Source organism: Bradyrhizobium sp. UNPA324 (genome assembly GCF_006658635.1).
Classification (GTDB): domain Bacteria; phylum Pseudomonadota; class Alphaproteobacteria; order Rhizobiales; family Xanthobacteraceae; genus Bradyrhizobium; species Bradyrhizobium nanningense.
Genome location: NZ_LFJD01000004.1, coordinates 5,589,628 through 5,820,313, shown reverse-complemented (window position 1 = coordinate 5,820,313; position 230,686 = coordinate 5,589,628). Strand labels below are relative to the sequence as shown.

At 64.6% G+C, this 230,686-nt stretch carries 194 protein-coding genes, 1 tRNA gene and 4 pseudogenes (2 of these 199 running past the window's edge); 100 read left to right on the top strand and 99 right to left on the bottom strand.

The window, feature by feature from the left end; all coding sequences use genetic code 11:
* The 10 genes from UNPA324_RS27895 to UNPA324_RS27850 form a co-directional block, all read right to left on the bottom strand.
* On the bottom strand, positions 1-2,827 hold the 5' portion of the coding sequence (locus UNPA324_RS27895) for an autotransporter outer membrane beta-barrel domain-containing protein (protein WP_141937059.1). The gene continues 602 nt to the left of window position 1, outside the view; the window shows 2,827 of its 3,429 coding nt (coding positions 1-2,827); its start codon is at positions 2,825-2,827; the stop codon falls past the left edge of the window.
* Between the two features lie 343 nt (positions 2,828-3,170).
* Positions 3,171-4,133: a UDP-glucuronic acid decarboxylase family protein gene (locus UNPA324_RS27890; RefSeq protein WP_141937057.1), complete on the bottom strand. Its 963-nt coding sequence runs from the start codon at positions 4,131-4,133 to the stop codon at positions 3,171-3,173.
* 174 nt (positions 4,134-4,307) lie between these two features.
* Positions 4,308-5,057 carry a glycosyltransferase family 2 protein gene (locus UNPA324_RS27885; RefSeq protein ID WP_141937055.1) on the bottom strand — a complete coding sequence of 250 codons (750 nt, stop codon included), beginning with the start codon at positions 5,055-5,057 and terminating at the stop codon, positions 4,308-4,310.
* A gap of 11 nt (positions 5,058-5,068) precedes the next feature.
* Positions 5,069-6,472, bottom strand: a complete 1,404-nt coding sequence (locus UNPA324_RS27880) for a capsular polysaccharide export protein, LipB/KpsS family (RefSeq protein WP_141937053.1) — start codon at positions 6,470-6,472, stop codon at positions 5,069-5,071.
* 4 nt (positions 6,473-6,476) lie between these two features.
* Positions 6,477-7,865 carry a surface carbohydrate biosynthesis protein gene (locus UNPA324_RS27875; RefSeq protein WP_181769540.1) on the bottom strand — a complete coding sequence of 463 codons (1,389 nt, stop codon included), beginning with the start codon at positions 7,863-7,865 and terminating at the stop codon, positions 6,477-6,479.
* A gap of 68 nt (positions 7,866-7,933) precedes the next feature.
* Positions 7,934-9,448: a lipopolysaccharide biosynthesis protein gene (locus UNPA324_RS27870; protein WP_141937051.1), complete on the bottom strand. Its 1,515-nt coding sequence runs from the start codon at positions 9,446-9,448 to the stop codon at positions 7,934-7,936.
* A gap of 10 nt (positions 9,449-9,458) precedes the next feature.
* Positions 9,459-10,280 (bottom strand): SDR family oxidoreductase, encoded by an 822-nt coding sequence (locus tag UNPA324_RS27865; RefSeq protein WP_141937049.1) that lies wholly within the window; start codon positions 10,278-10,280, stop codon positions 9,459-9,461.
* A gap of 13 nt (positions 10,281-10,293) precedes the next feature.
* Entirely contained in the window at positions 10,294-10,995 is a 702-nt protein-coding gene (locus UNPA324_RS27860) for an acylneuraminate cytidylyltransferase family protein (RefSeq protein WP_141937047.1), read from the bottom strand.
* Positions 10,992-11,900 carry a Gfo/Idh/MocA family protein gene (locus UNPA324_RS27855; protein ID WP_141937045.1) on the bottom strand — a complete coding sequence of 303 codons (909 nt, stop codon included), beginning with the start codon at positions 11,898-11,900 and terminating at the stop codon, positions 10,992-10,994. The genes UNPA324_RS27860 and UNPA324_RS27855 overlap by 4 nt, the downstream gene beginning before the upstream one ends.
* Positions 11,897-12,946, bottom strand: coding sequence for a nucleotidyltransferase family protein (locus UNPA324_RS27850; protein ID WP_141937043.1), 1,050 nt, complete (start codon positions 12,944-12,946; stop codon positions 11,897-11,899). The genes UNPA324_RS27855 and UNPA324_RS27850 overlap by 4 nt, the downstream gene beginning before the upstream one ends.
* 196 nt (positions 12,947-13,142) lie before the next feature.
* On the opposite strand from UNPA324_RS27850, the gene UNPA324_RS27845 reads away from it, so the two are divergent.
* Complete coding sequence (locus UNPA324_RS27845; protein ID WP_141937041.1) at positions 13,143-13,754, top strand: acetyltransferase; 612 nt, start codon at positions 13,143-13,145, stop codon at positions 13,752-13,754.
* Here the strand turns inward: UNPA324_RS27845 and neuB are convergent.
* The 5 genes from neuB to UNPA324_RS27820 all read right to left on the bottom strand — a co-directional run bounded on the left by neuB (position 13,751) and on the right by UNPA324_RS27820 (position 19,547).
* Positions 13,751-14,821: an N-acetylneuraminate synthase gene (neuB, locus tag UNPA324_RS27840; protein WP_141937039.1), complete on the bottom strand. Its 1,071-nt coding sequence runs from the start codon at positions 14,819-14,821 to the stop codon at positions 13,751-13,753. The genes UNPA324_RS27845 and neuB overlap by 4 nt on opposite strands.
* Complete coding sequence (gene neuC / locus UNPA324_RS27835; RefSeq protein WP_141937037.1) at positions 14,818-15,996, bottom strand: UDP-N-acetylglucosamine 2-epimerase; 1,179 nt, start codon at positions 15,994-15,996, stop codon at positions 14,818-14,820. The genes neuB and neuC overlap by 4 nt, the downstream gene beginning before the upstream one ends.
* Complete coding sequence (locus UNPA324_RS27830) at positions 15,989-17,173, bottom strand: LegC family aminotransferase (RefSeq protein WP_246667225.1); 1,185 nt, start codon at positions 17,171-17,173, stop codon at positions 15,989-15,991. Before UNPA324_RS27830 ends, neuC begins: the two co-directional genes overlap by 8 nt.
* 19 nt (positions 17,174-17,192) lie before the next feature.
* A complete protein-coding gene (locus tag UNPA324_RS27825) occupies positions 17,193-18,212 on the bottom strand; it encodes an NAD-dependent 4,6-dehydratase LegB (protein WP_141937034.1) in 1,020 nt (339 codons plus the stop codon).
* 132 nt (positions 18,213-18,344) lie between these two features.
* Positions 18,345-19,547 (bottom strand): HAD-IIIA family hydrolase, encoded by a 1,203-nt coding sequence (locus tag UNPA324_RS27820; protein ID WP_141937032.1) that lies wholly within the window; start codon positions 19,545-19,547, stop codon positions 18,345-18,347.
* Positions 19,548-19,988: 441 nt separating this feature from the next.
* Between UNPA324_RS27820 and UNPA324_RS27815 the strand changes: the two genes are divergently transcribed.
* The 4 genes from UNPA324_RS27815 to UNPA324_RS27800 all read left to right on the top strand — a co-directional run bounded on the left by UNPA324_RS27815 (position 19,989) and on the right by UNPA324_RS27800 (position 24,158).
* Entirely contained in the window at positions 19,989-20,858 is an 870-nt protein-coding gene (locus UNPA324_RS27815; protein WP_141937030.1) for a hypothetical protein, read from the top strand.
* 10 nt (positions 20,859-20,868) lie between these two features.
* A complete protein-coding gene (locus UNPA324_RS27810; protein ID WP_141937027.1) occupies positions 20,869-22,275 on the top strand; it encodes a DUF6418 domain-containing protein in 1,407 nt (468 codons plus the stop codon).
* A 208-nt stretch (positions 22,276-22,483) separates the two neighbouring features.
* A complete protein-coding gene (locus UNPA324_RS27805; protein ID WP_141937025.1) occupies positions 22,484-23,224 on the top strand; it encodes a hypothetical protein in 741 nt (246 codons plus the stop codon).
* Positions 23,225-23,282: 58 nt separating this feature from the next.
* A complete protein-coding gene (locus UNPA324_RS27800) occupies positions 23,283-24,158 on the top strand; it encodes a hypothetical protein (protein WP_181769539.1) in 876 nt (291 codons plus the stop codon).
* Between the two features lie 164 nt (positions 24,159-24,322).
* Here the strand turns inward: UNPA324_RS27800 and UNPA324_RS27795 are convergent, their stop codons facing one another.
* The 8 genes from UNPA324_RS27795 to UNPA324_RS27760 all read right to left on the bottom strand — a co-directional run bounded on the left by UNPA324_RS27795 (position 24,323) and on the right by UNPA324_RS27760 (position 32,997).
* Positions 24,323-25,162: an SDR family oxidoreductase gene (locus UNPA324_RS27795; protein WP_141937021.1), complete on the bottom strand. Its 840-nt coding sequence runs from the start codon at positions 25,160-25,162 to the stop codon at positions 24,323-24,325.
* 14 nt (positions 25,163-25,176) lie between these two features.
* Positions 25,177-25,938 (bottom strand): SDR family NAD(P)-dependent oxidoreductase, encoded by a 762-nt coding sequence (locus UNPA324_RS27790; protein ID WP_141937018.1) that lies wholly within the window; start codon positions 25,936-25,938, stop codon positions 25,177-25,179.
* Positions 25,935-26,783, bottom strand: coding sequence for a sugar phosphate isomerase/epimerase family protein (locus tag UNPA324_RS27785; RefSeq protein WP_141937015.1), 849 nt, complete (start codon positions 26,781-26,783; stop codon positions 25,935-25,937). Before UNPA324_RS27785 ends, UNPA324_RS27790 begins: the two co-directional genes overlap by 4 nt.
* The gene (locus UNPA324_RS27780; protein ID WP_141937012.1) at positions 26,780-27,544 is read right to left on the bottom strand and encodes an SDR family oxidoreductase; all 765 of its coding nucleotides are present in this window, start codon (positions 27,542-27,544) and stop codon (positions 26,780-26,782) included. Before UNPA324_RS27780 ends, UNPA324_RS27785 begins: the two co-directional genes overlap by 4 nt.
* On the bottom strand, positions 27,537-28,226 hold the full coding sequence (locus UNPA324_RS27775; RefSeq protein WP_141937009.1) for an acylneuraminate cytidylyltransferase family protein: 690 nt from the start codon (positions 28,224-28,226) through the stop codon (positions 27,537-27,539). The genes UNPA324_RS27780 and UNPA324_RS27775 overlap by 8 nt, the downstream gene beginning before the upstream one ends.
* Positions 28,226-30,145 (bottom strand): N-acetylneuraminate synthase family protein, encoded by a 1,920-nt coding sequence (locus UNPA324_RS27770; protein WP_246667224.1) that lies wholly within the window; start codon positions 30,143-30,145, stop codon positions 28,226-28,228. The genes UNPA324_RS27775 and UNPA324_RS27770 overlap by 1 nt, the downstream gene beginning before the upstream one ends.
* A 22-nt stretch (positions 30,146-30,167) precedes the next feature.
* On the bottom strand, positions 30,168-31,544 hold the full coding sequence (locus tag UNPA324_RS27765; protein ID WP_141937002.1) for a GHMP family kinase ATP-binding protein: 1,377 nt from the start codon (positions 31,542-31,544) through the stop codon (positions 30,168-30,170).
* A 229-nt stretch (positions 31,545-31,773) separates the two neighbouring features.
* Complete coding sequence (locus UNPA324_RS27760; protein WP_141936998.1) at positions 31,774-32,997, bottom strand: phenylacetate--CoA ligase family protein; 1,224 nt, start codon at positions 32,995-32,997, stop codon at positions 31,774-31,776.
* A gap of 86 nt (positions 32,998-33,083) precedes the next feature.
* Between UNPA324_RS27760 and UNPA324_RS27755 the strand changes: the two genes are divergently transcribed.
* A complete protein-coding gene (locus UNPA324_RS27755; protein WP_181769538.1) occupies positions 33,084-34,235 on the top strand; it encodes an AGE family epimerase/isomerase in 1,152 nt (383 codons plus the stop codon).
* A gap of 60 nt (positions 34,236-34,295) precedes the next feature.
* Here UNPA324_RS27755 and UNPA324_RS27750 read toward each other — a convergent pair whose 3' ends face one another.
* The 6 genes from UNPA324_RS27750 to UNPA324_RS27720 all read right to left on the bottom strand — a co-directional run bounded on the left by UNPA324_RS27750 (position 34,296) and on the right by UNPA324_RS27720 (position 41,426).
* The gene (locus UNPA324_RS27750) at positions 34,296-35,135 is read right to left on the bottom strand and encodes an ABC transporter ATP-binding protein (protein WP_141936991.1); all 840 of its coding nucleotides are present in this window, start codon (positions 35,133-35,135) and stop codon (positions 34,296-34,298) included.
* Between the two features lie 124 nt (positions 35,136-35,259).
* The gene (locus tag UNPA324_RS27745; protein ID WP_141936989.1) at positions 35,260-36,543 is read right to left on the bottom strand and encodes an ABC transporter substrate-binding protein; all 1,284 of its coding nucleotides are present in this window, start codon (positions 36,541-36,543) and stop codon (positions 35,260-35,262) included.
* Between the two features lie 44 nt (positions 36,544-36,587).
* Entirely contained in the window at positions 36,588-37,661 is a 1,074-nt protein-coding gene (locus tag UNPA324_RS27740; protein ID WP_128918284.1) for a branched-chain amino acid ABC transporter permease, read from the bottom strand.
* A 3-nt stretch (positions 37,662-37,664) separates the two neighbouring features.
* On the bottom strand, positions 37,665-38,558 hold the full coding sequence (locus UNPA324_RS27735; RefSeq protein ID WP_128918283.1) for a branched-chain amino acid ABC transporter permease: 894 nt from the start codon (positions 38,556-38,558) through the stop codon (positions 37,665-37,667).
* Positions 38,559-38,676: 118 nt separating this feature from the next.
* Positions 38,677-40,608 (bottom strand): long-chain fatty acid--CoA ligase, encoded by a 1,932-nt coding sequence (locus UNPA324_RS27725; protein WP_141936986.1) that lies wholly within the window; start codon positions 40,606-40,608, stop codon positions 38,677-38,679.
* A complete protein-coding gene (locus UNPA324_RS27720) occupies positions 40,605-41,426 on the bottom strand; it encodes an ABC transporter ATP-binding protein (protein WP_141936984.1) in 822 nt (273 codons plus the stop codon). The genes UNPA324_RS27725 and UNPA324_RS27720 overlap by 4 nt, the downstream gene beginning before the upstream one ends.
* Before the next feature lie 336 nt (positions 41,427-41,762).
* Here UNPA324_RS27720 and UNPA324_RS27715 point away from each other — a divergent pair, with 336 nt between their 5' ends.
* Positions 41,763-42,437 (top strand): Crp/Fnr family transcriptional regulator, encoded by a 675-nt coding sequence (locus UNPA324_RS27715; RefSeq protein ID WP_141936983.1) that lies wholly within the window; start codon positions 41,763-41,765, stop codon positions 42,435-42,437.
* A gap of 7 nt (positions 42,438-42,444) precedes the next feature.
* On the opposite strand, the gene UNPA324_RS27710 is transcribed toward UNPA324_RS27715, so the two are convergent.
* Positions 42,445-43,707, bottom strand: coding sequence for an MFS transporter (locus UNPA324_RS27710; protein ID WP_141936981.1), 1,263 nt, complete (start codon positions 43,705-43,707; stop codon positions 42,445-42,447).
* A 288-nt stretch (positions 43,708-43,995) separates the two neighbouring features.
* Here UNPA324_RS27710 and UNPA324_RS27705 point away from each other — a divergent pair, with 288 nt between their 5' ends.
* Positions 43,996-47,313, top strand: coding sequence for an adenylate/guanylate cyclase domain-containing protein (locus UNPA324_RS27705; protein ID WP_141936979.1), 3,318 nt, complete (start codon positions 43,996-43,998; stop codon positions 47,311-47,313).
* Positions 47,314-47,334: 21 nt separating this feature from the next.
* Positions 47,335-48,015 carry a redoxin domain-containing protein gene (locus UNPA324_RS27700; protein ID WP_141936977.1) on the top strand — a complete coding sequence of 227 codons (681 nt, stop codon included), beginning with the start codon at positions 47,335-47,337 and terminating at the stop codon, positions 48,013-48,015.
* Between the two features lie 17 nt (positions 48,016-48,032).
* On the opposite strand, the gene UNPA324_RS27695 is transcribed toward UNPA324_RS27700, so the two are convergent.
* A complete protein-coding gene (locus UNPA324_RS27695) occupies positions 48,033-48,872 on the bottom strand; it encodes a uroporphyrinogen-III synthase (protein WP_141936975.1) in 840 nt (279 codons plus the stop codon).
* 184 nt (positions 48,873-49,056) lie between these two features.
* On the opposite strand from UNPA324_RS27695, the gene purU reads away from it, so the two are divergent.
* The gene (gene purU, locus UNPA324_RS27690) at positions 49,057-49,920 is read left to right on the top strand and encodes a formyltetrahydrofolate deformylase (RefSeq protein WP_141936972.1); all 864 of its coding nucleotides are present in this window, start codon (positions 49,057-49,059) and stop codon (positions 49,918-49,920) included.
* Positions 49,921-49,981: 61 nt separating this feature from the next.
* Here the strand turns inward: purU and UNPA324_RS27685 are convergent, their stop codons facing one another.
* The gene (locus tag UNPA324_RS27685) at positions 49,982-50,266 is read right to left on the bottom strand and encodes a hypothetical protein (protein WP_128918274.1); all 285 of its coding nucleotides are present in this window, start codon (positions 50,264-50,266) and stop codon (positions 49,982-49,984) included.
* 527 nt (positions 50,267-50,793) lie between these two features.
* Here UNPA324_RS27685 and UNPA324_RS27680 point away from each other — a divergent pair.
* The 6 genes from UNPA324_RS27680 to UNPA324_RS27655 all read left to right on the top strand — a co-directional run bounded on the left by UNPA324_RS27680 (position 50,794) and on the right by UNPA324_RS27655 (position 56,636).
* Positions 50,794-51,972: an ABC transporter substrate-binding protein gene (locus UNPA324_RS27680; protein ID WP_128918273.1), complete on the top strand. Its 1,179-nt coding sequence runs from the start codon at positions 50,794-50,796 to the stop codon at positions 51,970-51,972.
* Positions 51,973-52,129: 157 nt separating this feature from the next.
* On the top strand, positions 52,130-52,999 hold the full coding sequence (locus tag UNPA324_RS27675) for a branched-chain amino acid ABC transporter permease (RefSeq protein ID WP_141936970.1): 870 nt from the start codon (positions 52,130-52,132) through the stop codon (positions 52,997-52,999).
* Between the two features lie 8 nt (positions 53,000-53,007).
* Complete coding sequence (locus UNPA324_RS27670; protein ID WP_141936968.1) at positions 53,008-54,036, top strand: branched-chain amino acid ABC transporter permease; 1,029 nt, start codon at positions 53,008-53,010, stop codon at positions 54,034-54,036.
* A complete protein-coding gene (locus tag UNPA324_RS27665) occupies positions 54,033-54,788 on the top strand; it encodes an ABC transporter ATP-binding protein (RefSeq protein ID WP_128918270.1) in 756 nt (251 codons plus the stop codon). Before UNPA324_RS27670 ends, UNPA324_RS27665 begins: the two co-directional genes overlap by 4 nt.
* On the top strand, positions 54,781-55,497 hold the full coding sequence (locus UNPA324_RS27660; RefSeq protein ID WP_141936966.1) for an ABC transporter ATP-binding protein: 717 nt from the start codon (positions 54,781-54,783) through the stop codon (positions 55,495-55,497). Before UNPA324_RS27665 ends, UNPA324_RS27660 begins: the two co-directional genes overlap by 8 nt.
* Before the next feature lie 20 nt (positions 55,498-55,517).
* Positions 55,518-56,636 carry a cobalamin-independent methionine synthase II family protein gene (locus tag UNPA324_RS27655; RefSeq protein ID WP_128918268.1) on the top strand — a complete coding sequence of 373 codons (1,119 nt, stop codon included), beginning with the start codon at positions 55,518-55,520 and terminating at the stop codon, positions 56,634-56,636.
* 210 nt (positions 56,637-56,846) lie between these two features.
* Here the strand turns inward: UNPA324_RS27655 and UNPA324_RS27650 are convergent, their stop codons facing one another.
* On the bottom strand, positions 56,847-58,565 hold the full coding sequence (locus UNPA324_RS27650) for a caspase family protein (protein ID WP_141936963.1): 1,719 nt from the start codon (positions 58,563-58,565) through the stop codon (positions 56,847-56,849).
* Between the two features lie 173 nt (positions 58,566-58,738).
* Between UNPA324_RS27650 and UNPA324_RS27645 the strand changes: the two genes are divergently transcribed.
* The 10 genes from UNPA324_RS27645 (at position 58,739) to UNPA324_RS27605 (ending at position 69,355) form a co-directional block, all read left to right on the top strand.
* Positions 58,739-60,094, top strand: coding sequence for a hypothetical protein (locus UNPA324_RS27645; protein WP_141939046.1), 1,356 nt, complete (start codon positions 58,739-58,741; stop codon positions 60,092-60,094).
* A gap of 61 nt (positions 60,095-60,155) precedes the next feature.
* The gene (gene metK, locus UNPA324_RS27640; protein WP_141936961.1) at positions 60,156-61,352 is read left to right on the top strand and encodes a methionine adenosyltransferase; all 1,197 of its coding nucleotides are present in this window, start codon (positions 60,156-60,158) and stop codon (positions 61,350-61,352) included.
* Between the two features lie 123 nt (positions 61,353-61,475).
* Positions 61,476-62,897, top strand: a complete 1,422-nt coding sequence (gene ahcY / locus UNPA324_RS27635; RefSeq protein WP_141936959.1) for an adenosylhomocysteinase — start codon at positions 61,476-61,478, stop codon at positions 62,895-62,897.
* Between the two features lie 160 nt (positions 62,898-63,057).
* Positions 63,058-64,518, top strand: coding sequence for a flavin-containing monooxygenase (locus UNPA324_RS27630; RefSeq protein ID WP_141936957.1), 1,461 nt, complete (start codon positions 63,058-63,060; stop codon positions 64,516-64,518).
* 137 nt (positions 64,519-64,655) lie between these two features.
* A complete protein-coding gene (locus UNPA324_RS27625; RefSeq protein ID WP_141936955.1) occupies positions 64,656-65,318 on the top strand; it encodes a nucleotide-binding protein in 663 nt (220 codons plus the stop codon).
* Positions 65,287-65,940: a phasin family protein gene (locus UNPA324_RS27620; RefSeq protein ID WP_181769537.1), complete on the top strand. Its 654-nt coding sequence runs from the start codon at positions 65,287-65,289 to the stop codon at positions 65,938-65,940. Before UNPA324_RS27625 ends, UNPA324_RS27620 begins: the two co-directional genes overlap by 32 nt.
* 243 nt (positions 65,941-66,183) lie before the next feature.
* Positions 66,184-66,339, top strand: coding sequence for a hypothetical protein (locus UNPA324_RS35360; protein WP_007612486.1), 156 nt, complete (start codon positions 66,184-66,186; stop codon positions 66,337-66,339).
* Between the two features lie 138 nt (positions 66,340-66,477).
* Positions 66,478-67,407: an aspartyl/asparaginyl beta-hydroxylase domain-containing protein gene (locus tag UNPA324_RS27615; protein WP_141936953.1), complete on the top strand. Its 930-nt coding sequence runs from the start codon at positions 66,478-66,480 to the stop codon at positions 67,405-67,407.
* An 11-nt stretch (positions 67,408-67,418) separates the two neighbouring features.
* Complete coding sequence (locus UNPA324_RS27610) at positions 67,419-67,871, top strand: YybH family protein (RefSeq protein WP_141939042.1); 453 nt, start codon at positions 67,419-67,421, stop codon at positions 67,869-67,871.
* Positions 67,872-68,014: 143 nt separating this feature from the next.
* A complete protein-coding gene (locus tag UNPA324_RS27605; protein WP_141936951.1) occupies positions 68,015-69,355 on the top strand; it encodes an MFS transporter in 1,341 nt (446 codons plus the stop codon).
* Between the two features lie 64 nt (positions 69,356-69,419).
* Here the strand turns inward: UNPA324_RS27605 and UNPA324_RS27600 are convergent, their stop codons facing one another.
* The 3 genes from UNPA324_RS27600 to galE (UNPA324_RS27590) form a co-directional block, all read right to left on the bottom strand.
* Entirely contained in the window at positions 69,420-70,121 is a 702-nt protein-coding gene (locus UNPA324_RS27600) for a fumarylacetoacetate hydrolase family protein (RefSeq protein WP_128918254.1), read from the bottom strand.
* Positions 70,122-70,155: 34 nt separating this feature from the next.
* Positions 70,156-71,961: an ABC transporter ATP-binding protein gene (locus UNPA324_RS27595; protein WP_141936949.1), complete on the bottom strand. Its 1,806-nt coding sequence runs from the start codon at positions 71,959-71,961 to the stop codon at positions 70,156-70,158.
* A 118-nt stretch (positions 71,962-72,079) separates the two neighbouring features.
* Positions 72,080-73,093 (bottom strand): UDP-glucose 4-epimerase GalE, encoded by a 1,014-nt coding sequence (galE, locus tag UNPA324_RS27590; RefSeq protein WP_128918252.1) that lies wholly within the window; start codon positions 73,091-73,093, stop codon positions 72,080-72,082.
* A 126-nt stretch (positions 73,094-73,219) separates the two neighbouring features.
* On the opposite strand from galE (UNPA324_RS27590), the gene UNPA324_RS27585 reads away from it, so the two are divergent.
* The 3 genes from UNPA324_RS27585 to UNPA324_RS27575 all read left to right on the top strand — a co-directional run bounded on the left by UNPA324_RS27585 (position 73,220) and on the right by UNPA324_RS27575 (position 75,116).
* Complete coding sequence (locus UNPA324_RS27585; protein ID WP_141936947.1) at positions 73,220-74,257, top strand: glycosyltransferase family 4 protein; 1,038 nt, start codon at positions 73,220-73,222, stop codon at positions 74,255-74,257.
* A gap of 179 nt (positions 74,258-74,436) precedes the next feature.
* A complete protein-coding gene (locus UNPA324_RS27580; RefSeq protein ID WP_181769682.1) occupies positions 74,437-74,733 on the top strand; it encodes a type II toxin-antitoxin system HigB family toxin in 297 nt (98 codons plus the stop codon).
* Positions 74,733-75,116, top strand: a complete 384-nt coding sequence (locus UNPA324_RS27575; protein ID WP_349630218.1) for a helix-turn-helix domain-containing protein — start codon at positions 74,733-74,735, stop codon at positions 75,114-75,116. Before UNPA324_RS27580 ends, UNPA324_RS27575 begins: the two co-directional genes overlap by 1 nt.
* A 45-nt stretch (positions 75,117-75,161) precedes the next feature.
* Here the strand turns inward: UNPA324_RS27575 and waaF are convergent, their stop codons facing one another.
* Positions 75,162-76,232, bottom strand: coding sequence for a lipopolysaccharide heptosyltransferase II (gene waaF, locus UNPA324_RS27570; RefSeq protein ID WP_141936944.1), 1,071 nt, complete (start codon positions 76,230-76,232; stop codon positions 75,162-75,164).
* A gap of 154 nt (positions 76,233-76,386) precedes the next feature.
* Here waaF and rfaD point away from each other — a divergent pair, with 154 nt between their 5' ends.
* The 5 genes from rfaD (at position 76,387) to UNPA324_RS27545 (ending at position 83,139) form a co-directional block, all read left to right on the top strand.
* Entirely contained in the window at positions 76,387-77,367 is a 981-nt protein-coding gene (rfaD, locus tag UNPA324_RS27565) for an ADP-glyceromanno-heptose 6-epimerase (RefSeq protein WP_141936942.1), read from the top strand.
* 12 nt (positions 77,368-77,379) lie between these two features.
* Entirely contained in the window at positions 77,380-78,864 is a 1,485-nt protein-coding gene (rfaE1, locus tag UNPA324_RS27560) for a D-glycero-beta-D-manno-heptose-7-phosphate kinase (RefSeq protein WP_141936940.1), read from the top strand.
* The gene (locus tag UNPA324_RS27555; RefSeq protein WP_141936938.1) at positions 78,861-80,147 is read left to right on the top strand and encodes an O-antigen ligase family protein; all 1,287 of its coding nucleotides are present in this window, start codon (positions 78,861-78,863) and stop codon (positions 80,145-80,147) included. Before rfaE1 ends, UNPA324_RS27555 begins: the two co-directional genes overlap by 4 nt.
* An 84-nt stretch (positions 80,148-80,231) precedes the next feature.
* Positions 80,232-82,145 carry a nucleoside-diphosphate sugar epimerase/dehydratase gene (locus UNPA324_RS27550; protein ID WP_181769536.1) on the top strand — a complete coding sequence of 638 codons (1,914 nt, stop codon included), beginning with the start codon at positions 80,232-80,234 and terminating at the stop codon, positions 82,143-82,145.
* Positions 82,146-82,191: 46 nt separating this feature from the next.
* Positions 82,192-83,139, top strand: coding sequence for an NAD-dependent epimerase/dehydratase family protein (locus tag UNPA324_RS27545; protein ID WP_141936934.1), 948 nt, complete (start codon positions 82,192-82,194; stop codon positions 83,137-83,139).
* On the opposite strand, the gene UNPA324_RS27540 is transcribed toward UNPA324_RS27545, so the two are convergent.
* Positions 83,127-84,110 (bottom strand): MraY family glycosyltransferase, encoded by a 984-nt coding sequence (locus tag UNPA324_RS27540; RefSeq protein WP_141939038.1) that lies wholly within the window; start codon positions 84,108-84,110, stop codon positions 83,127-83,129. The two genes, UNPA324_RS27545 and UNPA324_RS27540, sit on opposite strands and share 13 nt — an antisense overlap.
* Positions 84,111-84,148: 38 nt before the next feature.
* Positions 84,149-85,108, bottom strand: a complete 960-nt coding sequence (locus UNPA324_RS27535) for a lysylphosphatidylglycerol synthase transmembrane domain-containing protein (protein ID WP_128917770.1) — start codon at positions 85,106-85,108, stop codon at positions 84,149-84,151.
* A gap of 206 nt (positions 85,109-85,314) precedes the next feature.
* Here UNPA324_RS27535 and UNPA324_RS27530 point away from each other — a divergent pair, with 206 nt between their 5' ends.
* From UNPA324_RS27530 to UNPA324_RS27505, 6 genes are all read left to right on the top strand, one after another.
* Complete coding sequence (locus UNPA324_RS27530; protein WP_141936931.1) at positions 85,315-86,304, top strand: NAD-dependent epimerase; 990 nt, start codon at positions 85,315-85,317, stop codon at positions 86,302-86,304.
* Positions 86,305-86,311: 7 nt separating this feature from the next.
* Entirely contained in the window at positions 86,312-87,724 is a 1,413-nt protein-coding gene (locus tag UNPA324_RS27525; protein ID WP_181769535.1) for a mannose-1-phosphate guanylyltransferase/mannose-6-phosphate isomerase, read from the top strand.
* A gap of 178 nt (positions 87,725-87,902) precedes the next feature.
* Positions 87,903-88,907 (top strand): Gfo/Idh/MocA family protein, encoded by a 1,005-nt coding sequence (locus UNPA324_RS27520; protein ID WP_128916446.1) that lies wholly within the window; start codon positions 87,903-87,905, stop codon positions 88,905-88,907.
* 51 nt (positions 88,908-88,958) lie between these two features.
* Complete coding sequence (locus tag UNPA324_RS27515) at positions 88,959-90,110, top strand: DegT/DnrJ/EryC1/StrS family aminotransferase (protein WP_181769681.1); 1,152 nt, start codon at positions 88,959-88,961, stop codon at positions 90,108-90,110.
* A 187-nt stretch (positions 90,111-90,297) separates the two neighbouring features.
* Positions 90,298-91,824: a murein biosynthesis integral membrane protein MurJ gene (gene murJ, locus UNPA324_RS27510; RefSeq protein ID WP_128916448.1), complete on the top strand. Its 1,527-nt coding sequence runs from the start codon at positions 90,298-90,300 to the stop codon at positions 91,822-91,824.
* Positions 91,825-91,946: 122 nt separating this feature from the next.
* Positions 91,947-92,396, top strand: coding sequence for a DoxX family protein (locus tag UNPA324_RS27505; protein WP_141936925.1), 450 nt, complete (start codon positions 91,947-91,949; stop codon positions 92,394-92,396).
* Positions 92,397-92,624: 228 nt separating this feature from the next.
* Here UNPA324_RS27505 and UNPA324_RS35355 read toward each other — a convergent pair whose 3' ends face one another.
* Complete coding sequence (locus tag UNPA324_RS35355; RefSeq protein WP_164935868.1) at positions 92,625-92,774, bottom strand: hypothetical protein; 150 nt, start codon at positions 92,772-92,774, stop codon at positions 92,625-92,627.
* Between the two features lie 537 nt (positions 92,775-93,311).
* On the opposite strand from UNPA324_RS35355, the gene UNPA324_RS27500 reads away from it, so the two are divergent.
* The 5 genes from UNPA324_RS27500 (at position 93,312) to UNPA324_RS27480 (ending at position 98,851) form a co-directional block, all read left to right on the top strand.
* Complete coding sequence (locus UNPA324_RS27500; protein ID WP_141936923.1) at positions 93,312-93,587, top strand: DUF1127 domain-containing protein; 276 nt, start codon at positions 93,312-93,314, stop codon at positions 93,585-93,587.
* Between the two features lie 43 nt (positions 93,588-93,630).
* Positions 93,631-94,155, top strand: a complete 525-nt coding sequence (locus UNPA324_RS27495) for a GNAT family N-acetyltransferase (RefSeq protein WP_141936921.1) — start codon at positions 93,631-93,633, stop codon at positions 94,153-94,155.
* 159 nt (positions 94,156-94,314) lie between these two features.
* Positions 94,315-96,624, top strand: coding sequence for a xanthine dehydrogenase family protein molybdopterin-binding subunit (locus UNPA324_RS27490; protein ID WP_141936919.1), 2,310 nt, complete (start codon positions 94,315-94,317; stop codon positions 96,622-96,624).
* Positions 96,625-96,779: 155 nt separating this feature from the next.
* Positions 96,780-97,226, top strand: a complete 447-nt coding sequence (locus UNPA324_RS27485) for a c-type cytochrome (RefSeq protein ID WP_128916453.1) — start codon at positions 96,780-96,782, stop codon at positions 97,224-97,226.
* A gap of 341 nt (positions 97,227-97,567) precedes the next feature.
* Positions 97,568-98,851 carry a cystathionine gamma-synthase family protein gene (locus tag UNPA324_RS27480; RefSeq protein WP_141936916.1) on the top strand — a complete coding sequence of 428 codons (1,284 nt, stop codon included), beginning with the start codon at positions 97,568-97,570 and terminating at the stop codon, positions 98,849-98,851.
* 73 nt (positions 98,852-98,924) lie between these two features.
* Here UNPA324_RS27480 and UNPA324_RS27475 read toward each other — a convergent pair whose 3' ends face one another.
* Positions 98,925-99,341, bottom strand: coding sequence for a CHRD domain-containing protein (locus UNPA324_RS27475; protein WP_128916455.1), 417 nt, complete (start codon positions 99,339-99,341; stop codon positions 98,925-98,927).
* Between the two features lie 155 nt (positions 99,342-99,496).
* Here UNPA324_RS27475 and UNPA324_RS27470 point away from each other — a divergent pair, with 155 nt between their 5' ends.
* Positions 99,497-100,435, top strand: a complete 939-nt coding sequence (locus UNPA324_RS27470) for a c-type cytochrome (protein WP_141936914.1) — start codon at positions 99,497-99,499, stop codon at positions 100,433-100,435.
* Between the two features lie 7 nt (positions 100,436-100,442).
* Here the strand turns inward: UNPA324_RS27470 and UNPA324_RS27465 are convergent, their stop codons facing one another.
* Together UNPA324_RS27465 and UNPA324_RS27460 are read right to left on the bottom strand one after the other, a co-directional pair.
* Positions 100,443-100,688 (bottom strand): Lrp/AsnC ligand binding domain-containing protein, encoded by a 246-nt coding sequence (locus UNPA324_RS27465; protein ID WP_018317369.1) that lies wholly within the window; start codon positions 100,686-100,688, stop codon positions 100,443-100,445.
* Positions 100,689-100,786: 98 nt separating this feature from the next.
* Positions 100,787-102,730 (bottom strand): PAS domain S-box protein, encoded by a 1,944-nt coding sequence (locus UNPA324_RS27460; RefSeq protein WP_246667223.1) that lies wholly within the window; start codon positions 102,728-102,730, stop codon positions 100,787-100,789.
* A gap of 342 nt (positions 102,731-103,072) precedes the next feature.
* Between UNPA324_RS27460 and thiD the strand changes: the two genes are divergently transcribed.
* The 4 genes from thiD (at position 103,073) to UNPA324_RS27440 (ending at position 107,013) form a co-directional block, all read left to right on the top strand.
* Positions 103,073-103,873, top strand: coding sequence for a bifunctional hydroxymethylpyrimidine kinase/phosphomethylpyrimidine kinase (gene thiD / locus UNPA324_RS27455; protein ID WP_141936910.1), 801 nt, complete (start codon positions 103,073-103,075; stop codon positions 103,871-103,873).
* A gap of 224 nt (positions 103,874-104,097) precedes the next feature.
* The gene (locus tag UNPA324_RS27450) at positions 104,098-104,910 is read left to right on the top strand and encodes a UDP-2,3-diacylglucosamine diphosphatase (RefSeq protein ID WP_128916459.1); all 813 of its coding nucleotides are present in this window, start codon (positions 104,098-104,100) and stop codon (positions 104,908-104,910) included.
* Between the two features lie 13 nt (positions 104,911-104,923).
* On the top strand, positions 104,924-105,967 hold the full coding sequence (locus UNPA324_RS27445) for a glycosyltransferase family 4 protein (RefSeq protein ID WP_141936909.1): 1,044 nt from the start codon (positions 104,924-104,926) through the stop codon (positions 105,965-105,967).
* Positions 105,968-106,029: 62 nt separating this feature from the next.
* Complete coding sequence (locus UNPA324_RS27440) at positions 106,030-107,013, top strand: threonine/serine dehydratase family protein (protein ID WP_181769534.1); 984 nt, start codon at positions 106,030-106,032, stop codon at positions 107,011-107,013.
* Between the two features lie 330 nt (positions 107,014-107,343).
* Here UNPA324_RS27440 and UNPA324_RS27435 read toward each other — a convergent pair whose 3' ends face one another.
* Positions 107,344-109,143, bottom strand: coding sequence for a caspase family protein (locus UNPA324_RS27435; RefSeq protein WP_181769533.1), 1,800 nt, complete (start codon positions 109,141-109,143; stop codon positions 107,344-107,346).
* Between the two features lie 163 nt (positions 109,144-109,306).
* On the opposite strand from UNPA324_RS27435, the gene UNPA324_RS27430 reads away from it, so the two are divergent.
* Together UNPA324_RS27430 and UNPA324_RS27425 are read left to right on the top strand one after the other, a co-directional pair.
* Positions 109,307-109,750, top strand: coding sequence for an RbsD/FucU family protein (locus tag UNPA324_RS27430; RefSeq protein ID WP_141936903.1), 444 nt, complete (start codon positions 109,307-109,309; stop codon positions 109,748-109,750).
* An 84-nt stretch (positions 109,751-109,834) separates the two neighbouring features.
* Positions 109,835-110,194 carry a hypothetical protein gene (locus UNPA324_RS27425; RefSeq protein WP_164935871.1) on the top strand — a complete coding sequence of 120 codons (360 nt, stop codon included), beginning with the start codon at positions 109,835-109,837 and terminating at the stop codon, positions 110,192-110,194.
* Positions 110,195-110,518: 324 nt separating this feature from the next.
* On the opposite strand, the gene UNPA324_RS27420 is transcribed toward UNPA324_RS27425, so the two are convergent.
* The gene (locus tag UNPA324_RS27420; RefSeq protein ID WP_164935872.1) at positions 110,519-111,952 is read right to left on the bottom strand and encodes a hypothetical protein; all 1,434 of its coding nucleotides are present in this window, start codon (positions 111,950-111,952) and stop codon (positions 110,519-110,521) included.
* Positions 111,953-112,027: 75 nt separating this feature from the next.
* Between UNPA324_RS27420 and UNPA324_RS27415 the strand changes: the two genes are divergently transcribed.
* Positions 112,028-113,224: an MFS transporter gene (locus UNPA324_RS27415; protein WP_141936901.1), complete on the top strand. Its 1,197-nt coding sequence runs from the start codon at positions 112,028-112,030 to the stop codon at positions 113,222-113,224.
* Here UNPA324_RS27415 and dgcA read toward each other — a convergent pair.
* Positions 113,194-114,189: an N-acetyl-D-Glu racemase DgcA gene (gene dgcA, locus UNPA324_RS27410; protein WP_141936899.1), complete on the bottom strand. Its 996-nt coding sequence runs from the start codon at positions 114,187-114,189 to the stop codon at positions 113,194-113,196. The two genes, UNPA324_RS27415 and dgcA, sit on opposite strands and share 31 nt — an antisense overlap.
* Before the next feature lie 134 nt (positions 114,190-114,323).
* Here dgcA and UNPA324_RS27405 point away from each other — a divergent pair, with 134 nt between their 5' ends.
* The 3 genes from UNPA324_RS27405 to UNPA324_RS27395 are packed head-to-tail and all read left to right on the top strand — an operon-like array spanning position 114,324 to position 117,144.
* Positions 114,324-115,457, top strand: coding sequence for an MlaE family ABC transporter permease (locus UNPA324_RS27405; protein ID WP_128916468.1), 1,134 nt, complete (start codon positions 114,324-114,326; stop codon positions 115,455-115,457).
* A gap of 2 nt (positions 115,458-115,459) precedes the next feature.
* Positions 115,460-116,242, top strand: coding sequence for an ABC transporter ATP-binding protein (locus UNPA324_RS27400; RefSeq protein ID WP_164935873.1), 783 nt, complete (start codon positions 115,460-115,462; stop codon positions 116,240-116,242).
* Between the two features lie 29 nt (positions 116,243-116,271).
* Entirely contained in the window at positions 116,272-117,144 is an 873-nt protein-coding gene (locus UNPA324_RS27395) for an MlaD family protein (RefSeq protein ID WP_141936897.1), read from the top strand.
* A 401-nt stretch (positions 117,145-117,545) separates the two neighbouring features.
* Here the strand turns inward: UNPA324_RS27395 and UNPA324_RS27385 are convergent, their stop codons facing one another.
* The gene (locus UNPA324_RS27385; RefSeq protein WP_141936895.1) at positions 117,546-123,188 is read right to left on the bottom strand and encodes an apolipoprotein A-IV repeat region-like domain-containing protein; all 5,643 of its coding nucleotides are present in this window, start codon (positions 123,186-123,188) and stop codon (positions 117,546-117,548) included.
* A 398-nt stretch (positions 123,189-123,586) separates the two neighbouring features.
* Here UNPA324_RS27385 and UNPA324_RS27380 point away from each other — a divergent pair, with 398 nt between their 5' ends.
* Positions 123,587-123,961 carry an Hpt domain-containing protein gene (locus tag UNPA324_RS27380; protein WP_141936893.1) on the top strand — a complete coding sequence of 125 codons (375 nt, stop codon included), beginning with the start codon at positions 123,587-123,589 and terminating at the stop codon, positions 123,959-123,961.
* Between the two features lie 164 nt (positions 123,962-124,125).
* Positions 124,126-124,446 (top strand): 2Fe-2S iron-sulfur cluster-binding protein, encoded by a 321-nt coding sequence (locus tag UNPA324_RS27375; protein WP_018317347.1) that lies wholly within the window; start codon positions 124,126-124,128, stop codon positions 124,444-124,446.
* A gap of 16 nt (positions 124,447-124,462) precedes the next feature.
* On the opposite strand, the gene UNPA324_RS27370 is transcribed toward UNPA324_RS27375, so the two are convergent.
* A complete protein-coding gene (locus tag UNPA324_RS27370) occupies positions 124,463-124,930 on the bottom strand; it encodes an acyl-CoA thioesterase (protein ID WP_141936891.1) in 468 nt (155 codons plus the stop codon).
* 181 nt (positions 124,931-125,111) lie between these two features.
* Here UNPA324_RS27370 and UNPA324_RS27365 point away from each other — a divergent pair, with 181 nt between their 5' ends.
* The 3 genes from UNPA324_RS27365 (at position 125,112) to UNPA324_RS27355 (ending at position 127,445) form a co-directional block, all read left to right on the top strand.
* Positions 125,112-126,140: an NAD(P)/FAD-dependent oxidoreductase gene (locus UNPA324_RS27365; protein ID WP_141936889.1), complete on the top strand. Its 1,029-nt coding sequence runs from the start codon at positions 125,112-125,114 to the stop codon at positions 126,138-126,140.
* Between the two features lie 104 nt (positions 126,141-126,244).
* A complete protein-coding gene (locus UNPA324_RS27360) occupies positions 126,245-126,838 on the top strand; it encodes a DUF2147 domain-containing protein (RefSeq protein ID WP_141936887.1) in 594 nt (197 codons plus the stop codon).
* A 250-nt stretch (positions 126,839-127,088) separates the two neighbouring features.
* Entirely contained in the window at positions 127,089-127,445 is a 357-nt protein-coding gene (locus UNPA324_RS27355) for a hypothetical protein (RefSeq protein ID WP_128918200.1), read from the top strand.
* Positions 127,446-127,498: 53 nt separating this feature from the next.
* On the opposite strand, the gene UNPA324_RS27350 is transcribed toward UNPA324_RS27355, so the two are convergent.
* From UNPA324_RS27350 to UNPA324_RS27340, 3 genes are all read right to left on the bottom strand, one after another.
* Positions 127,499-127,768: a hypothetical protein gene (locus UNPA324_RS27350; protein WP_246667222.1), complete on the bottom strand. Its 270-nt coding sequence runs from the start codon at positions 127,766-127,768 to the stop codon at positions 127,499-127,501.
* A 193-nt stretch (positions 127,769-127,961) separates the two neighbouring features.
* On the bottom strand, positions 127,962-129,320 hold the full coding sequence (locus UNPA324_RS27345; protein ID WP_141936883.1) for a sensor histidine kinase: 1,359 nt from the start codon (positions 129,318-129,320) through the stop codon (positions 127,962-127,964).
* Positions 129,317-129,985, bottom strand: coding sequence for a response regulator transcription factor (locus UNPA324_RS27340; protein ID WP_246667221.1), 669 nt, complete (start codon positions 129,983-129,985; stop codon positions 129,317-129,319). The genes UNPA324_RS27345 and UNPA324_RS27340 overlap by 4 nt, the downstream gene beginning before the upstream one ends.
* Positions 129,986-130,335: 350 nt before the next feature.
* On the opposite strand from UNPA324_RS27340, the gene UNPA324_RS27335 reads away from it, so the two are divergent.
* Together UNPA324_RS27335 and UNPA324_RS27330 are read left to right on the top strand one after the other, a co-directional pair.
* On the top strand, positions 130,336-131,223 hold the full coding sequence (locus UNPA324_RS27335; RefSeq protein WP_181769532.1) for a MipA/OmpV family protein: 888 nt from the start codon (positions 130,336-130,338) through the stop codon (positions 131,221-131,223).
* Between the two features lie 6 nt (positions 131,224-131,229).
* Positions 131,230-131,970 (top strand): hypothetical protein, encoded by a 741-nt coding sequence (locus tag UNPA324_RS27330; RefSeq protein ID WP_141936879.1) that lies wholly within the window; start codon positions 131,230-131,232, stop codon positions 131,968-131,970.
* Positions 131,971-131,973: 3 nt separating this feature from the next.
* Here UNPA324_RS27330 and garD read toward each other — a convergent pair whose 3' ends face one another.
* The 8 genes from garD to UNPA324_RS27285 form a co-directional block, all read right to left on the bottom strand.
* A complete protein-coding gene (garD, locus tag UNPA324_RS27325; protein ID WP_141936877.1) occupies positions 131,974-133,515 on the bottom strand; it encodes a galactarate dehydratase in 1,542 nt (513 codons plus the stop codon).
* A gap of 162 nt (positions 133,516-133,677) precedes the next feature.
* A complete protein-coding gene (locus UNPA324_RS27320) occupies positions 133,678-135,126 on the bottom strand; it encodes an aldehyde dehydrogenase family protein (RefSeq protein ID WP_141936874.1) in 1,449 nt (482 codons plus the stop codon).
* A gap of 18 nt (positions 135,127-135,144) precedes the next feature.
* Entirely contained in the window at positions 135,145-136,488 is a 1,344-nt protein-coding gene (gudD, locus tag UNPA324_RS27315; protein WP_141936872.1) for a glucarate dehydratase, read from the bottom strand.
* Between the two features lie 24 nt (positions 136,489-136,512).
* A complete protein-coding gene (kdgD, locus tag UNPA324_RS27310; RefSeq protein WP_141936871.1) occupies positions 136,513-137,457 on the bottom strand; it encodes a 5-dehydro-4-deoxyglucarate dehydratase in 945 nt (314 codons plus the stop codon).
* Positions 137,458-137,588: 131 nt separating this feature from the next.
* The gene (locus UNPA324_RS27305; protein WP_141936869.1) at positions 137,589-138,494 is read right to left on the bottom strand and encodes a LysR family transcriptional regulator; all 906 of its coding nucleotides are present in this window, start codon (positions 138,492-138,494) and stop codon (positions 137,589-137,591) included.
* 124 nt (positions 138,495-138,618) lie between these two features.
* Entirely contained in the window at positions 138,619-139,971 is a 1,353-nt protein-coding gene (locus tag UNPA324_RS27300) for an MFS transporter (protein ID WP_181769531.1), read from the bottom strand.
* Between the two features lie 439 nt (positions 139,972-140,410).
* A protein-coding gene (locus UNPA324_RS27290) for an IS3 family transposase (RefSeq protein ID WP_141936865.1) occupies positions 140,411-141,585 on the bottom strand; the annotation gives its coding sequence in 2 pieces (ribosomal slippage) (positions 140,411-141,276 and positions 141,276-141,585; 1,176 coding nt in all).
* A 133-nt stretch (positions 141,586-141,718) separates the two neighbouring features.
* The gene (locus UNPA324_RS27285) at positions 141,719-142,654 is read right to left on the bottom strand and encodes a LysR family transcriptional regulator (protein WP_141936863.1); all 936 of its coding nucleotides are present in this window, start codon (positions 142,652-142,654) and stop codon (positions 141,719-141,721) included.
* A gap of 132 nt (positions 142,655-142,786) precedes the next feature.
* Here UNPA324_RS27285 and UNPA324_RS27280 point away from each other — a divergent pair, with 132 nt between their 5' ends.
* Together UNPA324_RS27280 and wrbA are read left to right on the top strand one after the other, a co-directional pair.
* Positions 142,787-143,485 carry a pirin family protein gene (locus UNPA324_RS27280; RefSeq protein ID WP_128921636.1) on the top strand — a complete coding sequence of 233 codons (699 nt, stop codon included), beginning with the start codon at positions 142,787-142,789 and terminating at the stop codon, positions 143,483-143,485.
* A gap of 42 nt (positions 143,486-143,527) precedes the next feature.
* Positions 143,528-144,127 (top strand): NAD(P)H:quinone oxidoreductase, encoded by a 600-nt coding sequence (gene wrbA, locus UNPA324_RS27275; RefSeq protein WP_128921637.1) that lies wholly within the window; start codon positions 143,528-143,530, stop codon positions 144,125-144,127.
* 45 nt (positions 144,128-144,172) lie between these two features.
* Here the strand turns inward: wrbA and UNPA324_RS35350 are convergent.
* The 3 genes and pseudogenes from UNPA324_RS35350 to UNPA324_RS27255 all read right to left on the bottom strand — a co-directional run bounded on the left by UNPA324_RS35350 (position 144,173) and on the right by UNPA324_RS27255 (position 147,781).
* A pseudogene (locus UNPA324_RS35350) lies at positions 144,173-145,316 on the bottom strand (GNAT family N-acetyltransferase).
* The gene (locus tag UNPA324_RS27260) at positions 145,313-146,665 is read right to left on the bottom strand and encodes an O-antigen ligase family protein (RefSeq protein WP_141936860.1); all 1,353 of its coding nucleotides are present in this window, start codon (positions 146,663-146,665) and stop codon (positions 145,313-145,315) included. The pseudogene UNPA324_RS35350 and the gene UNPA324_RS27260 overlap by 4 nt, the downstream one beginning before the upstream one ends.
* 15 nt (positions 146,666-146,680) lie before the next feature.
* Entirely contained in the window at positions 146,681-147,781 is a 1,101-nt protein-coding gene (locus tag UNPA324_RS27255) for a glycosyltransferase family 1 protein (RefSeq protein ID WP_128921639.1), read from the bottom strand.
* Positions 147,782-148,028: 247 nt separating this feature from the next.
* Here UNPA324_RS27255 and UNPA324_RS27250 point away from each other — a divergent pair, with 247 nt between their 5' ends.
* Entirely contained in the window at positions 148,029-149,015 is a 987-nt protein-coding gene (locus UNPA324_RS27250; RefSeq protein ID WP_141936858.1) for a glycosyltransferase, read from the top strand.
* Between the two features lie 3 nt (positions 149,016-149,018).
* Here UNPA324_RS27250 and UNPA324_RS27245 read toward each other — a convergent pair whose 3' ends face one another.
* On the bottom strand, positions 149,019-150,047 hold the full coding sequence (locus tag UNPA324_RS27245) for a glycosyltransferase family 2 protein (protein WP_128921641.1): 1,029 nt from the start codon (positions 150,045-150,047) through the stop codon (positions 149,019-149,021).
* Positions 150,048-150,442: 395 nt separating this feature from the next.
* Between UNPA324_RS27245 and UNPA324_RS27240 the strand changes: the two genes are divergently transcribed.
* From UNPA324_RS27240 to UNPA324_RS27220, 5 genes are all read left to right on the top strand, one after another.
* Positions 150,443-151,243, top strand: a complete 801-nt coding sequence (locus UNPA324_RS27240) for a class I SAM-dependent methyltransferase (protein ID WP_141936856.1) — start codon at positions 150,443-150,445, stop codon at positions 151,241-151,243.
* Between the two features lie 291 nt (positions 151,244-151,534).
* A complete protein-coding gene (locus UNPA324_RS27235; protein ID WP_141936854.1) occupies positions 151,535-153,907 on the top strand; it encodes an exopolysaccharide transport family protein in 2,373 nt (790 codons plus the stop codon).
* Positions 153,900-154,703 (top strand): WecB/TagA/CpsF family glycosyltransferase, encoded by an 804-nt coding sequence (locus UNPA324_RS27230; protein WP_141936852.1) that lies wholly within the window; start codon positions 153,900-153,902, stop codon positions 154,701-154,703. Before UNPA324_RS27235 ends, UNPA324_RS27230 begins: the two co-directional genes overlap by 8 nt.
* A 19-nt stretch (positions 154,704-154,722) precedes the next feature.
* On the top strand, positions 154,723-155,715 hold the full coding sequence (gene galE / locus UNPA324_RS27225) for a UDP-glucose 4-epimerase GalE (protein WP_128921645.1): 993 nt from the start codon (positions 154,723-154,725) through the stop codon (positions 155,713-155,715).
* Between the two features lie 221 nt (positions 155,716-155,936).
* A complete protein-coding gene (locus tag UNPA324_RS27220) occupies positions 155,937-156,278 on the top strand; it encodes a hypothetical protein (RefSeq protein ID WP_141936850.1) in 342 nt (113 codons plus the stop codon).
* Here the strand turns inward: UNPA324_RS27220 and UNPA324_RS27215 are convergent.
* Positions 156,252-160,367: a sensor domain-containing phosphodiesterase gene (locus UNPA324_RS27215; RefSeq protein ID WP_181769530.1), complete on the bottom strand. Its 4,116-nt coding sequence runs from the start codon at positions 160,365-160,367 to the stop codon at positions 156,252-156,254. The genes UNPA324_RS27220 and UNPA324_RS27215 overlap by 27 nt on opposite strands.
* A 296-nt stretch (positions 160,368-160,663) precedes the next feature.
* Here UNPA324_RS27215 and UNPA324_RS27210 point away from each other — a divergent pair, with 296 nt between their 5' ends.
* The 3 genes from UNPA324_RS27210 to UNPA324_RS27200 are packed head-to-tail and all read left to right on the top strand — an operon-like array spanning position 160,664 to position 163,901.
* Positions 160,664-161,716: an Ldh family oxidoreductase gene (locus UNPA324_RS27210; protein WP_141936846.1), complete on the top strand. Its 1,053-nt coding sequence runs from the start codon at positions 160,664-160,666 to the stop codon at positions 161,714-161,716.
* A gap of 19 nt (positions 161,717-161,735) precedes the next feature.
* On the top strand, positions 161,736-163,103 hold the full coding sequence (locus UNPA324_RS27205; protein WP_141936844.1) for an LLM class flavin-dependent oxidoreductase: 1,368 nt from the start codon (positions 161,736-161,738) through the stop codon (positions 163,101-163,103).
* A 12-nt stretch (positions 163,104-163,115) separates the two neighbouring features.
* Entirely contained in the window at positions 163,116-163,901 is a 786-nt protein-coding gene (locus tag UNPA324_RS27200; protein ID WP_141936842.1) for a fumarylacetoacetate hydrolase family protein, read from the top strand.
* A gap of 148 nt (positions 163,902-164,049) precedes the next feature.
* Here the strand turns inward: UNPA324_RS27200 and UNPA324_RS27195 are convergent, their stop codons facing one another.
* On the bottom strand, positions 164,050-164,505 hold the full coding sequence (locus tag UNPA324_RS27195; protein WP_128921651.1) for an Lrp/AsnC family transcriptional regulator: 456 nt from the start codon (positions 164,503-164,505) through the stop codon (positions 164,050-164,052).
* Positions 164,506-164,518: 13 nt separating this feature from the next.
* Positions 164,519-164,659: a hypothetical protein gene (locus tag UNPA324_RS35345; RefSeq protein WP_181769529.1), complete on the bottom strand. Its 141-nt coding sequence runs from the start codon at positions 164,657-164,659 to the stop codon at positions 164,519-164,521.
* Here UNPA324_RS35345 and UNPA324_RS27190 point away from each other — a divergent pair.
* Positions 164,658-168,089: an indolepyruvate ferredoxin oxidoreductase family protein gene (locus UNPA324_RS27190; RefSeq protein ID WP_141936840.1), complete on the top strand. Its 3,432-nt coding sequence runs from the start codon at positions 164,658-164,660 to the stop codon at positions 168,087-168,089. The two genes, UNPA324_RS35345 and UNPA324_RS27190, sit on opposite strands and share 2 nt — an antisense overlap.
* A gap of 11 nt (positions 168,090-168,100) precedes the next feature.
* On the opposite strand, the gene UNPA324_RS27185 is transcribed toward UNPA324_RS27190, so the two are convergent.
* Positions 168,101-169,012 (bottom strand): LysR family transcriptional regulator, encoded by a 912-nt coding sequence (locus UNPA324_RS27185; protein WP_128921653.1) that lies wholly within the window; start codon positions 169,010-169,012, stop codon positions 168,101-168,103.
* Between the two features lie 138 nt (positions 169,013-169,150).
* Here UNPA324_RS27185 and UNPA324_RS27180 point away from each other — a divergent pair, with 138 nt between their 5' ends.
* From UNPA324_RS27180 to UNPA324_RS27170, 3 genes are read left to right on the top strand one after another with little or no spacing between them, the layout of a single operon-like run.
* Positions 169,151-170,302: an HlyD family secretion protein gene (locus UNPA324_RS27180; RefSeq protein WP_141936838.1), complete on the top strand. Its 1,152-nt coding sequence runs from the start codon at positions 169,151-169,153 to the stop codon at positions 170,300-170,302.
* Positions 170,303-170,306: 4 nt separating this feature from the next.
* Positions 170,307-171,917, top strand: a complete 1,611-nt coding sequence (locus tag UNPA324_RS27175) for an MDR family MFS transporter (RefSeq protein ID WP_141936836.1) — start codon at positions 170,307-170,309, stop codon at positions 171,915-171,917.
* Positions 171,918-171,946: 29 nt separating this feature from the next.
* A complete protein-coding gene (locus UNPA324_RS27170; protein ID WP_141936834.1) occupies positions 171,947-172,408 on the top strand; it encodes a carboxymuconolactone decarboxylase family protein in 462 nt (153 codons plus the stop codon).
* 212 nt (positions 172,409-172,620) lie between these two features.
* On the opposite strand, the gene UNPA324_RS27165 is transcribed toward UNPA324_RS27170, so the two are convergent.
* The 6 genes from UNPA324_RS27165 to UNPA324_RS27140 form a co-directional block, all read right to left on the bottom strand.
* A complete protein-coding gene (locus UNPA324_RS27165) occupies positions 172,621-173,481 on the bottom strand; it encodes a D-amino-acid transaminase (RefSeq protein WP_128921657.1) in 861 nt (286 codons plus the stop codon).
* Positions 173,482-173,687: 206 nt separating this feature from the next.
* A complete protein-coding gene (locus tag UNPA324_RS27160) occupies positions 173,688-174,419 on the bottom strand; it encodes an amino acid ABC transporter ATP-binding protein (protein WP_128921658.1) in 732 nt (243 codons plus the stop codon).
* A gap of 12 nt (positions 174,420-174,431) precedes the next feature.
* On the bottom strand, positions 174,432-175,124 hold the full coding sequence (locus tag UNPA324_RS27155; protein ID WP_028140044.1) for an amino acid ABC transporter permease: 693 nt from the start codon (positions 175,122-175,124) through the stop codon (positions 174,432-174,434).
* A gap of 3 nt (positions 175,125-175,127) precedes the next feature.
* Positions 175,128-175,859 (bottom strand): amino acid ABC transporter permease, encoded by a 732-nt coding sequence (locus UNPA324_RS27150; protein ID WP_128921659.1) that lies wholly within the window; start codon positions 175,857-175,859, stop codon positions 175,128-175,130.
* A 115-nt stretch (positions 175,860-175,974) separates the two neighbouring features.
* Positions 175,975-176,886 (bottom strand): amino acid ABC transporter substrate-binding protein, encoded by a 912-nt coding sequence (locus UNPA324_RS27145; RefSeq protein ID WP_141936832.1) that lies wholly within the window; start codon positions 176,884-176,886, stop codon positions 175,975-175,977.
* A 99-nt stretch (positions 176,887-176,985) separates the two neighbouring features.
* Positions 176,986-178,383: a M20 family metallopeptidase gene (locus UNPA324_RS27140; RefSeq protein WP_141936831.1), complete on the bottom strand. Its 1,398-nt coding sequence runs from the start codon at positions 178,381-178,383 to the stop codon at positions 176,986-176,988.
* 310 nt (positions 178,384-178,693) lie between these two features.
* Between UNPA324_RS27140 and UNPA324_RS27135 the strand changes: the two genes are divergently transcribed.
* Complete coding sequence (locus UNPA324_RS27135) at positions 178,694-180,073, top strand: LLM class flavin-dependent oxidoreductase (protein WP_141936829.1); 1,380 nt, start codon at positions 178,694-178,696, stop codon at positions 180,071-180,073.
* Between the two features lie 154 nt (positions 180,074-180,227).
* On the opposite strand, the gene UNPA324_RS27125 is transcribed toward UNPA324_RS27135, so the two are convergent.
* The 4 genes from UNPA324_RS27125 to UNPA324_RS27110 form a co-directional block, all read right to left on the bottom strand.
* On the bottom strand, positions 180,228-181,889 hold the full coding sequence (locus UNPA324_RS27125) for a thiamine pyrophosphate-binding protein (protein ID WP_141936826.1): 1,662 nt from the start codon (positions 181,887-181,889) through the stop codon (positions 180,228-180,230).
* 257 nt (positions 181,890-182,146) lie between these two features.
* On the bottom strand, positions 182,147-182,650 hold the full coding sequence (locus UNPA324_RS27120; RefSeq protein ID WP_141936824.1) for a GFA family protein: 504 nt from the start codon (positions 182,648-182,650) through the stop codon (positions 182,147-182,149).
* Positions 182,651-182,735: 85 nt separating this feature from the next.
* A complete protein-coding gene (locus UNPA324_RS27115; protein ID WP_128921665.1) occupies positions 182,736-183,863 on the bottom strand; it encodes an alkene reductase in 1,128 nt (375 codons plus the stop codon).
* Between the two features lie 232 nt (positions 183,864-184,095).
* Positions 184,096-185,592 (bottom strand): aldehyde dehydrogenase family protein, encoded by a 1,497-nt coding sequence (locus tag UNPA324_RS27110; protein ID WP_164936529.1) that lies wholly within the window; start codon positions 185,590-185,592, stop codon positions 184,096-184,098.
* Between the two features lie 183 nt (positions 185,593-185,775).
* On the opposite strand from UNPA324_RS27110, the gene UNPA324_RS27105 reads away from it, so the two are divergent.
* Positions 185,776-186,621 carry an SDR family NAD(P)-dependent oxidoreductase gene (locus UNPA324_RS27105; protein WP_141936823.1) on the top strand — a complete coding sequence of 282 codons (846 nt, stop codon included), beginning with the start codon at positions 185,776-185,778 and terminating at the stop codon, positions 186,619-186,621.
* A gap of 54 nt (positions 186,622-186,675) precedes the next feature.
* Here the strand turns inward: UNPA324_RS27105 and UNPA324_RS27100 are convergent, their stop codons facing one another.
* From UNPA324_RS27100 to UNPA324_RS27090, 3 genes are all read right to left on the bottom strand, one after another.
* Positions 186,676-186,882, bottom strand: coding sequence for a hypothetical protein (locus UNPA324_RS27100; protein WP_128921668.1), 207 nt, complete (start codon positions 186,880-186,882; stop codon positions 186,676-186,678).
* Positions 186,883-187,054: 172 nt separating this feature from the next.
* A complete protein-coding gene (locus UNPA324_RS27095) occupies positions 187,055-187,330 on the bottom strand; it encodes a YiaA/YiaB family inner membrane protein (protein WP_141936821.1) in 276 nt (91 codons plus the stop codon).
* A gap of 39 nt (positions 187,331-187,369) precedes the next feature.
* Complete coding sequence (locus UNPA324_RS27090) at positions 187,370-188,065, bottom strand: PspA/IM30 family protein (RefSeq protein ID WP_128921670.1); 696 nt, start codon at positions 188,063-188,065, stop codon at positions 187,370-187,372.
* Between the two features lie 103 nt (positions 188,066-188,168).
* On the opposite strand from UNPA324_RS27090, the gene UNPA324_RS27085 reads away from it, so the two are divergent.
* The 3 genes and pseudogenes from UNPA324_RS27085 to UNPA324_RS27075 form a co-directional block, all read left to right on the top strand.
* Positions 188,169-188,777 carry a TetR/AcrR family transcriptional regulator gene (locus UNPA324_RS27085; protein ID WP_141936818.1) on the top strand — a complete coding sequence of 203 codons (609 nt, stop codon included), beginning with the start codon at positions 188,169-188,171 and terminating at the stop codon, positions 188,775-188,777.
* 102 nt (positions 188,778-188,879) lie between these two features.
* Positions 188,880-189,426 (top strand): annotated as a pseudogene (locus UNPA324_RS27080) (DUF892 family protein); the annotation flags it as partial.
* Positions 189,427-189,457: 31 nt separating this feature from the next.
* A pseudogene (locus UNPA324_RS27075) lies at positions 189,458-189,730 on the top strand (two-component sensor histidine kinase); the annotation flags it as partial.
* A 67-nt stretch (positions 189,731-189,797) separates the two neighbouring features.
* Here UNPA324_RS27075 and UNPA324_RS35340 read toward each other — a convergent pair.
* Entirely contained in the window at positions 189,798-189,938 is a 141-nt protein-coding gene (locus UNPA324_RS35340; RefSeq protein ID WP_164936531.1) for a hypothetical protein, read from the bottom strand.
* A gap of 81 nt (positions 189,939-190,019) precedes the next feature.
* Between UNPA324_RS35340 and UNPA324_RS27070 the strand changes: the two genes are divergently transcribed.
* The 3 genes from UNPA324_RS27070 to UNPA324_RS27060 all read left to right on the top strand — a co-directional run bounded on the left by UNPA324_RS27070 (position 190,020) and on the right by UNPA324_RS27060 (position 193,469).
* The gene (locus tag UNPA324_RS27070; RefSeq protein WP_141936817.1) at positions 190,020-190,589 is read left to right on the top strand and encodes an alpha-ketoglutarate-dependent dioxygenase AlkB; all 570 of its coding nucleotides are present in this window, start codon (positions 190,020-190,022) and stop codon (positions 190,587-190,589) included.
* A 311-nt stretch (positions 190,590-190,900) separates the two neighbouring features.
* Positions 190,901-191,830: an alpha/beta hydrolase gene (locus tag UNPA324_RS27065; protein ID WP_128921739.1), complete on the top strand. Its 930-nt coding sequence runs from the start codon at positions 190,901-190,903 to the stop codon at positions 191,828-191,830.
* A 415-nt stretch (positions 191,831-192,245) separates the two neighbouring features.
* Positions 192,246-193,469, top strand: coding sequence for an ABC transporter substrate-binding protein (locus tag UNPA324_RS27060; RefSeq protein WP_164937392.1), 1,224 nt, complete (start codon positions 192,246-192,248; stop codon positions 193,467-193,469).
* A 231-nt stretch (positions 193,470-193,700) separates the two neighbouring features.
* Here UNPA324_RS27060 and UNPA324_RS27050 read toward each other — a convergent pair whose 3' ends face one another.
* Positions 193,701-195,263, bottom strand: a complete 1,563-nt coding sequence (locus tag UNPA324_RS27050; protein WP_128921674.1) for an adenylate/guanylate cyclase domain-containing protein — start codon at positions 195,261-195,263, stop codon at positions 193,701-193,703.
* A 188-nt stretch (positions 195,264-195,451) separates the two neighbouring features.
* Here UNPA324_RS27050 and UNPA324_RS27045 point away from each other — a divergent pair, with 188 nt between their 5' ends.
* Positions 195,452-196,543, top strand: coding sequence for an enolase C-terminal domain-like protein (locus tag UNPA324_RS27045; protein WP_141936813.1), 1,092 nt, complete (start codon positions 195,452-195,454; stop codon positions 196,541-196,543).
* Positions 196,544-196,714: 171 nt separating this feature from the next.
* On the opposite strand, the gene UNPA324_RS27040 is transcribed toward UNPA324_RS27045, so the two are convergent.
* The 5 genes from UNPA324_RS27040 to cpdR all read right to left on the bottom strand — a co-directional run bounded on the left by UNPA324_RS27040 (position 196,715) and on the right by cpdR (position 198,855).
* A complete protein-coding gene (locus tag UNPA324_RS27040) occupies positions 196,715-197,188 on the bottom strand; it encodes an L-2-amino-thiazoline-4-carboxylic acid hydrolase (protein WP_141936811.1) in 474 nt (157 codons plus the stop codon).
* 72 nt (positions 197,189-197,260) lie between these two features.
* The gene (locus UNPA324_RS27035; protein ID WP_128921677.1) at positions 197,261-197,797 is read right to left on the bottom strand and encodes a DUF488 domain-containing protein; all 537 of its coding nucleotides are present in this window, start codon (positions 197,795-197,797) and stop codon (positions 197,261-197,263) included.
* 25 nt (positions 197,798-197,822) lie between these two features.
* Positions 197,823-198,050: a hypervirulence associated TUDOR domain-containing protein gene (locus UNPA324_RS27030; RefSeq protein WP_128921678.1), complete on the bottom strand. Its 228-nt coding sequence runs from the start codon at positions 198,048-198,050 to the stop codon at positions 197,823-197,825.
* A 295-nt stretch (positions 198,051-198,345) separates the two neighbouring features.
* Positions 198,346-198,420: transfer RNA gene (locus tag UNPA324_RS27025), tRNA-Val, on the bottom strand.
* Positions 198,421-198,495: 75 nt separating this feature from the next.
* Positions 198,496-198,855 (bottom strand): cell cycle two-component system response regulator CpdR, encoded by a 360-nt coding sequence (gene cpdR, locus UNPA324_RS27020; protein ID WP_007597092.1) that lies wholly within the window; start codon positions 198,853-198,855, stop codon positions 198,496-198,498.
* 333 nt (positions 198,856-199,188) lie between these two features.
* On the opposite strand from cpdR, the gene UNPA324_RS27010 reads away from it, so the two are divergent.
* The 3 genes from UNPA324_RS27010 to UNPA324_RS27000 all read left to right on the top strand — a co-directional run bounded on the left by UNPA324_RS27010 (position 199,189) and on the right by UNPA324_RS27000 (position 202,381).
* On the top strand, positions 199,189-200,079 hold the full coding sequence (locus UNPA324_RS27010; RefSeq protein WP_128921679.1) for an N-formylglutamate amidohydrolase: 891 nt from the start codon (positions 199,189-199,191) through the stop codon (positions 200,077-200,079).
* Positions 200,080-200,610: 531 nt separating this feature from the next.
* Positions 200,611-201,393 carry a histidinol-phosphatase gene (hisN, locus tag UNPA324_RS27005; RefSeq protein WP_141936809.1) on the top strand — a complete coding sequence of 261 codons (783 nt, stop codon included), beginning with the start codon at positions 200,611-200,613 and terminating at the stop codon, positions 201,391-201,393.
* Positions 201,394-201,415: 22 nt separating this feature from the next.
* Complete coding sequence (locus tag UNPA324_RS27000; protein WP_141936807.1) at positions 201,416-202,381, top strand: Bug family tripartite tricarboxylate transporter substrate binding protein; 966 nt, start codon at positions 201,416-201,418, stop codon at positions 202,379-202,381.
* 66 nt (positions 202,382-202,447) lie between these two features.
* Here the strand turns inward: UNPA324_RS27000 and UNPA324_RS26995 are convergent, their stop codons facing one another.
* On the bottom strand, positions 202,448-203,338 hold the full coding sequence (locus tag UNPA324_RS26995; protein WP_128921682.1) for a LysR substrate-binding domain-containing protein: 891 nt from the start codon (positions 203,336-203,338) through the stop codon (positions 202,448-202,450).
* Between the two features lie 172 nt (positions 203,339-203,510).
* Between UNPA324_RS26995 and UNPA324_RS26990 the strand changes: the two genes are divergently transcribed.
* Positions 203,511-204,263 (top strand): sulfite exporter TauE/SafE family protein, encoded by a 753-nt coding sequence (locus UNPA324_RS26990; protein ID WP_128921683.1) that lies wholly within the window; start codon positions 203,511-203,513, stop codon positions 204,261-204,263.
* A gap of 96 nt (positions 204,264-204,359) precedes the next feature.
* Here UNPA324_RS26990 and UNPA324_RS26985 read toward each other — a convergent pair whose 3' ends face one another.
* A complete protein-coding gene (locus UNPA324_RS26985) occupies positions 204,360-204,992 on the bottom strand; it encodes a LysE family translocator (RefSeq protein ID WP_128921684.1) in 633 nt (210 codons plus the stop codon).
* Between the two features lie 218 nt (positions 204,993-205,210).
* Between UNPA324_RS26985 and UNPA324_RS26980 the strand changes: the two genes are divergently transcribed.
* Together UNPA324_RS26980 and UNPA324_RS26975 are read left to right on the top strand one after the other, a co-directional pair.
* On the top strand, positions 205,211-207,007 hold the full coding sequence (locus UNPA324_RS26980; protein WP_164936532.1) for an adenylate/guanylate cyclase domain-containing protein: 1,797 nt from the start codon (positions 205,211-205,213) through the stop codon (positions 207,005-207,007).
* Positions 207,008-207,198: 191 nt separating this feature from the next.
* Positions 207,199-209,973 (top strand): di-heme-cytochrome C peroxidase, encoded by a 2,775-nt coding sequence (locus UNPA324_RS26975; protein WP_141936805.1) that lies wholly within the window; start codon positions 207,199-207,201, stop codon positions 209,971-209,973.
* Positions 209,974-210,045: 72 nt separating this feature from the next.
* Here the strand turns inward: UNPA324_RS26975 and UNPA324_RS26970 are convergent, their stop codons facing one another.
* On the bottom strand, positions 210,046-210,993 hold the full coding sequence (locus tag UNPA324_RS26970) for an alpha/beta fold hydrolase (RefSeq protein WP_141936803.1): 948 nt from the start codon (positions 210,991-210,993) through the stop codon (positions 210,046-210,048).
* Between the two features lie 219 nt (positions 210,994-211,212).
* Between UNPA324_RS26970 and UNPA324_RS26965 the strand changes: the two genes are divergently transcribed.
* Both UNPA324_RS26965 and UNPA324_RS26960 read left to right on the top strand, forming a co-directional pair.
* The gene (locus tag UNPA324_RS26965) at positions 211,213-211,686 is read left to right on the top strand and encodes an Hsp20 family protein (protein WP_164936533.1); all 474 of its coding nucleotides are present in this window, start codon (positions 211,213-211,215) and stop codon (positions 211,684-211,686) included.
* A gap of 151 nt (positions 211,687-211,837) precedes the next feature.
* Positions 211,838-212,608 (top strand): alpha/beta fold hydrolase, encoded by a 771-nt coding sequence (locus UNPA324_RS26960; RefSeq protein WP_141936801.1) that lies wholly within the window; start codon positions 211,838-211,840, stop codon positions 212,606-212,608.
* Between the two features lie 242 nt (positions 212,609-212,850).
* Here the strand turns inward: UNPA324_RS26960 and UNPA324_RS26955 are convergent, their stop codons facing one another.
* Positions 212,851-213,588 carry a hypothetical protein gene (locus UNPA324_RS26955; RefSeq protein WP_141936799.1) on the bottom strand — a complete coding sequence of 246 codons (738 nt, stop codon included), beginning with the start codon at positions 213,586-213,588 and terminating at the stop codon, positions 212,851-212,853.
* 493 nt (positions 213,589-214,081) lie between these two features.
* Between UNPA324_RS26955 and gltB the strand changes: the two genes are divergently transcribed.
* Both gltB and UNPA324_RS26945 read left to right on the top strand, forming a co-directional pair.
* Complete coding sequence (gene gltB / locus UNPA324_RS26950) at positions 214,082-218,815, top strand: glutamate synthase large subunit (protein WP_128921691.1); 4,734 nt, start codon at positions 214,082-214,084, stop codon at positions 218,813-218,815.
* 159 nt (positions 218,816-218,974) lie between these two features.
* The gene (locus tag UNPA324_RS26945; RefSeq protein ID WP_128921692.1) at positions 218,975-220,426 is read left to right on the top strand and encodes a glutamate synthase subunit beta; all 1,452 of its coding nucleotides are present in this window, start codon (positions 218,975-218,977) and stop codon (positions 220,424-220,426) included.
* A 221-nt stretch (positions 220,427-220,647) separates the two neighbouring features.
* Here UNPA324_RS26945 and UNPA324_RS26940 read toward each other — a convergent pair whose 3' ends face one another.
* Positions 220,648-222,405 (bottom strand): outer membrane beta-barrel protein, encoded by a 1,758-nt coding sequence (locus tag UNPA324_RS26940; RefSeq protein ID WP_141936797.1) that lies wholly within the window; start codon positions 222,403-222,405, stop codon positions 220,648-220,650.
* 193 nt (positions 222,406-222,598) lie between these two features.
* On the opposite strand from UNPA324_RS26940, the gene UNPA324_RS26935 reads away from it, so the two are divergent.
* Complete coding sequence (locus UNPA324_RS26935) at positions 222,599-223,606, top strand: KpsF/GutQ family sugar-phosphate isomerase (protein ID WP_141936795.1); 1,008 nt, start codon at positions 222,599-222,601, stop codon at positions 223,604-223,606.
* 104 nt (positions 223,607-223,710) lie between these two features.
* Here the strand turns inward: UNPA324_RS26935 and UNPA324_RS26930 are convergent, their stop codons facing one another.
* The gene (locus UNPA324_RS26930) at positions 223,711-224,274 is read right to left on the bottom strand and encodes a carboxymuconolactone decarboxylase family protein (RefSeq protein ID WP_141936792.1); all 564 of its coding nucleotides are present in this window, start codon (positions 224,272-224,274) and stop codon (positions 223,711-223,713) included.
* 72 nt (positions 224,275-224,346) lie between these two features.
* Between UNPA324_RS26930 and UNPA324_RS26925 the strand changes: the two genes are divergently transcribed.
* Complete coding sequence (locus UNPA324_RS26925; RefSeq protein WP_141936790.1) at positions 224,347-224,673, top strand: winged helix-turn-helix transcriptional regulator; 327 nt, start codon at positions 224,347-224,349, stop codon at positions 224,671-224,673.
* A gap of 35 nt (positions 224,674-224,708) precedes the next feature.
* Here UNPA324_RS26925 and UNPA324_RS26920 read toward each other — a convergent pair.
* The 5 genes and pseudogenes from UNPA324_RS26920 to hemH all read right to left on the bottom strand — a co-directional run bounded on the left by UNPA324_RS26920 (position 224,709) and on the right by hemH (position 229,142).
* Positions 224,709-225,151: pseudogene (locus tag UNPA324_RS26920) on the bottom strand (NfeD family protein).
* Positions 225,152-225,205: 54 nt separating this feature from the next.
* Entirely contained in the window at positions 225,206-226,210 is a 1,005-nt protein-coding gene (locus UNPA324_RS26915; protein WP_128921698.1) for an SPFH domain-containing protein, read from the bottom strand.
* Positions 226,211-226,413: 203 nt separating this feature from the next.
* Positions 226,414-227,040 (bottom strand): 2-hydroxychromene-2-carboxylate isomerase, encoded by a 627-nt coding sequence (locus UNPA324_RS26910; protein ID WP_141936788.1) that lies wholly within the window; start codon positions 227,038-227,040, stop codon positions 226,414-226,416.
* An 85-nt stretch (positions 227,041-227,125) separates the two neighbouring features.
* Positions 227,126-228,100 (bottom strand): ABC transporter substrate-binding protein, encoded by a 975-nt coding sequence (locus tag UNPA324_RS26905; protein ID WP_181769528.1) that lies wholly within the window; start codon positions 228,098-228,100, stop codon positions 227,126-227,128.
* A 4-nt stretch (positions 228,101-228,104) separates the two neighbouring features.
* Entirely contained in the window at positions 228,105-229,142 is a 1,038-nt protein-coding gene (hemH, locus tag UNPA324_RS26900) for a ferrochelatase (protein ID WP_128921700.1), read from the bottom strand.
* 82 nt (positions 229,143-229,224) lie between these two features.
* Here hemH and UNPA324_RS26895 point away from each other — a divergent pair, with 82 nt between their 5' ends.
* Entirely contained in the window at positions 229,225-229,623 is a 399-nt protein-coding gene (locus UNPA324_RS26895) for an MAPEG family protein (protein ID WP_128921701.1), read from the top strand.
* A gap of 276 nt (positions 229,624-229,899) precedes the next feature.
* Here UNPA324_RS26895 and UNPA324_RS26885 read toward each other — a convergent pair whose 3' ends face one another.
* Positions 229,900-230,686: the 3' portion of a nickel/cobalt transporter gene (locus tag UNPA324_RS26885; RefSeq protein ID WP_128921702.1), read on the bottom strand. It continues 332 nt past the right edge of the window; only the last 787 of its 1,119 coding nucleotides appear in the window; its start codon lies off the right edge, out of view; it ends in the stop codon at positions 229,900-229,902.

The window sequence follows — 230,686 nt, the reverse complement described above, 5'->3', positions numbered from 1 at the left end:
GTCGGCCATAGACGCCGGCCTGGAACAGGTCGGCCGAGCCCGAACCCATCGCATTGGCGAGCGAGTAATTCAGTCCGCCGCCGCCGAGCGCAAAGCCGCCCAGCGTGTCCACCGAGATCCTGTAGTCCGCGCCGGCCGCGCCGCCCCAGGCCTGCGCCGTCAGATCCTGCGAGCCGACCAGTGCGTTGCCGCCGACCTCGGCCGAACCGCCATAGCCGGCCGCCCAGACGCTCCAGCGGCTGCTTGGCTGCGAGGAAAAAAGCGGCGCCTTGGTCGCCATCGCGTAAGCCTCGCGCTCGCGCGCGGTGGCCGGCCGCATCGCGGCGTAGGCGGCTGCCTCATCGCTTTCGGCGAACTGTGCGACGCTGCCCGCCTTGGCGAAGCCGCCGCTGCGTCCGACGACGGTCGGGTCGAGCATCAGGTTGAGGAACTGGCCGTCGGCATTGATCGCCGACTGGATGATACCGGTGCCGAGCTCGCCCGAGGCGGTGGTCAGCCCCGCTGGCGACAGTGTCGCGAAGGCCGAGGGAATACCGCCGGTGGTGTTGAAGAAGTTGGTCAGTGTGTTCGCGACGTTCTGTTGGTTGACGTTGAGCCCGCCACCTTGCGCGAAATTGACGTTGACGTTGAGGAACACGTTATCGAGGTCGTAGCTCAGCGTCGCGTTGAGCGTCGGCGTGTTGGAGGCGACGTTCGGGTTGAAGGTGCTGCCGGCCAGGGTGCCGGCCGCGGTCAGGATCGTATACTGTTTCTTGATCGTACCCGATGTGAAGTTGACGCTCACCGCCGCGCCGCCGAGACCGGCTGCGCCCGTGACCCGAGTGAGGCTCGCAAGGGCCGAGGAGACCTGCACCAGATAGGTCGAGGCGGGGGTAAAGGTCAGCGATCCGCCGATCGTCATCGGGCCGAACGGGTTCGTCGTGCTGCCGGGCGCCAGCGTACCGCCGTTGACCGCGACGCCCGCGATCGTGCCGCTGCCGGCGAGCGTGCCGCCGGCATTGACGGTGGTCGGGCTGTTCAGGATCGAGCCGTCCACCACCAGCGTGCCGCCATTCACATTGGTGGCGCCCGTATAGGTGTTGGCGCCCGTGAGCCTCTGCGTGCCGCCCGTCAGTGTAAGGCCGCCCCCCGCGCCGGCATCATCGATCACACCCGCGAAGGTGCCGTTGCCGTTCGTGATCGTCAGCGTGTTGGCGCCGAGATTGACGTTGCCCGAGCCCGACAGCGATTTGATCGAGGTGCCAATGCTCAAGCCCGTAATGTCCAAGATGCCATTGGCAATGACATTGCTCGAGGTCGCGATGCTGCCGTCGGTCCCCCCCGAGTTGACGAGGTCCAGCTCCCCAAGGGCTTGGATGGTGGTCGCTCCGGTATAGGTATTGACGCCCCCGAGCGCCTGAACGGCGCCGGCCGAGATGACAATGCCGCCGCCGCTACCACCGGCAATGCCGCCGTCCCGGATCACGCCGCCGAAGACGCTGCCGGACGTGATCGTCAGCGTCTTCGATCCCAACGCGACGATGCCGCTGCCAGCGGGCGAACCAAGGCCGCGGACGGATGTGCCGGAGGTGGTCTGCGATACGTCGAGCGTGGCGTTCGCCGCGCTGAACGAGACGAACGCCGAATTCGCGATCGAGCCGGCCCCTTTCAGTGCCAAAGTGGCTCCGGCATCGATCTGCGTGGCATTCGAATAAGTATTCACGCCGGAGAGCGTCTGTGTGCCGCCGAACACCTCGATCCCGCCAGTGCCCTGGATCACGCCGGCAAATGCGGTCGAGCCATTGGTGATCACCAGCCCGTTGCCACCCATGTTGACGACGCCAGAAGCGCTGCCAGCCAGCGTCGTGATTGCGTTGAACGGAACGGCGGACGCCGAGATGTCGAACATCGCGTCCACCGTGACGACGCTGGATGACGAAATACTGCCAAAGCCCGAGATTGCCAGTGTTCCGGCCGAGATCGTCGTCGCGCCCGTGTAGGTGTTGGTGCCGGCCAGCGTCAGCGTACCCGTGCCGACCTTGGTCAGGCCGCCGGTGCCGGAGATGATGCCGTCGACCTGGGTCGAGTTGTTGAGACTGCCGGTGGCGAGCGTGTTGGCGCCGAGAACATAATTGCCGGCGCCTTCGATCGATCCGGCCGTCATTCCGCCGCTAGTTAGGCCTGAGATATCGACGGTGCCGCCGGCATTGGCGATGAATCTGGCGCTGCCGCCGGTGGCCGCGCCGGTGAAGTTCGTCGTTGCGCCGTTGTTGGTGGTGATCGTGGCGCTGCCGGCAGAGGCCGAATTCCCGAACGTGACGACGCCGTTGTTGATGAGCCTTGCCGTTCCGGCCGTGCCGGTCTGGATGAAATTGACGTTGCCGCCGACGTCGTTGGTGATGATCACGATTCCGGCGCCGCCGCTCGCGGTGCTGCTGTTCTGGAACACCAGATTGTTGCCGGAGGTGACTTCGAAGTTCTGGGTATTGACCGCGTCGTTGTTGATGATGCCCGTTCCGTTGACGATGAACGGATTGCCGATCGTGAACGTATAGGCCTGCGAGGTGTTCGCGAACTGGATCGTGCCGATGCTGACGGCGCCGTTGTTGTTGTCGACCGCCGTGCTGCCGGCGTTGGCGAAGGTCGCGGTCCCGTTGGGCACGCTCGGGTTGGACGACCAGTTGGTCGGATTGGTCCAGTCCGAGGAGCCGCCGGTCCAGGTGCCGTCCACGGCATGCGCGGTGACAGCGCCGAGCGCGGTGGTGGCGAGGAGTGTCGCCAGGGAATGGCGCACGATGGATCTCAGCCCGTACCCGATCCGCCCACCTGCCTTTGTCGGTCCGGCCATCTAGATCTTCTCAAATTAGCAAAGAAATCATCGCGAACATGCAACCGGGGCGCGTACTGTCGCCCCGACACCCACGCCATGTTCCCATGGCGCTGCAACGACCTGCAATGAATGGCGATCCATCTGCGTTCGGTGCTGCCGGTTTTGCCCCGCATTTTCAGCCATCGTGGCTACCGGGCAACATATTCATGCACTGCAACAGGTGCAGGCCAGAACGCGCGTGCCCGTTGGGTGGGCGGACAGGGGGCTCTCGGGTCCAGGCGGACGCGCAAATCGCTGATGATGCCGCGCGGCGCGCTTGTTGCGGACGCTCGCTGCGGACGATGGACGTTCCCGCAGCAGCTCAGCCGATGTCGAGCGTGTGCTTGAAATAGGCGATCGTCTCCTTCAGCCCGTCCTCGAGAGCCACCTTTGGCTCCCAGTTCAGCACCGCCTTCGCCTTGGCGAGATCGGGCTGGCGCTGACGCGGATCGTCCTGCGGCAGCGGCTTGAACACCAGCTTGGAACGCGAGCCCGTAAGCTTGATGACCTTCTCGGCGAGTTCACGGATCGTGAACTCGGAATTGTTGCCGATATTGATCGGGCCGGTGATGTCTTCCGCAGTCGCCATCAAGCGCATGATGGCCTCGACGAGGTCGTCGACATAGCAGAACGAGCGGGTCTGCCCGCCGTCGCCGAACACCGTGATCGGTTCGCCCTTGAGCGCCTGGACAATGAAGGACGACACCACGCGGCCGTCATTTGGCTGCATGCGCGGGCCGTAGGTGTTGAAGATGCGCGCGACCTTGATCGGCAGGCCGTGCTGGCGCCAATAGTCGAAGAACAGCGTCTCGGCGCAGCGCTTGCCCTCGTCGTAGCAGGAGCGGATGCCGATCGGATTGACGTTGCCCCAGTAATCCTCTGTCTGCGGATGGATCAGCGGATCGCCATAGACCTCGCTGGTCGAGGCCTGGAAGATGCGCGCCTTGAGCCGCTTGGCGAGCCCCAACATGTTGATGGCGCCGTGCACCGAGGTCTTGGTGGTCTGCACGGGGTCGCGCTGGTAGTGGATCGGCGAGGCCGGGCAGGCCAGGTTGAAGATCGCGTCGACCTCGATATAGAGCGGGAAGGTGACGTCGTGCCTGACCGCCTCGAACAGCGGATTTGCGATCAGATGGGCGATGTTGCGCCGGCTGCCCGTGAAATAATTGTCCGCGGACACCACCTCGGCGCCGGTCTCGAGCAGCCGTTCGCAGAGGTGCGATCCGATGAACCCGGCGCCCCCGGTGACGAGGATGCGGCTGTTCTTGTAGTTTTCAAAAGGCATGATCGGTTCCAGATTGTCCGCGGCGGAGCGGCGGGCTGAGTGGTATCGGCAAGCGCCGGGCTCGCCAATAGCCAAATTGCTCGATAGAGAGCTTGAGGTATTATTATACCCCTACTTTGTATGGGGTTGTTTTCTCGTTTTTTGCACGGAGGGACCGCAGCCCGCCGCCGGCCGCTAGAATTCTCGCCGCTTCAGCCAAGCCCGCGCGCCCCAATGGGCAAAACACCAGGCCGATTTGATCAGGGAGAGCTGCTCGACATTGCGGTAGATTTGCCAGACCCATTTGGCGGAGCGCACCGGGCGGCTGGAGACCGAGGAGCCCCTGACGCGGTAGCGCGCGAGATCCTCGTTAAGGCCAGAGGCGGTGTGCCCGCGCGCGAGGATCGAGAGCCACAGGCAGAAATCGTCATAGCCCTCGTTCTTCATCGCGATGGGGCCGGCGATCTCGCGGTCCACCATCGCGGTCAGCGTCGCGATCGCGGTGTTCTTCAGGAGCTGGTCATAGGTGAGCGAGGCCGGCACTTCGATCAGCCGTCCAGTGACGGTGTTGGTCTCGTTGATGCGGCGGAAGGCGGTGTAGCTGAGCGCGGCCTGCTTCTCCTGCGCGAAGGCAAGCTGCCGCTCCAACTTCTCAGGCAGCCACAGGTCGTCGCTGTCGAGGAAGGCAAGATAGCGGCCTTGCGCGGCGTCGATCGAGGCCTGGCGCGCCAGCGCCGGGCCGCCATTCCTGGCCTGCCGGATCAGCTTGACCCGCGGATCGCGCTCGCCGATGGCAGCGATGATCGCTGGCGTCCGGTCGGTCGAGCAGTCGTCCGCGATCAAGAGCTCCCAATCGGCGAATGTCTGGCTTTGGACCGAGCGGATCGTCTCCTCGATCAGGCCTTCGACGTTCCAGGACGGTGTGATGATCGAGACGAGCGGCATGATGGGTCCGTTCAGTTCACGCGGGCCGGCTCGGCGATTGCCGCGCGCAAGGAGGCCGCAAACGTGTCGAGCAGCTTGGGATCGCTGATATAGAGCTCGCCCGGATAAGACCTGCTCCAGGCCGACTCGAAATAGGGGGCGCCTTTGGCCGGATCGAAAGGCCCGGCGGAGAGCGCCTCGCGCAGCCGGGCGGGTACGTCGGCCAGACGATCGACCGCATAGACCAGCGGACAGGAGCGGTAGAACGCATCGCCCATCACCACGACCGGCTTGCCGAGCAGCAGCGCTTCGGCACCCGACTTGCTGTTGACGGAGATGACCGCATCGGCGCGATTGAGCACGGTGTAATTGTTGGTCTGTGGCGGCAGCAGCACGAAATTGTCGAACCGGCGCGCCAGCTCGAACAGGCGGTCGGCAGAGATCGCGCCGATCTGAGCAGGGTGCTCTTTCACCACCAGCGTATGCGAGTCCGGGATCGTCCGCAGCAGGAAGTCGACGGTCGCGACCTGGTCGAGATAGTCTGGCGAGCGCAGCGTCAGCGCCATATCGGCCGGGACGTGGAACGGATAGTAGACAAAGGGCGCCTCGGGGATCGGCTTGTAGAGCTTGCGCAGCCGTGTCGCATTGAGCGCCATCGCAGCGTGCACGCGGGCGTGACGGAGATTGTGTCCGAACTCCTGGTGCTTGCCGAGTGCGAACTGGTCCCACAGCTTTTCGCTGAGGCGGCGGGCGTTGCGAAGGTTCACGACCTTCTTGAAGGCCGCCGAATAATGATGCTGGTCCTTCTTGGGGATGACGATCGCGCGTTGCGTCAGCGTGTCGTCCAGATAGGCGTGCACCTCCGATGACACGGCGTCCGCCGGCGCCGACATCACGTCGGGTGCGCCGAGAGTGTCGGGCGTGAAGTACATGCGGCCGCGAAAGAACGAAGGCTCGATGAACCAGTTGCGAATGTTGCGGCGCTTGGCGGCGTAGAAGCTCGCGATTACCGAGAGAAAGCCGCCCAGCTCCTGCACCAGCTCGGCAGGCTTGCCTTGCCTCTCCAGCCGGTCGAGCACCGTCTCCATCGCATTGGCATAGATCATGAAGCGCCGCCGCAGCGCGGCGGTATCGCGGATACCGAAGGTGAAGCGCTCATGGCTGAACAGGAAATTGGTCCCGTCGAGCCCGTAAGACGCGACGCGCGCGTCGAATGCGCCGCGATCGTCGGGCGAGGGGCCGGTCGTGAGGCCCTCGCGGTACATATTCGTGACCGGCACGCCCTCCGAAGTCGACATCTCCGCGCTGCGATCGTCGAAGGCAAGCAGCTCGACGTCATGGCCTGCCGCGCGCAATCGCTGCGCGACCGGAATCCAGAACCGGGTCTGGTATTCGGCAAGCGTGGTGATGAGAACGGTCTTTGCAGATGTTGCCATGGCTCTATCGGGCGTGTTCGATCGCAATGCTCGCGAGTGGCAGGCCCGTCGTCGCGCAATGCGCGCGTCTTGCCGTAAATTGAGACGGGCTCGCCTGATCGTGAGCGGCGATGCGCTGGAGCAGGGTCTGGACGAAGGGCGGCGCGATCCGCTTGTCGCGCCGGGCCGGATTGAACTGGCTGCGTAGCCGCTCGGTGACCGCCGAGCCGAGCGCGGCGCTAGTGGCGCCCTTGACGATCTGACCAAGGCTCGGCTTGGCACGCGTTCCCTTCACCGTTGCAAGCAGCGAGAGGTAAGGCCGGCGCGAGCGCGTCGTGCCAACCAGAACATCGGCGACACGTTCGGCGGCTTTCCCGTCGTTGAGATGGAAGAAGGCTTCGATATCGGCGGCGTGAACGCGGCCGAAGTCGAAGGTCTCAGTCTCGCGCTCGATGTGATCGATCGCGCCGAGCAGCTCTTCGAACGAGGCGACCTGCCGGCTCACGCGCGCGGGCAACGCGGCATGGCCTGCCGTGGTCGGCGTGTTCAGATATTCGAGCTGCAGCGGCAGCTTTCCGAGCAATACCGATTCGACGGCCGTCCCGCAGTTGAGATGAATGACGGCTGCTGCATTGCGGATACGGTCGAGCACGCTGCCGGTGCCGTCAATCAGGACGTTGGCGTGGCGCGAGAGCGCATTGCGATAGACCTCCTCGCTCTCGAAGGGGTGCGGACGCACCAGAATGTTGCGGTCGGGCCGCTTGGCGGCGAGCCGGTCGATTTCGACGAGATAGGTGGCAAAGACCTGCTTCAGGTCCGCGATGAAGCGATCGACGTAGGCGCCGTCCCAGCCGGCCCGCACCATCGCTTCGCGCTCGCCGCCCGGCTTGCCGGTAAAGCGCGAATTGACCAGTGGAAAGTTGGCGTTGACGAGCAGATAGCCTCGCTGCTCGCCGTCGAGCAGCGCGCGCCAGCGCGGGGCTGCGAAATCGAAGCGCGGGCATCCGGTGAGATGAAGCTGCTCCGGCTTCATGGTTCCGGCCGCGCGGAAGGCGTCGTGCAGCCGGCTTCCCCAGAAGAAATAGCCTGCCAGTATGTCGGCGTAGCCGCTGCCTTTGATGTGGGCGGCCATCGCTGGTGGCGAGTTGCCGCCCTTTTCTGCGAGCACGCCGCCTTCGGTATCGAGCACGTACAGCGCCAGGCCAGCCCTGGCAAAGCTGCGCATCAGGTCGAGATTGACGGGACGTGCATAGTTGACGACCAGTGCGTCCAGCCCAAGTCGCGGGACATCGACGGCCTGCTCGTACATCGGCACCAGCGCGACGGAGACGCCGCGCCGGGCAAGCTGATAGCCGAGCATGACTGCCCCCGGCAGGTCACGCTTGGGATGATCGACCACCAGGCCTATCCGCACCGTTCGCGTCTCCTCGTATTGGCCAAGGCGGTCATCGATCTCCTGACATACTGGTGTACATTGACGAGCTAGGTCGACGCCCAGCCGAAACGCTGGCCAAGTTCCGCGAAGATCGCCCGCTGGCGGTCTTCCAGAACGAGAAAATACTGGATGGCCCAACTCACCGCGCAGAACGAGGCGATCGCAAGCCCGAGTCCCCAGAAGCTGTCGATTGCCAAATGGTCTGCAAGCTTGAGCAGCAGCAGGCCCAGGACCACGAGAATGACGGCCTGGGCGAGAAGTGCTCTCAGGAGGCGGTAGGAGTCAAGCTGCAACCCGCGGCTCACGGCCCCGACCTGCAACGGCAGGATGACGGCGTTCCCCACTACTTGGCCAAGGATCAGCGCTCGTTCATCGAACAAGTGCAGCGTCGCAAGCGCCACCGCGGTCCACACCGCCAATTGATAGATCATGAGCCGGTTCAGACGCGACTGCACGTCTGTTCGGGTCAGGAACATGACGTTGCCGAAGGCGAGGTACTGAGCGCAGATCGGGACCAGGAAGCTCAAGCCCATCCAGAAGGCGTAAGGAGCCATCTGAGGGCCGATCCATACCTGCATGACCTCGCGGGACAGCACGGCGGCCGCCACCAGCGGGGGAACCGTGAACATCGGCAGGATAATCAGCCCAAATTCCCCGAGGCGCTGGAACGCCGCAGCGTTGCCGCGCTCGTCGAGGCGGCTTGCCACCGGCAGCAGGGCCGACGTCAGGAGGCCAACGACGACCTTGGCTACCCGGGGCAGCCTGACCAAGGTGTCGTACACCCCAACGCCCTTTGGCCCGAACAAGAGGCCGACCAGGAAGGGTTGGATCGGCAGCGCCAGGCCGCCCGTCAGCTTGCCCTGGGCGAACAGTGCGCATCGGTGAAATAGCTCGCGCCGGATCGGCGCGTCCCACATGGCAAGTCTGACTTTGCGCACGACCGCGACGAAGGCCGCGACGAACACCAGACATGCGCGCATTAGGGTGCTGGCGAGGTAAATATAGGCGACCAGCTCGAACGAGGCCGCGGCACTGGCGGCCCAGATCGTGCAGGCGACATAGGCTATTGTGGAGCTCACCTCGGCCAGCCGCAGGACGTTGTAGCGCTCAAAGCCCTTGACGATGCCCTCCCAGACCAGCGCCGGGATCAGCACGAGGTTGGCAAGTGCGGTGTAGCGCAAAATATCCGAGAACCTGTCGGCGTGAGCGGTATCGACGCGGAGTGCGATGGTCAGGTAAGGCGCACTGATCCAGATGGTGATCGCGACAAGCCCTGCTAGGCAGCCCGCCATCACGGTCAGAAGCGCCAGCTGCTGGCCGGCGATCCGCCAATTGCGATGCTCCCGCGCCCGCGCGATCGCTTGCGTCGTGACCTCGGAGAGGCCCAGATCGAGCAGTCCCATCATGCCGCTCGGCAGCAGGATGCGGGCTAGCACGATCAGGCCGAACTCGGTCACGCCCCAAGTGCGGATGATGACGGGTATAACGACGAGGCCGAGCACCGCCGCGATCCCGAAGGCTGCGCTGGATATCAGCGTATTGCGGATCAGCTGTCTGAGCATGCCCGGCCGCTCACCAGGCGCTCAGGCCGCCGTCGACGGCGATGTTCTGCCCCGTCACGTAGGACGCGGCGTCCGACACCAGGAACAGCATGGTCCCTACCATCTCGTCCGCGCGCGCCATGCGGCCAAGTGGGATACGAGCGCCATAGCGCGCCTTGAAGGTCTCGTTCTGGCCGCTCTCGACCCCGCCCGGGGTGAGGGTATTGACGCGAACGCCCTTCGCCGCCCAGTAGGTCGCCAGATGCTTGGTCAGGCCGATGACGCCGGCCTTCGACGCCGTGTAGACCGCGGGCGTGTTGATGGCGCGGCCGAGATATTCTGAGCCTTCGTAGATGCGCTGGTCAGGCGCCATCAGCCCGTAGATCGAGGCGGTCTGCACGATGGCGCCGTAGCCGCGCTCGGCCATCCGGCCGCCGAACACCTGCGCGACGTTGAACATGCCGTCGAGATTGACCGCCATGATCTCGCGCCAGGTGTCCTGGGAAAATTTCTCGACGGGCGCAAAGAAGGCATCGACGTCGCGGGTCTTGCTGGCGGCGTTGTTGAGCAGGATCGAGACCGGTCCGAGGTCCGCCTCGATCGCATCGGCCGCGGTGCGGACGGAGCTGGGCTCGGTGATGTCGCAGCCATAGCCTCTGGCGCGGACGGCGTGGCGTGAGGTGACGTCGGTGGCCGCCGCATCGGTCGCAGCCTGATCGAGATCGACGATCGCGACATTGGCGCCGAACTCGGCGAGGCCTTCGGCGAAGCGACGCCCGAGGATGCCGCATCCGCCGGTGACGACGGCCGTGCGGCCGGTAAGATCGAACAGAGCCTTGAAGCTCGTGGTCATCGCTTGGGCCTCCTCAGGCCGACAGTCGTTGGCGCAGCAACAGTTCCACCAGCGCGAAATCGAGATCGGAATCGATGTCGATCGAGCGCTCTTCCGGCATCTCGAACAGTCGCGTGTCGGGATAGAAGACCGCCGGCTGCTCCAGGAACGGCGCGACGCGCCAGACATAGATCGACGCGTTCATGTCGAAGCAGCGCGGCGCGTCCTGCCGGCGCGTGATCGGAGGATTGGCGGATTTGGAGAGGCCGACGCTGCCATCGGTGCGTTGCTCGACCAGGTTGAAATAGGGCGAACGGCGCGCCGGAGCCCCCGTGATGACGTTGCGCGCACCGCTCTCGCGCAGCAGTGCCACAGCGCCGGTGATGTCGGAGGCCAGCCGCAGCGGTGAGGTGACATCGAGATCGACGAAGATCTCCGGCGTCTTGCCCGTTTGCGCAATGGCCTGCTCGAGACAATGGCGGATCGCCGGCAGCTTCGGCGCGGTGTCGGTCGCCATCGCGTCCGGACGCTTGACCGCGATGTCGGCGCCCGCCTTCAGGGCCGCGTCGAGCAGCGGGTCCGAATCGCTGCTGAAGGCGATCGCGTCGAACAGCCCGGTCTCGCGCGCCTGCGCGATGCTCCACGCGAGCACGGGCTTGCCCAGGAGATCGCGCGCATTCTTGCCGACGACCCCTTTCGAGCCTCCCCGCGCGCAGATGGTGCAGAGGAGACTCATGGCGACACCCAGGTCTTGGTGCGCAGCGCGCGCTCGCTGGCGTCGATCAGGTGGACGACGCCGAGCGCCTCGGGCAGTGAACAAGCCGGGCTCGCGCCGCGCATCGCCGCGACATGCATGTCGCGATAGCTTTGGTCGCGCTCGCTGGGGATCTCCGTCGTCTTGCCGTTGACCGTGAGGCGGCTGCCGACGAGGTCGGCCTCGATGGTGTCCTCGTCGACATTGACGCGGATGCGGCGGATGCCCTGGCGGTCGAGATAGTCCATGTGGACATGGACCGATGGCGCCCGCTGCATATCGAGCAGCAGGTCGAGGTGGTCGTCGACGTCGATATCGCGCGCGCCGGACGCGCCGCCGAGCGCTGCGACGCGATGCCACGGCCCGAACAGCCAGAGGAGATAGTCCAGTTCGTGGCTGAGATCCCGCAGCACGCCGCCGCCGGAATCAACCGTGGCGGATGCGGTCGCGCGATGATCACGGCCGGGTCGCCACTCCCTGATGTCCTGGCCGACATAGGCTGCGACTGTGATCACGTCGCGCCCGTGCAGTTTTTCGGCCAGAGCCGTCATGACGGGATGAAAGCGCAGATTGTATCCGACGCTGACATGGGCAAACGGATATTTCGGGGGAGGGGCCGGTGTCGCGAACAGCGGCTTTTCGACTAGGACTTTGCCATCGAAGCCGGCCTGCGCGAGCTCTTGCAGATTGGCCGCATGGCGCGCGGTCTCGGTAGCGATCACCACGTAGTCCGGATGCGCCGCCGCGATGGCCTGCGTGATCGACCCGTAGTCGCCGCCTTCGCGGCGGCTGACGGTCGCGACCTCCAGGCCAAGCTCGCGCAGGATGCGCGCATGCCTTGTGCCGATCGAGCCGAGGCCAACCACGACGGCTTTTGTCGAGGTCACGGGAAGACCTCGTGAAACTCCGCATGAGCCTGCTCGAAATCTTCCAGGCGGCCGATGTCGAGCCAGTATTCCCGAATGGGATAGACCGCGACCCTTCCCTTGTCGGCGATCACGCGCTCCAGCACGGTCGGCATGTCGATGCTGACGCCGGGCGTGACATGGCTGAAGACGGAGCGGCCGATCACATAGATACCGGCGCTGACGAACCAGCTCTCGGTCGGCTTCTCGCGGATGGCATCGAGAAAACCGTCCGACGTGGACACCACGCCATAGGGAACGTGGACCTTGTGCTCGCGCACGGCCATCGTCGCTTCCGCCGGCGTCGCGTTGTGGAAGTCGAGGAGAGCTCCGTAGTTGATCGTCGTGAGAATGTCGCCGTTGGTGACGATCATGGGCAGAGTCGGCGGCGCCTTGAAGAGCCCGAGCGCACCCGCAGTCCCCAGCCGTTCGGTTTCGTGGATGTACTGGATGTTGGCGCCGAAGGCGGCGCCATCGGCAAAGTGGTCCTTGATCGTCTCTGCCTTGTAGTTGACCGAGATGAAGATGTTGCCAAAACCCTGCTGCACGACGTTGCGGACGATCGTCTCGAGCAGCGGTCGGCCGCCGACATTGAGCATCGGCTTCGGCACGTCGCGCGTCAGCGCGCCGAGGCGCTCGCCGAGGCCGCCCGCCATGATCAGGACAGGGTTCGGATAATGAGCCGGTTCGAGCAGCTCATCGAGCGTTTCGACCACGACCAGATGGCCGCCCTCGTCGACAAGCGGCAGCTGCTTGATCGACTTCTGCCGCATCAGCTGCAGGCGCTCCTCGCGCGGCAGCGTCGCAGAAACCGACACCGGTGCACGGTTCATGATGTCGGTCGCAAGGCCGGTGAGCGGTACACCACGCAGCAGCCCGCGCCTCACATCACCATCGGTGACCACGCCGAGCAGGCGATTCTGGTCGTCGAGCACGAGCGCAATCTGAATGCTTCCGCTCTCGATGGCAGCAATGGCCTCGCCCACGGTCGCGCGCGTTCCAACGACGGCCTTACGCCAGGATTTCATGGCAATCTGCCTCGTATGCGCCAGATATCGGGGGCCGCCCCAGGGCTGAGCCTGCTATATCGCGGCTGCGAGAGGCCGCGTCAACCCCAACGGTATCCCCTGAACAGGCCCGTTAACCCAAGCATTTCGCGGTCCGAATCAATGGTTTGAAGACCCGCGGTCCCCCGTTAAGATCGCCCCGCGTAAGGGAATCGCGATGGACGATCTGATCATCATAGGCGGCGGCGAGCATGCCTTCATGGTCTATGAGGCGGCACGGTTATCGGGCCAGTTCAGGGTCGTCGGCTTCCTCGATCGCCAACCCGGAACGCTTGGCGACGTCAGCTATCTCGGAACCGACGAGGTCGCGCCAGAGTATCCGGATGCCGCCTTCGTAGTGGGAATCGGAGCGATGCAGGCGGGGCCCGCACGCCGGCAGATCGTCGGCCGCATGCAGGTCAAACGCTGGGCATCGGTGGTTCACCCTCGTGCGATCGTCTCGCCGTCAGCCATGATCGGCGCAGGTGCCGTCATCATGCCGGGCGCGATCCTCAATGCGCGAAGCCGGATCGGCGATCACTGCATCATCAATTCCGCTGTCGTCGTCGAGCATGACGTGCGGATCGGCGACTGCACGCATCTGTCGCCGGGAACCGTGATCGGCGGAGGTGCGAAGATCGGCGAGAACTGCTTCATCGGTCTCGGCAGCCGCGTCAGGGACCATATCGCGATCGGCGACGACACGCTGGTCGCGATGGGATCGGTGGTCACGGCTCCATGCCCGCCAGGGTCCGTGCTGCGCGGTGTTCCGGCAAAACCGCGAGGCTAGACCGGATCGTCCGGCTCGAGTGCGCGTGGCGCGGCCGTTCCGACCAGCGACCAATAGTCGATCGGCGGCCGGCCGGCGCCGGGGCGCTTGGCGGTGATGTCGGCGGGGCCGATGGTCTCACCAGCCTTCAGGGCGCGCGCCGCAACGATGCTCTTGCGCGCCACGGGGACGTTCCTCATCTCGGAACCCTTTGGCGTCTTCACGCCGTCACCGAGCGCGTGTTCGACGTTGCGGATGGCGATCACCATGCGCTTGAAATCGTCAGGCTCCAGGGAGGCGGCGTGATCGGGGCCTTGTGCCTTGCGGTCGAGCGTCAGGTGCTTTTCGATGATCCTCGCGCCGAGGGCGATGGCGGCCACCGAAACCTCGAAACCATCGGTGTGATCGGAATAGCCGACCGGAAGCTGGAACGCAGACCGCATCGTCGCCATCGCCGCGAGATTCACGTCACCGACGGGACAGGGATATTCGGTCGTGCAATGGAGCAGGCTCACGTGCTGTGCGAGCGCCGTGCGCGCGGCCGGATCGCGCCACGCCGCGCGGAAGGCGGTGATGCCGGGTGGGTCATCGGATGGGCCGTAGCCGTGCGCGAGGACGCCGAGCGCCTCCTCGATCTCGCCGAGCGTTGCCATGCCCGTCGACAGGATCAACGTCGCGCCGGCCTTCGCGGCCGCATGCAGCAGCGGTGCATTGGTGAGATCGCCCGATCCGATCTTGATGCGCGGCAGTCTCAGCGACAGCAAGAAGGCGAGCGAAGCGTCGTCGAACGGTGTCGACAGGAATTCGATGCCGCGCTCCGTGGCACGTTCGATCAGCGTGTGATGCGCGGCCTGCGGCAGCTCAAGTCGTTCCAGCATGGCAAGCTGGCTCTCGGCGGCATCGGTGGTGCGCTGCTGATAATCGGCCTTCTTCGCCGCGCCGCCCGCCAGTGCCTTCGCGTTGAAGGTCTGGAACTTGACGATGTCGGCGCCGGCGTCGGCGGCGGCGTCGACCAGCGCCAGCGCCTTCTCCAGGCTGCCGTCATGATTGACGCCCGCTTCCGCGATGATCAGCGTATGCGTTGTCATGCCTGCGCCCCGCTTGGCGGAAGTTCGTAGAAGCCCTTTGAAAGCAGCTGCCGAAAATCCGGAATGCCGGCGATGATATCGGCAAATCGCCGGCTCGATTCGCCGTCACCGTAAGGGTTGACGGTAGCCTGACGGCCGCGCTGGAGCCCCGCCGCGATGGCGGCGGCAATGGCGCCGCGCTCGGGCGTTGCGTGAAACACCGACGTCGCGCGCGCGCGTCCCTTCTGACGGTCGCCGATATCGACCGTGGGAACGCCGAAGGAGGGCGCTTCGAGCACGCCGCTCGAGGAATTTCCGATCACGACGTCTACCTGGCTCATCAGGCTGAGATAGCGAAGCTGTCCGAGCGAGGCAATCGCGATCGTGTTCGGCCGGCTTGCCGCGAAAGCCTCGATCCGGGCGTTCAAGGCGCGGCCCTCGGCGTCGGCATTGGCGAGCGTGAACACGAAACGAAAGGCGGGATCGAGCGTCGACAGTGCCGCGAACAATTCGTCCAGTTCGGCCACCGAGCGCCCGGCTTCGACCGTGACAGGGTGGAATGTGATGAGCGCATTGCGTTCGCCGAGCGGCATTCCGATCGCGCGGCTGATGCCGTCGCGGTCCATCAGATCGAGATGCTTGATGGCGTCGATGCCGACCGAGCCGATGGTGTGGATACGGGACGGATGCTCGCCAAGCTGCATCAATCGCCGCGTCGAGTCCTGATTGCTGGTGAAATGCAGGTGCGACATCTTGCTGATGGCATGGCGCGTGGATTCATCGATCGCGCCCTCGGTAACGTCTCCGCCGAACAGATGCGCCATTGGCAGCCGCATGAACATCGCGGCCTGTGCGGCTGCGAACATCTCGAAACGGTCGCCGAGCACGACGACGAGATCCGGCTGTAACCGTGTGAAGGTGTCGGCAAAGCCGATGACGCCGAGGCCGACCGATTTCGCGACGCCGGCGCCGGTGTCGCTGCTCAGCAGTGTCTCGACGCGCGCGTCGACCTCAAATCCTTCGTCGCCGATTGCGTTGAAGGTGTAGCCGAACTCCGGCGCGAGATGCATGCCGGTGGCGACGAGCTGAAGTGTCAGTCCCGGCGTTTCCCGGATCGCGCGCATCGGCCAGACCAGCAGGCCGAAATCGGCGCGGCTGCCCGTGACGAAGCAGATATTTCGCGCGCCGCTATTCATCGCGGGCCCTGATGCTGGCGCTGCTGGGCAGGTTGATCAGGCGGCGTTCGATCGATTCGGCGGTGGAAAGATCGCCGCGCGGGCTTTGCGCGAACATTGGCAGCTTGTGCATCAAGGTCCAGGCCGGGCGTGCGCCGAAGCCGGCGTCGTTGAGCGCGGCGAGAAGGTCGTCACGCCTGTCGGCATACGCCTCGTCGAGCAGGATGGCGTTCAGCCAATAGTTGCTCGTCGTGGCCGTGGGCTCGCGCGAGAAACGCACGCCGGGCACATCCGCAAAGACGCGCTCATAGGCCGCAGCCAACTTCCGCTTGCTTGCCAGGAAGCCCTCGAGCTGCTCCAGCTGGGCGCAGCCGAGCGCCGCGTTCAAGTTCGGCAGACGGTAGTTGAAGCCGATCTCGTCGTGGACGAAGGCCCATTTGTGCGGCAGCTTCGCGGTTGTGGTGAGATGCTTGGCGCGGCGGCCGAGCTCCTCGTCATTGGTCAGGATGGCGCCCCCGCCGCCCGTGGTGACGATCTTGTTGCCGTTGAAGCTGAGTGCCGCGAGCCGCGCCTGTGATCCGACGGCATGACCCTTGTAGGTCGATCCCAGCGATTCCGCGGCATCCTCCACCAGCGCAATACCCCAGCTTTGCGCGATCGCGGCGATTTCGTCGAGTTCGACAGGATGCCCAAACGTATGCATCGGCGAGATCGCCGCGATGCGGCGGCCGGTCTCGCGGTTGATGGTGCCGGTTGCAGTCTTCTGCGCGATCGCCTCGAGCCGCAGCGCGAGTGCGCGCGCGTCCATGCCGAGCGTTTCGAGCGAGCTGTCGACGAAATGAGGCGTTGCGCCGCAATAAGCGATCGCATTCGTCGTCGCGATGAAGGTGAGCGCCGGTGAGATGACCTCCTCGCCGGGCTCGACGCCGGCCAGCCTGAAGCAGGCGTGCAGCGCGGCCGTGCCATTGACGACGGCGACCGCGCGCCTGGCGCCGGTGATCTCCTCGAGCATGCGCTCGAACCGATCGACGAAGGGGCCGACCGAGGAGACGAAAGTGCTCTTGATGCACTCTTCGAGATAGGCGATCTCGTTGCCGGCGAACACTGGTTCATGCAGGCCGAGAATGCCATTCGGCGTCCCCACGGCGCGCCGCACGGCATCGACGATCGTTTTTTGGTCGAAGCCTGACCTTGTCACGGGACGGTCCACCATTGCCTCAGACATTGTACACGTCAGCCTTGTAGCGGCTGAGGTTTGCAGGATTGGTAAACCAGTTCACCGTCTTGACCATGCCCTGTCGCATGCCCTCGATGCCGCCGAACTGCGGGCTCCAGCCGAGCTGCTGGCGAGCCTTGGAATTGTCGGCCCAGAGTCGCTCGACCTCGCTGTTGGCGGGGCGCAGGCGCGCCTCGTCGGTCTCGATTTCGATCGTGGTCCCCATGACATCGGCGATCATCTGCGCGGTCGCGCCGACCGAGATCTCAAAGCCGCTGCCGAGATTGATGGTCTGGCCAACGACCTGTTCCGCAGGCGCCGTGAGGCCCGCGATCAGGCCGCGTGCGGTGTCGGTGACGAAGGAGAAATCTCGGGTCGGGCTGACGGCCCCAAGGCGGATCTTCCGCTTGCCCGTCGCGATCTGGCTGATGATCGTCGGGATCACTGCGCGCGCCGATTGCCGCGGGCCGAAAGTGTTGAACGGACGGATCACCACGACGGGCATGTCGAAGGAAGCCTGGAACGACAGCGCCATCTGGTCGGAGGCGATCTTCGAGGCCGAGTAGGGCGACTGCCCGACCAGCGGATGACTCTCCTTGATCGGAACCGTCTGTGCCGTGCCGTAGACTTCGCTGGTCGAGGTCTGGACGAAACGCCGTACGCCGGCCATGCGCGCGGCCTGGAGCACGTTCACGGTGCCGCGCACATTGGTCTCGACATAGGAATCGGGTGCGACATAGGAGAAGGGAATGGCGATCAGCGCCGCCAGGTGCAGCACGTCGGTGCAGCCGCTCGCGGCCGCGATCATGAAATGCGGGTCGCGAATGTCGCCAGCCACCACCTCAACCGACGACATGATGTCGGCCGGAATCGTGTCGAGCCAGCCCCAGGAGTTGAAGGAGTTGTAATAGACGACCGCCTTGACGCGGGCTCCGGCTTTCACCAGCTCCTCGACGACATGCGAACCGATGAAGCCGTCGCTCCCGGTAACGAGGACGCGGGCGTCCCTCAGATCTGCCATGCCGGACCCCAAATGGCGATTAAGCCAATATTCGCAACAAGATGGCGCTATAGCACACTGACGGTCGCGCGCAACAGAGCAACGCTCGCAGGCTGCCAAATGTCCGGGGATGCAGCGTTTTTCGTCGCGCGCCTAAGCCTTGCCGGCCGGTTTCAGGCGCTGTTTCACGAAAGCCTCCAGATTTCCGCCTTCGAACAGGTGGCCCGCCACGCCGGCCGCACGCGCCGCTTCCATGTCGCTTTCCTTGTCCCCGATCACCATGCTGCGCGTCATGTCGATCGGAAAGCGCCGGGTCAGATCGGTGATCATGCCCGGCGCCGGCTTGCGCCGGTCGCTCACGCGGCAGTAGCGCGCGACGGTTCCGTCGGGATGATCGGGGCAATATTCGAAAGCATCGATATGCGCGCCAATCTCTGCCATCTGCTCCGCCATCCAGCGGTGCAACGTGGCGACGTGGTGCTCTTCGTAGTAGCCGCGGGCGACGCCGGATTGATTGGTGATGACGAAGGCAAAATAGCCGGCATCGTTGACGGCCTTCACGGCCTCGCGTGCCCCCTCGATCCATTCGACCTTATGCGTTTCGTAAGTGTATCCTGAATCGTGGTTGAGCACGCCGTCGCGATCGAAGAACACAGCCGGCCGCTGCAGTTGCCGGCGCAATTCGCGATCGGCGCGGGCGAAATCGTCGGGAATGCCGATGTCGATGAAGTAGCCGCGATAGGCCGTGCCGCGCAGCGCGCCGGACTTGGCGAGGCCTGGGAAGACCTCCTGCTCGAGCGAGGCGGGAAGCGTTGCGATCTCGTCGAGCACGGACTTGTCGATAACGTAGATGCCGGCATTGACCGGGCCCGTCGCCCCCGCGCCCGGCGCGATGAAGTCGCGCACCATGTCTCCATCGAGCACGACGCGTCCGTAGCGGTCCCCGACGACGCCGTCCCGCAACGCCATGTGAACGCGACCGTCACGGGCGCGGGCGATCAGATCGAGCAGGTTGAAGTCGAACAGAGAATCTCCATTCAGCAGCAGGAAGCGATCGTGCAGCAAATTGCGCGCATGAACGAGCGCGCCGCCGGTGCCGAGCGGCTCTGTCTCACGGGACACGACGATTCGCGCGCCCTCCCTGGCGGCCCCGGCGTAGTGTGTCTCGACGATCTCCGCCTTGTGGCCCGCCAGCAGGAGGATTTCGTCGAACACGCCATAGCGCACCAGCTCGTCGATCAGCGTGTCGAGAAACGGTCGCCCGCCGATGTCGAGCATCGGCTTCGGGATCAGCTTGGTTCGCTCACCCAGCCGGGTGCCCAGCCCGCCGACGAGGATCACGGCCTGTCTCAGCATGACGGCTTTCCCCCTCGGCACCTTATTCGAAGGTGAGTAGCAAATGTCTGTCGCAAGATCCTGGCCTCTCGCTGGATTAGCTGTGCGGCCGGACTTCTCCCAGCGTCGGTCGATCCTCGATAAGGCTTGAAGCGCGCAACGCTGAGTGACAGATACCCCGCACCAACACCGGCCATGGCGTGCCACTCGCCACGACAGGAGCTGTTGTGTGCTCTCTTTACGCTGAGTGATGCCCGGAGGCAACGAGCAAGGAATTCGTGTTGTTCTCGTTCAACGAAATGGCCGGGCAGAGGGCTGCGGGCATGTCACGATTGTTGTTCGGGAGCCCTTTGTTTTAGGCCGATTGATCAACCGTAGATAGCTCAGTATGATAATGCTCAGTATGATAATGATTGGGTTCCCCATCCGTATTTTGGGGATTTGCCGGGGATCGAGAATTACATGCCGATGGCCGAGCGTACGCCGCGAGCTCCAGCGTTTCTGCAGCTCGCGAGGTGGTTCCACGTCGCTGTCCGAGCGGTGCGGATACATTGGGTTCTTTCGCTTGTGATCGGGGCGATCTTGTTGGCTGCTCTTGGCTCCCTTGCCGTGGGGCGGAAGGTGCAATCCTGGACTGCGACTTCGACGATCGCAATTGGCACAATGCCCACCCTTGAAAGTATTCTCGGGCTCGCTGGGGCAGCGATTGAACCCGTAGAGAATGCCCGTGATCTGGTGACACGAATCGGAGCGCTTCAATTTGAAAGCACTGTTCTGGCCGAGGCTCAGAAAGCGCTTCCCGACTCGCGGGGGGCGTTCGCCGGAGCCTCATTGCGGGGGATCGTTATTGGAGATTCGTCGATCCGCCTGGAGGCGAGTTCCGCTTCGAAGGAGGAGGCGGTAACCCTGTTGCGACAGGCTGTTCTTGCGATTCAGGCCGCGCACCAGCGATTGTCCGAGCCGAGAATGGAGTTGTTGCGTTCCGTGCGCGCGCGGTTGCAGGAGGCGAGAGCGCTGCTCGACGATGCGTTGAAGAAGAGCAAGATGGATATCACGCCGGCTCGACCCGACGGGATCTTCACCGGACCTGTCTTCACGGAAAGCCCTGGGGCGTCTGTCGACAGGATGCTCAACGTCGATACGCGCATCGCTCTACTGGCGTATCTCGAACGCACCGTGAGGACGACGGGTCTACAAGATGGATCGTCTCCCGCGACGGAAGGGCCGAGAGAAGTCAATCTCGTGCAAAGAGCTATCCTGGCGGGCTTGGGCATGCTTCTTTTCATCAGTCTATTGACCTTCGTTCTGAGGCGGCCGGCTCGTCTCGAGTAGGACTTGAGCAATGAGTCTTCTGGCTGGAGTCTCCTTACTACTATTGATCGTCTGGCTGGGACTGTTCAGGTCGACGATTTTCGTTTGTCTTGCCTTCCTTCTGTTCACCTTTGCATGGCGGACGGTCTCGTCGCTCTATATCGACCTCGTGGGGCCGGTGTTCTCGTCCCAACTTCAGATGTTTATTGGACCCGGCGTCATGACGGCGTTCCAGTCCATCGCGTATTTTCTGACGCTTCTTCCTTTCCTCTGGGTCTTCAACTCGAGAGCGCTCGATGAATGGGCGCGGGCGGCCCCAACTCCCGGACCGCCTGCGCCCCAATCTCAACTGACCCTTTCTGACGTCACGTTCTACGCGTCCGTTCTCTTCTTGATCTTGCTTTTCGGTGCCTTGATTCAGGGAGGCGTCATTCCGCTGTTTGCCAAGATCGAGCGTTGGACGTTCAACGAACAGGCCAATTTCCTCCATCGCCTGGTGGTCGAGCGAGGCGACATGCTCTGCTTCTGGTGGGGCACCATGTTTGTGGCCGAGCGATTGCGACGCCAGCGCTACGATTATCGCTTTGTGGGTTTGCTGGCCGTCCTCACCTTCTACATGTTTCTCGTCGGCGGGCGCTTCTCGCCGTTCTATCGATTTTGTGCGTTCTTTGTCATACCGTTTTCCGCGGTATTGATCGTTCAGGCGCGAGATCTTGGGAGCGCAAGTTTGTTCAGCTTGCTGCCCCGGATTGCCGACCGCCGCATCTTGCTGGCCGGCGCCGGCGTCATTGCGCTGACGACCGCGATGATCGCATTCGCGCTCTATTGGAATCTGACCAGGGTCCGGGGGTTCGAAGGTCAGGCGGCGCTGGACGCTTTTGTCGAGCGCGTTCTGGTGCAGCCGTCGGAGATAGGATGGGCGTCCTATCAACGCGTTCTGGTCAACGGAGACTGGGACGCGCGCCACGTCTTCGATTTCCTGTTCGACCGCCCCATCGTTGCAGGACGAAACACGACCCCGCAGCTCCTGATGTCCGAGACGATCGGCGAGCCGCGGACGACGGAACACATCACGGGTGGCTTTCAGTTCGCAGGCGGGTTTCCCGAAATTTTCTTCGAGCTGTTTGGTCCTAATTTTGGCTGGATCTTTCTGCTGGGGGCCGGTTGGCTCACTGCGCTCCTCTCCGCCGTCATGATCCGGTCAATCATCGCCGAACGATATCTGACGGCGGCTCTATCCTTCTACGTGCTGTACGGCATCTACGTGATGTACATCGGCGGCATGCTGAACTTCGTCGCAACGCCGACATATTGGGTCAAAATTGCTGCGCTGTTCGCCGCAATCATGATGGAGGAGCGCGCGCAGGCGCTGGGCCGGCCTATTCTCCCGTGGGTGGTGGCAGACAGCCCTCGTTGGTTTCGCCGTTCTGCAGTCTGATGCGATCGCCCGCCGCAAGGGCAATTTCTAGCCTCTTGCAAGCGCAAGCTGTGGAGGTCGTTTACCGGTTGATTCCACATTTGGCAAAGCGTAAACAGTCGCATCAAGCGTCGGTTTTTGCACGCGGGCTAGAAGACCAAGACGCGCCCTAGTACGATATTCGCCGGCCTTTTGGCCGGTGTTTTTCCTCCCGCTGAGTTTCGTCCAGATGCCTGGTGAATTGGAGATTGGGGAGGCCGTCGCAAGGGGTTATCCGCCCGCTGTGCTCTACCTGCGCAACGACAAGATCGTCACGACAGAAGTCTGCGCATTCAACTACTTCTCGGTCTTCATGAAGGATCATCCGGAGGTGGATGCTCATGTCTGGTTCTTTGATGGAGCGGGCAAGGCTGCCGGATATTTCCACAGGGAACTCGGCGTCAATGGGCAATTGCAATTGCAGACGTCGGACCTGTGTCCGCGCATTTCGGGAACGGTTGCGATGGCGCTGGTCCCGAAACACGAGACCAAGCTTCGTCCCGGGCGGAAGGTGACCACCGGCTATTACACACAATATTTCTCACAGCACGGGGCGATAACGTTGTCGCACGAGCGCGAGCCCGTCGCGGCAGCGCCGTTCCCGACTTCTGCCTGGATGCAATCCTACCTCACGCGATTCCTGAAGGAGTCCGGTGTGGTGCTCGTGAACTCCTGCATGGCGTCCGAAGGCGGCTCGGTGGGGACGGCCCGGCTCATGGCCCTGGACGGCACCGCATTGGGCGAGCGTGCGCTGCCGGAAATCGCGCCGATGGGCGCAGCCCGCATCAGCACCCTGGACCTATTCCCCGAGGCTGAACGGTTGATTGGCGCGGCCGAAGGATTCGCCCTGGAGTTCAAGGGCACCAACATCGCCAGTCCGTTCAGCTATTATGAATTTGCCAACGGCAAGTTCAGCTTGCATCATTTTTAGGGGCGCGTTCGTGACTCGTTTCTCATCCAGTCCTTGGAAACCTTACGAGCCCAGATTCATGTTCCCGACTTTCGCGGGTGTCGAGTCGCGCATGGGCTTCTCGATCCCCGCCTGGTATCGTCCGGTCGACATCAAGTATCTCCGCAGCCTCGTTGCCGGCAGCCTGCGCAAGAATTTTCGTGAGACGGTCAAGGATCTCGTTCCCGAGCTCGCCAGCCTGGTCGCCTCGGGCTTCAGCAAGAAGCTGAGATTCAAGCTGCACATCCTGTCGCGCGACGGAGAATACCGGGCGACCTACGAGTTTCCGAAGGACTACGCGCCGGGTGCCTCCGTCGAGATCGAGCTGTCGCGTCTTTTCGCCTCGCTCAAGCTGCCTCAGGACGATTATCTCGTCATCGCCGTGATGTCGCGCGGACGCATGGACGGCTTCCGTTCCTCGCCTGCCAGCTATTCGATGACCTATGTCGATCAGGACAACGTCGCGATCTACCGCACCGGCGCGTTTGCCCGGCCCTTGAACGAGGGCAGACTCAAGGCGCATGTCGGCTTCACCGGGATCAATCCGAAGATCATTGCGACTGACGACATCGTCAGCAGCGTACTGCTGATAAATCACTCCTCCGATCCTGAATACGCTCATGCGGCGCGGCCGACGTCGAAGCTGATCCGCGAGGACGGCGAGCAGATCGAGGGCGACTTCGGGGAGATCCCGCCGCTCGGAGCGCGCGAGATGTCGGTCGTCGACATGTTCGGCAGCCGCGTGTTCGATTTTCTCAAGCCGTTCGGCGGTCGCGGGACCACGGTCACCACTTGCACCGGAATGACGCTCGCGAGCCTGCACTTGCAGCGCACGAACGACAATCGGCGGACGTTGCTGGGCATCGAGCACTCACGGCCCGCGCACATGAATCTCGCCGGTATCCTGCAGCATTGATCAAGGAAATCGAGGGTCGGAGCAGGGAGCAGTGCTGCCCTGGTCTGGCGGTCTTGCCGTCGGAAGCAAGAGCGAGGCGTACGGCGGCAGCGGGTGAGGCCGCAGCGTTCTCTGGAGTTACGTCGAAGGAGCGCCGAGCGCAGCCTCGTCAACGGCGTGCGCGGTTACCAGACGCTCCGCCCCCCATCCATCACGAGATTCTGCCCCGTCATGTAGCTCGAGGCATCCGAGCAGAGGAACTGCACGGCCGCGCGGTATTCGTCCACGTCGGCCATGCGGCCCATCGGAATCAAGCGCGTTAGTCGTTCGACGAAAGCCGGATCCTGGTTGTTGAAGACGCCCCCCGGCGAGATCGCGTTGACGCGCACGCCGTGATCGGCCCAGTACGTCGCCAGATATTTCGTCAACCCGATCAAGCCGTGCTTGATCACAGAATAGGTCACCGGCTTCACCGGCTGCTCTTCCTCTCGCGAGACGTTCGGCTGTCGGTAGAGTCGCTGGTCCGGCGCGATCACGCCGAGATCGGAGGCGATGTTCAGGATCACGCCGCGGCCACGCGCCGCCATCGCGCCGCCGAACACTTGCGCGCACAGCATCGCGCCGGTCAGGCCTACGGCGATCTCCGTCTGCCATTGCGGCACCGGAAATGCTTCGAAGCGCGAAGAATGCATCACGCCCGGTGCGGAGGTCACCTTGGGGTCGATCGCTGCGTTGTTGACGAGGATGTCGACGGAGACGCCTCGACCGGAAAGTTGCTCGTCGGCAGCCCGCACCGAGTCGAGCGTGGTGACGTCGATCGCCAGGGCGATCAGGTCGGCGGACGGCGCGTGCTGCTTGAGCGCGGCAACGGCCGCCTCGGCCTGCCCAAGCCCGACGTCGGTGACGACAACGCGCGCGCCGGCCTCGGAAAGCGCGGCGACATGCTGGCGCCCGAGCAGGCCGCCTGCGCCGGTTACGAGAGCGGTGCGGCCGGTCAGGTCATAGCGTGAAGACGGGCTTGCCATGCGAAGGCTCCTGTTCAACTGCGCAACTGGCCGCCGTCGGCGACAACGACGCTGCCGGTGACGAATGCCGCGCGGGGCGAGGCGAGGAATGCGACGAGGTCGGCGACCTCTTCTGGTTTACCAAGCCGGCGCAGCGCCACCTCGCGCACAAGCATCTCCTCGACCGCAGCTCTGTTTTCCGCGAGCTTGCGCGCCCAGGTGCCCTCCGCAGCCAGGATGTTGCCCGGTGCAAGCGCATTGATGCGTATGCCTTCGAGCGCCAGCGGCCGGGCCAGACCGCGCACGGTCGCGTTCAACGCGGCTTTTGCGGCATAGTAGGTGACGGGTGCGCCAAGCGCCGCCATGCCTGCGATCGAGGAGATGCAAACGATCGCCCGGTCGCCGCTGCCGCGCGCCATCAGCGGCCGGGCGGCTTCGATCATGTTGGTCGTGGCGAAGAGATTGAGGTCCATCACCCGCGACCACTCCGCCGCGGTTTCCTGCCCCGGCGGTACGGAAGCGCCGCTACCGACATTGCAGACGAGGATGTCGAGGCGCCCCCAGCGCCGTTCGACCTCCTGAGTCAGGGTCGCGGCGGCGGCCGGATCGGTCACGTCGGCCACGTGTGCCGACGTGGTGCCGCCGATCGCAGCTCGGGCGGCATCAAGCGCGTCGGCTCTGCGCGCGGCGAGCGCGATCTTGGCACCTTCCGCAGCGAGCGTCGTCGCGATCGCAAGCCCAATCCCGCGGCTGGCGCCGGTGACGAGTGCGACGCGATCGTTCAGCTCGAGCTTCATCGCACGGCGTCCTCGATCCAGCCGACCGTCATGTCGCGATATCTGGCGAGCGCGCCGGCATGGTCGCCATCGGCGGCGCGCGCTGTTTGCAGAATGTATTGCCCCTTGTAGCCGGAGCGCTCGATCAGCCGGATCGTCTTGGCAAGGTCGGCGTTGCCGGTGCCGAGCGGGACGGTGGTGCCGCCCCGGATGCGGTCCTTGATGTGCACATTGAGGATGCGCGGCGCGTAAGCGGCGATCTCCTCGTCGCTGTCGTAGCCGAGAGAGGCGCTGTTGCCGCTGTCGTAGTTGATGCCGAAGATTTCGGCCGGAAACGCCTCCACGAACCGGGCGAGCTCGCCTGGCGGCAGATCGGATTCGAAGACGATCTTGACGTTCCGCTTTGCGAGCTGCTCGGAGCGTGCGAGCAGCACGCGCTTCAACGTATCGCTCTCGCTCTCGCGCTCGATCTTGCCGTTGTCGACCAGCGGAATCACAACGAACTCGATGCCGATGCGGCTACAGGCGGCGATCAGCAGATCGAGGTCGGCGACGAGCGCGTCGCGCACGACGGCATCGACCTTCCAGAACGGCGCCTGCATGAAGCAGTCGCCGGTCAGGCTCGGGATCCGCACGCCGTTTTCGCGCGACAGTGCCAGAATCTCCTGCTGCCCCGGCTCAGTCGTCAGCGGGTTCTCGCGCAGCCGTTCCTGATCGATGGTCCATTCCATCCGCGTCAGGCCGAGCTCCTTCGCGCGTGAAAATTCCTTTTGCCATTCGTCCCAGGGGAACGCCTGGATCTTGCCGTCGACCAAGGCCGAGAGCCGGCCCTGCATGAAGCCGATGCGTTGCAGCGTTGCGGTCACGATTTGTTATCCGAACTGATGGCGAGGCCTTTGGCGATCCAGCCGCCGTCGACGAAGATCTCCTGGCCGGTCACATAGGCAGAAGCTTCCGAGGTCAGGAAAACGGCAGCTCCCACCATGTCGGCAGGCTGTCCCCACCGGCCGAGCATGGTGTGGCGCCGCCTGTCTTCGTGCATGACGGGATCGGCAAAACTTTTCGCGGTCATCTCGGTCGCGACATAGCCCGGCGCAAGTGCGTTGACGCGGATGCCGTCGGGAGCATAGTCGGCGGCGAGCGCGCGCGTTAGCCCGGCAAGACCCGCCTTCGCCGCAACGTAGCCGGGATTGCCGGGAAAGCCGCGGATCGAGTTGATGCTGGTGACGTTGACGATCGCAGCCGAGCCCGCCTTCTTCAGGAGCGGGTAGGCGGCAAGGATGGTGGCATAAACGCCGGTGAGGTCGGTCGCGACCGTGGCGCGGAAGCGCGAAAGCTCGCTTTCATCGCTTTTTGCGGGGAGACTGATGCCGGCGGCGTTGACCAGCGCGTCGATACGCCCGCCTTGCGCCGCGATCATGCGGAACGCGTCCTCGATCGCCTTGTCGTCGGAGAGATCGCAGGCAATGGCGGACACGTCCTGCGGTGCCGTTCCGGATCGGCTGAGGCCGAACACCGTAGCGCCCGCATCATGCAGACCGGTGGCGATGGCGGCACCAATGCCCCGCGAGCCGCCGGTGACCACCGCGATCTTGCCTTTGAGCGAGAAGGCGCTGGGGTCAGGCATAGCCGTAACTTCGCATGATGGCGGCGCAAAGCTTGACGTCCTCGGGACGGTCGATCTGGAACATCTTGTGGCGCTCCATCACGTGGAAGCCGATCTTGCCGCCGAGGCGGTTGTTCTGCTCGCGCAGGAGGGATGGGATCAGGACGTAGAAAGAGCCGTTCTCGAGGTAGCGCTTCTCGATCTGCTGCCGCATGCGGCGGTTGTGATAATCGTAGTTGATCGGTTCCGGTCCACTCGCGCCGATACGCCAGTTGAAATAATCCTCGACCTCGCAGACCGAGAGCAGGCTGTCGAGATGATCGTGATCGAAGGTCGCAAGCGCGTTCTCGATGTCGCTGGGTTCGCGGATCGGCGAGGTAGCCTGGAGCGCGACGATTCGCTCGAACCGGCCCATCCGCTCGTCGGTCGCCTCGAGTGCATGCAGCCAAGCGGATTCGGAGGAGGCGAGGTCGCCCGAAATGTCGTCCGGGCGCCGCACGCCAACGGCTCCGGCGGCCTCGGCCGCGGCGAGGATGTTGTCGCTGTCCGAAGAAACCGCCACCACGTCGACGCCCCGCGCCGCGCGTGCCTGCTCGACAGTCCACGCGATCAGCGGCTTGCCGCAGAGATCGAGCAGGTTCTTGTGCGGGATGCCCTTCGAGCCGCCGCGCGCGGCGATCACGGCCAGCGTCTTGCGCGCCATCAGATGTGTCCCTCGAGGCGCTCGAGCGCGGTCCAGAAGCCTTCGCCCATGTTCTTGTGGCCTTGCCAGATCTCCGGAATGAACGATGCGGTCGGTGCATGCTTGCGCAGCACCTGTCCGATTTCGTCGAAATCGATCTCGCCTTCCCCGATCTGGAGGCCTTCGCCGTCCAGCCCCTTGGCGTCGCCGAAATGCAGATGCGCGGTGTGCGGCCCGAGTTGGGCGAGACCTTGCGCGAAGTCGAAGCCGAAATGATTGGCGGCGAGTTTGGTGTGCGAGATGTCGACGCACATGCGCAAATCATGCTTGGCGCAGAATGCCGCCGACTCGTCCGGAAAGATAAAGATGTTCTGGTGCCGCTGGCCGCCGAAATGCCAGGGGAACGGCGCCATGGTCTGCGGCGTCAGCTCGACACCGTCCATGTCCAGCTCGGTCAAGCTCTGCGCGAAGATGCGATAACGCTCGGCTTTCTCCTCCGGCGGCAGCGGCTCGTCCATGGTGAAGCCACCGATATTGGCGACGATGGGCGGCCGCTTCGTCTTGGGAAAGTACTTTTTCAGGCCGCGGGTAATGTCGATCACCGCCTGGGTCTGCTCCAGCGAATAGCGCCGCAGCGCCTCGTCCGGCGTTGCGAGGTCCATCAGCTTGGAGCCGGCAAACAGCTCGGGCGCGTGCACGACGAAGCCGAGATCGTAAGTGCCGGACAGATAGGCCGCGGGATCGCGCTCCATGTCGCTGTAGCTGAGATGGAACTCGATGATGTCGGGTTCGCAGATCTCCAGGAAGCGCTCGGTGTCGTGATAACGCACCGGCACGCCCCAGGGGCGGTCGAAGCGATAACGCCGTGCCTTGGCGACGCCTTCATCCAGGTCGCTCTGGAAGAAATAGTCGTCGGCCGCCATGTTCCGCGTCAGCTTGCGGCCGAGCAGTGCCGGCATCTTCAGGGGCGACAGGCCCTGTCCCGGGCTCTTCACCGCGATGTCGGCTTCGGAGATGACGGTGCCGGTCGAAAGGTCACGCGCGGCCACCAGGCTCTTGGCGAGGTTTTCGCGGTTGATCAGCTCGCCCTGGCTCAGCGCGCGCTCGGCCCGTTTCTCGCCGCGCGCCGCCTCCACCTCGCGGATGCCGGAGACCAGCGACTTGAATTCCTCCGGCTCCAGGCTCGCGGCATGGTCCGGACCTTCCATCTCGCGGTCGAGCGTGATGTGGCGTTCGATGACGACGGCGCCGAGCGCGACAGCGGCGGTCGAGACGGCAGTGCCGCGCTCGTGGCCGGAATAGCCGACCACCGGATGAATCTCGCGCAGCGTCTCCATGAAACGCAGATGGATGTTGTGGAGCGCGGCCGGATAGGTGCTTTGGCAATGCAGCAGCACGTAACTCGCGTTGCGCTCGTCGAGGAATTTCGCCGCGGCCCTGATCTCCTCCGTCGTGCTCATGCCGGTCGAGACGATCAGCGCCTTGCCGGTCGCGGCGAGGCGCGCGAGCAGCGGCAGGTTGGTGAGGTCGGCCGAGGCAACCTTGTAGGCCTGTACGCCGAAACCTTCGAGCACGGCGACGCTGCTCGCGTCCCAGGGCGTGCAGAGATACTGGATACCCTTCGCCGCGCAGTACTCGGCGATCTTCTTCTGCTGCGCGGTCGGAAGCTCGAAGCGCCGCAACAGATCGAGCGTATATTCGACGGCGAGGTCGTCGTCCTTGCCGGACAGGCTCGAAGCACGATAGACCTCGTCGAGCTTGCGCATCTGGAATTTGGCGCAATCGGCCCCCGCGGCGACCGCGGCATCGACCAGCGCAATGGCGCGGTCGAAGTCGCCATTGTGGTTGTTGCCGATCTCGGCGATGACATAGCAGGGTTCACCGTCGCCCAGAAGACGGTTGCCGATGCGGACCGGAGCGGGCTGTTTGGGCGATGTCATCAACATTCTCGTCTCATATGTGTCAGCCGAATCGCGCGGGAAAGCGCGATTTCCACGTCCGCAGCCCGTTCTCTTCGAACATGATGCGTGAACAGCTATGGCCCTGTTGTTCCAGCGCGGCGATCAGCTGGTAGCGCTCGAACGGGCGTACGAAGAACAGGAAATAACCGCCGCCGCCGGCGCCCAGCAGCTTGCCGCCGACTGCGCCATGCTGCTTGGCGAAATCGTAGATCGCATCGATCGCGTCCGACGAGATCTTCGAGCTCAGCTTCCGCTTGGCGTGCCAAGCCTCGTCGATCAGTCGGCCGCATTCCAGGAGCTGGCCGCGCAGGAGGTGTCGCCGGATATCGCGCGTCACTTCCTTCTGCTTGGCAGCTGCGGCGACGGCATCACTGGTCTCGTGCTGTGCCTTCTGGTCTCGGTGGATCGCGCCGGAATCTCGGCCCGAGCCAGTGTAGCAGAGCACCAGGCTCTCCTCGAGCTCGGCGATGATGTTGGGATCCAGCCGCAGCGGCACGATGGTGTTCTGGTCGGAAAAGAACTCCATGTGATTGAAGCCGCCGAACACGGTGGCGTACTGGTCCTGCCAGCCGCCGGGAATGTTGAGCATCAGCCGTTCGGCCTGGAACGCCATCTCCGCGATCTCGTGGCGGTCCCACTGGTCGCCGCGGAATTCGTTGAAGCAGCCGATGATGGCGGAGGTGACCACCGCCGAGCCGCCGAGGCCGGAGCCGACCGGGAAGTCGGCGGAGACTTCGAGCTCGAACCCGTAAGCCGGCTTGATCAGGCGCACGACGGACTTGATCAGCGCAAGATCTCCGTCCGTTCCTAGTTCTGCGAGATCGTCGGCCTCGATCGTGCGACGGAAATCGTGCGAATAGATCCGGATGCTGGAATCGTTCCGGCGTCGCAGCGTCGCGTGAGCGTACATCTTGATCGTGGCGTTGATGACCGCACCGCCGTCATTCGCCACGAAATAGTGCGTCAGGTCGGTGCCTCCGCCGGAGAAGCTGATCCGCACCGGCGAGCGGGCGCGGGCGAACACTTCGCTCTCTTCGGAAAGGTTGAACAGCTCGCGGCTGAACACATCGACGAGCCGTCCTTCGCCATCGAGGATCGGCACCACGTGCACGCGCTGGTCGAGCAATTTGAGGATCTGCTCGCGCGGACCGCCGGCCCTCGCCCAGACGAAGTTGCGGTTGATGCAGGTCGCGACCCGGTCCTGGATCGTGGTGCCGGCCAGCATGCGCCTGCGGATGTCGCCGTCCGTCACCGCGCCGACGATTCGTCCGCTCGCATCCTGCGCGAACAGGATCCCGAGCATGTTGGCATTCAGGCGCCGGAAGGCTTCCTCAATGGTTTCGGTCTCGGCGATGGTGACGAGGGTTCGTTCAAGCACGTTTTGGGGTCCAGAAAGGGCCGATTCCGGCCATATCGTTGCAAGGTTGGTAATACGGGAGCGGCAGCGACGATGCAAGGTTCCTACGTCCCGGCGGTATAGCGGCCATAGCATGAAGACGGGCTCTGCTTGTCATCTCTGTCAGGCCGCGAGCTCGTTCCACGGCCCAGGCTTTGCGGAGGGATGTGCTCTACCTCGGCAATTACCCGCTGTCGAAATCGAGCTAAGATTACCGTTCGTCCGCGATCACCTTGCCGTCATTCGGCAGCACGCCGGGGCTGAGCAGTTCGACGGTGCCACCGAGCTTCGTCACGGCGCGCAAAGTACCGGCGATCTCTTCGCGGAGCGCGTCGCTCGCGGTCGACGTTTCCGCTCTCAACGTCATTGCGTCGGTCTCGCCCTGTCGTGTGACGACGAGGCGCAGTCTTCCGAGCGAGGAATGACGCTTGCCGATCTCGGCGATCTGCTCGGGACGGACGAACATGCCCTTGACCTTGGTGGTCTGGTCGGCACGGCCCATCCAGCCCTTAATGCGCATATTGGTGCGTCCGCATTTGCTTGGCCCTGGCAGAGCGGCGGTGAGGTCGCCGAGCGCAAGACGGATCCAGGGATGATGCGGGTCGAGCGACGTCACCACGATCTCGCCGACGTCCCCGGGCGCCACGGGATCGCCGGTGCCGGGCTTGACGATTTCCAGGATCAGGTCCTCGTTCACGACCATGCCCTCGCGCGCCCCGGTCTCGAACGCAATGAGGCCGAGATCGGCGGTGCCAAAGGCCTGGTATGCGTCGATGCCGCGCGCCTTGATCTCGGCCTGGAGCGACGGCGGGAACGCTGCGCCGGAAACCAGTGCGCGCTTGATCGAGGAGACATCGCGGCCCGAACTCGCTGCGGCATCGAGCAATATCTTGAGGAAGTCCGGCGTGCCACTGTAGCCAACCGGGCGGTAGGCCTCGATCAGCTCGAATTGCTGCTCGGTATTGCCGGGCCCCGCCGGGATCACGGCGCAGCCGAGCGCTCGCGCGGACGCGTCGAAGATGAAGCCGCCGGGGGTGAGATGGTAGCTGAAGGTGTTGAGGACGATGTCATCGGGCCGGAATCCGGCCGCGAACAGCGCCCTTGCGCCGCGCCAGGGATCGGGCTGCCGTCCCTCCGGCTCGAAGATGGGGCCGGGCGAGGTGAAGAGGCGGGCAAATGAGCCGGGGGCCGCCGCCACGAAGCCACCGAAGGGCGTAGAGGCCTTGTGCAGATCGGGCAGTTCCGATTTGCGCAAAACCGGCAGGCCCGCCAGCGCGGTCCTGGAGGTCACGGAGGCGGGATCAAGACCGCTCAACCGCTCGGCGTAGGCCGGCGCGGCCATCGCGGCTCGCAGGACCTCCGGCAGGCGAGAGAACAGATCGGCCTCGCGGGCTGTCGGGTCACGCGTCTCGCGGGCGTCGTAATGGGCGGTCATGGCTGTTCTTTCCGTGTTGGCATCCGTTGCGCGCCGCCACCGGCATGGGTATCAGACCGCCATTGGTAAGGCCTGGAGAGGACCCGATGGCGGACATGGGAAACATTGCGGCGGATGAAGCTGCGGACGTCGTCGCGCGCCTGAAGCGCCGCATGATCGACGAGGCGCTGCCGCTGTGGTCGACGGTCGGCTGGGATCAGGCCACGGGCGGCTTCATCGACCGGCTGCACCGCGACGGTACCGCCGATACAGCCACGCCGCGGCGCGTGTTCGTGCAGGCCCGCCAGATCTATTGCTACGCCAAGGCGGCACAGATGGGCTGGTATCCTGAGGGGCGTGCCATCGCGCTGAAGGGACTGGAACATCTGCTGGCCAAAGCCAAAGCGCCCGACGGTCGGCCGGGCTTCGTGCACCGGCTGTCGCCGGAGGGGACCGTGCTGGACGGCCGGCGCGATGCCTACGACCACGCCTTCATCCTGTTTGCTCTTGCGACCGTCTACGCGCTCGACCAGGACGCGCAGGTTCGAGCCGAAATCGACGCGCTGCTCGCTTTCCTCGACGGCCATCTCCGTTCGCCGCATGGGGGCGTGCACGAAGGTCTTCCGGTCTCGTTGCCGCGCCGGCAGAACCCGCACATGCATCTGTTCGAGGCGATGATCGCCTGTTTCGACGCGACCCACGATCTGGCATTCCAGAACCGCGCCGGCGAATTCTTCGCGCTGTTCCTGGCCAATCTCTACGACAAGCAGAGGCGTATCCTGACGGAGTATTTCGAGGAGGACTGGTCGAAGATCGAGCCGGTCAGCGTCGAGCCGGGCCATCAGGCGGAATGGGTCTGGCTGCTGAAGGGGTTCGAGCGCATCACGGGCTGCCCGACCGGGCAGCGGCGCGCCGAACTCCTGGCGACCGCGCTGCGCTATCGCGATGAGGCTACGGGCTGCCTGATCGACGAGGGGGACGACAGGGGCAACATCCGCCGTCACTCGCGCCGGCTGTGGCCGCAGACAGAGATCGCAAAGGCGTGGATTGCGCAGGCCGAATCCGGCGAGACCGGCGCGCCCGACGAAGCGCGCGCGGCGCTGGCGCGGCTCGAACGGCATTATCTCAGCCATCCCGTCAGGGGCGGCTGGTACGACCAGTTCGATCGCGACGGCAAATCGCTGATCGACACCATTCCTGCGTCGTCGTTCTATCATGTTCTCTGCGCGGTCACGGAAGCGGAGCAGGTGTTGGGTTAGAGCCATCTTGCTTTGACGCGTTTTCTTCACGCGAACCGGTTCCCACTTCGCTTGAAAACGCTATAGCCACCGCTTGCGCCGCTTGAAGCTCTTGAGGTTCTTGAAGCTCTTGCGCTGGTCGCCGGCGCCGCCGAGATAGAATTCCTTGACGTCCTCGTTGTCGCGCAATTCGTCGGCGCTGCCGTCGAGCACGACTTTGCCCTGCTCCATGATGTAGCCGTGGCTCGCCACCGACAGCGCGGCGCGCGCGTTCTGTTCGACCAGGAGGATGGTGACGCCGAGGTCGCGGTTGATCTTCTGGATGATCGAGAACACCTCTTTCACCAGCAGCGGCGACAGGCCCATCGAGGGCTCGTCCATCAGGATCATCTTCGGGCGGGCCATCAGCGCGCGGCCGATCGCGAGCATCTGCTGCTCGCCGCCGGAGAGATAGCCGGCGAGACCGGTGCGCTCCTTCAGGCGCGGGAAGTAGCTGAAGACCATGTCGAGGTCGGCATCGACCTCGCGGTCCCGTCGCGTGAACGCGCCCAGCCTGAGGTTCTCCAGCGAGGTCATGTCGGCGACGATGCGCCGTCCCTCCATCACCTGGAAGATGCCGCGGCGGACGATCTTGTCGGGGTCGATGCCGTTGATCCGCTCGCCTTCGAACAGGATTTCGCCACGCGTGACCTCGCCGTCCTCGGTCTTGAGTAGCCCCGAGATCGCCTTCAGTGTCGTCGACTTGCCGGCGCCGTTGGCGCCCAGCAGCGCCACGATCGCTCCCTTGGGCACCTCTAAGCTGAGGCCGCGCAGCACCAGGATGACGTCGTCATAGACGACCTCGATGTTGCGCACCGCGAGGATGGGCGGCGTCGCGACGGCGGTTGGCTTGGTGCGAGATGCCTCGAGGGTGTCAGTCATTGGTGCGCCTACCAAATTGCTACGCTCGTCATGCCCGGGCTTGTCCCGGGCATCCACGTACTTCGTGCCGTGAGGTCAGACGTGGATGGCCGGGACAAGCCCGGCCATGACGTCCGAGTTTGCGTTACCAGCCCAGCAAGTCCGGCTTGCGCGGCAGCTCGACGGTCTTGACCTTCTCGAGCTTGATCGTGCCCTTGGCCATGAGATCGTTGAGGTCGCCGTCGGTCGCGCCCGAGATCTTGGTGCGATAGAGATCGACCTTCAGGGTGCCGCGATGGTCCTTGTCGGTCCAGGTCGAGGGATTGCAGACGCCTTCCATTCCGGCGGGCACCCAATCCTTCTTCTGATAGAAGCCCTTGGCGACGTTCTCACCGGTGGCGCCGCCGTTCTTGGCAGCCCAATCGATCGCTTCCTTCATGTAGAGCGCCGAGCAGACAGCCGCGACGTAGTGCACGGGGCGATAGACCTTGCCGGTCGGGTCGGACATCTTGGAGATTTCCATCACCGTCTTCATGCCGGGCGCATCGCCGCCCCAGCTCACCGCCGTGCGCAAGGGGAAGATCACGCCGTTGGCGGCATCTCCGGCCGTCTTGGCAGCGTTCTCGTCCATGCCCCAGACGTTGCCGAGGAACTGGATTTCGACGCCGGCAGTCTTGCAGGCCTTCATCACGGAGATGTTCGAAGCGGCGGTATTGCCGAGATAGGCGTAGTTGGCGCCCGAGGATTTCAGGCTCAGGCACTGCGCGCTGTAGTCACCCGGCGTGAGCGCGAACACCAGCGGCGGCAGCACCTCGAAGCCGAGCTCCTGCGCCATCGCTTCACCGGCGGCCTTCGGCGCGTTCGGATAGGGATGGTTTGCACCCATGTGCACGAATTTCGGCTTGCCGGACTTGCCCTTAGCCTTCCAGTCCTCGGCGGCCCACATCAGCATCGCGCGCAGCGAGTCCGAATAGCTCGGGCCATAGAAGAAATTGTAGGGCGCGGGCTTGGCCTTGCCGCTGACACCTTCGGGATCGGTGAGTGCGGCGGCATAAGAGCCGGACATGTCGGGGATCTTGTCCTGGGCGAGGAAGCCGGTCAGCGCCTCGGTGTCGGCGGTGCCCCAGCCCATGATCGCGGCGACCTTGCTGTCCGGCGCGGACCATTTCTTGTAGAGCGCGATCGCGCGCGGCACCTGGTAGCCATAGTCGTTGGTGTCGACGTTGAGCTGCTTGCCGCCGACGCCGCCGTTCTTGTTGACCCAGGCGAAGGTGTCGGCGACGGCCTGGCCAAAGGGTGTGCCGACGTCGGAGGTGCCGCCGGAATAATCGGCGAGGTGTCCGATCGCGATCTGCGCCTGCGCGCCGGCCGAAAATGCGGCGATCGCGAGCGCGAGCGATGCGGTGCTCAAAAGGGACTTCATCGTCATGGGCCGGTTCCTCCTGTTTATTGTTTAAGTGAAGTTGCCCGCGCTCAATGCGAGAACGGGTAGAGTTTCCAATACGCCTTGATCTGCCGCCAGCGATGCGCGAGCCCGTCGGGTTCGAACATCAGGAACGCGATGATGATCACCCCGATCGCGATCTCGCGCAGGAAGGTGATGTTGGTGTTGAGCGACAGCGCCTTGTCGATCGCGCCGCCCTTCAAATACAGGCTGATGAATTCCATGGATTCCGGCAGCAGCACCACGAAGGCGGTGCCCATCAGCGTTCCCATGACAGAGCCGGTGCCGCCGATGATGATCATGGCCAGGAACAGGATCGAGCGCTCGATGCCGAAACCTTCCTGCGACACCACGAGCTGGTAGTGCGCGTAGAGCGCACCGGCGATGCCGGCGAAGAAGGCGGCGAGCCCGAACGACAGCGTGCGGTACTTCGTCAGGTTGATGCCCATGATCTCGGCGGAGAGATAATGGTCGCGGATCGCCACCAGCGCGCGGCCGTCGCGGGTCCGCATCAGATTGGTGACGAGGATGTAGCTGAGAAGCACATAGGCCAGCACGACGTAGAAATACTGTTTGTCGCCGCGCAGCGTGTAGCCGAAGATCGCGAACGGCTCCGCGCTCGCCGGCACCGAGCCGCCCGAAAACCATTCGGCGCGGGAGAAGAAGTCGAGCAGGATGTATTGCGCGGCCAGCGTCGCGATGACGAGATAGAGGCCCTTCAGCCGCGCCGCTGGGATGCCGAAGATCAGGCCGACCAGCGCGGTGACGACGCCAGCGAGCGGGATTGCGAAGAACACCGGGATCGGTGCGTTGTTGGAGATGTAGGCCGAGGTGAAAGCGCCGAGCAGGAAGAACGCGGCGTGCCCGATCGAGATCTGGCCGGTGAACCCGACCAGGATATTGAGGCCGAGCGCGGCGATCGAGAAGATGCCGATCTGGATCAGGATGCTGAGCCAGTATCCGCTGAAGAATTGCGGTGCGAAGCACAGCAGCAACACGCCCGCGATGGCGAAGTTGCGGCTGGTCGCGGTCGGGAAGATCGTGGTGTCCGCCGCGTAAGAGGTGCGGAAATCACCAGCAGGGATGAGGGCAGGGCCGGCCATGGGTCAGATCCGCTCGATGTCGTGAGTGCCGAACAGCCCGTAGGGCTTGATCATCAGCACGATGATGAGGACGTAGAACGGCGCGATCTCGTAGAGATTGCCCCAGTGCAGATACTCGCTGTCGACATATTGGGCGACGTTCTCGAGCAGGCCAATGATGATGCCGCCGAGCACGGCGCCGCCGACGGAGTCGAGCCCGCCGAGGATCGCCGCCGGGAACACCTTGATGCCGTAGCCGGCAAGGCCCGACGACACGCCGTTCACGACCGCAACGACGACGCCCGCGACCGCCGAGACCGTCGCCGAGATCGCCCAGGCCATCGCGAACACGCTCTTGACGGAAATGCCGAGCGATTGCGCGACCTGCTGGTTGAATGCGGTGGCGCGCATCGCAAGACCATACTTGGAGGCACGGAAGAACCAGGCCATGCCGATCATCATGGCGACCGACACTACGAGGCTCATGACATAGACGGTCTGGATCTGCAGCCCGAACAGGCTGACCGACTGGCTCTCGAACACGCGCGGGAACGGCTGCGGATTGACGCCGAACATCCATTTCAGCGTTGCCTGCAGCACGGTGGAGAGGCCGATCGTCACCATGATCACCGAGATGATGGGCTCGCCGATCATCGGCCGCAGGATCAGGACCTGGACCGCAATGCCGAACACGAACATGAACACCAGCGTCATCGGCATGCCGATCCAGAACGGCACCTGGTATTTCGCAAGCAAGGCCCAACACACCCAGGCGCCGACCAGCAGCAGCTCACCTTGCGCGAAATTGACGACCTGCGTCGCCTTGTAGATCAGCACGAACGACATCGCGACCACGCCATAGAGCGTGCCGACCACGAGGCCGTTGACCAGGAGCTGGATGAGAAAAGCGGTGTTCATGTTGGGTGGCTCGGCTCGTCATTGCCGGGCTTGACCCGGCAATCCATCGATGCGGAAGGAAGATTGTTCGGAAGAGGATGGATGCGCGGGGCAAGCCCGCGCATGACGACTATTTGTGTCACTCCGCAGCCTCCGCCATGTGCCCATGTCCGCCGAGATCCACGACCCGCAGTGTCGTCCGCACGCGTTGCGTGGTGCCGTCCTGGAAGCGGATCACGGTGTCGACGGGAATGTCGGAATCGCCGCGGTAGATGGCGTCGATGATCCCGGCGTATTTCTCGTTGATGACGCTGCGGCGCACCTTTCTCGTGCGGGTGAGCTCGCCGTCGTCGGCATCGAGTTCCTTGTAGAGCAGGAGGAAGCGCGAGATGCGCTGCGCCGGTGGCAGCGTGGCGTTGACGGTCTCGACCTCCTTGCGAAGCAGCGCATAGACCTCGGGCCGCGAGGCGAGATCGCTATAGGTCGTGAAGGAGAGGCGGTTCTTCTCCGCCCATTTCGAGATGATGGAGTAGCGGATGCAGATCATCGCCGCGAGCGCGTCGCGGCCGGCGCCCAGCACCACGGCTTCGGCGATATAGGGCGAGAATTTCAGCTTGTTCTCGATGAATTGCGGCGAGAAGCGCTCGCCGCGCGAGGTCTCGGCGAGGTCCTTGATGCGGTCGATGACAACGAGCTGCTGGTTGGCGTTGAAATAGCCGGCATCGCCCGACAACATCCAGCCGTCCCTGATGTCGGCGACGCTGGCCTCGGGATTCTTGTAATAGCCGAGGAACATGTTGGGATGCCGCACTACGATCTCGCCGACGCCGTGGACGTCGGGATTATCGATGCGGATCTCGACATTGTCGGCCATCGGCACGCCGGTCGTGTCAGGATCGACCTTACCCTCGGGATGCAGCGTGTAGGCCCCTAACAGCTCGGTCTGGCCGTACAGCGTGCGCAGCGGCACGCCCATCGCCTGGAAGAACTTGAAGGTCTCAGGGCCGAGCGCCGCGCCGCCGGTCGCGGCCGAGCGCAGCCGGGTGAAGCCGAGGCGATCGCGCAGCGCGCGGAACAGGATCGCGTCGGCAAGGCCCGAGCGTTTGCCCTGTTCGAGCGCGGCGAGGCCGCTCTTCATGCCGACGTCGAACAGGCGCTGCTTGAGAGGCGTGGCGTCCATCACCTTGGCCCGGACGTCGGCGGCGATGGATTCCCAGACGCGGGGTGCGAAGAGCACGAATGTCGGCGCGATCTCGCGCAGATCGTTCATCATCGTCTCGGGCTCTTCGACGAAGTTGATCTTCATCCGGCACAAGAGGCCTTTGCCGAGCACGTAAACCTGCTCCATGATCCACGGCAGCGGCAGCACCGAGACGTATTCGTCGTCCGGGCCCTTGGGGTCGAAGGCGAGATAGGTCGCGCAGTGACCGAGCACGCGGCCGGCGGCGAGCATCGCGAGCTTGGGATGGGACGTGGTGCCCGACGTGGTGCAGAGGATCGCGACGTCCTCGCCCTTGGTGGCATCAACCAGCCTGTCGTAAAGCTCCGGCTCGCGGGCGGCGCGGGCACGGCCGAGCTCGGCAAACGTCTCCGCCGACATCAGCCTGGGATCGTCGTATTTCCGCATTCCGCGCGGATCGGAATAGATGATGTGCTTCAGCTTCGGCACGCGGTCGGCGAGGGTGAGCAGCTTGTCGACCTGCTCCTCGTCCTCCGCGAAGACGAGCTGCGCCTCACCATAGTTGAGGAGATAGGAGGCCTCCTCGTCGAGCACGTCGCGATAAAGTCCGAGGCTGAGGCCGCCAATGGCGTGCGCCGCCACTTCCGCCGCGACCCAGTCCGGCCGGTTATCGCCGATGATGCCGACGACGTCGCCGCGACCAAGGCCCATTTCGACGAGACCGAGCGCAAAGTCGCGCACGCGGGCCTGGTAGTCGCTCCAGGTGAACAGCCGCCAGAGCCCGAGATCCTTCTCGCGCAATGCGATTTCGTTGCCGTGCTCCTTTGCGTTGAGCCGGAGCATCTTCGGATAGGTATCGGCCTGCGCGACGCGCGCTGCGTAGTCCATCATGCCGCGCACTCCGGAGCAGCGGGCTTGTCGTCGGGATCGACCAGCACCTCGTCTTCTTCACCAAGATAGGCGCGCTTGACGTGAGGATCGGCGAGCACCGCCGCAGGATCGCCCTCGGCGATCTTCTTGCCGAAATCCAGCACCATGACGCGATGGGAGATGTCCATCACAACGCCCATGTCGTGCTCGATCATCACCACCGTCATCCCGAACTCCTCGTTGAGATCGACGATGTAACGGGCCATGTCCTCCTTCTCCTCGAAATTCATTCCGGCCATCGGCTCGTCGAGGAGGATGAGGCGCGGCTCCAGCGCCATGGCGCGGGCGAGCTCCACGCGCTTGCGCAGACCGTAGGAGAGGGTACCGGCTTGCGCTTTCCGCACCGACTGCAGATCGAGGAAGTCGATGATCTCCTCGACCTTGCGGCGGTGCTCGAGTTCTTCCTTGCGTGCGCCGGTCAGCCAGTACAGCGAGCCCGTCAGGAAATTGTTCTTCAGGAGGTGATGGCGGCCGACCATGATGTTGTCGAGCACGCTCATGTGGTGGAACAGGGCCAGGTTCTGGAAGGTGCGGCCGATCCCGAGCGAGGCACGGGCATTCGGCGTCAGGCCGGTGATGTCGCGATCCCCATAGAAGAGCTGGCCTTCAGTCGGCTTGTAACGACCGGAAATACAGTTCACGATCGAGGTCTTGCCGGCGCCGTTGGGACCGATGATCGAGAACAGCTCGCCGTCCTTGATGGCGAAACTGACATCGGTCAGCGCACGGACGCCGCCGAATCGCAAGGACGCGCCGCGGACTTCAAGACTGGTAGCCACCAAACGAATCCCTCCCGGTGATGGCGCTCTTTAGCGGCGCTCTTCGTCCGTTCTGTCGCGCGATCCTAGTACGGTGGTGCCGGTGAGGCCATGCAGCAGATGGTCTCGACCGGAGCCGCGCCACTCTCGTTCCCGCTTGGGATCGAAAGCCGCATCGCCCGAGGTGGTCCTCAATAGGGGAAAGCGCTATTTTTAAATGTCTCCCGGCTGACAATTCTGCGACAAAGTTTGCCGGGCGGCAGCGGCCTTCATCTTTCGTCGGATGGCGGTCATAATAATCATGTTGCAATGCAACAGAAGGTGGAGTGACGAAACTGTGCGGCTGGCCGCGAGATCATGATTTCAGAAGATCATCTGAAGCGCGTCGCCGCCTGGTCGCGCGAGCTCACGCAAGCGGAGATCGAGGTCGCGCGCGCCGGAATCACGGAGCGGTCCTACGGCACCGGCGAGACCGTGTTCATGCGCGGCGATATCTTTGCCTATTGGGCCGGCATGGTCGGCGGTCTTGCCCGCATGGGCGGAATCTCGCGGGACGGCAAGGAGACCAGCCTGGCCGGCCTGACCGCGGGGGCTTGGTTCGGCGAGGGCAGCGTGCTCAAGAACGAGCCGCGCCGCTATGATGTGGTCGCGCTGCGCGACAGCCGCGTCGCATTGATGGAACGCAGCGCATTCATGTGGCTGTTCGAGAACAGCGTCGGCTTCAACCGCTTTCTGGTGCGCCAGCTCAACGAACGGCTCGGCCAGTTCATCGGCATGCTCGAGGTCAACCGCACGCTGGATGCCACCGCGCGCCTTGCCCGCAGCATCGCCTCGCTGTTCAACCCGATCCTCTATCCGGAATCGACGGCGCATCTGGAGATCACCCAGGAGGAGATCGGCGCGCTCTCCGGCATGTCCCGCCAGAATGCCAACCGGGCGCTGAACCGGCTGGAGAAGGAGGGGCTGCTGCGGCTCGAATATGGCGGGGTCACCATCCTCGATATCGACCGGCTGCGCGGTTACGGGGAATAAGGCGGCCTCACCGCGCATTGGCGGGCGCGTGCACCGGCCATAGATCGGCGCGCCAGCGGATCGCGATAGCCAGCATCGCGATGAAGCCCGCGGCGGCATAGAGCGAGCCGGTTGCGGAATAGCCGATGACGTCGATCAGGCTGCCGGCCGCGAGCAATCCGATCGGCAGGCCGTAGATCACCATCATGCGCACACCCATCACGCGGCCGCGCAGGTGCGCACTGGCGGTCCGCATCAGGATCACGGCTGCCGAGATCATCGACATGCTTTGGGCGATACCGGCGAGAACGAGGCAGGCCATCGCCACCGGCATGGTCCTGATTTCGACGAACACCAGCAGCATGGCGTACCAGGCCAGCGTCGCGCCGATCAGCAGCCGGGCAATGCGCAGTCCGCTGACGAGGCTGAGCGTGATGGAGCCGGTCAGCGAGCCGACCGCGAAGCTCGCCGAGAGGTAGCCGAGGCCGGTCTGGTCGGTATGAAATATCTCGCGGGCGATGTAGGGCAACAGTCCGCCCGTGAAGGGAAATGCGGTGAGATTGGCCAGGAAGGCGACGCAGAGCGCGGCGCGCATTCCCGGGCCATTCCAGGCATAGACGATCCCTTCCTTGAGGTCGCCCAGCAGTCGCGACACCGCATGGCTGTTTGCCGGAAGATCGCTCGTGATGACGGTTCTCTTGGGCCGGGTCAGGCAGAGCATGAGAAGCGCGGCCGCGAAATAGAGGCAGGCGATCGCCACATAGACGAGGCCGATGCCGAGGACCGCGAACAGCCCGGCGCCGGTCAACGCGCCGGCGATGCGCGCGCTGTCCTGGGTGGTGCGCGCAACGCTGATGGCGCCCACCAGCTGCTCGGCCGGCATGATCTCGGCGAGCAGCGCGCCCCGGACGCCAAGATCGGAGGGACGAATCAGGCCCATGATCGCAACGATGATCATGACACTCAGCGGCGACAGATGACCGGTCAGTGCCAGGACCATGATGGTTGACGACAGCACCGTATAAGCAAGACGCATCACGACCAGGAGATCGCGATGGCCCATGCGATCGCCGATCATGCCGAATACCGGCGCGACCAACGTTCCGACGAACTGGAGCGAGGCAAGCACGGTCAGCAGCAGCACCGAGCCGGTCTCGACCAGGATGTACCAGCCGAGCACCAGCGTCTCCACCTCGAACGCCCAGGAGGTGAGCAGATCGGCTGGCCACTGGAAGCGATAGTTGCGGATGCGGAACGGTGCGAGCGCTGAAGGTCGCGCGGATGTGCTCAAGATGCGATGACGGGTTTCACGGCGATTCCCTGCCCTTATTTTTGTTCTTCTGTTCGGCAGGGTAGCCCCGGCGATGCCCCTGTCAATTGGCGCCACCGCATGCCGCCATGCTTGCCGACGACGTGCGGTGAGCCGGTGCCGCAGCATTGCTTCGCTGCCAGCCGATACGGAGAGGTAGATTAGCCCGCTTGCTCTTCCGGCGCGCAAAGCCCATTCTGGTCTGCATCCTGGGCCCATTCGGCAGGTCCGGTAGATCGCGCCGTCGCGGCTTCCGCGAGGTCTTGACCCATGAACTGCTCTCGCTGTGGTTTCGAGGTCCAGAGCGGCTTTGCCTTCTGTCCGAAGTGCGGCACGAAGCAGCCGAACCCGTGCCCTGGCTGCGGCTTTCCATGCGCACCGGATTTCGCCTATTGCCCGAAATGCGGCGCCTCCGTCTCCGAGGTCCCCCCGGGCGGCGGGCAGGCGCCGACGAGCCTGACGGCGCTTCCGATCCGGCCGTCCTCTCCGCCGCTCGTGCCAGCGGATGCGGCTCAGGTCGCATTTGGATTTCAGTCGGACAAGATCGACAGCGAGGCGAACCGCCGTACCATCACCGTGCTGTTTGCCGACCTCAGCGGCTTCACCGCGATGAGCGAGCGGCTCGACCCCGAAGTCATGCAGACGCTTCAAAACGAGCTGTTCGAAGAGTTGACGGCCGCGGTGCAAAGCTTTGGCGGTTTCGTGGATAAATTCATCGGCGATGCGCTGCTTGCTCTGTTTGGTGCCCCGGCAGCGCACGAGGACGACCCGGAGCGGGCGGTCCGCGCTGCCCTCGACATGATCCGCCGGACAGCGCGTCTCAGCGAACGCGCGAAGGCGTACGCGGGTTCGCCGCTGCTGCTCCATGTCGGCATCAACACCGGGCACGTCGTCGCGGGCGGGCTCGGTGTGGGCGTTGCCAAATCCTATTCGGTGACCGGCGATACAGTGAATACCGCCCAGCGGCTACAATCGATGGCGGCTCCGGGCGAGGTGCTGGTCGGGCCATTGACCCACCGTCTGACGCGGCATGCGTTCTCCTATGACTCGCTTGGCGAGGTCTCGCTCAAGGGCAAGATGGGCAGCGTGCTGGTGCACCGCCTGAAGGAGCCGCTCGACACGCCCCGCGCGGCACGCGGCCTCGACACGCTGGGCCTCAATGCACCGTTGATCGGGCGCGACGCCGAGCTTGCGCGCATCATCGGCTGTCTTGATCTCGCATGCGGCGGCGCGGCTCAACTGGTGCGGCTGGTCGGTGAAGCCGGCATCGGGAAAACGCGCCTGGTCAGCGAATTCGCCGCCCGTATCCGCGACGAGGATCGATTTGCACGCGTGGCGATTCGGCGGGTGGCTTGCTCGCCGCTCGGTGAACAATCCTACGGCACACTCGCCGCCGTGTTGCGCAGCGCCTACGGCATCGCGCAGAAGGCTGGCGCCGCAGAGGCGGAGGCGAAGGTCGCCGAAGCGCTGTCGGAGCTCGGCCTCACGACCGACGAGGCCGACCGACTGATGCCCCTCTACCTGCACGTACTCGGCCTCGGCGACCCCAACGCCGTGCTCAGGCATGTCGAGCCCGAACAGCTCCGCCGGCAGATATTCTTCGCGATCCGCACCGTCTTCGAACGCCGCCTGGCACTGTCGCCGCTGCTGATCATCGTCGAGGATCTGCATTGGGCGGATGCGGTATCTCTCGAAGCGTTGCGGTTCCTGATGGACAGAATGGAGCGGACGCGGCTGATGTTGCTGTTTACGCATCGGCCGACGCTGGAACTGGACCAGTTCGGTTCGAGCAAGATCAGTCACACGACCCTTCGGCTGCCCCCGCTCGACGACGCCGAGGGACAGAGGCTACTCGCGGCCTACTTCAGTCGCGTTTGGCGTGACCCACCGGGACGCCTGTTCAGCCGAATCCTCGACCGCGCCGGCGGCAATCCGCTTTTTCTCGAGGAGATCATACGGGGCCTCATTGAAGCCGGCACGCTGGAGCGCGACGGCGCGCAGTGGCGGATGACGTCGGATGAAGCCGCCGCCGATATTCCGGCAAGCATTCAGGCGTTGTTGCTGGCGCGCCTCGACCGGTTGCCACCTCAGGTACGCCGGCTGGCACAGGAGGCCGCGGTGATCGGCCCGCGTTTTGATGCGGCGGCTCTCGGTGCGGCGGCAACCGAACCGGCTGGGGTTGAAGCAGGGCTGGAACGTCTGTGCGACGCGGAGATCATCGAGGAGGTCGCGGGCTCGAACTCGATTTCGCTGCGGATCTATCGCTTCACGCAAACCATGCTTCAGGACGTGATCTATCAAAACCTGCTTCTGCAGCGCCGGATCGAGCTTCATGGACGGATTGGTGGAGCGCTCGAGAGGCTCTATGGCAACGAGCCCGAGCGCCTCGAAGATCTCATACTGCTCGGACATCACTTTAGTCTGAGCGCGAGCAAGCCGAAGGGCGCACGTTATCTGCGCGCGGCCGGCGATCGCGCACGCGCTAGCTATGCCAATGACGATGCCATCCGTCTCTACCAACAGGCCCTCGCCGTGCTGTTGACCGGCGGCGAACCGGAGCCGGAACGTCTGGTCCTGTATGAGCGGATTGCGGACCTCTGTGGTGCGGCTGGCCGCCGGAACACGGCCGAGGAGCACTATCAGAGCGCGTTGGAGGGGCATCGCGCCAGACAGGACCGGATCGGCGAAGCGCGGATTGTTCGCAAGCTAGGCCGATTGTTGTGGGACGCCGGCAAGCGGATCAAGGCAGAGACGCATTACGCCGAGGCGGCCAAATTGCTCGGAGGGACCGCAGCGCCCATCGAGTGGGCGCATCTCTTGCAGGAGCGCGGCCGTCTCGCGTTTCGGACGGGCGATCACGTGGCAGCCGCAAAATGGGCAGACGAGGCGCTCGGCTATGCACGCTCAGTACCGGCGGACGGGGACGAGCAGGCCGGGCTCGAGGCGGCACGGGCCATTGCCGAGGCCCTCAACACCAAGGGGGTTGCGCTGGCGCGGCTTGGACGACACGAGGAGGCGGTCCGTGAGGTGGAGCAAAGTGTCGCGACCGCCGAAGCGGCCGGGCTCCTTAACGTAGCGTGCCGCGGCTACACCAATCTCGGCGTGCTCTACACGATCGTTGACCCGGCGAAAGCCGTGGAGGTCTGCCGACGTGGACTCGATGTCGCGCGTCGGATCGGGGATCTCGGCTTCCAGGCGCGTCTGCTTGCCAATTTTGCCGTTGCCTGTTGCACCTTCACGGACAGATGTACCGAGGAAGGAGTGCCGGCTGCCGAAAGGGCAATCGAAATCGACCGTGCGCTCGATCAGCGCGAGCATCTCTCCGTGCCCTTGATTGTGCTTGGGCAGATCCATCAATGCCATTTCCGCCCGGATCTGGCCGCCCTCTGCTACAATGAAGCAATCGAGGTGGCGAACGAAACCGGCGAACCGCAGCAGCTCTTTCCATGCTATGATGGTCTCGCGACGCTGAGCCTTGATCGAGGCGACATGCCCGAGGCCGACCGATATTTCGCGCTGGCCCATGATGTCTGCGCCCGCCACGGGCTTGATCCCGCCGGGCTGATCGTGCTGCCATTTCTTGACTAGGTCATATGAAGGAGTTCAACCATGTCAGAACTTCATGCCGATGGACCGCTTCAACCTGGCGATCGCGCACCGAACATCGTGCTGGACGCCATCACACGCGATGGAACGATCGCGCTCCAGGATTTTCGCGGACATAGTCCGATATTGATCGGCTTGTTTCGAGGGCTGCACTGCCCGTTCTGTCGGCGCCATATCGCGGCACAGGCGCAACTCGACGCAGCCCTGCGCGACAAGGGCGTCGAAAGTCTCACGGTCGTGAACACGCCCATCGAGCGCGCGCGGCTTTACTTCCGCTATCATCCATTGCCCAATCTGCTCGCCGCGTCCGACCCCGAGCGGGTCTCGCACCGCGCGTTCGGTCTGCCCACTCTCGAGTTCACGAATAAGGAGACCGAGTGGCCGCGCAAGGTGGGTATGGACGTCGTCATGAGCATGCAGGTCGATATACCCGGCGAAACGCCGGGGTCGATGAATCGGTTGGCGGCTGCCGAGTACCTCAACAACAAGGACGGCTACGAGATGACGGAGGCCGACCAGCGGATGGCGGCAACCGGTCAGGGCCAGCTGTTCGGCCAGTTCCTGCTCGATCGTGAGGGAATTGTGCGTTGGAGCTTTACCGAGGTTCCTGACGGTGGCCAGCGCATGTTCGGGGCTCCGAGCCCTCAGGAATTGATGTCGGCCGCCTCGCAGGTGGCAAGCTAGGCATCGTCGCGTGGTGATTAACCCGCTACCTTCGGCCGTTTCTCGGCGAGCGCTGCCGCCATCGCCGAGATCAGCGGGCGCATGAAATAGTGGTCTTCCGCCGGTGCGATGTCCGTGCGCAGGCCATGCGCGGCGAGCTCCCCTGACACAGCAGGGCCCACCGACGCAATCAGCGTCCGCTCCAATCCGGCGCGCAGCTTGGCCTCGCTGCCATGCGCCTTCGCGGCCTCGATCAGGCGGCGGACCTGGCCGAGATTGGTCAGCGCGAGGGCATCGATCCGTCCCGCGGCCATGTCGTCGATCGCCGCGACGATGTTGGCATCGGCTGCCCTGGAATCGTAGGCATAGGGCAGCACGGTATCGACTGCGGCGCCTTGCGCGGTGAGCGCGCCGGTCAGCGCGCTATGGTCCTTGTCCGGATAGAGCTGCAGGCCGAGGCGCCGGCCGCGAAGGTCGAGCTTACCCAGCATCTCGATGACGCCTTCGGTGGTCGGTTTCTCGGTGGTCTGCTGCGCCTCCAGACCGACCTCGCGGAGCGCCTTGCCGGGCTTTGGGCCGCGGGTGAATTTCCGCGCCTTGGCGAGCACCGCGACAAGGTCAGCGTCGACCCCGCGGGCGCGGGCGAGCTTCATGATCCTCCGCAGGCCTTCGCCGGTCATCAACACGAGGTCGTCAAGCGGCTTCTCAATGGCGCGGCGGATCCAGGCCTCGACCGGGGCCGGATCCGGCGCATCGTGGATGGTGAACATCGGGCATTGCACGACCTCGGCGCCTTGCTCGGCCAGCAGCTTGGAAAACTGCGCTTCCTCGCGCGTTTCCAGGATCAGGATGCGGTAGCCGTTCAGGCGGTCGGCCATGGGGATGCTCCGGTGAGAATTCGCAATCGTCCGTTGATCCTGACTCCGCGCATTATGTTGAAGCAAGTCTTGTTGAGGCAGTCTTGGGATTGGCGCAAGGGCGGGGTCGGTGCTAGAGCAGGGCGCAAATCGCGGATCGTTCCGCTGCACAAACCTTCATCAAGAGCCAAGCCTGTTCATCAACATGCCCGATCATCAATATGTTCTGACCTTGTCCTGTCCGGATCGGCCCGGCATCGTCTCGGCGGTGTCGACGTTCCTCGCTCACAATGGACAGAACATTCTCGACGCCCAGCAGTTCGACGACATCGAGACCAAGAACTTCTTCATGCGGGTGGTGTTCACCGCGGCCGATCTTGCCGTGGAACTGTCGGCGCTGCAGACCGGCTTTGCGGCGATCGCCGAGCGGTTCGGCATGGAATGGCAGATGCGCGACCGTGCCGCGCATCGCAAGGTGATGCTGCTGGTGTCGAAGTCCGACCACTGCCTGGTCGACATCCTCTATCGCTGGCGTACCGGCGAGTTGCCGATGACGCTGACTGCTATCGTCTCCAACCATCCGCGCGAGGTCTATGCCGGGCTCGATTTCGGCGGCATTCCGTTCCACCACCTGCCGGTCACCAAGGAGACCAAGCGCGAGCAGGAAGCGCAGATCATGGACCTTGTCGGCAAGACGAAGACCGATCTCGTCGTGCTCGCTCGCTACATGCAGATCCTGTCAGATGATCTGTCGGCGAAGCTTTCGGGACGCTGCATCAACATCCATCACTCGTTCCTGCCGGGCTTCAAGGGCGCAAAACCCTATCACCAGGCCCATGAGCGCGGCGTCAAGCTGATCGGCGCCACGGCGCATTACGTCACGCGCGATCTCGACGAAGGCCCGATCATCGACCAGGACGTCGAGCGCATCAGTCATCGCGACACTCCGGAAGATCTCGTCCGCAAGGGCCGCGACATCGAACGCCGCGTGCTCGCCCGCGCGATCCGCTACCATCTCGACGACCGCGTCATTCTCAACGGCCGCAAGACCGTGGTGTTCGTGGATTAGCGAATGGGGAGTGGCGAGTTGCGAATGGATGAGAGCATATTCGCCACTTCCTATTCGCCCTTCAGCGCACCGCGCCGGCTGACGTGGTACCCGTCGCGCCCTTCTGCGCCTGCTCTTCCTTCTCGCGATCCGCCGCCGGCAGCAGCCGCTTGCGTTCGCGTTCTTTCATGTAGGCATCGTATTGCGGCGTGCCCGGTCGCGGCGGGGCGTCGGCCGGCAGGCCGCCGGCCCATTGCGGGACGTAGTCGCCCATGCCGGCGGAGAGCTTCTCGTTGACCGTCCCGCAGCCGGACAGTCCCGCAGCGATCACAGCGAGGGCGAGGGCGGAACGAAAAGTCTTGGACATTGTGTGGGCGCGCACGCATTCGGTCATTGGACGCCGGCTCGGGCCGGCAGGACGAAGACTAGCCTTCAACAAGGTAAAATAGACTTATTCGAGATAGGTAATTTGTTACCGAGTTGCGGCCGGCAAGAGCGCACAGATGTCCGAATCCTGCAAGCGAAAGACGAAATCCTCCATCCCCGCGATCCCTGCCGTTTCTAGACTGCGATGCGAGGCTCGCGACAACATGGCGTGGTTGGTGGCGGGGGTTTTCGTTGACAAGTCCATTTTATTTGTACATTCGTACAAATGAGGGTGCGCCGGCGAGTTACCGGGTAACCCCAATGTAACCCACTGCGCCGCTTTCGGTCGGTAGGTCATCGGAATGCGCCGCTTGCGCCGAACGGTCGCCAAACGTCCGATTGACAAGAAGGGCGCGAAAGACGCCCATGTGGCCTGCGATGATTGCTCGCGCGTGGGCTAAGTTTGAGGCAAGGGCCGGGTACTCGGTCCAGGGCACAAGAGTCAGGAATGAAGGGGAGGGACATTTGATGTTCGAACGCAAGACTTTTTCGCGGGCTGCAGCAGCGGCCGCCATCGCAAGCCTTGCGGCCGTCGCGCCCGCCAAGGCCGAGGACAGCGTCAAGGTCGGTCTGATCCTGCCGATGACCGGCGGCCAGGCCTCGACCGGCAAGCAGATCGAGAACGCGATCAAGCTTTACATGCAGCAGAAGGGCGACACCGTCGCCGGCAAGAAGATTGAGATCATCCTCAAGGACGATGCCGCGATCCCGGATAAGACCAAGACCGCCGCGCAGGAGCTGATCGTCAACGACAAGGTCAACTTCATTGCCGGCTTCGGCGTGACGCCGGCCGCGCTCGCGGCCGCGCCGCTGGCAACCCAAGCCAAGATCCCGGAAGTCGTGATGGCGGCCGGCACCTCCATCATCACCGAGCGTTCGCCCTACATCGTACGCACCAGCTTCACGCTGGCGCAGTCCTCGACCATCATCGGCGACTGGGCGGTGAAGAACGGCATCAAGAAGGTGGCGACGCTGACCTCGGATTATGCGCCGGGCAATGACGCGCTCAACTTCTTCAAGCAGCACTTCACCGCGGGCGGCGGCGAGGTCGTCGAAGAAGTCAAGACGCCGCTCGCCAATCCCGACTTCGCGCCGTTCCTGCAGCGTATGAAGGACGCCAAGCCCGACGCGATCTTCGTGTTCGTGCCGGCCGGCCAGGGCGGCAACTTCATGAAGCAATATGCCGAGCGTGGCCTGGACAAGGCCGGCATCAAGGTGATCGGACCGGGCGACGTCACCGACGACGACCTGCTCAACAACATGGGCGACGCCGTGCTCGGCACGGTCACCGCGCATCTCTACTCCGCGGCGCACCCCTCGCAGATGAACAAGGATTTCGTCGCCGCCTACAAGAAGGCGTTCGGCAACCGTCCGGGCTTCATGGCGGTGAGCGGCTATGACGGCATCCACCTGATCTACGAAGCGTTGAAGAAGACGGGCGGTGACACCGACGGCACCAAGCTGGTCGAAGCCATGAAGGGGCAGAAGTGGGAGAGCCCGCGCGGCCCGATCTCGATCGATCCCGAGACTCGTGACATCGTGCAAAACATCTACATCCGCAAGGTCGAGAAGGTCGACGGCGAGCTCTACAATGTCGAGTTCGCAACCTTCGAGGCGGTCAAGGATCTCGGCAAGACCAAGAAGTGACGCGCGAAAGCGCGTCATCCCGGAGGCGCAGAATCCGGGATCTCGCCAGCCGCTCCGCGTCATGCCCGGGCTTGTCCCGGGCATCCACGCAAAGCCCAGATAAGAACGTGGATGGCCGGGACGAGCCCGGCCATGACGGACAACGCAAGCTGAGACGATGACCTCAATCCTCACCAACCTGTTCGATGGCGTTGCCTACGGCATGCTGCTGTTCGTACTCGCCTGCGGGCTTGCGGTCACGCTCGGCCTGATGAACTTCGTCAACCTCGCGCACGGCGCCTTCGCCATGGCCGGTGGCTATGTCTGCATGGTGCTGGTCAACCGAATGGGCTGGCCGTTCTTTGCCGCACTGCCGCTCGCTTTCGTCTCCTCGGCCGCGATCGGCATCGCGCTCGAGCGGATGCTTTACCGCCACCTCTATGCGCGCAGCCATCTCGATCAGGTGCTGTTCACCATCGGCCTGACCTTCATGTCGGTCGCCGCCGTCGACTACATCCAGGGATCATCCCGGGTGTTCATCAATCTGCCGGCGGCGCTTCAGGGACAGTTCGACCTGTTCGGCGTCGGCATCGGCCGCTACCGCCTGATGATCATCGTGATCTGCGGCCTGCTCACCATTGGTCTACAGATGGTGCTGGCCAAGACCCGCTTCGGCAGCCGCCTGCGCGCCGCCGTCGACGATCCCCGCGCCGCGAGCGGCCTCGGCATCAACGTGCCGCAGGTGTTCGCCTTCACCTTTGCCTTTGGTTGCGGGCTCGCCGGTCTCGGCGGCGCGCTGAGCGCGGAGATCCTCGGCCTCGATCCGTACTTCCCGCTGAAGTTCATGATCTACTTCCTGATCGTGGTCACCGTCGGCGGCTCCTCCTCGATAACAGGCCCGTTCCTGGCCTCGCTCCTGCTCGGCATCGGCGACGTCGCCGGCAAATATTACGTGCCGAAGATGGGCCCCTTCGTGATCTACACCATGATGATCGTGATCCTGATCTGGCGACCGAACGGCCTGTTCGGCCGCACGGCCGCGCGTTGAGTGTGCCGATGAACGCCGCTTCCGACGTCGGATATCACGCCCAGCGCCAGGCGCGCTGGCACTACGGCGAAGTCGTTTTCTGGCTGATCGTGCTGGCCTGCGGCTTCGCCTTTCCCACGCGCTATTTGATCATGACCGACATCCTTCGGCTCGCGTTGTTCACGATGTCGCTCGATCTCATCCTCGGCTATGCCGGCATCGTCTCGCTCGGCCACGCCGCCTTCTTCGGCGTCGGCGCCTATGCGGCGGGACTTCTCGCGCTTCATGGCATCATCAACGAGCCCGTGCTCGCGCTGATCGTCGCAGGCCTGGCCGCGATGGTGCTCGGCTTTGCCACCAGCTTCCTCGTGATCCGCGGCGTCGACCTCACGCGGTTGATGGTGACGCTCGGCATCGCGCTGCTGCTGGAAGCGCTCGCCGAGCGCTTCTCCAACATCACCGGTGGCACCGACGGCCTGCAGGGCATCGAGATGCAGGCGATCTTCGGCGTGATCCCGTTCGACATGTTCGGCAGGACCGGCTTCTTCTATTCGCTGACTGTCCTGTTCCTGCTGTTCCTGTTCGCCCGCCGCGTGGTGCATTCGCCGTTCGGCCTGTCGCTGCGCGCGATCAAGAACAACCCGCTGCGCGCCGCGGCGATCGGCATTCCCGTTAACCGCCGCCTGATCGCCATCTACACGCTGGCGGCCTTCTATGCCGGCATCGCGGGCGCGCTGTTCACCCAGACCACGGCGATCGCCTCGCTCGACGTCTTCGCCTTCGAGCGTTCGGCAGATCTGATGCTGGTGCTCGTCATTGGCGGCACCGGCTATCTCTATGGCGGCCTGATCGGCGCGGTGGTGTTCCGCATGCTCCAGGAGCTGTTTTCCACCATCACCCCGCAGTACTGGCAGTTCTGGATCGGCCTCGTGCTGGTCGTGATCGTGCTGGTCGGCCGCCAGCGCCTGCACCGCTGGGTGCTGTACGTGCCGAACCTGGTCATCAGGCAGGTTGCGGGACGCAAGGCCATCGTCGCCGTGCCGGAGAGCGATTCATGACCATCGCGCTCGAAACCCAGAATCTCGAAAAGCAGTTTGGCGGCTTGCGCGTCACCCGCGATCTGTCCTTGAGGATCGAGCAGGGGGCCCGCCACGCGCTGATCGGCCCGAACGGCGCCGGCAAGACCACGGTCATCAACCAGCTCACCGGGGTGCTCAAGCCGAATTCGGGCCGCATCCTGCTCGAAGGCCAGGACATCACCGATCTGCCCGTGCACAAGCGCGTGCTGCGCGGCCTGTCGCGCACCTTCCAGATCAACCAGCTCTATCCCGACCTGACCCCGCTCGAAACCATCGGCCTTGCCGTATCCGAACGTCTTGGCCATGGCGGCGATTGGTGGCGGCGAATGGGCACGCGCAGCGACGTCAACGGCGAGATTGCCGATCTGCTCTCGCGGTTCCATCTGCTCGACGTCATGAACGAGCAGACGGTGACGCTGCCTTACGGCAAGCAGCGCCTGCTCGAGATCGCGGTTGCGATCGCGGCCAAGCCGCGCGTGCTGTTGCTCGATGAACCCGCCGCCGGCGTGCCCGAGAGCGAACGCCACGACATCCTCGCCGTGGTCGGCGCGCTGCCGCGCGATGTCACCGTGCTCTTGATCGAGCACGACATGGACCTCGTCTTCTCCTTTGCCGACCGGATCTCGGTGCTGGTCTCGGGGGCGCTGCTGACCGAAGGTCCGCCCGAGCAGGTCGCGCGCGATCCGCAGGTCAAGGCGGTCTATCTCGGCGAGGAGGCGGTCAATGTCTGACCTGCTCGCGATCGAGGCATTGCGCGCCGGATATGGCGAAGCGGTGGTGCTGCCCAACATGTCCTTGCGCCTCGCCGAGGGGCAGGTGCTGGCCCTGCTCGGCCGCAACGGCACGGGCAAGACCACGCTGATCAACTCCATCGTCGGCGTCACCCGCCGCTTCTCTGGCTCCATTGCGCTTGCCGAGACCGATGTCACCTTGCTTCGGCCCGACCAGCGCGCCCGCGCCGGCATCGGCTGGGTGCCGCAGGAGCGCAACATCTTCCGCTCGCTCACGGTCGAGGAGAACATGACCGCGGTGGCTCAGCCGGGCCCGTGGACGGTCGAGAAGGTCTACGAGATGTTCCCGCGGCTGAAGGAGCGGCGGAGCAATTTCGGCAACCAGCTCTCCGGCGGCGAGCAGCAGATGCTGGCGATCGGCCGCGCGCTCACCCTCAACCCGAAAGTGCTCCTCCTGGACGAGCCGACCGAGGGCCTTGCCCCCATTATCGTCGAGGAGCTCTTGAAGGCGATCGGGACCATCACCCGGGCGGGCGGCATCTGCTCGATCATCGTCGAGCAGAATGCCCAAAAGATTCTGGGGCTGGCCGACCGCGTTGTGATATTGGAGCGCGGAACGATCGTCCACGACGCCCCGAGCGCCGCGCTGAAGGCCGACCCCTCGGTCCTGGAGCGTCATCTCGGCGTCGCCGGGGCGGCGGCCCATTAAGAATAATCCGGGAGTAACACATGCAGCGAACCAAAGCCCCCTTCCGCGCCGACGAGGTCGGCAGCCTCCTGCGTCCGGCCAAGATCAAGGAAGCCCGCACCCGGCTCGAGAAGGGCGAGATCTCGGCCGCTGATCTGCGCAAGATCGAGGACATGGAGATCGAGAAGGTCGTGCACAAGCAGGCCTCGATCGGGCTCAAGCTCGCGACCGACGGCGAATTCCGCCGCTCCTGGTGGCATTTCGACTTCCTGGCCAAGCTCACCGGCTGCGAGCTGTTTCACCCCGACACCGGCATCCAGTTCGCGGGCGTGCAGACCCGTCACGACGCAGTGCGCGTGATCGGCAAGCTCGACTTTCCCGACAACCACCCGATGCTCGACCACTTCCGTTTCCTGAAAAAGGTCGCCGATCAGGCCCACGTCACCGCCAAGATGACGATTCCGTCGCCCGCTGTGCTGCACTTCCGCGGCGGCCGCAAGTCGATCTCGAAGGATGTCTATCCCGATCTCGACGCCTTCTACGAGGATCTCGGCAGGACCTATCGCAAGGCGGTGAAGGCATTCTACGATGCCGGCTGCCGTTATCTCCAGTTCGACGACACCGTGTGGGCCTATCTCTGCTCGCAGGAGGAATTGCAGAAGGCCCGCGAGCGCGGCGACAATCCGGACGGCCTGCAGCAGATCTATGCGCGCATCATCAACTACGCGTTGGCCGAGAAGCCCGCCGACATGGTGGTGACGACCCATGTCTGCCGCGGCAATTTCCGCTCGACCTGGATTTCTTCAGGCGGCTACGAGCCCGTGGCCGAAACCATGCTCGCCGGCACCAATTACGACGGCTACTTCCTCGAATACGATTCTGACCGTGCCGGCGGCTTCGAGCCGCTGCGCTTCCTGCCCAAGGGCAACAAGGTCGTCGTGGTCGGCGTCATCACCTCGAAGTTCGGTGAGCTCGAGAAGAAGGACGACATCAAGCGCCGCCTGGAGGAGGCCTCAAAGTTCGCCCCGCTGGAGCAGCTCGCGCTCTCCCCGCAATGCGGTTTCGCTTCGACGGAAGAGGGCAATATCCTCTCCGAGGAAGAGCAGTGGGCCAAGCTCAGCCTCGCTGTCGAGATCGCGAAGGAAGTGTGGGGTAACTAAGCCTCGCACTGTCCGTTGCGTAGGTAGAGGCGAGGCCTCTCCACACACTCACTGTCATTCCCCGCGCAGGCGCGGGGAATCCAGTACGCCGCGGCCCCTCGATAGGCCGCAGCCGTCACGGAGTACTGGATCGCCCGATCAAGTCGGGCGATGACACCGAGCATGTGGCTGATAGCTCCGCGATCCTGACGTCACGACGCAAGGCCCATCTCACTTCTCCGCCAGGTAAACCTCGCCCAGCAGCGAGGAGTTCGACCACGGCACCTGCTTGTTCTTCGTGCTCGACACCACCTCGGCCCGCACCCGCGTCAGCATCTGCTGCACCTCCAGCCCCGGCGTGCCGATATGGCGGGACAACGCGGCGGAGAAAGGCGAATTTGCGCCCTCGCCGTCGAGCGCGACCTGGCCCGGCGCGGTGGCGAACGCGATCAGCGTACCTGCCCCCAGTGTCGCGCCGCTACCGAGGCTCGTTGGAGCTGCGAGACCGGAGGCGCCTTCGATGCCGCGATTGGTGCCGGCTGCCGCGACCTGCTGCGCCATCGGATTGTTGCGGCAAGCATCGAAGATCAGGATGTTGGTGCGCACCTGGTCGTCGAGGCCCACCATGATCGTATCCATGTCGATCATCGCGTCCGTCATGTTTGCGCCCGGCTTGAGCGCAACGTCGACGGGGATGAGATAGTTGCGGCCGTCGACCTGGACGCCATGGCCGGCATAATAGACCACCGCAACCTGCGCCCGGGCCGCCTCGCGCAGGAAGTCGCGCGTCATCTTCTGCATCGCGGCGCGATCGAGGTCGATGCCCTCCGACACCGTGAAGCCGATGTCGCGCAGGCTCCTGGCGACGGAACGTGCGTCGTTGGCCGGATTGGGCAGCGCTTTGACATGCGCATAGGCGCCGTTGCCGATGATCAGCGCCATGCGCGCGCCGCGAGCGGCCGGAGCGGGCGAGGCGGCTGGTGTCGCGCCGGTCTGCTGCGGGGAAGGAGCAGTCGCCGGCGGCGTTGTGGGCGAGGGCGCATCGCGCGGGATCGGCGCGCTTGCGTCCGTCACCAAAGACAGCCGCACCTTCGCGGTGGCCTGGTTGGCTTTGCTGCCGGCGTCGGACGCCATGATCGCCAGCGTCGCATTATAGTCCTCGCGGGCGCGTGCGTAATCGCCCTTGGCCTCGTAGGCCAGCGCGCGATTTGTGTAGCCGGAGATCAGCACGCTGTTCGGCGGCGTCATGATATTGGCCGGCGGCTTTTCCTTGGCGAGCCGGATCGCCTCGCTGCCATCGGCGATGGCACGATCGAGATCGCCCTTGGCGCGCCAGATCGCGGTGCGGTTGATCAGTGGCTGCGGCAGCGAAGGATCAAGCCGGATCGCCTGGTTGATGTCGGCGAGCGCACCGTCGAGATCACCGAGCGCCTGTTTCGAGATGCCGCGATTCTGGAACGAGAATGCCGATTTCGGATCGGCCTTGATCGCCATGTCGTAGTCGGCAATGGCCTTGGCGTAGTCGTGCTTGCCGCGCCAGGCGTTGCCGCGATTGTGGAAGATGGTGCCGCTGGGCGGTCCGAGCTTCAGTGCGTCGTCGAAATCATTGATCGCGATCTCGTAGTCGCCCTTGTCGTAATAGGCCGATCCCCTGAGATTGTAGGCCGCCTGGCTCGGCTGCAGCCGGATCGCTTCGGTGGCATCGGCGATGACCTTCGAATAGTCGCCCTTCTTGTTCCAGCCCACCGCGCGCCAGAAATGGATCGTCGCAAGCTGCTCGCCCCGAAATACCTTCAACGCGATGATCTTGTTGCAGGCATCGATCATCTTGTCCGCCGGGGTCGTGTCGGTGGTGCAGAGCGGCCCAAGCTGGTTGCGCGCCTGCGCGGCCGCGGGCGCGGACCACAGAATTGCGGCGAGCAGGCTGAGCGCGACGAGCAGACGGCGCATGGCGAAAATCCCCATCCAGCGAAGAGCGCTTGTTTGTTGCTCAGGCTGGTGCGGGGGTTCATGGCCCGGTGGTGGTGGAAACGGACGGGAAATGTCTTGAGCCAGTATTCCCTTGGTGGGCAGATTTTGCTAGGAGGCGTGGGCCCAATCGTTCTGCCCACCGCATCCCACTTATGAAAAACGACGAAATCCTGAGCCAGATCACGGAGTTCTGCCGCAAGGCGGACATGGCGGAATCGACGTTCGGCCGGCGCGCGGTGAACGATGGGAAGCTGGTGCATCGTCTGCGCGAGGGCAAACGCATCACCATCGACACGCTGGAGCGGATCCAGGCCTATATGGCGGCGTCGATGGCCGGCGGTGTGCCGCCGCCGCGGGGACTGCAGGTGCCGCCCGAAAAGCGCGACCCGCGCGGCAATTTCCGCTTCTTCGAGAACCGTCAGAAATACCTGCTGTTCGTGCACACCTGCAGCGAAAAGCGGGTGATCGCGGACAGGGTCGCGCTGGAGCTCGCCTCGATCCATCCGCGCCCACCGGCGCTGCGCCTGTTCGACGCCGGTGTCGGCGACGGCACGGTGCTGGCGCGGGTGCTGCGCGCAACGCACCAGCGCTATCCTCACATGCCGTTCTACGTCGCCGGCAAGGAGCTCAGTCTGGAGGATCTGCGCCTGACGCTGGAGAAGGTGCCGGACCGCATTTTCGAGCACCCGGCGTCGGTGTTCGTCTTCACCAACATGTTCTATTCGGAGGCGCCCTGGCTCACGCCGGCATCGCCGGCGGCGGCGGCTGCGACGGTCTGGCACGAGGTCCCGCTGCGGGGCGCCTCATCGGGCGAGTTCGAGCAGCAGATCGCCGAGCTCCGGCCATTCCTGGAGCAGAACTGGCGCGCCGCGATCAGCCCGCGCACCGCCATGCCGCTGTACGAACGGCCCGTCGTTCTGGTGCTGTATCGCGAGGACCACAGGTTTCTGCTGGATTCGACCATTCCGCGGCCGGGCCAGACCGAAGCCAATTTCGACCTCGTCATCGCGTCACAGCCGTATCGTGCCCTGTCCTCGGTCAACTTCCGGGCTAAGCGGATCATCGCACCTCTGGCGCGGGCGCTTCGCCCGGGCGGGCGGCTGATCGGAATCCACTCGCACGGCCAGGATCCGGGCATGGAAATGATCCAGGCGATCTGGCCTGGAGAAAATCCTTTCGCGGTGAGCCGTCATGAGCTATTGCGCGCCGTTAAGTATGAACTCGGATCGGTGGGCCGCGACTTAAATTTTAATGCATATGCGGATAACCGCTCGATCTTCAGGTATGATATGGAAGCGCTGCCCAACGAGGTGACCGGTACGATCGGAACCTCGACGGCCTTTGCAGCGTGGAATGCGGCGGTGTATGTCGCTCAGATTGAGGACGACCGGTTGACAGAAATGACTCAAAACGGCCGCACTCTGGATGCCGCCAGGGACGTGCTGCGAAAGTACAATGGGCTCTGGTTTCTCGACGAATCCTACGTCATCTCGCGCCGGCGTGATTGACATCTCCACAGGTAAACATCGCAAACGCCCGCCGGCTTAGCGGCGGAACAAGGGGTTACTGATGCGCGCGTCCTATCTCTTCACCAGCGAGTCCGTGTCCGAGGGTCATCCGGACAAGGTCTGCGACCGCATTTCCGACGAGATCGTCGATCTGTTCTACCGCGAAGGGCCGAAGGCCGGCATCGACCCCTGGCAGATCCGCGCCGCCTGCGAGACGCTCGCAACCACCAACAAGGTGGTGATCGCCGGCGAGACGCGCGGTCCGAAGTCGGTGACCAACGAGCAGATCGAGGGTGTCGTCCGCGGCGCGATCAAGGATATCGGCTACGAGCAGGAAGGCTTCCACTGGAAGACCTGCGACGTCGAGATCCTGCTGCATCCGCAGTCGGCCGACATCGCCCAGGGCGTCGATGCGCTTCAGCCGGGCGAAGTCAAGGAAGAGGGCGCGGGCGACCAGGGCATCATGTTCGGTTATGCCACCAACGAGACGCCCGATCTGATGCCGGCGCCGATCTTCTATGCCCACAAGATCCTGCGCCTGATCTCCGAAGCCCGTCACTCCGGCAAGGAGAAGGTGCTCGGTCCGGACTCCAAGAGCCAGGTCACCGTGCAGTACGAGAACGGCAAGCCGGTCGGCGTGCGCGAGATCGTGGTTTCGCACCAGCATCTGATCGAGGACATCTCGTCCAAGCAGATTCGCGACATCGTGGAGCCCTATGTGCGCGAGGCGCTGCCGAAGGACTGGATCACGCCGAAGACGATCTGGCACATCAATCCGACCGGCAAGTTCTACATCGGCGGTCCCGATGGCGATACCGGCCTGACCGGCCGCAAGATCATCGTCGACACCTATGGTGGTGCGGCCCCGCATGGCGGCGGCGCGTTCTCCGGCAAGGATCCGACCAAGGTCGACCGTTCGGCGGCTTACGCCGCGCGCTACGTCGCCAAGAACATCGTCGCCGCCGGTCTTGCCGACCGCTGCACGCTGCAGCTCGCCTACGCGATCGGCGTGGCGCGTCCGCTTTCGATCTACATCGACACCCACGGCACCGGTAAGGTGTCGGAGGAGCAGCTCGAGAAGGCGGCGGCGCAGGCGATGGATCTGACGCCCCGCGGCATCCGCAGCCATCTCGACCTCAACCGTCCGATCTACGCGCGCACCTCGGCCTACGGCCATTTCGGCCGCACGCCCGACAATGAGGGCGGCTTCTCCTGGGAGAAGACCGATCTCGTCGAGCAGCTCAAGCGCGCGCTCTGATTCATTTGCGTCATTCCGGGGCGCCGCAATAGCGGCGACCCCGGAATCTCGAACTGCTGGATTCCAGGTTCGCGCGTTTCACGAGCGCCCCGGAATGACGAGCTAAACAAACAGGAACACCCAATGAACGCGAAGCCCGGCTTCACCGATTACATCGTCAAGGACATTTCGCTCGCCGATTTCGGCCGCAAGGAGCTCTCGCTGGCCGAGACCGAGATGCCCGGCCTGATGGCCACCCGCGAGGAGTACGGCCCGAAGCAGCCGCTGAAGGGCGCACGCATCGCCGGCTCGCTGCACATGACGATCCAGACCGGCGTGCTGATCGAGACGCTGGCAGCACTCGGCGCCGACATTCGCTGGGTCTCCTGCAACATCTATTCGACGCAGGACCACGCGGCCGCCGCGATCGCGGCCGCCGGCATTCCCGTCTTCGCCGTCAAGGGCGAGACGCTGACCGAGTACTGGGACTACACCGCAAAGCTGTTCGACTGGCATGGCGGCGGTCACCCGAACATGATTCTCGACGACGGCGGTGACGCCACCATGTACGTCCATCTCGGCCTGCGCGCCGAGAACGGCGACGCCGCCTTCCTCGACAAGCCCGGCTCCGAGGAAGAGGAAGTCTTCTTCGCGCTTCTGAAGAAGCAGCTCAAGGAGAAGCCGAAGAGCTACTTCGCCGGCATCGCCAAGAGCATCAAGGGCGTGTCCGAGGAGACCACGACGGGCGTGCATCGTCTCTACGACATGCAGAAGGCGGGCACGCTGCTGTGGCCGGCCATCAACGTCAACGACAGCGTCACCAAGTCGAAGTTCGACAACCTCTATGGCTGCCGTGAATCGCTGGTCGACGGCATCCGCCGCGGCACCGACGTCATGCTGTCGGGCAAGGTCGCGATGGTCGCCGGCTTCGGCGACGTCGGCAAGGGCTCGGCCGCCTCGCTGCGCCAGGCCGGCTGCCGCGTCATGGTGTCGGAAGTCGATCCGATCTGCGCGCTGCAGGCCGCGATGGAAGGCTACGAGGTCGTGACGATGGAAGACGCCGCGCCCCGCGCCGACATCTTCGTCACCGCGACCGGCAACAAGGACATCATCACCATCGAGCACATGCGCGCGATGAAGGATCGCGCCATCGTCTGCAACATCGGCCACTTCGACAACGAGATCCAGATCGCGGCGCTCCGTAACCTGAAGTGGACCAACATCAAGCCGCAGGTCGACGAGATCGAATTCCCCGACAAGCACCGCATCATCATGTTGTCGGAGGGCCGCCTCGTGAACCTCGGCAACGCGATGGGCCATCCGTCCTTCGTGATGTCGGCGTCTTTCACAAACCAGACGCTGGCCCAGATCGAGCTGTTCGCCAACAACAAGGACGGCAAGTACGAGAAGAAGGTCTACGTGCTGCCGAAGACGCTCGACGAGAAGGTCGCCCGCCTGCACCTCGCCAAGATCGGCGTCAAGCTCACCGAGCTGCGCAAGGACCAGGCCGACTACATCGGCGTGAAGCAGGAAGGTCCGTACAAGTCGGATCATTACCGCTACTGATCGGCCGATCCCATCGATCTTCGACGCAAAGCCCCGGAGCGATCCGGGGCTTTGTTGTTTCGGCGCACGGAATTCAACTCGCTTTGCGGTTGCTGCACGGCTGATTGCCAATTGACGGGCAGCAGCGGCGGGCGGACAATCCTCCTCGGCGGAGGAAACCATGCAACAAGAACATTTCGACGTCCTCATCGTCGGTGCCGGGCTATCAGGCATCGGCGCGGGCTATCATCTTCAGACCAAATGCCCGGGCAAGAGCTACGTCATCCTGGAGGGGCGCGACTGCATCGGCGGCACCTGGGATCTGTTTCGCTATCCCGGCATCCGCTCCGACAGCGACATGTTCACGCTCGGGTATTCCTTCAAGCCGTGGACCGACCCCAAAGCGATCGCCGACGGGCCGCAGATCCTGAACTATGTGCGCGAGACCGCCAGCGAGAACGGCATTGACAAGCACATCCGCTTCGGCCATCGCGTCAAGCGCGCTTCGTGGTCGACGAGCGAGACACGCTGGACCATCGAGGTCGAGCGCATCTCGGGCGAGGGTGCGACCGAGCTCGTGCGGCTCACCTGCAATTTTCTGTTCATGTGCTCGGGCTATTACAAATACGAGGCGGGCTACACGCCGGAGTTCAAGGGTGTGGCGGATTTCGCCGGCCGCATCGTCCATCCGCAGAAATGGACCGATGACATCGATTATGCGGGAAAACGCGTCGTCGTGATCGGCTCGGGCGCGACCGCGGTGACGCTCGTGCCGGAGCTCGCCAAGAAGGCGGCGCAGGTCACCATGCTGCAGCGCTCGCCGACCTATGTGGTCTCGCGGCCGGCGCAGGATCCCGTCGCCAACAAATTGCGCCGCAATCTGCCGGCGCGGCTGGCCTATCATTTGATCCGCTGGCGCAACGTGATGTGGGGGATGTTCTTCTTCCAGCTCAGCCGGCGCAGGCCGGACAAGGTGAAGAGGCTGATCCTCGGTGGCGTGCGAATGGCGCTCGGCCCCGATTACGACGTCGCGACCCATTTCACGCCGCGCTACAATCCCTGGGATCAGCGGCTGTGCCTCGTGCCCGACGGCGACCTCTTCAAGGCGATCCGCGAGCAGCGCGCCAGCGTCGTCACCAACGAGATCGATACGTTCACGCATGACGGCATCCGCCTGAAAGACGGAAGCGAGCTTGCGGCCGACATCATCGTGACGGCGACCGGGCTGGTGCTCCAGGTCGTCGGCGGCCTCGAGGTCAGTGTCGACGGCCGCGCCGTCGATTTTGCCAAGACGCTGACCTACAAGGGCATGATGTATGCCGACGTGCCCAATATGGCCTCGGCCTTCGGCTACACCAACGCGTCCTGGACGCTGAAATGCGATCTCACCTGCGAATATATCTGCCGTCTCATCAACTACATGGATCGGCACAATTTCCGTCAGTGCATGCCGCACAACGACGATCCCGAGATCACTGCGCAGCCGTCGCTGGATTTCACCTCCGGCTATGTGCAGCGCTCGGTCGCCAAGATGCCCAAGCAGGGCTCGAAGCAGCCCTGGCGGCTGTACCAGAACTACGCGCTCGACATCGTCTCCCTGCGCTTCGGCCGGATCGACGACGGCGTGATGCGGTATTCCTGATCTCCGTATGTTGCCGGAGGAACCCGTTGCTCGCTTGAGGTGAATCGCGACTTGAAGTAGTATTTTATCGTCGCATGCAATCTACTTCCGACAGCGCCTGAGTTCCGCGTCGCTGGTATTCGATGGGAGCGCGGGACATGCACGTGGTTGCTCTGGTCACGCAAAAAGGCGGAAGCGGCAAGAGTACGCTGGCCGTTGGGCTTGCCGTGGCCGCCATGGCTGGAGGAGAGCGTGTCGCCCTTGTCGAGGCGGACATGCAAGGCACGATCTCGAAATGGAAAGAGCGCCGCGAAAATCCTCACCCTCGCGTGGAGCGCGTTGCCGATCCCGCTGAGATCGAGGCGATCATATCTCGCCTCCGGGCCGAGGGCGTTTGGCTTGCAATCATTGACACAGCAGCCACGAACAATGACTTGGCGATGCGCGCCATTGCTAGTGCCGACCTCTCTCTCATCCCGGCGCGCCCGAGCCCGGCTGATATCGAAGCCGCAGTGCCTACGCTGATCACGATTCGCAGGCTGAACCGCCGCTTTGCCTTCATTCTCAATCAGACGCCCACACGGGGATGCCGGCTGAGCGAGGCTGCCACCTCGCTCAGCTCGCTGGGCGTGCTTGCACTTCCCTTCGTTGGGCAACGCAACGACCATCAGGATGCACTCGGTGTAGGGTTGGGCGTGACCGAGTTCGCGCCGGAAGGAAAAGCGTCGGACGAAATCATTGACCTCTGGGGCTGGGTCTCGGAGCACCTTCTGGTGGAGTCGGATAGTCATGGGCAAGCGGCGATCAAGACAGCCTGCTGAGGCGGCAAGCGCCAGGCGTCGTTCGCTGGTGGAGCTGACGACAGCGCTGGGCCGTACCATCGACGAGAGCCTGCTGGAGATGTCGGCCAACCGAGTTGCTGTCCCCCGGGACGATGGACCGCCAAGCGGGCAGGCAGCCGAGATACCTGCCGAGAACGCCCCTCGGATGCCGCGTACCGAGACGGCTGTTCAAGTGGCAAGCGACGTGAATGTCGCGATGCTCCCGCCCGCGAAGGAGGCATCGCATTCCGTGCAATTCCAGGACTCCAACAGCACCACGACTCTCGCCGTAGAAATTGCCAGAAACATGCAGGCGCATGCCTTGGAGGCAATGAAGGTCGGGATGCACGCCACGTTGGACTACGCGAAGGACTTAGCCAGTCCGGACAGTGACCTCCGAGAGGGACCGGCGGCTGAGTGTCACGCCGTGGCACTCGAACTGATGAAAGTGAATGCGGGAGCGACTTTGCAGTATGCTCGTGAGTTGAGCCGCGCGAAAACGCTCTCGGAATGGATTGAGTTGTCGAGTGCTCATGCGCGAAAGCAGTGTGAACTGGTGCTGCAGCAGGCTGAATTGCTGAAATCATTGACGCGGAAGGTCACGACGTCCGGCGCCGAATAGCCTGTACGGTGTCAGATGATCGCTGAGCATGCCACCATCAGCCCAGGCCGTCGCCGATATCGGCGGCAGTTGAAGGCCTGAGGCGGTCGATACATACAGGCGCTCGCCATCGCGCCATGCGTTGTCTTACGTATTCGGCCGCTAGGCTGGATCGGCCATGCTGCCCGAACGGTTAACGCCGGATTTACGGATCAATCCTAGCCTGTCTCGGCCGGGGTTACTTGCAAGGCCGAGGTAAGCCCAATGGAAGCCCAGAGAATCGCAGTCGACGCCGTCGTCGCGCTGACCGATTGCGACCGCGACGCCGTCATCGCCTTCATCCGCCGTCTCTATCTGGCCGGCGTCACCGACCCCAAGCGCCTGACCTTCAAGGGTCTCCAGGCGCTGTCCCGGGCCTGATTTGGCTGGATTGACCGCCGCCAGGTTCCCTCGTCTACTCTCCCCAGTGTGAACGCAACCCACTGGTGAAGTATCTTGTCGCACCCGTTCGGCCGGAGTAGATGACTTCCCCGGCTGGGTTCACTGGGGAACGGGGAAATGTTGAAACAGCTTTTCGCGCCGCAACTTGTCATTCTTTACGTGCTGGCGGCATCGACGATTTACGTTCACTTTCGCGGCAAGCAGCGGCTGCGCTTTGCGCGCCAGCTCGGCGACCACTCGACCTATCTGGCACCTTACAATGTGCTGATGTATGCGGGCTCGGCGGTCCCAAACAAGCCGGTGATCTCGGTCGAGCAGTTTCCGGAGCTGAAGCCGCTGAGCGAGAATTGGGAAACCATCCGCGACGAGGCCGTGCGCCTGTTCGATGAAGGTTTCATCCGCGCAGCTGCGAAGAACAATGACTGGGGTTTCTACTCGTTCTTCAAGAGCGGCTGGAAACGGTTTTACCTGAAATGGTACGACGACTTCCTGCCGTCGGCGAACACGCTGTGCCCGAAGACGGTGGAGCTGCTCAAGTCGATCCCGAGCGTGCACGGCGCGATGTTCGCGATGCTGCCGCCGGGCGGCAAGCTGGGCGCGCACCGCGATCCCTTCGCGGGCTCGCTGCGCTATCACCTCGGCCTGGTCACGCCGAACTCGAACAAGTGCCGGATACTGGTCGACGGCGTCGAATGCGTCTGGCGCGACGGCGAAGCCTTCATGTTCGACGAGACCTTCATCCACAGCGCCGAGAATGCGACCGACGTCAACCGCATCATCCTTTTCTGCGACGTCGAGCGTCCGATGAAGTTCGGCTTCATGACCGCGATCAACCGCTGGGTCAGCCATCACATCGTCAAGGCGTCCGCGACCCAGAACGTCGAGGGCGAGAATGTCGGTGTCCTCAACAAGGTGTTCGGCAAGCTCTACGAGATCCATCTCGGCAGCCGCAAGGTCAAGGAGTGGAACCGGCGCGTCTACTACACGCTGAAGTACTCGCTGACGGCGCTGGTCCTTGGTCTCATCGTGTGGTCGGCGCTGCGGTGACTGGTCCCGGAATCGCATCCTTGCCGACCGCGAACACGGAGGTCGTGGCGTTCTTTCGCGCCTGGCTGGACACCTTCGCGGGCTATGTCCGCGAGGTCGACTACGCCTCGGCGCGACCGCTCTTCCATCCGGACGTGCTGGCCTTCGGCACCTATAACGATGTCATCTCCGGTCTCGATCAGTGGGTCTCGACGCAATGGGACAATGTCTGGCCGAAGACGGCCGACTTTCGTTTCGTACTCGATCAGACCTCGATCCTGGCATCGCCCGACGGCGCGACGGTGATCGCGCCGTGGACGAGCACGGGCTATCATCAAGACGGCAGCACGTTTGCACGCCCAGGCCGGGCGACGATGGTGTTCTCGAGACATGGCGATGGGTGGCTGTGTGTGCATTCGCACATGTCGCTCAATCGCGGTGTGCCGCAGACTAGCCACGCCAATCGGCCGGTGAAGGCCTGGTAGTGCCTCCTCGCTGGGCTTATCGGCCGACTAAAGTTCTAGCCTCTCATCCCACATTGGCTGGAACCCTTGGAACCCAGCATCGTTTGTTCAGCAATAACAGGTGAAACCTACGCAAGCGGGGGCCTATCCGAGGATGCGCTCCCATGGCAACACTTGACCTCGACGCCACCCGACTTACTGCATCCGAGCATCAGCGCCAGCTTCGCCGCGCTGTGATCGCCTCTACGATCGGGACTGCGATCGAATGGTATGACTTCTTTCTCTACAGCACCGTCACGGGTCTGGTTTTCGCAAAGCTCTTCTTTCCTCACTCGGACCCCTGGGTCGGCACGCTGGAGGCGTTTGCGATCTATGCGGTTGGATTCGTCGCGCGGCCCGTTGGCGCGGCAATCTTCGGCCACTATGGCGATCGCATTGGACGTAAATCCACGCTGATCGCGACGCTGCTCTTAATGGGACTGGCGACCGCCGCGGTGGCCCTGGTGCCGACCTATGCCAGCATCGGCATCTGGGGCGCCGTGATCCTGACCGTGCTGCGGTTCATTCAGGGCGTCGGCGTCGGCGGCGAGTGGGGCGGCTCGGTACTGATGTCGATGGAATGGGCCCACAACGACCGATCCCGTGGATTGATCGCATCATGGCCGCAGTTCGGCGTGCCCTGCGGGCTTTTCCTCGCCAATCTCGCGGTGCTGGCGTTCAGCCAGATGGCAGGCGATCAATTCCAGGCGTGGGGCTGGCGTATTCCCTTCGCGCTCAGCATCATGCTGGTCGGCGTCGGCCTCTATATCCGGCTCGGCATTCTCGAAACCCCGGTATTCTCCAAGCTCGTGGCCGAACGTCAGGTCGATCGCACGCCGATGCTTACGGTGATCCGGGAATACCCGAAGGAGATTCTACTGTCTGCGTTTGCGCGCATGTCGGAGCAGGCGCCGTTCTACATCTTCACGGCCTTCGTGTTCTCCTATGGCATCGGCACCCTGCACGTATCGCGCGACTTCCTGTTGACCGCGGTGCTCTCGGCCTCGGTGCTGTCGTTCGTGTCGATCCCGCTGTGCGGACATATCTCCGATCAGATCGGCCGCAAGAACATGTACATGCTCGGCGCTGCTGTGACGGGCATCTTCGGATTCGTCTATTTCACCATGCTCAATACGGGGTCGCTGACCATCATCTTCCTCGCGATCATCCTGTCGCTGATTCCGCATGACATGCAGTATGGACCGCAAGCCGCCTTGATCGCCGAGAGCTTCACCGGACGCCTGCGCTACAGCGGCTCCTCGCTCGGCTATCAGCTCGCGTCCGTGATCGCTGGCGGCCCCGCGCCCCTGATCGCCACCTGGCTGTACGGCATGTTCCACTCGGCGACCGCGATCGCGGTCTACATCGCGATTTGCGCGGTCGTGACGCTGGTCGCGACTGCGATGATGACCGATTACACCGGAAAGGACATCAACGCGGCGGGGGCGCATCAGCGGCGAACTTGAAGCCGCAAAAAGCCCCGGACGCGACGCCCGGGGCTTTTGCCTTCCCGTGATCTCGAGCTCAGCCTTATTCCGACTGACCGATGCTCACCTTCAGCGTGCCGACACCGTCGACGCCGCACTCGAGTTTATCGCCGGGCTGCAGCTGCGACACGCCGGCGGGAGTGCCGGTCATGATGATGTCGCCGGCGGCGAGCTTCACCTGCTGCGACAGCTGCCAGATGATTTCGGGCACATTCCAGATCAGCTCGGTGAGGTCGCCTTTCTGGGCTTCCTTGCCGTTGACGGTGAGCCAGATCTTGCCCTTGGCGGGATGGCCGATCTTCGAGGCCGGCTGAATCGCGGAGCACGGAGCGGAGCCGTCGAACGACTTGCCGATCTCCCAGGGGCGCTCCTTCTTGCGCGAGGCGATCTGGAGGTCGCGGCGGGTCAGGTCGATGCCCACGGCGTAGCCGTAGACGTGATCGAGTGCCTTGTCGGCTGGGATGTTGAGGCCGCCGCTCTTCATCGCCACGATCAGCTCGACCTCGTGATGCAGATCCTTGGTCAGCGGCGGATAGGGAATCGTGGCGCCGTCGGGCACCAGCATGTCGGCGTGCTTGGCGAAGAAGAACGGAGGAGCGCGCTCGTCATTGCCCATCTCGCGGATGTGCTCGAGATAGTTGCGGCCGACGCACCAGATGCGGCGGACCGGATAACGGCCGCTTTCCCCCACGACGGGAAGCGAAGCCTGGGGCGGAAGCGGGATGACGTAGGAGGCGGCGTTCATGAAGCGGTCTCGCTGCTCTTGAGGTGGACGAACTCTATGCGGTTGCGCTGATCGGCGCCAGGGCGCCGGAATCGTGGTGGTGTTGCAGGCGGAAGAACGAGGCATAACGCCCGCCGCGGCGAAGCAGATCGTCGTGCCGGCCCTGCTCGACGATCTCGCCACCCTCGACGACCAGGATGCTATCTGCGTGCATGATGGTGTGCAGACGGTGCGCGATCACGATGGTGGTGCGATTCTGGCAAAGATGCTCGATCGCCTCCTGCACCTGCCGCTCGGACTCCGAATCCAGCGCCGCGGTGGCTTCGTCCAGCAGAATGATCGGCGCGTTCTTGATCAATGCACGCGCGACCGCAATGCGCTGGCGCTGGCCGCCGGATAGCTGCGTGCCGTGCTCGCCGACCGGCGTGTCGTAGCCGAGCGGGAAGCCCATGATGAAATCATGCGCGCAGGCCGCCTTCGCCGCCTCGATGATCTCGTCCTCGCCCGCGCCCGCTTTGCCGAAGGCGATGTTGCTCCGGATGGTGTCGCGGAACAGATAGACGTCCTGGCCGACATAAGCGGTCTGCGAGCGCAGCGATTTGCGCGAGACCGCGCCGATCGACTGGCTGTCGATCACGATGTCGCCTTGCGTCACTTCATGGAAGCGCAAGAGCAGCGCCAGCACGGTCGATTTGCCGCCGCCGGAGGGGCCGACCAGCGCGGTGACCTTGCCGGGCTCGGCCACGAAACTCATGCGGTTGAGCACGGTCTCGCCGGCGCGGTAGGCGAAGCTGACGTCACGCAGCTCGATCCGCGCGTCGGAGAGCTTCAGCGCCGGCTTGTCGTCGTCGGAATGCTCGCTCGCCGGGCTGTCGACGACTTCGAGGAGCATGCGGGCGCCGACGAGCTGGCTGTTCAAATCGATGTTGAGCCGCGCCAGCCGCTTGGCCGGCTCGGTCGCCATCAGGAAGGCGGTCATGAAGGAGAAGAACGCGCCGGGCGTGGCGTTGAGCGCGACCACGCTGTAGCCGCCGTACATCAGGCAGCCCGCGACCGCAAAGCCGCCCAGCATCTCCATCAGCGGGTTGGAGCGGTTGGCGACGCGCGCCATCTTGTTGGCGTTGCGCTCGACGATCGCGATGTTCTCGTCGATGCGATTCTGCATGGTCTCTTCCAGCGTGAACGCCTTGACCGTGCGGATGCCTTGCAGCGACTCCTGCATGGTCTCCATGATGTCGGCGGTGCCGGTGAACTGGTTGTAGGCGAGGCCCTTGATGCGCTTGACCAGTTTGCGCAGCACCAGCATCGCCGGCGGCACCGCGACGAGGCCGATGAACGACATCAGCGGATCCTGCCACACCATCACGCCGATCATGGCGAGCAGCATCAACAGGTCGCGCCCGATGGCGTTGACCAGCATGTTGAGCACGTCGGTGATCGACTTGGCGCCGGCCGTCAGCCGCGCGAGGAATTCGGAGGAATGGCGCTCGGAAAAGAAGCCGACGCTCTCACGCATCAGCTTGGCGAAGAGCTGGCGCTGGTTGGTGGCAAGGATCGCGTTCGAGATCTTGGTCAGGATCACCATGTGGCCGTAGGTTGCCATGCCCTTGATGAAGAGCAGGATCACCGTGATCGCTGAGAACATCGCAATGCCGGGGATGTTCTTGTCGACATAGGCCTGGTTGATGACCTGGCCGAGCACGTAGGTCGCGCATGCGGTCGCGCCCGCGGCCACCGCCATCAGCGCGAAGGCAACGAGGTAGCGCCGCCAGTAGACAATCCCCTGTTCCGTGACCAGGCGGCGCACGAGGGCCATTGCCGCATAGGGATCGTCGGTGATTTTCTTTGGAAACTGGGCCATCCGGTGTCCATTGACGGCGCAGGACAAAGCCTGCCCGCGCGTCAGGGATCGATGGGCCTCTGTGCCCGCTCAAGCGGGGTTTTTCAAGCCCAATTAAGGGCTTGCGCTTGGGATGATTCTAGGCCGAGGCGGCGTGGCGAAGCTCGCCGTGGCGCTCGCGGAACAGCTTGTCCTCCCACGCCAAAGCGTGGGCCGCGATGGTCTCGAGGTCCTCGTATTGCGGCTTCCAGTCCAAGAGTCCGCGGATGCGGCTGGTGTCGGCGACCATGGTCATGATGTCGCCCGGCCGGCGCGGCGCGTATTGCACGGCAAAGCTGCGGCCCGACACGCGGCGTACGGCATCGATGGTCTCCAGCACCGAATAGCCGCGGCCATAGCCGCAATTCAGCGTCGTCGAGGCGCCGCCATTGCGCAAATAAGCGAGGGCCGAGCGATGCGCCTGCGAGAGGTCGGTGACGTGGATGAAGTCCCGGATGCAGCTGCCGTCGGGGGTCGGGTAGTCGGTGCCGAACACGTCGATCTTGGCGCGCTGGCCGGTCGCGGCTTCGACCGCGATCTTGAGCAGATGCGTGGCGCCGACGGTGGCAAGGCCGATGCGGGCCTGCGGATCGGCGCCGGCGACGTTGAAATAGCGCAAGGTCACGTATTGCATGCCGTAGGCGGCGGCGACGTCGTGCAGCATGATCTCGGTCATCAGCTTCGACGAGCCATAGGGCGACAGCGGCCGCGTCGGCGCGTGCTCGGGCACCGGGACCTGGTCCGGATTGCCATAGACGGCGGCGGTCGAGGAGAAGATGAAGCGATTGATGCCGCGCTTGACCGCCACGTTGAGCAGGTTGCGCGCGGTCATGAAGTTGTTGCGGTAGTAGCCGAGCGGATCGCGCATCGAATCCGGCACGACGACGGAGCCGGCGAAATGGATGATGCTTTCGATGTTGTGCTGGGCGATCACGCCTTCGAGCAGGTTCTCGTCGCCGGCATCGCCGATGAACAGCGGCACGCCCTCAGGCAGATAGGCGGAGAAACCGGTCGAGAGATCGTCGATCACGACGACGTCCTCGCCGGCTTCCGCCAGCGCGAGGACCGTGTGACTTCCGATATAGCCGGCACCGCCGGTGACTAGCACAGTCATGATCTCACCCGTCTTCGATCAACGCGCAAAGCTAGCGCTTGCGTGGTGAAGAGGGGGTATCGGTGCGGCCGAACTGGTCACTATGCTTAATGTTGCGTATAGGGGGCCTGTCAAACGGAGCGTGACGTGGCCCATTCCCCCGGCGATCTCGAAGTGATCGTGCCAAATCTGCACAGGCGCTATTCCGGGGTCACCGCGACCAACCGGATGGTGGCGCCGCGGCTGGCGAAATTGTATCGCGCCGCCTGGTTCGGCTCCGACGCGCCGGCGGGCATCGCGCGCCTCGGCGTTGCCGATTTTCTCAAGTTATGGCGTCGCAAGGCGCCGCTGATCTGGCACGCGCGGCGCAACAACGAGATGATCGCCGGTGTCGCGCTGCGTGCGCTCGGCTGGCCACTGAAGCTCGTGTTCACCTCGGCGGCGCAGCGGCATCACAGCTGGATCACGCGCTGGCTGATCCGGCGCATGGACGCGATCATCGCGACGAGTGACATCTCGGCCTCGTTCCTGAAGGTGAGGGCGACCGTGATTCCGCACGGCGTCGATACCGACGTTTACGCGCCGCCGATCGATCGCGCGGCGGCCTTCGCGGAAACCGCGCTGCCGGGCCGCTATGCCATCGGCTGCTTCGGCCGCGTGCGCGCGCAGAAGGGCACTGATGTGTTCGTCGATGCGATGTGCCGCCTGCTGCCGCGCTATCCGGATTTCACCGCTGTCATCGTCGGTCAGGTCACGGCCGAGCAGACGCCCTTTGCCAACGATCTGAAAAAACGGATCGAGGCCGCCGGCCTGCAATCGCGCATCGTCATCACCGGCGAGCTGCCGATCGAAGCGGTGCAGCGCTGGTACCAGCGGTTGACGATCTACGCCTTCACGTCACGCAACGAGGGTTTTGGGCTGACGCTGATCGAGGCGATGGCCGCGGGCAGCGCGCTCGTCGCCGCGCGCGCCGGCGCGGCCGAACTCGTGGTCGAGGATGGCTTAAGCGGCTTGCTGATCCCGACGGGCGATGTCGATGCGCTCGCGACGGCGCTGGAGCCGTTGATGCGCGACGTGACGCTTGCGACGGCGATGGGCGAGCGGGGGCGGGCGCGGGTGTTGGCAAAGTTCAGCCTCGATGCGGAAGCGGCGCGGATCGGCGAGGTTTATCGGCCGCTGCTCTGAGCAACACGGGGAGGGCCGAAAATAAAACCGCGAAAACAACCCCATGCACAGTAGGCGGCCGTAGCGAAATCAATGGCTTGGCGGCCGGTGCACCGCCTCTGCGGATTGCGTTGGCGTTACAATCATGTTCCCATATTGGGAATTTTGCGTTGATCCCGAAGTGGGAACATGCTATGGCTGTGAACGTAATAGCTGGAAAGGCGCTCAAGATCTTTTGGGAGCGATACCCCCAAGCGGAGACCCCCTTGGGTACCTGGCACGAAATCGTTTCCAAGGGTGACTGGAGTTGCCCTGCAGACCTGAAGAGAGCGTTTGGAAACAACATCGACTTTGTTGGCGACAACAGGGCCATCTTCGACGTAGGCGGCAACAAGTATCGCCTTGTGGTTCACTTCTCCTCCAAGTTCAAAACAGCTCTCATCAAGTTTGTCGGCACGCACGCAGAGTACGACGGAATAGACGCGGAGACCGTGTGATGATGGACGTAAGGCCTCTTCGCAATGAACAGGATTACGATTGGGCTATCCGGGAAGTATCCCGCTATTTCGAGGCCGAGCCCGCTCCAGGCACGCCTGATGGTGATCGCTTCGAAGTCTTGTCTTCGCTCATCAGGGAGTACGAGGACAATCACTTCGCGACCACTCACGGCGATCCAATCGACGTTCTCCATTTCGCAATTGAATCCATGGGGCGATCGCAGACAGAATTGGCGGCTCTGATCGGACGCAATCGGGCATCCGAAATTTTGAATCGCATCCGTCCACTGACGCTGGACATGATCCGGATCATCAGCAAGGAATGGAGCATTCCAATTGGCGCTTTGACTGCTCGATATGAGCTGTCGCGTGCGCATGCTTGATCGTACTGGTGCCGCGGCGCTGCGGACCGCGTTCGCCAGCGGTGTTTAATTCTCCGCCTTCGCACCAGCCTCCCCCAGCACCCGCTGCGCAATCTCCACCACCTCGCTCGCCGCGATATTCCGCATACACCTGTGGTCGTTCATATTGCAGACCGTGCTCTGGCAGGGCTGGCAGGACAGCACTTCCTTGCCCTGGACCAGGGTGGCGGCGAGGCCGTTGAGGGGGGCCCAGAGATAGGGGCTGGTCGGACCGAAGATGCCCATGGTGGGCGTGCCCAGGGCGGCCGCGATATGCATCAGGCCGGAATCGTTGGAGATGGCGACGCCGGCGGCCGCCATGGCCAGCACGCCGTTGCGCAGATCGTCGCTGGTGAGGTCCCGCACGCCGGGGCCGCCCGCCGCGACGATCTCCTGGGCCAGACCCTTTTCCGCGGGGCCGCCGACTACCCAGACTTCCAGCCCGCGCTCGGCCAGCAGGCGGGCGGCCTCCGGATAGTACGTCCAGCGTTTCGAGACGCCGACCGAGCCGGGAGCGAGCGCCACCGCGGCCCCGCCGCTGAGGCCGTTGGTCTGCCGCCAGCGGACGATGTCCTCGGCCGGAACCCGTAATTGCGGCACCGGCCATTCCGGGGGCAGGGGGGCGCCGTCGGGCTGCGCCAGGGCGGCGTTCTTGTCGATGAAACGGGGCAGCTTCTTTTCACCCCAGCGCCAGCGGTTGATCAGCCCGAACCGGAACTCGCCGACGAAGCCGACCCGTTCAGGAATACCGGCCAAGGCGGGGGCGATGGCAGCCTTCCAGGTGCGCGGCAGCACCAAGGTGGTGCCGTAGTTCTGCTCGCGCAGGAGCTTCGCCAAGGCCAGCTGGCGGCCCACGGCGAGCCGGCCGCGCGGCAGGTCCCAGACGATCCCAGCGCGCACGCCGGGCATGTAGTCGACCAAAGGGGCGCACAGCGAGGTCGTGAGGAGGTCGACCGGCCGATTCGGCCAGCGCTCTTTCAGGACTCGCACGACGGTGTGATTCCGGACGAAATCACCGATCCACATGTAGGGAATGATCAGAATCGGGCGCGTGTCGCTCCGGTCTGCATCTCCGTTAAGCTGTGAATTCTGGTTCATTCGTTAGACGGGGCCGCAATGATTTGGCGGTTCGGTAGCCGCTCCCGGCCGGCAGGTAAAGCCGGCAGACCGCTCAATCCCAAAACCGCTTACACTTTGGCGGCTCATGCGCTAGGGCAGGATCGGGACGTAAAAAATCGGGCAGGTAGGTGGAATGTTGCTGGTGACCGGCGGGGCCGGTTTTATCGGGTCGAATGTCGTGGCCGCGCTCAATGACGCGGGCCGCAGCGACGTGGTGGTGTGCGATCTGCTGGGCACCGACGGCAAGTGGCGAAACCTCGCCAAGCGCCAGCTTGTGGATATCGTTCCGCCGGCCGAGCTGGTGGACTGGCTGAAAGGCCGCAAGCTCGATGCCGTGATCCATCTCGGGGCGATTTCCGCGACCACCGCGACCGACGGCGACCTGGTGTTCGAGAGCAATTTCCGCATGTCGATGCGCCTCCTCGACTGGTGCACGGCCGGCACGGTGCCGTTCATCTACGCCTCCTCGGCGGCGACTTATGGCGACGGCGAGACAGGTTTCGACGACGACGCCTCGATTCCCGCATTGAAGAAGCTTCGGCCGATGAATCTCTACGGCTGGAGCAAGCACATGTTCGATCTTGCGGTCGCCGGGCGCGGCGCGAACGGCGATCCGCTGCCGCCGCAATGTGTGGGCTTGAAATTCTTCAACGTGTTCGGCCCCAACGAATACCACAAGGGTTCGATGATGAGCGTGCTGGCGCGCCGCTTCGACGACGTCAAGGCCGGCCGCGTCGTGCAATTGTTCAAATCGCATCGCGAGGGTATCGCCGACGGCGATCAGCGCCGCGATTTCATCTATGTCGACGACGTCGTGCGCGTCGTCATGTGGCTCCTGGCGACGCCATCCGTGTCCGGCCTCTTCAACGTCGGAACCGGCAAGGCGCGCAGCTTCAAGGATCTGATGCTGGCTGCCTATGCGGCGCTCGGCACCAAGCCCAACATCGAATACATCGACATGCCCCAGCAGATCCGCGGGGCCTACCAGTACTTCACCCAGAGCGAGGTCGATCGGCTCCGCCGCGCCGGCTATAACGGCGGCTTCACGACGCTCGAGGATGCCGTGAAGGCCTATGTCGGGGACTACCTCGACCGGCCCGACCGCTTCCGCTGAGGCTCTTTGACCATGCCGACGCCCATTCTCGATTTCGACGCCCTCGCGCAAGCCATCTCAGGCCGCACGGTGCTGTGCATCGGCGATATCATGCTGGACGAGTTCGTCTATGGCGAGGTGTCGCGGATTTCGCCGGAAGCGCCGACGCCTGTCATCACGGCCCAGCGCAGCGAGATCCATATCGGCGGCGCCGGCAACGTCGCGCGCAACGTCGCTTCTCTCGGCGCGCGCTGCATCTTCGTCGGCCTCGTCGGCGAGGACGACGCCGGTGCACGGCTCGAGACGGCGCTGGACGAGCTCTCTGCGATCGAAAGCGTGCTGGTGTGCGATCCCTCGCGGCCGACCACGCGAAAGGTCCGCTTCGTCTCCGAACATTTTTCCACGCACATGCTGCGCGCGGATTGGGAACAGACGGCGCCTGTATCCGATGAGATCGAGACGAAGCTGATCGAGGCGATCCTGCCGCAGATCGCGCGTGCAGACCTCGTGCTGCTTTCGGACTACGCCAAGGGCGTGCTGACGGCGCGCGTCATCCGCCACACCATCGACGCCGCGCGAAAGCTCGGCAAGCCCGTGATCGTCGATCCCAAGAGCCTAAACTGGGCGATCTATCGCGGCGCCACGCTGCTCACGCCCAACCGCAAGGAATTTTCGGAAGCGACCCGCAGCCGCGCCGACACGCCGCAGAGCATCGTCGAAGCCAGCGAGGACGTGATGCGGCTCGCCGATTGCGAGGCGATCCTGGTCACCCAGGGCGAACATGGCATGACGCTGGTGCCGCGGGGCGGCGAGGCCGTTCACGTTCCGGCTTTCCCGGTGAAAGTGCGCGACGTCTCCGGCGCCGGTGACACCGTCGCCGCCGCGCTCGCGGTGTCGCTCGCGGCCGGCGCGGACTGGGACACGGCATTGCGCATGGCCAACGCCGCCGCTGCCGTCGCGGTCGGCAAGCAAGGCACCGCCAGCGTGAGCGCGGCCGAGCTGCGCCGAAAGATCCTGCCGCATGCCACTCTCGCGGCCGAGGAGAAGATCGTGCTCGAGCCCGATACTCTCGATGCCCAACTCGCCGAATGGCGCCGGCAGGACCTGCGTGTCGGCTTCACCAACGGCTGTTTCGACATCCTGCATCCCGGCCACGTCAAGGTACTGACCGCGGCGCGCGCCGCCTGCGACCGCCTGATCGTCGGCCTCAACAGCGATGCCTCGGTGCGGCGCCTCAAGGGCGCCGAGCGGCCGGTTCAGGACGAGCGCGCGCGTGCCGAGGTGCTCGCCGCGTTAGAGGCCGTCGATCTCGTCGTCATTTTCGAAGAGGACACGCCGATCGACCTGATCAGGCGGATCAAGCCCGGCGTGCTGGTGAAGGGCGGCGACTACACCCGCGAGCAGGTGGTTGGCCACGAGGTCGTCGAGGAAGCGGGCGGGGTGGTCGTGCTGGTCGACATCCTCCAGGGCTTCAGCACGACGGCGCTGGTGCATCGCGCCCGAGGAGGGGGCAAGTGACGGCGCTCGCACGCGAGACGACCGGCGAAATGTTGCTTCGCCGTCTGCGCAGCCCGGCGGCCTGGCGCGAGACCGTCGATATATTCGCGGTCCTGACCGCGGCCTCGTTGCCCTGGTCGACGTCGCTTGCGGGGATCTTCAACGCGCTGATGCTGCTCTGCATGGTGCCGTTCCTCGACGTCCGCGACTTCCTGCAATCCTTGAAACGTCCGATCTGTGCGGCGCCGATCGCGCTGGTCCTGCTCGCGCTGGTGGGGACACTCTGGTCGGACGCGACCTGGGGCGCCCGCTTCTATGCGGTCAATCCGACCGTGAAGCTGCTCGTGCTGCCGGTCCTGATCTATCATTTCGAGCGATCGCCGCGCGGCCACTGGATCTTCTTCGCCTTCCTGGCGTCCTGCGCCTTGTTGTCGGTGATGTCCTGGCTGGTCGCCTTCTACCCGAACCTCGCGCTCAAGACCGATCCGCCCGAGCGCGGCGTCTTCGTCAAGAACTACATCGACCAGAGTCAGGAGTTCGCGCTTTGCGCGGTCGCGCTGGCCTATCCGATCGTGACGCTGCTGCGCGAGAAGCGATACTGGCTCGCTGGACTGCTCACGGCGCTGGCGCTGAGCTTCTTCGCCAACCTGGTTTTCGTGGTGGTGTCGCGTACCGCGCTCGTCACCATTCCAATCATGCTCGGCGTGTTCGCACTGCTCCACCTCAAATGGCGCAGCATCGCGATCATCTCCGCCGCTCTACTCGCCGGCGGCGTGCTGGCCTGGCAGGTCTCGCCGCATCTGCGTCAGACGACCGAGAGGTTCACCCGCGACTACAGGGGCTATGTGGAAAGGGGCGAGTCGACCTCGATGGGCATGCGGCTCGAATTCTGGCGGAAATCGCTCGGATTCTTCGCGGAGGCACCCATCGTCGGGCACGGTACCGGCTCGACGCGCGGATTGTTCGAGCGCGTCGCGACGCCTCAAGGCCACAACCAGGCATCCGCCGAAGTGATCGGCAATCCGCACAATCAGACGCTGAACGTCGCCGTGCAATGGGGCTTGATCGGCGTCGTCGTTCTCTACACGATCTGGATCCTGCATCTGCTGTTGTTTCGCGGCGACGGTCTTGCCAAGTGGATCGGGCTGCTGGTCGTGGTGCAGAACGTCTTTACCTCGCTGTTCAACTCGCATCTGTTCGACTTCCACGAGGGCTGGATGTACGTCATCGGCGTCGGCGTCGCCGGCGGCATGGTGATCCGGGCACAACAGGCCGAGGCGAAGATGAGGGAAGCCGGTTCCTGAGCGTCCGCGCCGCTGGCAAGTCTGGTCCAGATGGGCTATCAGCGCGGTCAGGTTGCATGTAACTGGATTTTCATCGGTCGGCGAATGACGCGTCTTACGCATCTCACCTCGCGCAATTTCCTGATCGCGCTGCACGACGTGCTTGCGACGACGGCGGCACTCTTTGCCGCCTTCTATGTGCGATTCGAAGGTGGCGATGGCTTCTTCCAGCGCCTGCCGGTGCTGTTCCAGATCCTGCCTTACTTCCTTGCGCTCAGCGTGGTCGTGTTCTTCCTCTTCAACCTGACCACGACGAAGTGGCGCTTCATCTCGCTGCCGGATGCGCTGAACATCATCCGCGCCGCCACCGTGCTGACGCTCGCTCTGCTCGTGCTGGACTACATCTTCGTCGCGCCCAACGTCCGCGGCAGCTTCTTCGTCGGCAAGGTGACGATCATCCTGTACTGGTTTCTCGAGATCGCCTTCCTCAGCGCGCTGCGGATGACCTACCGCTATTTCCGCTATACGCGGGTGCGGCGTCATGCCCGCACCGAGGACGCTGCACCGACACTGCTGATTGGCCGGACTGCGGATGCCGAGGTGCTGCTCCGCGGCATCGAGAGCGGGGCGATCAAGCGGATCTGGCCGGTCGGCATATTGTCGCCCTCGCGCGCCGATCTGGGCCAGCTCATCCGCAACGTGCCGGTCCTGGGCGGTATCGACGACGTCGAGGACGTCCTTGCCGATTTCACCAAGCGCAACAAGGCCATCGCCCGCATCGTGATGACGCCGTCGGCATTCGAGCCGGATGCCCATCCCGAATCAATCCTGATGCGAGCGCGCAAGTTGGGCGTGATCGTGAGCCGCATGCCCTCGCTGGAGAGCGGCGAGGCGCCGCGGCTCACTGCGGTCGCGGTCGAGGACCTCCTGTTGCGGCCGAGCGAGAAGATCGACTATGTGCGCCTCGAGGCGCTGATCAAGGGCAAGGCGGTGATCGTCACCGGCGGCGGCGGCTCGATCGGGGCCGAGATCTGCGAGCGTGTGGTCGCCTTCGGTGCGGCGCGCCTGCTGGTTGTGGAGAATTCCGAGCCTGCGCTCTACGCCGTCACGGAGACCCTCGCCGCGCACGGCTCCGGCGCTGCGATCGAAGGGCGGATTGCCGACATCCGCGACCGCGAACGCATGATGCGCCTGATGGCCGAGTTCAAGCCGGACATCGTGTTTCACGCCGCGGCGCTCAAGCACGTGCCGATCCTCGAGCGCGACTGGAGCGAGGGGGTCAAGACCAACATCTTCGGCTCGATCAACGTCGCCGATGCCGCGCTAGCCGCCGGTGCCGAGGCGATGGTGATGATCTCGACCGACAAGGCGATCGAGCCGGTGTCGATGCTTGGATTGACCAAGCGCTTCGCCGAAATGTATTGCCAGGCCCTCGACCATGATCTTGCCGCAGCGAGCGGCGGCGCCAGGCCGCCGATGCGACTGATCTCGGTGCGCTTCGGCAATGTGCTGGCCTCGAACGGGTCTGTCGTTCCGAAATTCAAGGCGCAGATCGAGGCCGGCGGCCCGGTCACCGTCACCCATCCCGATATGGTCCGCTATTTCATGACCATCCGCGAGGCTTGCGATCTCGTCATCACGTCGGCAACGCACGCACTCGGGCAATCGCGGCCGGATGTTTCGGTCTATGTGCTCAACATGGGGCAGCCGGTGAAGATCGTCGATCTCGCCGAGCGGATGATCCGCCTCTCGGGCCTCGAGCCCGGTTATGACATCGATATCGTGTTCACGGGCATGCGGCCGGGCGAGCGGCTGTACGAGATCCTGTTCGCCTCCGAGGAGCCGACCCACGAAATCGGCATCCCCGGCATCATGGCCGCGCAGCCGAACGAGCCGCCGATGCAGACTCTGCGCAAATGGATCGCTGCGCTCGAGCTGGCGATCGCGCGCGACGACCGCGCCACCATCAGAACCATCCTGAAGGATGCGGTGCCCGAATTCGGATCGACGGCGGCCTGACCATGCCGATCGATGGGTCGTTGCGCGCTGTTCTGTCGGAGCAACGATGAGCGAGACAAAGCCGGTCGCGCTGGTGACGGGGGCGAGTGGCTTCATCGGCCGTCACGTCGTGCGCGCATTGACGCGCGAGGGCTGGTCGGTCCGCCGCGCGGTGCGCAGCCCGGAAGGGGCGGACGGCGAGGTCGTGATCGAATCGATCGGCCCCGAAACCAATTGGCAGGCCGCGCTTGAAGGCGTCGACGCGGTGATCCATCTCGCCGCCCGCGTGCACCACAAGAACGACGAGCACGCGGCCGAGCTCTACCGCAAGGTCAATGTCGAGGGCACGCTGCGCCTGGCACGCTACGCGGCAACGGCCGGCGTGCGTCATTTCATCTTCATCAGCACCGTCCTGGTGCATGGCCGCAGCAATGACGGCCGCTCGCCGTTCAGCGAGAGCGATCTGCCGACGCCGCGTGGCCTTTACGGCACATCCAAGGCTGAGGCCGAGGCAGGCTTGAGGACGCTCGCGCGCGACACCGACATGAAAATCTCGGTGATCAGGCCGCCGCTGATCTACGGCGCGCACGCGAAGGGCAATTTCCCAATGCTGGCGCGTGCAGTCAAGCTGGGGCTGCCGCTGCCCTTTGCGGCGATCCGCAATCGCCGCAACTTTCTTGCCGTGCAGAACCTGTCGTCATTCGTCCTGCATCGGCTCCGCCATCCTGACGCGGTGAGCAATTTCGAGATCTTCCTGCTGGCCGACCGGGAGCGGGTCTCGACGCCTGAATTCATCGCGTGCCTGGCGCGAGCCTCCGGCAAGAGCGCCCGGCTGTTCGGCATACCGCCAAGCCTGCTCGGCACGGTCCTGCGCATGATGGGCCGTCAGGACATGCAGGACGGGCTGATCGGCTCGCTCGAGCTCGACATCTCGAAGGCGATCGCGACCGGCTGGCAGCCGCAGGTCTCTCTCGAGGAGGGGCTGCGGCTGGCGGTGGAGTCTCAGGACGACTGAGTGCGAGAAAAGCGCCGCAGCACGAAAGCGACGGCGGCCCCGCCTGCGAACAACGACACAATCGTGATCGTCATCGAGCCGGCGCGAACGGTGACGATGGCCAACGCCGCCAGCAAGAGGTTGAGCAGGAAGGCCTCGCCGACGACGCGCGAGACGGCAAAACCGTTGTCAGTTGCGCGTTGATAGAAGTGCGTGCGGTGGGCCGACCAGAACGGCTCGCGCCTGATGATGCGGCGAAACAGCGTGACGGTGGAATCCGCAAGGTAATAGGCCGGCAGCAGCAGCGCCGCGGCGGGCTGCCCGTGCCAGGCAAGCTCGAGCAGGCACCAGCCGAGCAACAGACCGATCGGCAGGCTGCCGACATCGCCGAGGAAGACTCTTGCGGCTGGACGGTTGAACGGCGCAAAGCCGAGCATGGCCCCGCACAGCGCGGTGGCGAGCAGTCCGGCGGACGTCGAGAGGTCGCCAAACCATCCGAGCAGCCCGAGCGCGGCCGTGACCGGCACCACCTCCGCCACCGTCATCAGGTCGAGCCCGTCCATGAAGTTGACGAGGTTCACGAACCAGATTCCGGCGAGCAGGATGAGGCCGCGCTCCAGCGCGAACGGCAGCGCCGGCACGATGCGCGCGGTCTCCGGTGCCGTGAAGACGACGGCGGCCACGGCTGCCGCCTGCAACACCAGGCGAAGCAGGACGGGGAGGGGCCTGATGTCGTCGACGAGACCGACCATAGCGATCAGGACGGCAGAGCCGATCAGAGCCAGCGGAATCGCGCCGTAAGTCCAGGCCGCAGCCACCAGCAGGGTCGCTGCGATCACCGCGATGCCCGCGCCTTGCGGCGTCGGAATCCGGTGTGACGAGCGTGCGTTGGGACGTGCCAGCGCGTAACGTTGCAGCAGCGGCATGCTCTGCCAGGTGATGCAGGCAGAGATCAGTGCGGCCAGCACGGCCGGCGCAAGCGCGAACAGCATCAGTCCGGCCGCAACGTCGAGGCCCGGGACGAACATCGTCACTCCGGCACCCCGATCGGAGCCGCCCCTTGCGCTGCCTTTTCCGCACTGAGGATCCAGACCAGGCCGCCGAAAGCACCGACGATGAAGAACACGGCGCCGTACAGCAGGGAGACGTTGACGCCTTCGTTGGCGGCAAGTCCCGCGAATCCGAACGCCAGGCCCATCGTGGCCTCACGCACGCCCCAGCCGGCGATCGAGATCGGCATCATCGTGATCAGCATCACGGGCGGCACGAGCAGAAAGACGTCGCTGAAGCGAACCGGGGCCGCAATCGACTGCACCACGCACCAGGCGATGACGACGGCGAGCACGTGAACGAGGATCGACAGGATCGCGATGATCGGTCCGCGGCTACGGCTGAAGATCACGCGGTTCGCGATCACCGCGCAGGCGTGAAGATGATGCGTGGCCCACCAGGTCTTCAGCCAGCGCCATTTCAGCGCGCCGAAGATCAGGAAGCCGACGCCGCCGGCGAGCGCCAGGAGGTCGATGAGCAGCAGCGCCGAGCGCCCGCGCGGATCGGTGATGAGGGTGTAGCTCCAGGGCAGGCTCGCGACGATGAGCACCGCGAGCGCGATCAGGCCGATCGCGCGGTCGACGAAGATCGAGTAGGTGGCCGCACGCCAGCCGGCCCCGGCACGCGCAACGAGCCACAGCCGGACCGCATCGCCGCCGATCGCCGACGGCAGGGTCTGGTTGAAGAAAGAGCCGATCACGTTGTAGCGCATGGCGCGGCCGAGCTCGAGCGGCGCGCCGCAGACGGCACTGATCTCGCGCCAGCGCAGCACGCCGACGAAGATCTGCAGGAACGTGATCGCGATCGCCACGCCGATCCAAAACAGGCTGGTCACGGTGAAGCGCGAAAACAGTTCGGATAGATCGACCTTGCGCAGCGCCAGATAGAGCAGCGCCGCGGAAATCAGGATTTTGGCCGCAGAAAGCAGGATTCGGCGCATCTCGCCCGCATGTACAGGGTTTGCGAAGATTTGAGGCAACCCGACGCGAGGCGCCGAATTCGGCCGCTTTGGTATGGTTTTGGCGCCGATCTTGCAATAGCCCTCGTTAAGGACGCTGAGAGGAGGCCTCATGAAGCGCGGCGGGCCTATTGCGAGCCGATCGAGGTGGCGGCTAAACAGGGCCGGCTTGGACCCCAGGGAACAGGATGACAGATCAGGCGATTTTGGTTACCGGCGCGGCCGGCTTCATCGGCTTTCACGTCGCCCGGCAGCTCCTGGGCGAAGGCCGCACCGTCGTCGGACTCGACAATCTCAACGCCTATTACGATCCGGCCTTGAAGCGGGCGCGCCTGGCGCTGTTGCAGAACGATTCCCGCTTCTCCTTCGTCGAGGCTGATCTCGCCGACCGCGAGACGATGGCCGCACTGTTCGCGCAACATCGTTTTGCCAAAGTCGTGCATCTGGCGGCGCAGGCCGGCGTGCGCTACTCGATCGAGCAGCCGCATGCCTACGCCGATTCCAATCTCGTCGGCTTTCTCAACGTGCTCGAGGGCTGCCGCAACAACGGCTGTCGTCATCTCGTCTACGCTTCGTCATCCTCCGTTTACGGCGCCAACACAAAAATGCCATTTGCGGTTGCGGACCGGACCGATCATCCCGTGAGCTTTTATGCCGCGACCAAGAAGGCGAACGAGGTGATGGCGCAGTCCTACAGCCATCTCTATCGCCTGCCGGTCACGGGCCTGCGCTTCTTTACCATCTACGGGCCATGGGGACGGCCCGACATGGCCATGTTTCTGTTCGTAAACGCCATCATGGCCGGCAAGCCGATCCGGCTCTTCAACCATGGCAGGATGCGTCGCGACTTCACCTATATTGATGATGTGACCCGTGTCGTATCCAGGCTGATCGATCGTGTGCCCGCGGACGATCCTTCTGCCGCAAATGCGCCGTTTAAGCTCTACAATGTCGGCAATCACCATCCGGAGGAACTGATGCACGTCGTCGGTCTTCTGGAGCGGGAGCTGGGCCGGACGGCGATCAAAGAATTGCTGCCGATGCAGCCGGGAGATGTGCTGGAAACGTTCGCGGATGTCGAGGATTTGATGCGCGACACCGGCTTTGCACCGTCAACGCCGATCGAGCATGGGGTCTACAATTTTGTCACCTGGTATCGGGACTACTTCAAGGTTTGAGATGACGATGGACAAACGCATAATCCCCCTGATCATGTGCGGCGGCGCCGGCACGCGGCTGTGGCCGGCTTCGCGCGAGGTGCGGCCCAAGCAGTTTCTGCCGCTGTTCGGCACGCGCTCGACCTTCCAGGATACGCTGCTGCGCGTCTCCGATCCCTCGCTGTTCGACCGGCCGATCGTCATCACCAACGCGTCCTATCGCTTCATGGTGCTGGAGCAGCTCGCCGAGATCGGCATCGAGGCCGACGTGATCCTCGAGCCGATGCGGCGCGATTCAGGGCCTGCGATCGCGGCCGGCGCGGTGTTCGCGCAGAACCGCGCCAGCGAAGCCATCGTGCTCGCGCTCGCCGCCGACCACGTCGTGCAGGACAATGCCGCTTTCGTCGCCGCCTGCCGCGAGGGACTTGCGGCCGCGAGTACCGGGCGCATCGTCACCTTCGGCATCAAGCCGGAGCGGCCGGCGACCGAATACGGCTATATCAATCCGGGCGAGGTGATCTCCGGCGAGGTACATGCCGTCGCGCGCTTCGTCGAGAAGCCGGACGCGGTGAAGGCCTCCGACTACGTCAATTCGGGCTATCTCTGGAACAGCGGCAACTTCATGTTCCCGGCGAGCGTCTTGCTCGACGAATATCGCAAGATCGATGCCGCAAGCGTCGAGGCCGTCACCAATGCGGTCAACAATGCCGGTCGCGATCTCGGCTTCGTCACGCTGGAGCCGGAAGCGTTCGGCGCGGCGAAGGCGATCTCGATCGACTATGCCGTGATGGAGAAGACCGCGCGCGCAGCCGTCGTGCCGGTGTCGTGTGGCTGGTCCGACGTCGGCTCCTGGCACGCGGTGTGGGAATTGTCCGAGAAGGACGCGCAGGGCAATGCCGCGCATGGCGCCGCGGTGTTCGAGGATTCCCGCAATTGCAACGTCACCACCGACCAGGCGCTGGTCGCGCTCGAAGGCGTCGACGATCTCGTCGTGGTCGCAACCGCGGATGCGGTGCTGGTCTCGCGCCAGAAGGATGCCAACGGCCTGAAGCGTCTCGTGACCAAGCTGAAGGCGGTCGCGCCGAAGGTCACCGAGGAGCATCTCAAGGTGCACCGGCCCTGGGGCAGCTACCAGTCCGTCGACAATGGCGAACGCCATCAGGTCAAGCGCATCGTGGTGAGGCCGGGCGGGCGGCTGTCGCTGCAGAAGCATCATCATCGCGCCGAGCACTGGATCGTGGTCCGCGGCACCGCGCAGGTGACCGTCAACGAGACCTTGAAGACCGTGCACGAGAACGAGTCGATCTACATCCCCATGGGCGCCGTCCACCGGATGGAGAATCCGGGCAAGATCCAGCTGGAACTGATCGAGGTCCAGACCGGCTCCTATCTCGGGGAAGACGACATCATCCGGATTGAAGACGACTATCAAAGGTCGTAACCACCAAACTCCGAATCACGACCCGGGCCGAACAGGCGATATTTTTCGCTTAAGGTCCGGGCAACGTGTAACTTTTTGAATCAAATCGTGTCCGGGCCGCGAGGGCGGCATTCGCCACAAATGTGGCGTCCGTGCTAGAAGCGCGCCGGGGATTTGCGTTGAATCGGGGTTTGCTCAGATGAGTTCCAAAGGATCTGCACCGGCAAAGGCCGGCTTGCGCGTCGGCGTCATTGGCGCGGGCGTGATGGGCAGCAACCATGCGCGCGTGCTCAGTGGCCTGCCCGGGGTGAACCTCGTCGGCGTCGTCGATCCTTCGCACGCGCATCGCACCCGCGCGACGGAGCTTGCCAATTGCCCGAGCTTCGAGACGCTCGACCAGCTCATCGCCGCCGGCGTCGATGCGGTCACCATCGCAGCGCCGACCCATCTGCATCACGAGGTCGCGCTCGCCTGCATCGCCAAGAACATCCACGTGCTGGTCGAGAAGCCGATCGCATCCACGGTCGAAGAGGGCCGCGAGATCGTCGCCGCCGCGCACAAGGCGGGCGTGACGCTGATGGTCGGCCATGTCGAGCGCTTCAATCCGGCGGTCGCCGCCGTCAAGCAGGCGATCGCGGGCGAGGATATTCTCTCCATCGCGATCACCCGCGTCGGCCCGTTCCCGCCGCGTATGTCCAATGTCGGCGTCGTCATCGATCTCGCCGTGCACGACATCGATCTGATCCGCTGGTTCACCGAATCCGACATCGTCGAGGTGCAGCCGCAGCTGTCGAGCGCGGTCGCCGAGCGCGAGGACATCGCGTTGCTGCAGTTCCGCACCGAGAGCGGCGTGCTCGCCCACATCAACACCAACTGGCTGACGCCGTTCAAGGCGCGCAGCGTCACGGTCGCGACCCGCGGCAAATACGTGATGGGCGATCTCTTGACGCGCCAGGTCACCGAGTGCTTCGGCTTCAAGCCCGACGGCAGCTACTCGATGCGGCATCTGCCGGTCGGCCATGACGAGCCGCTCCGCGCCGAGCTGATCGCGTTCCTCAAGGCGGTGCGCAACGGCGAGACGCCGGCGGTCACCGGCGACGAAGGCGTCGCCAGCCTCGAGATCGCCACCCAGTGCCTCGAGACGCCGTCACGGCCCGCGGCCAAATCGCCCGCACTCAAGGGTCCGCGCCGCGTCGCCGGCTGATCCCTTTCCATGTCGACCGCTCAAAACCAGCAAGGCGCCGAGAACCCGGCTATGAACCAGCATCTGCGTTCCGAACCCATTCCCTTCATCGACGTCGCCTCGCAGCGCCGCCGGCTCGGCGCCTCGCTCGATGCCGCCGTCAAGCGCGTGATGGACCATTGTCAGTTCGTCAATGGCCCGGAGGTGTTCGAGCTCGAGAAGCAGCTTGCGGCCTATTCCGGCGCCAAGCATGTCATCGGCTGCGCCAGCGGCACCGATGCGATCCTGATGGTGATGATGGCGAAGAATGTCGGGCCCGGCGATGCCGTGCTGTGTCCGTCCTTCACCTTCATCGCGACGGCTTCGCCGGTGGCGCGGACCGGGGCGACGCCGGTTTATGTCGACGTCGATGAGGCCACCTTCAACATGAGCCCGGACTCGCTGAAGCGCGGCATCGCGACTGCGCGCAAGGCCGGCCTGAGACCCGTCGCGGTGATTCCCGTCGACCTGTTCGGCCAGCCCGCCGATCACGATTCCATCGCCGAGATCGCCAAGGCCGAGGGCCTGTTCGTGCTCGATGACGCCGCGCAAGGCTTCGGTGCGAGCTACAAGGGCCGCAAGCTCGGCACCCTCGGGCTCGCCACCGCGACCAGCTTCTTCCCGGCAAAACCGCTCGGCTGCTTCGGCGACGGCGGCGCGATCTTCACCGATGACGACGAGCTCGGGGCGACGCTGCGCAGCATCCGCGTGCACGGGCAGGGCGTCGACAAATACGACAACGTCCGCCTCGGCCTGACCGGCCGGCTCGACACCATGCAGGCCGCAGTCCTGATCGAGAAGCTGAAGATTTTTGACGACGAGATCGCCGCCCGCAACAGGGTCGCCGAACGCTACGCGCGCGGGCTCAGCAACGTGGTCACGGTGCCGCGTCTGGCGCCTGGCAATACCTCGGTCTGGGCGCAGTACACGATCCGCCTGCCCAAAGGCACCGACCGCGACGGCTTCGCCGCCGCGCTGAAGGCTCAGGGCGTGCCGACCGCGATCTATTACGGCAAGTCGATGCACCAGCAGACCGCCTACAAGCAGTATCCGGTGGCCGAGGGCGGCCTGCCTGCGTGCGAGAGCCTGTCGCGGGACGTCATCAGCCTGCCGATGCACGCCTATCTGACCGAGGCCGATCAGGAGCGCGTGATCGCCGCCGTGCAAGGCGCGATTGCGGGCTGATCTCTTACCCTCTCCCCTTGCGGGAGAGGTCGTCGCGCGAAGCGCGGCGGGTGGGGGTTCTGTCCTCTTGGGGATGTCCCGTTGCGGAGGTACCCTCTCCCCAACCCTCCCCCGCAAGCGGGGAGGGAGCGCACCTCCATCGCCGCTTGCACCTAGACCTAATCGCGCCATGCTCTAAAACAGACGCATGCTCGGACGCATCTTCACGGTTGGTGGCTACACGCTGCTCTCGCGGCTGACGGGGTTTGCCCGCGACATCATGCTGGCGGCGATCCTCGGCGCCGGTCCCGTGGCCGACGCCTTTTTCGTGGCGCTGCGGCTGCCCAACCATTTCCGCGCGATTTTTGCCGAGGGCGCCTTCAACGCCGCCTGGGTGCCGGCTTATGCGCATGTCCACGGCGAGAAGGGGGAGGCTGCAGCGCACCTGTTCGCCGACCGCATCTTCACGCTGCTGCTGGCTTCGCAAGTGGTGCTCCTGATCGTCGCCTGGCTGTTCATGCCGCAGGCCATGAGTATTTTGGCGCCGGGCTTTTCCGAAGATGCCGAGCAGCGCAGGCTCGCGATCGAGCTGACCCGAATCACCTTTCCCTATCTGCTGCTGATCACGCTGGTGACGCTCTATGGCGGCATGCTCAACGTGATGCAGCGCTTCGCCAGCGCCGCGGCGGCGTCGATCTTCCTCAACGTCGCGATGATGATGACGCTGGCGCTCGCAGCTTGGTTTCCGACCGCGGGCCACGCCGCGGCCTGGGGCGTTCTGATCTCCGGCTTCCTGCAATATTTTCTGCTCGCCGGCGATCTCGCCCGTCATGGCGGCCTGCCGCGCTTTGCGCCGCTCAAGCTCGACGAGGACATCCGCGGCTTCTTCAAGGCGCTGGGCCCGGCGACGCTGGGCTCGATGGGCACGCAGGTCGCGCTGTTCGCCGACACCATCATCGCGACCTTCCTGCCCGCCGGCGCGCTGTCGGCGCTCTATTACGCCGACCGGCTCAACCAGCTCCCGATCGGCGTGATCGGCATCGCCATCGGCACGGTTCTGCTGCCGGAGATGTCGCGGCGGATCACCGCCAACGACCACGACGGCGCGATGAAGGCGCAGCGCCGCGCCTTCGATTTTACGCTGTTGTTCTCGATCCCGTTCGTCGCGGCCTTTCTCACCGTGCCCGACGAGATCGTGCGCGCGCTGTTCGCCCGCGGCGCGTTCTCCAAGGCCGATGCCGTCGCCGCCGGCGGCACACTCGCGGCCTATGCCATCGGGCTGATCCCCTTCGTGCTGATCCGCAGCGCGGTCGCGACCTTCTATGCCCGTAAGGACACCGCAACGCCTGTGCGCGCGTCGCTGACCGGTATCGCGGTCAACGTCGCGCTGAAGGTTGCCTTGATGGGATCGCTCGCGCAGATCGGCCTCGCGCTCGCAACGGCCGTCGGCGTCTGGACCAATCTGCTGCTGGTGCTGTTCTTCGCCCTGCGACGAGGCTTCCTCGTGCCGGACCGCGCCTGGCTGTTGTCGCTCGCCAAATTCCTGCTGACCGGATTGATCCTGGCCGCCGCCTTCTGGCTGATCGCGCGCGTCAGCGGTTCTTCGCTCGGCGCGATGCAATTCCGGGACGAAGTGACGCTGGCCCTATTGGCCGCCGGCGGCACGATCGTCTACGCGCTCGCGATCCTCGTCCTGTTCGGCCGCAGCTGGCTGGTGTCCCTGGTGCGGGGCTAGGCGTTACCCGCCATGACCGCATCATGCCCCGCGGGGGCGCCCTTCATTCGATTCGCCGACCGTGATACGATCTTCGATATTCAGGTGCCGTCCTCAGGCAACAACGCAATGAGGCAGTGACCATGCCATTCCGCTCTCCCACACCTCGGATCGACGAGTTCGCCACCAGTAATGCCGACCTGCTGATCCTGATCGGCCGCATCCTGCTTGCATGGGTCTTCGTTGGAAGCGCGTACGGAGCACTTACTAACTTCAGTGGCTCAGTAGGCTATTTTCGGTCGCTGAACCTTCCAGTGCCCCAAGTGTTCACGACGATCACCGTCGTGGTGGAAATAGTGCTGTCGGCGGGTTTGGTCCTTGGCATTGGCACGCGCTACTGCGCAATTTTGGCTTTCCTGTTTGTAGTCTCGGCTACCGCAATCGCACATCGTTACTGGGAATATCCCGCCGGTCCGCAACAGATTGGGCAGTATAACAATTTCTTGAAGAACATCTCGATATTGGGAGGCGCGCTGTTGATCCTGGTCACCGGAGGAGGCCGGTTCTCCCTCGATCGGAGGCTGGCGGGCTAGCGGCGTTGTTCGTTTCAGCCTCTCTCTGCGTGATAGCCAATAACTTGCCTGAGCCTGAACTTACCTGAGAACTTACGGGGAGCGGTGGCGCAAGCGTCATCGCCCCCTCGCAGGGCCGAGAGAGTGTGGGGCCGCACGATGTGCGCGCCTCGGTCCACGCCATCAACGCGGCGCGCAGCTCTGCCAGTTCGGGAGCTGCCAAGCCGCGCCCTTCAGTCCGCTATTGCGTCACTTCGCCCTAGGCTTGAACGCAACCTGGAGCAGATGGCCGAGGAGTTTTGAGAGAGGCTTCAACTGCTCACCTGCGATCCCGAAGAAAAGCATCAGCCACGTCGCCAGCGCGGCACACCACAATAGGCTTTCCAATGTCTCGGGCATCAGAGTACCCCTTCAAACAATTCCTTGAAATCCGAGTAGTGTTGCCGATCGGGCCCCGCGCAGCAAGTCCTCCTAAAAGTGGCAACATGCTGGAACACTCGGAAGAGCCGTTAGCTCGCCATGACATTCGTCAAAGCACGGCCTCTGTGCTCCGGGGAAGCTGGGCCAATCTGCCGCTGGTGCTGTTCTTTGCGGTGGGACGAGCTTTCTCGGACCGGACCGTGCCTGACTGGCCTCGCTGGTACGCAGCCACGCGAGCTTCCAGCGGCGAAGGCGCCAGCGCGAGCGGCTCGCCCCCAGGATGCAACAGGCGTGCGTACATCCCTTGATTTTGCGCGATCGCCGTGCTATCGGTTTCCTCATGATCAAATGCTCGCGCAAAATCAACTTCAACCACATGACCCGCTTCGGCTGGGGCGTGGAAGGAGTCGTGCGCTAGGAATTCGACGCGACATCTTTTCCACCAGGCCCCGCCGGCATCGGACGGGGCCTTTTCTTTGGCCACGCTCCCTGCCGGCTCAACAGCAGGAGCATCCGATGCCACCCCAACAGACGAACATCTCACCCGAAATTGAGGTCGATGCCGCAAGGCGCGGCCTCGACCTCTCCATCGTCTTCAGCCTGCTCAGGCGGTACTGGCGTGTATTTCTTCAGCGGCGCCAGGGCCAGCAAGTGACCTTGCACGACCTCAGCGACAGGGAGCTGATGGATATCGGCTTGACGCGCGGCGAGATCGACAGCGTCGCGCCGGAGCGCGCCATCGAGAGGTTGAGAGACAGCGCGAGGACTCTGTGGGGTCGTGGTGGGATGTGACAGCCCCACCAATCCCCGCCGACCCAAGGGAGAGGACGCGATCATGATATCGTATGCTGCCCGTGCTCAGGTGGACGTGGACATCCGCCGATTGACTGTCGATGACCTCGATCTCTTTCGCGACATTCGCGCGGAGGCGCTTCGGACGCACCCTCAAACGTTCTTTTCTCCTGAAGAGGAGGAGGGCGGGGAGGCGATGATGGCGGCTTATCGCCGTTGGCTGAGTGGGACCATCCTTGGCGCCTTTGGGCGGGGAAATTTGATCGGAGTCGCGGGCTTCTACGTCTCGCCTGCGCGTCGATTGCAGCACAGGGGTCACATCTTCACGGTCTATGTGAGGGAAGACGGCCGAGGTAAAGGGGTCGGAGATCGACTCACCAAGGAGCTTCTTGTCCATGCCGAGGCCTGCGTCGAGCAGGTACATCTCGAGGTCCTGCTCGAAGCCAAAGCTGCAATCAGGACCTACAAGCGCAACGGGTTCGAGGTCTACGGCACGGATCCCGCTGCCGTCCGCATAGGTGACGCCACGTATGACAAGTACCTTATGGTCAGAAAATTCACCCCCTAAGGCCGTTTGGCACAACTGCGCGACCTGGTTGCGCCAGAACCGTCGGCGGTGGCTTCGAATCATCGACCTCAATGGGCAACGCCCACCTAAACCCGTTTGCCTTGCCAGTTTTTCCACGGCAATATGCCCTCAAAACAACCATGAGAACGGGAAGATAAAATGGCGGCTCCCATCAAGTTCGGCGTTGGCCAAAGCGTGCTGCGCAAGGAGGATGACGCGCTCATCCGCGGCAAGGGCCGCTACACCGACGATTACGCGCCGCAGGCCGCGCTCCGCTGCCTGATGCTGCGTTCGCCGCACGCGCATGCCAAATACACCATCGATGCGAATCGTGCCCGCACGCTCCCCGGCGTCGCACTGATCCTGACCGCGGACGATGTGAAGGATCTCGGCAATCTGCCCTGCCTGTTCAATCTCGAGACCGATCCGTTCACCGGCCCGCCTTACCCGATCCTGGCCAAGGACGAGGTGCGGCATGTCGGCGATGCCATCGCCTTCGTGGTCGCCGAGACCATCGACCAGGCCCGCGATGCGATCGAGGCGATCGACGTTAAATGGTCGCCGCTGCCGGCGGTGACCGGCGTCGTCAACGCCGTCAAGAAGGGCGCGCCGCAGGTCTGGCCCGACAAGGCCGGCAACGTGCTGTTCGATGTCTCGATCGGCGACAAGAAAGCAACCGAAGCTGCCTTCGCCAAGGCGCATGCGGTGGCCGAAATCTCGATCGTCAATCCGCGCGTGGTCGCGAGCTTCATGGAGACGCGTGCGGCAGTCTGCGAATACGACGCCAAGCGCGATCATCTGACGCTGACGGTCGGCAGCCAGGGCAGCCATCGCCTGCGCGACATCCTGTGTCAGAACGTGCTCAACATCCCCACCGACAAGATGCGGGTGATCTGCCCCGACGTCGGCGGCGGCTTCGGCACGAAGCTATTTCCGTACCGGGAATATGCCCTGATGGCGGTCGCCGCGCGCAAGTTGAAGAAGGCGGTGAAGTGGGCGGCCGACCGCTCCGAGCACTTCATGGGCGACGCGCAGGGCCGCGACAACGTCACCACCGCGAAGATGGCGTTGGCTGAAGACGGCAAATTCCTCGCGATGGATTGCGACCTGATGGGCGACATGGGCGCCTATCTGTCGACCTTCGGGCCCTATATTCCTCATGGCGGCGCCGGCATGCTGCCGGGGCTCTACGATATCCAGGCCTTCCATTGCCGGGTGCGTACCATCTTCACCCACAGCGTGCCGGTCGATGCCTATCGCGGTGCGGGCCGGCCTGAGGCCGCCTATGTCATCGAGCGCCTCGTCGATGCCTGCGCGCGCAAACTCGACATGACGCCGGATGCCATCCGCCGCAAGAACTTCATTCCGCCGAAGGCGCTGCCGTACAAGACCGCGACCGGCAAGGTCTACGATTCCGGCGACTTCGCCGCGCATCTCAAGCGCGCGATGGAGATCGCCGAGTGGAAGGAATTTGGAAAGCGCGCCAAGGCGGCCAAGAAGGGCGGCCTGATCCGCGGCATTGGGCTGGCGAGCTATGTCGAGGTCTGCGGCACCATGGGCGAGGAGACCGCCAATGTGCGGCTCGATCCCAACGGCGACGTCACCGTCCTGATCGGCACGCAGTCGAGCGGGCAGGGCCACCAGACCGCCTATGCGCAGATCGTCGCCGAGCAGTTCGGCGTCGCGCCCGAGCGCGTCCACATCCACCAGGGCGACACCGACGAGATCGCCACGGGCCTCGGCACCGGCGGCTCGGCTTCGATCCCCTCCGGCGGCGTCAGCGTCGAGCGCGCCACGCGCGAGCTGGGGCAAAAGCTCAAGGAGATCGCGGCGCAGGCGCTGGAGGCCGGCGCCGGCGACCTCGAGATTTCGGAAGGCGTGGTGCGCATCGCCGGCACCGACCGTTCGATCTCGTTCGCCGATCTCGCCAAGCGGCCGGGCGTCGATCCGTCGAAGCTGAATGGCAGTGCAACGTTTGCCAGCGCCGACGGCACCTATCCCAACGGCACTCATGTCGCGGAGGTCGAGATCGATCCGGCCACCGGCATCATCAAGATCGTGAACTACGTGATCGTCGATGATTTCGGCAAGACGCTCAATCCGCTGCTGCTGGCGGGCCAGGTGCATGGCGGCGCAATGCAGGGCATCGGCCAGGCGCTGATGGAGCAGGTGGTCTATGGCGCGACCGACGGCCAGCTCATCACCGCGACCTACATGGACTATGCGCTGCCGCGGGCGGCGGACGGGCCGGCCTTCGCGTTCGAGACCCACAACGTCCCTTGCAAGACCAATCCGATGGGCGTGAAGGGGGCGGGCGAGGCCGGCGCGATCGGCTCCTGTCCGGCCGTCGTCAACGCCATCGTCGATGCGCTCTGGCGCGAGTACAAGATCGACCACATCGACATGCCGGCAACGCCCGAGCGGGTGTGGATCGCGATCAGCGAGCACCATCGCCGTCACAGCCTGTAAGTCCAAGCAAACGCGGAACGCGTTTTGCGGGCTCTGCCAAATGAGCCAGAGTGCGACGATTTATCGTCGCGCTCCGGACGGAATGAAATCTGCCAATCGGTGTTGGCCCATGGAGGGGTCGGCACGATCCTGCATTAGGGAAAGGGATTTTGCGAATGAAGCGAGTGTTGGTTGTCGGGGGCGTGCTGCTGCTCGGGATGGGCGCGGTCTGGGCGGAACAGGATTCCGTCAAGGAAGCTCAGACCCTCATGAAGGGCAACGGCAAGAACGCCGGCGCGATGTCGGCGATGGTCAAGGGCGAAAAGCCCTACCACCAGGCCACGGTGGACAGCGCGCTGGCGCAGTTCGAGGATACCGCCAAGAAGCTGCCGAACTTGTTTCCGGCGGGCGCCAAGGGCCTGAAATTTGACGGTGACTACTCGACCTCGCCGAAGATCTGGGAGGACAAGGCCGGCTTCGAGGCGAAAATCGCAAGCTTCGCCAAGGTCGTTCGCGAGGCCAAGGGCAAGATCAAGGACCTGGATTCGCTCAAGGCCAATCTGCCCGCCATCGGCAAGGAATGCGGCGGCTGCCACGAGACCTACCGCGTCAAGAACAGCTGAGGCCGAAGAAAGGCCTCGTAGCCCGGATGAGCGAAGCGATATCCGGGGATTCCAGCCAAGCTGATAGTCTGTCCCGGATGTCGCTTCCGCCTTCGCTCCTTGAGCTTCGGCGGACAAATCGCTCCGTCCGGGCCATAGATTCCACGGACTCACGAAAGGGCGGTTGCGAAAGCAGCTGCCCTTTTTCCGTTTGCAAGTCTGACGGATCGCCGTCCGAGCGGTTATGTTCGCACCAACGGCCGTAGCGTTGATGCGAGTCGGCGCATCTGTTTCCCGATTGCGTCATGACATCAGGAAGTTCCAACGCGCGGCGAGGATTTCAATCAACAGCGAGACAGGCCATGGCAAAACCGTTCCCGTCGAAGACCCACATCGGCAATCACATGCTGCATCCTGAAACGCTGATGCTGACCTATGGCTATGACCCGCAATTGTCGGAAGGCGCCATCAAGCCTCCGGTGTTCCTGACCTCCACCTTCGTGTTCAAGACCGCCGAGGACGGGCAGGACTTCTTCGATTACGTCGCCGGCCGGCGCGAGCCACCGGAAGGCATGGGCGCGGGCCTGGTTTATTCTCGCTTCAATCATCCCAACAGCGAGATCGTCGAGGACAGGCTCGCGGTCTATGAGCGCACCGAGAGCTGCGCGCTGTTCTCGTCCGGCATGGCGGCCATTGCGACCACGATCCTGGCTTTCGTCCGTCCCGGCGACGTCATTCTGCACTCCCAGCCGCTCTATGGCGGGACGGAAACGCTGCTGACGAACACGCTGGCGCGTCTGTCGATCGGCGCCGTCGGCTTCGCCGACGGGATCGACGAGGCCGCGGTCAAGCAGGCCTCGGAGCAGGCCATGGCCAAAGGCCGCGTCTCGATGATCCTGATCGAAACTCCGGCCAACCCGACCAACGGCCTGGTCGATATCGCGATGATCCGCCGCATCGCCGATTCCATCGGAAAGGCGCAGGGGCACACGCCGATCATCGCGTGCGACAATACGCTGCTCGGCCCGGTGTTTCAGCGGCCGATCGAGCACGGCGCGGATCTGTCGCTGTACTCGCTGACGAAATATGTCGGCGGCCACTCCGACCTGATCGCTGGCGCCGCCCTCGGCTCGAAAGCGATGATGAAAGGCATCAAGGCGCTGCGCGGCGCCATCGGCACCCAGCTCGACCCGCATTCCTGCTGGATGATCAACCGCTCGCTCGAGACACTGAGCCTGCGCATGGAGAAGGCCAACAGCAACGCGCGCCTCGTGGCGGATTATTTGCGCGATCACCCCAAAGTGGCCAAGGTCCATTACCTCGGTCATCACGAGGAGGCTTCGCCCTCGGGGCGGGTATTCGCGCGGCAGTGCCTCGGGGCGGGCTCCACGTTCTCGTTCGACATCGTCGGCGGCAAGGAGGCGGCGGTCAAATTTCTCAATGCGCTCCTAATCCTCAAGCTGGCGGTGAGTCTCGGCGGAACGGAATCGCTCGCGAGCCTGCCCGCAACCATGACTCATTCCGGCGTTCCTGCCGACATCCGCCAAAAGATCGGCGTGCTCGATTCCACGATCCGGCTGTCGATCGGTATCGAGAATCCGTCGGATTTGATCGCCGACCTCGCGCAAGCGCTGAACGCGGCCTAGGCGCGGCGCCAAACGAAAAGGCCGGGCGCTCCCTCCTGCGCCCGGCCTTCGCGCCACGAAGCAGCGTTGCGGCTTACTTCGTCACCTGACCCCGGATCTCGCCGCCCGGATTGGCCGCGGTATGGATGTTGATGTAGAGCTTGCCGCCGAGCAGATCGGCGGCCTGCGCGTCCGTCAGCGTCGCTTCGCCCTTGACCGGGCTTGCGGTCGCATTCGGGATCGCGACCGCGACGCCGGCGTTCTTGCCGGCCTCGGCAGGCCCGTGGAAATGCGCGGCGGTCGCGGGTCCGGAGAGCCCGGAATAGGTGACGGTCCAGGACAGCTTCTTGCTGGCGGCATCATAGTTCAGATCGGCGGTTCCGGTGCCGCTGCTGCTCGTTGCCGGCACCTCGGACTTGCCGTCGAGCGTTGCCTTGAGCTTTTCAGCGCTGGCCGGGCCCGCGAAGGTAACGGCACCGAGCGCTAAGGCGGCAATGACGGTCTTGTTCATGACGTTCTCCCTGCTGAACCCGTTCGGGCTGCCAAACTTCCAACAGCCGGAATTTCAGTTTATTCCCGTTTCCGGCCGGAGCGGGCTAAATTCTTCGTGGCTGGAGCCGCGACGACATCGGTCTTAGATTTGCCGCGACGGGTGAATGGATCTGCATGTTGCAACGAACAATTCTCGTAGGGCTGCTCGCGGCGCTCGCTGCCGCGGGCGTCTATTGGTGGTTCAGCGCGCCGGTGGTGGCGGCCGCCGGCAACGCGCCGGGCCATGTGGCCAACCTTGCCAATGGCGAAGCAATGTTCAACGCCGGCGGCTGCGCGTCCTGCCACGCCTCGCCCGACCAGCCCGATCGTAGCAGGCTCGGTGGCGGCGTCGCGATCAAGTCGCCGTTCGGAACGTTCTACGCGCCGAACATCTCGCCCGATCCGAACGACGGCATCGGCAAATGGACGGAGGCCGACTTCGTCAACGCAGTGATGCACGGCGTGTCGCCGGGTGGGCAGCATTATTTTCCCGCCTTTCCCTATCCGTCCTATCGGCACGCCAGGCGCGAGGACGTGCTGGATCTCTTCGCCTACTTGAAGACGCTGCCGCCCGTGACCGGCAAGGTGCGCGACCATGACATGCGCTTTCCCTTCAATGTCCGGCGCAATGTCGGCATTTGGAAATTCCTGTTTCTGGACGACAAGCCGCTCATTGCCGACGGCAGCAAGTCACCGCAATTCAATCGCGGCGCCTATCTCGTCAACAGCTTTGGCCATTGCGCCGAATGCCATAGCCCGCGCAACGCGCTGGGCGGCATCATCTCGAGCCAGCGCTTTGCCGGCGGGCCCAATCCGGAAGGTGAGGGCTGGGTGCCCAACATCACCCAGAAGCGCCTCGGCGAGTGGAGCACGAAGGACATTGCCTATTTCCTCAGGAACGGCGAATTGCCCGACGGCGACAGCGTCGGCGGCGCGATGACGCGCGTGATCAAGAATACCTCGCAATTGTCCGACGAGGATATTGCGGCGATGGCGGAGTACCTCAAGTCGCTGCCGCCGGTGGACGGTCCGCCACGACCCAAACGCAAGGAAGCCGGCAAGGAAGCTGGTTAGCTGCGGGCTAGCTGGCGCCAAACGCCTTGAAGGTGATGATGGTGAGGGTGTCCTGGATGCCCGGCAGCACCTGCACCTTCTCGTTGACGAAATGGCCGATGTCGGTGTCCTTGTCGACGTAGAACTTCACGAGGAGGTCGTATTGGCCGGCCGTGGAGTAGATCTCGGAGGCGATCTCGGCTTCGGCAAGCGCATTGGCCACCGTGTAGGACTGGCCGAGCTTGCATTTGATCTGGACGAAAAAAGGGACCATTGCGGGCACTCCGAAAGCGTATCTGGCGGCTAATAGGCCAAAACCGGCACGATTTAGCAAGCGGACTTGCTGGCCGCCAGATGCCGGGTCCGGCGACTCTAGGTCGCCACGGGCGCCGCGGCGAATGCGTCTCTGAGCCGCTGGGCGAGCTCGGCCTTGCGATAGGGCTTGGTCAGCACGATCGCCTGCGGGTGGGCGCGGCCCTGCTCGACCAGGGTCTCCAGTGCGTAGCCCGAGGTGAACAGGACCGGCAGCGAGGGGCGAATCTGCCGCGCCTGATCGGCGAGCTCCCAGCCGCTCATGCCGCCGGGCATCACGATGTCGGTGAACAGCATGTCGATGCTGGGGTCGGTGCGCAGCTGCTGCAAGGCCTCCTTGCCGTTGACCGCGGCGACGACGCGATAGCCGAGGGCTTCGACCCGTCGAATGACGGAGGAGCGAACGAACGGATCGTCCTCGGCGATCAGGATCGTCTCGTATCCCCGCGGCGCTGCGTCCTCGCCGTCGGAAAGGTCGGCCTGTGATTGTCCGGTGTCCGCGCGCGGCAGGTAGATCCGGACCGTCGTCCCAAGGCCTGTGTCGCTGTAGATCGAGACGTGGCCATTGGATTGCTTGGCGAAGCCATAGACCATGCTGAGGCCGAGACCCGAGCCTTTGCCGACTTCCTTGGTGGTGAAGAACGGCTCGAAGGCGCGCTGCGCGACTTCCGGCGTCATGCCTTCGCCGTCGTCGGTGATCGAGATCAACGCGTAACTGCCGGAGGCGACTTCGGGGTGCACGGCGCGATAATCGTCGTCGAGCTTCGTCGACTCCGTGCTCAGGGTCAGGTGACCTCCGGCCGGCATGGCATCCTGGGCGTTGAGCGCAAGGTTCAGCACGGCGGATTCGAGCTGGGCCCGATCTGCGAAGGCCAGGATCGTGCCGGGCCCGGAGGCGGTCGTGATCTCGATGTCCTCGCGCAAGGTGCGCTTGAGCAGCTTGAACATGGACTCGAGCAGGCCCCGGCAGTCAATCGTCTGCGGCTGCAGCAACTGGCGGCGGCTGAATGCGAGCAGCCGCTGCGTCAGCTCGGCGCCGCGCTCGCCCGACTGCGAGATGTCGTCGGCGAAGCGCCGCAGATCGGGCCTCGCCTTGAGCTGCTCGCTCAAATGCTCGGCGTTGCCGATGATGACGGTCAACAGATTGTTGAAGTCGTGAGCGATGCCGCCGGAGAGCTGGCCGACCGTCTCCATCTTCTGCGCCTGCTGAAGCTGCCGCTCGGTCAGCTTGCGCGCCGTCAGGTCGTGGACGATGCCGACGAAGATCAATTCGCCATCCTGCCGCGCCTGGCCGACCGACACGTCCATCGGAAAGGTCGATCCGTCCTTGCGCAGGCCGGTGGCCTCGCCGGCAGTCGCGAAATGCCTCGCAGGGCTGTCGGGCACAGCGCCCGCCTCGGGCATCAGCATCCTGACGTTCCGGCCCATCACCTCGTCGGCAGAGTAGCCGAACAAGCGCTCGCAGGCCGGATTGAACAGCAGGACGCGATCCTGCGCATCGAACAGGATGACGCCGTCGACTGCGGTCTCGACGATGGCGGTGAGGCGCGTCACGCTCTCGCGCATCGCACGCTGCGCGTCGCTGACCTGCTGGAGCAGCAGCGTGGCGTCGCGGCTCTTGATTTCCTCTTCCTCGAGCGCGGCCTGGACTTGGCGCAGCTCGAACGGCGAGGGGATCGTCAGGATCTTCGGCAGCAGCGGCCAGAGCGCGCCCGCCGTGACCACCGATGCCACCGCGGTCGCCGCCTTGACGATGCCCTCGATGCCATAGACTGGGACCCAGAGCGTGTAGATCGACAGCACATGAGTCAGGCCGCAGGCCATGATGAAGATCGCGAAGGCCCAGTAGACCCAGCCGAATTTGAGGTCGCGCCGCCTGGTGACCAGAATTGCGAGGGCAAAGGGAATCGAAAAATAGGCGGCCGCGATGCAGGCGTCGGAGACGACGTGAAGCCAGATCAGCTCGGGTTCCCACAACAGGCAGATGCCGTGCGGCGAAAGCATGGACGAGTCGAGGAGACGTTCGAAGAAGGCCCACATCGTTCCACCCCAGCATTCCATTCCAGGCGGTCCCCGGGCCGGGGCGGCCCGGGACAGCGGTGTCGCCAGGCAGTTCCGCCACTGACGTCTCACGCATCGGCGAAGCAGTTCGCGACTATATCAAGGGCGCGGCGAGGTTGCATTTTCAAGCCCGTATCGTTGCGGGCGCTGGGGCCCGCCGTGTCCGCCTGATTCGGGCTGGGCGCCACGGCGCGAATCAGGCCGGCTGCCGCCGGCGGCTTGCCGGTGTTCCACGGCCGCGCTAGGACAGGCCATGGCGTCCGTATCCAGCAAACGTGCCCGGCGATGACGACCCCGGTCGCACTCACCATCGCCGGTTCCGATTCGAGCGGCGGCGCCGGCATCCAGGCCGACTTGAAGACCTTTGCCGCGCTCGGCGTCTACGGCGCGTCCGTCATCACGGCCTTGACCGCGCAGAACACGCGCGGCGTCAGCGGCATCCACGCGGTGCCGGCGCAATTCGTCACCGAGCAGATCGATGCGGTGTTCTCCGATCTCGAGATCGGCGCGGTGAAGATCGGCATGGTGCCCCAGGTCGGCAGCATCGACGCGATCGCGGCCGCGCTGTCGCGCTGGTCGCCGCGGCACGTCGTGCTCGATCCCGTGATGGTTGCGACGTCAGGGGATCGTCTGCTCGCCGCGGAAGCCGTCAATGCCCTGCGCACAAAACTGATACCGCTGGCGTCGGTGATCACGCCGAATCTGCCGGAGGCCGCGGCTCTGCTCGACGAGCCGGTCGCGGCGAGCGCGACGGAGATCGAAAGCCAGGGACGGCGCCTGCTGACCCTCGGCTGCCGTGCGGTCCTGATCAAGGGCGGCCACGGCGAGGGCGCCGAAAGTATCGACTATCTCGTCGATGCCGACAACATGCTCGCGCTCACCGCGCCGCGCGTGGCGACCCGCAACACCCATGGCACCGGCTGCTCGCTATCCTCGGCGGTCGCGGCGGGGCTGGCCAAGGGCGAGGATCTGGCAAGCGCCGTGCGCAACGCCAAGGCCTGGATCAGCGCGGCGATCGCCGCCGCCGACCGTTTCAGCATCGGACACGGCCACGGCCCGATCCATCATTTTCACAGGTTCTACTGACGGCCTTCCCTAGCGATCTCGCCGCTCAGGTGGCGCAAAGCGCCATCCGCCGTGGGCCTGCCCTCCTGGGGGGCGAGAGCCCTCCTGCGGCGCCATGTCGCCTGATTGTCGCATGCGGCTGATATTCGCAGGAAGGGCGAGGCTAGGTGTGATTCGTATCTGAGCGTGCCTCGAGGGTCCAATCGGTCATCCCCCTGTCACGGGACATTGTTACAGGCTGGCGCATGGGAAGTTACGATGTGAGTGACGAGAGCCCGGAGCGGCGCTTTCGCACGTTGTTCATCTCCGACGTTCATCTCGGAGCCCGCGGTTCTCAAGCCGATCTTCTGCTCGACTTCCTGCGCTACCATGACGCCGACACGATCTATCTCGTCGGCGACATCGTCGATGGCTGGGCGCTGAAATCGAGCTGGCTCTGGCCGCAATCGCACAACGACCTCGTGCAGAAGCTGCTGCGCAAGGCGCGCAAGGGCGCCAAGGTCATCTACATCCCCGGCAATCACGACGAGTTCCTGCGCAACTATTACGGCACCCATTTCGGCGGCATCGACGTGGTCGAGAATACCGTCCACACCGGCGTCGACGGTAAGCGCTATCTCGTCATCCACGGCGACATCTTCGATCTCGTGGTGCAGAACGCGCGCTGGCTCGCCCATCTCGGCGACAAGGCCTACGATTTCGCGATCCAGATGAATCGTTTGGTCAACTTCTTCCGCCGCCTGTTCAAGGTGCCCTATTGGTCGCTGTCGCAATGGGCCAAGCAGAAGGTCAAGAACGCGGTCAATTATATCGGCGCATTCGAGCAGGCGCTTGCTGCCGAGGCGCGGCGGCACGACGCCGACGGCGTGATCTGCGGCCACATCCACTACGCCGTGATTCGCGACGAGGGCGGCATTCGCTACATGAATTGCGGCGACTGGGTCGAGAGCTGCACCGCGCTCGTCGAGCACGACGACGGCCATTTCGAGATCATCACCTGGGCGGATCATCTGCAGAAGCCGGCAGCCGTCCCGCAGGTTGCAGCCAGAGCTGCATAACAGAGGCCGCCTGATGCGCATCCTGGTCGCGACCGACGGCTGGCACCCGCAAGTCAATGGTGTGGTTCGGACGCTGACCAAGCTCGCTGATGCTGCCGAGGGGCTCGGCGTCGAATTTGTGTTCCTGACGCCGCAATCGTTCCGCACCTTCGCGATGCCGAGCTATCGCGATGTGCGCCTCGCAATGCCAAGGCCCGCCAGAATCGCAAAGCTGATCGAGGAGGCACGTCCCGACAGCATCCACATTGCGACGGAGGGGCCGATCGGCTTGATGGTCCGCCGCTATTGCCGCCAGCGCAGGCTGCCGTTCACGACCAGTTTCCACACCCGCTTTCCCGAATATGTCCGCGCCCGCGTGCCGGTGCCGGGCTCGCTGATCTGGCGGGCGCTGCGCCGCTTCCATGCCCCCAGCCGCGCCGTGATGGCGGCCACCCCTGCGCTCGCCCGCGAACTGACCGAGCGCGGGTTCGACAATGTCGTGCTGTGGCCGCGCGGTGTCGACACCCATGTGTTCCATCCGCGCGCCATCGACCTCTGCCTGCCGGCACCGGTGTTCCTGTCGGTCGGCCGCGTCGCGGTGGAGAAGAATCTCGAAGCCTTCCTCGATCTCGATCTGCCCGGCACCAAGGTGATCGTGGGTGACGGTCCAGCGCGTGCCTCGCTGGAAGAGGCCTATCCCGATGCGATCTTCCTCGGCGAGAAGCACGGCGAGGCGCTGGCGGAGATCTATGCGGCTGCCGATGTGTTCGTATTCCCGAGCAAGACCGACACGTTCGGCCTGGTCCTGCTGGAGGCGCTGGCGAGCGGCCTGCCGGTCGCGGCCTTTCCGGTGAAGGGCCCCCGCGACGTGATCGGCGACGCCCCGGTCGGCGCCCTCGATCACGATCTGCGCAGCGCCTGCTTCGCGGCGCTCGATATCTCCCGGCAGGACTGTGTCGAATTCGCCGCCAACTACACCTGGGAAGCCTCGGCGAGGGCTTTTGTTGACAGTATCCAGGCGGTGGGGGCTGTGCTGCCGGGCCGGGACGGCACGGAACAGTCGCGCTTCGTCGCCTAAAGGACGATTTCCTCGCGCGGAGGTGTCTTGCCCGCGGCTCAATGGCCGCGATAAGGTCGGTCATGACCGAACAGCTTCTCCCGATCGGCCCGGCCGACATCGATGCCGCAGCGCGCGTGATCGCGCCCTACGCCATCCGCACCCCGCTGTTATCCTTTCCGGTGCTCAACGAGCGGGTTGGCGCGAAGGTGTTCCTGAAGCCGGAGATGCTCCAGCGCACCGGCTCCTTCAAGTTCCGCGGCGCCTTCAACAAGGTGTTCTCGATCCCGCAGGACAAGCGCGCCGGTGGCGTCGTCGCGTTCTCCTCCGGCAACCACGCCCAGGGCGTGGCGGCGGCGGCAAAAATCCTCGACATGCAGGCGACCATCGTGATGCCTGCGGATGCGCCGCTGTCCAAGCGCGAGCGCACCAAATCATACGGCGCCGAGGTCGTGCTCTATGATCGTGACAAGGACGACCGCGAGGCGATCTCGCGCGGCATCGCCGAGAAGCGCGGCGCGACGCTGGTCAGACCTTACGACGATCCCTTCGTGATCGCAGGGCAGGGCACCGCCGGCCGCGAGATCGCGGAAGACATGGCAACGCTTGGTCTAAGCCCCGACATCGTGGTGGCGCCGGCCTCCGGCGGCGGCCTGATCGCGGGCGTCGCGACCGCGGTGAAGGCACGCTATCCCCTGGCCGAGATCGTGGTGGCCGAGCCCGAGGCGTTCGACGATCACGGCATTTCGCTGAGCGCGGGCCATCGCGAGCCGCACCCGCCTGCAGGCCGCACCATCTGCGACGCGCTGATGGCCCTGATCCCGGGCGAGATGACCTTTGCGATCAACAGCAAGCTTTTGGCGCGCGGCGTCACGGCGTCTGATGCTGAAGTGGGAGCCGCCGTCGCGTTCGCCTATCGCGAGCTGAAGCTGGTGGTCGAGCCGGGCGGCGCAGTGGGCCTCGCCGCACTGCTCGCGGGCCGCCTCGACGTCGCGGGCAAGAACGTGGTCATCGTGCTCTCCGGTGGCAATGTGGACGCGGATCTGTTCGCCGAGTTGGTGGCCTAGCCGTCATTCCGGGGCACGCGAAGCGTGAGCCCGGAATCCATTTCCCCACCGTCTCTGCCGCACAATGGATCCCTGGCCTGCGCCTCACGGCGCATCCCGGAATGACAAGGCGTGAGATGAAGAAGGGGCAGAGCGTCGCCGCTCTGCCCCTTTCTTTGTGTCCGTTGGCTTCGAACTATCCGCTTGCTCGGTGCAACCTCTCTCGCTTGCGGGAGAGGTCGACACGCAGTGCCGGGTGAGGGCTTTTTCCCCTTGGGGATTGTCCCGTTGTGGAGAGACCCTCTCCGCAACCCTCTCCCGCAAGCGGGAGAGGGGGCGCACTTCGCGCGATCAGTGCATGAAGCTTCGGCGAGTGTCGCCGCCACCCGTGCTCGGCGCCTGGTTCATCGACTGGCGGAAGTTGTTGTTGCTGTTGAACGTGCGGCTCGGCGTCGTGTTGAGCTGCGGACGGGTGTTCTGCACCTGCACCTTGTTCACCGGGTTGTCGTTGAGCTTGACGATGCCGGTGTTGCCGTTGTTGACGCGGATCGGATTGTTCTGCGTCTGAACGGGCTTCACGCCGACAGTCGCGCCGCCCTTGCCGACATTCACCGGCATGCTCACGATCTTGCCCGGCTTGCCGTTGGCGTTGCTGCCGTTCGGTGCGGTGTTGGTCGCAGGCAAGGTGACGATCTTGCCGGTGCCGCCATTGTTGGTCGTGTTGGTCGGCGCGGGCAGGATGATGATCTTGCCCGGGATCTGCGACGGCGTGCCGTTCTGCTGGTTCGGCTGGTTGTTGTTGCCCGAGGGCAGGTTGACGATCTGGCCGCCATTGCCGAGCTTGCCGATGACATTGCCGTCGACCGGCTTCTGCACGACCGGCAGGTTGCCGGTGATCTGGCCGCCGCCATTGCCCTGCTGCATCAGCGGCATGTATTTGGGCTGACCGAGATTGCCGATCTTGAAGGTCGGAGCAATGTTTTGCGGAGCCAGGAACTTGGTCGCCTGCATCAGGGGAATCTGCTTCGGCTGCGCCTGGAGCTTCAGCGCCATTTGCGCATAGGGGCTGTTGCCGTAGCTGTCATAGAAGGTCTTGTAGCCGAGCGGCGAGTTCACGAGCACGGCGTTGTGCCAGGCCTGCGAGAGCAGGAGGTTCGACAGCAGCCAGCGGATGTGGTCGCACAGCGGGTCCTGCGGATACATCTGGATGAACTCCTGATAGTACTCCGGCCGGCCCTCGGACACGACGTAGTCATAGGCCTGGCGCGTCGAACGGTTCGGCAGATTGGAGGCCGTCTGCACGACGGGTGCCCTGACCGGCGCGCGGTTGGCGGCGACCACGGTGTCACCGAAGAAGGTGAAGTCACTCGTCAGCGACGAGCTCTCCCACGGGATCTGCGCGCCGCTGGTGGTCTGGTTCACCTGCAGGCGGACGCGCTTGAACAGCTGCTCGATCGGCACGTTCGGCTCGCGCGCGACGTTCAGGAAGGCTTGCGTGTAGGGGCTGTGGCCGCCCGTGCCGTCGAGCGCCTCGGCGCCCGGCGCAGTCGAGTAGCCGACGATCGAGCCGTTCGGCGCATCGACGATGGCAAGGCCGCGGCCGGCGTCGTTGACTTGCGGGAACGGGTTGTTGCGGCAGGCATCGAGGATGACGATGCGCATGCGGCTCGGGATGGTCTCCAGCGTCGACATCACGTCGACGAGCCGCACCGAATTGTTGACGAGCTCGGTCGGATTGGAGACCTTCGCATCGACCGGAACGAGATAGTTCTCACCGGCGAGCTGCACGCCGTGACCGGCGTAATAGACCATCGCCACCGTGTTCGGACCGCGCGAAGCGACCTTGGCGGAAAAGTCCTGCACCACGCGCAGCATGTCGTTCTGGGTCAGGTCGGTCGCTGCGACCACGTCGAAGCCGGCGGAGTTCAGGAACTGCGCCATCGACTGCGCATCATCGTCGGGGTTCGCAAGCTGCGGCGCATTCTGGTACTTCGCATTGCCGATCACCAGCGCAACCCGCTGCTCCGGGCCTTGCAGTGCGGTGGGGGGAGGCTGGACCGGGGCAACTTGCGCGGAAACGGGGCCGCAGGCGAAGCCGAACAGGCTTCCCACAAGGCCGGCCGTCATCAGCAAAGGCTTCAGGCGGAACATGGCGTGCTCCTTTGGCACTGATCTCGATGCGAGTTTGGTTGCGGCGAAGGCTGGCCGCGTTCGAGTTTGAAGTCCGTGATCGCTGTCACCATGATCCCTCCGTGATCTGAATCACGCTTGGAACGTGCTATGGTTAGCGATCGATGAGAGGAACCGCCGTCACATGCTGAAATCGATCGATCCGATCCTGACGCCCGATCTGCTCTGGCTGCTGGCTTCCATGGGCCACGGCGACGATCTCGTGGTCGTCGACGCCAACCACCCGGCCACGCACATCGCCCGCTCTACATCGTCGCAGCGCCTGATCCAGCTGCCGGGCATGACGATGGAGACGGCCGTCCGCGCCATCATGTCGGTCTACCCGCTCGACGATTTCGATCCCGATCCGGTGCGCGTGATGACACCGGTCGACGATCCCGATCGCGTGCCCGACGTGCAGCGCGCGGTGCTGGCCGAGATCGAACGCGCCGGCGGCGGTCCCGTCAGTCCCGGCAAGCTCTCGCGGGCGGATTTCTATCGCGCGGCAGCGGCGGGCTTTGGCGTGGTGCAGGTCGGCGACAGCAGGGGGTACGGCTGCTTCCTGATCAGGAAGGGCGTGATCGGTTAGGCGGAATCATTCTGCGCGAGGTTGCGCAGAACCTGCACCCGAATTTGAATGGCCTCCGCGCAACCGACCGACTATTGTCGATTCATGTCGCGCATTGTGTGTCTAATTGTTGCCATCGTCCTGTCGCTGCTGCCGGTTGTCGCGTCCGCTGCGTCAACTCAAAAGCGCCCCAAGCAGGCCTGGCAAGGCTACGGCTTCCTGCCGGGCTATCGCCAGCCGCTGAGCAACAGCATTCCGCTCTACAAGCAGAAGGATGCGATGCGCCGAGTGTCGCGCGCCGACCGGCGCCACTGGTACATCGATCCGGTTCCGCAATATTACCGCTGGGACGGCGAGTGGCACTATTTCGGCCGCCCGGGCTTCAACGGCGGCCGCTACAATGGCGGCAGTTTTGGCCCGTGCTGGACGCGCACGCCGATCGGGGCGGTGTGGAATTGCGGGTGATGAGGCGCTGACAGCGCGTACGCGTCATTGCGAGCGCAGCGTGTTCCCGTCATTGCGAGCGCAGCGAAGCAATCCAGAATCCCTCCGCGGAAAGAACTCTGGATTGCTTCGCTGCGCTTGCAATGACGATGCGGGAAGAGCGCGCGCATCAATACTCGCCTCGTGCCCCGGACGCAGCGCAGCGCTAACCCGGCGATGCGAAGCATCGTCCGGTCAGCGGTGCGCTGCAGAGCCGGGGCCCATGTTGCAGTAGAACTCGTGGCTCCTAGGTCCCGGATCTGCGCTTCGCTTGTCCGGGACACGAAAGTGAGTACGCAGCTCCCCTTACGAGAAGAACGCGATCTTCTCGGCCTGGGTCATGCGGCGGATCGGCGCGAGGGGATCGTTGGCGGGCGCGCGGGGCTTTTGCAGAATGCCGCTGGCGAGGATGGTGGCCCCGAGCGAGGGCTCGGACGAGGACGCGGACAGAGGCGAGGGCGCGGTCAGCGTCGTGGCTGGCGCCGCGGCGAAGGTGGCACTGGCCGCCATCGCCGGGGCCTGCTGCTCCATCACTTCGGCGGCGGCCTCCGCGATGGCGTCGGTGAGGCGCGCGAGCGAGTCCATCGCGATCGGCGCGTCCGCCGGGTGCTCTTCCGCAACCGGGGCGGCGACTGGCTCTGTTGCGATCGGCTCGGCAAGCTCGGCGGCGAAAGGCGCTGCGGGCTCCGCGGGCATCGGCTCCGGAACAGCCGCTTCCATCTCGACCGGCGCGATGATCTCGTCGAACTCCGGATCGGGCGCAGCCATCTCGAGCGCGATGGCTTCGAGCACGGCGTCGTCCTCGGCTTGCGCGGCCGCATCGAGTGCGAACGCGTCGGCGACTTCCGCGAAGGCGGTAGGTTCAGTCCCCGGCTCTTCAAACGAGGCGTCTTCAGCCGCCGGATCTGCAGGCGCGACATTTTCCAGCGCGACCTGACCGAGCGCGGCGTTTTCGACGGCGGTCTGATTTTCAGTCGAAATCTCCGGCGCGACGGCCGTGTCCAGTGCCTGCTCGGCAGCGGCGAACGCTTCGGCGACGCTGGCCGCTGCCACTTCGGGCTGGGCACTTGCTGCGACGTCCTGTAGCGGCTCCGTAAAAGCCACGGGTGCCTCGCTGGCCATCGCCGCCGGCGCGGTCTCGACAGGCGCTTCGGCGGCGGATGACGGGGCTTCCTGCACCGGAGCTGCCACCTGCTGCTTTGCGCCGCCCTCGGTCTGGTCGACCCGATCCTTCAGCAGGTCGAAGGCGATCTTGAGCTCGACACGGGGATCGATGGTGGAGGCCTGTCCGCAGGCGGCCTCGATCGAGGCGAGCTGCGAATCAATGAGGTCGCAGATTCGCCCGTCGGCGCCGATCTCGCGCCAGCGCCAGGAGATCTCCTTGATGATGCGTACCCCGCGCGGGATCGGCGCGAGGCTCGCCTCGATCGCCGCGGGGTCGAACGCCGCAAGCGCAATCGTCTCGGCCTCGCGGATCGCGCGGCGGATCTCGACAAGCGCCTCGGGCAGGCGGTCCTCGACGACCGGTTGTCGCTGCGCCGCAAGGGTTTCTTCGATCTTCGCGACCGCGTCGAGCACCATGCGGGTGTCGGCATTGCGGTTGCGCTTGGCGTACTCGCCGAGGAACCAGCGGCCGCGCGCCGTCTCCATGAAGGCTTCGCGGATCGCGTCGTAATCCTGCTCGTTCGGCTCCGCCGCGCGGGCAGACATGGGCGAGAGGGCGAATGCTTCGTTGGCCATGGCGATCTCGTCGCGCAAATCACTGCGCGTTATTGTAACGATCACCACGATATCGACCGAATCGCAATTGGTTTGATGCCCTCCGAATCACAAATCCCCATCGCGGCATCCAGGAAGCGGCGATTCGCCGTCAGCCTCGCCCTGTTCTATTCGGCCGTCTTCGCGGTTTCGGGCACGCATCTGCCGTTCTTCCCGGTGTGGCTGAAGGGAAACGGCATCGACGCGGCCTGGATCGGGCTCATCAACGCGCTGCCGGCGATCACGCGCTTCACCACGCTGCCGCAAGTGACCGCCTTTGCCGAAAAGCGACACGCCATCCGCGCCGCCATCATGGTGTCGGTGCTGGCGACAGCGATCGGCTTTACGGCGGTCGGCCTGCAGCAGCAGCCGCTGGCGCTGTTCCTGATTTACGCGCTGACCTGCATGATGTGGACGCCGACGATGCCGCTGACCGATGCCTATGCGCTGCGCGGCGTCGCCCGTTACGGGCTCGACTACGGACCGTTGCGACTGTGGGGCTCGGCGGCCTTCGCCGCCGGCTCGCTCGCCTGCGGCTATCTCGTCGACGTCATCGCCGCGCGCGACCTGATCTGGATCATCGTCGCATGGGCCGTCGTTGCGGTCGCAGCCAGCCTGCTGCTTCAGCCGCTCGACGACATCAGGCGCAAAACGACGGAGAGGCATGCCGGCAAGGCGCTGCTGCGCGATGCCGGCTTCTGGGCGGTCATCGTCTCGGCGGCGCTGATCCAAGGCAGCCACGTCGCCTATTACACCTTCTCGGCCATCAACTGGCAGCTCCATGGAATCAGTGGGCTGACGATCGCGGGGCTGTGGACGCTGGGCGTGATCGCGGAGATCGTTGTGTTCGCGCTGTCGCCGCGCTTCTCGTTGCATCCGTCCACCATGATCGCGATCGGAGGCTTGAGCGCCGTGGTGCGCTGGATCGTCACCGCCAATGAGCCGCCGCTCGCACTGCTCGCGATCGTGCAGCTCGGCCACGGCCTCACCTTCGGCATGACCATCGTCGGCACGATGAACCTGCTGGTGCAGCGCGTGCCGCCGCATCAGATCGCGCGAGGGCAGGGCTATTATGCCGCGTGCAACGGCCTCTTGGGCGCCACGACATCGATCGCGTCAGGCGCGATCTACGCCCGCATCGGCGACGGCCTGTATTACGTCATGGCGGCGATGGCCGCTGGCGGCGCGCTGGCGATCTGGTCGGCGCGGCACCGGCTCATGGCTCAGCCCCAGAGCGAGACGTCCGGCGGATAGACCAGGCTGTCATCGTAACGCAGCCCATGGTCGCGGTCGCGCGCCAGCAACAGCGGGCCGTCGAGATCGACGAAGCGCGCCTGCGGCGTCACCAGCATGGCCGGCGCCATCGACAGCGAGCTCGCGACCATGCAGCCGATCATGATCTCGAAGCCGAGCGCCTGCGCCGCATCGGCCATTGCCAGCGCCTCGGTGAGGCCGCCGGTCTTGTCGAGCTTGATGTTCACGGCGTCGTAGCGGTCGCCTAGGGAGGCAAGGGAGCTGCGCGTATGCACGCTCTCGTCGGCGCAGACGGCGAGCGGCCGTTTGATCCGCGCCAGCGCCTCGTCCTTGCCGGCCGGCAGCGGCTGCTCCACCAGGGTGACGCCGACGGCGGCGCAGGCGGCGAGGTTGGCTTCCAGATTGGCCTCGGTCCAGGCCTCGTTGGCGTCGACGATCAGCTCGGATTCGGGCGCGGCCTTGCGCACCGCCGCGATCCGCATCCCATCGCCGTCGCCGCCGAGCTTGATCTTGAGCAGCGGCCGGTGGGCCGCTTTGGCGGTCGCGGCGGCCATGTCCTCGGGGGGCCCTAACGAGATCGTGTAGGCGGTGGTCCGCTCGCCCGGCACCGGGCGCTGGAGCAGGTTCCAGGCCCGCTGGCCGGCCGCCTTGGCCTCCAGGTCGATCAGGGCACAATCCAGGGCGTTGCGGGCCGCACCGGGCGCCATGGCGGCCTGCAAGGCCTGCCGCGAGATACCGTCGGCGACGGCCTGCCGCATGGCCTGGATGGCCGCGAGCGTCGCCTCCGGCGTCTCGCCATAGCGGGGATAGGGCACGCACTCGCCGCGGCCGGTCAGCCCGTCCCGGCTTACCTCCGCGATAACCGTCACGGCCTCGGTTTTGGCCCCGCGGCTGATGGTAAAGCTGCCCGCGATCGGGAAGCGCTCGATTCGCGCCGCCAGGGCAGCAAATTTCATGGAAGTCATTTTGAACTCTGGCGAAATCTGAACCTGCTAGTTACCTCTAGCAACTAACATTAACCACTTGGGGATACCTTCTCTGGGTAAGGGCGAGTGCGCAACTCTCTGATTTTCTCCGCCCCGGCACGGGAGCGGACATCTTGAACAGCGATCCGAAGCTGGAACGGATTGCCAAGGGCAACGCGCTGGCACTTTGCGCCACTGGGACCTGGACCGCGAGCTTTGCGCCGGTCCTGGAGCGGATGGTGGCCGACGCCGAGAAGCTCGCCGGCACCCCGCAAAGCATCTTCATCGACGTCTCCGAAATCGCCAAGCTCGACACGTTCGGCGCCTGGCTGATCGAGCGGCTGCGCCGCAGTCTGACCAAAGGGCCGGTCGAGGCGCAGATCGCGGGGCTGTCGGCCAATTATTCCAGCCTCGTGGACGAGGTGCGGCGGGTCAGGGCGACGGCGGTGGTCGACAGCAGCCCGATCACCATCACCGGCATGCTAGAGCAGATCGGCCGGAGCGTGGCCGGCGTGGCCGGCACGGTCGCGGGCCTCATCGACATGCTCGGCGCCGTGCTCGCGGCCGGATTTCGCATCCTGATCCATCCGCGCTCGTTCCGCCTGACCTCGACCGTGCATCACATGGAGCAGGTGTGTTGGCGCGCGGTGCCGATCATCGTGTTGATCACCTTCCTGATCGGCTGCATCATCGCTCAGCAAGGCATCTTCCATTTCCGGAGATTCGGCGCCGACATCTTCGTGGTCGACATGCTCGGCGTGCTGGTGCTGCGCGAGATCGGCGTGCTCCTGGTCGCGATCATGGTCGCAGGACGCTCCGGCAGCGCCTACACCGCCGAGCTCGGCTCGATGAAGATGCGCGAGGAGATCGACGCACTGCGCACCATGGGCTTCGATCCGATCGAGGTTTTGGTGCTGCCGCGTATGATGGCCCTCGTGCTGGCGCTGCCGATCCTGGCTTTCCTCGGCGCGATGGCCGCGCTCTATGGCGGCGGGCTCGTGGCCTGGCTCTATGGCGGGGTCGAGCCCGAGGCCTTCCTGCTGCGCCTGCGCGATGCCATCTCGATCGATCATTTCATTGTCGGCATCGTCAAGGCGCCCGTAATGGCCGCCGTGATCGGCATCGTCGCCTGCGTCGAAGGCCTCGCGGTGCAGGGCAGCGCGGAATCGCTGGGACAGCACACCACGGCCTCGGTGGTGAAGGGCATCTTCTTCGTCATCGTCATGGACGGCATCTTCGCCATCTTCTTCGCCTCGATCGGGATGTGACGATGGCAAGAGAAGCTCAAAGCGAAACTCAAAATCCCATCATCCGCGTCCGCGACATCACCGTGCAGTTCGGCTCGACACGCGTGCTCGACGGCCTCAACCTCGACGTCAAGCGCGGCGAGATCCTTGGCTTCGTCGGTCCGTCCGGCGCGGGCAAGTCGGTGCTGACGCGCACCATCATCGGCCTGGTGCCGAAGGTCGCAGGCTCCATCGAGGTGTTCGGCGTCGACCTGGATTCCTCCAACACCTCGCAGCGCCGCAACGTCGAGCGGCGCTGGGGCGTCTTGTTCCAGCAGGGCGCGCTGTTCTCCTCGCTGACCGTACGGCAGAACATCCAGTTTCCGATGCGCGAATATTTGCGGGTCTCGCAGCGGCTGATGGACGAGATCACCATGGCCAAGCTCACCATGGTCGGCCTCAAGCCCGAGGTTGCCGAGCGCTTCCCGTCCGAACTCTCCGGCGGCATGATCAAGCGCGTGGCGCTGGCGCGCGCGCTGGCGCTCGATCCGGACCTCGTCTTCCTGGACGAGCCGACCTCGGGCCTCGATCCGATCGGCGCCGGCGACTTCGACGAGCTGGTCAGGACGCTCCAGCGCACTTTGGGGCTGACGGTTTTCATGGTAACCCACGATCTCGACAGCCTTTACACCGCATGCGACCGCATCGCCGTTTTAGGGAACGGTAAGATCATTGCGGCAGGGTCGATCGCCGACATGCAGGCCTCGCAGCATCCCTGGTTGAGGCAGTATTTCCATGGCAAGCGCGCCCGCGCGGTCATGGCTTGAGTAGCTGGGATGAGTAGCCGGAGCACCTGATGGAAACGCGGGCGAACTACGTGTTGATCGGATCGTTCACGCTGGCGGTGATTGCCGCGGCGATCGGCTTCGTGCTGTGGTTTCAGTCGCTGCACACCACCAAGCAGCGCAGCCCCTTGCGCGTCGTGTTCGAGGGCCCGGCGGCGGGCCTGCGCAACGGCGGCAGCGTCAACTTCAACGGTATCCGGGTGGGTGAGGTGGTCTCGGTGAAGCTGGACAACCCGCGGCGGGTTGTCGCACTGGCCATGATCGAGAACAACGCCCCGATCCGCAAGGACACCCTGGTCGGCCTCGAATTCCAGGGCCTCACCGGGGTTGCCGCCATCTCGCTCAAGGGCGGCGACGAAGCGGCGGCCTCGCCGCCACTCGACCAGGACGGCATCCCGACGCTCACCGCCGATCCCAACAAGCTGCAGGACGTCACCGAGGCGATCCGCGGCACGCTGCAGAACATCAACAAGATCGTCGCCGACAATCAGGAGTCCGTGAAGAACTCGCTGAAGAATCTCGAGACCTTCACCAATTCGCTCGCGCGCAATTCCGAGAAGATCGACGGCGTGATGGCCAAGGTCGACGGCGTCATGCTCAAGGCCGACAACCTCATGCTCGGCCTCAACACGCTCGCCGGCGGCAAGGACGGCGGCGAGCTGTTCCAGGCGGTGAAGTCGATCCGCGAGCTCGCCGACGATTTCGACAAGCGCTCCGGCGCGCTGATGGCCGACGGCCGCCGTACCCTCGGCGACATCAGCCGCGCCGTGAACAATTTCGACCGCAACCCGACCCGCGTGCTGTTCGGCGCCAGTAACAGCAGCGCACCGCCTCCGCCGCCCGAGCCGCCGAAGCCGACGTCCGCCGCGAGCGGCCGGCGGTAGGAGTAAGAGGCGAGTAAGTTCGCGCCGCTGTCACCTCGTCATTGCGAGCGCAGCGAAGCAATCCAGACTGTCTCCCAGGAAGCAGTCTGGATTGCTTCGTCGCAAGGGCTCCTCGCAATGACGAGAGTGTAGCCGCCGCAACGTAATCACTCTTGTGTCCCGGACGCGCTGCAACGCTCTTGCGTTGCTGCGCAGAGCCGGGACCCAGAAGGCCACACCGTACGCCGCCGCGACATGGGCCCCGGCTCTGCAGCGCACCGCACCGGACGATGCTTCGCATCGCCGGGGGGCGCTGCGCTGCGTCCGGGGCACGGGAGCGAGAATGACGCAAAACAAAAACGGAGCCCCGCAAGGAGCTCCGTTTTTCATTCGCTATTCGCCACTCGCCAATCGCGAGCTGCTCACCCCAGCCGTCCCGCCGCATGCGCCAGCAGCGTGTACACGAGACCCGTCTCCGAGGTCAGGTGGCTGCGCAGCTCCTGCGGGCCGCGGCCGTCGCGGGCGACTTCGTCGAGCAGGCGCTCGAACTCGGCGACGTAGCGGTCGACCGTGGCCTTGAAGTTGCGGTCGGTGCGGTACTTGCGGGCGACCTCGTCGAAGGCCTTCTGGCCGGCGGGCGTGTAGAGGCGCTTGGTGAACGCCTTGTTCTCGCCGCGCTGGTAGCGGTCCCACATCTCGGCGGCGAGGTTGCGGTCCATCAGCCGGCCGATGTCGAGCGACAGCGATTCCAGCGGATTGGCGCTTGCCTGCGGGGCCTGCGGCTGCGGCGCGGGGGCGGCGCGGCCGCGCGGGGCCTCGCGGCCGGTCGGGGCGCCCTGATTGGCGTCAGTCCGGTTGAGCAGGTCCGACAGCCAGCCGTCACGGCCCTGGTCGCTGCCCGCGGGCGCGACCGGCGGCGCCTCGGTGCGGCGCGAGGGCGCCGGCATGCCGAGGTCCGGCGGCGGCAGCGTCGACGCGCTGCCGGTGTCTCGCATGCGGGTCTCGGCGGCGCGAGCGCCCGCAACGGCCATCATCGGCTCATCCTGGCGCTGGACGGCGACGGAAGCGCGGCCCGCCGTGGAGACGTCGAGGCCGCGGCCGTGCTGGGCCACGATGCGGTTGAGCTCGGCGAGGGCCTCGATCTGGTCGACGATCACCTTGCGCATCTGCGCCGTGCTCTCGGCGGCCTCCTGCGGCATCTCGAGCACGCCGCGACGCAGCTCGTTGCGGGTGGCTTCGAGCTCGTTGTGCATCTCGAAGGCCATCTGCTTCATGCTGGAGACGAGGTTGGTGAACTTCTCGGTCGACTGCTTGAACATCGCATCCGCCTCGTCGGTGGTCTGGCGGTAGATGTCGTGCATCGCCTCGATGGTCTGGCGGTGCTCCTCCTCGGACGCCACGCGCACCGCCTCGAACTGGCGGGTGATCGCGGCGGAGCCTGCGCCGGCGGTCTCGGCGACGACGCGGGCGATGTCGCGGGCACGCTCTTCGGCCGCGGCCAGCGATTCGTCGAGCAGGCCGGTGAAGCGCGACAGCCGCTGGTCGAGATCGGCGGTACGCAGGTCGATCGTGGTGACCAGCGATTCCAGCGCCTGCTTGCGTTCGGCGAGCGAGGCGGTGGTATTCTTGTTGCTCTGCTCGACGACCTGCGCGGCGTCGACCAGTGCCTTGCCGTGCGCGTCGAACTGGGTCGACAGCTCGCCGAGATCCTGCAGCGCCTTCGTGGTCTTGCTGTTGAAGACGTTGAGCTGCTCTTCCAGGTTCTGCGTCGCCGCGCCGTTGCGCGAGGTGACGTCGTTCATCGCCGAGACGAAGTCGGCGACGCGCGTCACCAGCGCCCGTTCGAGCGAGTTGAGGTTGTCGTGCGCACCGGTCAGCACCTCCTGGAGCAGGATGTTGCCTTCGCGCAGACGCTCGAACAGCGCGACCGTGTCGGTGCGCAGGATCTTGCTGGTCTCCTGCATCTCGGTGACGGCCGCGACCGAGACCTGGCGCGACTGGTCGATCGCGGAACGCGAGGCCTGCTCGAGATCCTTGAGCGACTTGCCGACCGCGCTGGTGGCGATCTCGCTCGCCGCGTTGATGGTGCGGGCGACTTCCGAGCCGTTGCCCATCATGGTCTGCGAGAAGGCCTGGCCGCGCGTCTCGATCGACTTCAGCGCGTCCGAGGTGACGCGGTCGATGTCGAGCGTGAGCTGGCTGGTCTTCGAGCCGATCGCGTCGACCAGCGCGCCACGCTTGGCGTCGATCATGTTCGACAGACGGTCGGCCTGCTGCTGCACGTAGGTGACGATCTCGTCGGTCTTGCCGGTCATGGCCTGGCCGAAGCTGGAGCTGGCGGCGAGCACCGAACGCTCGACGTCGGCCGAGCTCGACTTGACCCGCGAGCTCGCCTCGTTGGAGGCCGAGATCAGCGCGTTCTGGGCGTTGAGCGCGCTGGTCTGGATGTCGTTGGTCGCGTTCGCGGTGGCCGCGCTCAGCGTGCGCTCGATCTCGGTCGAGATCGTGCGGATCTGGCTGGCGGCGTCCGCCGAGGTCGAGGTCAGCGAGGTCTGGGCCTCACGGGCGCTGTTGAGGATGGTCGAGGCGGTGTCGGCGCCGACTGCGGTCAGCGTGCGCTCGATGTCCGTGGTCAGCGACTTGATCTGGCTCGCCGCGTCGGTCGAGGCGGAGATCAGCGAGCCCTGGGCCTCGCGCACGCCGCTGGTGAGCGCCTCGATGGTGGCGCCGCCGGCGGTCGCCAGCGCGCGCTGCATCTCTGCCGCGAGCGAACGGACCTGGCTGGTCTGCTCGGCCGAGACCGCGAGCAGGGTGCTCTGGGCGTCGCGGGCGCTGGTGGTGATCGTCTCGGCGGTCGACTGACCGACCTGCGAGAGCGAACGATGCACTTCGGCCGCGAGCGACTTGACCTGGCTCGCCGCATCCGAGGATGCCGTGACCAGCGTGCTCTGGGCTTCGCGGGCGCCGCCCATGATGGTTTCGGCCGTCGAGGTGCCGGCCATGCTGAGCGAGCGCTGCACGTCCGAGGACAGCGCCTTGATCTGGTTGGCAGTCTCGGCCGAGGCCGCGATCAGCGTGCTCTGCGCGTCGCGGGCGCCGGCGGTGATCGATTCCGCCGTGGTCGTGCCGGCCAGCGACAGCGAGCGCTGCACGTCGGCGGTGAGCGTCTTGACGTGGTTGGCCGCATCCGAGGACGCCGTGACGAGGGTGGTCTGCACCTCGCGGGCGCCGGCCAGGATCGAGGCCGCGGTGGCCGAGCCTGCCGCCGACAGCGTGCGCTCGACGTCGGCCGCGAGCCCCTTGATCTGGTTGGAGGCTTCGCCCGACGCTGCGACCAGCGTCGACTGCGCCTCGCGGGCGCTGCTCAGGATCGAGTTTGCAGAACCGGTGCCGGCCGCGGTCAGCGCGCGCTCGACCTCGGCGGAGGTCATCTTGAGCTGGGCGTTGACGTCGGAGGAGACCGTCATCAGAGACTGCTGGGCGGTGCGCGCACCGGTCTGGATCGTCTCGCTGGTGTTGACGACGAGGTTGGTGAGCGAGCGCTCGGCGTCCTCGACATGCGAGCGGATCGCGGTCGAGATCATCTCGGCGCGGGACATCATGTCCTCGCTGGCCTGGCGACCGCTGCTTTCGATGCGGCCGGCAACGGCCTCGACGCGCGAGCCGAGCAGATCCTCGAACTGCGCCACGCGGACGTCGATGTCGCTCGCGACCGAGCCGACCTTGGTCTCGATGGCCTGCTGGATATCCTGGAACCGCGCGGTGACCGTGTCGGTCAGATGCATGCTGCGGCCGTCGATGATCTCGGCGACGCCGGTGATGCGGCGGTCGACCGCTTCGATCGCCTGCGCGGTGCCGTCCGTGAGCGTTGAGGTGAGTAGCGTCAGACGCGTGTCGATCGACTGTACGGCCTGCGAGGCGCCGTTGGTCACCGTGGTGGTCAGGTAGGTGAGGCGGTTATCGATGGACTCGAGCGCCTGCGACGCGCCGCCGGTGAGCGTCGTCGTGAGATGGGTCAGCCTCGTGTCGATTGACTGGATGGTCTGGGACGCGCCGTCGGTCAGCGACGCCGTTAGGTGGGTGAGGCGGCGGTCGATTGACTGGATCGCCTGCGCGGCGCCGTCGGTCAGCGACGAGGCGAGCGTGTTGATGCGCCCGTCGATCGTCTCAGTCATCGACTGCGCACGGGTGTCGAACGATTGTTCGAGCGCGGTGACGCGGCCGCCGATCTGCTCGTCGAAAGTCTTGATGTGGTTTTCGATCGTGGAGTCGAGGCCGGCGATCTTGCCGTTCAGAGAGGCGTCGAAATTGCTGACGCGTTCGCCGATGGTGGTCTCGAACTGCACCAGGCGCTGGTCGAGGATCGCGGTGATCTCGCCGCCGTTGGCGGTGAAGCGGGTGTCGAAATTGTCGACATAGGTCTTCAGCGACTCGTGGATGTCCTGCGTGCGTTGGCCCATGCGCTCGACGATCTCGCCGCCGAAGGTCTTCACGGTGCGGTCGAACTCGGAGATGTGGCGCGTGATCAGGGCGCCCAGCGTGCCGGAGTCGCGGGCGAACTTCTCGACCAGCTCGGTGCCCTGGTTCCTGACCAGCTCGTCGAACGCGCTCATCTGCAGCGACAGCGAGTCGTGGGCGGTCTCGGTCTGGCTGACGACCTTGGCCACGAGGGTGTTGACGGTGGCGTCGAGCGCCTCGCTCGCCTTGTCGCCGCTCGTCATGATCTGGCCGGCGAGGCGGTTGCCGGCGTCGTCGATCTTGGCGGAAAGGTCGTTGGAGCGCAGTTCGAGCTCCAGCAGCAGCGAGTCCGAGGAATTCTTCAAGCTGTCGTGCACCTGCTCGGTGCGCTCGGAGATGCCGTCGACGATCGCAGCGGAGCGCTGTTCGAATTCGCCGGTGATGCGGTCGATGCGCTCGTTCAGCATCTCGTGGACGCGGTCGGCGAGGTCGACGAACTCGTCGTGGACGTGGCCGGTCTTGAAGTTGAGACTGGTGGTCAGCCGCTCGCTGGCGTCGAGCACGGCGCGCGTGGTCTCGTTGCTGGCCTCCTCGAGGCGGTCGAGCAGGTCGCCGCCGCGTTCGCCGAGCGCCAGGATCATGTTGTCGCCGGCATTGCTCAGCGCGCTGGTGATGTGGGCGCCGCGCTCCTCGAGCGCGCCGGTGATGGACTTGGCGACCTCGTCGACGCGCGAGGCGATCGCGTCCGAGATCAGCGCGATGTCGTGGCGCAAATCGATCTGCACGCCGGAGATGGCGCTGCGGACCTGCTCGGCCTGGCCGACCAGATTGTCGCGTTGATGCGCGATGTCCTGGAGCAGGGAGCGGATGCGCACCTCGTTGTCGGAATAGGCGCGCTCCAGCGCGGCGACCTCGTTGGCGACCAGCGTCTCGAGCTCGCCGGCGCGCGCGATCGCGCGCTCGATGCCGTCGCCCATCGCCGCGACTTCGCGGCGGATGGCCTGGCCGACGGTGACCATGGAATCGGAGGCCGAGCCCTCGGGCTCGGAGAAGCGGATCGCGACCTGCGCCATCGCCTGCGCGATCATGCGCATTTCCTGGCCGCGCCAGACCAGGCTCGCGAGGAAGTAGAACAGCATGATCGGCGCGAAGAACATCGCGATCAGGCCGGCAATGACGAGCACGCCGCCGCTCTGGCCCATGGCGGCCTGGATCGAGGGCAGGAAGCCGAACGTCAGCGCGGCGCAGGCGGCGAGCCAGACGCCGGCGAAGATGGTGGCGAAGGTATAGACGCTGCGGGCAGGGCGGCCCTTCTGAAGCGCCTGCAGCAGCTGGCCGATGGTCTCGCGGTCGTCGTTGGCGGCGCGACGCGAAGCGCGCGGCTCCTCGACCGGGTCGAACACGGTCGACCGTTCGTTGGCGGCAGGGCGCGGCTCGAAGCTCGGTTCGTCGAAGATCGGGGGCGGTGCCACCGACGGCGCCGTCTCGTTGCGCATCGAGGCGTTGCGGCTGGTGTCCGCGGCCGTGTCGCTGATGTTCAGGGCTTCCTGGATCGCAGAAAGCGCAACTTCTGTGGGGTCTTTGACCTTTTTCGGAGTGTTCGCCATGTTCAGTCCGAGCCCTCGTTACTTGTACGCGTCCCCCCGCGAGCCCTGCGCGCTACGCAAGCCCACAGACCGGATCATGCCGCTTGCGCGGATCGCCGAGCCGTCCCCACCCGGACGGCTTGTCCGCCAATTTCTGCAACATCCTATTGGCAGAGCGTCGCGAATGAAATGCCCGCGATTAAGACAATCTTAATCATCGTTAACAGGATCGCGCCGTAACGCCTTAGCAATAAATGAAATTCTCCACGGAACTCGGCCGATTGCGGCAACTTTTCGTCAATAAACTGGCAGAACTGCGTCCCCGACCCCAAACATTTCGTTAACCATTTCCATGCTTGGGTGAGGTGAACTCACCGCCGGATCGGCGGAACCGTCGCGCGATGCCGGGGCCTTTCGCCATGACGCCTGAACTGCAACGGATGGACTGGATGCCCTCGCCCCCGCTTGCACCCATCGACAGCCCGCTCGACCTCGACCATCTCTCCCGGATGACGCTCGGCGATGCCGCGCTGGAGCAGGAGGTGCTGGCCATGTTCGCCGAGCAGGCGGTCCGCCTGATGGCGGCGATGGCGGGATTGCCGGCCGAGGCCGGCGCGCTCGCCCACAAGCTCAAGGGATCGGCCCGCGGGATCGGCGCTCTTGCAGTGGCCGATGCCGCAGCAAGCCTGGAGACCGCGATCCAGGTCGGTCATAACGAGCGCCACGCCTTCGCCGCGCTGAAGGAAGCGGTGACCGAGGCCCGCGCCGCCATCGAGACGATCCTGAAGTCCTGAGGCCACGCGGCCGAGCCGGACTCTAGTCTCTTGTTTTGACGCATTTTCTTGCCGCAAAGCGGGATTCACTTCGCAGCAAAACCCTATGGCGCCGGGCTGATCGACCCGTTATAGGACAGCCCGGACCCTCCTTCATTCCCAGCACCGCGGCAGCACGAGCACACATGGCCAAGATTCACTTTGTCGACCACAAGGGCGAAACCCGCACGGTGGAAATCGAGAACGGCGCAACCGTGATGGAAGCCGCGATCCGCAACAGCATTCCCGGCGTCGAGGCCGAATGCGGTGGCGCCTGCGCCTGCGCGACCTGCCACGTGTATGTCGACGAAGCCTGGCGCGAGAAGGTCGGCAGCCCGACGCCGATGGAAGAGGACATGCTCGATTTCGGCTTCGATGTGCGCCCGAATTCGCGCCTGTCCTGCCAAATCAAGGTCAGCGACGATCTCGATGGTCTCGTCGTGACGACGCCGGAACGTCAGGCCTGATCGTCCCTCGACAAGACTAACTGCTCGGCGGCGCGACCTCGATGCCGCGCTTGTGCCAGGGTCTGAATTTCTCGATCACTTCCGCGGTCAGCGGTGCCGGCCGGCGCGTCGCCTCGTCGAGCAAGACGCCGACCGACGTTGCCGAGGCGATGCATTTTCCTTCCGAGAACACGACCTGCTCGAAGGTCACGGACGTGCGTCCCAGCTTCACGACGCCGAGGCCGAGTTCGATCGTGCCCGGCCAGCGCAACTCGGCGCGAAAATGCATGTCGAGCCGCACCATGATCCAGGCGAGGCCCGGCGGCGTCAGGCCGTATTCCGGCAGCTTCATCAGCGTGACGCGGCCGGTCTCGAAATAGGTGGCGTAGACCGCGTTGTTGACGTGCTGGTTGGGATCGAGATCGCCGAAGCGGACGTTGTCGCTGAAGCGGTAGGGAAAGTCCTCCAGGCGCGGCGTCGTATCGAGGCGACTTGGTGCGTTCACCGATTGATCTCCGTCATATCCTTGCTCGTTACAGCTCAGTTATCCTGCTCCGGCAAGTGGGCGCGGCTGCGGGGCGCTCCCGCTTTTATGCCTTCCCTGATCCATCCCCGTTGGCTAGACAGGCAGGGTCACCTCGGCCCAAAGGGCACCGTCCAACGGTAACGACAGACAAAGAGACGACATGAGCGACGCGATCAAAACCGATGTGCTGATTATTGGCGCCGGCCCCTGCGGTCTGTTCGCCGCCTTCGAGCTTGGCCTTCTCGACATGAAGGCGCATTTCGTCGACATCCTCGACAAGGTCGGCGGCCAGTGCGCCGAGCTCTATCCGGAAAAGCCGATCTACGACATTCCCGGCATCCCGCACGTTTCGGGGCAGGGCCTCACCGACGCGCTGATGGAGCAGATCAAGCCGTTCCATCCGACCTTCCATCTCGGCGAGATGGTCGAGACCGTGGAGAAGATCGGCGATCCCATGTTTCGCTGCACCACGGATGCGGGCAAGGTGTTCGAGTGCAAGGTGTTGGTAATCGCGGCCGGCGGCGGCTCGTTCCAGCCCAAGCGTCCGCCGGTGCCGGGCATCGAGGCCTATGAAGGCACCTCGGTCCACTACGCCGTGCGCAAGATGGAAACGTTCCGCGACAAGAACGTGCTGGTCGTCGGCGGCGGCGATTCCGCGCTCGACTGGACGCTCAACCTGCATCCGATTGCCAAGCGCATCACGCTGCTACACCGGCGCGACGAGTTTCGCGCCGCGCCCCACAGCGTCGAGCAGATGCGCGCATTGGTTGCTGGCGGCAAGATGGATCTGCGGCTCGGTCAGGTCACCGCGCTCTCCGGCGACGAAGGCAAGCTCACCGGCGCCACCATCAAGGGCAACGACAACAGCATCACTGAAATCTCCTGCGACACCATGCTGCCGTTCTTCGGACTGACCATGAAGCTCGGTCCGGTCGCGAACTGGGGCATTGCGCTGGAGAACAATCTGGTGCCGGTCGAGACATCCGCGTTCGAGACCAACGTGCCAGGCATCTTCGCGATCGGCGACATCAACACCTATCCCGGCAAGATCAAGCTGATCCTGTGCGGCTTTCACGAGGGCGCGCTGATGTCGCAAAAAGCCCATCGTTACGTCTATCCGGAGAAACGGCTCGTGTTCCAGTACACGACCTCGTCCTCCAGCCTGCAAAAGAAGCTGGGTGTCAACTGACGCAACGGGGCGGGAAGGGATGCCCCATGTTTCTGGTGCTGGAACCGTTCGCGAAATCGCCGTAGTCTGCGGCCATTCCGGTCGTGGAATAACAAGGTGATCTAATGCGGAATTTCTCCAGCTTTCGGCTGCTCCCCCTCCTCGCGCTCGCATTGTCGCTCGCGACGGTGACGCCGTCTGCGGCGCAGACCGCCGAGCCCACGGCGGCGGGCCTGTGGCAGAAGGTCGAAGACGGCAAGACGGTCGGATGGTTTCTCTTCGTCGACCACAACGGCATCTTCGAAGGCGTGATCGCAAAGACCTTCCCGCGCCCCGGCGACGATCCGAACGAGGTCTGCAGCAAGTGCACCGATGACCGCAAGAACGCGCCGGTGCTCGGCATCTCCTTCGTCCGCAACATGAAGCGCGAAGGCTTGAAGTACGAAGGCGGCAACGTGCTCAATCCGCGCGATGGCCAGATCTGGAAGGCCAACATGAAGGTCAGTCCCGACGGCCAGACCCTGACCCTGCGCGGCTATCTCGGCATTTCGCTGCTCGGCAAGGACGAGAGCTGGACGCGCCTGCCTGACGCCAACATCGCCCAGGTCGATCCCGCCATCGTGGCAAAATATCTGCCCGCGCAGGCCGCGGCCACCAAGCCGCCGGCACCCGCGCCGAAGAGGGGTGGCGGCACGATGATGGCACCGGCGAAGCAATAGGCTTGTTTCGGTATTTCTGAAGCATCGTCTTCTCGGCCCCGGATTTTGATCCTAGGCCGCATCCGTCGAAAGACGCATGGCTTTACGCCTTGCGGCAGTAGTTCCCCGGAATGCGCGCTGGCAGCGGATTTGCATAGTTGTCGTCAGCTGCTGGGGAACGAGTCGCCGGTGCCGCGCCTGATTCAAGGCGCGGACAACGGATGGCATTGTCGTCCCCCCGCACGGATCATTTTGATCGCGGGACGACGAGATGAAATTTTCATCATTGTGCGCAGGGACGCTGCTGGGCGTGACGGCGCTTCTGACATTCTCGGCACAGGCGCGCGACGACGGGCGCTACGCCAACTCACCGTTGAAACCCTGGTTCGAAAGCCTGCATAGCGAATTCGGTCAGTGCTGCACCGACGCCGACGGCTACGTCATTGCCGACGTCGATTGGGAGTCCGATCGCGGCCGCTACCGCGTCCGTATCGACGACGAATGGGTCGTGGTGCCCGAGGGTGCCTTGATCACCGTGCCGAACAAGATCGGTCGCACCATGGTGTGGAAGCACTATATCGACGGTCATCCGCGCGTGCGCTGCTTCATGCCGGGCAGCATGACCTGAAAACGCCGACGGCGCCCGCACCAGATGCAGGCGCCGCAGACGATGCGAAAGGCTTAGCGCGCTTCGCTCTCCGAACCCGCGCTCGCAAGCCGCTTGACGCGCGGCGTCAACACCGAAACCTGTGCGGGCGAGGCGGGCATGCCGGCGACGATCATGGTGGGCGCGGCCGGCTGCTCCTCGACGCCGGCACCGCCGAGCACCTGCACCTGGGTCGCCGAGATCGGCAACGACTTCACTTCGTAAGAAGGAAGCTCACCGGCGAACGCGCCGGTCGAACTCGCAATCATGGCGCTGGTGACGGCAATCATTGTGAGAATACGCATTGGAAAATCTCCGTTGAAGATGTCAATCGGAGGTTTGGTCGTGACGGTGCGGGAAGAGGTTCGCTCGTGTGCGAACATTCGTGTGTCGGGACGCGAATCCATTGATTGCGTGATGCGACAGAATGAAACGATGACGAAGTTTTTCGCGTCAATGTTTCCGGACGGTTTCGCGGATGATCGGCGCGGCCCGCAGCTAGCGGGCCTGCAGATCCAGTTGCAAAGATCTGGTCGGCGCGGTGGTTACGGGGAAGTGCAGGCTCATCGTCGTACCGCGACCGGGCGCGGAGGAGATGAGCAGTTCGCCGCCATGGGCGGCCATGATCTCGCGGACGATCGAAAGGCCGGCGCCGTCGCCTGCGGTATTGCCGGTCCGAAACGGCTCGATCAGCCCGTGCTCCACGCCATCGGGCAGGCCTGCGCCGTCATCGTCGATCGAGATGCCCTCGCGGCTCAACGTGGCCGTGATGCGTCGTGCGCCATGGGCGTGGATGAGTGCATTGCCGACCAGATTGGCGAGCGCGCTGCGCACCGCTGCGTCCACGCCTTGCACCATGAACGGGCCTTGCCCGGCCTGCTCGAGCGAAAGCTCGATGCCGGCGTCGAGCGCGGAGGGACCGAAATCGGCCAACACGTCCCGGGCGATGTCGCCGAGATCGATCGGCCGCTTCTCGATCGCATGGTTTTGCAGCCGCGCCAGATCAAGCATGGCTGAGACCAGCGACGTCAGGCGGCGGACGTCGCGCACCAGCTCGGCCTTCAGAACCGGATCGGGCACGTCCTCGACCTTCGCGCGCAGCAGGGTCAGCGGCGTGCGGAGCTGATGGGCGGCATTGCCGAGAAAGCGGCGCTGCATCCGGATATAGGCGTCGATCTCGCCGAAGGCGCGGTTCAGCGCATCGACCAGCGGCTTCAACTCGCGAGGGACCTCGGACAGGGAGATCAGACCCTGCGGCGCCGCGGGGTCGATCGCGAGCGCGCGAAGCGCGACGCGTTCGATGCCGCGTGAGACGAAACGCGCGGCCAGCGCCGCGCCGACGGCAACGGTCGCGGCAAAGGCCAGCGCCAGCAGCATGATCGAAAAGACACTGCGGATGAGAAAGTTTCTTGCGATCCGGCCGAACCGGACCTGAGGCTCGCCGACCATCATCGTGAGCTGCAACGAGCCCCTTTGCACGACGGCGAGGCAGAAGGTGCTCTTCTGGTCGAGCGTGTTGAAGACGGAGGAGCCGATTGGCCCGTGATAGGGAAATGCGAAGGGGAGGGCGGGGCGGCGCTCGCTGCCGTACTCGCTGACCATGTCGCCTGCGGACACGACGTACCAGAGGTTCGGGCTGTCCGCCTTCAGCTCTTCGAGGGCGCGGGTCGGGCGCACCGTGAGGTTCTGCCCTTCGATATCGGTGGCGCGGTCGAGAACGGCAACGACGACCCGGCAAGCCCTGAACTCGCGCTCCTCCATCGGATAGCGCCACATGAAGAGGCCGAGCATGATCAGGAAAATCGCCGTTGCGGCGATGCCGAGCGACAGCGCAAACGTCCGGGCGATCGACCTCATTGCGGCGTTGCCATCCGCAGGATGTAGCCGATGCCGCGCATGCTGCGGATCTCGACGTCGCCGCCGAATGCGGCCAGCTTCTTCCTCAGGCGCGAGACCTGCGCTTCGAGCGTGTTGGATTCGATCTCGTCGTCGAAGCCGTAGATTTCCTCGATCAGGGCGGCGCGGGTGATGACGCGGTCGCGCCGCATCAGCAGTGCGCCCAGGATCAACGCCTCGCGCCGCCGCAGCAGGATCTTCCTGTCGGCGACCAGGACTTCGTTGCTGCCGAGATGCAGCTCGACATTGCCGAGCGACAGCACGGCAGGCGCGAGCAGCCGGGGGCGACGCAGCACGGCACGCACCCGCGCAAGCAGCTCCTGCGGCTCGAACGGCTTGCCGAGATAGTCGTCGGCACCGCCGTTGAGGCCATCGACGACGTCCTCCTTGGTGTCCTTGGACGTCAGCATGATGATCGCTGGGCGGTCCGGCGACTGGCTCAGTGCGGTGACCACCTCGAGCGCATCGCCGTCGGGCAGCATCCGGTCGACGATCGCAAGATCATACTTGAAATTGTCCAACGCCTGGCGGGCGTCGGCAATCGAGCCGACGAGGTCGACGACGCCATGCAATTGTCCGAGCAGGCGGCTGACATAGGCGCCGATTTGCGGTTCGTCTTCGATCACGAGCGAGCGCACCCGGGTCGTCCTTGACTCTCCCGGGGCAACAAGCCCCGACGTTGACGCTCTCTGGCCGAAGTCCGGCGGTTCGGTTCGTGCGCGAGTTCCGTTTAAGGCAGCGAGCTTGGCGAATAAAAGGCAGGAACGGAGGGGTTGAACGGCACGCGCGTTCAAAACTTGTGCGCGTGGACCCGTCCCGGCAATGTTCGGGCAATGTTGATCCGGCGGCGGACCCGCGCGCGGAATGTCGTAGGGGTGGTCGGCCGTTGCAATCTTGGGGCAATTTTGCCGGACCACATGCTGGGCTCCAACCACATCAGTCGACTCGGCCAGCAAGGCCGGTCCGGGGCCCTGCAATGAAGCATATTGACGAAGCCGCTCTCCGCCTCACGGTGAATGCGCGGTGGACGACCGCCTGCCTTGCCGCACTCGGTGCGATCATGGCGACAGCGCAATCCGCATCGGCGCAGGCCGCGTTCACGCTGCCGGCCCCGCCATTCGAGCTGCCGATGCTGCCGTCGCCGTCCGGCAACTGGACCGTCATGGTCGGCATCGGCGGCGAATACACGCCTGACTTCGTCGGATCGAAGAACGGCAAGTTTCTCCCGATCCCGATCTTCACCATCCGCCGCGCCGGATCGATCGACCAGTTTCGCGGTCCGCGCGACAGCGCCAGCATCGCGCTGCTCGACGTCGGCAATTTTCGCGCGGGCCCTGCGTTCAAATACGTCTCCTCGCGCAAGAGCGACAAATATGCCGAGCTGACCGGCCTCGGCGACGTCAAGGCGGCCTACGAGCTCGGCGGCTTCGTCGAATATTATCCGGTGGATTGGCTGCGCCTGCGCAGCGAGTTGCGCCAAGGTGTGGGCGGCCATACCGGCACCGTGGCCGACGTCTCTGCCGACGTCATCGTCCCGCTGATTCAAAGGCTGACGATCTCGGCCGGCCCGCGCTTCACCTGGAAGAGCACCAAGGCCACCGCGCCGTATTTCGGCGTCGATGCAGCGCAGGCGCTGGCATCAGGGTTGCCGATGTATGATGCCAGGGGCGGTGCGCACTCGGTCGGCTTCGGCAGCCAGATCTCCTACCGCATCAATCCGCAATGGGAGGTCCATGCCTATGTCGAATACGAGAAGCTGCTCGGCGATGCCGCGGACAGCCCGCTGGTAAAGCTGCGGGGGTCGTCGAACCAGACCACCGTCGGCATCGGTGCGTCCTATTCGTTCGACTTCAGGATTCGCTAGGTCGCCATGCGCCGCATTGCATTTCTATGGGTTGGCCTTGCGGTCGCTTGCATCGCCCTCGGCGCTGCCGCAGCGTTCGAGACGCGCGCGAGCCGGCTGCAGGCGATCAAGACCGTCGGCATCATCTCCGCCATCGGCGAGGAGATGAGCCTGGCGCGGGCCGGCCTGACCGGGCTCGGCAACGCCGCGCAAAGCGCCTCAATCAGCGCATGGGGACTGGACGAACTGATCGTCCAGCAGGCGACGAAGCTGCTGAGCGGACGCTATCGCGTGCTGCCGGTGACTTACAGGCGCGCAGCGTTCGCGGCCATCAGGGATTCGGCTGTTGCGCCCGTCAACCTGCTGCGCAGCGATCCGTTCAAGGAATTGGTTCGCAGCGATGTCGCCCCGCAGGGGCTGGATGCGTACATCGTCATCACCCCAGCAAGATCGAAACTCGGCAACGGTCGCAACGTCGAGGGCGTCGGGCTCGCCGAATACCGGACGCTGCTGGCGGATTACGGCCTGATCCACGCGCTGTACGAAGTCCGCGTCATCGACGGTAAGTCGTTCGACGTGATCGAGAAGCGGGCGGCCGCGCCGCTCGACAACACCGGGACCCTGCGGCTCGCCGGCCCGAGCGGGCCGGTCGACGCGACGTTTGACGGTGCGGCTTGGAGCGAGCGATTGCGTGCGGCGATCGCGGACCTCATCACGCGCAGCCTGCCCGTCACGCTGGGCGACATGCACCTGATCGACGGCCAATGACTCTCAGGTCACTGGCGCCGGATTGAACAGGGTGAGATCGTTGTGGATGCCCCAGCGGTCCGACCATGGCTTGGTGCGGCCGCTCGCGACGTCGAGGATCAGGCGGAACAGGTCCCAGCCGCATTCCTCGATGGTCTTCTCGCCGGTGGCGATGCTGCCTGAATCGAAATCGATCAGGTCTTTCCAGCGCCGTGCGAGCTCGCTGCGGGTCGCGACCTTGATGACGGGCGCCGCCGCAAGACCATAGGGCGTGCCGCGGCCGGTGGTGAACACTTGCAGCGTCATGCCGGAGGCGAGCTGCAACGTGCCGCAGATGAAGTCGGAGGCCGGCGTTGCCGCGAACAGCATGCCCTTCTGCGTCGCCTTCTCGCCGGGCGAGAGCACGCCGGTGATGGCGCTCGAGCCGGACTTGACGATCGAGCCGAGCGACTTCTCGACGATGTTGGCGAGGCCGCCCTTCTTGTTGCCGGGCGTGGTGTTGGCGCTGCGATCGGCGCCGCCACGGGCCAGATAGGAATCGTACCAGGCCATCTCGCGCACCAGCGCGCGGCCGACGTCCTCGTTGATCGCGCGTCGCGTGAGCAACTGGATGGCGTCGCGTACTTCGGTGACTTCGGAGAACATCACGGTGGCGCCGGCGCGCACCAGGAGGTCCGCGGCGAAGCCGACGGCGGGATTGGCGGTGACGCCGGAGAAGGCGTCGCTGCCGCCGCATTGCAGCCCGATGACGAGATCGGAGGCCGGGCAGGTCTCGCGCTTGCGGGTGTTGAGCACCTTCAGCCTGGCTTCGGCCTGGGTCATGATGGCATCGACGATCGCGCCGAAGCCGTCAAAGGCTTCGTCCTGCATCCGCACGATGGCATCGCTGACGCCCTCCGGCACCAGCCGCTCGGGCGCGAGCTTCTCGCAGCCGAGGCCGACGACGAGGATTTCGCCGCCGAAATTCGGATTGAGCGCGAGGTTCTGCAGCGTGCGGATCGGCACCACCGCATCGGGCGCGGTGATGGCGACGCCGCAGCCATAGGCGTGGGTGAGCGGAACGACGTCATCGACGTTCGGGTACTTCGGCAACAGCTCGGCGCGGATGCGCTTGACCGCATATTCCATCGTGCCCTTGACGCATTGCACCGAGGAGGAGATGCCGAGGATGTTCTTGGTGCCGACCGAGCCGTCCGGATTGCAGTAGCCTTCGAAGGTGAAGCCTTCGAGCGGCGGCAGCGGGGCAGGGACGGCGGTGGAGATCTCGAGCTTGTCGAGGTCGGGGGCCTCCGGCATGCGAATGCGCGCCTCGTCCACCCATTCGCCGGCCAGGATCGGCGACAGCGCGTAGCCGATGATCTCGCCGTAGCGGATGATCGGCGCGCCTTCCGCGATATCGACCAACGCTGTCTTGTGCCCCTGCGGCACGAAGGCGCGCAGCGTCAGTCCGCTGGCGAAGCGGGAGCCGGCAGGAAGCCCGAAATCATTGACCACGATCGCGACATTGTCGCGCTCGTTGAGCTTGATGTAGCGGGGCTGCTCTTTCGCTGCGACGTCTTGGTCCATGGGAGGACTCCGAAGTGTAGGGTGGGTTAGCCCTGTGATTGCGCGAAGCGCAATCACTCAGCGTAACCCGCCAAGGTCTCTGTCCGCGGAGGCAGAAGAGGTGGGTTACGCCAGCGGACTGCGCTTTGCGCAGCCGCGGGCTAACCCACCCTACGATCTCCGTCAGCCCGGGAACGTATAAGCCGTCTTCACCGTCGTGTAGAACTCGCGCGCGTAGGAGCCCTGTTCGCGGGCGCCGTAGCTCGAGCCCTTCCGGCCGCCGAACGGCACGTGATAGTCGACGCCGGCGGTCGGCAGATTGACCATCACCATGCCGGACTCGCTGTTGCGCTTGTAGTGCGAGGCGTATTTCAGGCTGGTGGTGCAGATGCCGGAGGCGAGGCCGAACTCGGTATCATTGGAGATGGCGAGGGCCTCTTCGTAATTCTTGGCGCGGATGACGGCGGCGACCGGGCCGAAGATCTCCTCGCGCGCGATGCGCATGTTGTTGTTGGCCTCGGTGAACAGCGCCGGCTGCAGGTAGTGGCCGGGGTTCTCGCGCTTGAGCAGTTCGCCGCCGAAGGCGAGCTTGGCGCCCTCGTCCTGACCGATCTTGATGTAGCGCAGGTCTTGGTCGAGCTGGCTCTGGTCGACCACGGGGCCGATATGCACGCCGGCCTTGAGCGCGTCGTCGACCGACAGTCCGTTCAGGCGCTCGGCCATCGCCGCGACGAAGCGGTCGTGGATGCCTTCGGTGACGATCAGGCGTGAGGAGGCGGTGCAGCGCTGGCCGGTCGAGAAATAGGAGCCGTTGACGGCGACCTCGACCGCGGTCTTGAGGTCGGCGTCGTCGAGCACGACCAGCGGGTTCTTGCCGCCCATCTCGAGCTGGAACTTCTTCATCGGGTTCGAGAGCACGCAGGCCTGCGCGATCTTGCGGCCGGTCTGCACCGAGCCCGTGAAGGAGATCGCGGCGACATCCGGGTGCTCGAGCAGGGTCTGGCCGACCACCGACCCGGAGCCGACCACGAGATTGAAGACGCCGGCGGGAATGCCGGAGCGGGTGATGATTTCGGCGAGCGCGTGCCCGGAGCCGGGCACCAGCTCAGCCGGCTTGAACACCACGGTGTTGCCGTAGCAGAGCGCCGGCGCGATCTTCCAGGCGGGGATCGCGATCGGGAAATTCCAGGGCGTGATCATGCCGACGACGCCAACGGGCTCACGCGTGAGCTCGACGTCGAGGCCGGGACGGACGGAGGCGCCCTTCTCGCCGATCAGCCGCAGCGCCTCGCCGGCGAAGAACGCAAAGATCTGGCCGGCGCGGGCGACTTCGCCGATGCCTTCCGGCAGGGTCTTGCCTTCCTCGCGGGCGAGCAGGCGGCCGAGCTCTTCCTTGCGGGCGAGAATTTCGAGCGAAATCTTGTTGAGCGCGTCGAAGCGCGCCTGCGGCGTCGACTGCGCCCAGGCGGGGAAGGCGGCCTTGGCGGCGGCGATCGCCTTCTCGGTCTGCGCCTTGTCGGCCTTGGCATATTCGCCGACGACGTCGTTGGTGTTGGAGGGGTTGATGTTCCTGGTGACGCCGGAGCCGTCGACCCATTCGCCGCCGATGAAGTTTTTAAGGATCGCAGTCATCATTTCCTCCAGAGTGTTTTACCGTACCAGGCAGGGACGCTTGTCGTCGAAGGTCCAGCCGGAGATCAGATCCTGCATGGCAATAGCGTCATCCCGGGCGCCAAGTCCATGCTGCTTGTAGAGTTCATGCGCTGCGTCGATAGCGGCCCTGTCGATTTCGATACCCAGGCCCGGCCGGTCCGGGACCGCAATCTTGCCGGCCTTGATCTGGAGCGGCTCCCTGGTCAGCGCCTGGCCGTCCTGCCAGATCCAGTGAGTGTCGATCGCGGTGACCTTGCCGGGTGCGGCGGCGCCGACATGGGTGAACATGGCCAGCGAAATGTCGAAATGGTTGTTGGAGTGCGAGCCCCAGGTCAGGCCGTTGTCGCGGCAGGTCTGGGCGACGCGCACCGACCCCTGCATGGTCCAGAAATGGGGATCGGCCAGCGGAATGTCCACCGCACCCAGGCGCAGCGCGTGGGACAGCTGGCGCCAATCGGTCGCAATCATGTTGGTTGCCGTGGGCAGTCCCGTGGCACGGCGGAACTCGGCCATGATCTCGCGGCCCGAGAAACCGGCCTCGGCGCCGCAGGGGTCCTCGGCATAGGCGAGGATGCCGTGCATGTTCTTGCAGAGGCCGACGGCTTCATCCAGCGACCAGGCGCCGTTGGGGTCGAGCGTCACGCGGGCGTTCGGGAAGCGTCTTGCGATGGCGGTGACGGCCTCGATCTCCTGCTCGCCGCGCAGCACGCCGCCCTTCAGCTTGAAGTCGGCGAAGCCGTAATGGTCGTGGGTGGCTTCGGCGAGCCGCACCACGGTCTCCGGCGTCATCGCTTCCTGGTGGCGCAGGTTGAACCATTCCGCTTTGCCGGCCTCGCCTTCCACGTAGGACAGGCGGGACTTGCGCCGATCGCCGACGAAGAAGAGATAGCCGAGTGTCTCGACGCTGCTGCGCTGCTGGCCTTCGCCGAGCAGCGCGGCGACCGGCAGCCCGAGATGCTGGCCGAGCAGATCGAGCAGAGCGGATTCCACGGCGGTGACGGCGTGGATCATGACGCGAAGATCAAACGTCTGCTTGCCGCGGCCGCCGGCATCGCGATCGGCAAAGGCGGTGCGGATGTCGGCGAGGATGTTGTTCATCGCGCCGACGGTCTTGCCGATCACGAGATCCCTGGCGTCCTGCAGCGTCTGCCAGATCTTCTGCCCGCCCGGCACCTCGCCGACGCCGGTGTGGCCGGCATTGTCGGTGAGGATGACGATGTTGCGGGTGAAGAACGGCGCATGCGCGCCGCTGAGGTTGAGGAGCATGCTGTCGCGGCCTGCGACCGGGATCACCTGCATCGATGTGACGATCGGTGCACCGGAGATGTTCGTCTCGGCCATCGCACGCTCCTCCTGTTGTGTCTATTATTCAGCAGCCTGTTGTGACGATCGCATGGCGGGCAGCTGCTTCACCAGCGCGGTTACTTCCGCGATCTCCTGCTCGGTGAGGTCGGTGAGCGGCGGACGGACGGGGCCGGAATCGCGGCCGATCACTTTCATGCCGGCCTTGATGATCGAGACCGCGTAGCCCTTTTTGCGGTTGCGGATCGCGATCAGCGGCAGGATGAAATCCTTCAGCCCGGCCTGGATCGTCGCATGGTCGCGCTTGCGCACGGCCGCGTAGAAATTGGTGGCGAATTCCGGCACGAAGTTGAACACGGCGGAGGAATAGGTCGTCACGCCCATGTCGAGATAGGGCAGGGCGAAGGTCTCCGCTGTCGGCAGGCCGCCGACATAGGTGAGGCGGTCGCCGAGCTTGGTGTAGACGCGGGTCATCAGCTCGATGTCGCCGATGCCATCCTTGTAGCCGACGAGGTTCGGGCAGCGCTCGGCAAGGCGGGCGAGCGTATCGGGCTGGAGGATGGCGTTGTCGCGGTTGTAGACGATGACGCCGATCTTCACGGCGGCGCAGACCGCCTCGACATGGGCGGCAAGGCCGTCCTGCTCGGAATGGGTGAGATAGGGCGGCAGCAGCAACAGCCCGTCGGCGCCGGCCTTTTCCGCACCGATTGCGATCTCGCGGGCAATGGCCGTGCCGTAACCGGTGCCGGCGAGCACCGGCACGCGGCCCTTGGTCTCCTCGACGGCAACCTTCACGACTTGCGGAACCTCGGTCGGCGTCAGCGAGAAGAACTCGCCGGTGCCGCCGGCAGCGAACAGGCCGGCGACGTCGTAGCCGCACAGCCAGTCCATGTTGGCGCGGTAAGTAGCCTCGTCGAAGGAATAGTCAGCCTTAAACGGCGTGACGGGAAAGGACAGAAGGCCGGATCCGATCTTCTTGGCCATCTCCTGTGGGGTCATCTTGCTCACGGGCGCTGTTCCCTTGGTGCGTGTTGTGGAGGACGCTGGCCTTTCGGCCTGCGCGTCCATGCGCCGTGGTTTAAGAGACCGTTCGATGCGGGTCCAAGCCAAAGCCTATATCGACCGATGCGGATTGAGCATCAATCCTCCGCCACCTCCGCGGAGGACAATTCACCGGCGATTTTGACCAGCGCCGAGAGCAGCGGATTCTCGTCGTCGCGGCGCCAGACCATGAACAGCTCGACCGGCACGCGGCCCCTCAGCTTCAGCGGCCGCAGCCGCACGTCGGAGATCTTCAGGCCCGCAGCCGCGGCCGGCACGATGGCAAGGCCGAGGCCGGCGCGGACCATCGCCAGGATCGAGTGGATCTGGCTGAGATGCTGGACATAGCGCGGCAGCACGTCGGCGCGGGTGAATTGCGCCACCAGCAGATCGTGAAAGTAGCGGCTCTCATAGGGCGAATACATCACGAAGGGCTGGTCGTCGAAATCCTTGATGGTGATGCTGTCGGCATTCGCCAGCGGGTGCTTCTTCGGGATCGCGGCGAGCAGGGGCTCGGCGACGACGCGGCGGCTGGCGAGCTCGGGCCGCGCGATCGGCGGCCGCAGCAGGCCGGCGTCGATCTGGCCCGAGGTTAGCGCCTCGAACTGGTCGCCCGACACCATCTCCTTCAGCGAGAAATCGACCTCGGGCAGCTTGGCGCGGCAGGCGGCGACGAGCTCGGGCAGGAAGCCGTAAGCGGCGGCTGCCGTGAAGCCGATCTTCAACGAGCCGATCTTGCCGAGCGCGATGCGGCGGGCGACTTGCGAGGCGCTTTCCGCAAGCTTGAGGATGCGCCGCGCCTCGGGCAGGAAGCTGCGCCCGGCAGGGGTGAGGCGGACCGAGCGGCTGGTGCGTTCCAAGAGCGGCGCATCGATGATGTGCTCGAGCACCTGGATCTGCCGGGACAACGGCGGCTGAGTCATGTTCAGCCGCGCGGCGGCGCGGCCGAAATGCAATTCCTCCGCTACCGTGACGAAACAGCGGAGCTGGTTGAGGTCGAACATCGATACATGCCTTAGATGAATAAGGCGTTTCCCCGGCACTTCTAGCATCGATCACCCCCAAAACAAAGACGGCGGCTCTTGAGGGCCGCCGTTGAGTTGCCTGGTCAAGCTCCCATGGGAGCCCTCAGGAGGAACGTTTGAGCGTCACCCGCTCGATCTTGCCGACGATGACGAGGTAGGCGAACGCCGCCACCAGCGCGTTGAGGCCGACGAACAGCAGCGCGCCGTTGAACGAGCCGGTCGCGGCCAGGATGTAGCCGATCACGATCGGGGTGGTGATCGAGGAGAGGTTGCCGAAGGTGTTGAACAGGCCGCCGGAAACGCCGCCGGCCTCCTTCGGCGAGGTGTCGGAGACCACCGCCCAGCCGAGCGCACCGATGCCCTTGCCGAAGAAGGCGAGCGCCATGAAGCCGACCACCAGCGCCTGTCCGTCGACATAGTTGCAGGCGATGATCGACATCGACAACAGCATGCCGCCGACGATCGGGATCTTGCGCGCCATGGTCAGTGAGCCGGTCCTGCGCAGGATCGCGTCCGAAATGATGCCGCCGAGCACGCCGCCGATGAAGCCGCACAGCGCCGGCAGGGTTGCGACAAAGCCGGCTTGCAGGATCGACAGGCCGCGCTCCTTGACGAGATAGACCGGAAACCAGGTCAGGAAGAAATAGGTCAGCGTGTTGATGCAGTACTGACCGAGATAGACGCCGAGCATCATGCGGTTGGAGAGCAACTGGCGGATGTGGTCCCATCCGGAGCCGGCCTCGGGCGCGCGCCCGCGCGGCAGATCGTTCTTGGGCGCGTCGAGATCGACCAGCGCGCCGCCTTCCCTGATGTAGTCGAACTCGGCCTCATTGATCGAAGGATGCTCCTTCGGGCCGTAGATGGTCTTGAGCCAGACGAGACCCATGACGATGCCGAGCGCGCCCATCACGAAGAACACGAAGCGCCAGCCGTAGGCGTGCGCGATCCAGCCCATCAGCGGCGCGAAGATCACGGTCGCGAAATACTGGCCGGAGTTGAAGAAGGCCGAGGCAGTGCCGCGCTCGTTGCCCGGAAACCAGGCCGCGACGATGCGGGCATTGGCAGGAAAGGACGGCGCTTCCGCGACGCCGACCAGGAGGCGGAGCGCGAACAGCACGACGACGGCAGTGCCGGCGCTGAGGAAGCCGACCCAGCCCTGCATCAGCGTGAACAGCGACCAGATGATGATGCTGAAAGCATAGACGAGGCGCGAGCCGTAGCGGTCGAGCAGCCAGCCGCCTGGCACCTGCGCCACGACATAGGACCAGCCGAACGCCGAGAAGATCCAGCCCATGGCGACGGGATCGAGATGCAGCTCCTTGGAGAGCGCGGAACCTGCGATCGAAAGCGTGGCGCGGTCGGCATAATTCACTGTCGTGACCAGGAACAACATGGTCACGATGAGCAGCCTGACGCGAGACCTCCTCACGTCCGCTGCGGACACCACTGCGCTCATCAGGCGCCTCCTTAACTCGAACATTTCCTCAAGGCGACTCCTAGAGGCGCGCGCGGCAGAGTGTCCAAGTTCAAGGCAGTATCGATCGATGCCGTTTTTGGATTGATGGAACGGCGGGTGAGGGGGGAACGATTGCGAGGGTGTGAGAATGCACAGGCGAAGTGGCGCCGCGCCACCGCTGTCATTCCTCGCGAAGGCGGGGAATCCAGTACGCCGCGGCGTCTCGATTCAATCACTGCTGTCACGAAGTACTGGATCGCTCGGTCAAGCCGGGCGACGACAGCGAGAGTGTGGAAAGCGCGAACCCCACTCGTCATTGCGAGCGCAGCGAAGCAATCCAGGAATGTATCTGCGGAAATAGTCCGGATTGCTTCGTCGCAAGAGCTCCTCGCAATGACGCGAGGAGAGAGTGATCTTCCCCCAAAAAAGTGGACAGGGTTCAAGCCGATTTTAGCTCCATCTCGACCGGGCTGATATAGCCGATAGCCGAGTGTCTGCGGTGATGATTGTAGAAGCCCTCGATGTAGGAGAAGATGTCGCGCTCTGCTTCATTGCGGGTTGCATATTGACGGTGATGGATCAGTTCGGTCTTGAGCGTGTGGAAGAAGCTTTCCATCGGGGCATTGTCGTAGCAGTCGGCTCTGCGGCTCATCGAAGGCCGGAAGCCGGCGGCTTGCAGCGCTTGGCGGTAGTCGGTTGAAGCATATTGGATGCCGCGATCGGAGTGATGGATCAGGCCAGCACCGGGCTTTTGTCCCTTGATCGCCATCCTTAATGCGGCGAGCGGCAATTCGGCGCGCAGATGTTCGTCCATCGCCCAGCCCACGATACGACGGCTGTACAGATCCATGATGGCGGCCAGGTACAGCCATCCCTGGCCGGTCCAGACATAGGTGATGTCGGCGAGCCAGACCTGATTGCGCATGGCGGCCGCGAAGTTTCGGCCGAGCAGGTTGGGCGCGATCGGGAAGCCATGCCCGCTGTCGGTGGTGCGGCATCGTCGCGGCCCGACCGAGATGGCCCGAACGCCATGGTCGCGCATCTGCCGCTCGATCCGGCCACGGCTGGCATGATGTCCCTGGGCTTTGAGTTCGACATGGATGCGCGGGCTGCCATAGCGGCCATGACTGTCGCGATGGACCCGCTTGATGTCCTCCAACAACTCTCGATTGGCCGCGGCCCGGGGGCTTTCCGGCCGCGAGCGCCAAGCATAGTAGCCTGCGGGCGAGACGCCGAGCACACGGCACATGGTTTGGACCGGATAGTCCGCGCGGCGATCTTCGATGAAGCGGAACCTCATGTCCGGGGTCCAGCAAAGATCGCGATCGACTTTTTTAAAATGTCGCGCTCCATCCGCAGCTGTTCGTTTTCCCGCTGCAACCGCGCAATCACGTCAGCCTGGTCCGCCGACGGCACCGCCGCCTGCGATGTGGGCGCCACGGCGCTGCCGCCGGCTCTCACCGTGCCCGGCTCCTTCACCCATCGGCTGAGCACGGAGCCGTCAAGCCCGAGCTCCTTCGATACTGACTTCGCCGACCGACCGCTCGACAAAACCAGATCAACCGCCTGCCGCTTGTACTCGTCCGAATAGGACCGACGTTGCCGTTTTGCCATCTGACACCTCTCGCTGCCTAAGCTATAGGTGTCCACCGATTTAGGGGAGGTCCAATCCAGAATCTCTCCGCGGAGACACTCTGGATTGCTTCGCTCCGCTCGCAATGACGGGGTGTCGAAGCTGCTCGCTCTCCTACGACCCCTTGACCTTCACACGCGTCCGCCGCTTGCAGGTACCCGGCAGCTTGGCCGCGAGGAAATCGCCGAGGGCTTCGACGCGGGCGGGGCGCGGGCCGCCGGGCGGCGTCACGAGATGCACGGCGCCTTCGGCCTGCTTCCAGTCCTTCAGGATCACTTCGACGGCGCCCGACGAGATCGCTTCGCCGACGATGAATTCGGGCAGCTCGGCGATGCCGAGGCCCGCGACCAGCGCCGGCATCACGGCTTCGCCATTGTTGACGCGGAGCTGGCCACCGGGCCGCACGCTGGCCTGCTCACCGGCCGAATTGGTGTAGTGCCAGATGTTGGGCGTCGACATGTAGGCGTAGCTGAAGCATTTGTGCTCGGCCAGATGCATCGGATGCGTCGGCCGGCCATGGCGCTTCAGATAAGACGGTGCGGCCACGGTGAAGCGCGGCATGGTGAAGAGCCGCCGCGCGATCAGCGAAGAGTCGGGCAGCCGCGCGATCCGCACCGCCATGTCGAAGCCTTCACCGATCAGGTCGACGGTCGCATCGCTGAGGTGCAGATCGACCGAAACTTCAGGATAGGTCTCGAAGAATTCCGGCAGCAGCGGCGCCACCGCCTTGATGCCGAACGTCATGGGCACGGCGAGCCGCACCAGGCCGCGCGGCGCCACCGATTGCGCCAGCGCCTCGTTCTCCGCCGCTTCGCCGTCGGCCAGAAGACGCGTCGCGCGCTCGGCGAGCTTGTGCCCGGCATCGGTCAGCGCAAGCCGGCGCGAGGTGCGGTTGAACAGGCGCGCGCCGAGCCGCTCCTCCAGCCGCGTGACCGCCTTGGACACCGTCGCCTTGGACGTCGCCAGCTCGCTCGCGGCCCCCGCAAACGACCGTAATTCCACGACTTTTGCGAAAATCGCGAGGGCCTCGAAATCCGGGAGTTTTGCCATGGGGCGGATCCATTTTTGGTATTTTTGGAAACAATGAATTTCAACAGTTTCTATTTCTATACCATGGGCGAGGACTTATCCAAGGGATCAATCGCAGTCGAATTGCCCATACGTTCACCAGAGGATCTACGCATGATCGAACTCAGACCTTTCGCAAAGCTCGGCGGCGCCGACCACGGTTGGCTCAAGGCCAAGCATCATTTCTCCTTCGCCAGCCATTATGACCCGAACAACATGGGTCATGGCGCCCTGCGGGTGTGGAACGACGACGAGATCGCGCCGAACACGGGCTTTCCCGCCCATCCCCACGCCAACATGGAAATCATCACCTATGTGCGCGAGGGTGCGATCACCCATCAGGACAGCCTCGGCAACGAGGGCCGCACCGAAGCGGGCGACGTCCAGGTGATGAGCGCCGGCAGCGGCATCCGCCACTCCGAGTACAATCTGGAGCCGACGAAGACGCGGATCTTCCAGATCTGGATCGAGCCGACGGTGCGCGGCGGACAGCCGACCTGGGGCTCGAAGCCGTTTCCGAAGGCGAACCGCTCCGGCAAGCTCGTCACCATTGCGAGCGGCCTTGAGGGTGACACCGACGCGTTGCCGATCCGCGCCGATGCGCGGGTGCTCGCGACGACGCTGAAGGCGGGCGAGAGCGCGGAGTACGCGCCGCAGACGTCGCGGCACCTCTATCTGGTGCCCGCGGCGGGCGCCGTCGAGATCAACGGCGTGCGCGTCAACGCCCGTGACGGCGCCGCGATCCGCGACGAGGAGCGGCTGACGATCACGGCGCTCGAAGACTCCGAGCTCGTGCTCGTCGACGCGGCGTAACACCCAACAGCCAGCAATCAAATCCAATCAACGGAGACCACCATGACCAAAGTTCTCGTCCTCTATTATTCCGCCTATGGCCATATCGAAGCGATGGCGAACGCCGTCGCTGAAGGCGCGCGCGAGGCCGGCGCGACTGTCGACATCAAGCGGGTGCCGGAGCTGGTGCCGGCCGAGGTCGCGAAAGCCTCGCATTACAAGCTCGCTCAGGCCGCCCCGATCGCTGAGATCGCGGACCTCGTCAATTACGACGCGATCATCGTCGGCACCGGCACGCGCTTCGGCCGGATGGCCTCGCAGATGGCGAACTTCCTCGATCAGGCCGGCGGGCTCTGGGCCAAGGGCGCGCTGCACGGCAAGGTCGGCGGCGCCTTCACCTCGACCGCGACCCAGCACGGCGGCCAGGAGACGACGCTGTTCTCGATCATCACCAACCTCCTGCATTTCGGCATGGTCGTGGTCGGCATGAATTACGGCTTCGCCGGTCAGATGAAGCTCGACGAGATCACCGGCGGCGCGCCCTACGGCGCCACCACGATCACCGGCGGCGACGGCAGCCGCCAGCCCAGCGCCAACGAGCTCGCCGGCGCGCGCTATCAGGGACGCCAGATCGCGGAGACCGCCAAAAAACTCCACGGCTGATCTGCAGCCGATACGTTCGCGGCATTCCCGTCCGGGAATGCCGCTTCAACGCGCCCCTTTGCCCAGGGCCCGCGCAACAAGGGCGGCAGCCTGGGGATAGCGGCGCAGGCCCTGCGCGGCGTGGTCGCGCAGGGCAAAGGGCAGGCCGCGCCAGGACAGCGCAACGCTGACATCAGTCAGCGGCACCCTCTCGGCGCCGAAGCGGCGCTTGTAGTCTTGATTGCCGATGCTGAGGTCGAAACGGCGCACGCCCTTTGTATGCAGCGCCGCCATCGTGCGCTCGATGATGAGTCGCCCGGGAGAGCAGCTCGACCATGAATCGCCGGCGTGACTGATGCGCAGCAGGTAATAAGTCGTGCCTTGCCTGACGCCGAACGACGTGCCGACGATAGCCTCGTCGCAGACCAATGCCGAAACGACGGCTAGCCTTCCGCAAGGCCCTGGCAGGCAACCTCGCGATAAAATCGCGCGTGAGTCTCGTCGTTGAGGACGAACCGCGAGCCGAGCGTTCGCATACGCGCCTGCTGCTGGACATCCATCACGTCCAGCAGCTCGTGCGCGCGCGTGACGTCCGTGGCGATCTCGAATCGTGCGCCTTGGTGCCAGCTGAAGACGCGCCAGGAACGCGGCATCTGCGTGCGCTTGATCGATGCCTGATAGTCCTCGTAGTCGTCGCCCATCAGCACGAGATTGCCGTTGAGCGAGGAGGACCCGATCCGCCCGAGCGACGCCAGCGGGTTCGGCTTGCCGCCGACCTGGGTCGGCATCTTCCTGAGGCGGAGCAGATCGAAGCGGTCCGGCAAGGCGCGCAACGCCTCGACCAACGCCCTGCTGATTGCATGCGCCGCCCCCGTATCCAGCGTGGCATCGGACGCCAGGATCGGCGCGTTGTTGTCGGAGACGTCGAGATCGGCGAATTCGACGATGCGGATGCCGCGCCTGCATGGCTGATCATCGGCACCATCGCGATCTCCTTGCCGGTGGCGGCATCGGAGATCATGGCAATCAACGGCGCGACGTCATGGAACGCCCGGTACCAGGGGCCGAGCCAGCAGCCATGCTGAAAGGCGGTGCGATGCCCGGTGTTCAGGCGCAAAGCGGCCTGGCGCCAGTCACGCACGACATCGATCGCGATTCTCGATGCGCCGGACGCGAGGCCATCCAATCGCTCGACGCCGAGCAACGTCATGGCTTCGGTTCCGCTTGCGCAACGCATTGGAACCTCGCCAGGAAGTGCAGACCGGCCGCGGCCAGAGCGAACATGAACCAGATCGGATTTTGTCGCTCCAGCAGGAAGGTCTCGGTCGCTCCATAATAAAGGCCGAACAACCACACGGTCAGGAACAGCTTTGCCAGCGCACCACTGCGATTGTGTGTCTGGGCGGACTGGAAATTTCCGAGCGGGGCGAGCACGAAGACTGGGATCACGAGCAGCAGCCCTGGCAGGCCGATGGTGACCGCGAGGTCGAGATAGCTGTTGTGGCTGTGCGCCGCCGAGGTCGCCCATTCAGCACCCTGGGCGGTCTGCCGTGCCGTGACGTCGTCCCAGAAGGCCGCATAGCCGTGACCGATGATCGGCTTCTCGGCGACGGCCGCAAGCGCGAACTCCCAGATGTCGGAACGGCCCGTGAAGGTGGGATCGAGCGGAAGCAGACGCGTCATGGCCCCGAGCGCCGGGCTCAGGACACTGCCGACCGTCAGCAGGTTCATCACGATCAGCGGCACGAAGCAGATGATCCGCTTCAGCCACAGGTGTGGCGTGACATAGGTCAGCGAGGCGAGCGCGTAGATCGCAAGGCACAGCACCGACGAGGTCTTGCCGCCGGTGAAGATCAGGAAGAGGCCGGCCAGCACGGCGATAGCCGGTCCCATCACGAAGGAGCCGACGGCGGACAGATAGATGCCGACATAGACCAGAATCGTCATCACGGGCGAGGCGACGTTCTTATGGCCAAAACTGCCGCGCCAGTCGCCGGCGAGCTGCGGCTCGGCGATATCGAGCGCGGTGTGGATCGAATATTGCGGCGCGAGGACGACACCGAGATAGCACAGCGCGAGCAGCACCAGCGCAGCGGCCCCCAGGCACAGGTTGAAGCTGCGCTGCGTCGGCGGCAGCAATGGCAGCAGGACGGCGAGCGACGTCATGCTGACGAGGAGCACGAAGCGCTGCATCGACACGCCGCGGCTCTCGGACAGCACGATGTTGATCAGCAGCCATCCCACGAGACAGAGATGAAGCGGCGTCACCAGGGTCTTCAGCGCAGGCGCATCCGTGCCAGCGACGAACAGCACCGCGACTGCAGCGAGGAAAGCCCAAGAGATATAGGCCAGTGCCATTCGCCCGCCGACGACGGTGGTGACGTCGGGATTGCGCAGATCCGGGAAGGGATCGAGCGTCACCAGCACCAGCAGCAGCGACGCGACGGCGACAAGGCAGCGCGCCGCCTGCGCGGCATTCAGCTTCTTTAGGCCATCACGCAGCATCTGGCCCAACGATCGGGCCTCGAGGTCGGTCATGTCGGCGGCGCTGCGGTCCATGCTGCGGTCCACGGCTCAAGACATCCGGTGACGGCGGTGAAGCTCCAGGTTCTGGCTCGCCCCTGGTGCGCGTCCGTCAACCGGCGTGCCGGAGCTGTGCGCCGCCGGCTGCCGCACGATGCTCCGTGCAATCTCGTAATATTGCAGCGCCCGTTGCTCGAGCGTGAGATTGTCCAGGATATAGCCGCGCGGGTCGAACGCGCCCGCGGCGCAGCCGTCCCAGAAGCCTTGCCACCCCGCTTCGAACCCCGCGATGTCGACGAACTTGGCGCCGCAGCGCTCGTCCCAATACGGCACCGACGACACGGGCGCGAACTGGACGCGGTGCGGATAGTAGTCGGGATCTCGCCACGGCCCGCCCGGATCCCAGGCGAAAACAGGCACGCCGCAAGACAAGGCCTGCTGATAGGCGATGCCCTGGCTTTCGTTCTGGCACAGGAAGATCATCGCGCGCGCGGCCGCCAGCGCGGCCTGATAGTCTTCCTCCTTGTAGCTGCCGTAGCGCAGCTCCGTGAACGAGCGCCCCTCCTTGACGAGCCGGGCACGGACCGGCTCGATCAACTCCGGCGCATAGCGCTCGCGGTCCCAATGGACTTTGTCGTAGATCAGCACATCGACCGTCTTTTGAGAGGCGTGCGACGGCGCCCACAGATCCGTATCGATGCCGATTGGCCAGGCTTCGGTGTCGGGCCAGTACGGCCGATACATGTCGGCGTACCAGGGGCCGGGCACCACGACCTTCTTCACCGGCAGACGCTTGAACAGATCGGGATCGTCGAGCGGATGATTATGGGCGGCGACACCGAGCAGGATCGGGTTTTTCCACGAAAACTTGTCGAGCAGAAAGGTGCGGCCGATGATGCAGGCGAGCTCGTCGGGATGCTGCGCGATGTAGCCGTAATCGTTGACACGATAGCGGATGCCGAGCCGGTCTAGCCCGTCACAGAGATTGAGGAACACGCGAAGCTGACCGCTCATGCGCGGCTCGCCGAGCAGCATACGGCGCGCCATGCGCCGCAGATGCCGGTCGCCGGGAAACCATCGATCGTCCTTGTCCTCGTAAAAGAGGTTGAGGACCATCGCATCGGGGTCGTGTTCGAACGTCTTTGCGGGCACTGGATCCATCCGCGGCGGCCTAATGCGCATTCTCGCATGGGACCGGCTGCCGCACTCTTCCGAATTTGCCACAGGCTTAATGCCAGCGGCTTAACGCTATTCTACGAAACCAGCGCCGCGCATGCCTTCCCGACAGCCATTCCACCGCAATGTGAGTATCATCTGCAGGCCGCCGAGGTTGCGATCGCCAACGTCGGCAACCCGCCTGATGCGCCCTGGTTAACAGATCATTAAAACGAGCCACAGCTTGATCACCGCCGAAGACGTCCTCGACTTGCCGGCCGCCTCTCGCGCAACGTCGGCAGCGCGCCTGCCGCTGCCGGTGAATTCGGTCGCGTTGGTCTCCGTCATCATTCCCGCCAAGAACGCCGCGGCTTATGTCAGGGAAACCATCGCGACCGCACTGGCCCAAGGCGATGTCGCCGAAGTGATCGTCGTGGACGACGGCTCGACGGACGATACATTGGCAATCGTCCGCGCCGTGCACGACCCGCGGCTGCGCCTGATCCACAATCAGTCCGCGGGCGTGTCGGCGGCGCGCAATCTCGGCGCACGTCATGCGAGCAGCGAGTGGCTGCTCTTCCTCGATGCCGACGACCGCCTGCGTTCCGGCGCTGTGGCTGCGCTCCTGGCGGCGGCACGCGGCGCTCCGCGTGCGGTTCTCGTCTACGGCGACTACAACACGATCGACAGCGACGGACGCCAGATCGGCCGGCGTGGCCTGTTGAAGGGACGCCGCAAGCCGTCGGGCGATGTGCTGACGCGGCTCGCGGCTGGCAATTTCATCGTCAATGGCGGGATCGCGCTCGCACGGGCGGAGGCCTTCCGCGCCATCGGCGGCTTCGACACCTCCCTCCGGTATTGCGAGGACTGGCATTGCTGGTGCCGCCTCGCCGCGACCGGCGAATTCGAATTCGCGCCAAAGCTGCTGCTCGATTATCGTCTGCACACCGCCAACACCATGAACGCCGCGGTCCGGACACCGAAGGACTTCTTCCCGGCCATCGCGCGGGTGTTCGACGACGGGCTGATCATGGCGAGATTGCCGGAGGGCACGGCACCCCGGCTGCGCCTTGCCGCCGAACTTCATCTCATCACCTATTCGGCGATGCAGGCGGTTCGCTTCGGCCGATATCGCCAGGCCTTCGGCTATCTCGGGATGGTCGGGCGGCGCTCACTCAAGGCGCTGCCGCGCGCCACGGCAAGGACCGCCCTCGCCCGCTTCGGCATCTAGCCGTCACGACACGATCTTGGAGGCCTCATAGGGCTTCGGCGCGAAGCCGAACGCCGCGAGCATGGAGCCGAGCGCCACCAGCGCCGGATGCATGGCGACGACGGCCTTCGACGTCGCCAGCAGGCGAGCGGACCGAACCAGCGACAGCGGCAGCCGTCCGAGCATTTGCGCAAACACCCACGCGCGGCCGCCTGCGCTCTGAGCAGCCTTCGACTGCACCCGATAATTGATCGCGCCGATGCGCAGACCGCGCCTTGCGATCCAGCCAAAACTGGTTCGGCTTTGCGGCACGGTCTCGGTAATGACGGCCTCCGCCGTCCAGTGGAAGATCATGCCGGCATCGCGGCATCGCACGAAGAAGTCGCAATCGCCGCCGCCGAGGAAATTGAAACGCAGGTCGAACGCGGGACGATCGAACCGCTCGAAGGTGGAGCGTGTGATCAGGCAATTGCCGCAGCCATAGATCAGCGGCACCGCGCCGGAATAGTCGTAGGCGGGACGGAAGGCCGGATGACGCGACAGCCACGGCTTGCTGTCGTCCTCGAACACCGGCAGCACCGGCCCGCCGACCACGTCGGCGCCGGTCGCCTCCGCGGTGCGGACCATCAGCTCGAGCCAGTCGCTCGATGCGATCTCGTCGTCGTCGATCATCAGGAAGCGGGTCGCGGCGGGAAACAGCGCCTGCGCCGTCTCGAAGGCAGCGTTGATCGCCTGGCAATTGCCCTGCCGTTTTTCGACAAGGCAGACACCCTGCAGCCTGCCGGCGGCCAGAAACTCCGCGGCGACCGGCGCACTTTCGCGCCGTGCAGTATCGTTCTCGACCATGACGACCGCAAAGGAGCGCGGGGTACGCTGGTTCGCCAGCGATTCCAGCGTCAGCCGCAGGTGTTGCGGACGGCGGAAGCAGGGAATGCAGACGACGATGCCGACCGACAGGTCGATGACGCGGGAGCTCGCCGCGATCTCCCGGTTGGGATTGCCCAGGGCATCGGAGATGCGCGTGGCGGACAGGTCTGTCGGGATCAATGTCATGTGGTTCTAGATGTCCGAGATATGTTGAAAAAGCCCTGCTTCAGTCACGCATCCCGCGACGGCACATCGAAGCGAGACAGATGCGTCCCAAAATGAGCGGCCCGGCCAAGGCGCGCGCCTGCGCCTCGCGCCGATCTCCCGGCCCCGCTGAACCGATATCATGCGTTTAACCGCTTTCGCCTGTTTCTCCCGCGAAATCATCTGCGCGTGATACTGCAAATCGCGGTCCATGCGGCAGCAACCGACCCAACATGAACAATGCCGTAGTTAATGCGTGTGCGCATTAACCCGACCGTAAGCACTGCTATCGGTGAGACGGCGCGGCATCGGATTTGCTCTTCGGGCAAGCGAGTCTTTTCCTGTAAATTTGATTAGAACAAGCGCGGTCAGAAAATATGAACAAGCCAGCCACGATCGATTTCGCGACAGCCACGGCGATCCGGATCCCCGCGGGCGCCGCACCCGTGCAGGCGCTGCACGATCTCGTCCCCGGCGAAGCCCGCGACAGCCTGCTGGCCGTGCACGAGGTGCTGCGCCGTGAATTGCCGAAAGGCCAACTCGCCATCTACGAAGCCGGCGGCGGCTCGTGCAGCGTCCTGCCGCCGGAATTGCTCGGCCGCAGCAAGGTCACCGTCGTCGACATCGACGAGGACCAGGTCCGCAACAACACTTACGCGGACGAAGCGATCCTCGGCGACGTGCAGACCTACCGTTTCGGGCGCGAGACTTTCGATCTCGTGATCTGCTACAATGTGATCGAGCATCTGCCCCATGTCGACGCCGCGCTGCTGAATTTCCGCGATGCGCTCAAGCGCGGCGGCATGATCCTGATCGGCGCTCCCAATCCCCGCTCGCTGTCCGGAATCGTCACCAAATATTCGCCGCACTGGTTTCACGTCTGGTTCTATCGGCACATTCGCGGCATCAAGGATGCCGGTCTGCCCGGCGAGCCGCCATTCCCGACCTTCTTTCACCCGCTGGTGACGCTGTCCCGGCTGGAAGCATTCGCGACCGCCAACGGTCTCGAGATGATCTACCGCCGTGAGGTCGAGAGTCCGCGCTATCCCGAGATGCGCCGGCGCAAGCCGCTGTTCGCGGCCCTCGTGGACGCCGGCGCGACCGTGCTGAACGCCGTGCTTCCGCGCGACATCGACGTCCGCCGCGGCGACTATCACGTCATCCTGCGGAAGAGCTGACCATCATGGCGCGCGCGCGGCTCATCACAGGACAAGCGGAGCCTCGCATCCGAGCCGTGCGCGGTAACGAACCGTTAATCTCCAGGGAGCCCGCTCGACCCGAGCGTCACGAGGACGCACGGTGGCGTGGCAAGCGCTTAAACGCTTTGTTTGCCATTTCGGTGAATAGTCTCTCAATGAGTATGGTTAATTTTCCCTGTTGCGTTGATTGGGCACCTATATCCCGGGTGCATGGCGTCGAGCGAAGACTAACCCCTCAGCCTGCGGCATTTGGAATGAAAGCTGGGGATCATGCTTGACTACAACCAGCCGATCGATCGGGCGAGGTCCGAGCTCCCGCAACAGAGGTCTCAGGCCGGCTTCAACGTGTTGGAGCTCGCCAATTTGCTCTGGCGGCGCAAGATCGCGATTGCCGCGGCTGCCCTGCTCGGCGCAACGCTTGCCGTCACGATTGGCAAGAGCCTGACGCCTCGCTACACCGCCACCGCCCAGCTCTATGTCGATCCGCGCGAGCTTCAGCTTGTCGATCGCGAGCTGACGCCGCGCGCGCAGGACGTCTCCGGCATGTCCATGGTGGTGGAGAGCCAGGCGCGCCTGATCACCGCCAACAGCGTCCTGCTCAAGGTGATCCAGCAGGCGGGTCTCGACAAGGATCCGGAATTCGGCGGCGGCGACGGCAGGAGCCTGATGTCGTCGCTGCTCGGCCTGATCGGCCTTCAGCCTCCCGCGCCCTCCGCTGCGGCCAACAATGAGGTGCAGCTTGCGGCGCTGGAGGCGCTGAACAGGCACATCACGATCCGCAAGACCGAGAAGAGCTTCATCGTCGACATCGAGGTCTGGTCGACGGATCCGGCGAAGGCGGCGATGCTCGCCAACACGCTGACCAATGCCTACCTCGCCGAATCCCGCAACTCCCAGGCTTCGGCCGCACGGCGCGCCACCAACGATCTCTCCGGCCGCCTCAAGGAGCTGCGCGAGCGGCTGCGCAACGCCGAGACCGCGCTCGCCACCTACAAGGCCCAGAACAATTTCGTCGGCACCCAGGATGCGCTGATCAGCGACCAGCAGCTCTCCGCCAGCAACCAGCGGCTTTCCGCGGCGCGCGCGGCGACGATGGATGCCCAGGCGCGGCTCGACCAGATCGAGGCGAGCCGCCGTACCGCTGCCGATGCCGGCGCTATACCAGAAGCGTTGCAATCGCCGACCATTGCGAACCTGCGCGCGCAATATGCCGATGCACGCAAGAAGTATGCTGAGCAGGCCGGCGAGCTCGGCCCGCGCCATCCGGCGCTGCGCCAGACCGAAAAGCAGGTCGAGGACCTCAAGCGCACCATCAACGAAGAGATCGACCGCTTCGCCCAGTCCGCCAAGAACGACTTGACGCGCGCCCGCGACTTCGAAGCTTCGCTCAACCGGGCGCTGGAAGCGCAGAAGCGGCAGAGCGTCCAGCTCAGCCAGGCCGCCGTGCGCCTGCGCGAGCTGGAGCGCGAAGCCGATGCCAGCCGCGACGTCTACCAATCCTTCCTCAAGCGCTCGCGCGAAACCGAGGAGCAGGAGAGCCTGAACACCTCCGCGGCCCGCGTCATCGGCGAAGCGACCGTGCCGCAGCGGCGCTCGTTCCCGCCGGCGATGAGCCTGTTCGCCATGATCGGCTTCATCTTTGGCGCGCTTGCGGCCTCGAGCTGGTTCGTCGCGGCCGAGCTTCTGTTCGCCGGCGCAACCGCGCCGGTGCCCGCGCCAGCCCGCCGTGAACGCAAGCCGGTGCCGGAGACAACGCGCGCGCCCGAGGTTTCGCGGGCGCAGGAAGCTTCGCGGCCCGAGCAGCCGTCGCGGGCCGCCGAGGTCGCGCAGATCCCGCCCGAACTTGCCGCGCCGCCGCTGCAACCCGCGATGGTCGAAAATTCGTTGATCGAAAAGCCGCTGATCGCCCGCCTTCAGGAGGCCGACGTCATTCACACGCTCGGCGCCATTCTCACCACCGGCGGCGGCGGCGATCTCACCCGGCTGGGCTGGCCGACATTGCGGCCCGGCTTTCCCCTGACGAAGCTGCTCAACGCCTGGCGCGACATGCGCGCTGCCGCGGCCCGGCGTGCCGGCGACAAGACAATGCCCGTCATTGCGCTCGTCGGCGCTGGCGAGACCGCCGGGCGCAGCGTGAGCGCGCTGAACTTCGCGCTCGCGGCTGCGCGCGATGGCGCCCGCGTGCTGATGATCGACGCCGACCATCAGGCCCACGCGCTCTCGAACAAGGTCAGCCGTCCCGGCAGGAACGAACCGAGCAGGCTCGGCTGGCTCTCGATCGGCAGCAAGGCCGCACGCGAGATCAAGACGGTCAACGGCATTTCGGTGCTGCCGGCCGGCGAGGGCGATGCCGGCAAGGCCGCCGACGCGATCCGCAAGGCGATCGCGCAGGCGCGCGCCGCAGGCGGCTACGACCTCGTCATCCTCGACGGCCCTGCGATGCCGCTTCCTGCCGGCAGCCGCAAGCTGCTCGATGACACCGACGCGCTGGTGGCCGTGCTGCCGACCAGCCTCGACATCAACGACAGTCTCGAAGAAATCCTGGCCGCGCTCGGCCGCGCCGAGCGCAAGCTCGTCGGCGTCGTGCTCGACGAGCTCACCCCCGCAGTCGAAACGCGCCAGCGAGGCAGACAATATGCTTGAGCGCCGCGTCAACCTCGACGGACGGGCAGCAACTGCCGACGTGCCACGGATCACCGTCGGCGGGCTTCGCATGGCCGCGCTCGACCTGGAAGAGACCGCCGATTTCATGATCGAGGCGACCGATCCCGACAGTCGCATCGGCCGTCCGCTGTTCCTGACCTCGGCCAATGGCGAGGTGCTGGCGCGCTGCTCGACCGAACCGCAGACCGAGCGCCTGTTCCGTGCCGCCGATCTGATCAACGCCGACGGCCAGCCGCTGGTCGCCGCCTCGAAGCTGCAATCCTGGTTTCCGCTGCCGGAACGCGTTGCAACCACGGACCTGTTCCACGTCGTCGCGCGCAAGGCGGAGGCGCTGGGCCGCACCTTCTACATGTTCGGCGCCAGCGAGGCCGAGAACATCGCAGCGGTCGAAAACGTCCAGAAGATGTATCCGAACCTCAAGATCGTCGGGCACAGCCACGGTTATCTGCGTGGCGAAGCGCTACGCGCGAAGGTCGAGGAGATCAACGCGCTTGCGCCGGATTATCTGTGGGTTGCGCTCGGCGTGCCCAATGAGCAGGCATTCGTCGAGGAGTTCACGCCGCATCTCACCAATGTTGGCGTTATCAAGACATCCGGCGGCCTCTTCAACTTCTTGTCAGGCAGTCGTTCCCGCGCGCCGCAATGGATGCAAAAAATCGGGCTCGAATGGGCCTGGCGCACCTTGCTCGAGCCACGCCGCCTGCTCTGGCGCTATTTGACCACCAACCCCCGCGCGCTCTATCTTCTCTTCAGCCGCAACCGACCCCTCCGCTAAGAGAAGAGCACAAGACGATATGACCGACCGACCGACCGTCCTCGTCACCGGGGGCGCGGGCTATATTGGCTCGCATGCCTGCCGCGCATTGACCGCCGCCGGCTATCAGCCCGTCGTGTATGACAATCTCTCGACGGGTCATCGCAGTTTCGTCGCCGGCCCGCTGGTCACCGGCGATCTGCTCGACGGCCCGGTGCTGGCACGCGCCTTCGCCGATCACAACATCACTGCAGTGATGCATTTCGCGGCGGCGAGCCTTGTCGGGGAGTCCATGACCGACCCGCAGAAATATTACATCAACAACGTGCAAGGCACGCTGTCGCTGCTACAGGCGATGCGCAACGCAGGCTGCCATCGCATCGTGTTCTCCTCGACCGGCGCGGTCTACGGCAATGCCGATTCCAAGGAACTGCCGGAAGATTTTCCCTGCGCGCCGATCAACCCCTACGGCGCATCGAAATGGATGATCGAGCGGATGCTCGCCGATTACCGTTCAGCCTATGGCTTCGGCGCGTTCTGCCTGCGTTATTTCAACGCCAGCGGTGCCGATCCGGCCGGCGGCATCGGCGAACTGCGCGACAATGAAACCCATCTCATTCCCCGCGCCATGATGGCGTTGCAGGGCCACGTCGACTTCGCAGTGTTCGGCGACGATTACGACACGCCCGACGGAACCGCGATCCGCGACTACATTCACGTCACTGATCTTGCGGCGGCGCATGTCGCGGCCCTGAAGCTTCTGGAAGGCGGGCATGCCGGCGGCAGCTTCAATCTCGGCACCGGCTCCGGGTTCTCGGTGCGCCAGATCCTCGACGCCATCCGGCAGGAGACCGGGCGCGAAGTACCGCATACCGTCAAGCCGCGCCGCGCCGGCGATCCCACCTATCTGGTCGCGGATCCTTCTGCTGCGAGAAAGGTGCTGAACTTCGTGCCGCGTCATTCCGACCTGGCAACGGTGATCCGCACCGCCTGGGCCTGGCACCAGAAGGCGCATCCGTTCAGGCCACGTTAGCCAGCCATATTGCTCCTTGCCGGTGGGCACCTGCCGCCGCTAAAGAGAATGAAGAGACTATGACAACCGCGTCGGCCGCGTTTCTGGCCGTCGCGTGTTTGTGGTATGGCCGCCGATGGAAGCGGCATACGGCCTCCGAGAGACGCCGTTCTGCAAAGCTTCAAGACCACGACCGAGTGTGCGCATCGGCCTGCTTTCTGGCGGCAAGGAGCACGGAGCGAATGCATCAGGCCGCAAGCCTGCAATTCGAGCGCGTGGTGGACGAGTTCGCCTGTTGGCTCGCCGTGCCCGAGGAAGAGCGCTCGCCGGCGCCGGCCTGGTGGTGGGGACCCGCGATCGCAGTGCTCGACGTGCGCCAGCCGATGCCCGGTACGTGGTCGCATACGCTCGGCCTCGAAGACGGATCGACCTTTGCCGAGGGCGCGCGCCTGCTTCTCGCGCTGTTCGAGGACCAGACCTCGGTGTCTTGGCCTGAGGATTTTCCGCGCAAGGCGAAAAGCAAGGATGACGAGACTCGCGAACTGCACCCGCTGCCGTCAGACGACAGCGCGTTTCAGCCGTAACGCTGCGGCTTCGGTTGCGGCAAGGTCCTGCTCCGGCTGGAGCGGCGGCGCAACGGGCAGTGTCATCGGCCGCAGCAGTTCGGCCATCTGCCGCGCCGGCAGGGGCTTTGAGATGAGGAAGCCCTGCATCTCGTCGCAGCCATGGGCGCGCAGGAACGCCTCCTGCTCGGCGTTCTCGACGCCTTCGGCGACGACGGTCATGCCGAGCGCCTTGCCCATGCTGATGATCGCCTGTGCGATCGCCTGATCCTCCGAATCCTGCGGCAGGTCCCGCACGAAAGAGCGGTCGATCTTGATGGTGTCGATCGGGAAGTGCTTCATCAGCGACATCGACGAATAACCGGTGCCGAAATCGTCGATCGCGAGGCGAATGCCGCGGCTCTGGATGGCGTCGAGCACCTTGAGCGCGCGACCGACATTGCGCATCATCATGCTCTCGGTGACTTCGAGCTGGAGCAGCACCGGCGACATGCCGCTGGCCGCCAGCGCCTCGTCGACGTCCTGCAACAGATGCTCGTCGGCGAACTGCCGCGGCGACAAATTGACCGCCATCGACACCGGCAATAGGCCGCGGCGCTGCCAGGCCATGGCCTGCGCGCAGGCCTCGTTGAGCACCCAGCGGCCGATCGGCACGATCAGCCCGGTTTCCTCCGCCAGCGGAATGAACTGCGCCGGCGAGACGCTGCCGAGATCGGGATGCGTCCAGCGCAGCAATGCTTCCACGCCGGTGATCTGGCCGGTCTCCATCTCCACCTTGGGCTGGTAGTTCAGCGAGAGCTGCCCGCGCTCCAGCGCCCGGCGCAGCGCGCTCTCCAACGACAGCCTTTCGATCGACTGCGTCGTCACTTCCTTGGAGAAGAAGCGATAGCCGTTCTTGCCGTCTTCCTTGGCGAGATACATCGCCATGTCGGCGTTCTTGGTCAGCGTCTGCGCGTCGGAGCCATTGGCCGGATACATCGCGATGCCGATCGAAGCCGTGGTGTGGCACTCGTGCCCGGCCAGTTCCATGGGCTGGGCGAGTGCGGCCAGGAGCCCGGTCGCGATGCGCTGAACGTCGTCGATCTCGCCGCACTGATCGAGGATCACCACGAACTCGTCGCCGCCGAGCCGCGCCACCACGTCGCTTTCCCGCAGCGCGCCACGTAAGCGTTTCGCCACTTCGAGCAGAAGCAGGTCGCCGGCCTCGTGCCCCAGCGAATCGTTGATGACCTTGAAGCGGTCGAGATCGATGAACAGCACCGCAAAACGGTGATCGTGACGCTCTGCCGCGTCGATCGCCTCGCGCAAGAGCCCGTTGAAGGTCTCGCGGTTCGGAAGGTCCGTCAGGCTGTCATGCGAGGCGAGGTACTCGATCCGTTCGTCCGCCTCGTTCTTGGCGTCGGCGCGATCGAAGTTCTCCACCGCAAAGGACACGTTGTCGGCGAGACGCTGCAACAGCTCGACGAACTCGGCCGTGAAGGTCGCCGGTTCGGTCGACATGTAGATCATGACGCCGACGGCCTGGTCGTGCACGATGAGCGGAAACGCCGCGCCTGAGCGCGCCCCGTCGTTGCGGACGATGGCATGGAAGGCACTCACGCGCTGGTCGTTGAGATAGTCGTTGCTGATGCAAGGCTGGCGCGTGCGGAACGCCGTGCCGCTCATCCCGCGCCCTTCGGGCCGCTCGGGATCGATGGAGAGACGGACGTTGCGCGTGGTGTCGGAGGACGGGCCTGCGCTGGCCACGATTTCCAGCTGATCGCTGTCGGCCTTGGCCAGGGCGATGGTGGTCGAGGTGAACTTGGCGCCGTTCGAGGCCGCAAGGCATACCAGGTCGAACAACTCGGCGCGCGACTTCGCTCGCATGATCGCCTCGTTGGTCGCGCTCAGGGCCGCGAACATGCGCCTCAACCGCTCCTTCTGCGCCTCGGTGCGCGCCTTTTCCTCGGCACGCTCGAAATTGTCGAGCGCGAACGAGACGTTTTCGGCAAGACGAGCCAGCAGCTCGACCAGATCCGGCGTGAATGTATCCTCCGCCGGCGCAAGGAACAGCAGGATGCCGATCGGCTTCTGGCCGTCGCGCAGAAGCGGGAAGCTGGCAGCCGCGCGGGTTCCGTCCTCGACGGCCTTGGAGTGCCAGTGTGCCGAGCGGGGGTCGTGCATATAGTCGTTGATGACGCTCGGCCGGCACGTCCGCACCGAAGTTCCGATGATTCCCTGGCCTTCGGGATGGTCTGGGGAAATCGCACAGGTGCGCCCGACCATTCGCTCCTGGAGCCGTCCCTTCACGGCGACGACCCGAACCAACTCGCATGTCTCGTCGATGATTCCAATCGTCGCCGAGGCGAACATGCCACCCAGCACGGCCGCCTGACATGCGACGTCGAACAGCTCCTCGCGAGTCTCGGCGCGCATGATGGCTTCGTTGGTGGCGCTCAACGCCGCGAACATGCCGCTCAGCCGGTCTCGCTGCTTGTCGGCCCTCGCCTTCTCCTCGGCGCGGTCGAGATTTCCGATGGCGAAGGACACGTTGCGGGCAAGACGTTCCAGCAGCTCGATCAGCTCGGGCGTGAACGCGCCTATCTCGAGGGAATTGAACAGGAACACGCCCTCGGTGCGATCGCCGTTGAGCAACGGCAGCGCAGCGGAGGATTTGACGCCGGTGCGGCGCGCGCTGTCATGCCACGGCTTGAGGCGATCATCGGTCAGCAGGTCGTTGGTCAAGCACGGCTTTCTGGTGCGGAAGCAGATGCCGGTCAGGCCTCGTCCTTCCGGCACCCTGTCCGTCGTTGCAAATTTGAGCCTGCGCACTTCATCGGAATTGGGTCCTGCGGAGGCGACGACGCGCAGCAGCTCGGAGGCTGGCTCTGTGAGCGCGATCGTGGCCGAGCCGAACTTGCCGCCCTGCACGGACGCTTCGCAGACGAGATCGAACAGCTCGGCACGCGATGTCGCCCGGATGATCGCTTCGTTGGTGGCGCTCAGCGCGGCGTACATGCGCGCCAGCCGCTCTTCCTCCGCCGCAATTTTGGCGTTCTGGGACTCGCGATCGAAATTGTCGAGAGCAAAGCAGACGTTTTCGGCGATCCGCAGCATCAGCGCGACGACTTCTTCGTCCTTGGCCCAGGACCGGCTGATGAAGGACAGCATGACGCCGACGCTCTGACCATGCTTGATCAGAGGAGCGGCGACGCAGGCGGCAACGCCGGAATTGATGTTGGCTTGCTCCCACGCCGTCCCCTTGGTGCGGCGGGGCAGATCGTCTTCCAAGCACGGTTTCTGCGAGCGGAATACCTCACCTGAAATTCCGCGGCCATACGGATTTGCCGGATCGACCGAGTACCGGGTTCGAGCAACCAGTTCCAGGTTCTGGCCGGTACCCGCAACAGGCTTCAGCCAATCGGAATCCGGCTCCTTCAGCAAAATGAAGGTCGAGAGGGATTTGCCCCCGTGAACGGAGGCATCGCAGACGAGCTGATACAGCTCCTGCTCGGTCTTGGCGCGCAGGATTGCCTCGTTGGTGGCGCTGATGGCCCCGAACATGCGGTTAAGCCGCCGCGTCGCCCGTTCGCTGCGCTGTTGCGCGGTTGCGCGCGCGAAATTGTCCAGGGCGTAGGAAATGTTGGCCGACATCCGCTCGAACAGCGAGACCATCTGGTCGTCCAGCGAATTGGGCTCGCTGCGGGTCACCAACAGCACGCCGACACACTTGCCGTTGCAAAGCAGCGGCAGGGCCGCGGCCGCACCGATATCAGCCGAAGCCGCGCCCTCGCGCCACGCCAGCGAGCGCGGATCGTTCAGATAATCGTTGCTGATGCACAGCTTGTGCTCGCGAAACGCCTCGCCTCCGACGCCCGAGCCCTCGGGGGTGCCGGCTTCCGTCGTGATCAGGATCGAGCTCAGTCGCGGAATGTCGTCGCCGCAGCCGGCCGCAAAGCACAGCCGCCGGCCGTCCGGTTCGACCAGGAACACGGCGACCGCCAAGAAGTCCCCGCTCGAAAACCCGGCGTCGCAGACCTTCTGGTACAGCTCGTCCGGCGATTTCGCGTAGAGGATCGCTTCGTTGATGGCGCTCAACGCCGCAAAGGTGCGCGCGAGTGTCGTCGGCACGATCTCAGCTCCCGGGCATTCTGCCTGTTTCTCCCGGGTGACTTTATGAATGGCCATCGCCTAAGTGGTCGTTATTGCGCGCTGCAAACCGTCGATCAAAGTGAACGAGCTGCGAACGAGGTGCGGCAAACTGCCGGAAATACCGTCGTGCGGCACGGGCCTTCGACCAAAGGCGCGTTCTCTTTACGAATTTGCAGCCCTGTATTGGTTTACGGGAGATTGATATCGCCGCCGCGCTTTGAGACGATGGCTTTAACAACCAGCGCCCGCCAAGGGCACGAACCTCGGGGAACGCCATGCCGATCGTCAAGGCCGATCGCCTCACGCGCGTCAGCGCCGCCCTGCTCCGCGCCGCCGGAGCCACCGAGGAAGAGGCCGACGCCGTTGCGGTCGGCTGCGTCAACGCCAATCTCGCCGGCCACGATTCCCACGGCATCATCGCCGTTCCCACCTATATCGACCGCATCAAGGCCGGCCATATCGTTCCCGGCGCCAAATGGACCATCGTCCAGGAATCGCCGACCACGACCGTGATCGACGGCCATTGGGGTTTTGGCTTCCACGTCAACGCCAAGGCGATGGCGCTGACGATCGAGAAGGCGAAGACGGCGAACGTCGCGGCGTGCACGGTGTTCCGGCAGAGCCATGTGGGCCGGCTCGCCGCCTATCCGCTGATGGCGATGCGCGAGGGCATGATCGGGATCGCGACGGCGGATTCCGGCCGCTCGCCGAAGCACGTGGCGCCGTTCGGGGGCAAGGAGGCGCGGCTCGGCACCAACCCGATCTCGATCGCGGTGCCGTCCGATCTCGACGCGCCGTTCTATCTGGATATGGCGACCTCGGCGGTCGCGGCCGGCAAGATCCAGCTTGCGGTTGCGCGGGGCGAGGAAATCCCAACGGGATGGATCATCGACGCCGAGGGACGGCACACCACCGATCCCACGCAATATCGCAAGGGCGGCGCGCTGCTGCCGCTCGGCGGCACCGAGGGCTACAAGGGTAGCGGCCACGCCGCCATGGTCGAGGTGCTGTGCGGCTTGCTCACCGGTCTCGGCTTCGGCGTCGAACCGACGGGGCGACACAATGACGGCTGCTTCATGGCGGCGTTCAACGTCGCCGCGTTCCGCCCGCTGAAGGAGTTCAAGCGCGAGGTCGCCGAGTTCGCGCATTATCTGAAATCGACGCCGCCGTCCGAGGGCAGCAAAGGCGTCTACTATCCCGGGGAGATCGAGGGCCTGCGCGAGCAACAGCGCCTGCGCGACGGCATCGAGATCGAGGATGCCACCTGGGAAAAACTGCGCGCGCTGGCGCGGGAATACCGGCTCGACACCGTGCTCGATCTGGCCTGACGGAATGGAGAACAGCAGCATGACGCGACAGATGGTCCTGGTCGGCTTCCTCCAGGCGCAGAACTGCACCAACTTGCCGAGTTCCTGGCGGCATCCGGACTCGCGCGAGGATTCGATGTCGGCGGACTATTATCAGGAGATCGCCAGAATTCTCGAAGCCGGCAAGTTCCATATGGCCTTCTTCGACGATCGCCTGGCGATGCCGGACCGCTATGGCAACGACCACGCCCATACCGTCGAATACGGCATCCGCTGCGTGAAGATGGATCCGCTGATCGTGCTGACCACGATGGGCATGGTCACCGAGAAGCTCGGACTTGGTGCGACCTGCTCGACCACCTATTACGAACCCTTCGACGTCGCGCGCCGCTTCGCAACGCTCGATCTGATGTCAGGCGGACGCGCGGGCTGGAACGTCGTGACCTCGCTCAACGACGGCGAAGCCCTCAACATGGGCCGGGATTCGCATCCCGAGCACGATTCCCGCTACGACCGCGCCGACGAGTTCATGGAGGTCGTGCTCGGTCACTGGGACACCTGGGAGGACGGCGCGCTCATCATGGACAAGCAAAGCGGCCGCTTTGCCGATCCGAGCAAAGTGAAGCGGCTCGATCACAAGGGACCGGCATTCAAGTCGCGCGGGCCGTTCACCGTACCGCGCTCGCAACAGGGCCATCCCGTGATCATCCAGGCCGGCGCCTCGGGCCGCGGCCAGCGCTTTGCGGGGCGATGGGGCGAGGTGATCTTCACGGCCGCGCGCAATCTCGCCGGGGCCAAGGAGGGCTACGCGGCCGTACGCAACGAGGCCGCCAAAGCCGGCCGCGATCCCGACCAGATGCTCCTCTGCAATCTGACGACGCCGGTCTGCGCCGCGACCAAGACCGAGGCCGAGGACAAGATGGCCCTAATCAACAAGCTGCCGCTGCAGATCGACGCGCTGTCGCTGCTTGCCGAAGCGCTCAACTACGACTTCGCCTCCAAGGATCTCGACGAGCCGCTGACGACGGACGAGCTGAAGAGCATGCAAGGTATCCTGGGCATCCGCGATGGCGTGCTGAAGAATTCGGGCAAGAGCAACCCGAGCGCGCGTGACTTCGTCACCTTCTCCGGCCGCGGCCAGGTCCAGGACGCCATGGTCGGCGGCCCCAAGGAGATCGCGGACAAGCTGGAGGAAATGTTCGTCGAGCGTGGCTGCGACGGCTTTGTCATCGCCGCAACCTACGTGCCCGGCTCCTACACCGATTTCGTCCGGCATATCGTGCCGGAACTGCAACGCCGCGGCCTGTTCCAGAGGGACTATCGCGGCAAGACGCTGCGGGAGAATCTCGGGCTCAAGCGGCCGGCGGCCGGCGCCTGGAAGGTGCAGCCGCGCGATGCCGCGGAATAACGAGGACAGACCATGCGCTGGCTGAAATTTACCGCCGCGGGCAAGACCTCGTGGGGGCTCGTCGAGGGCGATCAGGTCATCGCGGTCGATGGCGATCCCTTCAGCGAATGGCAGCGCACCTCGCGCGCGCATTCGCTGTCGCACGTAAAGTTCGAGCTGCCGCTGATCCCCCGCACCTTCTATTGCGTCGGCCTGAACTATCTGAAGCACCTGAAGGAAGCCGCCGACAAGCGCGGCGAGGTGCCGGCCGTGCCCGACCGTCCCGAGATCGGCTACCGCGCCCAGAACGCGCTGATCGCACATGTCGAGGACGTCATGATCCCGTCCTTTGCGACGGAGAAGATCCATTACGAGGGCGAGCTTGTCGTCGTCATCGGCAAGAAGGTGAAGCATCTCACCAAAGAGAACGCGATGGATTGCGTGTTCGGCTACACCATCGGCAACGACGTCAGCGAGCGAAGTTGGCAGAAGGCAGACCGCAGTCTGTGGCGTTCGAAGAACGCCGACACGTTCAAGCCGATGGGTCCATGGATCGAGACCGAGGCCGACCTCGACAAGATGGAAACAATCGTCCGGGTCAACGGCAAGGAGACCAACCGCTTCGCGACCGGCGACATGATTTTCGGCGTGGTGCCGTTCCTGGTCGAGCTGACGAAGTATTTTACTCTATGGCCCGGCGACGTGATCTGGATGGGCACGGACGGCGCATCGCCCGATATCAAGCACGGCGATGTCGTGGAGATCGAGATCACGGGCGTCGGGACATTGCGCAACAGGTTTGTGCGGGAGGGGCGGTAGCAGCCTCAGCACCCGTGCCGTAGGGTGGGTTAGCCCTGGAGATGCGCGAAGCGCATCTGCTTGGCGTAACCACCTCGTCAGCTTTCCGCGGAGACATCGATGGTGGGTTACGCCTTCGGCTAACCCACCCTACGGCACTTCCCGTGTCTCAAAACGGCAGCGCCACGCTCGCCTTGATCTCCTTCAACACCACGTTGCTGCGGACATAGCGGATGCCGGGGATGCGAAACATGAACTCGTCGAGGAAGCGATTGTAGGCCGCCATGTCCTTCACGACGACGCGCAGATGATAGTCAGCATCACCCGTGGTCGCAAAGCACTCCAGCACCTCGCGCCGCTTGATCACACGCGCGACGAATTCGTCAACGAACTTGGCGTCGTGCCGCTCCAGCGAGACGTGGAGGATGGCCGACATCGCAAAGCCCGCCTGTTCGCGCGCGACCAAAGCCGCATAGCCCTGAATGACGCCAGCCTCCTCCAGCGCGCGCACCCGTCGCCAGCAGGCGGAGGTGGACATGCCGACCTCGTCCGCCAGTTGCTGGTTAGTGGCTCGGCCGTCCTTCTGAAGGTGGGCGAGAATCCGGGTGTCCTGGTCTTCGATCATGGGATCTCACAATTCAGTCAAATCTACCAAATTTCGCCGCATCGCGCAAAACCTTACCAGAAATCGGCTTCCAATCGAATACATAGGTAAGAACTACCAGCACCCCGGGCATACCCTTCCACCATTCGGCAGGGTGCCGGGCGAGGTCTGCCATGGACGCCATCCCATCACTCGATGCTTACGAGCTTTCCGACCGCTATGACCGCGAGGAGGGCCGCGTCTTCCTCACGGGCACGCAGGCCATCGTCCGCATCGCGCTCGACCAGGTCAGGCGCGACCGTGCGGCCGGCCTCAACACCGCCGGCTTCATCTCCGGCTATCGCGGCTCGCCGCTCGGCGGCATCGATCTCGAGCTGTGGCGCATCCAGGACCGGCTGACGCGGGACCGCATCGAGTTCCTGCCGGCCGTCAACGAGGATCTCGCGGCGACCGCGGTGCTCGGCTCGCAGCAGGTCGAGACGCAAGGCGATCGCGAGGTCGATGGCGTCTTCGGGCTCTGGTACGGCAAGGGACCCGGCGTCGATCGTTCCGGCGATGCGCTCAAGCACGGTAATGCCTACGGCTCCTCGCCGCACGGCGGCGTGCTGGTCGTCGCGGGCGACGACCACGGCTGCGTCTCTTCCTCGATGCCGCACCAGTCCGACGTTGCCTTCATGAGCTGGTTCATGCCGACGCTGCATCCGGCCAGCGTCAGCGAGTATCTGGAGTTCGGCGAGTATGGCTACGCGTTGAGCCGCTTCTCCGGCATGTGGGTCGGCTTCAAGGCGATCTCGGAGATCGTGGAGTCAGGCGCCTCCGTCGCGCTGCGGCCGCCGCGCGCCTTCCGCACGCCGGACTTCACGCCTCCGGCCGGCGGCCTGCACTATCGCTGGCCCGATTTGCCGGGTCCGCAGATCGAGGAGCGGCTGGAGGCGAAGAAGCACGCGGTCTACGCCTTCGCCAAGGCCAATCCGATCGACCGTCACGTCTACGACATTCCGGACGCCACCTACGGCATCGTCACCACGGGCAAGGCTCATCTCGATCTGATGGAGGCGCTGCGATTGATGGGCCTCGACGAGGCCGCCTGCCGCCGCATCGGCATCGACGTCTACAAGGTCGGCATGGTCTGGCCGCTGGCGCTGCACGACGCCATGGCCTTCGTGAAAGGCAAGCGCGAGATCCTCGTGGTCGAGGAGAAGCGCGGCATCATCGAGAGCCAGTTCAAGGAGTATTTTTACGACTATCCCGGCAGCAAGCCCGAGCGCATGGTCGGCAAGCACGACGAAACCGGGGCAAGGCTGATCTCCTGGATCGGTGAATTGTCGCCGCGTGCTCTGGCGGGCGTACTGGCGCGCCGGCTCGATCCGATGTTTCCCGGTCTCAATCTCGCCGCGCGCGCAGCCGCCCTGATGCCGGAGGCCGCACGCACCATCAACGTCCCGGGCGCAACGCGCACGCCCTATTTCTGCTCGGGTTGCCCGCACAACACGTCGACCAAGGTGCCCGAGGGATCGAAGGCGCTGGCCGGCATCGGCTGCCATTTCATGGCAAGCTGGATGGACCGGGAGACCTCGTCGCTGATCCAGATGGGCGGTGAAGGCGTGAACTGGGCAGCTTCGTCGAGATTCACCGGCCGCAAGCACATCTTCCAGAACCTCGGCGAAGGCACCTACTACCATTCCGGCTCGATGGCGATCCGGCAGGCGATCGCGGCCAGGGCCAACATCACCTACAAGATCCTGTTCAACGATGCCGTGGCGATGACAGGTGGCCAGCCGGTCGACGGTCCCATCAGCGTCCATGCCATCGCGCACAGCGTCCGCGCCGAAGGTGTGGCGCGCATCGCGCTGGTGTCGGATGATCCCGCACAGTTCTCGCCCGCCGACCTGCCAGCCGGCGTCACCATCCATCCGCGCGAGGAGATGGATGCCGTGCAGCGCGAGCTGCGCGATATCCCCGGCGTCTCGGTCCTGATCTATCAGCAGACCTGCGCCACGGAGAAGCGGCGCCGCCGCAAGCGCGGGCAGATGGCCGACCCCAAGCGCTTCGCCTACATCAACGATCTCGTCTGCGAAGGCTGCGGCGACTGCTCGGTGGAATCCAACTGCCTCAGCGTCGAGCCGAAGGAGACGCCGTTCGGTCGCAAGCGGCAGATCAATCTGTCGACCTGCAACAAGGATTTTTCCTGTCTCAACGGTTTCTGCCCGAGCTTCGTCACCGTCGAAGGTGCAACGCGCCGGAAGAAGGCCGCAAGCCAGATCGGCGCCGTCGGCCACGCGGCCGCGCTTGCCCTGCCCTCCTCGGTATCGCTCGACCGGCCCTACGATCTGCTCGTGACCGGCGTCGGCGGCACCGGCGTGATCACGGTCGGTGCACTGATCGGCATGGCCGCACATCTCGAACGCCGCGGCGTCTCGGTGCTGGACTTCACCGGCTTTGCGCAGAAGTTCGGACCCGTGCTGAGCTATATCCGGATCGCATCAAGGCCCGAGGCCCTGCACCAGGTGCGCATCGACCAGGGCGCGGCCGATGCGCTGATCGGTTGCGATCTGGTCGTCAGCTCTTCGGCAAAGGCGTCCGGCACCTACCGCCGTGGCACGCGCGCCGCGGTCAATACCGCGGAGATGCCGACCGGCGACGTCGTTCGCTTCCGCGACGCCGATCTCGCCTCCGCCGCCCGCCTGCGCGCGATTGGCCGGGTCATCGGCGAGCACGATCTCGGCACGATCAATGCCAACGCGCTGGCCGAACGGCTGCTCGGCGATGCCGTCTATGCCAACATCATCATGCTCGGCTTTGCCTGGCAGCGCGGGCTGGTCCCGATTTCGTTGCAGGAGCTGTTGCGCGCGATCGAGCTCAACGGCGTCGCGGTCGAACGCAACAAGCAGGCGTTTGCCTGGGGGCGGATTGCGGCTTCCGATCCCGACTTCCTGCCGAAGGTGCCGGAAGCGCCGGAGGTCGAGACGCTCGACCAGATTATCGACCGTCGCGCCGACTTTCTCACCGCCTATCAGGACAGCACCTATGCGGCACGCTACCGAAGGACAATCGCCAGGGTTCGCAGTGCCGAGGCTGCCCTGAACAGCGCGGCTCTGACCGAGGCCGTCGCACGCGCCCTGTTCAAGCTGATGGCCTATAAGGACGAATACGAGGTCGCACGCCTGCACATGCAAAGCGGCTTCCTCGACGAGCTGAAGCGCGAATTCGAGGATGGCTTCAGCGTCCAATATCACCTCGCCCCGCCATTCCTTCCCTCGGAGCGCGACGCACGAGGACGTCCGCGCAAACGCGCTTTCGGCCAGTGGATCCAGATGCCGCTCGCCATGCTCGCGCGCTTGAAGGGGCTCCGCGGAACGCCGTTCGATCCGTTCGGCTACACCCGGGAACGGCGCACCGAGCGCGAACTGATCGCGTGGTATGAAGGCCTGATCGAACGGATATTGGGCGAGCTCGATGCGGCGTGTCTTCCGGCTCTCGTTGCGATTGCAAAGGCGCCGATGGAGATCCGCGGCTATGGCCCGGTGAAAGAGGCCGCGATCGCATCGGTGAAGACGGAGGTCGAATCCCTTCTGGCAAGGCCGGTCACAGCCAGGGCCGCCTGACAGCAGCCCTCTCACGAATAGGGATTGATCAGCTTCTGCTGCTCAGCGCTGTGATCGACGAGCATGTCGATGAAAGTCCTGACTTTTGCGGACAGATGGTGGCGATGCGGGTAGACCGCGTTCATGGACAGCTCGACGGTCCGATAGTCCGGCAATAGCCGTACGAGCCGACCCGATTCGAGATCGTCCTGAACGAGAAACCCAGCCATCAGGCATACGGCGCCCCCCGCTAGCGCGACTTTCCGCAGCGCTTCCCCGCTATTTGTCACGAAGCTGCCCGAGATGCGCACGGAGGCCGGCGTGCCTTTGCGATCGAGAAAGCGCCATTCGTCACCAAATGGATAGTTCAAGTGCCGACCGCAATTATGCCCGGAGAGCTCGTCGAGCGTCTGCACGCGGCCGTGCCTTTCGAGATAATCGTGCGAGCAGCACAGCACGTGGCGCCAGGTGGCAAGGCTTCGCACGATCAGGCTGGAATCCCGCGGCTGAGTCATTCGCAGGGCTACGTCATACCCTTCCTCGATGAGGTCGACATCAGCCTCCCCCATGCGCAAATCCACCTTGAGCTCCGGATAAGTCGACAGCAGTTGCGCCACGACAGGCGCAACAAACGGTACCATGTGCGTGGCGACATGGATGCGCAGCGTACCGCGAGGCAAGGACTGCAATTCGCTCGCGATGTCGTCGGCTTGCCCGAGATCGGCAAGGATTTGCGTGGCGCGATCGTAATAGGCCTGGCCGACCTCGGTGAGACTTACCTTTCGCGTGGTGCGGTTCAGCAACCGCACGCCGAGGCGGTCCTCCAGCGCCTGGACGTGGTTGCTCACCATGGTGGTCGACATGTCGAGCCGGCGAGCGGCGGCCGAGAAGCCACCGTTTTCGACGACCCGGACGAAGGCGGTGAGACTGGTGAAGCGATCCATGATCTGAAGCCCCGATTATCCGCTATTACTGGATAATGCTTCCACTTTTTACCGGATTATCACAAGGCGCGGGACAGCGCATTTTACCGGCATCACATACGTGCCGCCGGACGGACGTAGGAATATCCGAGGATACCCATGTCAAACGCCTCTTATGTCGCTGAAACTAATAAGAAAATCACCCTCCGCCCGTCCCGTCAGGCGATTCAGCGAGTGGCGCTCGGCCTCGCCTTGGCGCTCGCGATCACGACCGCCGGCCACTACGGCTACGAATATTGGAGGACGGGCCGCTACCTCGAATCCACCGACGACGCCTATGTGAAGGCGGACTCCACGATCATCGCGCCCAAGGTTTCCGGCTATGTCGCGAAGGTGCTCGTCGGCGACAACGAGAAGGTCAGGGCAGGCCAGACGCTGGCCAAGATCGACGACCGCGACTTCAAGACGGCGCTCGACCAGGCGAGGGCCGACGTCGCCGCCTCCGAAGCGTCGGTGCGCAATATCGACGCCCAGCTCGAACTGCAGCAGCCGGTCATCGCGCAGAGCACGGCCGACGTAACCGCGGCGGACGCCAATCTGAAATTCGCGCAGGAGGAGCGCGCCCGCTACGACGATTTGATGAAGTCGGGCTCCGGCACGATCCAGCGCGCGCAGCAGACCGACGCGGCGCTGCGTGCGAGCAGCGCGCAGTTGCAGCACGCCAAGTCCGGCCTCGTCGCCGCGCAGCGCAAGATCGACGTGCTCACCACCCAGCGCGCGCAGGCAACAGCCCAGCTCGAACGCGCCCGCACGGTCGCGCAGCAGGCGGCGCTGAACCTGTCCTATACCGAGATCACCGCGCCGGTCGACGGCACGGTCGGCGCCCGGAGCTTGCGGATCGGCCAATACGTCCAGGCCGGCACGCAGTTGATGGCGGTGGTGCCGCTCGATGCGGTCTATGTCGTTGCGAACTTCAAGGAGACCCAGCTCACGCATGTGCGCCCCGGCCAGCCGGTCGAGCTGCACGTCGACAGCTTCCGCAACAAGACGCTGCGCGGCCATGTCGACAGCCTGTCGCCGGCAAGCGGACTCGAATTCGCGCTGCTCCCGCCGGATAACGCCACCGGCAATTTCACCAAGATCGTGCAGCGCGTTCCTGTGAAGATCGTGCTCGACGACCACAGCCTCACCGGCCTGCTGCGCCCCGGCATGTCGGTCGTGCCGACCGTCGACACCAAGCAGGCGATGCTGGCCGAGCGCGAGACGGAAAAGCGCCTCGCCGACAACACCTCCCGCGCCAACGGGGGCTGAAGCCATGAGCACGCTCCAACCGACCGTCAACGCCGCTGCCGGCTTCTCCGCCCCTGCTGCGCCCGCGGCGCCGGCGGTGTCCGCCAAAACCTGGATCGCGGTGATCGGCGCCACACTCGGCGCCTTCATGGCGGTGCTGAACATCCAGATCGTCAACGCCTCGCTCGCGGACATCCAGGGTGCGATTGGGGCTGGCATCGACGACGGCGGCTGGATCTCGACCTCCTATCTGATCGCCGAGATCGTGGTGATCCCGCTCTCCGGCTGGCTCGCACAGGTATTCTCGATCCGGATCTACCTTCTCACCAATGCGACCCTGTTCCTGTTGCTGTCGGCGGCCTGCGCGCTGGCACAGGACCTGCCGCAGATGATCGTGCTGCGGGCCGTGCAGGGATTCACCGGCGGCGTTCTGATTCCGATGGCGTTCACGTTGATCATTACGCTGCTGCCACGCGGAAAGCAGCCGGTCGGTCTTGCGCTGTTCGCGCTGTCCGCGACGTTCGCCCCCGCGATCGGCCCGACCATCGGCGGCTATCTCACCGAGAATCTCGGCTGGGAGTACATCTTCTACGTCAACCTCGTCCCCGGCGCGGTCATGATCGGCATGCTTTGGTATGCACTCGAGGCGAAGCCGATGAAGCTGTCGCTCCTGCGCGAGGGCGACTGGGCCGGCATCGTCACCATGACGATCGGGCTGTCGGCGCTGCAAACCGTGCTGGAGGAAGGCAACAAGGACGACTGGTTCGGCTCGCCGTTCATCGTCAAGCTCAGTGTGATCGCGGCCGTTGCACTGACCGCCTTCCTGATCATCGAGCTGACGGTGAAGAAGCCGCTGCTCAATCTGCGCCTGCTCGTCCGCCGCAATTTCGGCTTCGGCATGCTCGCGAACTTCCTGCTCGGCATCGCGCTATACGGCTCGGTCTTCATCCTGCCGCAATATCTGTCGCGCATCCAGGGCTACAACGCCGAGCAGATCGGCATGGTGCTGGCCTGGACCGGATTGCCGCAACTCGTGCTGATCCCATTGGTGCCGCGTCTGATGCAGAAATTCGATGCACGACTCGTGATCGGCGTCGGCTTCGTGCTGTTCGCGGCATCCAACTTCCTGAACGTCTATATGACCAACGACTACGCCGCCGATCAGCTGCTGTGGCCCAACGTCGTCCGCGCGATCGGCCAGGCGCTGGTGATGGCGCCGTTGTCCGCGGTCGCAACCGCGGGCATCGAGCCGGAGAACGCGGGCTCGGCCTCCGGACTGTTCAACATGATGCGCAATCTCGGCGGCGCCGTCGGCATCGCGCTGCTGCAAACGGTCCTGACCAAGCGCGAGCAGTATCATTCCAACGTGCTGATGCAGTCGGTCTCGGCGTTCGAGCAGGCCACCCGCACCCGGCTGGAACAATTGACGCAATATTTCGTCAATCACGGCGTTCTCGACCGTGCAGACGCCGCGCATCGTGCCTATGTCGCGATCGGCCATACCGTGCAGAAGCAGGCGTATATCCTCGCCTTCAGCGACACTTTCTATCTGCTCGGTATGGCGCTGATCGTCGCGCTCACCGCGGTCCTGTTCCTGAAGAAGCCCGGCCAGACCTCGGCCGGCGGTGCCCACTGACGTCAGCCCAGCCAGCAAGGAGAACGACCATGAAGCCCCGCATGAATTTCTACCAGGCCGCCCCCGATACGATGAAGGCGCTGATGGCGCTGGAGCAGCAGATCCAGTCCACCGGACTCGAGAAATCGCTGATCGAGCTCGTCAAGATCCGGGCGTCGCAGATCAACGGCTGCGCCTTCTGCATCAACATGCACACCGAGGACGCCCGCAAGCGCGGCGAGACCGAGCAGCGCATCTACCTGCTCAATGCCTGGCGCGAATCCCCGCTCTATTCCGACCGCGAACGCGCGGCGCTGGCCTGGACGGAATCGGTGACGCTGATTTCGCAGACCCACGCGCCCGACGATGTCTACGAGCAGGTCCGCGCGCAGTTCTCCGAGGAAGAGACGGTGAACCTGACCATGCTGATCGGCGCCATCAACGCCTGGAACAGGATCGCGATCGCGTTCCGTGCGGTTCATCCGGTGAAGGTGAAGGCGTCGGTGGCGTGAGGAGTGGCAACGGCGCGATGCACACGGCACCGCCTCCACAATCTCGGCTGTCATGCCCCGGCTCGACCGGGGCATCCAGTACGCCGCGGTCTCTCGGTTCAGCAACAAACGCCTCTGGAATACTGGATCGCCCGGTCAAGCCGGGCGATGACAGCGAGAGAAGACGTGAGCACGCTTCGCTTTGCCCACCCTACGAGAGCTGAGCGTGTGGCTCAGACCGCCGTTGCCTTGGCGAACTCCACGTAGATCTCGCGAAGCCGGGTTGCCATCGGGCCGGGCCTGCCATCGCCGATCTTGTTGCCGTCGATTGCCACCACCGGCTGCACGAACGAGGACGCGCTGGTGATGAAGGCTTCCTTGGCAGCGAGCGCCTCGGCGACCGTGAAGGAGCGTTCCTCGACGCGGAGTTGGCGTTCCTCAGCAAGCGCGATCACGGCCTTGCGGGTACAGCCGGGCAGGATCGCGTTGGAGTTCTTGCGCGTGACGATGACGTCGTCCTTGGTCAAGATGAACGCCGACGAAGAACCACCTTCGGTGACGAAGCCATCTTGCAGCATCCAGGCCTCGCCAGCACCGGCTTCCGCCGCGGCCTGTTTGGCCAGCACCTGCGCCAGCAAGGCCACGCTCTTGATGTCGCGCCGCTCCCAGCGGATGTCGGGTACCGTGATGACGTTGATGCCGGTCTTTGCCACCGGGGCGTTGATGATGTCCTTCTCCGAAGTGAACATCACCAGGCTGGATTTCACGTCGGCCTTGGGAAACGGAAAGTCGCGGCCCTTGTCGGCGCCGCGCGTCACCTGGAGATAGACGAGGCCGTTCGCAAGCTTATTGCGTGCGATCAGCTCCTTCTGCAGCTCGGTGATGCGCTCGACCGTCTCGGGTAGCTTCAGCTTGATCTCGCCGACCGAGCGCTCAAGCCGCGCCAGATGCGAGGCGTTGTCGACCAGCTTGCCGTCGAGCACGGCCGAGACCTCGTAGATGCCGTCGGCGAACAGGAAGCCGCGATCGAGGACCGAGATTTTGGCGTCCGAGAGCGGGACGAATGAGCCGTTGACGTAGGCGATCGGATCCAAGGCGGGTCTCCTGGCGGAATGGGGGAATTGCCCCTCGGTATAGGAGATTTAGCGAGCGCGATAAACCCTCGATCCGTCATTCCGGGGCATTCGCGCAGCGAATGAGCCCGGAATCCATTTCGCCCCGCGTACGCCGCCTGATGGATCCTCAGGTGCGCAATTGCGCACCATAGCTCGCGCTACGCGCGCCCCGGGATGACGACCGGCTAATGCGACAGGATCTTCGACAAGAACTTCTGCGCGCGGTCGCTGCGGGGCTTGCCGAAGAAGTCGTCCTTCGGGGCGTCCTCGACGATCTCGCCGCGGTCCATGAAGATCACGCGGTTGGCCACCTTGCGGGCAAAGCCCATCTCGTGGGTGACGACCATCATGGTCATGCCTTCGCGGGCGAGATCGACCATGACGTCGAGCACCTCGCTGACCATTTCAGGATCGAGCGCCGAGGTCGGCTCGTCGAACAGCATGACGATCGGATCCATGGCGAGCGCGCGGGCGATCGCAACGCGCTGCTGCTGGCCGCCGGAGAGCTGCGCGGGGAATTTCTGCGCCTGCTCCTTGAGGCCGACGCGCTCCAAGAGCTGCATGCCCTTGGTGACCGATTTGTCATGCGGCCGCCCGAGCACTTTCTCCTGCGCCAGGCAGAGATTGTCGATGATCTTGAGGTGCGGAAACAGCTCGAAATGCTGGAACACCATGCCGACGCGTGACCGCAGCTTCGGCAGATTGGTCTTGGGATCGTTGACCTTGGTGCCGTCGACCAGGATGTCACCGCTCTGGAACGGCTCCAGCGCGTTGACGCATTTGATCAGCGTCGACTTGCCCGAGCCCGAGGGGCCGCAGACCACCACGACCTCGCCCTTGGTGACGCTGGTGGTGCAATCGGTCAGCACCTGGAAGCTCGGCGTGTACCATTTGTTGACGTGGCTGATTTCGATCATGAGCTTCTAGCCCTAGCGAATGATGGCGATGCGCGCCTGCAGCCGGCGGACGCCGAAGGACGCGATACAGGAAATGGTGAAGTAGACCACGGCTGCGAACAGGTACATTTCGACGAGGCGCCCATCGCGCTGTGCGACCTTGCTCGCGGCTCCGAGGAAGTCCGTGATCGACAAGACGTAGACCAGCGACGTGTCCTGGAACAGAACGATGGTCTGCGTGATCAGAACCGGCAGCATGTTACGGAAGGCCTGCGGCAGCACGACGTAGCGCATGGTCTGGGCGTAGGTCAGCCCCAGGGCGCTGGCTGCGGCCGGCTGGCCGCGCGAGATCGACTGGATGCCGGCGCGCATGATCTCGGAGAAATACGCGGCCTCGAACATGATGAAGGTAATGAGCGAGGATGCGAACGCGCCGACGCTGATGGGACGCGAGGCGCCGGTCAGCCATTGCCCGATATAGGGCACCAGGAAGTAGAACCAGAAGATGACCAGCACCAGCGGCAGCGAGCGCATGAAGTCGACATAGACGCCTGCGATCCGGCCAAGGATCTTGAAGCCGGAGAGCCGCATCAGGGCGAGCGCCGTGCCGAAGACGAGGCCGCCGAGGGCTGCGAGGCCGGTCAGCGTCAGCGTGAACGTCATGCCCTCGTAGAACAGATAAGGCAGCGCGCGGCGGATGACGTCGAAATCGAGATTACCGAACATCGCCTATTTCCCCGTGATGTAGCCGGGGATCGCGACCCAACGCTCGAGGAAGCGCATCGCGGTCACGACGACGGCGTTGACGAGGAGGTAGAGGATGGTCGCGGCGGTGAAGGCCTCGAACACCTGGAACGAGAATTCCTGCATCGAGCGCGCCTGCCCGGTCAGCTCGAGCAGGCCGATGGTGATCGCGACCGCCGTATTCTTGATGGTGTTCAGGAACTCGGAGGTCAGCGGCGGCAGGATGATGCGGAACGCCATCGGCAGCAGAACGTAGCGATAGCCCTGCGCGGTGGTCAGGCCCAGCGCCGTTGCGGCCATCTTCTGCCCGCGCGGCAGCGAGCCGATGCCGGCCTGCAGTTGCACGGCGACGCGCGCCGACATGAAGAAACCAACGCCGATCGCCGCCGTCCAGAACGGCGCGTTGGGCAGCTGCTTCAGCCAGATGCCGGCGGCTTTTGGCAGCAATTCCGGCAGCACGAAGAACCACAGGAAGAGCTGCACCAGCAGCGGCATGTTGCGGAAGAATTCGACATAGGCAAAGCCGAACCAGTTCGCCCCCTTCGACGGCAGCGTGCGCATCACGCCGACGAGCGATCCGGTGATCAGCGCAATGATCCAGGCCAGCGCCGCGGTCTTGAGGGTCAGCACCAGGCCCGACAGCAGCATGTCGAGATAGGTGCCGGTCCCCATCGGGTTCGGCTGGAAAAAGATTCCCCAGTTCCAGTTGTAGTTCACGTGTCCCCCGCGCGAACGCGCCAGTCATGGTTGTCCCGGCGCCTATGCAAATGTCCGGCCACCCCTGTGTCAAGAGTGGCCGGACATGATCCCGATCGAAAGATCGAGGTTTTTCCTACTTATAGTCGTCCGGATTCGGCGAGTCCGTCGGCTTGGCGAACTCGTTCTTCAGTTCGGGCGAGATCGGGGTGTTGAGGTTCAGTCCCTTCGGCGGGATCTTCTGCGTGAACCACTTGTCGTAGATCTTCTGGGCCTCTCCGGAGGTGTAAAGCGCAGCGGTCGCGGCATCGACCACCTTCTTGAAGGCAGCGTCGTCCTTGCGCAGCATGATGCCGTAAGGCTCGGGTTTGGAGAAGGCGTCCTTGGAGATTACGTAATCGCCCGGCGACTTCGAGCCGGCGACGAGGCTCGCGAGCAGGATGTCGTCCATGACGAAGGCGACCGCGCGGTCGGTCTCGACCATCAGGAAGGCTTCGGCGTGATCCTTGGCGGGGATGATATTGGCGCCGAGGCTCTTCGCGACGTTGGCCTCGGTGAGCTGCTTGATGTTGGTGGTTCCCGCGGTCGAGACCACCGTCTTGCCCTTGAGATCATCGATCGACTTCAGGCCGCTGGACTTCTTGAAGACGTAGCGGCTGGCGGTCAGATAGTGGGTGTTGGTGAAGGCGACCTGCTTCTGGCGCTCGGCGTTGTTGGTGGTCGAGCCGCATTCCAAGTCGATGGTGCCGTTGGCCATCAGCGGGATGCGGGTCGCCGAGGTCACCGGATTGAGCTTGACCTCGAGTTTGTCGAGCTTGAGCTCCTTCTTCACGGCGTCGACGATCTTGTAGCAGATGTCCATCGCGAACCCGACGGGCTTCTGGTTGTCGTCGAGATAGGAGAACGGGATCGAGGAATCGCGGAAGCCCAGCGTGATCGCGCCGGTGTCCTTGATGTTCTTCAGCGTGCCGGTCAGCTCCTGGGCCCCGGCCTGGCTGACGGCGAAGGTCGCGGCGAGCGCGAGCCCAATGCTACGGAAATGTTTCACTTTTTTGTCCCCTTTCAGGATGATGCGGGCGGGATGCAAGCACAAAACGGCTTGGATTAGAATGTGACTTTTGGCTGGATCGCGGCTCAGGTTAACGGCTCAACTGAGGGGTCTTGTTAGAGGCCTTGGCAACTGGCCGAGATCCCAGAACAGCCCGGCCATCACCGTCAAGGCTTCTTCCGTCAATGGCAGCAGAATGTGCTCATTGGGCGCATGCTGGGAGCAGCCGGGATAGGAGTGCGGGACCCAGATCGTCGGCAGGCCCAGAATCTCGGAGAAGACGTCGTTGGGCAACGAGCCACCGAAATTCGGCAGCACCGCCGGCGCCTTGCCGGTGGTCTCCTGCACCGAATCCGCCGCCCATTTGATCCACGGACTGTCGAAGTCTGTGCGCGATGCAGCAAAACTCTGCGCCGCCCGCACCTCGACCATCGGAAAACCCTTTGCGACCAGATGCGCGCGGATGGCCTCGATCAGGCCCTCAATCTTCGTCCCGACCACGAAACGCAGTTGCAGCACGGCATTAGCGTGGCCCGGAATGGCGTTGGCCGGCTTCTCGATATTGCCCGACGACATCGCCAGCACTTCCAGCGTATTCCAGGCGTAGAGCCGTTCTGCGGCCGAAAGACCCTCCTCGCCCCAGTTCTCGGCCAGCGCGGGCTCGTCTGCCCCCGGCGTCACCTGCACGTCGGCGAGATAGGAGCGGATCTGGTTGGTGAGCCGCGGCGGCTTCAGCGCGTCGAGCTGGATGCGGCCGTGGCCATCGACCAGCGTCGAGATCGCATTGACCAGAATGGTCGCCGGATTGGCCAGCACGCCGCCCCAATTGCCGGAATGGTGGCCGCCGTCGCGCAGGTTCACGTCCAGATGAATGCGGATGCCGCCGCGGCAGCCGAGGAACAACGTCGGACGGTCGGCGGACAGGCGCGGTCCATCGGAGGCCATGAACAGATCCGCCTTGAGCGCGTCGCGATTGAGGTCGCAGACCTTGCCGAGGTCGGGCGAGCCGATCTCCTCGCCCATCTCGACGATGAATTTGGCGTTGAAGCCGAGCTTGCCGCCGCGGGCATCGCGCACCGCGCGGAGTGCCGCCATGTTGATGCTGTGCTGACCCTTGTTGTCGGCGGTGCCGCGGCCGTAGAGCCGCCTGCCCGCAACCGTGGTGCGCCAGGGATCGCGTCCGTCGCGCCACTCACCTTCCATGCCGTCGACGACGTCGCCATGACCATAGACCAGCACGGTGGGTGCGGACGCGCTCTCGTGATGCTCGGCGAACAGGAACGGTGCCTTGCCGCTGGGGGATTCGACGATGCGGCTGGTGAAGTCGAGCGCGGCGAAAGCCGGCTGCATCTCCTGTTCCAGATAGCCACGCAGCTCGGCGCCACGGGATGGGTTCTGGCTCTCGGTCTTGAAGGCGACGCGACGGTCGAGCTCGGCGAGGAATGCGCCGGACCTAAAATCCTCACGGGCGCGGGCGATGGCGTCGGCTCTGGTCATGACTTGCTTTTCGGGACTTTGAGACGAAGGACCTTACCCGACACGGGTTGGCCTTCGAAAGTGGCAGGAAGTTGGATAGTTCTTGTACTTCTCTTGCAGTTCTCTTGTACTTCTCTTGTAGTTCTCTTGGGATTTCGTCCTTGCATCCTTGAGATTGGCTTGCCAGGCGCAGCAGCGCCGCTGATTTTGGTCTTGCCAAGCGCAAGCGATATGCAAGAACTTCGCCAAATAGGACACCAAGTCGGACGTCAAGTTCGGGCGCACGTCTACCATTCGAAGAGCGCTCAGTACAGAGCGCCAGGGGACCAGCATGGCCAAAGAGATCAGGCTCAACGCCTTTGCGATGAATTGCGTCGCACACCAATCACCGGGCCTGTGGACCCATCCGCGCGACCGCACCGCTGAATATAATCGCCTGCCCTACTGGATCGATCTCGCCAAGACGCTGGAGCGCGGCCGTTTCGACGGGCTGTTCCTGGCCGACGTGCTCGGGGTCTACGACGTCTATGGCAACAGCCCTGACGCAGCCTTGCGCAACGCAGCACAGACGCCGTCGAACGAGCCGCTGCTATTGCTCTCGGCGATGGCCGCAGTGACGCAAAATCTCGGCTTCGGTGTCACCAGCAATTTGTCCTTCGAGCCGCCCTATCCGTTCGCGCGACGGATGTCGACGCTCGATCACCTCACCGAGGGACGGATCGGCTGGAACGTCGTCACCGGCTATCTCGACAGCGCCGCGCGTGGCGCCGGCAAGGACAAGCAGACCGGCCACGACGACCGCTACGACATCGCCGACGAATATATGGAGGTCGTCTACAAGCTGTGGGAAGGCAGCTGGGAAGATGACGCCGTGCTGCGCGACCGGGCACGAGGCATCTTCACCGATCCCAGCAAGGTTCATCGCGTCAATCATGAAGGCGCGAACTACCGCATCAACAACACCATCCATCTTAGCGAGCCCTCGCCCCAGCGCACGCCTGTGCTGTACCAGGCCGGCACCTCGCCGCGCGGCCGGCAGTTCGCGGCCAAGCATGCCGAATGCGTGTTCATGTCCGGACCATCAGCCAAGATCATCGCGCCGCGCGTGGCGGCGATCCGCCAGGAGGCCGCCGCACTCGGCCGCAACCCGGCGGAGATCCTGATGTTCAACATGATGACGATCATCCTCGGCAACACCGAGGCCGAAGCGGCGGCGAAATACGCCGACTACCGCTCGCACATCAATCCGGAAGGGGCGCTCGCGCTGATGTCGGGATGGACCGGCATCGATTTCTCCGGCTACGAGCTCGACCAGCAAGTGCGTCACGTCCAGAACGATGCCGGGCGCAGCGCGCTCGACAACGTCACGCGAGGCGATCCGGACCGCGTCTGGACCGTGCGCGACGTCATCGAGCATGTCGGGATCGGCGGCGCCGGCCCGGTCGTGGTCGGCACGCCCGAAAGCGTCGCTGACAAGATCGAGGACTGGTTCGAGAAGACCGACGTCGATGGCCTCAACGTCGCGTTCGCGATCTCGCCCGGCGATTTCGAGGACATCGCCGACATGCTGGTGCCGGAGCTGACCAAGCGCGGGCGCTATAAGTCGGAATATGCCAAGGGCACGCTGCGGGAGAAGCTGTTCGGCGGTGGCCGGGCAAGGCTCGACGCGCCACATCCGGCGGCCGGGTATCGCGTGGGGAGGGAGGGGTAGTAGCGCGCCACACCTTCGGTGTCGTCCCGGCGAACGCCGGGACCCATAACCCCAGGGAGCAGTTTGGCGAAGGCTGGTCGTTCGGGATTAGCACCATCCACGATCGATAGATCACGCGGTATGGGTCCCGGCGTTCGCCGGGACGACAGCGGGGCTACACCTTCCCGTCCACCATCACCTCGATCAGCTTGGTGCCGGGCCGATTGAACGCCGACGCCAGCGTCGCCTTCAGCTCGCGGGGGTCGCTGATCCTGATCGCCTCGCAGCCCAGCGCCTTCGCGACGCCGGCAAAATCCACGGGGGGATCGACGAAGTCCATGCCAACGTAATTGTCGTCGCCGTGGAAGGCGAGCAGGCGCTGCTTGATGATGCGGTAACCGCCATTGTTGGCGATGACGACGTTGAGCGGCAGCTTGTGATGCGCCGCCGTCCACAGCGACTGGATCGAATACATCGCGCTACCATCGCCCGAGAAGCAGACGACCGGACGATCCGGATTGGCGATGCTGGCGCCGACGGAGGCCGGCAGGCCCCAGCCGATGCCGCCGGAAGCAAGGCCGTGATAGCCATAGCGGTCACGATGCGGCCGCAGCGCCGTGATCTGGCGGCTGGAGGTGAGGCCTTCGTCGATCAGGATGGCGCTGTCGGGCATCGCCTCGATCATCTGCAGCACCAAAAAGTCCGGATCGATCGGCGCGCGGCCTGCGCTCTTGCCGATCTGCTCGACCAGCGCCGCGCGGCGTGCGGTCCAGTTCTTCGGCGCGAGCTCGACGAGGCGTTGCCTCGCGCGGCCCGCGAGCGTCGGGCCGCCCATCTCCTTCAGCACCGGGATCAGCGCGCGCAGCGTTTCCTTCAGATCCGCCTTCAGCGCGATCTCGGCGCCGTAATTCTTGGCGATCTCCCAATCGACGAGACCGATCTGCACGATGCCGAGTCCATCCGGCAGCGCATCGATCTCGCTATAGACCGACATCCGCAAGGGATCGCCGCCGAGCGCAATCAAGAGGTCATAGGGCGCCAGCATATCGCGCGCGACCTTCTGCACGCGCGCCAGTGTGCCGACGAAGCTCGGGCTCTCCGAGAGGAAGTGCGATCCATACGGCGTCGAAGACTGGTAAGCGGCCGCACCGAGCAGCTCGGCGAGCTCGGCGGCTTCCCTCAGTGCGTCGCTCTTCACCACCTCGTCCATGGTCACAATGGCAGGGCGCTCCGCCCTGAGGAGCCGCGCGGCAAAAACCTTCAAGGCTTCGTCCGACGGTTTCACGCGAGCGTCGATGCGGGTGGAGCGGCCGAGGTCGATTCCGGCCTCGCTGTTCAGGATGTCGCCGGGCAGCGAAATGAACACCGGCCCGGTCGGCGGCGTGGTCGCGACCTTGGCGGCGCGGCGCACGATGCGCGGCAAATCCTCCAGCCGCGTCACCTCGACCGCCCATTTCACCAGCGGCTCGGCCATGCGCACGAGCGGCCCATACAGCACCGGCTCCATCAGCCCGTGGCCCTGTTCCTGCTGGCCGGCCGTCAGGATCATCGGCGTGCCCGTGAACTGGGCGTTGTAGAGCGAGCCCATGGCGTTGCCGAGGCCGGGCGCGACGTGGACGTTGCAGGCGACGAGCTTGCCGGAGGCGCGGCTATAACCGTCGGCGATCGCGACCACCAGGCTCTCCTGCATCGCCATCACGTAGGTGAGGTCAGGATGGTCTTTCAGCGCATGCATGATCGGCAGCTCGGTGGTGCCGGGATTGCCGAACAGATGCGTGATGCCCTCGTCCTTGAGCAGCGCAAGAAAGGCGGAGCGGCCGGTGATCTTGTTCTTCATCTTTCCTCCAGGAGCGGACGTTACCGCAAGGACTGAAGGCATGATGGCCGAAGTCGAAGGGAGCGCGCAAGGAAGCGCGGTCATGGCTGCGTTGCGTGTGACGGTCTCGTGTCCCGGACGCGGCGCAACGTGCAACGTTGCGACGCAGAGCCGGGACTTAGAATCCGCACCGAGCTCGCTGACGCATGGGCCCCGGCTCGGCAGTGCGGCACTTCGCGCCGCGCTGCGTCCGGGGCACGAGCGGAGCAAATGGCGGGCTAGATTTCCTCCCGCCCCAGCTCGAACGGGTCCTCGCCGCCCGCGCGCTTCTTCCTTTTCGAGCGCTGCCAGACCACGCCGGGAAAGCCCTTCAGCGGCACCAGCGGCTCGCCGGTATAGGCCCATTCCTGCAGCTCTTCGATCGCGATGTGGTAGAGCGGCTGCCGGCCGGTGCGTTCCCGAAACAGCGCGCGGGGGATGTTGACCATATGGGGCCCGCGCGGACGCTCATAGGCGATCGGCGTGCCGCAATGCGAGCAGAAGCTGCGCGCGGTCTTGGTCGCCTTGTCCTCATAGCGCGTGAGCGCGGTCTTGCCGGAGGTGATGCGGAAGCGCTTCTTCCAGCTTCCAACGTAGGTAGCGTAGGCCGCGCCATGGGCGCGGCGACTGGCCGCGGAGTGATCATGCCAGGCCCAGCGCGCGGGGACGTCGATCTCGAAGGTGACCTTGCCGCAGAGGCATTGGCCGGCGGCGATCCCTGCGGCGGCGGCGGCTTTGGCCATTGGTGTCTCTCCGTCGTCATTGCTTCGCTGCGCTCGCAATGACGGAGTTTGAGATGGCCGGCGGAGCGACACAAGAGCCCCGTAGCTAAGCCGGCGTCAACTCGTCATACACCGGATAATCCGTATACCCCTTTTCCTCGCCGCCATAGAACGTCGCACGGTTGTACGGCGTGATCGGATAATCGTGCGCGAGGCGGTGCGGCAGATCGGGGTTGGAGATGAAGATGCGGCCGAAGGCGATGACGTCGGCGTGGCCGTCGGCGATCGCCGCGTTCGCGGTCTCGCCGGTGAAGCCGCCGGCGGTCATCAGCACGCCGCTGTAGAGCGGACGGAACAGCACCATCGCCGATGGCACGTTCTCCCAATGGACGTCGGCACGGCCGGCGCCGCTGGAGCGTGGCTCGATGAAGTGCAGATAAGCGAGACCGAGCTTGTCCAGCGCCTTCACGACGTAGGTGTAGAGCGGCATCGGATCCGGCTCGCCGGAATCATTGGCGATGCCGTGGGGCGAGAGCCGCACGCCGACGCGGTTCGCGCCCCAGACCTCGATCGCCGCCTGCGTGACTTCGAGCAGCAGCCGCGCGCGGTTCTCGATCGAGCCGCCATATTGATCGGTGCGCTGGTTGCTGCGCGACTGCAGGAATTGCTCGAGCAGGTAGCCGTTGGCGCCGTGGATCTCGACACCGTCGAAACCGGCGGCGAGCGCATTCTTCGCGCCTTGCCGGAACGCCTCGACGATATTCTTGATCTCCTCGGTCTCCAGCGCGCGCGGCGTCTCATAGTCCGAGATCCTGCCGTCGGCCGTCATCGCCTTCATCCCCTCCCCCTTGATCGGGATCGCCGAGGCCGAAACCGGCAGCTCACCGCCATGGAAGGAGGAATGCGAGACGCGGCCGACATGCCAGAGCTGGAGGAAGATGATGCCGCCCTTTGCGTGCACCGCGTCGACCACCTTGCGCCAGCCGTCGATCTGCGCCTGCGAATAGATGCCGGGCGTCGCCGGATTGCCGCGGCCGTGCGACAGCACCGGCGAGGCTTCGGCGATGATCAGGCCGCCGGGCGTGGCGCGCTGGGCGTAATATTCAGCGTTGAGCGGTCGCGGCGAAAAGCTCTCGCGCTCGGCCCGCATGCGCGTCAGCGGCGCCATCGCGACGCGATGCGCAAGCTTGTACGGACCGACCTGCAACGGTCTAAACAACGCTTCGAATTTCATGTGGTCCCCGGATGTCTATGAAAGGATGTGGATAGAAGGGAAATGGCAGCCTGAAAGGCCGGCGCTCGTTCTCCCTCTCCCCGTTCTTACGGGGAGAGGGTTGGGGTGAGGGGCTATCTCGGCAATTTCGGTGCGAGCGCAGTCCGCGGAGACTGCCCCTCACCCGGAATCCGCGCTTCGCGCGCATTCCGGCCTCTCCCCGCAGGCGGGGAGAGGCCAAGAAGGACAGGCCTTACGCCGTCTTGATCCAGACGGCCTTCACGTTGAGATATTCCTCGACATGCTGCTTGCCGGACTCGCGGCCGTAGCCGCTCATCTTGTAGCCGCCGAAGGGCACGGCCGGATCCATCGCCTGGTAGCAGTTCACCCACACCGAACCGGCGCGCAGCGATTTTGCGACCGCATGCGCCTTGCTGACGTCGCGCGTCCACAGCCCCGAACCGAGGCCGAAGGTGGTGTTGTTGGCGCGCTTGACGAGCTCTTCCATGTCCTTGAACGCGATCGCCGAGATGACGGGGCCAAAGATCTCCTCCTGCGCGATGCGCATGTTGTCCTGGACGCCGGCAAATACCGTCGGCGAGACGAAGAAGCCCTTCGACAGCGCACCCTCGGTGACGCGGCCGCCGCCGGCGAGCGCGCGTGCGCCTTCCTTCTGGCCGATGTCGAGATAGCCGGTGACGCGTTCGAGCTGCTGCTCGGAAACCAGCGGGCCGATCTGCACATTGGGATCGAGGCCGTTGCCGACCTGCAGCTTCTTGCCGAACTCGGCAACGCGACCGACGAACTCCTCGTAGATCGACTGCTCGACGAACAGACGCGTGCCGGCGCTGCAGATCTGCCCGGAATTGGCAAACACCGCCATCGCGGCGCCGGGCACGGCGGCATCGAGATCGGCGTCCGCGAACACGATGTCCGGCGACTTGCCGCCGAGCTCGAGCGATACGCGCTTCAGATTGCTGGCGGAGGCGCGGATGATCGATTGCCCGGTGACATGGGAGCCCGTGAACGCGACCTTGTCGACGTCATGATGCGAGGCGAGCGCGGCGCCGGCGGTCTCGCCATAGCCGGGCACGACGTTGACGACGCCGGGCGGAATGCCCGCCTCCATCGCCAGCTCGGCGATGCGCAGCGAGGTCAGCGGCGCCTCTTCGGCGGGCTTGAGCACGACGGTGCAGCCGGTCGCGATCGCGGGACCGATCTTCCAGATCGTCGCGGTGAGCGGCCCGTTCCAGGGAATGATGGCGCCGACGACGCCGATCGGCTCCTTCAGCGTGTAGGAGAAGATTTCGCCCGGCAGCGAGTTCTCGATGGTCTCGCCGTGGATCGCGGTGGTCTGGCCGGCGTAATAGCGCAGCATGCCGACGGCACGCAGGCGATAGGCCCGGGTGCGGCTGAGCGGCGCGCCCATGTCCAGCGTGTCGAGCTGCGACAATTCGTCAAAATTCTTCTCGACGAGGTCGGCAAGCCTGAGGAGTAGGTTCTGCCGCTCGAACGGCTTGACCTTGCTCCAGGGTCCTTCGAAGGCGCGGCGGGCGGCGGCAACCGCACGATCGATGTCTTCCTTGTCACCTTCGGCGACAGTTGCGAGCAGCTCGCCCGTTGCGGGATTGCGGGTCTCGAAGCGCTTGCCCGAGGCTGCATCGACCCATTTCCCGTCGATCAGCATCTGCTTGTAGGACCCGTTCGCGAACGGATGGCGCGTGATCGGAATAGCCTGCGACACAGCCATGGCTGCACTCCCTGTCAGGTGATTGATTGGTTCGATCTGGGCGGGATCGTTATGTCGAAGGATACAGCGGGGCCGGAAAGGCGTAAAGGCAGCGTGGAACGAAGACCTCCCATGCCGACTTGTGCAGGGTCGCGCAGCCGCCATGTTATAGCTCGCGCGAAGCCCCTCCTGCGGAGACGCACCATGCCACATGCCGCGATCGCCAAAGACAATGTTGCCGTGATCACAGGCGGCGCATCCGGCATCGGATTTGCCGCCGCCACCGCATTTGCGCGCGCTGGAATGAAGGTGTGTATCGCTGACGTCGACGAACCCCGGTTGGCAGAGGCTGCAACAAAATTGTCATCCGTCACGTCTGCCGTAGACGTGATGACCTTCGCGGTCGATGTCAGCAACGCCGAGAGCCTGGCGGAACTGGAGCGCGCGGTGCGCGAGCGGTTCGGCGGCACCGACGTCCTCATGAACAATGCCGGCATCCAGCCGGGCAGCACGCTGTTCGGCGAGCCCGATCACTGGCAGCGCATCATCGCCGTCAACATGTGGGGCATCATCAACGGCTCGCGCATCTTCGCGCCCAACATGATCGCGCGCGGCAAATGCGGCCTCATCATCAACACCGGCTCCAAGCAGGGCATCACCACGCCGCCGGGCGATCCCGCCTACAACGTCTCCAAGGCCGGCGTGAAAGCATTCACCGAGGCGCTCCAGCACGAGCTGCGCAACACGAAGGACTGTCGCGTCACGGCGCACCTGCTGATCCCCGGCTTCGTCTTCACCGGCCTCACCGCGAAGGGCCGCACCGAGAAGCCGGCCGGCGCCTGGACGCCGGAGCAGACGGTCGATTTCATGCAGGCGCGCCTGGAGGCCGGCGATTTCTACATCCTGTGCCCGGACAACGACGTGCCGCGCGCGCTCGACGAGAAGCGCATGCTGTGGGCCGCCGGCGACATCGTCGAGAACCGTCCGCCGCTGTCGCGCTGGCATCCGGATTACGCGGACGCGTTCAGGAAGTTTGTGGAGGGGGAGTAGGCTTGCACCGCTCTATCACTCCCTCGCCCCGTTCTTACGGGAGAGGTAAGAAGCCTACAGCGTCTCTTGCTTGTGCCCGCAATTCTTGCAGGCGAACTTGACGCGGCTCTGGCCCTTCTCCGCCTGGACCCGGTTCGGGGCGCCGCACTTGCCGCAGACAGCCTCGATGCGGGTCGTGCCCTGCTTGACGACGATGGATTTCTTTTCCATCGATTCGCGGATCAGGCGCTCGGCCTCCTCACGCAGCGATTGTTTCGACAAAGCTCGTCTCCGCCTCTAAAAGCGCGAGAGCCATATCGCACCTGCGGCCGAAGCACAATGCGCGATGCGGATTGCGGCCATCAAGACGTCATTCCGGATGGTTGCGACGCGAGAGCCGCGGCGCGTGTTGCTCCGAGGCTCTCTCTCGTCCGGATCGGCTCAAGGCGTTTTTTCAAGCGGCCTTGGACACCTCCATCAAGAGCCGCTCGGCCTTCGCGTCCTCGATGCGATTGACCAGCCGGCTGCTCTCGTGATTGTCGCGCACCGTCTTGGTCAGGGTGATGCAGGTCTGGACCAGCATGACGATACCCATGGTGAGATAGCCCTTCATCCAGAAGTCGATCGGCAAGAAGAAGATGCCGATGGCGAGGAGGAAGGCGGAAGCTGCGAAGGACGCGTAAGTGAAGGTGACCCAGGCACTGCTGTGGGGTTGGCCGTTCTGGTTCATGATGGTCTCCTGTTGGTTCAATGATGATGGGATTCGGGATCAGGTCGTGGGCGTGCGCCTGGACTTCAGCCGCGCCAGCACGTCGTCCGCGGTCGTCTTCAGCCGCGGGCCAAAGCCCTGCTCGGCAAGTCTCTCGGCGGTCGCGAGCGGACCGGTGGCCGCATCGAGCTCGACCAGCGCATCGTCGGCCGCCTGAGCTTCCATCTGCCGATCGCGCAGACGCCGCAAAGTGCTCTCCGCCTCCGGCAGCGTAGATTCATAGGGACGCGCCGCCTCGATGCCGCTACGCCGAAGCGAGCGCACCGCCTCCGAGGCACGAGCGACGCGGCGGCCGCGATCGAGCTCGGTGATGCGGGCCTGAGCGTTGGCGACGTGCCGCTTCAGCCGGGCGATCTCGGTCGCGAACAGCGCGCGGGCCGTCATCGCGGCATCGCGGTCGGCCTCCAGGCCTGCGATGGCTTCGGCGGCCTCCCTGGCGAGATCGTCACGGCCGCCGTCGAGCGCCGCAACCGCGCGGGTTTCGAGATCGGCAATGCGGGCAACGGTCGCCTCCAGCTTGCGGCCCTCCTGCTGGTCCTGCGCAATCGCCAGCGCCAGCGTTCGTTTGCTGCGCTCGACGGCGGCGGCGGCATCGCGCATCTGCTGGTCGAGAATGAGGAGGGCTGTCCGGTCCTCCAGCTCCTCGCCGGCGGCGGCTACGCTGCCGCGGAAAAGTGTCACGACGGTCTTGAACATCTGTTGCTCCCTGTTATGAGCGCTGCTCACAAACACTTTGTAGCAGGAAACTTGAACATCGTTCAAGAATATTTTGAGCGTCGCTCAGGAATCTGACGAATAGATGCCTAAAGCATTGGAACGGCGAGATAAACTTCGCGCCGACTTGGTCCTGGCGGCGGAGCGGATGATCGCTGACCGTGGATTGTCGGGGGTGAAAACCCGCGATCTCGCCCGCGAGATCGGCTGCGCCAACGGCGCGGTCTACAATCTCGTGGCTGACATGGACGAGCTGATCCTGCGTGTGGGCTCGCGCACGCTGCTTCGCCTCGACGAGGCGCTTGGCGCCGCGGAAGACGCGGGCGAGCCATCACCGCAAGAGACGCTGGTCCGCATCGCCCTCGCCTATTGCGATTTCGCGGCCGAAAATCTCCAGCTCTGGCGCGCGCTGTTCGAGCACCGCATGGAGGCCGACAAGGTCGTCCCCGACTGGTCCGTCCAGGATCAGATGCAGCTGTTCCGCCACATCTACCAACCGCTGGCCGCGCTGTTTCCAAAGCGCAGCCGCGAGGAGCTCGGCATCACGGCGCGCAGCCTGTTCTCGGCGGTGCATGGCATGGTGGCGCTCGGACTGGAACAGAAGCTGGTTGCCGTGCCGTTGCCGGCGCTGCGCAAGGAAATCGCAGGCCTCGTGCGCGCGATGATCGACGGATTGATCGCGCGGGCGGCGTAGAGGAGCGATCCGCATCTCGAGCGTGGCTAGACGAACATTCCGAGCACTGGTTGACGCGCATCGTTTCCCCCAGAGCGCGAGCCATCCAGTCCGCCGATCCCCGGCACCGCCACATCGATCGTCGCGGAGAGTTCTCCGCCCGTCGACGAGGCCGGTCTGACCGATCTCCTGCTCCATGAGCTGCGTGACATTCTCCATGCCGAGAAGCAGCTGACCAAGGCGCTGCCCAAGATGGCGCAGTCCGCTCGCTTCGATCAGTTGCGTGAATTGTTCGAGCAGCATCTGGCCGAGACCGAAAATCAGGTCGAGCGCATCAACGAATGCTTCGAACTGCTCGGCGAGAATGCTCGCGCCAAGCCCTGCAAGGGCATGATGGGCCTGATCGAGGAAGGCCAGGAGGTCATGAAGGAAGCTGAGGAGAAGGAGGACGCAGCCGCCGACCTCGCGCTGATCTCAGCGGCCCAGCGCGTCGAACATTACGAGATGTCCGGCTCGTAGCCTGGCGCAGCAGCTCCGGCATAGCGCCATCGTCGCCCTGCTCTCCAAATCCCTCGCCGAGGAAGAGAATGCGGACCTGCTGCTCAACCAGGTCGCACGGTCATTGATGTCGGTGGCGAAAATGCCGGCGGCGCTGGAGCAGGCGGAATAGGACATTTGCGACGGACGGTAGCCGATCGCCTCTGTTGCAGGATTCGGTTCAAGGCAAATCCGAGGGCCTGACGCCGACCGAGCAGAACACGTTCATCGCCAACATCGTGTCCGACACGCAGCGCCTGGAGGCAATGGCGCAGCGCTTACGCGAGCTCGCCCACGCCGAGAGCCTGCCGCAGAACGAGTGCACCGAGCTCGCGCCCGTGATCGCCGACCTCAGGAGCCGGTTTCCAGCGAGCTCGATCGAGGCCAGCGGCAGCCTCGACCGCGCCATCGGCATGTCCGGCGAAAAGGCGCTGCTTCACCCCTCAGTTTCTTGGTCGGGCATGATCTATTCGGAAAACCGCTTCACACTTTTCCGGATCATGCCTAGATCGCGAAGACCCAGGCGGCGACGATGGCGCCGATGGTGACCAGACCAGCGATGGTCCAGCCGGCGGCATATTCCAGCTCGGGATGGCCGGTCGCCCGCATGATCTCTGCCGGATCGGCGGTATGCTTATGTGCCATGACAGCCTCTCGCACGTTACTTCCCGCGTCATATGTAAGTCGCTTGAGCCGGCAAAAGGTTCCGTCACGGAAATGCGAGGAATGACGCAGCTCGGATTATTCACTGAGCCGGAAGCAGGACCTTCCGGGCTTCGCTCTGTCGACAATTTTATCGAAGCCGCCGTCGAGCGGGCGCTGATCGGCCGCATCGCAGCATTGCCGCTCCGACGCTTCCAGTTCGGGGCGTTCGAGGGCAACCGCCGGGTGGCGTCGTTCGGCTACCGCTATGACTATTCGCTGCAGCGGCTGGCCGAGGCGGAGCCGATCCCGGACTGGCTCCTGCCGATCGCGCGCCAGACCGAGGCATGGGCCGGGCTGCCGGAAGCCAGCGTCCGCCAGGTGCTCTGTACCGAATACGACATCGGCGTCGGCATTGGCTGGCACCGCGACAAGCCGCATTTCAAGGAGATCCTCGGCCTGTCGCTGGGCTCGGCCTGCAAGTTTCGCTTCCGCCGCCGGAGCGGCGACAAATGGCAGCGCCATACGCTCGAGGCGCAGCCGCGCTCGCTCTACATGATGCAAGGCGAGGCGCGCTCGCAATGGGAGCACAGCATCCCGCCGGTCGAGGCACGCCGTTACTCCATCACGTTTCGGACGATGACGCCGACCTGACAAGCCGTCCAAAACAGACTTTCGAAAACAACCCCATGCACAGTAGAAGGCCATTTCCGGCTCGAGCCTCGGCGGCGCCGGGCAACGGCTTGACGCATCGAGACAAAGCGGCGGCGGCGCGCAGCCGGCCCCGGGGCCCCTGCTTGCGTTCCAAACGCGGCTGCGCGCCGGACCGGCCGCCCGTTCCGCGCCGGCCGCAGATCGGCGAGAGGTGCCGCGAATTCGCCTCAAGGCCGGCTGACTAATGAGGCGAATTGAAAAGACAGGCCACATCAGCGGGCCAATATGGGCCCCCGAAGGCCGGCATCACCATGAAGAATTATCCGACAATCTTGCTGCTTCTGACCATGACCACGGCCTCCGCGCACGGACCTTTGCCGAGCCGGCTCTCGCCGCCCTCCGATCTCGTGCAAGCGGGCCTCACCGATTCCGACACCAGTGCCGGCGGCACCGCGCGGTTATGCGAGCAGGTCACCTTCTCGCGCGGCCTGCGCTACGGCGAGAGCGAAGCCAACGTGCTCGATGTCGCCAGCAGCGCCACCAAGGCGGACACGCCGCGGCCGGTGCTGCTGTTCGTCACCGGCGACACATTTACCGGCGACCGTGCCGCGCCGGACTTGTCGCGCCAGATCCAGGACCAGGCGATGTGCTTTGCCGCGCGCAACGACATGATCGGCGTGCGTGTCAGTTATCGCCTGGCCCCCGCGGCGACCTGGCCGACGGGGGCGACCGACGTGGCGGCGGCGCTGTCCTGGGTTCACGGCAATATCGACCTGTTCAACGGTGACGCCCGCGAGATCGTCGCGGTCGGCTACGGCGCCGGCGCCTTCCATGTCGCGACCCTGCTGGCGCATCCCGAATTGCAGTCCGATCGCGCCGATGTCGCCGCAATCGTGCTGGTGTCCGGCATCTACCGCGCGGGCAAGGACGCGAGCGACAGCGAGAAGGCCTATCTCGGCAGCGATGTCAGCCAATACAACAAGCGCTCGGTGTTCCCCGGTATCCTCAACGTCGATGTGCCGATCGTACTGGCCTGGGCTGCGGACGATTCCGCAGCCCTCGTGGCACAAGGCGAAACCTTGAAGAAGACGCTTTGCGGCGCCGGCCATTGCCCGCGCAGCGCATTGCTACGCAGCCGCGAGGGCATCGCGAGCGCCTTCGGTCTCGACGGCTCCGGCGACAGCCTCGCCGAGCCGACGCTGCTGCTGGTGCATCAGCTCGAAGCGCGAGGATTGCCGTAGCCGGGGCGTAGCTCCGCTATCGACAACTCACACCATTTGCTGGGCCTACCCCTCTCCCCCGCCCTCGCCCGCAAGGGGGGAGGGAGCCCAGCGGCGTGCGCGGTTGCACTGCGGCTCATCGAAAGCGTCTTGATAAGTCGAGTCTCCTACCACGCGCTTGGTATGTCCCTCCCCCCTTGCGGGGGAGGGTTAGGGAGAGGGGGTACCACACGGGGATTCTCCCGATCAGAGGAGGGCTACACACGCAGAGTGCCGCAACAGCCCGTCAACACACCTGCCATTTCATTCGCCCCCTACATGCGCGCGTCTGAAATGCCTGGCCAAGCCACACGATCGCCAAACGCCTGACCTACATCAATCGGCCTTGGTGCGGATTGAGCCGACCTCGTTCGGGGCCAACGACAAGGTGTCGAGCATGCGCGTCACCGGAAGAGTGCTGTTCGTTTCGATCGTCGCTTTCGCCTCGCTGGGGGCGATGTCGCAGCAACACGCCGAACAGCCGGCGAGCGACAAGGAGATCCGCATCGGCAATGTCATGCCGTATTCGGGAGCGCTTTCTGAATTCGGCGCGATCGGTCAGGCGGAAGCCGCTTATTTCGACATGATCAACGCGCGCGGCGGCATCAACGGCCGCAAGATCCGCTTCATCACGCGCGACGACAATTCCGATCCGTCGACCGCCCTGGAGCTGACGCGCAATCTGGTCGAGAAGGACGACGTGCACCTGATGTTCGGATCGTTCGGCACGCCCGGCAATCTCGCCGCGCGCTGGTATCTGAACGAGAAGAAGGTCCCGCAGCTTTTCGTCGCCTCCGGCGACGAGGAGCTGAGCCAGGCCAGGGCGTTCCCCTGGACCATGGGCTGGCAGCCGTCGATCCGGTCGGAGGGGCGCATCTATGCCAACTACATTCAAGCCTATTACCCCAGGAAGAAGATCGTCGTGCTCTGGCAGAACGACCAGTTCGGACGCATGCTCTACAAGGGGATCCAGGACGGACTGGGCGACTTGAACCGCCATGTCCTCGTCGACATTGCCTTTGACATCGGCGACGAGCACCTCGACGGCCACGTCTCGATCCTCAAGCGCGCCGGCGCCGATATCTTCGTCTTTCTCGGCGTGCCGTCGACGGCCTCCAAGGTGATCAAGCTGGCGGCTTCGCTCAACTGGCGCCCGGTCTTCATCGTCAACGATGCCTCCGCCTCGATTGCCAATGCGATGGCGCCCGCGGGCCTGGAGAATTCGGCCGGCGTGATCTCGGCGACCTTCCTGAAGGACCCGAGCGACCCCGCCTGGAAAGACGATCCCGCCATGAAGGAATGGTTCGCCTTCATGGACAAGTACCATCAGGTCGAAAGCAACAACAACAACGCCGCGGTCTACGGCTACGCCGCGGCCGAGGCGTTGACGCAGGTGCTGAAGCAGTGCGGCGACGACCTGTCACGCGAGAACATCATGCGTCAGGCGGCCTCGTTGAGGGGGTACAACCCCTCCGTCGCGCTGCCCAACATCAGAATGAATACCTCGCCGAGCAACTATCTGCCGATCAAGCAGATGCGGCTCGTCCAGTTCGACGGGCGGTCGTGGCAACCTTTTGGGGATGTGATCGAGACCGCCTTCACGGAAGGCGCGGCGCGGTGAGGTAACCCATGTAACGTATTGCCGGCTTGCGCGTGTGGTCAGCACCGCAGTGCATCGACGGAGCAGGTGTGCTCCCTCCCCCGCTTGCGGGGGAGAGCTGGGGAGAGGGTGCATCCGCAATCGAGACTCCCCAAGAAGAGGGAGCCCTCACCCCTACCCTCGCCCGCAAGCGGCAGAGGGAGCACACCGGTCCCTTGGCACCATCCGAGCCCAATCAAAAGCTCGCCACCCTCACGCCGGCTTCAGCGAGGCCAACGCGCTCTCCAGCAGCGCGCGTACCCGTGCGGCGTCGCCTGACTTCACCACCGCGGGATCGAGATAGAGCTCGAGCCCCGGCGCGCGCTCGGTGATGATGCCGCTTCGCTCTGCCGTCCCGTCGTTGAGCGCGTCGACCGAATAGGGAATCACCTCGCGGCTGATGCCCTTCATCGTGATCGCCGGCAAAGCGTGGGCGCGGACGATGTCGCTGACGAGCGCGAAGGTCTCGTAGCTCAACACGATGCCGCCGGGCTCGGCGATCGACTGCAGGCGCGCGGCGAGGTTCGCCTCGGCGCCGATGATGGTGTAGTCCATGCGGTCGGAGCTGCCGAAATTTCCGACATTGCAATAGCCCGAGTTGATGCCCATGCGCGAGCGGAACGGTTGCTCGATGCCGGACGCCCGCCATTTCGCATTGAGCTCGGCAAGACGCTGCTGCATGCGCCAGGCCATCTGCAGACAGGCCTGCGCATCGGCGCGATCGCCCCTGGTCTCGGGATCGCCGAAGAAGATCAGCATGGCGTCGCCGATGAACTTGTCGATGGTGCCGCCATAGTCATGGGCGATCGCCGACATCTCCGTAAAATATTCGTTGAGGAGCTGGGTCAGCTGCTCCGGCTGCAGCCGTTCGGCGGTGGCCGTGAAATTCTGGATGTCGGAGAAGAAGATGGTGAGCTTCTTGCGCTCGGTGTGGATGGTGACGTCCTTCTGGCCGGAGAAGATGCTCTTGTAGACCTGCGGCGGGATGTAGCGCGAGATCTTCATCGACAGCGAGGCCAGGAAGTCGTTGGCGGATTCGAGCTCCCTGTTCATGGTCTTGATGCGGCCGGCCTGCCGGCGCTGCAGCGACAGGAACGCCAGCCCGCTGCCGGCGGCGATCAGGAAATAGGCCAGCAGGAACTTGAACGAAAAGATGTTGGCGGCGATCGGCTGTGCGATGATCACCTCCTGGATGCCTCTGACGTCGCCGACCTTCCAGTCCTTCTTCGGGCTCTCGGGGTGGCTGTTGTGGCAACTCACGCAAGCCGGACCCATCGCGACGGGCGCGACCAGGCGAACCTTGTCTGAGAACAGCGAGGTCTCGGTGTCGACAATCTTCTGCTCGGGATCGTTGCGAAGCGCATCGAGCGCGTCCTTTTCGAACTTGTCGAGCTGGTGCGTTGCGCGGTTCTGGAACGGGAAGTCCGAGACAAAGCGGTAGGTGATGTTCTCCTGCTGCGCGCCGATCACCCGTCCGAGCTCCAGCGACAGCGTCGCGGGAATCGGGATCGCGCCGGAGACGGATTCGTAATTGTGAACCACCTGGGTCGTGCCGTCGGGATTGGCAAGGATTCGCCCGACCACGTTGGAAGCGTAGTAGCTGCGCACGCTCGTGATCACCGAGTTGAGATCGACCGCCTGCCGGCGCAACGCCGTCTTGCTGAGCTCGGTCAGATCCAGCCACACCGCGAGCGGCAAAGCGAGCAGGAGGAAGGCGACCGCGGCACCGGTCAGGATGCCGCTCTTGCGCTGCTCTTCGGAGATCTCTTGTTTCACGCTGTGGCTCCGTCGTGGGCGGTTTTGTCGCAAACTCGGGGAATTTGCGGTCCAATATGTGCAACACAAGGCCGATAAACGCGCGCCCGCGCAACCCCATTTTATGGTGGTCGCGGCAGGCGGCTTTTCGTTTCATGACGAATGTTTAAGATCGGCATCAAGCTGCATTCACCCCGCCGGGAGATCCCATGACCGAGACCATTCGCATCAAGCGCTTCAACGCGCGGCCCGTGATCGTGCCGATGAACCTGCCGCTCCAGACATCGACGGGCGCGGTCGCCAAGGCACCGCTGGTGCTGATCGACTGCGAGACCGACCAGGGCGCCCGTGGGCATGCCTATTTGTTCTCGATCACGCCGTCGGTCCTGAAACCGCTGACGTCGATGGTCGCGGAAATGTCAGAGCTGCTTGCCGGTGACGAACTGCTGCCGTTCGAGATCGAGCGCAAGCTGACCCAGCGCTTCACGCTGCTGGGCCTGGCCGGCCTGCAGCGGCTGGCGCAATCCGGCATCGACATGGCGGCCTGGGATGCGCTCGCGCGCAGCAAGGGCCTGCCGCTGGCGCGGCTGCTCGGCGGCGCGCCGAAGCCGGTCAGGGCTTACAATTCGAAGGGGCTCGGCATCATGCCGGCGGGCGCCGCGGTCGAGGAGGCCCACAAGCTGCTGGCCGAAGGGTTTCGGGCCGCCAAGATCCGCGTCGGCCGCCCCGATGCGCGAGAGGATCTCGCCGTCGTTCGCGCGGTGCGAAAAGCCGTCGGCGATCAGGTCACGCTGATGTGCGACTACAACCAGGCGCTCACGGTGACCGAGGCCATCCGCCGCGGCGAGATGCTCGACGACGAAGGGTTGACCTGGATCGAGGAGCCGATCCGCCATGACGATCATGCCGGCTGCGCCCGCATTGCCGATGCGCTGCGCACGCCGATCCAGATCGGCGAGAATTTTGACAGCGCCTTCGCGATGCAGACCGCGCTCTCGGCGGAAGCCTGCGACTACGTGATGCCCGACGTGCAGCGCATCGGCGGCGTCACCGGTTGGCTGCGTGCGGCGTCACTGGCGCACGCCGCCGGCATCGAGATGTCCACGCATCTGTTCTCGGAAGTCAGCGCCCACCTGCTCTGCGTGACGCCGACTGCGCATTGGCTGGAATATGTCGACTGGGCTGATGCCGTGCTGGCAACGCGCCTCAAGATCAAGGACGGCTTTGCGCTGCCGGGCGAGGAGCCGGGCAACGGGATCGAATGGGACGAGGCGGCGGTGAAGAAGTATCTGGTAGGGTAGATTGTGATCGGCGATGCTCCTTCGCGTGTTCGTCATTGCTGTCGAACGCGCACTTCGGGGGCCTTTTCGTCGATTTGCGTCATTGGATATTGAATATCGCCCCCGGACATTCGTTGGTTACGATCAGCGACGGCAATGCCACGGCGAGGCCGATCGCCCGGATCATTGCCTTCATGGCGTCCCGCCATTGTCGCGCCGGTAGCGGAAGTCGCAATGATCGGCGCCTTGCATGATCGTCTGCGTGCGCGTGAGTCTGACGCCGGAGCCAAAGCCTTCCGCGGTCGCAAAGTCCGCAGTACAGACCAGCAGGAAGCCGAGCTCCGGCTCGCCGAGCGCCTTGTAAAACTCGGCATAGGCGCAGCGCGTAACGTCGAACGCGAAGGCGTCATGCGACTGTTCGATCACGTCATAGGCGAGCGCATCGTCGCGGGCATAGGTCCTGAAGGCCGACGATACGGCCTTGCCGAGATCGCTATCGTTCTTGGCTTTCCAAAACTCCTCGCCGAAGCCGCGATAGAGATCGCCGAGCGCCTTGCGCACCAGCGCGTTGGCGCGCACCTCGCCGAGCTCGGCCTGCAGCGCCTTGACCAGCGGCACCAGCACCTGCGCCTGGATTTTTGCTTGCTCGATGACGGATATGCTCATGGGCGACCTCTTGTCTGAGGCAGCATCGTAGCCGGGATGGAGCGCAAGCATAACCTCGCCGGCGACGGTTGGCTAACCCTCGGCCGGGTAGGCCAGGCGGCCGCCGGCCACGCCCCGCGCCGCCGGATTCATTTCGGCCTGTTTGACTTGCCCGGGCCCGAGAATGTGAAACACCGTCTCGCCGGCCGCGAGCAAATAGTCGGTGATGATCCGCCGGTGGCATCGCCACCACAATGTCTCCGCGCACATGATGGCGCAGCGCTGCACCTGCCCGACGGCGCGCAAATGCGCGAGCCCTTCATGAAAAGCCGCGCCCATGGCGTGGTCGGCGTAATTGTGGAAGCTGCCGTTCTGCCAGAATGCATTGGTCTCGCGCGGCACCTCGCGCTTGCGGCTGCGTAGGCCGCCGAGCGAGGCAATGTGCTCATAACCGATCGAAGCGGTTGCGAGCGACTTGGGGAGGGTCTCGCGATTGTACTGCGGGTTGGTGCGGGAGCGGGGCACGGTGCGCACGTCGGCCACGAAGGTGACGGAGCTATCCTGCAACAATCGGGCGAACTCCTCGATCGAGCGTGTGGCATGGCCGATGGTGAAGAACGGATGAGCCATGGACGCAACTCGGCTCCCGGGGCCGTCAGCTCTTCAACAACCGCAATGCGCGGCGCTTGTGCAGGGCAACGTGGTCGGTCTTGTCGCTCCGGATTTCGTATTGCGGATCGTCCGGGCTGGCGTGGTGGATGTAGCCCTTGTAGTCGACGTCCTCGGTGTGAACGCGCAGGATATGGCCGCGCACGCGGCCGGCCTCGGAATTCCAGCTGACGTGGTCGCCGCGCTTGAAGGGTTTTGTGGAGGACTTCGGCATGACGGAACAATGCCGGACCGACAGGGCGTGTTCCAAGGAGCGGAGTAAGAATGCGCCAGTCCGTCTTCGCTCTTCGAGCTACGCCGGACACGCTTGTTGTTGAGATGGGTTGTGGCTTGCCTAGCCGAAGCTCGCGGCGCAGCCCACCCGCGCCCGTTGGGCTTCGGCGCGGCATCCTTCTCTCGCTATCGCGAGCGAAGACGATGGCCTGCCCAGCCGAAGCTCGCGGCAACAAGTCCGCCTGCGCCCTTTGGGCTTCGGCGTGACATCCTTCACTCGCTTCGCGAGCGAAGGATGGTGGGCACGACAGGGATCGAACCTGTGACCCCTACCATGTCAAGGTAGTGCTCTCCCGCTGAGCTACGTGCCCTAATAGTCCACTTAGGTCGGGTGGGGTCCCTATAACGGCTCAGGGGACCCGGCGCAAGGACGGAACGGGGCCGATTTAGGCCGCCAGCATCTTGTTCACTTCGCTGACCAATTCGCGCAGGTGCACGGGCTTGGACAGCACCTTGGCATTCTTGGGGGCGTCCGAATCCGAGTTCAGGGCAACCGCGGCAAAGCCGGTGATGAACATGATCTTGATGTCGGGGTCGAGTTCCGAGGCCCGGCGGGCGAGCTCGATGCCGTCCATCTCCGGCATCACGATGTCGGTGAGCAGCATCTCGAACGGCTCTTCCCGCAACCGCTGATAGGCGGCCATGCCGTTGTCATGGGACGAGACCTGAAAACCGGCGTTTTCCAGCGCCTTGACCAGGAAACGGCGCATGTCGTTGTCGTCTTCGGCGAGCAGGATCTTTGGCATGGCAGGAATCGTCGCATCCCCAGAGGATATCAGCAGAGGTCACTAAGCCCGACAGAGGGTAAATTTGGGGTGAAAATCTTTACCCTGAGACGGCTGCGCTGCCGCACTGTTGTGAACCGGAAAGCAGCCCGAATCAATCGAGCCGCGCGGGCGCATCCACGCCTCCCTGCCCGCACGGTTAAGACGTGTTCCAATGAACCAATACATCTTTTCGCTTGGCAGAATGGTTGCGATTCCGGACAATGACGACACATAAGAGCCGCATCGATCGGCCGAATCAATGCGGTCTGGCGCCCTGCCAGATCCCGGCGTGAAGGGACGAAGCCTGAGAAGATGACCCGGTTTGACGGCAAGACGTCGCCAGCCTTCGAGATCGTGGAGCCCGCGCAATGGCGCGCGCCGGTCATCTTCAACTCGCCCCATTCCGGCTCGACCTATCCGGACGAATTCCTCGCGGCGTCCAGGATCGACCTCACGACGCTGCGTCGGTCCGAAGATTCCTTCATGGACGAGCTGATCGGCCACTTGAGCGAGCGCGGCTTTCCGACCGTCAGGGTCAACTTTCCCCGCTCCTATGTCGACGTCAATCGCGAGCCCTATGAGCTTGACCCGCGCATGTTCACCGGCCGCCTGCCGAGCTTCGCAAACACCCGCTCGATGCGGGTCGCCGGCGGCCTCGGCACCATTCCGCGCGTGGTCGGCGACGGCCAGGAGATTTACCGCGACCGCATCCTGGTCGACGATGCGCTGGGCCGGATCGAGACGCTGTACAAGCCTTACCATCGCGCGTTGCGCCGGCTGATCAACAAGGTGCACCAGATGTTCGGCACCGTGGTGCTGGTCGATTGCCACTCGATGCCGTCAGTCGGCGTGTCCCGCGACGAGCCGCGCCGGCCCGACGTCGTGATCGGCGACCGCTACGGCACGAGCTGCACGCCGCTTCTGCCCGACCGGGTCGAGGAGACCATGACCGGACTCGGCTATTCGATCGGCCGCAACAAGCCCTATGCCGGCGGCTTCATCACCGAGCATTACGGCAATCCCGCGAGCGGCCTGCACGCGGTGCAGCTCGAGCTCAACCGCGCAATTTACATGGACGAGCGGCGGCGCGAGCGCAGTCCACGCTTTGCGCAAGTGGCGACCGATTTCGGCGTTCTCGCCGACGTGCTGGCGACCACGATTCCGTTCGGCGATCTCGGCCCGTTCCAGGCGGCGGCGGAATAGACGCCGGCTTCTCTTCGTAAGATCGTCGTCTGCATTGGCGCGAACGCGTCTTCGCTTCGCCTCGCTTTTCACATGGAAACGAAAGCGAAAGGCCCCCAAGAAAAAAGGGCCGCTCGCGAATGACGCAAGCGGCCCAAGTCTAGGGAGGAAACGCCCAAGGAGGGCAGCGGTAACGCCAAGCGCTACCGCACCGCAACAATATGCGACCGCGCCGCACAAAGTGCAAGGCCTTTTGAGCCGTTTCCCATGCAATATGCACATGGCTCGGTTGCTTCCACGGAAACCCAGATTCAGTTTCTTTGATAAGGAAATTCAATGGGTTGATAGATGTTTGCATACGAACGAGGCAGGGTCGGAACTAAGTTTTCAACGCCATGATCGATATTTGGCCAGGAGATGACTGAGAGGAGGCAGGCTCGCTTCGGCATCCAAAATACCAGGGTGCAAATCAAGACAGCGCTGCACGCGGGAGGCGAATTGAGCTAGGCAGGAGGCGAGCTTCATCCAACTTTCGCTTTGAGGACCTGGCCTGTGACGGTGATCGACTTCTCCGCCTTCATCGGACGGCTCGCCACCGCCTCCGGCGAAACCATCCTGCCGTTCTTCCGCACCTCGCTGTCGATCGACGACAAGAGCAAGACCAAGGATTTCGATCCGGTCACCGAAGCCGACCGCGCCGCAGAGGCGGTGATGCGGCGGCTGATCAAGGCCAACTTCCCCCAGCACGGCATCGTCGGCGAGGAATTCGGCAACGAGCGCGAGGACGCTGACTATGTCTGGGTGCTCGATCCCATCGACGGCACCAAATCCTTCATCGGCGGCTTTCCGATCTGGGGGACCCTGATCGCGCTGCTGCATAAGGGCGCGCCGGTGTTCGGCATGATGCACCAGCCCTTCATCGGCGAGCGCTTCTCCGGCGACAACGGCTCGGCCAATTACAAGGGCCCCTCCGGCGAGCGCCGGCTCCAGGTCCGCCGCTGCGCCTCGCTCGCGGAAGCGACGTCCTACACCACGAGCCCCTTGCTGATGAACGAGAGCGATCGTGCCATCTTCGGCCGCATCGAAAAGGGCGCACGGCTGTCGCGCTATGGCGGCGACTGCTACTCCTACTGCATGCTGGCCGCAGGTCACGTCGACCTCGTGGTCGAGACCGAGCTGAAGTCTTATGATATCGCGGCGCTGATCCCGATCGTGACCGGTGCGGGCGGCGTCGTCACCACCTGGGAAGGCAAGCCGGCCCAGGGCGGCGGCCGCATCATCGCGGCCGGCGACGCCAGGGTTCACGAAGAAGCCTTGAGGCTGCTCAACCCATAACAAACGCGAGCGGGAGGCTTGCATGACCATCTCACGCAGGCTTCTCCTTGGTTTATTCCTGCTGCTGCCGTCAGCGGTGGCGGCGCAGAATTTTCCGGCAAAACCGATCAAGCTGATCGTGCCGTTCCCGGCCGGCGGGCCGAACGACATCATCGCGCGTGTGATCGGCCAGCGCATGTCGGAGCTCGCGGGCCAGCCGGTCCTGATCGACAATCGCGGCGGCCAGGGCGGCGTGCTCGGCACCGACGCCGTCGCCAAGGCCCCGCCCGACGGCTACACCGTCGCGATCTCCTCAGCCGGCGCGCTCGCGATCAGTCCGAGCATGGAGAAAGTCGCCTACGACACGCTGACCGATCTCACGCCGGTGACGCTGGTCGCCACCGTGCCGGAAATGCTCGTGGTCGCGACCAACGTGCCCGCGAAAGACATCGGCGAGTTGATCGCGCTCGCCAAGGCGCAGCCGGGAAAGCTCAACTTCGCCTCCTCCGGCCCCGGCAGCCTGCCGCATCTGGCCGGCGAATTGTTCAAGCTGACGGCCAAGATCGACATCGTGCACGTCCCCTATCGCGGTGCCGCGCCGGCGGTGAACGACCTGCTGGGCCAGCAGGTGCAGATGACGTTCCTCGACCTTCCGGTGCTGCTGCCGCAGGTCAAGGCGGGTGCCTTGCGCCCCATTGCGGTCGGCTCGGCCGCCCGCGCCCCGACCGCGCCTGAGGTGCCGACCACCGCGGAAGCGGGTTTTGCCGGCCTCCACATCGAGAACTGGTACGGCATGGTGGCGCCGAAGGGCACGCCGAAGGAGATCGTCACCGCGCTGCATGGCATCGTGACCAAAGCCATGGCGGATCCCACAGTGAAGGAGAAGCTCGCAGCCCAAGGCGCGACACTGGTCGGCGACGAGCCGGAGCATTTTCGCCAATTCATCGCCGACGAGACCGCGAAGTGGGCGAAGGTGATCAAGGACGCCGGGGTGGAGACGGCGAAGTAGAGTTCTCTAGCGGGTAAGAGCCGACCTCTCACAACGCGGCCACAGCGTCGGCTCACATCAACACACTCACACTGCCTCCGCCCGCAGATGCTCCACCAGCATCTTCGCCGGCCTTGGCAGCGCCTTGAAGCTGCGCGCGCAGATCACGAGGCGACGGTTGGCGAAGGCGTCGCGTAGTCGAACGACCGAGAGCGGCATCAGCTTGGCGCAGCGGCGGGCGGCGGATTCGGGGACCAGGGCGACGCCGACGTCGGCCGCGACCATCTGGCAGATCGCGTCGAAATCGCGCAGGCGCGCGCGAACATGCGGACGCATGCCGAGCCGAGCGGCGTGCTTGGAAATGTGCATCTGAAGCGCGGTGGCGCTGGTCAGCCCGACGAAGTCGCAGGCTCCCGCCTCCTGGAAGTCGATCTGCCGCCGTCCGGCGAACGGGCCGCGGCGCGATGTGACCAACGTCAGGCGATCCTCGCTGAACACGAAACGCTCGATATGATCGGACAGCGCGTGCTCGGCGGCAAAGCCGAGATCCGCGGCGCCCGCAGTGATCGCCGCCGCGATGTCGGTGCTCTCGCGCTCCTCGATGTCGACGGCGACGTCCCGATGCTCGCGCAGGAAGCCGGCCAGCGCCTTGGGCAGATGCTCGGACAGGCCCGAGGTATTGGCGAGGAAATGCACGCTGGCGCGCACGCCAGAGGCAAAGCCGGCGAGATCGCCGCGCATCGCGTCGATCTGGTGGATCACGAGCCGCGCATGATCGAGCAGGCTCTCGCCGGCCGCGGTCAACTCGACGCCGCGGCGGCCACGCTTGAGCAGCGCGACGCCGAGCGCGTCCTCGAGTCCCTTGATGCGCGCGCTGGCCGAGGCCAGGGCCAGATGCGACCGTTCCGCGCCGCGGGTGATGCTGCGCTGGTCGGCGACCGCGATGAAGAGCTGGAGGTCGACAAGGTCGAAGCGCATGGCGGGTCTCTTTCTCATCCTTGGAGCATGATCTTGTCGGAAAACCGCTGCGCACTTTGCGCTAACATGGCCCCTTTGGGTCCGGATCATGCTCTAGCCTTCGTTTCAAACGAAGGCTTGCTCCGTAACCTCCAGATTGTGCGCCGGCGCGGCTTCGGTCAATGTACCTGATATGATCGACCCGCTTCTCATTCTCATCGCCGCCGTCTTCCTGATCGCCGGATTCGTCAAAGGCGTGGTCGGCCTCGGCCTGCCGACCGTGTCCATGGGCCTGCTCGCGGTGAGCATGGCGCCGAGCCGCGCGATTGCCATCGTGATAGTGCCCGCCATCGTCACCAACATCTGGCAGACCTTCGGCGGCCCGTATTTGCGCGACATCCTGCGGCGGCTGTGGCCGCTGATGATCGGCACCGTGATCGGCTGCTGGCTCAATGCCGGCGCGCTAACCGGCCCGCATGCGCGCTATGGCACGATCGTGCTCGGCGTCCTGCTTGTCGTCTACGCGGTGATCGGGCTGAACAAGTTCCAATTCCACGTTGCGTCTCAAAACGAGAAATGGGTCGGCGGTGTGGTCGGTGTCGTCACCGGCATGATCTCGGCCTCGACCGGGGTGCAGGTGATCCCCTCGATGCCCTTCATGCAGGCGATCGGCATGGAGAAGGACGAGCTGGTGCAGGCGCTCGGCGTGTTCTTCACCACGGCAACGCTGGCGCTCGCCTTCAACCTCACCACCGTTGGGCTGTTGACGCCAACCAATGCCGTGCCGGGCGCCGTGGGCCTCGCCATGGCCTTTGCCGGCATGCTCATCGGCCAGTCGGTGCGGGCGCGGATGCCGGCCGAAGCGTTCCGTCGCTGGTTCCTGATCGCGATGATCCTGCTCGGTCTTTATCTCGCCGGCAGCGCGCTGCTGAAGGAATTTGCGTAAACACAGATCGTAGGGTGGGTTAGAACTGCGGTTGCGCGCAGCGCAGACGCTGGGCGTAACCCACCCTACGCAGCTTCCCTCATTCGTTCGAACGAGTTACCGCGTCTCCAGCATGGCGACGCGGATACCGAGATAGATGAAGAGGCCGCCGAGCGCGCGGTTGACCCAGGCGATTGCGCCCTCGGATTCGCGCAGCCGGTGGGCGGCTTTCGCCGCGAACGCCGCCAGCACCAGGCACCACAGCGTTCCCGTGAAGATGAAGATCAGGCCGAGCGTCAGGAAGGCGAGCGGCTTGTGGGCTGAGTCGGCTGCGACGAATTGCGGCAGGAAAGCCAGGAAGAACAGCGCGACCTTGGGATTGAGCGCGTTGGTGAAGACGCCCTGGAGGAAAACCCGCCGCAGCGAGCTGCGCACCGGCTCGTCGATTGCCGCTGCCAGCACCGGGCGTGACCACAGCATCTGAAGCCCGGTCAGGACGAGATAGGCCGCGCCCACCAGCTTCAGGATCGAGAAGGCGGTCGAGGAGGCCATCAGCAGGGCCGAAAGGCCGATCGCCGCGGCCGCGACATGGACGAAACAGCCGCAACTGATGCCGAATGCGGCCGCAGCGCCGCCCCGCCAGCCCATCTGCATGCTGCGGCCGATGACGTAGACGGAATCAGGTCCGGGCGTGACGTTAAGCAGCACTCCCGATAGGATGAACAGCCAGATTTCGTGAATGCCCAGCATATGTGACGTGCCTCACCTCCGGCTCCGGAGCACGGGCTTAGTCCGTTCGTCCCGCCCCGTCCACCACCGGGATTGCGTAGGATTTACCTCGAATTTGCAATGCGGAGCCTACTATCGCTCGGCCGCATCTGCTCTATAAAGGTAGGGTTCTTGAAATGCGGAATTCGAGGCGACTGCCACGCCGTGGCCGGTCTGTCCTCCCTTGGAGCTGCGAGAATATGGAAAGACGTCTGGCTGCCATCGTCTGCGCCGATGTCGCCGGCTATTCGCGCATGATGGGCAGCGACGAGGCCGGCACCCATGCCGCCTTCAAGGCTCATCGCGCCGCGATCCACCCCATCATCCTCAATCACGGCGGCCGCGTCGTGAAGAACACCGGCGACGGCTTCCTGCTGGAATTCGCCTCCATCGTCGGCGCCACCGAGGCCGCGATCGCGATGCAGATGTTGATGGCGGAGCGCAACCACCACCTGCCCGCCGACCGCGCCATGCAGTTCCGCCTCGGCATCCACATGGGCGACGTCATCGCCGACGAGGACGAGGTCTTCGGTGACGATGTCAACATTGCCGTCCGTCTCGAATCGGTGGCGAACCCCGGCGGCTTCGCCATCTCGGCCAAGGCCTTCCGCGAGGCGAGCAAGCATCTCACGGTGCCGCTGACCGATGCCGGCAACCATCGCTTCAAGAACATCAAGGATCCGATCGGGGTCTTTACCTGGACGCCCGAGGGCACGCCGGCGCTCGCCCCCGAGCTTCGGGAGGCATCCACCCTCTCGCAGCAGTACCGCACCGCAATCGTCGGCGTGCTGCCCTTCGCCAATCTCAGCGACGCCCAGGACGAATATTTCTCGGACGGCCTCACCGAGGATCTGATCCACGCGCTGTCGCTGCAATCCTTCTATCGCGTGCTGAGCCGCAACTCGACCTTCACTTTCAAGGGCAAGAACACCAGCACGCGCCTGATCGCGCGCGAGATCGACGCCACCTACTTGATCCAGGGCTCGGTGCGGCGCGCCGGCGCCAAGATCCGCGTCACCGCCGAGCTGATCGCGCCGGAGACCGGCGAGCAGCTCTGGACCGGGCGTTACGATCGCGACATCGGCGATTTGTTCGCGATGCAGGACGAGATCACCACCAACCTGTCTGCCGCCATCGCCACCGAAATCGTCCGGGCCGAGGCCTCGGCGCCGGCACGCCTGTCAACCGACGTGACCGCATGGGACCGTTTCCTCAAGGGACTGTCGCACTATTACCGCCAGACCAAGGAAGACCTCGCCGTCGCCGTCGAGCTGTTCCGCGAAGCCATCCGGCTCGATCCCAAACTGTCGATCGCGCACGCCTATCTCGCCACGATCCAGATCCAGAGCATCCAGTTCGGCTGGGTCAAGGGCACGCGCGAGATGTGGGCCGAGGCGATGAACCTCGCCGAAACCAGCGTCCGGCTCGACCCGCGCTCGTCCTTCGCGTTCTCGATCCTGTCGTGGGCGCATGCGATGGAGGGCCATTACGAGGCCGCGATGGACGCCGCCAAGCGCGCCGTCGCGCTCAACCCCTACGACAATGGCGCCCGCGGCGTGCTCGGCATCTGCCATTTCGTCATCGGCGAGCACCGCGAGGCGATCGAGCTGTTCTCGATGGCCGCGCAGCGCGACAACAGCGACCCGCGCTACCAATGGGCGGCACTGAACGCCTTCAGCCACTATCTATTGCGCCAATATGACGCGACCTTGTCATGGGCGCGCGAGCAGCTCTACATCAATCCCAACCACATGCAGGCGCTGGCGATCCGCGCCGCTGCGTTGGCGCAATTGGGACGAAGCGACGAGGCGAGCGAAGCCGCCCGCGTGCTGATGAGCAACTACCCGACCCTCAACGTCGACCGCCACCTGCGCAACTTCCACTGGAAGAACCCCGAGCATCTCGCTCACTACCGCGAAGGGCTGCTGAAGGCCGGCGTGCCGCTCGGCAAGCTGACCCTGGTGCAGAGCGACGTCAAACGCGCCGCCGAGTCCTGACCGGCGGGCCGCCGCCCCAGGGGCGTTCTCGCACTTCGTTGCCAAAACACGCCTGCTTTGGTTGACAGGACAGTGAATTCGGCCACACTTCGCCACACGCCCAAGTAGTATAGCTTGCTGTCGGTTTGTTAGGACTTTCCACGCTTGATCGGCGCGCCATTTCACGATTCGCTGTTTTCAGGATTTGGGCCATGCATCACCCCGCCTCGAAGCCTCCCTTCGATCCCTCGATCCCGGTCTCGCCGAACAATCCATGCCCGTTCCTGCGCGGCCTCGTCGGCGAAGGTTTCGTCGAGGGCGGCACCGTCCCTCTCAACACGCTGTCGCAGACCATCGCGAATGCGACCGGCGAAACGGGGCTGAAGAAGGTCTCGGCCCGCATCCAGGTCCGCGGCGTTGCGCTCATCGCCAACGGCTTCAAGCACATCCTGAAGAGCATCTGGTCGGGCGCGCAGCTCGACGCGCTGCGCGGCGGTCCGCTCGACAAGCGCGGCGCCGGCTCGCGCATCCTCGGCGTCGACGGCAAGGTCAACGAGGACGAGATCGCGCGGCTCGCGAGCTTTGGCCGGACCTACACCGACCCGAACACCGGCAGCAGCGAGCCCGGCCTCAACGCTGCGGAAATCAAGTCCTTCATGCGCGACAACCTCAAGCGCGCCGGCAGCGCCGCCCGCTGGTACTACCCGCTGCTGATGAAGTTCGAATGGCCCATCCTCTTGAAGATCATCGGCAAGGGCAAGGGGGACGAAGAGCGTTATCTCAGCGTGGCTGACGTTGGCACGCTGTTCAACGAGCGCCGATTCCCCGACCGCATCAATCAGCGGATATTGTCGCAGCCGCTGCTGTCGGCCTGCCAGCTCCGCTTTCGCTGGGCGGTCGCGCTGACGGCGCTCGTCATCGGCCTTGGCCTCGTCGCCCTGGTGGCCATCGCCGAGTTTCCCAACCAGGTCCGCGCCATGCTGCCCCAAAAGGGCATCCTCGTGAATTTTCTTCCGCCGCCTTTGCCTGCGGTCCCGGAGACGAAGGCCGCCTTCTGGCTCGAGCAAAACTGGTCGCTGAAGGACCGGCACTGGTTCCATCATGCCAGCCAGGGCACCGCGACCTTCCCGGTGCCCTATGAGTGGTTCATGGCCCTGGAGCAGCCACGCCTGCACTTGTTCTCGAAGCCGGGCATGATGAAGGACAGCACCTATCTCGAAAGCTTCGGCTTCATCCCGAGCCCGCAATCGATCCAGACCGACACGACGACGTTGCGCCGCTTCGGCTACGCCAATGTCTACGAGACGACGCAGGTGCCGGACTGGTCGGCCAGGTGGACGCCGGCGGAGAATGTCGACGGCCTGCCGGTCGGCTTCGCGCGGATGACCGGCGTCGCGGATCCCGCGACCGGCCGTCGCGAGGAGGACAAGATCGGACTGACCTGCGCGGCCTGCCACACCGGCCAGATCCATTACCAGGGCGTGGACGTCCGCTTCGACGGCGGCCCGGCCATGACCGACCTGAAGAAGCTGGAGCTCTCCACCGGGCTGTCGATCGCCTACACGCTCTACGTCCCGTTCCGCTTCGACCGCTTTGCCGATCGCGTGCTCGGCCCCGATTCCAGCAAGACGGACCGCGCGGCGCTCAAGCAGAAGCTCAGCGCAATCGGCACATTCCTGATCGACTGGGCTCAAACGCAGCAAAAAACGGTTGAAGGCAAGAAGACCTGGGACGGCAAGCAGCAGAAGGACACCGAGGAAGGGTTCGGGCGTCTCGATGCCCTCAACCGCATCGGCAACCAGGTATTCTCGCAGGATCTGGCGCTGAGCGGGGTCAAGGGATTCGAAAAGAACCTGCACGCCCAGGACGCCCCGGTCAGCTACCCCGCGATCTGGACGGTGCCGTGGTTCAAGTTCGCCCAGTACGACGCCTCGATCGAGCAGCCGCTGATCCGCAACGCCGGCGAAGCCCTTGGCGTGACGGCCCTGCTCAACCTGTCCGACGCTTATCCGGAGGACAGGCTGTGGCGCTCCTCGGTGAACATCAGGACGCTCGGTTGGATCGAGGACATGCTGAGAGGTCCCGATCCATTCAAGCCGGCGGATCCTTCCGCCGGTCCGAAATTCGGCGGCCTGCTCGCGCCGAAATGGCCCTCGCAGATCCTCGGCGACGCCTGGAGGCTGAAGCCCGATCGCGTCGAGCGCGGCCGAGCCATCTATACGGAGATGTGCTCCGGATGCCACCTGCCCGCCGTCGACACCCCCGCGTTCTGGTCATCGAAGCACTGGGAGCCGAACGGCGACAGCAAGGTCCTGAACGCGGTGACGATCCCCCTCGACGAGATCAAGACGGATCCCGAACAATCCCTCGTGCTCGGCAACAGGGTCGTCGACGTGCCCGGCTTCCTGAAAGTGAATACGGCCGACCTCCAGACATGGTGGCAATGCGAGATCCCGACCGCGAGCAAATCGCCCAACGAGATGGTCTATGCGCTCGGCCTGATGACGGTGGTCGACCTCGTCGCGCGCAAATGGATGGACGACGAGAAGGTCCCAGAGGCGGAGCGGGGGAAATTGTGGAATCTGGCGCGCAAGAACTGCCTCAATCCGGCGCCCGATCCGCGCTATCGCGCGCGGCCGCTGAACGGCATCTGGGCCACCGCGCCTTACCTGCACAACGGTTCGGTGCCGTCGCTGTATTGGCTGCTGAAGCCGGCGAGCGAGCGCCCGGCCAAATTCTGCATGGGCCACCGCGACTATGATCCCGTGACCGTCGGCTTTGCGGTCACCGCGGACGAAAAGTGCAAGACGGGTGAAACCGAGTTCTCTGCAATGGGATCTGACGGCAAGCCGATCCAGGGCAACAGCGTGCTCGGCCATTCCTTCGAGCGCAAGGACGGCGAGCCGAAACGCCCCGGCGTGATCGGCCGCATGTTCAAGGACGATGCCGAGCGCTACGATTTGATCGAGTATCTGAAGACGCTGTAGTGCGACCAACGCTCTTCGTCGCCGTCATGGCCGGGCATGACGAGCTTGCAGCACGATGCCTCGCCCAAGTCCTCACTTGAACAGCGGCGTGCCCGGCACGAAGGCGTCGAAGGCGGCCCAGAACTGTGAGCGGTAGCGATCCTGCTCCTGCAGGATCTCGTGCTTGGCGCCGGCAATCACCAGATGGGATCCGGCGCGCAGATGATAGGCGAACTCCTCGATCGCTGCGGTCGAGACCACGGTGTCGTTGGAGGCCGCCAGCATCAGGATCGGCTGGCGAATCTCGGAGGGGTAGTTCGTTCGCTTGAACGTGTGCATCGCGCGGAAGGCGGTATCGGCCCAGGCGACGGTCGGTGACGCCAGTCCGAGCGTCGGGTCCTCCTCCAGGATCGCGGCATTGCGGGCATAGCGGACCGGATCGCTGGTCACGGGATTATTGATGAAGGGATCGAGCCCGGTGAGGCGGTCGCTGCCGCCGGGGACATAGCGGCCGCCCTGCCCGAGCAGGCGCATCGTCTTCAGCAACGCCCGCACCGGAAACGAGGTGGTGCGGCCGGGCAGGTCGATCATCGGTGCCGACAGCACCATGCGGTCGAACCAGCGCTTGCCCGCATGCGCCACCCGCAGCAGCACCGTGCCTCCCATGGAGTGGGCCAGCGCGAAGAACGGCGGCGGACAATCCGGCAGCACCACCTGCTGCACGAAGGCCTCGACGTCGACCTCGAAATCGGAGAAATCGCGCACATAGCCCTTGCGCGGGTCGCGCAGGCGCCGCGAGGAATGGCCCTGCCCGCGCCAGTCGATCATCGCCACCGCAAAGCCGCGGTCGCGCAGGTCGCGCACGGTCTCGAAATACTTCTCGATCTGCTCGCTGCGCCCGGTGAAGACGCAGACCGTGCCCTTGCGGTTCGCCGGCGGCGCCCAGCGCGCAAAGCGCAGCTCGGCGCCATCGGGGGTCTTGATGGTGCCGCTGACGACGTTTTCGGGCACGGGATTGGACGGGATCGAGACCAGCGTCATGATTGGAGGTGCTTGGGCGCGAAGTGCTGCAAATCAAGGGGCCAAAGCGCCGAAAAGGCGCCAATGCCGCCCTCTTGAACGCCGTCTCGTTCCACCCATATCACCTTCGTGCAGGCCGCTACCAGTGTTTCGGAACCGGAACATCAGGCTGCACACAGCTGAAAGCCCGGCCCGATTGGCGGGCGGGTTACCAACAGTCGCTCAATGGAGGACTTGACCATGCGTAGCTACGATCTCACCCCGTTCTATCGTTCCACCGTCGGCTTCGACCGCCTCTTCAGCCTGCTCGACCAGGCCGGTTCGGACGGCGGCAGCCCCGGTTATCCCCCCTACAACATCGAGCGTACCGGCGAGAACGCCTACCGCATCACCGTTGCGGTTTCGGGTTTCGCCAAGGATGAGCTCTCCATCGTCGCGAAGGAAAACACGCTGACGATCAAGGGCGAAAAGGTCGCCAACGAGAACAGCAAGAACGAGGTGCTTTACCGCGGCATCGCCGCGCGTGCCTTCGAGCGCGCCTTCCAGCTCGCCGACTTCGTGCAGGTGAAGGACGCCTCGCTCGAGAATGGGCTGCTTCACGTCGACCTCGTCCGTGAGATTCCCGAGGCGAAGAAGCCGCGCCAGATCTCGATCAACACCGGCGCGCCGAAGGCGCAGGTGATCGAGAACTCGGCCGCGCAAGCCGCCGCGTAAATCACGCGCAACTTCCAGGTTACGAAAACGCCCCGGTGCCCCGGGGCGTTTTTATTTTGCGCTGCATCACAGAGCAGTGGGGACGCGTAACGTCGCCGCTGCGCGCTCCGTCCTTTGGACATCGAACCCAAGAACAAGACGGAGAAAGATCATGTCACTCTGGCGCAGCCTTTTCGTCGCCGCGAGCCTGCTTGCGGCTCCTCTCAGCCTCGCCCACGCACAGACACGGCAGACCGTGAAGGCGACGAACGTCGTGCTGGTGCACGGCGCCTGGGCCGACGGCTCGAGCTGGTCCGAGGTGATCCCGATCCTGCAGGCCGCGGGCCTGCACGTGACCGCGGTCCAGAATCCACTGTCGTCGCTCAGCGACTCCGTCGAGGCCACCAAGCGCGCGCTGGCCGAGCAGGACGGTCCCACCGTGCTGGCCGCGCATTCTTGGGGCGGCACCGTGATCAGCCAGGTCGGCACCGATCCAAAGGTGACCGGACTCGTCTATGTCGCCGCACGCGCGCCCGATGCGAACGAGGATTTCGTCGCGCTGTCGAAGCAGTTTCCGACCGGTCCCGCGCGAGCCGGCATCGTCGAGCGCGACGGCACTACCAAGCTCTCGGAAGACGCCTTCCTGAAGTACTTTGCCAATGGCGTGAAGCCCGAGCAGGCCAGGGAGCTCTACGCCGTGCAATGGCCGACCGCCGCCTCGATCTTCGCCGGCCGCACCACGGAAGCGGCGTGGCACAGCAAGCCGAGTTGGTACGCGGTGTCGAAGAACGACTACACCATCAACCCGGATTTCGAACGCTTCCTCGCCAAGCGCATGAACGCTACCACGATCGAGCTCGATGCCGGCCATCTCTCGCTGGTGTCACATCCGAAGGAGGTGGCGAATCTGATCCTGGAAGCCGCGGGGTATACGCGGAGCTGAGGCTTAGCCGCCGTCACGCAGAAGCGCCCGAAATTTTCGGGCGCTTTTTGTCTTGCTTAGCTCTCACCCCATCGTCGTCCCTGCGAACGCAGGGACCCATAGCCACAGGGCGGAGTTTGGCGAAGATTGGTGATCCGGTACTCGCACCTCATCCCCACCAATCAATCACGCGGTATGGGTCCCCGCCTTCGCGGGGACGACACCGTTGATTTGGCTGGCGCCGTCGCACCAAACTTGCAGCGCTAATCGAGCCCCTGCGCGGCCGGCATGTCCTGTGTCGGCAGGATCGTCGGGGCAGGCTTGGCTTGGCCGACGGTCGGCGCGGCGGCCTGCGCCGCAGCCTCGGCCGGCTTAGCCTGCGCGGCCGCGGTTTGCTGCGGGGCCGGTGCTTGAGCCCGCTGCACCACCGTCTCCGCCGGCTTGGCGGCGACCGGCGTCTCGCCGCGCGACGGAGCGGCTTTGGGCAACGGTACCTTACGGCTCGCCACATGCGGAATCGCGGCCGGCGGGCGCGGCGGACCGCTGCGGACCATGGTTGGCGGCGGCAGCGCGGTTTGCGGCCCGTAAGGCGCAACCGCGCGTTCCTCATAGACGGGCGCCATGCCATAGGCATCGGCGACCGGCAGGAAGCGGACAATCCGGCCGTCGCGGGCATCGATCACGAGCCGGCCATCGTCGCCTCGGCGATCGATCACCGCGATGGTGTAGACGCTGCCGCGCAGGCGCGGGATGCCGAGCGGCGAGAAGCCGTTGTCGCGCAGGACCGCATAGACCTCGGTGGCCGGCAGCAGCGCAGGCGCCGGGCCGCGCTCCTCATAGCCGTAACGCGGCGGCGGCGCGGCTTCGCCCGGCGGTCCGTCGAAATCCGACACCGCGACATAGCCCCCGCCCCCGATACCGCTCGCCGGAACTTGTGCCCGAGCGGCGGTTGCAGCCAGCGCCAGCGCGACAGCAGCCACACATCCTGTGAAAAACTTCATGGTCGATACGCTCCTGTCAGGCCCCCGAACGCCTCGCGCTCTTTCGCTTCTTGCGGCGTGGCGCTCCGTTCGAAGGGCTGAGGCGAAGCTTCATTCGGGATTCCGGCGTCCACAGGGCCGGATCGGGGCGCGTTTGCTCCAAAAGCGAGGCTGCGCAACTTTTGGAAAGCGATTGATTGACTTATCGGGAATCGGGACTTCCGCACGCTTGTGTGCTAGACAAAAATTTGGCAAGGTGATGGTTAGGACAGGAAGACTGTCTCAATTTTGCTTGCGGTCCCGGCACAGGGATTGCAGCGAATCCTGGTGCTCTTGAGCCCCAGGAAGGTACCAGGCAAAGCCGTTCTCGGGGACGAAGAACGCCTAGGCCTGAATTTAAGAAAATGCGGCTCGCTAACGGACGAGCGGTAACCCAGAGGCGGGTGCCGCGGAACGCCCAAGGTGCGCCGAAGATGGCGGTGAGGCAGCTTGCCGCATGGAGAGGACAGGAACAATGAACGGGTCGCAATTCGAGCGCGCAAGCATCGTGGCAGAACAGCTGTCGGCGACGGCCGCCTCGAAAACGACCGATCCGATTCAGGAGCACAATTCGCGCCCCAAGGCCGAAGGCCTGTACGATCCCGCCCTCGAAAAGGATTCCTGCGGGGTCGGCTTCATCGCCAACATCAAGGGCCGGAAGTCGCACGCGATCGTCGCGGACGCGCTGAGCATCCTCTGCAACCTCGAGCATCGTGGTGCCGTCGGCGCCGACCCGCGCGCCGGTGACGGCGCCGGCATTCTGGTGCAGATCCCGCACGCCTTCTTCAGCCGCAAGGCTGGGGAGATCGGCTTCGCGCTGCCGGCGCCCGGCGAGTACGCCATCGGCGCGCTGTTCATGCCGCGCGACACCGCCTGGCGCAACGTCATCAAGAGCATCATCGCCGACCAGATCAAGGAAGAGGGCCTGACCCTGCTCGGCTGGCGCGACGTGCCGACCGACAATTCCTCGCTCGGCGTCACCGTGAAGCCGACCGAGCCCGCCTGCATGCAGGTGTTCATCGGCCGCAACGGCACCGCCAAGACCGAGGACGAGTTCGAGCGCCGGCTCTACATCCTGCGCAAGTCGATCTCGCAGGCGATCTACCAGCGCCGCGACCGCGGGCTTGCAGGCTATTATCCCTGCTCGATGTCCTGCCGCACCGTGATCTACAAGGGCATGTTCCTCGCCGACCAGCTCGGCAAGTACTATCCCGATCTGCACGAGAAGGACTTTGAGAGCGCGCTCGCGCTCGTTCACCAGCGCTTTTCGACCAACACCTTCCCGGCCTGGTCGCTGGCGCATCCCTACCGCATGATCGCGCATAACGGCGAGATCAACACGCTGCGCGGCAACACCAACTGGATGGCGGCGCGGCAGGCTTCGGTGAGCTCCGAGCTGTACGGCAAGGACATCAACCGGCTCTGGCCCATTTCTTATGAAGGCCAGTCGGACACCGCCTGCTTCGACAACGCGCTCGAATTCCTGGTGCAGGGCGGCTACTCGCTGCCGCATGCCGTCATGATGATGATTCCGGAAGCCTGGGCCGGCAATCCGCTGATGGACGAGAAGCGCCGCGCCTTCTACGAATATCACGCCGCGCTGATGGAGCCATGGGACGGCCCCGCCGCGATCGCCTTTACCGACGGCCGCCAGATCGGCGCCACGCTCGATCGCAACGGCCTCCGGCCCGCGCGCTATCTCGTCACCAAGGACGACCGCATCGTGATGGCGTCCGAGATGGGCGTGCTGACGATTCCCGAGGACCAGATCATCACCAAGTGGCGCTTGCAGCCCGGCAAGATGCTGCTGGTCGACCTCGAACAGGGTCGCCTCATTCCTGACGACGAGATCAAGGCCGACCTCGCCCGGAGCCACCCCTACAAGGAGTGGCTGGAGCGAACCCAGATCGTGCTGGAAGAGCTGCCGAAGGTGCCGACAACAGGCGTGCGCTCCAATTTGTCGCTTTTGGATCGCCAGCAGGCGTTCGGCTACAGCCAGGAAGACATCGCCATCCTGATGACGCCGATGGCAGCCACCGGCGAAGAGGCCGCGGGCTCGATGGGCAACGACACGCCGATCTCGGCGCTATCGGACAGGGCCAAGCCGCTGTTCACCTACTTCAAGCAGAACTTCGCGCAGGTCACCAACCCGCCGATCGACCCGATCCGCGAGGAGCTGGTGATGAGCCTCGTCTCCATCATCGGACCGCGGCCGAACCTGTTCGACCTGCAGGGCATGGCCACCACCAAGCGTCTCGAAGTGCGCCAGCCGATCCTGACCGACGCGGACCTCGAAAAGGTCCGCTCGATCTCGGACGTGGCCGACACCCACTTCAAGTCGCGCACGCTGGACACCACTTTCCACGCCGGTCTCGGTGCGGCCGGCATGGACCAGGTACTGGACGAGCTCTGCGCACGCGCCGAGAGCGCGGTGCGCGAGGGCGTCAACATCATCATCCTGTCCGACCGCATGGTCGGTACCGACCGGGTGCCGATCCCGTCGCTGCTGGCTTGTGCCTCGGTGCATCATCACCTGATCCGCACGGGCCTGCGTACCTCGGTCGGCCTCGTCGTCGAATCCGGCGAGCCGCGCGAGGTGCATCACTTCGCCTGCCTGGCCGGCTACGGCGCGGAGGCGATCAATCCCTACCTCGCGTTCGAAACCATCGTCGCGATGAAGGACCGCCTGCCCGGCTCGCTTGACGACTACGAGATCGTCAAGCGCTACATCAAGTCGATCGGCAAGGGCCTGCTCAAGGTGATGTCCAAGATGGGCATCTCGACCTACCAGTCCTATTGCGGCGCGCAGATCTTCGACGCCGTCGGCCTCAAGGCCGACTTCGTCGCCAAGTTCTTCGCCGGCACCCACAGCCGCGTCGAGGGCGTCGGCCTTGCCGAAATCGCTGAAGAAGCCGTGCGCCGTCATGCCGACGCGTTCGGCGAGGCACTGGTCTACAAGACCGCGCTCGATGTCGGCGGCGAATATGCCTATCGCAGCCGCGGCGAGGACCATGCCTGGACCGCGGAGTCGGTGTCGCTGCTGCAGCACGCCGCGCGCGGCAATTCGCAGGAGCGCTACCGCGCCTTCGCCAAGACCCTCAACGAGCAGTCCGAGCGCCTGCTGACGCTGCGCGGCCTGTTCCGGATCAAGAACGCGGAGGAAGAGAAGCGCAAGCCGATCCCGCTCGACCAGGTCGAGCCGGCCAAGGACATCGTCAGGCGCTTCGCCACGGGCGCGATGAGCTTCGGCTCGATCTCGCGCGAGGCGCACACCACGCTCGCGATCGCCATGAACCGGATCGGCGGCAAGTCGAACACCGGTGAAGGCGGCGAGGAAGCCGACCGCTTCAAGCCGATGCCGAACGGCGATTCCATGCGCTCGGCAATCAAGCAGGTCGCCTCGGGCCGCTTCGGCGTCACCACGGAGTATCTCGTCAACTCCGACATGATGCAGATCAAGATGGCACAGGGCGCCAAGCCCGGCGAAGGCGGCCAGCTGCCCGGCCACAAGGTCGACGCAACCATCGCCAAGGTCCGGCACTCGACGCCGGGCGTCGGCCTGATCTCGCCGCCGCCGCACCACGACATCTACTCGATCGAGGATCTGGCGCAGCTCATCTACGACCTCAAGAACGTCAACCCGACGGGCGACGTCTCGGTCAAGCTCGTCTCCGAGATCGGCGTCGGCACGGTGGCTGCGGGCGTCGCCAAGGCGCGCGCCGACCATGTCACCATCGCGGGCTTCGAGGGCGGCACCGGTGCTTCGCCCCTGACCTCGATCAAGCATGCCGGCAGCCCCTGGGAGATCGGCCTCGCCGAAACCCACCAGACCCTGGTGCGCGAGCGGCTGCGCAGCCGCATCGTGGTCCAGGTCGACGGCGGCTTCCGCACCGGCCGTGACGTCGTGATCGGCGCGCTGCTCGGCGCCGACGAGTTCGGCTTTGCGACCGCGCCGCTGATCGCGGCCGGCTGCATCATGATGCGCAAGTGCCATCTCAACACCTGCCCGGTCGGCGTCGCGACCCAGGACCCCGTCCTGCGCAAGCGCTTCACCGGCCAGCCCGAGCACGTGATCAACTACTTCTTCTTCGTCGCGGAGGAAGTCCGCGAGATCATGGCCTCGCTCGGCTTCCGCACCTTCAACGAGATGATCGGCCAGGTGCAGCTGCTCGACCAGACCAAGCTGGTCGCGCACTGGAAGGCCAAGGGGCTCGACTTCTCCAAGCTGTTCGTCAAGCAGAAGGAAGACAAGGGCCAGAAGATCTATCACTCCGAGCGCCAGAACCATCACCTGGAGGCGGTGCTCGACCGCTCGCTGATCGAGCAGGCAAAGCCTGCACTCGACCGCGGCGCGCCGGTGAAGATCGAGGCCAAGATCAACAGCACCAACCGCTCCGCGGGCGCGATGCTGTCCGGTGCCGTCGCCAAGATCTACGGCCATGCCGGCCTGCCGCACGACACCATCCATGTCGGCCTCACGGGCACCGCCGGTCAGGCCTTCGGCGCCTGGCTCGCCCACGGCGTCACCTTCGAGCTCGAGGGTGAAGGCAACGACTATGTCGGCAAGGGCCTCTCGGGCGGCAAGATCATCGTCAAGCCGCCGGCCAACAGCAGCATCGTGCCGGAAGAGAGCATCATCGTCGGCAACACCGTGATGTACGGCGCGATTGCAGGCGAGTGCTATTTCCGCGGCATCGCCGGCGAGCGTTTCGCCGTGCGCAACTCGGGCGCGATCGCCGTGGTCGAGGGCGCGGGCGATCATTGCTGCGAATACATGACCGGCGGCATCGTGGTCGTGCTCGGCAAGACCGGGCGCAACTTCGCGGCCGGCATGTCCGGCGGCATCGCCTATGTGCTCGACGAGACCGGCGACTTCGACAAGCTGTGCAACCTCAGCATGGTCGAACTCGAGCCGGTGCTGTCCGAAGAGCTGATCAACGCCGGCACCTACAACCATGCCGGTGACCTCGAGGCGCACGGCCGGGTCGACGTGTTCAAGAACCTGCTCGCCTCCGACGTCGAGCGGCTGCACGTCCTGATCTCGCGCCACGCCAAAGCCACCGGCTCCAAGCGTGCCGCCGACATCCTTGCCAATTGGAAGGACTGGCTGCCCAAATTCCGCAAGGTGATGCCGGTCGAGTACCGGCGCGCGCTGCGCGAAATGGCCGCCAACGCGGACGCCGAGCCGAAAATCGCGATCGGGGCGTAAGAGAGAAGCCTCATGGTGAGGAGGCGCGAAGCGCCGTCTCGAACCATGAGACCACCATCCGGGCCTCTATCCTTCGAGACGCGGCGCGAAGAGCGCGCCGCTCCTCAGGATGAGGAGTGAGAGAACAAACGAATTTAAGCGGCAGGGACTTCGGGTTTAATGGGCAAGATCACGGGTTTTCTCGAAATCGAACGGCATGACCGCAAGTACACCCCGGTCGCCGAACGCGTGAAGCATTACAAGGAATTCGTCGTCCCCCTCTCCGAGAAAGAGGTGCGCGACCAGGCCGCGCGCTGCATGAACTGCGGCATCCCCTATTGCCACGGTACCGGCTCGGTCGCGCCCGGCACGCCCGGCTGCCCGGTCAACAACCAGATCCCCGACTGGAACGACCTCGTCTACCAGGGCAATTGGGAAGAAGCCTCGCGCAATCTGCACTCGACCAACAATTTCCCGGAGTTCACGGGGCGCATTTGTCCTGCGCCGTGCGAAGCGTCCTGCACGCTCAACATCGACGACAACCCGGTCACCATCAAGACCATCGAATGCGCGATCGTCGACCGTGCCTGGGACAATGGCTGGCTGAAGCCGGAAGTGGCGGCGGTCAAGACCGGCAAGAAGGTCGCGGTGATCGGCTCGGGTCCGGCCGGCATGGCCTGCGCGCAGCAGCTCGCCCGCGCCGGCCATGACGTGCACCTGTTCGAGAAGTACGCCAAGGCGGGCGGCCTGCTTCGCTACGGCATCCCCGACTTCAAGATGGAGAAGGGCGTCATCGACCGTCGCGTCAAGCAGATGGAAGGCGAAGGCGTCACCTTCCACTACAACAGCCATGTCGGCGCGGACGGCAATGTCGATCCGCGCGAGATGCTCAACGAGTACGATGCGATCGCGCTGACCGGCGGCGCGGAAGCCCCGCGCGACCTGCCGATCCCCGGCCGCGAGCTGTCAGGCATCCACTACGCCATGGACTTCCTGCCGCAGCAGAACCGCCGCGTCTCCGAGGAGCCGCTCGGCGGCGTCCAGGAGATCCTGGCGGGCGGCAAGCACGTCGTCGTCATCGGCGGCGGCGACACCGGGTCTGACTGCATCGGCACCTCGCTGCGCCAGGGCGCGCTGTCGGTGACCCAGCTCGAGATCATGCCCGCCCCGCCCGAGCGCGAGAACAAGGGCCTGACCTGGCCGAACTGGCCCTTGAAGATGCGGACGTCCTCCAGCCAAGCCGAAGGCGCGGTGCGCGAATACGCCGTGCTGACCCAGAAGTTCTCCGGCGAGAACGGAAAGGTCAAGAAGCTGCACTGCGTGCACGTCGACGACAAGTTCAAGCCGATCGCCGGCACCGAGTTCGAGCTCGATGCCGAGCTCGTCCTGCTCGCGATGGGCTTCGTCCATCCCGTGCACGAGGGCCTCCTGAAGCTGCTCTCGGTCGAGCTCGACCCGCGCGGCAACGTCAAGGCCAACACGCTGGACTACCAGACCTCCCGTCCGAACGTGTTCTCCGCCGGCGACATGCGCCGCGGCCAGTCGCTGGTGGTGTGGGCGATCCGCGAGGGCCGGCTGTGTGCCCGGTCGATCGACACGTTTTTGATGGGGAAGACGGATCTGCCGCGCTGAGCGAGGCGCGAGCCACCTGATCAGCAAACAGTGTCATCGCCCGCCTTGTGCGCAATTGCGCACTGGAGCGGGCGATCCAGTATTCCAGAGACGTCAGACGTATACGGATAGGCCGCGGCGTACTGGATGCCCCCGGTCAAGCCGGGGCATGACAGCGGAGTGGGTGGCGAGAGCCGGAGCCAACGAAGCGGCATGCGCTCAAACGCGGCTTGCCGCCGCTCTCAATTCTGCAGCCTCACGCCCACCATCACCACCGTCCCCTGCGAGCTCGAGCCCGGCTGGTTCGAATCCAGGATGTCGTGACGCAGCGTGCCCTTGACCCAGATGTTGCGGTTGAACTTGTAGATCAAATTGCTTTCGAAAGAGTAGGTCTTGTCGTTGCGGTTCTGGCCCTGGTAGTCGAGCGTGCCGTAGGTGAATTTGCCGACGGCGGTCAGCCAGCGGCGGAAGTCGTGGTCGACTTCGGCCGAATAGGTGCGCACCAGAACGCCGGAGGAGCCGGCGACCGTGGTCTCGGCGATCTGCGTGTCGGTGAAGAACTTCACCGTGGTGAGCCCGCTCGCATTCCAGATCAGCGAGCCCGAGGTCAGGAAGCCCGAGAGCTGGCTGAGACGCGGATCGGTGTAGTTGCGCGCGGAATAGCCGACCGAGATTTCGCCGGTGAGAATGCGCGAGAACTCGAAGGACGATCCGACCTTGGCGTAGCCGCCGTTTGAATCGCGGAAGTAGCCGTTGCGGTCGGCGGCCTGGTCGTGGACGCGGGTGTCACCCTGGACCTCGACGAACGGCTTCAGGCCCGGCTTGAGATCGTAGGAGAAGCGCCCCACGCCGCCATATTGGTTGAAGTCACGATCATTGTTGCTGAACGTCGAGCCGTCGGTGAGTTTGGAATCCGTGTAGGCGGTGCGATCGACGGTGGCGCCGGCGGCGACCTGGAAGCGATTGAAGGTCTGGTCGAAGCCAACCGTTGTGCCGTAGGCGGCGTAGACAGGATATTTCTGCAGGCCGGCCTGCACGTTGGGGCTGCCGGGATTGTCGGTGGCGAGCCGCAGGCGCAACTGGGAGGTCAGCTTGAGGTCGCGGTCGACGTCGAGACGGCCATCGACATGGCCGGTGAAGTCAGGACGATTGATCTCGACCGGCGACGGCGAGGGAGAACCGTCGATCGTTGCCGGCATGTTGTTGGTATAGCCGGAGAACGAGCCGCGCAGGTCGGCGACCAGCGCGTGGCGCTCCCAGTCGGACACGACAAGGAGATCGGGCGCGACCACATAGACCGGCGAACCGACCGGCTTGTTGAGACGCGCCGGATTGGTGTCGTAGCCGGTGGAGAGCTCGAGCCCGCCCTTGATCAGGAAGCTGCCGGCGTAGTCGCCGACGGCTCCAAACGGATCGTCATCCGCCTTGAGGCGGCGGCGCAGCGGCTGGCCGGGCACGGTGCCCGCCATCGCCGCCGGCACCGGCGCCTTGTTGACGGACGCAGATGGCGGCGGCGCGATTCTGGGCAGGCCGAGCGTAGACGGCGGCGGCGCTGTGGTCGGCGCCGGCGAGCCGGGACCGGCCGCGCGCTTCGGCTTCGGCTGGCCGGGATAGAGCCTGGGTTGCTGTCGCTTGCGGTTGAGCGAGTCGTAGCCGGAGCCGCTCGCGCCGGTGGCGGCCGGAAGGCCATAGGTCGGGACCTGACCGATGCGCGAGGTCGCCGGCTTGTCGCGGGCCTTGCGCGGATCGGCATTGGGATCGGGCAGCGCTGGCAACGCATCCGACGGCGCCTGCGGCACGCCCGCCGTGCGGCGGGTCGGCAGCGTCTCGGGCGAGGCGAAGCCGCCACGATTGGGATTGAACAGGTCGGGCGTGATGCTCTGGGCGGCCGCGGGGGTGCTTCCGAGGGTGGTCAGCGCAAGGCAGGGGACAAGGCACGGCAAAGCCGCGCGCAGAACGTGCGCGCGTTTGCTCCGGCCGGTGCCTGGAGACGACCCCACGATGGAATAACTCCAACGAAATCAAACACTTTCGCGATCGTCCCCACCGGTCGGCGGGAACCATCGTTAATGGAGTTAAAACAATTATGGTTAATGACCCGTTGAGGGCCCGGGCAGGCGCGTCGCCTCCAGAGCTGCGGCGTGCTAAGGAGGCGCCGACCGGGCGAACGCGCCCTCCTCCCTGGACCAGATTATGCCGAGCTCGAAACCGCTGATGACCGCATCATCCGGCCCCATCCCCGACAGCGTCGAATCCGCGCTCCGCACGCTGGAAACGGAGAGCGGCGGCATCAACGCGCTCGCAGCCGCCTTGCGCGGTCCGCTTGGCGAGACGTTTGCCAAGGCGGTCGACCTGATCCGCAACGCCAAGGGCCGCGTCATCGTCACCGGACTCGGAAAATCCGGCCATATGGGGCGCAAGATCGCGGCGACGCTGGCCTCGACCGGCACGCCCGCCTTCTTCGTGCACGCCGCCGAGGCCGGCCATGGCGACCTCGGCATGATCACAGCGGACGACGTCATCATGGCGCTGTCCTGGTCCGGCGAGCAGCCGGAGATGAAGAACCTCGTGAACTATTCGGCGCGCTTCGCGATTCCCATGATCGCGGTGACCTCGAACGCTTCGTCGTCGCTGGGACAAGCCGCCGACATCGTGATCGAGCTGCCGAAGGCGCGCGAGGCCTGTCCGCACAACCTGGCGCCGACCACGTCGACGCTGATGCAGGCGGCGATCGGCGATGCGCTCGCGATCGCGCTGCTCGAAAGTCGCGGCTTCACCGCGCTCGAGTTCGCGCATTTCCACCCCGGCGGCAAGCTGGGTGCGATGCTGAAATTCGTCCGCGACTACATGCGTACCGGCGCGGAAATCCCGGTCAAGCCTGAGGGCACCGAGATGTCGGACGCCGTCGTCGAGATGTCGGCCAAGGGCCTCGGCTGCGTCTGCATCGTCAACGACGCGGGCGAGGCCGTCGGCATCATCACCGACGGCGATTTGCGGCGCAACATGCGGCCCGACCTGCTGACGGCATCGGTCGACGACATCATGACCAAGCAGCCGAAAACGGTGCCGCCCTCGATGCTCGCGACCGAAATGATCGAGGTGCTGAACACCCGCAAGATCACGACGCTGGTCGTGACCGAGGCGGGCAAGGTGGTCGGCATCGTGCATCTGCACGATCTGCTGCGGGCAGGCGTCGCGTAGGGCGCGCACCCCTCCGTCATTGCGAGCGCAGCGAAGCAATCCAGAGTCTTTCCGCGGAGGGATTCTGGATTGCTTCGCTGCGCTCGCAATGACGGCGGAGAGAATTATACCGGAAACCGCGCCGCGGTCTCCTCCAGCGGCAACCGCAGCCCGTTCGCCAGATACGACACCGTGCGATAGAAGCCGCACAGCAGCATGAGCTCCAGGATCTGTGCCTCGTCATAATGCGCTGACAGCGCGGCAAACTCGGCGTCGTCAAGCGTCGCACGGGCGTGCAGCGCGTCGACCGCCGCAATCAGCGCCTGCTCGGCCGGTGACCAACATGACGATGCAGCATCGCCTTGCACGGTGGCGCGGACCTCTTCCTCGCTGAGCCGCGCTGGCCCGGCAAAGATCGCGACATGCACGCCCCATTCATATTCGCACTTGTTCAACGCACAGGTGCGATCGATGACGATCTCGCGCTGGCGCAGCGACAGCGGGCCGGGATCGAGCAGGCCGCCGGCGCGAAACTTGTCCCAGGCGCGGCTGTGCCCCGCCATCACCCGGAACAGCACCAGCGGCGGCGCGCCGCGCATGATGCGGTCGAACTGCGCCTGGATCTCCGGGGGATAGGGCGGGGTGAGCGGCGCAATGCGCGGCGAAGTCTGAGGCGTGGCGGAAGACATGGGGCACTTCCATTGCTACTATTATCATAGCATTACGCTACACTATTTGTAGCATCACGCAAGGGACCGCCGATGGCGAAACAGGCCGACTCAAAGACACACAGCGTCCGTGGCTCCCGCACCGGACGGCCGATCATGGCGCTGCTGGATCTGCTCGGCCGGCGCTGGAGCCTGCGAATATTGTGGGAATTGCGCGGCGAGCCCCTCACCTCCCGCGCGCTGCGCACCGCCTGCGACGAGGCCTCGCCCACGGTACTGCAAGCGCGGCTCACCGAGCTGCGCGAGGCCGGGTTCGTCGAGCTTGGCGAGGCAGGAGGTTATGGGCTGACGCCGCTCGGGCGGGACTTGTGCGAGATGGTCATGCCGCTGCACCGGTTTGCGGAGCGGTGGAAGAGGTAGCGCTTCTCCTACCCTCCCCTGGAGGGTGAGAGCGACTACGCCGCCGCGACCGTCAGGTTGGCGCCATCGACCTGCACCACCTTCACCCGCGTTCCGGCGGGCGTGTCGGGGCCCGCCACGCGCCACACGGTGTCGCCGATGCGCACGGTGCCGCTGCCGTCGATGATCGGCTTCTCGAGGGTGAACTCGCGCCCGAGCAAGGCCTCGGTGCGCTTGTTGAGGAACGGGCTGGTGCTGGCATCGAGCTTCGGCCGGGCAAGTCGCCGCCACACCGGCACGGCGGCGGCGGCGAACAGCGCGAACATCACCAGCTGCAGCTGCCAGGACATGGCAACGGCGAACGAGATCAACCCCACTAGCAGCGCTGCGAGCCCGAGCCAGAACAGGAAGACACCGGCGCCAGCACCTCCAGCGCCATCAGGATGAAGCCGAAGATCAGCCAGTTCCAGGTGCCGAGCGATGCGAACATGTCGGTCATGACACGACCTTCTATCATTGGCGCAGGCCCAATCGAAGGGTCATGCGCCGGTGACTATCCCTGCCGCGGCGGCACCGCCGGCGGCGTGCTGCCGGTCGGCGGCACCGAGCCGGAGCGGCGCGCGGCAGCGGCCGCGGAGGCCGCACTCTCCCCGAACGTCGCCTTGGCGATCTCGCCGATGCCGGCGAGCGAACCGAGCATACTCGTGGCTTCCATCGGCAGCATGATGATCTTCTGGTTCGGCGCCTCCGCGAACTGCCCGAACGCCTTGATATATTTATCGGCGATGAAATAGTTCAACGCGGCGACGTCGCCCTTAGCAATGGCTTCGCTCACCATCTGCGTGGCCTTCGCTTCCGCCTCCGCCGAGCGCTCGCGTGCCTCGGCGTCGCGGAACGCGGCTTCCTTGCGGCCTTCGGCCTGCAGGATCTGGCCCTGCTTGGCGCCCTCGGCGCGCAGGATTTCGGACTGGCGCTGGCCTTCGGCGGCGAGAATGTCGGCGCGCTTGACGCGTTCGGCCTTCATCTGCCGTCCCATCGCTTCGACGAGATCGGCCGGCGGCACGATGTCCTTGATCTCGATGCGATTGACCTTCAGGCCCCAGGGCGACACCGCGGCATCGACAACGCGCAGCAGGCGCTCGTTGATCTCGTCGCGATGCGACAGCACCTGGTCGAGATCCATCGCACCCATCACCGAGCGGATGTTGGTCATGGTCAGCACGGTGATGGCCTGCGTCAGGTTGGAAACCTCGTAGCTTGCCTTCGCGGCGTCGAACACCTGGTAGAAGGCAACGCCGTCCACCGTCACCGTGGCGTTGTCCTTGGTGATCACCTCCTGCTCGGGAATGTCGATCACCTGCTCCATCATGTTGATCTTGCGTCCGACGCGATCGAAATAGGGCACGATCAAATTGAGGCCGGGGCTCAGCGTCTGCGTGTATTTGCCGAACCGCTCGATGGTCCAGTCATAGCCCTGCGGCACCGTCTTCACGCCGGCCACCAGCGTGACGATGACCAGCAAGACGAGAACAATCGCGAAAATGTCGAAACCGCTCATATTTCCTCCAAGACAGGAAAAGGCCTTTCCTGCGCTGTCATTGGTCGGGAGCGCAAGCCTATCGGTTCAGCGGTCGCAATTCACGTCGGTATCGGCGCAATTCTGCACAAGGCGTCCAGTCAGGGAATGGCCACGATATGTATTCGCGACAGGCTCTTGAAAGCGCCTCGGCGCAGACCTAGCGGCGATCGTTAAGGATTTCGCTACCGTTCGGCGGCCATGCGGTTCACGTTCCAAGCCAATACGTCGAGCCGATCCGCGCCGAAGAAGATCTCGCCATTCCAGACGAACGTGGGTGTCCCGAATATTCCGGCCGCATAAGCTTCCACCGTCCGTTCCGTCAAGGCATCGCGAACAGCGGGATCACCGGCCCGCTCCACGATGGCGGGATCGCCGCCGGCGCGGGCAACGACCTCCCTCAACACCGCAGGGGCGGAGATGTCGCGCTGCTCGTACCACAGACCATCGAAGATGGCGCTGCGGAAAACCTGCTCGACCGGCCCCGACAGCAGGGACGCGACGCACAATGCGGGAATTTGGTTGGGCCGATTGGGCCACTTCCACGATGGCTTGAGGGGCGCCCCGTAAAACCTGGCCATGCGGCGGATGTCCGCCATCAGGTAGGCGCGCTTGGGAGGGATGAGGGTGTCGACATAGGGCGCCCATGGCTCGCGGCCAGATTGGAGATTGAGGATGACGTCGATGAAGATCGGCCGGCCGACCCATTCAACTCCGGTCGTCAAGCCGAAGTCGGCCTTGCGGACCCTGTAATCCGCGAAATAAGCGTAGGGCGATCTGAAATCATAATAGGTTTCGATCTTGACGGTCATGGCTCACGATTTCCAGCATCCAGAAAGATGACGACAGTCCATATCGGACACTTGCAGCATTCAAGATTTCCGGCCACCGCCAATTCTATTCGATGACGTCGTTGGCGATGGCGAGCAAGGCTGGAGAAAGTGTGACGCCGAGTGACTTCGCCGTCTTGAGGTTGACCGCAAGCTCGAACTTGGTGGGGTTCTGGACCGGCAGGTCGGCGGCCTGCGCTCCCTTCAGAATGCGGTCGACGTAGGAGGCGGCGCGGCGGAGCTGCTCGGTGCTGTCGATGCTGTAGGACATCAACCCACCTTCGTCGACGAAAGTACGGCTCCAAAATACAGCCGGCACGCGCGCCTTCACAATGGTTGCCAAAAGGTGCCCGCGATTGGCCATGGTGAAGAAATCCGGCAGGACGAGCAGCCCATCGACCTTCCGCGAGGCCAGCGCTGCTATGGAGACGGCGTCATTTACCGGCGCGGGCTCCACCGTCACGTGAAGGGTCCGTGCCGCATCCTCGATCGTGCGCAGCATCAGGGGCGCGAACGGCGCGGTGGCGGGATTGTAGACGACGGCAACGTGGGACACTTTCGGCGTGACCTGCGTCAGCATCTCCAGCCATTTGCCGGCCAGTGGACCGTCGTAATCGGTGAAGCCGGTGACGTTGCCGCCGGGATGCGCGAGGTTTTCGACAAAGCCCTGGCTGACGGGATCGGTGACGACGGCGAACACGATCGGGATCGTCGTGGTGCGCCGGCGCAGCTCCTCGACCGAGGGCGTGCCGACCGCGAGCAGGATGTCGGGCTTGAGCGCGATCAACTCGTCGGCAAGCTGCGCGATCCGGACGCGGTCGCCGCCACCGCTCCGCCAGTCGATCTTGAGGTTGTCGCGCTCCTTCCAGCCGAGGCCGGCGAGCGCCTCGACCAGGACCATGCTGCGCGTCTGGCCGATCGCGTCATCGGCAGCCGTGACCGAGAGCACGCCGAGCCGGCGCGTCGCATTCGGCTGCTGCGCCAGTGCCGCGGCCGGCAACGCCGCAATCATCCCAAGCGTCAGGAGCTCGCGACGGTTCACGAAATTATATCCAGCCCTGGAGCTCGCGCAGCACCAGGGTGCGGATCACGTCCATGCCGGGCTGGCTGTCGTTGAGGCAGGGAATGGCGGAAAACTGCTCGCCGCCATTGTGCTTGAAGATCTCGGCATTCTCCTGCGCGATCTCCTCCAACGTCTCCAGGCAGTCGGCGGAAAAGCCCGGCGTCACCACCGCGATGCGGCGCACGCCCCCCTTCGCGAGCCGCTCCATGGTCTTGTCGGTATAGGGTTGGAGCCACTCGGCATTGCCGAAACGCGACTGGAAGGTCAGCAGCAGCTTGGTCTCGTCCATCCCGAGCCGGCGGCGCAGCGCCGCCGTGGTGGCGATGCAGTGCTGCTGATAGGGATCGCCCTTCTCGACATAGGACTTCGGCATGCCATGGAAGGACGCCACGATCAGCTCGGGCGCGAACGGCAGGCTCGCCAGATGCGTCTCGATCGAGCTCGCGAGCGCCTCGATATAGGCCGCATCCTCATAATAAGGCGGCGTCACCCGCAGCGTCGGCTGGTTGCGCAGGCGGGCGAGCACGCGGAACACTTCGTCGCAGACGGTCGCCGAGGTCGAGGCGGAGTATTGCGGATAGAGCGGCACGGCGAGGATGCGCTCGCATCCCTTCGCGACCAGCGCATCGATGCCCGACTTGATCGAGGGATTGCCGTAGCGCATCGCCCAATCCACCACGACGTGGGCGCAGTCCGGCAATGCGGCGGCGAGCTTGTCGGCTTGCGACCGCGTGATGGTCTTCAGCGGCGACTCGTTCTTCTCCGTGTTCCAGATCTTCTGGTAGTCGAGCGCCTTGGTGCGGGGGCGGCTGCGCAGGATGATCCCGTTCAGCACGGCTTTCCAGATCAGCCCCTGGTCCTCGATGACGCGGGCGTCACTGAGGAACTCCTTCAGATAGACCCGCACGCCCGGCGCATCGGCCGTGTCGGGTGTTCCGAGATTGATCAGGAGCACGCCGACGCGCGGCAAAGCTGACTGGGCGGCCGGTCTCGCGGCCTCGATGGGGACGACACTGGTCATGGCTCTGTGGGTCGCGCGTTGGTCCGAACTTGTCAAGATGAGGCCGGTTTCGCTAGAGTCGCACCCAGGCTAGGGAAGGACGATGACACTCGCGGAATGGTGCGTCTTTGGAGCGCTGCTGCTCTATCTGTCGACGATCGCCTCGATCAAATGGATCGGGTTTCGCCGCTTCGACAATTCCCGGCCGCGCGACCCTGCCTTCTATGAGGACCCGCTCTCGCAGCGCGCGCTCGGCGCGCACCAGAACGGTATCGAGACCTTCCCGTTCTTCGCCTTCGCGGTGCTGCTCGCCGAATACAGAGATTCGCCGCAGCGGCTGATCGACGAACTTGCGGCCCTCTTCCTCATCGTCCGCCTCGCCTATGTGCTGACCTATCTCGGCAACCGCCCGACGCTGCGCTCGATCCTCTGGACCATCGGCTTTGCGATCAATCTCGGCATCTTCTTCATGCCGGCCTTGAAGCGGCTCTTGCCGGTGTGAGGCGGCATGGTGCTCTTCAACCCGTCGCCCTTCGAGGCTCGCCTTGCGTTGCAAGGCGAGCACCTCAGGATGACGGTGATGGATTGATGCCGTCCCGGATTGCGCTGCGCTCCGTCCTGACTACGCAGCTCTCGTGTCCCGGACGCGGTGCAGCGCGCTTGCGCTGCTCCGCAGAGCCGGACCCAAAAGGCCAAGTTACCACATGGCGAGATGGGCCCCGGCTCTGCAGCGCACCGTCGAAGGGACGCTGCGCTGCGTCCGGGGCACGAGTGTGCCTCAGAAACACGTCGTCCGCTCAGCCGCGATGTAGCCGAACAAGAGACCCGCGCCGAACAGCAGCACGACGCCCGCGGCCGCGAATTCGATGCCGCGCATGAACAGCGCGCCGCCGCCGTCGCGCCCGGCGCTGAGGCGCGCGGCGATGTCCTTGGCGGAGACGGCGACGACCGCGATGGCCGCGACCGTGATCGCGGTGCCGAGCCCCATCAGGAAGGTCGCGGCGATGCCGGCCCAGAACAGGCCCTGGGCGAGCGCGAACACCAGCACCAGGATGGCGCCGGAGCAGGGACGGATGCCGACGGTGAGGATCGCGGCAAAGCCACGCCGCCATCCGCCGGGCCCGGCGAGCTCTCTCGGCGTGGGACCGTGGGAATGGCCGCAATGCTCGTCATGGACGTGGCCATGCCCGTCGGGGGCATGGGTGAGCGCGTGATCCTGGTCGTGGTGATGGTGATCATGATCGTGATGATCGTGGGCGTCATGATGATGGTCATGATGGTGCGGCACGCCGGCGATCGCCGGCACCGGCTGGGCCGCCTGCAGCGCCCGGATGAAGGTGCGGCCCTTGACCCAGACGAGGCGCAGCCCGAACAGCGCGATCAATGCGTAGCTCGCGATCTCGATCGCCCCTTCCGCCTTGCACATGGTCTTGGCGGTCGCATTCAGGACCCAGGCCGAGATGCCGACGATGAGGATCGCCACCAGCGACTGCATCAGCGCCGAGGCAAACGACAACGCGATGCCGCGCCGCGCGGTCTCGCGGTTGGCGACGAGATACGAGGCG

Excerpts from the sequence above, each read along its gene's own strand:
- UNPA324_RS27890 (WP_141937057.1), bottom strand. The coding sequence starts at position 4,133 with ATGCCTTTTGAAAACTACAAGAACAGCCGCATCCTCGTCACCGGGGGC.
- UNPA324_RS27885 (WP_141937055.1), bottom strand. The coding sequence starts at position 5,057 with ATGCCGCTCGTCTCGATCATCACACCGTCCTGGAACGTCGAAGGCCTG.
- UNPA324_RS27880 (WP_141937053.1), bottom strand. The coding sequence starts at position 6,472 with ATGGCAACATCTGCAAAGACCGTTCTCATCACCACGCTTGCCGAATAC.
- UNPA324_RS27870 (WP_141937051.1), bottom strand. The coding sequence starts at position 9,448 with ATGCTCAGACAGCTGATCCGCAATACGCTGATATCCAGCGCAGCCTTC.
- UNPA324_RS27865 (WP_141937049.1), bottom strand. The coding sequence starts at position 10,280 with ATGACCACGAGCTTCAAGGCTCTGTTCGATCTTACCGGCCGCACGGCC.
- UNPA324_RS27860 (WP_141937047.1), bottom strand. The coding sequence starts at position 10,995 with ATGAGTCTCCTCTGCACCATCTGCGCGCGGGGAGGCTCGAAAGGGGTC.
- UNPA324_RS27850 (WP_141937043.1), bottom strand. The coding sequence starts at position 12,946 with ATGAAATCCTGGCGTAAGGCCGTCGTTGGAACGCGCGCGACCGTGGGC.
- UNPA324_RS27845 (WP_141937041.1), top strand. The coding sequence starts at position 13,143 with ATGGACGATCTGATCATCATAGGCGGCGGCGAGCATGCCTTCATGGTC.
- neuB (WP_141937039.1), bottom strand. The coding sequence starts at position 14,821 with ATGACAACGCATACGCTGATCATCGCGGAAGCGGGCGTCAATCATGAC.
- neuC (WP_141937037.1), bottom strand. The coding sequence starts at position 15,996 with ATGAATAGCGGCGCGCGAAATATCTGCTTCGTCACGGGCAGCCGCGCC.
- UNPA324_RS27825 (WP_141937034.1), bottom strand. The coding sequence starts at position 18,212 with ATGGCAGATCTGAGGGACGCCCGCGTCCTCGTTACCGGGAGCGACGGC.
- UNPA324_RS27820 (WP_141937032.1), bottom strand. The coding sequence starts at position 19,547 with ATGCTGAGACAGGCCGTGATCCTCGTCGGCGGGCTGGGCACCCGGCTG.
- UNPA324_RS27815 (WP_141937030.1), top strand. The coding sequence starts at position 19,989 with ATGCCGATGGCCGAGCGTACGCCGCGAGCTCCAGCGTTTCTGCAGCTC.
- UNPA324_RS27810 (WP_141937027.1), top strand. The coding sequence starts at position 20,869 with ATGAGTCTTCTGGCTGGAGTCTCCTTACTACTATTGATCGTCTGGCTG.
- UNPA324_RS27805 (WP_141937025.1), top strand. The coding sequence starts at position 22,484 with ATGCCTGGTGAATTGGAGATTGGGGAGGCCGTCGCAAGGGGTTATCCG.
- UNPA324_RS27800 (WP_181769539.1), top strand. The coding sequence starts at position 23,283 with ATGTTCCCGACTTTCGCGGGTGTCGAGTCGCGCATGGGCTTCTCGATC.
- UNPA324_RS27795 (WP_141937021.1), bottom strand. The coding sequence starts at position 25,162 with ATGGCAAGCCCGTCTTCACGCTATGACCTGACCGGCCGCACCGCTCTC.
- UNPA324_RS27790 (WP_141937018.1), bottom strand. The coding sequence starts at position 25,938 with ATGAAGCTCGAGCTGAACGATCGCGTCGCACTCGTCACCGGCGCCAGC.
- UNPA324_RS27780 (WP_141937012.1), bottom strand. The coding sequence starts at position 27,544 with ATGCCTGACCCCAGCGCCTTCTCGCTCAAAGGCAAGATCGCGGTGGTC.
- UNPA324_RS27775 (WP_141937009.1), bottom strand. The coding sequence starts at position 28,226 with ATGGCGCGCAAGACGCTGGCCGTGATCGCCGCGCGCGGCGGCTCGAAG.
- UNPA324_RS27770 (WP_246667224.1), bottom strand. The coding sequence starts at position 30,145 with ATGACATCGCCCAAACAGCCCGCTCCGGTCCGCATCGGCAACCGTCTT.
- UNPA324_RS27760 (WP_141936998.1), bottom strand. The coding sequence starts at position 32,997 with ATGACCGCCCATTACGACGCCCGCGAGACGCGTGACCCGACAGCCCGC.
- UNPA324_RS27755 (WP_181769538.1), top strand. The coding sequence starts at position 33,084 with ATGGCGGACATGGGAAACATTGCGGCGGATGAAGCTGCGGACGTCGTC.
- UNPA324_RS27750 (WP_141936991.1), bottom strand. The coding sequence starts at position 35,135 with ATGACTGACACCCTCGAGGCATCTCGCACCAAGCCAACCGCCGTCGCG.
- UNPA324_RS27745 (WP_141936989.1), bottom strand. The coding sequence starts at position 36,543 with ATGACGATGAAGTCCCTTTTGAGCACCGCATCGCTCGCGCTCGCGATC.
- UNPA324_RS27740 (WP_128918284.1), bottom strand. The coding sequence starts at position 37,661 with ATGGCCGGCCCTGCCCTCATCCCTGCTGGTGATTTCCGCACCTCTTAC.
- UNPA324_RS27735 (WP_128918283.1), bottom strand. The coding sequence starts at position 38,558 with ATGAACACCGCTTTTCTCATCCAGCTCCTGGTCAACGGCCTCGTGGTC.
- UNPA324_RS27725 (WP_141936986.1), bottom strand. The coding sequence starts at position 40,608 with ATGATGGACTACGCAGCGCGCGTCGCGCAGGCCGATACCTATCCGAAG.
- UNPA324_RS27715 (WP_141936983.1), top strand. The coding sequence starts at position 41,763 with ATGATTTCAGAAGATCATCTGAAGCGCGTCGCCGCCTGGTCGCGCGAG.
- UNPA324_RS27705 (WP_141936979.1), top strand. The coding sequence starts at position 43,996 with ATGAACTGCTCTCGCTGTGGTTTCGAGGTCCAGAGCGGCTTTGCCTTC.
- UNPA324_RS27700 (WP_141936977.1), top strand. The coding sequence starts at position 47,335 with ATGTCAGAACTTCATGCCGATGGACCGCTTCAACCTGGCGATCGCGCA.
- UNPA324_RS27695 (WP_141936975.1), bottom strand. The coding sequence starts at position 48,872 with ATGGCCGACCGCCTGAACGGCTACCGCATCCTGATCCTGGAAACGCGC.
- purU (WP_141936972.1), top strand. The coding sequence starts at position 49,057 with ATGCCCGATCATCAATATGTTCTGACCTTGTCCTGTCCGGATCGGCCC.
- UNPA324_RS27685 (WP_128918274.1), bottom strand. The coding sequence starts at position 50,266 with ATGTCCAAGACTTTTCGTTCCGCCCTCGCCCTCGCTGTGATCGCTGCG.
- UNPA324_RS27680 (WP_128918273.1), top strand. The coding sequence starts at position 50,794 with ATGTTCGAACGCAAGACTTTTTCGCGGGCTGCAGCAGCGGCCGCCATC.
- UNPA324_RS27675 (WP_141936970.1), top strand. The coding sequence starts at position 52,130 with ATGACCTCAATCCTCACCAACCTGTTCGATGGCGTTGCCTACGGCATG.
- UNPA324_RS27670 (WP_141936968.1), top strand. The coding sequence starts at position 53,008 with ATGAACGCCGCTTCCGACGTCGGATATCACGCCCAGCGCCAGGCGCGC.
- UNPA324_RS27665 (WP_128918270.1), top strand. The coding sequence starts at position 54,033 with ATGACCATCGCGCTCGAAACCCAGAATCTCGAAAAGCAGTTTGGCGGC.
- UNPA324_RS27660 (WP_141936966.1), top strand. The coding sequence starts at position 54,781 with ATGTCTGACCTGCTCGCGATCGAGGCATTGCGCGCCGGATATGGCGAA.
- UNPA324_RS27655 (WP_128918268.1), top strand. The coding sequence starts at position 55,518 with ATGCAGCGAACCAAAGCCCCCTTCCGCGCCGACGAGGTCGGCAGCCTC.
- UNPA324_RS27650 (WP_141936963.1), bottom strand. The coding sequence starts at position 58,565 with ATGCGCCGTCTGCTCGTCGCGCTCAGCCTGCTCGCCGCAATTCTGTGG.
- UNPA324_RS27645 (WP_141939046.1), top strand. The coding sequence starts at position 58,739 with ATGAAAAACGACGAAATCCTGAGCCAGATCACGGAGTTCTGCCGCAAG.
- metK (WP_141936961.1), top strand. The coding sequence starts at position 60,156 with ATGCGCGCGTCCTATCTCTTCACCAGCGAGTCCGTGTCCGAGGGTCAT.
- ahcY (WP_141936959.1), top strand. The coding sequence starts at position 61,476 with ATGAACGCGAAGCCCGGCTTCACCGATTACATCGTCAAGGACATTTCG.
- UNPA324_RS27630 (WP_141936957.1), top strand. The coding sequence starts at position 63,058 with ATGCAACAAGAACATTTCGACGTCCTCATCGTCGGTGCCGGGCTATCA.
- UNPA324_RS27625 (WP_141936955.1), top strand. The coding sequence starts at position 64,656 with ATGCACGTGGTTGCTCTGGTCACGCAAAAAGGCGGAAGCGGCAAGAGT.
- UNPA324_RS27620 (WP_181769537.1), top strand. The coding sequence starts at position 65,287 with ATGGGCAAGCGGCGATCAAGACAGCCTGCTGAGGCGGCAAGCGCCAGG.
- UNPA324_RS35360 (WP_007612486.1), top strand. The coding sequence starts at position 66,184 with ATGGAAGCCCAGAGAATCGCAGTCGACGCCGTCGTCGCGCTGACCGAT.
- UNPA324_RS27615 (WP_141936953.1), top strand. The coding sequence starts at position 66,478 with ATGTTGAAACAGCTTTTCGCGCCGCAACTTGTCATTCTTTACGTGCTG.
- UNPA324_RS27605 (WP_141936951.1), top strand. The coding sequence starts at position 68,015 with ATGGCAACACTTGACCTCGACGCCACCCGACTTACTGCATCCGAGCAT.
- UNPA324_RS27600 (WP_128918254.1), bottom strand. The coding sequence starts at position 70,121 with ATGAACGCCGCCTCCTACGTCATCCCGCTTCCGCCCCAGGCTTCGCTT.
- UNPA324_RS27595 (WP_141936949.1), bottom strand. The coding sequence starts at position 71,961 with ATGGCCCAGTTTCCAAAGAAAATCACCGACGATCCCTATGCGGCAATG.
- galE (WP_128918252.1), bottom strand. The coding sequence starts at position 73,093 with ATGACTGTGCTAGTCACCGGCGGTGCCGGCTATATCGGAAGTCACACG.
- UNPA324_RS27575 (WP_349630218.1), top strand. The coding sequence starts at position 74,733 with ATGATGGACGTAAGGCCTCTTCGCAATGAACAGGATTACGATTGGGCT.
- waaF (WP_141936944.1), bottom strand. The coding sequence starts at position 76,232 with ATGAACCAGAATTCACAGCTTAACGGAGATGCAGACCGGAGCGACACG.
- rfaD (WP_141936942.1), top strand. The coding sequence starts at position 76,387 with ATGTTGCTGGTGACCGGCGGGGCCGGTTTTATCGGGTCGAATGTCGTG.
- rfaE1 (WP_141936940.1), top strand. The coding sequence starts at position 77,380 with ATGCCGACGCCCATTCTCGATTTCGACGCCCTCGCGCAAGCCATCTCA.
- UNPA324_RS27550 (WP_181769536.1), top strand. The coding sequence starts at position 80,232 with ATGACGCGTCTTACGCATCTCACCTCGCGCAATTTCCTGATCGCGCTG.
- UNPA324_RS27545 (WP_141936934.1), top strand. The coding sequence starts at position 82,192 with ATGAGCGAGACAAAGCCGGTCGCGCTGGTGACGGGGGCGAGTGGCTTC.
- UNPA324_RS27540 (WP_141939038.1), bottom strand. The coding sequence starts at position 84,110 with ATGCTGTTCGCGCTTGCGCCGGCCGTGCTGGCCGCACTGATCTCTGCC.
- UNPA324_RS27535 (WP_128917770.1), bottom strand. The coding sequence starts at position 85,108 with ATGCGCCGAATCCTGCTTTCTGCGGCCAAAATCCTGATTTCCGCGGCG.
- UNPA324_RS27530 (WP_141936931.1), top strand. The coding sequence starts at position 85,315 with ATGACAGATCAGGCGATTTTGGTTACCGGCGCGGCCGGCTTCATCGGC.
- UNPA324_RS27525 (WP_181769535.1), top strand. The coding sequence starts at position 86,312 with ATGGACAAACGCATAATCCCCCTGATCATGTGCGGCGGCGCCGGCACG.
- UNPA324_RS27520 (WP_128916446.1), top strand. The coding sequence starts at position 87,903 with ATGAGTTCCAAAGGATCTGCACCGGCAAAGGCCGGCTTGCGCGTCGGC.
- UNPA324_RS27515 (WP_181769681.1), top strand. The coding sequence starts at position 88,959 with ATGAACCAGCATCTGCGTTCCGAACCCATTCCCTTCATCGACGTCGCC.
- murJ (WP_128916448.1), top strand. The coding sequence starts at position 90,298 with ATGCTCGGACGCATCTTCACGGTTGGTGGCTACACGCTGCTCTCGCGG.
- UNPA324_RS27505 (WP_141936925.1), top strand. The coding sequence starts at position 91,947 with ATGCCATTCCGCTCTCCCACACCTCGGATCGACGAGTTCGCCACCAGT.
- UNPA324_RS35355 (WP_164935868.1), bottom strand. The coding sequence starts at position 92,774 with ATGCCCGAGACATTGGAAAGCCTATTGTGGTGTGCCGCGCTGGCGACG.
- UNPA324_RS27500 (WP_141936923.1), top strand. The coding sequence starts at position 93,312 with ATGCCACCCCAACAGACGAACATCTCACCCGAAATTGAGGTCGATGCC.
- UNPA324_RS27495 (WP_141936921.1), top strand. The coding sequence starts at position 93,631 with ATGATATCGTATGCTGCCCGTGCTCAGGTGGACGTGGACATCCGCCGA.
- UNPA324_RS27490 (WP_141936919.1), top strand. The coding sequence starts at position 94,315 with ATGGCGGCTCCCATCAAGTTCGGCGTTGGCCAAAGCGTGCTGCGCAAG.
- UNPA324_RS27485 (WP_128916453.1), top strand. The coding sequence starts at position 96,780 with ATGAAGCGAGTGTTGGTTGTCGGGGGCGTGCTGCTGCTCGGGATGGGC.
- UNPA324_RS27480 (WP_141936916.1), top strand. The coding sequence starts at position 97,568 with ATGGCAAAACCGTTCCCGTCGAAGACCCACATCGGCAATCACATGCTG.
- UNPA324_RS27475 (WP_128916455.1), bottom strand. The coding sequence starts at position 99,341 with ATGAACAAGACCGTCATTGCCGCCTTAGCGCTCGGTGCCGTTACCTTC.
- UNPA324_RS27470 (WP_141936914.1), top strand. The coding sequence starts at position 99,497 with ATGTTGCAACGAACAATTCTCGTAGGGCTGCTCGCGGCGCTCGCTGCC.
- UNPA324_RS27465 (WP_018317369.1), bottom strand. The coding sequence starts at position 100,688 with ATGGTCCCTTTTTTCGTCCAGATCAAATGCAAGCTCGGCCAGTCCTAC.
- UNPA324_RS27460 (WP_246667223.1), bottom strand. The coding sequence starts at position 102,730 with ATGCTTTCGCCGCACGGCATCTGCCTGTTGTGGGAACCCGAGCTGATC.
- thiD (WP_141936910.1), top strand. The coding sequence starts at position 103,073 with ATGACGACCCCGGTCGCACTCACCATCGCCGGTTCCGATTCGAGCGGC.
- UNPA324_RS27450 (WP_128916459.1), top strand. The coding sequence starts at position 104,098 with ATGGGAAGTTACGATGTGAGTGACGAGAGCCCGGAGCGGCGCTTTCGC.
- UNPA324_RS27445 (WP_141936909.1), top strand. The coding sequence starts at position 104,924 with ATGCGCATCCTGGTCGCGACCGACGGCTGGCACCCGCAAGTCAATGGT.
- UNPA324_RS27440 (WP_181769534.1), top strand. The coding sequence starts at position 106,030 with ATGACCGAACAGCTTCTCCCGATCGGCCCGGCCGACATCGATGCCGCA.
- UNPA324_RS27435 (WP_181769533.1), bottom strand. The coding sequence starts at position 109,143 with ATGTTCCGCCTGAAGCCTTTGCTGATGACGGCCGGCCTTGTGGGAAGC.
- UNPA324_RS27430 (WP_141936903.1), top strand. The coding sequence starts at position 109,307 with ATGCTGAAATCGATCGATCCGATCCTGACGCCCGATCTGCTCTGGCTG.
- UNPA324_RS27425 (WP_164935871.1), top strand. The coding sequence starts at position 109,835 with ATGTCGCGCATTGTGTGTCTAATTGTTGCCATCGTCCTGTCGCTGCTG.
- UNPA324_RS27420 (WP_164935872.1), bottom strand. The coding sequence starts at position 111,952 with ATGGCCAACGAAGCATTCGCCCTCTCGCCCATGTCTGCCCGCGCGGCG.
- UNPA324_RS27415 (WP_141936901.1), top strand. The coding sequence starts at position 112,028 with ATGCCCTCCGAATCACAAATCCCCATCGCGGCATCCAGGAAGCGGCGA.
- dgcA (WP_141936899.1), bottom strand. The coding sequence starts at position 114,189 with ATGACTTCCATGAAATTTGCTGCCCTGGCGGCGCGAATCGAGCGCTTC.
- UNPA324_RS27400 (WP_164935873.1), top strand. The coding sequence starts at position 115,460 with ATGGCAAGAGAAGCTCAAAGCGAAACTCAAAATCCCATCATCCGCGTC.
- UNPA324_RS27395 (WP_141936897.1), top strand. The coding sequence starts at position 116,272 with ATGGAAACGCGGGCGAACTACGTGTTGATCGGATCGTTCACGCTGGCG.
- UNPA324_RS27385 (WP_141936895.1), bottom strand. The coding sequence starts at position 123,188 with ATGGCGAACACTCCGAAAAAGGTCAAAGACCCCACAGAAGTTGCGCTT.
- UNPA324_RS27380 (WP_141936893.1), top strand. The coding sequence starts at position 123,587 with ATGACGCCTGAACTGCAACGGATGGACTGGATGCCCTCGCCCCCGCTT.
- UNPA324_RS27375 (WP_018317347.1), top strand. The coding sequence starts at position 124,126 with ATGGCCAAGATTCACTTTGTCGACCACAAGGGCGAAACCCGCACGGTG.
- UNPA324_RS27365 (WP_141936889.1), top strand. The coding sequence starts at position 125,112 with ATGAGCGACGCGATCAAAACCGATGTGCTGATTATTGGCGCCGGCCCC.
- UNPA324_RS27360 (WP_141936887.1), top strand. The coding sequence starts at position 126,245 with ATGCGGAATTTCTCCAGCTTTCGGCTGCTCCCCCTCCTCGCGCTCGCA.
- UNPA324_RS27355 (WP_128918200.1), top strand. The coding sequence starts at position 127,089 with ATGAAATTTTCATCATTGTGCGCAGGGACGCTGCTGGGCGTGACGGCG.
- UNPA324_RS27350 (WP_246667222.1), bottom strand. The coding sequence starts at position 127,768 with ATGCGTATTCTCACAATGATTGCCGTCACCAGCGCCATGATTGCGAGT.
- UNPA324_RS27345 (WP_141936883.1), bottom strand. The coding sequence starts at position 129,320 with ATGAGGTCGATCGCCCGGACGTTTGCGCTGTCGCTCGGCATCGCCGCA.
- UNPA324_RS27335 (WP_181769532.1), top strand. The coding sequence starts at position 130,336 with ATGAAGCATATTGACGAAGCCGCTCTCCGCCTCACGGTGAATGCGCGG.
- UNPA324_RS27330 (WP_141936879.1), top strand. The coding sequence starts at position 131,230 with ATGCGCCGCATTGCATTTCTATGGGTTGGCCTTGCGGTCGCTTGCATC.
- garD (WP_141936877.1), bottom strand. The coding sequence starts at position 133,515 with ATGGACCAAGACGTCGCAGCGAAAGAGCAGCCCCGCTACATCAAGCTC.
- UNPA324_RS27320 (WP_141936874.1), bottom strand. The coding sequence starts at position 135,126 with ATGACTGCGATCCTTAAAAACTTCATCGGCGGCGAATGGGTCGACGGC.
- gudD (WP_141936872.1), bottom strand. The coding sequence starts at position 136,488 with ATGGCCGAGACGAACATCTCCGGTGCACCGATCGTCACATCGATGCAG.
- UNPA324_RS27305 (WP_141936869.1), bottom strand. The coding sequence starts at position 138,494 with ATGTTCGACCTCAACCAGCTCCGCTGTTTCGTCACGGTAGCGGAGGAA.
- UNPA324_RS27300 (WP_181769531.1), bottom strand. The coding sequence starts at position 139,971 with ATGAGCGCAGTGGTGTCCGCAGCGGACGTGAGGAGGTCTCGCGTCAGG.
- UNPA324_RS27285 (WP_141936863.1), bottom strand. The coding sequence starts at position 142,654 with ATGGCAAAACTCCCGGATTTCGAGGCCCTCGCGATTTTCGCAAAAGTC.
- UNPA324_RS27280 (WP_128921636.1), top strand. The coding sequence starts at position 142,787 with ATGATCGAACTCAGACCTTTCGCAAAGCTCGGCGGCGCCGACCACGGT.
- wrbA (WP_128921637.1), top strand. The coding sequence starts at position 143,528 with ATGACCAAAGTTCTCGTCCTCTATTATTCCGCCTATGGCCATATCGAA.
- UNPA324_RS27260 (WP_141936860.1), bottom strand. The coding sequence starts at position 146,665 with ATGGACCGCAGCGCCGCCGACATGACCGACCTCGAGGCCCGATCGTTG.
- UNPA324_RS27245 (WP_128921641.1), bottom strand. The coding sequence starts at position 150,047 with ATGACATTGATCCCGACAGACCTGTCCGCCACGCGCATCTCCGATGCC.
- UNPA324_RS27240 (WP_141936856.1), top strand. The coding sequence starts at position 150,443 with ATGAACAAGCCAGCCACGATCGATTTCGCGACAGCCACGGCGATCCGG.
- UNPA324_RS27235 (WP_141936854.1), top strand. The coding sequence starts at position 151,535 with ATGCTTGACTACAACCAGCCGATCGATCGGGCGAGGTCCGAGCTCCCG.
- UNPA324_RS27230 (WP_141936852.1), top strand. The coding sequence starts at position 153,900 with ATGCTTGAGCGCCGCGTCAACCTCGACGGACGGGCAGCAACTGCCGAC.
- galE (WP_128921645.1), top strand. The coding sequence starts at position 154,723 with ATGACCGACCGACCGACCGTCCTCGTCACCGGGGGCGCGGGCTATATT.
- UNPA324_RS27220 (WP_141936850.1), top strand. The coding sequence starts at position 155,937 with ATGCATCAGGCCGCAAGCCTGCAATTCGAGCGCGTGGTGGACGAGTTC.
- UNPA324_RS27210 (WP_141936846.1), top strand. The coding sequence starts at position 160,664 with ATGCCGATCGTCAAGGCCGATCGCCTCACGCGCGTCAGCGCCGCCCTG.
- UNPA324_RS27205 (WP_141936844.1), top strand. The coding sequence starts at position 161,736 with ATGACGCGACAGATGGTCCTGGTCGGCTTCCTCCAGGCGCAGAACTGC.
- UNPA324_RS27200 (WP_141936842.1), top strand. The coding sequence starts at position 163,116 with ATGCGCTGGCTGAAATTTACCGCCGCGGGCAAGACCTCGTGGGGGCTC.
- UNPA324_RS27195 (WP_128921651.1), bottom strand. The coding sequence starts at position 164,505 with ATGATCGAAGACCAGGACACCCGGATTCTCGCCCACCTTCAGAAGGAC.
- UNPA324_RS27190 (WP_141936840.1), top strand. The coding sequence starts at position 164,658 with ATGGACGCCATCCCATCACTCGATGCTTACGAGCTTTCCGACCGCTAT.
- UNPA324_RS35345 (WP_181769529.1), bottom strand. The coding sequence starts at position 164,659 with ATGGCAGACCTCGCCCGGCACCCTGCCGAATGGTGGAAGGGTATGCCC.
- UNPA324_RS27185 (WP_128921653.1), bottom strand. The coding sequence starts at position 169,012 with ATGGATCGCTTCACCAGTCTCACCGCCTTCGTCCGGGTCGTCGAAAAC.
- UNPA324_RS27180 (WP_141936838.1), top strand. The coding sequence starts at position 169,151 with ATGTCAAACGCCTCTTATGTCGCTGAAACTAATAAGAAAATCACCCTC.
- UNPA324_RS27175 (WP_141936836.1), top strand. The coding sequence starts at position 170,307 with ATGAGCACGCTCCAACCGACCGTCAACGCCGCTGCCGGCTTCTCCGCC.
- UNPA324_RS27170 (WP_141936834.1), top strand. The coding sequence starts at position 171,947 with ATGAAGCCCCGCATGAATTTCTACCAGGCCGCCCCCGATACGATGAAG.
- UNPA324_RS27160 (WP_128921658.1), bottom strand. The coding sequence starts at position 174,419 with ATGATCGAAATCAGCCACGTCAACAAATGGTACACGCCGAGCTTCCAG.
- UNPA324_RS27155 (WP_028140044.1), bottom strand. The coding sequence starts at position 175,124 with ATGTTCGGTAATCTCGATTTCGACGTCATCCGCCGCGCGCTGCCTTAT.
- UNPA324_RS27140 (WP_141936831.1), bottom strand. The coding sequence starts at position 178,383 with ATGACCAGAGCCGACGCCATCGCCCGCGCCCGTGAGGATTTTAGGTCC.
- UNPA324_RS27135 (WP_141936829.1), top strand. The coding sequence starts at position 178,694 with ATGGCCAAAGAGATCAGGCTCAACGCCTTTGCGATGAATTGCGTCGCA.
- UNPA324_RS27125 (WP_141936826.1), bottom strand. The coding sequence starts at position 181,889 with ATGAAGAACAAGATCACCGGCCGCTCCGCCTTTCTTGCGCTGCTCAAG.
- UNPA324_RS27120 (WP_141936824.1), bottom strand. The coding sequence starts at position 182,650 with ATGGCCAAAGCCGCCGCCGCCGCAGGGATCGCCGCCGGCCAATGCCTC.
- UNPA324_RS27115 (WP_128921665.1), bottom strand. The coding sequence starts at position 183,863 with ATGAAATTCGAAGCGTTGTTTAGACCGTTGCAGGTCGGTCCGTACAAG.
- UNPA324_RS27110 (WP_164936529.1), bottom strand. The coding sequence starts at position 185,592 with ATGGCTGTGTCGCAGGCTATTCCGATCACGCGCCATCCGTTCGCGAAC.
- UNPA324_RS27105 (WP_141936823.1), top strand. The coding sequence starts at position 185,776 with ATGCCACATGCCGCGATCGCCAAAGACAATGTTGCCGTGATCACAGGC.
- UNPA324_RS27095 (WP_141936821.1), bottom strand. The coding sequence starts at position 187,330 with ATGAACCAGAACGGCCAACCCCACAGCAGTGCCTGGGTCACCTTCACT.
- UNPA324_RS27090 (WP_128921670.1), bottom strand. The coding sequence starts at position 188,065 with ATGTTCAAGACCGTCGTGACACTTTTCCGCGGCAGCGTAGCCGCCGCC.
- UNPA324_RS27085 (WP_141936818.1), top strand. The coding sequence starts at position 188,169 with ATGCCTAAAGCATTGGAACGGCGAGATAAACTTCGCGCCGACTTGGTC.
- UNPA324_RS35340 (WP_164936531.1), bottom strand. The coding sequence starts at position 189,938 with ATGGCACATAAGCATACCGCCGATCCGGCAGAGATCATGCGGGCGACC.
- UNPA324_RS27070 (WP_141936817.1), top strand. The coding sequence starts at position 190,020 with ATGACGCAGCTCGGATTATTCACTGAGCCGGAAGCAGGACCTTCCGGG.
- UNPA324_RS27065 (WP_128921739.1), top strand. The coding sequence starts at position 190,901 with ATGAAGAATTATCCGACAATCTTGCTGCTTCTGACCATGACCACGGCC.
- UNPA324_RS27060 (WP_164937392.1), top strand. The coding sequence starts at position 192,246 with ATGCGCGTCACCGGAAGAGTGCTGTTCGTTTCGATCGTCGCTTTCGCC.
- UNPA324_RS27045 (WP_141936813.1), top strand. The coding sequence starts at position 195,452 with ATGACCGAGACCATTCGCATCAAGCGCTTCAACGCGCGGCCCGTGATC.
- UNPA324_RS27040 (WP_141936811.1), bottom strand. The coding sequence starts at position 197,188 with ATGAGCATATCCGTCATCGAGCAAGCAAAAATCCAGGCGCAGGTGCTG.
- UNPA324_RS27035 (WP_128921677.1), bottom strand. The coding sequence starts at position 197,797 with ATGGCTCATCCGTTCTTCACCATCGGCCATGCCACACGCTCGATCGAG.
- UNPA324_RS27030 (WP_128921678.1), bottom strand. The coding sequence starts at position 198,050 with ATGCCGAAGTCCTCCACAAAACCCTTCAAGCGCGGCGACCACGTCAGC.
- cpdR (WP_007597092.1), bottom strand. The coding sequence starts at position 198,855 with ATGCCAAAGATCCTGCTCGCCGAAGACGACAACGACATGCGCCGTTTC.
- UNPA324_RS27010 (WP_128921679.1), top strand. The coding sequence starts at position 199,189 with ATGACCCGGTTTGACGGCAAGACGTCGCCAGCCTTCGAGATCGTGGAG.
- UNPA324_RS27000 (WP_141936807.1), top strand. The coding sequence starts at position 201,416 with ATGACCATCTCACGCAGGCTTCTCCTTGGTTTATTCCTGCTGCTGCCG.
- UNPA324_RS26995 (WP_128921682.1), bottom strand. The coding sequence starts at position 203,338 with ATGCGCTTCGACCTTGTCGACCTCCAGCTCTTCATCGCGGTCGCCGAC.
- UNPA324_RS26990 (WP_128921683.1), top strand. The coding sequence starts at position 203,511 with ATGATCGACCCGCTTCTCATTCTCATCGCCGCCGTCTTCCTGATCGCC.
- UNPA324_RS26985 (WP_128921684.1), bottom strand. The coding sequence starts at position 204,992 with ATGCTGGGCATTCACGAAATCTGGCTGTTCATCCTATCGGGAGTGCTG.
- UNPA324_RS26980 (WP_164936532.1), top strand. The coding sequence starts at position 205,211 with ATGGAAAGACGTCTGGCTGCCATCGTCTGCGCCGATGTCGCCGGCTAT.
- UNPA324_RS26975 (WP_141936805.1), top strand. The coding sequence starts at position 207,199 with ATGCATCACCCCGCCTCGAAGCCTCCCTTCGATCCCTCGATCCCGGTC.
- UNPA324_RS26970 (WP_141936803.1), bottom strand. The coding sequence starts at position 210,993 with ATGACGCTGGTCTCGATCCCGTCCAATCCCGTGCCCGAAAACGTCGTC.
- UNPA324_RS26965 (WP_164936533.1), top strand. The coding sequence starts at position 211,213 with ATGCGTAGCTACGATCTCACCCCGTTCTATCGTTCCACCGTCGGCTTC.
- UNPA324_RS26960 (WP_141936801.1), top strand. The coding sequence starts at position 211,838 with ATGTCACTCTGGCGCAGCCTTTTCGTCGCCGCGAGCCTGCTTGCGGCT.
- UNPA324_RS26955 (WP_141936799.1), bottom strand. The coding sequence starts at position 213,588 with ATGAAGTTTTTCACAGGATGTGTGGCTGCTGTCGCGCTGGCGCTGGCT.
- gltB (WP_128921691.1), top strand. The coding sequence starts at position 214,082 with ATGAACGGGTCGCAATTCGAGCGCGCAAGCATCGTGGCAGAACAGCTG.
- UNPA324_RS26945 (WP_128921692.1), top strand. The coding sequence starts at position 218,975 with ATGGGCAAGATCACGGGTTTTCTCGAAATCGAACGGCATGACCGCAAG.
- UNPA324_RS26935 (WP_141936795.1), top strand. The coding sequence starts at position 222,599 with ATGCCGAGCTCGAAACCGCTGATGACCGCATCATCCGGCCCCATCCCC.
- UNPA324_RS26930 (WP_141936792.1), bottom strand. The coding sequence starts at position 224,274 with ATGTCTTCCGCCACGCCTCAGACTTCGCCGCGCATTGCGCCGCTCACC.
- UNPA324_RS26925 (WP_141936790.1), top strand. The coding sequence starts at position 224,347 with ATGGCGAAACAGGCCGACTCAAAGACACACAGCGTCCGTGGCTCCCGC.
- UNPA324_RS26915 (WP_128921698.1), bottom strand. The coding sequence starts at position 226,210 with ATGAGCGGTTTCGACATTTTCGCGATTGTTCTCGTCTTGCTGGTCATC.
- UNPA324_RS26910 (WP_141936788.1), bottom strand. The coding sequence starts at position 227,040 with ATGACCGTCAAGATCGAAACCTATTATGATTTCAGATCGCCCTACGCT.
- hemH (WP_128921700.1), bottom strand. The coding sequence starts at position 229,142 with ATGACCAGTGTCGTCCCCATCGAGGCCGCGAGACCGGCCGCCCAGTCA.
- UNPA324_RS26895 (WP_128921701.1), top strand. The coding sequence starts at position 229,225 with ATGACACTCGCGGAATGGTGCGTCTTTGGAGCGCTGCTGCTCTATCTG.